This is a genomic window from Streptomyces sp. NPDC050674 (assembly GCF_040654575.1).
GTDB lineage: Bacteria > Actinomycetota > Actinomycetes > Streptomycetales > Streptomycetaceae > Streptomyces.
Genome location: NZ_JBFAIG010000014.1, coordinates 1 through 226,732, shown reverse-complemented (window position 1 = coordinate 226,732; position 226,732 = coordinate 1). Strand labels below are relative to the sequence as shown.

The 226,732-nt window shown below is 72.3% G+C and carries 206 protein-coding genes, 1 tRNA gene, 1 other RNA gene and 6 pseudogenes (1 of these 214 cut by a window edge); 122 read left to right on the top strand and 92 right to left on the bottom strand.

Annotated elements, in window-relative coordinates:
- On the top strand, positions 1–568 hold the 3' end of the coding sequence (locus tag AB0I06_RS23845; RefSeq protein WP_363120878.1) for a hypothetical protein. The gene continues 884 nt to the left of window position 1, outside the view; 568 of the gene's 1,452 nt are visible here — the last part of the coding sequence; the start codon falls outside the window, past its left edge; the stop codon is at positions 566–568.
- An 86-nt stretch (positions 569–654) separates the two neighbouring features.
- Here the strand turns inward: AB0I06_RS23845 and AB0I06_RS23840 are convergent, their stop codons facing one another.
- The gene (locus tag AB0I06_RS23840) at positions 655–1,011 is read right to left on the bottom strand and encodes an iron-sulfur cluster assembly accessory protein (protein WP_031109243.1); all 357 of its coding nucleotides are present in this window, start codon (positions 1,009–1,011) and stop codon (positions 655–657) included.
- A 283-nt stretch (positions 1,012–1,294) separates the two neighbouring features.
- Between AB0I06_RS23840 and nadA the strand changes: the two genes are divergently transcribed.
- Positions 1,295–2,479, top strand: a complete 1,185-nt coding sequence (nadA, locus tag AB0I06_RS23835) for a quinolinate synthase NadA (protein ID WP_363120865.1) — start codon at positions 1,295–1,297, stop codon at positions 2,477–2,479.
- Between the two features lie 18 nt (positions 2,480–2,497).
- On the opposite strand, the gene AB0I06_RS23830 is transcribed toward nadA, so the two are convergent.
- The 6 genes from AB0I06_RS23830 to AB0I06_RS23805 form a co-directional block, all read right to left on the bottom strand.
- Positions 2,498–4,729 (bottom strand): protein kinase, encoded by a 2,232-nt coding sequence (locus AB0I06_RS23830; protein ID WP_363120864.1) that lies wholly within the window; start codon positions 4,727–4,729, stop codon positions 2,498–2,500.
- Between the two features lie 142 nt (positions 4,730–4,871).
- A complete protein-coding gene (locus tag AB0I06_RS23825; RefSeq protein WP_363120863.1) occupies positions 4,872–8,006 on the bottom strand; it encodes an efflux RND transporter permease subunit in 3,135 nt (1,044 codons plus the stop codon).
- A gap of 159 nt (positions 8,007–8,165) precedes the next feature.
- A complete protein-coding gene (locus AB0I06_RS23820) occupies positions 8,166–8,843 on the bottom strand; it encodes a response regulator transcription factor (protein WP_363120862.1) in 678 nt (225 codons plus the stop codon).
- The gene (locus tag AB0I06_RS23815) at positions 8,840–10,063 is read right to left on the bottom strand and encodes a histidine kinase (RefSeq protein ID WP_363120861.1); all 1,224 of its coding nucleotides are present in this window, start codon (positions 10,061–10,063) and stop codon (positions 8,840–8,842) included. Before AB0I06_RS23815 ends, AB0I06_RS23820 begins: the two co-directional genes overlap by 4 nt.
- A 71-nt stretch (positions 10,064–10,134) precedes the next feature.
- A complete protein-coding gene (locus AB0I06_RS23810; RefSeq protein ID WP_363120860.1) occupies positions 10,135–10,413 on the bottom strand; it encodes a hypothetical protein in 279 nt (92 codons plus the stop codon).
- A 23-nt stretch (positions 10,414–10,436) separates the two neighbouring features.
- A complete protein-coding gene (locus AB0I06_RS23805) occupies positions 10,437–11,222 on the bottom strand; it encodes a PspA/IM30 family protein (protein ID WP_363120859.1) in 786 nt (261 codons plus the stop codon).
- A gap of 317 nt (positions 11,223–11,539) precedes the next feature.
- On the opposite strand from AB0I06_RS23805, the gene AB0I06_RS23800 reads away from it, so the two are divergent.
- Both AB0I06_RS23800 and AB0I06_RS23795 read left to right on the top strand, forming a co-directional pair.
- Positions 11,540–12,139, top strand: coding sequence for a DUF3043 domain-containing protein (locus AB0I06_RS23800; RefSeq protein ID WP_363120858.1), 600 nt, complete (start codon positions 11,540–11,542; stop codon positions 12,137–12,139).
- An 83-nt stretch (positions 12,140–12,222) separates the two neighbouring features.
- The gene (locus AB0I06_RS23795; protein WP_363120857.1) at positions 12,223–12,924 is read left to right on the top strand and encodes a methyltransferase domain-containing protein; all 702 of its coding nucleotides are present in this window, start codon (positions 12,223–12,225) and stop codon (positions 12,922–12,924) included.
- Between the two features lie 60 nt (positions 12,925–12,984).
- Here the strand turns inward: AB0I06_RS23795 and AB0I06_RS23790 are convergent, their stop codons facing one another.
- The gene (locus AB0I06_RS23790) at positions 12,985–13,197 is read right to left on the bottom strand and encodes a hypothetical protein (protein WP_062926420.1); all 213 of its coding nucleotides are present in this window, start codon (positions 13,195–13,197) and stop codon (positions 12,985–12,987) included.
- A 227-nt stretch (positions 13,198–13,424) separates the two neighbouring features.
- On the opposite strand from AB0I06_RS23790, the gene AB0I06_RS23785 reads away from it, so the two are divergent.
- Positions 13,425–14,624, top strand: coding sequence for a bifunctional adenosylcobinamide kinase/adenosylcobinamide-phosphate guanylyltransferase (locus AB0I06_RS23785; protein WP_363120856.1), 1,200 nt, complete (start codon positions 13,425–13,427; stop codon positions 14,622–14,624).
- A 31-nt stretch (positions 14,625–14,655) separates the two neighbouring features.
- Here AB0I06_RS23785 and AB0I06_RS23780 read toward each other — a convergent pair whose 3' ends face one another.
- Positions 14,656–15,702, bottom strand: a complete 1,047-nt coding sequence (locus AB0I06_RS23780) for a class I SAM-dependent methyltransferase (protein ID WP_363120855.1) — start codon at positions 15,700–15,702, stop codon at positions 14,656–14,658.
- A 191-nt stretch (positions 15,703–15,893) separates the two neighbouring features.
- Here AB0I06_RS23780 and cobT point away from each other — a divergent pair, with 191 nt between their 5' ends.
- Positions 15,894–17,003: a nicotinate-nucleotide--dimethylbenzimidazole phosphoribosyltransferase gene (cobT, locus tag AB0I06_RS23775; protein WP_363120854.1), complete on the top strand. Its 1,110-nt coding sequence runs from the start codon at positions 15,894–15,896 to the stop codon at positions 17,001–17,003.
- Positions 17,004–17,137: 134 nt separating this feature from the next.
- The gene (locus tag AB0I06_RS23770) at positions 17,138–17,836 is read left to right on the top strand and encodes a hypothetical protein (protein WP_363120853.1); all 699 of its coding nucleotides are present in this window, start codon (positions 17,138–17,140) and stop codon (positions 17,834–17,836) included.
- On the opposite strand, the gene AB0I06_RS23765 is transcribed toward AB0I06_RS23770, so the two are convergent.
- A complete protein-coding gene (locus AB0I06_RS23765) occupies positions 17,776–18,537 on the bottom strand; it encodes a hypothetical protein (RefSeq protein WP_363120852.1) in 762 nt (253 codons plus the stop codon). The two genes, AB0I06_RS23770 and AB0I06_RS23765, sit on opposite strands and share 61 nt — an antisense overlap.
- A gap of 60 nt (positions 18,538–18,597) precedes the next feature.
- Between AB0I06_RS23765 and AB0I06_RS23760 the strand changes: the two genes are divergently transcribed.
- Together AB0I06_RS23760 and AB0I06_RS23755 are read left to right on the top strand one after the other, a co-directional pair.
- Positions 18,598–19,380, top strand: coding sequence for an adenosylcobinamide-GDP ribazoletransferase (locus tag AB0I06_RS23760; protein WP_363120851.1), 783 nt, complete (start codon positions 18,598–18,600; stop codon positions 19,378–19,380).
- Between the two features lie 81 nt (positions 19,381–19,461).
- Positions 19,462–20,073 (top strand): RDD family protein, encoded by a 612-nt coding sequence (locus AB0I06_RS23755; protein ID WP_363120850.1) that lies wholly within the window; start codon positions 19,462–19,464, stop codon positions 20,071–20,073.
- Here AB0I06_RS23755 and AB0I06_RS23750 read toward each other — a convergent pair.
- The 5 genes from AB0I06_RS23750 to AB0I06_RS23730 form a co-directional block, all read right to left on the bottom strand.
- Positions 20,033–20,815, bottom strand: coding sequence for an endo alpha-1,4 polygalactosaminidase (locus AB0I06_RS23750; RefSeq protein ID WP_363120849.1), 783 nt, complete (start codon positions 20,813–20,815; stop codon positions 20,033–20,035). The genes AB0I06_RS23755 and AB0I06_RS23750 overlap by 41 nt on opposite strands.
- Positions 20,812–21,462, bottom strand: a complete 651-nt coding sequence (locus AB0I06_RS23745; protein WP_363120848.1) for a spherulation-specific family 4 protein — start codon at positions 21,460–21,462, stop codon at positions 20,812–20,814. Before AB0I06_RS23745 ends, AB0I06_RS23750 begins: the two co-directional genes overlap by 4 nt.
- A complete protein-coding gene (locus AB0I06_RS23740; protein WP_363120847.1) occupies positions 21,459–22,967 on the bottom strand; it encodes a hypothetical protein in 1,509 nt (502 codons plus the stop codon). Before AB0I06_RS23740 ends, AB0I06_RS23745 begins: the two co-directional genes overlap by 4 nt.
- On the bottom strand, positions 22,964–24,523 hold the full coding sequence (gene pelF / locus AB0I06_RS23735) for a GT4 family glycosyltransferase PelF (protein WP_363120846.1): 1,560 nt from the start codon (positions 24,521–24,523) through the stop codon (positions 22,964–22,966). The genes AB0I06_RS23740 and pelF overlap by 4 nt, the downstream gene beginning before the upstream one ends.
- Before the next feature lie 98 nt (positions 24,524–24,621).
- Positions 24,622–26,655 carry a hypothetical protein gene (locus AB0I06_RS23730; RefSeq protein WP_363120845.1) on the bottom strand — a complete coding sequence of 678 codons (2,034 nt, stop codon included), beginning with the start codon at positions 26,653–26,655 and terminating at the stop codon, positions 24,622–24,624.
- Between the two features lie 354 nt (positions 26,656–27,009).
- Between AB0I06_RS23730 and AB0I06_RS23725 the strand changes: the two genes are divergently transcribed.
- The 7 genes from AB0I06_RS23725 to AB0I06_RS23695 all read left to right on the top strand — a co-directional run bounded on the left by AB0I06_RS23725 (position 27,010) and on the right by AB0I06_RS23695 (position 37,623).
- Positions 27,010–28,536: a leucyl aminopeptidase gene (locus tag AB0I06_RS23725; RefSeq protein ID WP_363120844.1), complete on the top strand. Its 1,527-nt coding sequence runs from the start codon at positions 27,010–27,012 to the stop codon at positions 28,534–28,536.
- 343 nt (positions 28,537–28,879) lie between these two features.
- On the top strand, positions 28,880–30,268 hold the full coding sequence (lpdA, locus tag AB0I06_RS23720; protein ID WP_363120843.1) for a dihydrolipoyl dehydrogenase: 1,389 nt from the start codon (positions 28,880–28,882) through the stop codon (positions 30,266–30,268).
- A 63-nt stretch (positions 30,269–30,331) separates the two neighbouring features.
- Entirely contained in the window at positions 30,332–32,152 is a 1,821-nt protein-coding gene (gene sucB, locus AB0I06_RS23715) for a 2-oxoglutarate dehydrogenase, E2 component, dihydrolipoamide succinyltransferase (protein WP_363120842.1), read from the top strand.
- Between the two features lie 255 nt (positions 32,153–32,407).
- Complete coding sequence (locus AB0I06_RS23710; RefSeq protein ID WP_363120841.1) at positions 32,408–33,031, top strand: GntR family transcriptional regulator; 624 nt, start codon at positions 32,408–32,410, stop codon at positions 33,029–33,031.
- A 267-nt stretch (positions 33,032–33,298) separates the two neighbouring features.
- Positions 33,299–36,001 carry a pyruvate dehydrogenase (acetyl-transferring), homodimeric type gene (aceE, locus tag AB0I06_RS23705; RefSeq protein WP_363120840.1) on the top strand — a complete coding sequence of 901 codons (2,703 nt, stop codon included), beginning with the start codon at positions 33,299–33,301 and terminating at the stop codon, positions 35,999–36,001.
- Positions 36,002–36,061: 60 nt separating this feature from the next.
- Positions 36,062–37,048, top strand: a complete 987-nt coding sequence (locus AB0I06_RS23700; RefSeq protein WP_363120839.1) for a WYL domain-containing protein — start codon at positions 36,062–36,064, stop codon at positions 37,046–37,048.
- Between the two features lie 56 nt (positions 37,049–37,104).
- A complete protein-coding gene (locus AB0I06_RS23695) occupies positions 37,105–37,623 on the top strand; it encodes a DUF4240 domain-containing protein (protein WP_363120877.1) in 519 nt (172 codons plus the stop codon).
- Here the strand turns inward: AB0I06_RS23695 and AB0I06_RS23690 are convergent.
- Both AB0I06_RS23690 and AB0I06_RS23685 read right to left on the bottom strand, forming a co-directional pair.
- A complete protein-coding gene (locus AB0I06_RS23690; protein WP_363120838.1) occupies positions 37,590–37,877 on the bottom strand; it encodes a hypothetical protein in 288 nt (95 codons plus the stop codon). The two genes, AB0I06_RS23695 and AB0I06_RS23690, sit on opposite strands and share 34 nt — an antisense overlap.
- A gap of 53 nt (positions 37,878–37,930) precedes the next feature.
- Positions 37,931–38,707, bottom strand: coding sequence for a peptidoglycan recognition protein (locus tag AB0I06_RS23685; protein ID WP_363120876.1), 777 nt, complete (start codon positions 38,705–38,707; stop codon positions 37,931–37,933).
- A gap of 281 nt (positions 38,708–38,988) precedes the next feature.
- On the opposite strand from AB0I06_RS23685, the gene AB0I06_RS23680 reads away from it, so the two are divergent.
- A complete protein-coding gene (locus AB0I06_RS23680; protein ID WP_363120837.1) occupies positions 38,989–40,173 on the top strand; it encodes a MarP family serine protease in 1,185 nt (394 codons plus the stop codon).
- Here the strand turns inward: AB0I06_RS23680 and AB0I06_RS23675 are convergent.
- The gene (locus AB0I06_RS23675) at positions 40,163–40,678 is read right to left on the bottom strand and encodes a GNAT family N-acetyltransferase (protein WP_363120836.1); all 516 of its coding nucleotides are present in this window, start codon (positions 40,676–40,678) and stop codon (positions 40,163–40,165) included. The genes AB0I06_RS23680 and AB0I06_RS23675 overlap by 11 nt on opposite strands.
- Positions 40,679–40,749: 71 nt before the next feature.
- On the opposite strand from AB0I06_RS23675, the gene AB0I06_RS23670 reads away from it, so the two are divergent.
- Positions 40,750–41,652, top strand: coding sequence for a TIGR01777 family oxidoreductase (locus tag AB0I06_RS23670; protein ID WP_363120835.1), 903 nt, complete (start codon positions 40,750–40,752; stop codon positions 41,650–41,652).
- Positions 41,653–41,935: 283 nt separating this feature from the next.
- Entirely contained in the window at positions 41,936–43,342 is a 1,407-nt protein-coding gene (locus tag AB0I06_RS23665; RefSeq protein ID WP_363120834.1) for an NAD(P)/FAD-dependent oxidoreductase, read from the top strand.
- A gap of 86 nt (positions 43,343–43,428) precedes the next feature.
- On the opposite strand, the gene AB0I06_RS23660 is transcribed toward AB0I06_RS23665, so the two are convergent.
- Entirely contained in the window at positions 43,429–44,901 is a 1,473-nt protein-coding gene (locus AB0I06_RS23660; RefSeq protein ID WP_363120833.1) for a regulator, read from the bottom strand.
- Positions 44,902–45,138: 237 nt separating this feature from the next.
- Between AB0I06_RS23660 and lipB the strand changes: the two genes are divergently transcribed.
- The 4 genes from lipB (at position 45,139) to AB0I06_RS23640 (ending at position 48,236) form a co-directional block, all read left to right on the top strand.
- A complete protein-coding gene (gene lipB / locus AB0I06_RS23655; protein WP_363120832.1) occupies positions 45,139–45,939 on the top strand; it encodes a lipoyl(octanoyl) transferase LipB in 801 nt (266 codons plus the stop codon).
- Positions 45,940–46,042: 103 nt separating this feature from the next.
- Positions 46,043–47,008 (top strand): lipoyl synthase, encoded by a 966-nt coding sequence (gene lipA / locus AB0I06_RS23650; protein ID WP_363120831.1) that lies wholly within the window; start codon positions 46,043–46,045, stop codon positions 47,006–47,008.
- A gap of 261 nt (positions 47,009–47,269) precedes the next feature.
- Positions 47,270–47,473: a hypothetical protein gene (locus AB0I06_RS23645; protein WP_184556769.1), complete on the top strand. Its 204-nt coding sequence runs from the start codon at positions 47,270–47,272 to the stop codon at positions 47,471–47,473.
- A 73-nt stretch (positions 47,474–47,546) separates the two neighbouring features.
- Positions 47,547–48,236 carry a DUF4191 domain-containing protein gene (locus AB0I06_RS23640; RefSeq protein ID WP_363120830.1) on the top strand — a complete coding sequence of 230 codons (690 nt, stop codon included), beginning with the start codon at positions 47,547–47,549 and terminating at the stop codon, positions 48,234–48,236.
- Positions 48,237–48,361: 125 nt separating this feature from the next.
- Here AB0I06_RS23640 and AB0I06_RS23635 read toward each other — a convergent pair whose 3' ends face one another.
- Entirely contained in the window at positions 48,362–48,829 is a 468-nt protein-coding gene (locus AB0I06_RS23635) for an RDD family protein (RefSeq protein ID WP_363120829.1), read from the bottom strand.
- Positions 48,830–49,039: 210 nt separating this feature from the next.
- Between AB0I06_RS23635 and glnA (AB0I06_RS23630) the strand changes: the two genes are divergently transcribed.
- Positions 49,040–50,449: a type I glutamate--ammonia ligase gene (gene glnA, locus AB0I06_RS23630; RefSeq protein ID WP_363120828.1), complete on the top strand. Its 1,410-nt coding sequence runs from the start codon at positions 49,040–49,042 to the stop codon at positions 50,447–50,449.
- Positions 50,450–50,756: 307 nt separating this feature from the next.
- Positions 50,757–51,047, top strand: a complete 291-nt coding sequence (locus AB0I06_RS23625; RefSeq protein WP_363120827.1) for a peptidoglycan-binding protein — start codon at positions 50,757–50,759, stop codon at positions 51,045–51,047.
- A 68-nt stretch (positions 51,048–51,115) separates the two neighbouring features.
- Here AB0I06_RS23625 and AB0I06_RS23620 read toward each other — a convergent pair.
- Positions 51,116–51,312 (bottom strand): annotated as a pseudogene (locus tag AB0I06_RS23620) (IS5/IS1182 family transposase); the annotation flags it as partial.
- 293 nt (positions 51,313–51,605) lie between these two features.
- Between AB0I06_RS23620 and AB0I06_RS23615 the strand changes: the two are divergent.
- From AB0I06_RS23615 to AB0I06_RS23580, 8 genes are all read left to right on the top strand, one after another.
- A complete protein-coding gene (locus tag AB0I06_RS23615; RefSeq protein ID WP_363120826.1) occupies positions 51,606–52,676 on the top strand; it encodes a hypothetical protein in 1,071 nt (356 codons plus the stop codon).
- A complete protein-coding gene (locus AB0I06_RS23610) occupies positions 52,676–52,876 on the top strand; it encodes a hypothetical protein (RefSeq protein ID WP_363120825.1) in 201 nt (66 codons plus the stop codon). Before AB0I06_RS23615 ends, AB0I06_RS23610 begins: the two co-directional genes overlap by 1 nt.
- Before the next feature lie 33 nt (positions 52,877–52,909).
- The gene (locus AB0I06_RS23605) at positions 52,910–53,173 is read left to right on the top strand and encodes a hypothetical protein (RefSeq protein ID WP_363120824.1); all 264 of its coding nucleotides are present in this window, start codon (positions 52,910–52,912) and stop codon (positions 53,171–53,173) included.
- Between the two features lie 100 nt (positions 53,174–53,273).
- Complete coding sequence (locus AB0I06_RS23600) at positions 53,274–53,645, top strand: signal peptidase I (RefSeq protein WP_363120823.1); 372 nt, start codon at positions 53,274–53,276, stop codon at positions 53,643–53,645.
- Positions 53,646–53,742: 97 nt separating this feature from the next.
- The gene (gene htpX, locus AB0I06_RS23595; RefSeq protein WP_363120822.1) at positions 53,743–54,660 is read left to right on the top strand and encodes a zinc metalloprotease HtpX; all 918 of its coding nucleotides are present in this window, start codon (positions 53,743–53,745) and stop codon (positions 54,658–54,660) included.
- A gap of 7 nt (positions 54,661–54,667) precedes the next feature.
- Complete coding sequence (locus AB0I06_RS23590; RefSeq protein ID WP_363120821.1) at positions 54,668–55,252, top strand: hypothetical protein; 585 nt, start codon at positions 54,668–54,670, stop codon at positions 55,250–55,252.
- A 40-nt stretch (positions 55,253–55,292) separates the two neighbouring features.
- On the top strand, positions 55,293–56,915 hold the full coding sequence (locus tag AB0I06_RS23585; RefSeq protein WP_363120820.1) for an alpha/beta fold hydrolase: 1,623 nt from the start codon (positions 55,293–55,295) through the stop codon (positions 56,913–56,915).
- 77 nt (positions 56,916–56,992) lie between these two features.
- The gene (locus tag AB0I06_RS23580) at positions 56,993–58,177 is read left to right on the top strand and encodes a winged helix DNA-binding domain-containing protein (protein WP_363120819.1); all 1,185 of its coding nucleotides are present in this window, start codon (positions 56,993–56,995) and stop codon (positions 58,175–58,177) included.
- A 21-nt stretch (positions 58,178–58,198) separates the two neighbouring features.
- Here the strand turns inward: AB0I06_RS23580 and AB0I06_RS23575 are convergent, their stop codons facing one another.
- Positions 58,199–58,825 carry a TetR/AcrR family transcriptional regulator gene (locus tag AB0I06_RS23575; RefSeq protein WP_363120818.1) on the bottom strand — a complete coding sequence of 209 codons (627 nt, stop codon included), beginning with the start codon at positions 58,823–58,825 and terminating at the stop codon, positions 58,199–58,201.
- Between the two features lie 102 nt (positions 58,826–58,927).
- Between AB0I06_RS23575 and AB0I06_RS23570 the strand changes: the two genes are divergently transcribed.
- Positions 58,928–59,983, top strand: a complete 1,056-nt coding sequence (locus AB0I06_RS23570) for an aldo/keto reductase (RefSeq protein ID WP_363120817.1) — start codon at positions 58,928–58,930, stop codon at positions 59,981–59,983.
- A 59-nt stretch (positions 59,984–60,042) separates the two neighbouring features.
- Here the strand turns inward: AB0I06_RS23570 and AB0I06_RS23565 are convergent, their stop codons facing one another.
- On the bottom strand, positions 60,043–60,357 hold the full coding sequence (locus AB0I06_RS23565) for a hypothetical protein (RefSeq protein ID WP_363120816.1): 315 nt from the start codon (positions 60,355–60,357) through the stop codon (positions 60,043–60,045).
- A 228-nt stretch (positions 60,358–60,585) separates the two neighbouring features.
- On the opposite strand from AB0I06_RS23565, the gene AB0I06_RS23560 reads away from it, so the two are divergent.
- The 10 genes from AB0I06_RS23560 (at position 60,586) to AB0I06_RS23515 (ending at position 70,777) form a co-directional block, all read left to right on the top strand.
- Complete coding sequence (locus AB0I06_RS23560; RefSeq protein WP_363120815.1) at positions 60,586–60,945, top strand: arsenate reductase family protein; 360 nt, start codon at positions 60,586–60,588, stop codon at positions 60,943–60,945.
- Between the two features lie 120 nt (positions 60,946–61,065).
- Complete coding sequence (locus AB0I06_RS23555) at positions 61,066–61,749, top strand: hypothetical protein (RefSeq protein WP_363120814.1); 684 nt, start codon at positions 61,066–61,068, stop codon at positions 61,747–61,749.
- Between the two features lie 365 nt (positions 61,750–62,114).
- A complete protein-coding gene (gene glnII, locus AB0I06_RS23550) occupies positions 62,115–63,146 on the top strand; it encodes a glutamine synthetase (RefSeq protein WP_363120813.1) in 1,032 nt (343 codons plus the stop codon).
- Between the two features lie 69 nt (positions 63,147–63,215).
- Positions 63,216–65,009, top strand: coding sequence for a HEAT repeat domain-containing protein (locus AB0I06_RS23545; RefSeq protein WP_363120812.1), 1,794 nt, complete (start codon positions 63,216–63,218; stop codon positions 65,007–65,009).
- Between the two features lie 78 nt (positions 65,010–65,087).
- On the top strand, positions 65,088–65,210 hold the full coding sequence (locus AB0I06_RS23540; RefSeq protein WP_363120811.1) for a hypothetical protein: 123 nt from the start codon (positions 65,088–65,090) through the stop codon (positions 65,208–65,210).
- Positions 65,211–65,328: 118 nt separating this feature from the next.
- Complete coding sequence (locus AB0I06_RS23535; protein WP_363120810.1) at positions 65,329–65,919, top strand: winged helix-turn-helix domain-containing protein; 591 nt, start codon at positions 65,329–65,331, stop codon at positions 65,917–65,919.
- A gap of 87 nt (positions 65,920–66,006) precedes the next feature.
- Entirely contained in the window at positions 66,007–67,017 is a 1,011-nt protein-coding gene (locus AB0I06_RS23530) for an SDR family oxidoreductase (protein WP_363120809.1), read from the top strand.
- Between the two features lie 96 nt (positions 67,018–67,113).
- Positions 67,114–68,373 (top strand): sensor histidine kinase, encoded by a 1,260-nt coding sequence (locus AB0I06_RS23525; protein ID WP_363120808.1) that lies wholly within the window; start codon positions 67,114–67,116, stop codon positions 68,371–68,373.
- The gene (locus AB0I06_RS23520) at positions 68,364–69,017 is read left to right on the top strand and encodes a response regulator transcription factor (RefSeq protein WP_363120807.1); all 654 of its coding nucleotides are present in this window, start codon (positions 68,364–68,366) and stop codon (positions 69,015–69,017) included. The genes AB0I06_RS23525 and AB0I06_RS23520 overlap by 10 nt, the downstream gene beginning before the upstream one ends.
- Positions 69,018–69,220: 203 nt before the next feature.
- Positions 69,221–70,777: a DUF1996 domain-containing protein gene (locus AB0I06_RS23515; RefSeq protein WP_363120806.1), complete on the top strand. Its 1,557-nt coding sequence runs from the start codon at positions 69,221–69,223 to the stop codon at positions 70,775–70,777.
- 74 nt (positions 70,778–70,851) lie between these two features.
- Here AB0I06_RS23515 and AB0I06_RS23510 read toward each other — a convergent pair whose 3' ends face one another.
- Positions 70,852–71,304, bottom strand: coding sequence for a hypothetical protein (locus tag AB0I06_RS23510; protein WP_363120805.1), 453 nt, complete (start codon positions 71,302–71,304; stop codon positions 70,852–70,854).
- A gap of 163 nt (positions 71,305–71,467) precedes the next feature.
- On the opposite strand from AB0I06_RS23510, the gene AB0I06_RS23505 reads away from it, so the two are divergent.
- The 3 genes from AB0I06_RS23505 to AB0I06_RS23495 all read left to right on the top strand — a co-directional run bounded on the left by AB0I06_RS23505 (position 71,468) and on the right by AB0I06_RS23495 (position 74,788).
- Positions 71,468–71,995, top strand: a complete 528-nt coding sequence (locus AB0I06_RS23505) for a tetratricopeptide repeat protein (protein ID WP_363120804.1) — start codon at positions 71,468–71,470, stop codon at positions 71,993–71,995.
- A gap of 48 nt (positions 71,996–72,043) precedes the next feature.
- Entirely contained in the window at positions 72,044–74,005 is a 1,962-nt protein-coding gene (locus AB0I06_RS23500) for a hypothetical protein (protein ID WP_363120803.1), read from the top strand.
- Positions 74,006–74,098: 93 nt separating this feature from the next.
- A complete protein-coding gene (locus AB0I06_RS23495; RefSeq protein ID WP_363120802.1) occupies positions 74,099–74,788 on the top strand; it encodes a TetR/AcrR family transcriptional regulator in 690 nt (229 codons plus the stop codon).
- 6 nt (positions 74,789–74,794) lie between these two features.
- Here AB0I06_RS23495 and AB0I06_RS23490 read toward each other — a convergent pair whose 3' ends face one another.
- The 7 genes from AB0I06_RS23490 to AB0I06_RS23460 form a co-directional block, all read right to left on the bottom strand.
- Positions 74,795–75,151: a 5-carboxymethyl-2-hydroxymuconate Delta-isomerase gene (locus AB0I06_RS23490; protein WP_363120801.1), complete on the bottom strand. Its 357-nt coding sequence runs from the start codon at positions 75,149–75,151 to the stop codon at positions 74,795–74,797.
- A gap of 311 nt (positions 75,152–75,462) precedes the next feature.
- Positions 75,463–80,862 (bottom strand): pullulanase-type alpha-1,6-glucosidase, encoded by a 5,400-nt coding sequence (gene pulA / locus AB0I06_RS23485; RefSeq protein ID WP_363120800.1) that lies wholly within the window; start codon positions 80,860–80,862, stop codon positions 75,463–75,465.
- Positions 80,863–81,047: 185 nt separating this feature from the next.
- Complete coding sequence (locus AB0I06_RS23480; protein ID WP_363120799.1) at positions 81,048–82,421, bottom strand: alpha-amylase family protein; 1,374 nt, start codon at positions 82,419–82,421, stop codon at positions 81,048–81,050.
- A gap of 120 nt (positions 82,422–82,541) precedes the next feature.
- On the bottom strand, positions 82,542–84,242 hold the full coding sequence (locus AB0I06_RS23475; protein WP_363120798.1) for a glycoside hydrolase family 13 protein: 1,701 nt from the start codon (positions 84,240–84,242) through the stop codon (positions 82,542–82,544).
- Positions 84,243–84,385: 143 nt separating this feature from the next.
- Positions 84,386–85,294, bottom strand: a complete 909-nt coding sequence (locus tag AB0I06_RS23470; RefSeq protein ID WP_363120797.1) for a carbohydrate ABC transporter permease — start codon at positions 85,292–85,294, stop codon at positions 84,386–84,388.
- Between the two features lie 14 nt (positions 85,295–85,308).
- Entirely contained in the window at positions 85,309–86,313 is a 1,005-nt protein-coding gene (locus tag AB0I06_RS23465) for a sugar ABC transporter permease (RefSeq protein WP_363120796.1), read from the bottom strand.
- Between the two features lie 118 nt (positions 86,314–86,431).
- Positions 86,432–87,700 (bottom strand): extracellular solute-binding protein, encoded by a 1,269-nt coding sequence (locus tag AB0I06_RS23460; protein WP_363120795.1) that lies wholly within the window; start codon positions 87,698–87,700, stop codon positions 86,432–86,434.
- A gap of 391 nt (positions 87,701–88,091) precedes the next feature.
- Here AB0I06_RS23460 and AB0I06_RS23455 point away from each other — a divergent pair, with 391 nt between their 5' ends.
- Together AB0I06_RS23455 and AB0I06_RS23450 are read left to right on the top strand one after the other, a co-directional pair.
- Complete coding sequence (locus tag AB0I06_RS23455) at positions 88,092–89,126, top strand: LacI family DNA-binding transcriptional regulator (protein WP_363120794.1); 1,035 nt, start codon at positions 88,092–88,094, stop codon at positions 89,124–89,126.
- Positions 89,127–89,219: 93 nt separating this feature from the next.
- On the top strand, positions 89,220–90,095 hold the full coding sequence (locus AB0I06_RS23450) for a phosphatase PAP2 family protein (RefSeq protein ID WP_363120793.1): 876 nt from the start codon (positions 89,220–89,222) through the stop codon (positions 90,093–90,095).
- Between the two features lie 45 nt (positions 90,096–90,140).
- Here AB0I06_RS23450 and AB0I06_RS23445 read toward each other — a convergent pair whose 3' ends face one another.
- A complete protein-coding gene (locus AB0I06_RS23445) occupies positions 90,141–93,149 on the bottom strand; it encodes a bifunctional [glutamine synthetase] adenylyltransferase/[glutamine synthetase]-adenylyl-L-tyrosine phosphorylase (RefSeq protein WP_363120792.1) in 3,009 nt (1,002 codons plus the stop codon).
- 343 nt (positions 93,150–93,492) lie between these two features.
- Here AB0I06_RS23445 and AB0I06_RS23440 point away from each other — a divergent pair, with 343 nt between their 5' ends.
- Both AB0I06_RS23440 and AB0I06_RS23435 read left to right on the top strand, forming a co-directional pair.
- Positions 93,493–93,939 carry a VOC family protein gene (locus tag AB0I06_RS23440; protein ID WP_363120791.1) on the top strand — a complete coding sequence of 149 codons (447 nt, stop codon included), beginning with the start codon at positions 93,493–93,495 and terminating at the stop codon, positions 93,937–93,939.
- 57 nt (positions 93,940–93,996) lie between these two features.
- Entirely contained in the window at positions 93,997–94,617 is a 621-nt protein-coding gene (locus AB0I06_RS23435; RefSeq protein ID WP_363120790.1) for a glyoxalase, read from the top strand.
- Between the two features lie 24 nt (positions 94,618–94,641).
- On the opposite strand, the pseudogene AB0I06_RS23430 reads toward AB0I06_RS23435, so the two are convergent.
- Positions 94,642–95,369 (bottom strand): annotated as a pseudogene (locus AB0I06_RS23430) (SDR family oxidoreductase).
- Between the two features lie 71 nt (positions 95,370–95,440).
- Here AB0I06_RS23430 and AB0I06_RS23425 point away from each other — a divergent pair.
- Entirely contained in the window at positions 95,441–95,818 is a 378-nt protein-coding gene (locus AB0I06_RS23425; RefSeq protein WP_363120789.1) for a MerR family transcriptional regulator, read from the top strand.
- Between the two features lie 219 nt (positions 95,819–96,037).
- Here the strand turns inward: AB0I06_RS23425 and glnA (AB0I06_RS23420) are convergent, their stop codons facing one another.
- A complete protein-coding gene (gene glnA, locus AB0I06_RS23420) occupies positions 96,038–97,399 on the bottom strand; it encodes a type I glutamate--ammonia ligase (RefSeq protein WP_363120788.1) in 1,362 nt (453 codons plus the stop codon).
- A gap of 290 nt (positions 97,400–97,689) precedes the next feature.
- Here glnA (AB0I06_RS23420) and AB0I06_RS23415 point away from each other — a divergent pair.
- A pseudogene (locus tag AB0I06_RS23415) lies at positions 97,690–98,876 on the top strand (globin domain-containing protein).
- Between the two features lie 106 nt (positions 98,877–98,982).
- The gene (locus tag AB0I06_RS23410; protein WP_363120787.1) at positions 98,983–99,489 is read left to right on the top strand and encodes a DinB family protein; all 507 of its coding nucleotides are present in this window, start codon (positions 98,983–98,985) and stop codon (positions 99,487–99,489) included.
- Positions 99,490–99,540: 51 nt separating this feature from the next.
- On the opposite strand, the gene AB0I06_RS23405 is transcribed toward AB0I06_RS23410, so the two are convergent.
- Positions 99,541–100,020: an Rrf2 family transcriptional regulator gene (locus AB0I06_RS23405; protein WP_363120786.1), complete on the bottom strand. Its 480-nt coding sequence runs from the start codon at positions 100,018–100,020 to the stop codon at positions 99,541–99,543.
- Positions 100,021–100,211: 191 nt separating this feature from the next.
- On the opposite strand from AB0I06_RS23405, the gene AB0I06_RS23400 reads away from it, so the two are divergent.
- From AB0I06_RS23400 to AB0I06_RS23375, 6 genes and pseudogenes are all read left to right on the top strand, one after another.
- On the top strand, positions 100,212–100,883 hold the full coding sequence (locus tag AB0I06_RS23400) for a DUF3105 domain-containing protein (RefSeq protein WP_363120785.1): 672 nt from the start codon (positions 100,212–100,214) through the stop codon (positions 100,881–100,883).
- Positions 100,880–101,500, top strand: coding sequence for a DUF305 domain-containing protein (locus tag AB0I06_RS23395; protein WP_363120784.1), 621 nt, complete (start codon positions 100,880–100,882; stop codon positions 101,498–101,500). The genes AB0I06_RS23400 and AB0I06_RS23395 overlap by 4 nt, the downstream gene beginning before the upstream one ends.
- A 228-nt stretch (positions 101,501–101,728) precedes the next feature.
- Positions 101,729–103,630 (top strand): S53 family peptidase, encoded by a 1,902-nt coding sequence (locus AB0I06_RS23390; protein WP_363120783.1) that lies wholly within the window; start codon positions 101,729–101,731, stop codon positions 103,628–103,630.
- Positions 103,631–103,707: 77 nt separating this feature from the next.
- Positions 103,708–105,462: an NAD+ synthase gene (locus AB0I06_RS23385; protein WP_363120782.1), complete on the top strand. Its 1,755-nt coding sequence runs from the start codon at positions 103,708–103,710 to the stop codon at positions 105,460–105,462.
- A 239-nt stretch (positions 105,463–105,701) separates the two neighbouring features.
- Entirely contained in the window at positions 105,702–106,097 is a 396-nt protein-coding gene (locus AB0I06_RS23380; protein ID WP_363120781.1) for a VOC family protein, read from the top strand.
- A 491-nt stretch (positions 106,098–106,588) separates the two neighbouring features.
- A pseudogene (locus AB0I06_RS23375) lies at positions 106,589–107,163 on the top strand (class I SAM-dependent methyltransferase).
- A 55-nt stretch (positions 107,164–107,218) separates the two neighbouring features.
- On the opposite strand, the gene AB0I06_RS23370 reads toward AB0I06_RS23375, so the two are convergent.
- The 4 genes from AB0I06_RS23370 to AB0I06_RS23355 form a co-directional block, all read right to left on the bottom strand.
- Positions 107,219–108,436: an MFS transporter gene (locus AB0I06_RS23370; protein WP_363120780.1), complete on the bottom strand. Its 1,218-nt coding sequence runs from the start codon at positions 108,434–108,436 to the stop codon at positions 107,219–107,221.
- Between the two features lie 136 nt (positions 108,437–108,572).
- Positions 108,573–109,625, bottom strand: a complete 1,053-nt coding sequence (locus tag AB0I06_RS23365) for an endonuclease/exonuclease/phosphatase family protein (RefSeq protein ID WP_363120779.1) — start codon at positions 109,623–109,625, stop codon at positions 108,573–108,575.
- Positions 109,626–109,803: 178 nt separating this feature from the next.
- A complete protein-coding gene (locus tag AB0I06_RS23360; RefSeq protein ID WP_363120778.1) occupies positions 109,804–110,454 on the bottom strand; it encodes a TetR/AcrR family transcriptional regulator in 651 nt (216 codons plus the stop codon).
- Between the two features lie 66 nt (positions 110,455–110,520).
- Entirely contained in the window at positions 110,521–112,122 is a 1,602-nt protein-coding gene (locus AB0I06_RS23355; protein WP_363120777.1) for an MFS transporter, read from the bottom strand.
- A gap of 216 nt (positions 112,123–112,338) precedes the next feature.
- Between AB0I06_RS23355 and panB the strand changes: the two genes are divergently transcribed.
- From panB to AB0I06_RS23340, 3 genes are all read left to right on the top strand, one after another.
- Entirely contained in the window at positions 112,339–113,214 is an 876-nt protein-coding gene (gene panB, locus AB0I06_RS23350; RefSeq protein WP_363120776.1) for a 3-methyl-2-oxobutanoate hydroxymethyltransferase, read from the top strand.
- A gap of 156 nt (positions 113,215–113,370) precedes the next feature.
- A complete protein-coding gene (locus AB0I06_RS23345) occupies positions 113,371–114,390 on the top strand; it encodes an ATP-binding cassette domain-containing protein (RefSeq protein WP_363120775.1) in 1,020 nt (339 codons plus the stop codon).
- On the top strand, positions 114,387–115,205 hold the full coding sequence (locus AB0I06_RS23340) for an ABC transporter permease (protein WP_363120774.1): 819 nt from the start codon (positions 114,387–114,389) through the stop codon (positions 115,203–115,205). The genes AB0I06_RS23345 and AB0I06_RS23340 overlap by 4 nt, the downstream gene beginning before the upstream one ends.
- Before the next feature lie 17 nt (positions 115,206–115,222).
- On the opposite strand, the gene AB0I06_RS23335 is transcribed toward AB0I06_RS23340, so the two are convergent.
- On the bottom strand, positions 115,223–118,495 hold the full coding sequence (locus AB0I06_RS23335; RefSeq protein ID WP_363120773.1) for a BTAD domain-containing putative transcriptional regulator: 3,273 nt from the start codon (positions 118,493–118,495) through the stop codon (positions 115,223–115,225).
- A 222-nt stretch (positions 118,496–118,717) separates the two neighbouring features.
- Positions 118,718–119,476: a DUF6578 domain-containing protein gene (locus tag AB0I06_RS23330; protein WP_363120772.1), complete on the bottom strand. Its 759-nt coding sequence runs from the start codon at positions 119,474–119,476 to the stop codon at positions 118,718–118,720.
- Between the two features lie 103 nt (positions 119,477–119,579).
- Between AB0I06_RS23330 and AB0I06_RS23325 the strand changes: the two genes are divergently transcribed.
- Positions 119,580–120,380 carry a site-2 protease family protein gene (locus AB0I06_RS23325; protein ID WP_363120771.1) on the top strand — a complete coding sequence of 267 codons (801 nt, stop codon included), beginning with the start codon at positions 119,580–119,582 and terminating at the stop codon, positions 120,378–120,380.
- Positions 120,381–120,384: 4 nt separating this feature from the next.
- Here the strand turns inward: AB0I06_RS23325 and AB0I06_RS23320 are convergent, their stop codons facing one another.
- From AB0I06_RS23320 to AB0I06_RS23310, 3 genes are all read right to left on the bottom strand, one after another.
- Positions 120,385–120,591 (bottom strand): hypothetical protein, encoded by a 207-nt coding sequence (locus tag AB0I06_RS23320; RefSeq protein WP_363120770.1) that lies wholly within the window; start codon positions 120,589–120,591, stop codon positions 120,385–120,387.
- Between the two features lie 83 nt (positions 120,592–120,674).
- The gene (npdG, locus tag AB0I06_RS23315) at positions 120,675–121,394 is read right to left on the bottom strand and encodes an NADPH-dependent F420 reductase (protein ID WP_363120769.1); all 720 of its coding nucleotides are present in this window, start codon (positions 121,392–121,394) and stop codon (positions 120,675–120,677) included.
- Positions 121,395–121,432: 38 nt separating this feature from the next.
- Entirely contained in the window at positions 121,433–122,506 is a 1,074-nt protein-coding gene (locus AB0I06_RS23310) for a sialidase family protein (protein ID WP_363120768.1), read from the bottom strand.
- A gap of 118 nt (positions 122,507–122,624) precedes the next feature.
- Here AB0I06_RS23310 and AB0I06_RS23305 point away from each other — a divergent pair, with 118 nt between their 5' ends.
- Complete coding sequence (locus AB0I06_RS23305) at positions 122,625–123,227, top strand: hypothetical protein (protein ID WP_363120767.1); 603 nt, start codon at positions 122,625–122,627, stop codon at positions 123,225–123,227.
- 86 nt (positions 123,228–123,313) lie between these two features.
- On the opposite strand, the gene AB0I06_RS23300 is transcribed toward AB0I06_RS23305, so the two are convergent.
- The gene (locus AB0I06_RS23300) at positions 123,314–123,544 is read right to left on the bottom strand and encodes a hypothetical protein (protein WP_363120766.1); all 231 of its coding nucleotides are present in this window, start codon (positions 123,542–123,544) and stop codon (positions 123,314–123,316) included.
- Between the two features lie 58 nt (positions 123,545–123,602).
- Between AB0I06_RS23300 and map the strand changes: the two genes are divergently transcribed.
- Both map and AB0I06_RS23290 read left to right on the top strand, forming a co-directional pair.
- Positions 123,603–124,460, top strand: coding sequence for a type I methionyl aminopeptidase (gene map, locus AB0I06_RS23295; RefSeq protein ID WP_363120765.1), 858 nt, complete (start codon positions 123,603–123,605; stop codon positions 124,458–124,460).
- Between the two features lie 103 nt (positions 124,461–124,563).
- Positions 124,564–125,211, top strand: a complete 648-nt coding sequence (locus AB0I06_RS23290; RefSeq protein WP_363120764.1) for a biliverdin-producing heme oxygenase — start codon at positions 124,564–124,566, stop codon at positions 125,209–125,211.
- 74 nt (positions 125,212–125,285) lie between these two features.
- Here the strand turns inward: AB0I06_RS23290 and AB0I06_RS23285 are convergent, their stop codons facing one another.
- Together AB0I06_RS23285 and AB0I06_RS23280 are read right to left on the bottom strand one after the other, a co-directional pair.
- The gene (locus AB0I06_RS23285) at positions 125,286–125,495 is read right to left on the bottom strand and encodes a hypothetical protein (protein ID WP_363120763.1); all 210 of its coding nucleotides are present in this window, start codon (positions 125,493–125,495) and stop codon (positions 125,286–125,288) included.
- A gap of 98 nt (positions 125,496–125,593) precedes the next feature.
- Positions 125,594–126,238, bottom strand: a complete 645-nt coding sequence (locus AB0I06_RS23280) for a PhzF family phenazine biosynthesis protein (RefSeq protein ID WP_363120762.1) — start codon at positions 126,236–126,238, stop codon at positions 125,594–125,596.
- A gap of 163 nt (positions 126,239–126,401) precedes the next feature.
- Between AB0I06_RS23280 and efeO the strand changes: the two genes are divergently transcribed.
- The 4 genes from efeO (at position 126,402) to AB0I06_RS23260 (ending at position 130,744) form a co-directional block, all read left to right on the top strand.
- Entirely contained in the window at positions 126,402–127,550 is a 1,149-nt protein-coding gene (gene efeO, locus AB0I06_RS23275; protein ID WP_363120761.1) for an iron uptake system protein EfeO, read from the top strand.
- A 2-nt stretch (positions 127,551–127,552) separates the two neighbouring features.
- Positions 127,553–128,788: an iron uptake transporter deferrochelatase/peroxidase subunit gene (gene efeB, locus AB0I06_RS23270; protein WP_363120760.1), complete on the top strand. Its 1,236-nt coding sequence runs from the start codon at positions 127,553–127,555 to the stop codon at positions 128,786–128,788.
- Between the two features lie 4 nt (positions 128,789–128,792).
- On the top strand, positions 128,793–129,626 hold the full coding sequence (efeU, locus tag AB0I06_RS23265) for an iron uptake transporter permease EfeU (protein WP_363120759.1): 834 nt from the start codon (positions 128,793–128,795) through the stop codon (positions 129,624–129,626).
- A gap of 125 nt (positions 129,627–129,751) precedes the next feature.
- Positions 129,752–130,744, top strand: a complete 993-nt coding sequence (locus tag AB0I06_RS23260) for a hypothetical protein (RefSeq protein ID WP_363120758.1) — start codon at positions 129,752–129,754, stop codon at positions 130,742–130,744.
- 34 nt (positions 130,745–130,778) lie between these two features.
- On the opposite strand, the gene AB0I06_RS23255 is transcribed toward AB0I06_RS23260, so the two are convergent.
- Positions 130,779–131,519, bottom strand: coding sequence for a bifunctional DNA primase/polymerase (locus AB0I06_RS23255; protein ID WP_363120757.1), 741 nt, complete (start codon positions 131,517–131,519; stop codon positions 130,779–130,781).
- A 207-nt stretch (positions 131,520–131,726) separates the two neighbouring features.
- On the opposite strand from AB0I06_RS23255, the gene AB0I06_RS23250 reads away from it, so the two are divergent.
- Positions 131,727–132,584: a glycerophosphodiester phosphodiesterase gene (locus AB0I06_RS23250; protein WP_363120756.1), complete on the top strand. Its 858-nt coding sequence runs from the start codon at positions 131,727–131,729 to the stop codon at positions 132,582–132,584.
- On the opposite strand, the gene AB0I06_RS23245 is transcribed toward AB0I06_RS23250, so the two are convergent.
- Positions 132,563–133,207 carry a TetR/AcrR family transcriptional regulator gene (locus AB0I06_RS23245; protein WP_363120755.1) on the bottom strand — a complete coding sequence of 215 codons (645 nt, stop codon included), beginning with the start codon at positions 133,205–133,207 and terminating at the stop codon, positions 132,563–132,565. The genes AB0I06_RS23250 and AB0I06_RS23245 overlap by 22 nt on opposite strands.
- Positions 133,208–133,314: 107 nt before the next feature.
- On the opposite strand from AB0I06_RS23245, the gene AB0I06_RS23240 reads away from it, so the two are divergent.
- Together AB0I06_RS23240 and AB0I06_RS23235 are read left to right on the top strand one after the other, a co-directional pair.
- Entirely contained in the window at positions 133,315–133,524 is a 210-nt protein-coding gene (locus tag AB0I06_RS23240; protein ID WP_363120754.1) for a DUF6243 family protein, read from the top strand.
- A 132-nt stretch (positions 133,525–133,656) separates the two neighbouring features.
- Entirely contained in the window at positions 133,657–135,003 is a 1,347-nt protein-coding gene (locus tag AB0I06_RS23235; RefSeq protein WP_363120753.1) for a S28 family serine protease, read from the top strand.
- Positions 135,004–135,049: 46 nt separating this feature from the next.
- On the opposite strand, the gene AB0I06_RS23230 is transcribed toward AB0I06_RS23235, so the two are convergent.
- The 3 genes from AB0I06_RS23230 to AB0I06_RS23220 form a co-directional block, all read right to left on the bottom strand.
- Positions 135,050–136,033: a small ribosomal subunit Rsm22 family protein gene (locus AB0I06_RS23230; protein ID WP_363120752.1), complete on the bottom strand. Its 984-nt coding sequence runs from the start codon at positions 136,031–136,033 to the stop codon at positions 135,050–135,052.
- A gap of 99 nt (positions 136,034–136,132) precedes the next feature.
- Positions 136,133–137,311: a serine hydrolase domain-containing protein gene (locus AB0I06_RS23225; RefSeq protein WP_363120751.1), complete on the bottom strand. Its 1,179-nt coding sequence runs from the start codon at positions 137,309–137,311 to the stop codon at positions 136,133–136,135.
- The gene (locus AB0I06_RS23220; protein WP_363120750.1) at positions 137,254–138,561 is read right to left on the bottom strand and encodes a multidrug effflux MFS transporter; all 1,308 of its coding nucleotides are present in this window, start codon (positions 138,559–138,561) and stop codon (positions 137,254–137,256) included. Before AB0I06_RS23220 ends, AB0I06_RS23225 begins: the two co-directional genes overlap by 58 nt.
- Before the next feature lie 145 nt (positions 138,562–138,706).
- Here AB0I06_RS23220 and AB0I06_RS23215 point away from each other — a divergent pair, with 145 nt between their 5' ends.
- Both AB0I06_RS23215 and AB0I06_RS23210 read left to right on the top strand, forming a co-directional pair.
- Complete coding sequence (locus tag AB0I06_RS23215) at positions 138,707–139,732, top strand: Gfo/Idh/MocA family oxidoreductase (protein ID WP_363120749.1); 1,026 nt, start codon at positions 138,707–138,709, stop codon at positions 139,730–139,732.
- Positions 139,733–139,782: 50 nt separating this feature from the next.
- Entirely contained in the window at positions 139,783–140,565 is a 783-nt protein-coding gene (locus AB0I06_RS23210; RefSeq protein ID WP_363120748.1) for an SDR family oxidoreductase, read from the top strand.
- A gap of 289 nt (positions 140,566–140,854) precedes the next feature.
- Here AB0I06_RS23210 and AB0I06_RS23205 read toward each other — a convergent pair.
- Together AB0I06_RS23205 and AB0I06_RS23200 are read right to left on the bottom strand one after the other, a co-directional pair.
- Positions 140,855–141,840: pseudogene (locus AB0I06_RS23205) on the bottom strand (aldo/keto reductase).
- Between the two features lie 59 nt (positions 141,841–141,899).
- Positions 141,900–142,226 carry a nuclear transport factor 2 family protein gene (locus AB0I06_RS23200; RefSeq protein WP_363120747.1) on the bottom strand — a complete coding sequence of 109 codons (327 nt, stop codon included), beginning with the start codon at positions 142,224–142,226 and terminating at the stop codon, positions 141,900–141,902.
- Between the two features lie 157 nt (positions 142,227–142,383).
- Here AB0I06_RS23200 and AB0I06_RS23195 point away from each other — a divergent pair, with 157 nt between their 5' ends.
- From AB0I06_RS23195 to AB0I06_RS23185, 3 genes are all read left to right on the top strand, one after another.
- Positions 142,384–142,941 (top strand): DoxX family protein, encoded by a 558-nt coding sequence (locus AB0I06_RS23195; protein ID WP_363120746.1) that lies wholly within the window; start codon positions 142,384–142,386, stop codon positions 142,939–142,941.
- A gap of 327 nt (positions 142,942–143,268) precedes the next feature.
- Positions 143,269–143,622 (top strand): MazG-like family protein, encoded by a 354-nt coding sequence (locus AB0I06_RS23190; protein ID WP_363120745.1) that lies wholly within the window; start codon positions 143,269–143,271, stop codon positions 143,620–143,622.
- A gap of 328 nt (positions 143,623–143,950) precedes the next feature.
- Positions 143,951–144,079: a DUF6408 family protein gene (locus AB0I06_RS23185; RefSeq protein ID WP_363120744.1), complete on the top strand. Its 129-nt coding sequence runs from the start codon at positions 143,951–143,953 to the stop codon at positions 144,077–144,079.
- Between the two features lie 52 nt (positions 144,080–144,131).
- Here the strand turns inward: AB0I06_RS23185 and AB0I06_RS23180 are convergent, their stop codons facing one another.
- From AB0I06_RS23180 to AB0I06_RS23155, 6 genes and pseudogenes are all read right to left on the bottom strand, one after another.
- The gene (locus tag AB0I06_RS23180) at positions 144,132–146,249 is read right to left on the bottom strand and encodes a DUF2075 domain-containing protein (protein ID WP_363120875.1); all 2,118 of its coding nucleotides are present in this window, start codon (positions 146,247–146,249) and stop codon (positions 144,132–144,134) included.
- 176 nt (positions 146,250–146,425) lie between these two features.
- Positions 146,426–148,336 carry a DUF2075 domain-containing protein gene (locus tag AB0I06_RS23175; RefSeq protein WP_363120743.1) on the bottom strand — a complete coding sequence of 637 codons (1,911 nt, stop codon included), beginning with the start codon at positions 148,334–148,336 and terminating at the stop codon, positions 146,426–146,428.
- 243 nt (positions 148,337–148,579) lie between these two features.
- An RNA gene (gene rnpB / locus AB0I06_RS23170) (RNase P RNA component class A) lies at positions 148,580–148,984 on the bottom strand.
- 115 nt (positions 148,985–149,099) lie between these two features.
- A pseudogene (locus AB0I06_RS23165) lies at positions 149,100–149,816 on the bottom strand (EamA family transporter); the annotation flags it as partial.
- Positions 149,817–149,898: 82 nt separating this feature from the next.
- Positions 149,899–150,729 carry an AraC family transcriptional regulator gene (locus tag AB0I06_RS23160; protein WP_363120742.1) on the bottom strand — a complete coding sequence of 277 codons (831 nt, stop codon included), beginning with the start codon at positions 150,727–150,729 and terminating at the stop codon, positions 149,899–149,901.
- Positions 150,730–150,753: 24 nt separating this feature from the next.
- The gene (locus AB0I06_RS23155) at positions 150,754–151,323 is read right to left on the bottom strand and encodes a Uma2 family endonuclease (protein WP_363120874.1); all 570 of its coding nucleotides are present in this window, start codon (positions 151,321–151,323) and stop codon (positions 150,754–150,756) included.
- 173 nt (positions 151,324–151,496) lie between these two features.
- Here AB0I06_RS23155 and AB0I06_RS23150 point away from each other — a divergent pair, with 173 nt between their 5' ends.
- The 4 genes from AB0I06_RS23150 (at position 151,497) to eda (ending at position 154,384) form a co-directional block, all read left to right on the top strand.
- Entirely contained in the window at positions 151,497–152,252 is a 756-nt protein-coding gene (locus AB0I06_RS23150) for a MerR family transcriptional regulator (RefSeq protein ID WP_363120741.1), read from the top strand.
- Positions 152,249–152,827 (top strand): hypothetical protein, encoded by a 579-nt coding sequence (locus AB0I06_RS23145; protein ID WP_363120740.1) that lies wholly within the window; start codon positions 152,249–152,251, stop codon positions 152,825–152,827. Before AB0I06_RS23150 ends, AB0I06_RS23145 begins: the two co-directional genes overlap by 4 nt.
- A gap of 53 nt (positions 152,828–152,880) precedes the next feature.
- Positions 152,881–153,663, top strand: coding sequence for a peroxide stress protein YaaA (gene yaaA, locus AB0I06_RS23140; RefSeq protein WP_363120739.1), 783 nt, complete (start codon positions 152,881–152,883; stop codon positions 153,661–153,663).
- 70 nt (positions 153,664–153,733) lie between these two features.
- Positions 153,734–154,384 (top strand): bifunctional 4-hydroxy-2-oxoglutarate aldolase/2-dehydro-3-deoxy-phosphogluconate aldolase, encoded by a 651-nt coding sequence (eda, locus tag AB0I06_RS23135; protein ID WP_363120738.1) that lies wholly within the window; start codon positions 153,734–153,736, stop codon positions 154,382–154,384.
- On the opposite strand, the gene AB0I06_RS23130 is transcribed toward eda, so the two are convergent.
- Genes AB0I06_RS23130 through AB0I06_RS23120 form a run of 3 tightly spaced genes read right to left on the bottom strand, consistent with a single transcriptional unit; the run spans position 154,359 to position 157,205 of the window.
- Complete coding sequence (locus AB0I06_RS23130) at positions 154,359–155,582, bottom strand: bifunctional RNase H/acid phosphatase (RefSeq protein ID WP_363120737.1); 1,224 nt, start codon at positions 155,580–155,582, stop codon at positions 154,359–154,361. The two genes, eda and AB0I06_RS23130, sit on opposite strands and share 26 nt — an antisense overlap.
- 19 nt (positions 155,583–155,601) lie before the next feature.
- The gene (locus AB0I06_RS23125; RefSeq protein ID WP_363120873.1) at positions 155,602–156,345 is read right to left on the bottom strand and encodes a C4-type zinc ribbon domain-containing protein; all 744 of its coding nucleotides are present in this window, start codon (positions 156,343–156,345) and stop codon (positions 155,602–155,604) included.
- The gene (locus AB0I06_RS23120; RefSeq protein ID WP_363120736.1) at positions 156,342–157,205 is read right to left on the bottom strand and encodes a Nif3-like dinuclear metal center hexameric protein; all 864 of its coding nucleotides are present in this window, start codon (positions 157,203–157,205) and stop codon (positions 156,342–156,344) included. The genes AB0I06_RS23125 and AB0I06_RS23120 overlap by 4 nt, the downstream gene beginning before the upstream one ends.
- 199 nt (positions 157,206–157,404) lie before the next feature.
- On the opposite strand from AB0I06_RS23120, the gene AB0I06_RS23115 reads away from it, so the two are divergent.
- Positions 157,405–158,631 carry a hypothetical protein gene (locus tag AB0I06_RS23115; protein ID WP_363120735.1) on the top strand — a complete coding sequence of 409 codons (1,227 nt, stop codon included), beginning with the start codon at positions 157,405–157,407 and terminating at the stop codon, positions 158,629–158,631.
- A gap of 96 nt (positions 158,632–158,727) precedes the next feature.
- Complete coding sequence (locus tag AB0I06_RS23110; RefSeq protein WP_363120734.1) at positions 158,728–158,895, top strand: hypothetical protein; 168 nt, start codon at positions 158,728–158,730, stop codon at positions 158,893–158,895.
- A gap of 133 nt (positions 158,896–159,028) precedes the next feature.
- On the opposite strand, the gene AB0I06_RS23105 is transcribed toward AB0I06_RS23110, so the two are convergent.
- Genes AB0I06_RS23105 through AB0I06_RS23095 form a run of 3 tightly spaced genes read right to left on the bottom strand, consistent with a single transcriptional unit; the run spans position 159,029 to position 161,947 of the window.
- A complete protein-coding gene (locus AB0I06_RS23105; RefSeq protein ID WP_363120733.1) occupies positions 159,029–159,970 on the bottom strand; it encodes a 3-oxoacyl-ACP reductase in 942 nt (313 codons plus the stop codon).
- A gap of 11 nt (positions 159,971–159,981) precedes the next feature.
- Positions 159,982–161,058 (bottom strand): Zn-dependent alcohol dehydrogenase, encoded by a 1,077-nt coding sequence (locus tag AB0I06_RS23100; protein WP_363120732.1) that lies wholly within the window; start codon positions 161,056–161,058, stop codon positions 159,982–159,984.
- A 31-nt stretch (positions 161,059–161,089) separates the two neighbouring features.
- Positions 161,090–161,947, bottom strand: coding sequence for a MaoC/PaaZ C-terminal domain-containing protein (locus tag AB0I06_RS23095; RefSeq protein WP_363120731.1), 858 nt, complete (start codon positions 161,945–161,947; stop codon positions 161,090–161,092).
- A 366-nt stretch (positions 161,948–162,313) separates the two neighbouring features.
- Between AB0I06_RS23095 and AB0I06_RS23090 the strand changes: the two genes are divergently transcribed.
- Complete coding sequence (locus tag AB0I06_RS23090) at positions 162,314–163,516, top strand: hypothetical protein (RefSeq protein WP_363120730.1); 1,203 nt, start codon at positions 162,314–162,316, stop codon at positions 163,514–163,516.
- 21 nt (positions 163,517–163,537) lie between these two features.
- Here AB0I06_RS23090 and AB0I06_RS23085 read toward each other — a convergent pair whose 3' ends face one another.
- Positions 163,538–164,968 (bottom strand): MFS transporter, encoded by a 1,431-nt coding sequence (locus AB0I06_RS23085; RefSeq protein WP_363120729.1) that lies wholly within the window; start codon positions 164,966–164,968, stop codon positions 163,538–163,540.
- A 185-nt stretch (positions 164,969–165,153) separates the two neighbouring features.
- On the opposite strand from AB0I06_RS23085, the gene AB0I06_RS23080 reads away from it, so the two are divergent.
- The 7 genes from AB0I06_RS23080 to AB0I06_RS23050 all read left to right on the top strand — a co-directional run bounded on the left by AB0I06_RS23080 (position 165,154) and on the right by AB0I06_RS23050 (position 171,496).
- Positions 165,154–166,893, top strand: coding sequence for an MFS transporter (locus tag AB0I06_RS23080; protein WP_363120728.1), 1,740 nt, complete (start codon positions 165,154–165,156; stop codon positions 166,891–166,893).
- Positions 166,894–166,994: 101 nt separating this feature from the next.
- On the top strand, positions 166,995–167,645 hold the full coding sequence (locus tag AB0I06_RS23075) for a class I SAM-dependent methyltransferase (RefSeq protein WP_363120727.1): 651 nt from the start codon (positions 166,995–166,997) through the stop codon (positions 167,643–167,645).
- A 121-nt stretch (positions 167,646–167,766) separates the two neighbouring features.
- The gene (locus tag AB0I06_RS23070; protein ID WP_363120726.1) at positions 167,767–168,054 is read left to right on the top strand and encodes a hypothetical protein; all 288 of its coding nucleotides are present in this window, start codon (positions 167,767–167,769) and stop codon (positions 168,052–168,054) included.
- A gap of 62 nt (positions 168,055–168,116) precedes the next feature.
- Positions 168,117–169,058, top strand: a complete 942-nt coding sequence (locus tag AB0I06_RS23065) for an N-acetylmuramoyl-L-alanine amidase (RefSeq protein ID WP_363120725.1) — start codon at positions 168,117–168,119, stop codon at positions 169,056–169,058.
- Positions 169,059–169,216: 158 nt separating this feature from the next.
- On the top strand, positions 169,217–170,044 hold the full coding sequence (locus AB0I06_RS23060; RefSeq protein ID WP_363120724.1) for a hypothetical protein: 828 nt from the start codon (positions 169,217–169,219) through the stop codon (positions 170,042–170,044).
- Between the two features lie 98 nt (positions 170,045–170,142).
- The gene (locus tag AB0I06_RS23055) at positions 170,143–171,153 is read left to right on the top strand and encodes an LLM class F420-dependent oxidoreductase (RefSeq protein WP_363120723.1); all 1,011 of its coding nucleotides are present in this window, start codon (positions 170,143–170,145) and stop codon (positions 171,151–171,153) included.
- A gap of 46 nt (positions 171,154–171,199) precedes the next feature.
- Positions 171,200–171,496 carry a hypothetical protein gene (locus AB0I06_RS23050; protein WP_363120722.1) on the top strand — a complete coding sequence of 99 codons (297 nt, stop codon included), beginning with the start codon at positions 171,200–171,202 and terminating at the stop codon, positions 171,494–171,496.
- A 93-nt stretch (positions 171,497–171,589) separates the two neighbouring features.
- On the opposite strand, the gene AB0I06_RS23045 is transcribed toward AB0I06_RS23050, so the two are convergent.
- Genes AB0I06_RS23045 through AB0I06_RS23035 form a run of 3 tightly spaced genes read right to left on the bottom strand, consistent with a single transcriptional unit; the run spans position 171,590 to position 174,845 of the window.
- Positions 171,590–172,660, bottom strand: a complete 1,071-nt coding sequence (locus tag AB0I06_RS23045; RefSeq protein ID WP_363120721.1) for a prenyltransferase — start codon at positions 172,658–172,660, stop codon at positions 171,590–171,592.
- Entirely contained in the window at positions 172,657–173,406 is a 750-nt protein-coding gene (locus AB0I06_RS23040) for a class I SAM-dependent methyltransferase (RefSeq protein ID WP_363120720.1), read from the bottom strand. The genes AB0I06_RS23045 and AB0I06_RS23040 overlap by 4 nt, the downstream gene beginning before the upstream one ends.
- Positions 173,400–174,845, bottom strand: coding sequence for a glycosyltransferase family 4 protein (locus AB0I06_RS23035; RefSeq protein ID WP_363120719.1), 1,446 nt, complete (start codon positions 174,843–174,845; stop codon positions 173,400–173,402). Before AB0I06_RS23035 ends, AB0I06_RS23040 begins: the two co-directional genes overlap by 7 nt.
- A 211-nt stretch (positions 174,846–175,056) precedes the next feature.
- Between AB0I06_RS23035 and AB0I06_RS23030 the strand changes: the two genes are divergently transcribed.
- Positions 175,057–175,716, top strand: a complete 660-nt coding sequence (locus AB0I06_RS23030) for a TetR family transcriptional regulator (RefSeq protein ID WP_363120718.1) — start codon at positions 175,057–175,059, stop codon at positions 175,714–175,716.
- 267 nt (positions 175,717–175,983) lie between these two features.
- Here the strand turns inward: AB0I06_RS23030 and AB0I06_RS23025 are convergent, their stop codons facing one another.
- Both AB0I06_RS23025 and AB0I06_RS23020 read right to left on the bottom strand, forming a co-directional pair.
- Positions 175,984–176,217 carry a ferredoxin gene (locus AB0I06_RS23025; RefSeq protein ID WP_363120717.1) on the bottom strand — a complete coding sequence of 78 codons (234 nt, stop codon included), beginning with the start codon at positions 176,215–176,217 and terminating at the stop codon, positions 175,984–175,986.
- A 2-nt stretch (positions 176,218–176,219) separates the two neighbouring features.
- Positions 176,220–177,671 carry an aldehyde dehydrogenase gene (locus tag AB0I06_RS23020; protein WP_363120716.1) on the bottom strand — a complete coding sequence of 484 codons (1,452 nt, stop codon included), beginning with the start codon at positions 177,669–177,671 and terminating at the stop codon, positions 176,220–176,222.
- An 86-nt stretch (positions 177,672–177,757) separates the two neighbouring features.
- Between AB0I06_RS23020 and AB0I06_RS23015 the strand changes: the two genes are divergently transcribed.
- The 6 genes from AB0I06_RS23015 (at position 177,758) to AB0I06_RS22990 (ending at position 184,591) form a co-directional block, all read left to right on the top strand.
- Positions 177,758–178,810: an MBL fold metallo-hydrolase gene (locus AB0I06_RS23015; protein WP_363120715.1), complete on the top strand. Its 1,053-nt coding sequence runs from the start codon at positions 177,758–177,760 to the stop codon at positions 178,808–178,810.
- A 335-nt stretch (positions 178,811–179,145) separates the two neighbouring features.
- Positions 179,146–180,351, top strand: a complete 1,206-nt coding sequence (locus tag AB0I06_RS23010; RefSeq protein WP_363120714.1) for a prenyltransferase/squalene oxidase repeat-containing protein — start codon at positions 179,146–179,148, stop codon at positions 180,349–180,351.
- Positions 180,348–180,986 carry an SCO2322 family protein gene (locus tag AB0I06_RS23005; RefSeq protein ID WP_363120713.1) on the top strand — a complete coding sequence of 213 codons (639 nt, stop codon included), beginning with the start codon at positions 180,348–180,350 and terminating at the stop codon, positions 180,984–180,986. The genes AB0I06_RS23010 and AB0I06_RS23005 overlap by 4 nt, the downstream gene beginning before the upstream one ends.
- Positions 180,987–181,011: 25 nt before the next feature.
- Positions 181,012–182,115: an energy-coupling factor transporter transmembrane component T gene (locus AB0I06_RS23000; RefSeq protein WP_363120872.1), complete on the top strand. Its 1,104-nt coding sequence runs from the start codon at positions 181,012–181,014 to the stop codon at positions 182,113–182,115.
- Positions 182,112–183,773: an ATP-binding cassette domain-containing protein gene (locus tag AB0I06_RS22995; protein ID WP_363120712.1), complete on the top strand. Its 1,662-nt coding sequence runs from the start codon at positions 182,112–182,114 to the stop codon at positions 183,771–183,773. The genes AB0I06_RS23000 and AB0I06_RS22995 overlap by 4 nt, the downstream gene beginning before the upstream one ends.
- Positions 183,770–184,591, top strand: coding sequence for an ECF transporter S component (locus tag AB0I06_RS22990; RefSeq protein ID WP_363120711.1), 822 nt, complete (start codon positions 183,770–183,772; stop codon positions 184,589–184,591). The genes AB0I06_RS22995 and AB0I06_RS22990 overlap by 4 nt, the downstream gene beginning before the upstream one ends.
- A gap of 293 nt (positions 184,592–184,884) precedes the next feature.
- Here AB0I06_RS22990 and AB0I06_RS22985 read toward each other — a convergent pair whose 3' ends face one another.
- A complete protein-coding gene (locus AB0I06_RS22985; protein ID WP_363120710.1) occupies positions 184,885–186,120 on the bottom strand; it encodes a cytochrome P450 in 1,236 nt (411 codons plus the stop codon).
- Between the two features lie 218 nt (positions 186,121–186,338).
- Here AB0I06_RS22985 and AB0I06_RS22980 point away from each other — a divergent pair, with 218 nt between their 5' ends.
- Entirely contained in the window at positions 186,339–187,508 is a 1,170-nt protein-coding gene (locus tag AB0I06_RS22980) for a steroid 3-ketoacyl-CoA thiolase (RefSeq protein ID WP_363120709.1), read from the top strand.
- Here AB0I06_RS22980 and AB0I06_RS22975 read toward each other — a convergent pair.
- Together AB0I06_RS22975 and AB0I06_RS22970 are read right to left on the bottom strand one after the other, a co-directional pair.
- Entirely contained in the window at positions 187,492–187,770 is a 279-nt protein-coding gene (locus AB0I06_RS22975) for a DUF397 domain-containing protein (RefSeq protein ID WP_363120708.1), read from the bottom strand. The genes AB0I06_RS22980 and AB0I06_RS22975 overlap by 17 nt on opposite strands.
- On the bottom strand, positions 187,730–188,578 hold the full coding sequence (locus AB0I06_RS22970; protein WP_363120707.1) for a helix-turn-helix transcriptional regulator: 849 nt from the start codon (positions 188,576–188,578) through the stop codon (positions 187,730–187,732). Before AB0I06_RS22970 ends, AB0I06_RS22975 begins: the two co-directional genes overlap by 41 nt.
- A gap of 91 nt (positions 188,579–188,669) precedes the next feature.
- Here AB0I06_RS22970 and AB0I06_RS22965 point away from each other — a divergent pair, with 91 nt between their 5' ends.
- Together AB0I06_RS22965 and AB0I06_RS22960 are read left to right on the top strand one after the other, a co-directional pair.
- The gene (locus AB0I06_RS22965; protein ID WP_363120706.1) at positions 188,670–189,086 is read left to right on the top strand and encodes an ATP-binding protein; all 417 of its coding nucleotides are present in this window, start codon (positions 188,670–188,672) and stop codon (positions 189,084–189,086) included.
- Positions 189,087–189,118: 32 nt separating this feature from the next.
- Positions 189,119–190,741 carry a hypothetical protein gene (locus AB0I06_RS22960; RefSeq protein ID WP_363120705.1) on the top strand — a complete coding sequence of 541 codons (1,623 nt, stop codon included), beginning with the start codon at positions 189,119–189,121 and terminating at the stop codon, positions 190,739–190,741.
- Here AB0I06_RS22960 and AB0I06_RS22955 read toward each other — a convergent pair.
- Entirely contained in the window at positions 190,695–192,746 is a 2,052-nt protein-coding gene (locus tag AB0I06_RS22955; protein ID WP_363120704.1) for a bifunctional glycosyltransferase 87/phosphatase PAP2 family protein, read from the bottom strand. The genes AB0I06_RS22960 and AB0I06_RS22955 overlap by 47 nt on opposite strands.
- A 347-nt stretch (positions 192,747–193,093) precedes the next feature.
- Between AB0I06_RS22955 and proP the strand changes: the two genes are divergently transcribed.
- Both proP and AB0I06_RS22945 read left to right on the top strand, forming a co-directional pair.
- A complete protein-coding gene (gene proP / locus AB0I06_RS22950) occupies positions 193,094–194,479 on the top strand; it encodes a glycine betaine/L-proline transporter ProP (RefSeq protein WP_363120703.1) in 1,386 nt (461 codons plus the stop codon).
- 89 nt (positions 194,480–194,568) lie between these two features.
- Complete coding sequence (locus AB0I06_RS22945) at positions 194,569–195,240, top strand: O-methyltransferase (protein ID WP_363120702.1); 672 nt, start codon at positions 194,569–194,571, stop codon at positions 195,238–195,240.
- Positions 195,241–195,319: 79 nt separating this feature from the next.
- On the opposite strand, the gene AB0I06_RS22940 is transcribed toward AB0I06_RS22945, so the two are convergent.
- Positions 195,320–195,712, bottom strand: coding sequence for a hypothetical protein (locus AB0I06_RS22940; RefSeq protein WP_363120701.1), 393 nt, complete (start codon positions 195,710–195,712; stop codon positions 195,320–195,322).
- Between the two features lie 97 nt (positions 195,713–195,809).
- Between AB0I06_RS22940 and AB0I06_RS22935 the strand changes: the two genes are divergently transcribed.
- Positions 195,810–196,217, top strand: a complete 408-nt coding sequence (locus tag AB0I06_RS22935) for a DUF1992 domain-containing protein (RefSeq protein ID WP_363120700.1) — start codon at positions 195,810–195,812, stop codon at positions 196,215–196,217.
- Positions 196,218–196,236: 19 nt separating this feature from the next.
- On the opposite strand, the gene AB0I06_RS22930 is transcribed toward AB0I06_RS22935, so the two are convergent.
- Both AB0I06_RS22930 and AB0I06_RS22925 read right to left on the bottom strand, forming a co-directional pair.
- Positions 196,237–196,845 (bottom strand): hypothetical protein, encoded by a 609-nt coding sequence (locus tag AB0I06_RS22930; RefSeq protein WP_363120699.1) that lies wholly within the window; start codon positions 196,843–196,845, stop codon positions 196,237–196,239.
- Positions 196,846–196,850: 5 nt separating this feature from the next.
- Positions 196,851–197,558, bottom strand: coding sequence for a hypothetical protein (locus tag AB0I06_RS22925; protein ID WP_363120698.1), 708 nt, complete (start codon positions 197,556–197,558; stop codon positions 196,851–196,853).
- Positions 197,559–197,728: 170 nt separating this feature from the next.
- Here AB0I06_RS22925 and AB0I06_RS22920 point away from each other — a divergent pair, with 170 nt between their 5' ends.
- Positions 197,729–198,220: a GNAT family N-acetyltransferase gene (locus tag AB0I06_RS22920; RefSeq protein ID WP_363120697.1), complete on the top strand. Its 492-nt coding sequence runs from the start codon at positions 197,729–197,731 to the stop codon at positions 198,218–198,220.
- A gap of 2 nt (positions 198,221–198,222) precedes the next feature.
- Here the strand turns inward: AB0I06_RS22920 and AB0I06_RS22915 are convergent, their stop codons facing one another.
- Positions 198,223–200,274 carry an MFS transporter gene (locus AB0I06_RS22915; protein ID WP_363120696.1) on the bottom strand — a complete coding sequence of 684 codons (2,052 nt, stop codon included), beginning with the start codon at positions 200,272–200,274 and terminating at the stop codon, positions 198,223–198,225.
- A gap of 158 nt (positions 200,275–200,432) precedes the next feature.
- Between AB0I06_RS22915 and AB0I06_RS22910 the strand changes: the two genes are divergently transcribed.
- Entirely contained in the window at positions 200,433–201,713 is a 1,281-nt protein-coding gene (locus AB0I06_RS22910) for a peptidoglycan-binding protein (RefSeq protein WP_363120695.1), read from the top strand.
- A 27-nt stretch (positions 201,714–201,740) separates the two neighbouring features.
- Positions 201,741–202,307, top strand: a complete 567-nt coding sequence (cpt, locus tag AB0I06_RS22905) for a chloramphenicol phosphotransferase CPT (protein ID WP_363120694.1) — start codon at positions 201,741–201,743, stop codon at positions 202,305–202,307.
- Positions 202,308–202,384: 77 nt separating this feature from the next.
- On the opposite strand, the gene AB0I06_RS22900 is transcribed toward cpt, so the two are convergent.
- Both AB0I06_RS22900 and AB0I06_RS22895 read right to left on the bottom strand, forming a co-directional pair.
- Positions 202,385–203,044 carry an HAD-IA family hydrolase gene (locus AB0I06_RS22900; protein WP_363120693.1) on the bottom strand — a complete coding sequence of 220 codons (660 nt, stop codon included), beginning with the start codon at positions 203,042–203,044 and terminating at the stop codon, positions 202,385–202,387.
- 208 nt (positions 203,045–203,252) lie between these two features.
- The gene (locus tag AB0I06_RS22895; protein ID WP_363120692.1) at positions 203,253–203,834 is read right to left on the bottom strand and encodes a TMEM165/GDT1 family protein; all 582 of its coding nucleotides are present in this window, start codon (positions 203,832–203,834) and stop codon (positions 203,253–203,255) included.
- Between the two features lie 398 nt (positions 203,835–204,232).
- On the opposite strand from AB0I06_RS22895, the gene AB0I06_RS22890 reads away from it, so the two are divergent.
- From AB0I06_RS22890 to AB0I06_RS22870, 5 genes are all read left to right on the top strand, one after another.
- The gene (locus tag AB0I06_RS22890) at positions 204,233–204,877 is read left to right on the top strand and encodes an HNH endonuclease family protein (protein ID WP_363120691.1); all 645 of its coding nucleotides are present in this window, start codon (positions 204,233–204,235) and stop codon (positions 204,875–204,877) included.
- Between the two features lie 77 nt (positions 204,878–204,954).
- Complete coding sequence (locus tag AB0I06_RS22885; RefSeq protein WP_363120690.1) at positions 204,955–206,592, top strand: alkaline phosphatase D family protein; 1,638 nt, start codon at positions 204,955–204,957, stop codon at positions 206,590–206,592.
- 396 nt (positions 206,593–206,988) lie between these two features.
- Positions 206,989–207,441, top strand: coding sequence for a DoxX family protein (locus AB0I06_RS22880; RefSeq protein ID WP_363120689.1), 453 nt, complete (start codon positions 206,989–206,991; stop codon positions 207,439–207,441).
- Positions 207,442–207,790: 349 nt separating this feature from the next.
- Entirely contained in the window at positions 207,791–208,387 is a 597-nt protein-coding gene (locus AB0I06_RS22875) for a VTT domain-containing protein (RefSeq protein ID WP_363120688.1), read from the top strand.
- Positions 208,388–208,522: 135 nt separating this feature from the next.
- Entirely contained in the window at positions 208,523–209,806 is a 1,284-nt protein-coding gene (locus AB0I06_RS22870; RefSeq protein WP_363120871.1) for a phosphatase PAP2 family protein, read from the top strand.
- Positions 209,807–209,831: 25 nt separating this feature from the next.
- Here the strand turns inward: AB0I06_RS22870 and AB0I06_RS22865 are convergent, their stop codons facing one another.
- The gene (locus AB0I06_RS22865; protein WP_363120687.1) at positions 209,832–210,062 is read right to left on the bottom strand and encodes a DUF2277 domain-containing protein; all 231 of its coding nucleotides are present in this window, start codon (positions 210,060–210,062) and stop codon (positions 209,832–209,834) included.
- Positions 210,063–210,164: 102 nt separating this feature from the next.
- Here AB0I06_RS22865 and AB0I06_RS22860 point away from each other — a divergent pair, with 102 nt between their 5' ends.
- Together AB0I06_RS22860 and AB0I06_RS22855 are read left to right on the top strand one after the other, a co-directional pair.
- The gene (locus tag AB0I06_RS22860; protein WP_363120686.1) at positions 210,165–211,061 is read left to right on the top strand and encodes a 2-dehydropantoate 2-reductase; all 897 of its coding nucleotides are present in this window, start codon (positions 210,165–210,167) and stop codon (positions 211,059–211,061) included.
- A 51-nt stretch (positions 211,062–211,112) separates the two neighbouring features.
- A complete protein-coding gene (locus tag AB0I06_RS22855) occupies positions 211,113–211,466 on the top strand; it encodes a hypothetical protein (protein WP_363120685.1) in 354 nt (117 codons plus the stop codon).
- A gap of 15 nt (positions 211,467–211,481) precedes the next feature.
- Here the strand turns inward: AB0I06_RS22855 and AB0I06_RS22850 are convergent, their stop codons facing one another.
- From AB0I06_RS22850 to AB0I06_RS22840, 3 genes are all read right to left on the bottom strand, one after another.
- Entirely contained in the window at positions 211,482–212,135 is a 654-nt protein-coding gene (locus AB0I06_RS22850) for a DUF305 domain-containing protein (RefSeq protein WP_363120684.1), read from the bottom strand.
- A 100-nt stretch (positions 212,136–212,235) separates the two neighbouring features.
- Entirely contained in the window at positions 212,236–212,736 is a 501-nt protein-coding gene (locus tag AB0I06_RS22845) for a DUF6153 family protein (protein WP_363120683.1), read from the bottom strand.
- On the bottom strand, positions 212,733–213,191 hold the full coding sequence (locus AB0I06_RS22840) for a MerR family transcriptional regulator (RefSeq protein WP_363120682.1): 459 nt from the start codon (positions 213,189–213,191) through the stop codon (positions 212,733–212,735). Before AB0I06_RS22840 ends, AB0I06_RS22845 begins: the two co-directional genes overlap by 4 nt.
- Before the next feature lie 78 nt (positions 213,192–213,269).
- Between AB0I06_RS22840 and AB0I06_RS22835 the strand changes: the two genes are divergently transcribed.
- Together AB0I06_RS22835 and AB0I06_RS22830 are read left to right on the top strand one after the other, a co-directional pair.
- The gene (locus AB0I06_RS22835; RefSeq protein ID WP_363120681.1) at positions 213,270–214,454 is read left to right on the top strand and encodes an MFS transporter; all 1,185 of its coding nucleotides are present in this window, start codon (positions 213,270–213,272) and stop codon (positions 214,452–214,454) included.
- A gap of 32 nt (positions 214,455–214,486) precedes the next feature.
- Entirely contained in the window at positions 214,487–215,365 is an 879-nt protein-coding gene (locus AB0I06_RS22830; RefSeq protein WP_363120680.1) for an NADP-dependent oxidoreductase, read from the top strand.
- Positions 215,366–215,522: 157 nt separating this feature from the next.
- On the opposite strand, the gene AB0I06_RS22825 is transcribed toward AB0I06_RS22830, so the two are convergent.
- Positions 215,523–215,594, bottom strand: a tRNA-Val gene (locus AB0I06_RS22825).
- A gap of 209 nt (positions 215,595–215,803) precedes the next feature.
- Here AB0I06_RS22825 and AB0I06_RS22820 point away from each other — a divergent pair.
- On the top strand, positions 215,804–216,673 hold the full coding sequence (locus AB0I06_RS22820) for a DUF4097 family beta strand repeat-containing protein (protein ID WP_363120679.1): 870 nt from the start codon (positions 215,804–215,806) through the stop codon (positions 216,671–216,673).
- Between the two features lie 74 nt (positions 216,674–216,747).
- Positions 216,748–218,148 carry a hypothetical protein gene (locus AB0I06_RS22815; protein ID WP_363120678.1) on the top strand — a complete coding sequence of 467 codons (1,401 nt, stop codon included), beginning with the start codon at positions 216,748–216,750 and terminating at the stop codon, positions 218,146–218,148.
- A gap of 19 nt (positions 218,149–218,167) precedes the next feature.
- Here AB0I06_RS22815 and AB0I06_RS22810 read toward each other — a convergent pair whose 3' ends face one another.
- From AB0I06_RS22810 to AB0I06_RS22800, 3 genes are all read right to left on the bottom strand, one after another.
- Complete coding sequence (locus tag AB0I06_RS22810) at positions 218,168–219,325, bottom strand: amidase domain-containing protein (RefSeq protein ID WP_363120677.1); 1,158 nt, start codon at positions 219,323–219,325, stop codon at positions 218,168–218,170.
- Positions 219,326–219,445: 120 nt separating this feature from the next.
- Positions 219,446–220,723, bottom strand: coding sequence for a hypothetical protein (locus tag AB0I06_RS22805; RefSeq protein ID WP_363120676.1), 1,278 nt, complete (start codon positions 220,721–220,723; stop codon positions 219,446–219,448).
- Between the two features lie 67 nt (positions 220,724–220,790).
- A complete protein-coding gene (locus tag AB0I06_RS22800) occupies positions 220,791–222,947 on the bottom strand; it encodes a transglycosylase domain-containing protein (protein WP_363120870.1) in 2,157 nt (718 codons plus the stop codon).
- Positions 222,948–223,197: 250 nt separating this feature from the next.
- Here AB0I06_RS22800 and AB0I06_RS22795 point away from each other — a divergent pair, with 250 nt between their 5' ends.
- Both AB0I06_RS22795 and AB0I06_RS22790 read left to right on the top strand, forming a co-directional pair.
- Positions 223,198–223,422 (top strand): zinc ribbon domain-containing protein, encoded by a 225-nt coding sequence (locus tag AB0I06_RS22795; protein ID WP_104780813.1) that lies wholly within the window; start codon positions 223,198–223,200, stop codon positions 223,420–223,422.
- 56 nt (positions 223,423–223,478) lie between these two features.
- Positions 223,479–224,246: a DedA family protein gene (locus tag AB0I06_RS22790; protein ID WP_363120675.1), complete on the top strand. Its 768-nt coding sequence runs from the start codon at positions 223,479–223,481 to the stop codon at positions 224,244–224,246.
- Here AB0I06_RS22790 and AB0I06_RS22785 read toward each other — a convergent pair.
- Positions 224,167–224,979: an HAD family hydrolase gene (locus AB0I06_RS22785; protein ID WP_363120674.1), complete on the bottom strand. Its 813-nt coding sequence runs from the start codon at positions 224,977–224,979 to the stop codon at positions 224,167–224,169. The two genes, AB0I06_RS22790 and AB0I06_RS22785, sit on opposite strands and share 80 nt — an antisense overlap.
- A partial coding sequence (locus AB0I06_RS22780) for a cysteine protease StiP domain-containing protein (protein ID WP_363120673.1) occupies positions 224,976–226,732 on the bottom strand: 1,757 nt, incomplete at its 5' end. The genes AB0I06_RS22785 and AB0I06_RS22780, both read right to left, overlap by 4 nt.

Here is a 226,732-nt window from a genome sequence, read left to right as displayed (position 1 = left end):
CCTGAAGGACAAACTGGAGCAGCCCTGCGAGCAGTCGGCGAGCGGCACTCCCGCGCAGGACACGGTCACAGTCCGGGACGCGGTGTTCGGGCTGGCCGCGCACGTCGTGGACGGACGGCAGGCGCTGGTGCCGTCCTGGCTGTTCGAGGTGACGGCGCCGGGCGCGAAGGCCCCGTTCACCGTGACGTACCCGGCAGTGGAGCCCGAGTTCCTGGCCTCACCCGAGCCGACCGGGCCGAGTGACCGGCCGACGTCGGCTCCCGGCCCGCGCGAGGTGAAGGTGGACGGCTACCTCGCCGAGGGCTCGGAGCTGACGGTGACGTTCACGGGCGGGGTGTGCGCCGACTACGACGTGAAGGCGAGCGAGAAGGGCAACGAGGTGACGGTCTCGGTGACGTCGGTCCCGTGGCCGGACAAGGTCTGCGTCATGATCGCCAAGCAGTTCCAGAGGACGGTGCGGCTGGACCAGCCGCTCGGTGACCGCGCCGTCGTGGACGCCGACGGCAAGGCGGTCCCGCTGGCGAAGGACGGCGCGCGGCTGCCCGCTCCTCCGACGCGGGAGCGGTAGGCGGCAGCACAGCACGAAGGCGGCGGCCCCTTCGAGGGGCCGCCGCCTTCGTCGTGTCCGCGGCCGCCGGTGGCGGCTCGGCCGGCTCAGCTGAAGGAGTCGCCGCAGGCGCAGGAGCCCGTCGCGTTCGGGTTGTCGATCGTGAAGCCCTGCTTCTCGATGGTGTCCACGAAGTCGATCGTGGCACCGCCCAGGTACGGGGCGCTCATGCGGTCGGTGACCACCTTCACACCGCCGAAGTCCTTCTCGACGTCGCCGTCGAGGGCGCGCTCGTCGAAGAAGAGCTGGTAACGCAGGCCGGAGCAGCCGCCGGGCTGGACGGCGACCCGCAGCGCGAGGTCCTCGCGGCCTTCCTGGTCGAGCAGCGCCTTGACCTTGGACGCGGCGGCGTCGGTCAGGATGATGCCGTCGGTGACGGTGCTGGTCTCGTCCGATACGGACATCTACATCTCTCCCGGGTTGTACGGAGACTGCTTGCCGACGGTTCCAACCGGCGGGGCCTCGGATTCATTCCGGGGCCGGGCGCTCGATCTCGGCTCCTTTTCATGCTCGCACACGCACCCGGAACCGGAAAACGGCTCTTTCCGGGTCCTGACGGGAATGAACGGCGGCCCACCGGGATTCACGTCACACCGACGCTATGGCCATCGTCAAAGTGACGTGAAGCGGTTATGATAGATAGCGTCAAATCGACGAAAAGTCGCAGAAACAGAAAGGGTGCGTGTCGTGACCACCGCCCAGACCCAGGACCTCGACGTACAGCCGACGCCCCTCGCCCTGCTGCTCCTCGGCCGTGAGGCCGACCCGAGGAGCGAGCGCGGCGTGGAGTGCCCCGGCGACCTGCCCTCGCCGTCCGACCCGGACCTGGTGGAGCGCGCCCGCAAGGCGAAGGAGAAGCTCGGGGACAAGGTCTTCGTGCTCGGCCACCACTACCAGCGCGACGAGGTCATCCAGTTCGCCGATGTGACGGGTGACTCGTTCAAGCTGGCCCGCGACGCGGCCGCCCGCCCCGAGGCCGAGTACATCGTGTTCTGCGGCGTGCACTTCATGGCGGAGTCCGCGGACATCCTGACGTCCGACGACCAGAAGGTCGTGCTGCCCGACCTCGCCGCCGGCTGCTCGATGGCCGACATGGCGACGGCCGAGCAGGTCGCCGAGTGCTGGGACGTGCTGACCGAGGCCGGGATAGCCGAGCAGGTCGTGCCCGTCTCGTACATGAACTCCTCCGCCGACATCAAGGCGTTCACGGGCAAGCACGGCGGCACCATCTGCACCTCGTCCAACGCCCAGCGCGCCCTGGACTGGGCCTTCGAGCAGGGCGAGAAGGTGCTCTTCCTGCCGGACCAGCACCTCGGCCGCAACACCGCGGTGCGGGACATGGGCATGTCCCTGGAGGACTGCGTCCTCTACAACCCGCACAAGCCGAACGGCGGCCTGACCGCCGACGAGCTGCGCGCGGCGAAGATGATCCTGTGGCGCGGCCACTGCTCGGTGCACGGCCGCTTCAGCCTTGACTCGGTGAACGACGTACGCGAGCGGATCCCCGGCGTGAACGTCCTGGTGCACCCCGAGTGCAGGCACGAGGTCGTGGCCGCGGCCGACTACGTCGGTTCGACGGAGTACATCATCAAGGCCCTTGAGGCCGCGCCGGCCGGCTCCAAGTGGGCCATCGGCACGGAGCTGAACCTGGTCCGCCGCCTGGCGAACCGTTTCGCGCCGGAGGGCAAGGAGATCGTCTTCCTCGACAAGACGGTCTGCTTCTGCTCGACCATGAACCGCATCGACCTGCCGCACCTGGTCTGGGCGCTGGAGTCGCTGGCCGAGGGCAAGCTGGTCAACCGGATCGAGGTCGACAAGGAGACCGAGGCGTTCGCGAAGCTGGCGCTGGAGCGGATGCTGGCGCTGCCGTAGGTCTCGCGGCCCCCGGGCTCACCCCGACACGGGCTTCCGGTCGGGGTGGGCCGGGTCGAGAGTGAAGACGTCGCCGTCGGCGGTGGCGACCACGAGGGCACCCTCGTGCAGCGTCATCGAGCGCGACCAGCCCGGGTTCGTCACCCGCCGGGCACGCGGCAGGGTCTCCCACAGCGGCGTGCCCTTCCTCGTGTCGAGGGCGGCGACCCGGCCGCTGGCGCTGGACAGGTAGACCACCCGGGCGCGCGGGTCGTGGACGATGTCGCTGGGCTGCTCCAGGCTCGTCCGGCTCTGCCACAGCCGCTCGCCCGTGCGGACCGACACCGCCGTGACCTGTCCGGACGAGGTGGCGAACCACAGGATGCCGTCGGAGTACGCCGCGTTGCCCTCCAGCGGCTGAGCGAGCTTCACCACGCGGTCCTTTCCGGTGTCCGGGTCCAGCAGCCGGATCCCGGCGAACGCCTCGTCCTCGTCGTCCTCGGTCGGTACCAGGAGGGCCAGACGGCCCTCGAACATGCCGACGGGCGTTTCGTCGACGGGCACCGTCAGACGCCGTGCCGAGCCGTCGGAGGGGTCCAGCCGCAGCAGGACCGTCTCCTTCGAGGGCATCTCGTCCGGGCCGCACCGCAGGTAGGGGTTCTCTCCGGTGTCCGCCGGAGCGCAGTACTGCCCCGCGGGCAGCGGTGCCGTCCAGCGCCCGGCGCCGGTGCGCGGCGAGCGGGCGGTCACCGAGCGGCCGCCGTCGTCCGGGACGATCACGAGGTCGCCGAAGACGTACGGGCGGACCGCGTCGACGTTCACCGTGCGCTGCCACAGCCGCTCGCCGGTCCCGGTGTCGAGGGCGGCGGCCGTGACCACGACGTCCTCCCCGTGGTCGGGGCTGTACGTCTGCTCGACGAGCACCGCGTCGTCCGTGACGCCGAGGACGGAGAAGCTGTACGACCCCTCGCCCGTGCCGGGCGGCAGCACGTCGGCGCGCCAGCGGGCCCGTCCGGTCAGGGCGTCGAGGCGCACCGGCAGGACCCCGTCGCCCGCGCAGTAGACGGCGCCCTCGTACAGCTCGCACGCCGGTCCCTCCAGCGACCCGCCCTCGGCGATGCCACGTCCCTCTCTCACGCCCTGCGCGGCGGGGGCGAACACCGTCGTCTGCCAGGGCTTCCAGCCGGCCGGGACGGCCGTCCACCGGGAGGGCGCGGACCCGGCGGTGCCCTCCCCCGTCCGCGCGCCGTCCCCGCCGAGTCCGGGCCCGAACAGCAGATAGCCCGTCAGACCGAGTGCGAGGGCGCTCGCCGTGCCGGCCGTGACCCACAGCCGCCGGGCACGGCTGCGGTGTCCTCCCGCAGCCGCGGGGCCGGGGCCGGCGACCGCGGCGGGCCGGGTGCTGACCTGGGCCGCCTCGTCCCTGCGCAGGGTCACGGTGTCCTGGTCGTCCGGGCCCGTCTCCGGCAGCGCGGTCACCAACGCCCGTGCCAGTTCGTCCAGTCCGGGCCGGTCCGCGGGGTCCTTGGCGAGGCAGCGCTCCAGCAGCGCGTGCAGGGACTGCGGGACGCCGTCCAGGACGGGTGGGTCGTGGACCACCCGATAGGCCGTCAGATAGGGGCTGTCGGCGTCGAAGGGGCCCCGGCCGGTGCTCGTGTACACGAGCAGGGCGCCCACGGAGAACACGTCGGAGGCCGGGCCCACCGAGCGGGCGTCGGTGAGCTGCTCCGGCGACATGAAGGGCGGGGTGCCGATCATCTGGCCGGTCTCGGTCAGGGTGTGGTGGTTCTCGGCCGCGCGGGAGATGCCGAAGTCGATGACGCGCGGGCCGTCCTCGGCCATCAGGACGTTCGCGGGCTTGAGGTCCCGGTGCACCACCCCCGCCCGGTGGATCTCCCGCAGCGCCTCCACCAGCCCGAGCGCCAGCCGGCGCAGCGCGGTGCCCTTCAGCGGGCCCTGGTCGCGGATCAGGGCGGCGAGGGAGGGCCCGGGCACGTACTGGGTCGCCATCCAGGGCCGTACCGCCTCCGGGTCGGCGTCCAGGACCGGCGCGGTGAAGGCGCCGCTCACCTTGCGGACGGCCTCGATCTCCTGCCGGAACCGGGCGCGGAAGACCGCGTCCTCCGCGTACTGGGCGTGCACCACCTTGACGGCGACCTCGCGCCCCGAACGGGCCCGGCCGCGGTAGACGACCCCCATGCCCCCGGACCCGAGCCGGCCGACCAGCTTGTACCCGCCGATCGACTTCGGGTCGTCCTTCTGCAGCGGCACGCCCGGTTCCTCTCCCCCGCCATGCAGTCCGGGCCAGGATACGTAACGGCGACATGGCGAAGGCCGGGGCCCGAACCGTTCGTTCCGGTTCGGGGCCCGGCCCGGGCAGGACCAGCGTCTCGGGCTCGGCGAGAGCTCGCGCTCAGACGGAGGCGCGCTCCGGCTCGTCCGGGGCCGGCGTCGCGCCGGGCCCCTCGCCCGCCTTGTCCGCCCGCTTGGCCGCGCGCTTGGCCGCCCGGCGCTCCTTGCGGAGCTCGACCATCGCGTACAGCGTCGGGACCAGCAGCAGGGTGAGCAGCGTCGACGTCACCAGACCGCCGATCACGACCACGGCCAGCGGCTGGGCGATGAAGCCGCCCTCGCCGGTGATGCCGAGGGCCATGGGCAGCAGGGCGAAGATCGTCGCCAGGGCCGTCATGAGGATCGGGCGCAACCGGTGCCGGCCGCCCTCGACCACGGCCTCGACGACGCCGTGGCCCTGCTTGCGGTACTGGTTGATCAGGTCGATCAGCACGATCGCGTTGGTCACCACGATGCCGATCAGCATCAGCATGCCGATCATCGCCGGGACGCCCATCGGGGTGCCGGTGGCGAGCAGCAGGCCGATCGCGCCGGTGGCGGCGAACGGGATGGAGACCAGCAGGATCAGCGGCTGCACCAGGGACTTGAAGGTGCCGACCAGCAGCATGAAGACGATCGCGATGGCCGCGAGCATCGCCAGGCCCAGGTTGGCGAACGCCTCGTCCTGGTCCTCGGAGACACCGCCGATGGACGCGGTGGCGCCGTCCGGGAGCTTCAGCGCGCTGATCTTCGACTGGAGCTGGGTGCTGACCGCGCCGGTGTTGTCGCCGGCCGGCTTCGCGGTGATGGTGGCCGCGCGCTGCCCGTCGATGCGGGTCATCGAGACCGGGCCGTCGACCAGCTTCACCGTGGCGATGTCGCCGAGCTTCACCTTGCCGCCCAGACGCAGGTCCTGAAGCTGCTTCAGGGTCGTGGCGGGCTTCGCCGAGCGGATGACGACATCGCGCTCGGTGTCGTCCAGGACCGCCTTGGCCGCGGTGGTGCCGCGCACGGCCTGGGCGACGGCGGCGCCGAGGGTCTGGTCGTCGAACCCGGCCGCTGCCGCCTTGTCGTTGGCCTTGACCGAGACGCGCGGCACGCTGGTCGCCAGGTCGCTGGAGACGTCCGTGACGTCGTCGAGGGAGGCGACCGCCTTGCGGACCTGCTCGGACGCCGTGCGCAGCACACCGGCGTCGGCGGCCTTCACCACGACGCTCAGGTCCTGGGCGCCGAAGCCGTCACCGGCGGTGAGGGTGGTGGTGCCGATGCCCTTCAGGCCGGCGAGACCCTTCTCGATGCGGTCCTGGACGTCCTCGTAGGACGCCGAGTCCTCCAGCATCACCTGGTACGAGGCCTGGTTGCTGTCCGTGCCGCCGCCGAAGGCGGCCATGAAGCCGGACGAGCCGACGGTGACCTGGTAGTCCTTCACGCCCTCGATGCCGGCGAGCAGCTTCTCGACCTTCTTCGCCTGGGCGTCGGTCGCGGCCAGGCTGGTGCCGGGCTTCAGCTCCTGCTTGACGGTGAGGACCTCCTGTTCGCCCTGGTCGAAGAAGTTCGTCTTCAGCAGCGGGGCCATGCCGAACGTGCCGACCAGGACGACGACGGCGATGGCCACGCTGGTGAGGCGGCGGCGGGTCGCGAAGCGCAGGACGGGGACGTAGACGCGCTGGAGGCGGCTCCTGGCCTCCTTCTCCTCCGCGATCCGGCGGGCCTCGTCCGCGTCCTCGGGGGTGCCCTTCGGGGGCCGCAGGAACCAGTACGACAGCACCGGCACGACCGTCAGGGAGACGAGCAGGGACGCCAGCAGGGCGGCCGTCACGGTGAGGCTGAACGAGCCGAACAGCTCGCCCACCATGCCGCCGACCAGGCCGATCGGCAGGAACACCGCGACCGTGGTGAGCGTCGAGGAGGTCACCGCGCCGGCGACCTCGCGGACGGCGTTGAGGATGGCCGAATGGCGCTCCTCGCCGTAGCCGAGGTGGCGCTTGATGTTCTCCAGGACCACGATCGAGTCGTCGACGACCCGGCCGATGGCGATGGTCAGGGCGCCCAGCGTCAGGACGTTCAGCGACAGGTCGCGTGTCCACAGCACGATCAGGGCGAGGACCACGGACAGCGGGATGGACACCGCGGTCACGAGGGTCGAGCGGATCGACGCCAGGAAGACGAGGATCACCAGGACGGCGAAGAGCAGACCGAGCGCGCCCTCGGTGGTCAGGCCCTTGATGGACTTCGACACGGCCGGGCCCTGGTCGCTGACGACCGTGAGCGTCGCGCCGGAGCCGAGGTCCTCGCGCAGCTCGGGGAGCTTGTCCTGGACGGCGTCGGAGATGGCGACGGCGCTGCCGTCGCGGTCCATGGTCACGGCGACGGCGAGGCTGGGCTTGCCGTCGGTGCGCGTGATGGAGTCGGCCGGGGCCTCCTGCTGCTTCACCGTGGCGACGTCGCCGAGCCGCACCGGCTTGCCCTTGCCGGGCTCGCCCGTGACCCTCAGGTCCCGGATCTGCTCGACCGAGGTGAAGCCGCCGCCGACCTGGACCGTGCGGTTGGCTCCGCCCTCGTCGAAGGAGCCGGCCGGGACGGTCGCGCCGCCCGCCCTCAGGGCCTCGCCGAGGGACTGCGCGGTCAGACCGGCCCTGGCCAGCTTCGCGTCGTCGGGTGTGACGGTGACCTGGACGTCCCGCACGCCGTCGACGGTGACCTGGCCGACGCCGTCGATGCCCTTCAGGTCCGGTACGACGGTCTTGTCGATCTGGTCGGCCAGGGCCTGCTGGTCCCGGCCGGAGGTGACGGCGAGGACGACGGTCGGGATGTCGTCCGTGGAACCGGCGACGACCTGCGGGTCGACGTCGTCCGGCAGCTGGACACGGGCCCGGTTGACGGCCTGCTGGACGTCGGCGACCAGTTGCTCGGTGCCACTGCCGTAGTCGAAGGACGCCATGATCACGGCGTTGCCCTCGCTGGCGGTGGAGGTGACGCCGCTGATGCCGTCGACGGCTTCGAGGCTGTCCTCGATGGGTTCGACGACCTGCTTCTCGACCACGTCCGGGGACGCGCCCTGGTACGGCGCCAGCACGGACACCATGGGCAGTTCGATGGTGGGCAGCAGCTGCTGCTTGAGCTGGGGTATCGCGATCGCCCCGAAGACGAGCGCGATGATCGACATCAGCCCGATCAAGGCCCGTTGCGCGAGGCTGAACCTGGACAGCCAGGACATGGGTGGGGATCTCTCTTCTGTTGAGCGGCAGAAGCGGCAGCGAACGCACGGACGAGCGCCCGCCCCTACACCCTGGGCCATGGGGGGAGGGGGTTCCGTAGGCCCCAGGTCCACATGTTCCCGCGGCGCGTACTCCGGCCGCAGTACACCCGGGCCGGCCTAGTCCACCCTTGGACGGACCAGGCCGGACTCGTACGCGGTGACCACGAGCTGGGCGCGGTCCCGGGCGCCCAGCTTGGCCATGGCCCGGTTGACGTGCGTCTTCACCGTCAGCGGGCTGACTTCGAGGCGCTCGGCGATCTCGTCGTTGGAGTGCCCGCCCGCGACCTGGACGAGCACCTCGCGCTCCCGGACGGTGAGCGAGTCGAGCCGTTCGCCGCGGGCCGGGTCGCCGTCGGCCGGATCGTCCGTGGCGAGGAACCGGGCGATCAGGCCCGTGGTGGCCGCCGGGGAGAGCAGGGCCTGGCCGCCTGCCGCGATACGGATGGCGTTCAGCAGTTCCTCGGGCTCGGATCCCTTGCCGAGGAAGCCGGAGGCACCGGCGCGCAGCGACTGCACGACGTAGTCGTCGACCTCGAACGTCGTCAGGATGACGACCCGGACGTCGGCGAGCCCGGGGTCGGCGCTGATCATGCGGGTCGCGGCCAGACCGTCGGTCCCGGGCATGCGGATGTCCATGAGCACGACGTCGGGGCGTTGCTCCGTGGCCAGGCGGACCGCTTCCGCGCCGTCGGAGGCCTCGCCGACCACCTCCATGTCGGGCTCGGAGTCGACGAGCACACGAAAGGCGCTGCGCAGGAGCGCCTGGTCGTCGGCGAGCAGGACACGGATGGTCATACGGGGTCCTCCCCGGTGGGTGTGCGGTTCTTGACCGGCAGGATGGCATGGACGCGGAAGCCGCCGCCGTAGCGGGGACCGGTGGTGAGGGTGCCGCGCAGGGCGGTGACGCGCTCGCGCATGCCGAGCAGTCCGTGGCCGCCGCCGTCGCCGTCCTGGGTCTCGTTCTCGCCGCTGCCGTCGTCGAGCACGGTGATCTCGATGTTCGGCCCGACCCGGACGACGCTGACCTCCGCCTTGGCGCGCGGCCCGGCGTGCTTCTGCACGTTGGTGAGGGCCTCCTGGATGATCCGGTAGGCGGCGAGGTCGACGGCGGCGGGGAGGGCGGTGCCCTGGTCGGCGCGGGCGACCTCGATGTGCAGGCCCGCGCTGCGGAAGGTGCCGGTGAGTTCGTCGAGGCGGTCGAGACCCGGGGCGGGCTCGGTGGGGGCCTCGGGGTCGCCGGACTGCCGGAGCAGGCCGACGGTGGCACGGAGTTCGTTGAGCGCGGAGCGGCTGGCCTCGCGGACGTGCCCGAGGGCCTCCTTGGCCTGGTCGGGCCGCTTGTCCATGACATGCGCGGCGACTCCGGCCTGGACGTTGACCAGGGCGATGTGGTGGGCGACGACGTCGTGCAGGTCCCGGGCGATGCGCAGGCGTTCCTCGGCGACCCGCCTGCGGGCCTCCTCCTCCCGGGTGCGCTCGGCGCGTTCGGCGCGCTCCCGGATGGCCTGGACGAAGGCGCGGCGGCTGCGCACGGCGTCGCCCGCGGTGGCGCCGATGCCGGTCCAGGCGAAGATGCCGAGGTTCTCCTGGGCGTACCAGGGCAGCGGTCCGGCGGCCATGGCGGCGCCGGTCAGCACGGTCATGGTGAGCAGACCGACCCGCCAGGTGGTGGGGCGGTCGGTCGTGGAGGCGACGGTGTAGAGGGCGATCACGGCGGACATGGCGACGGGGGTGCGGGGATCGCCGGTGACGGACTCGACGACCGACAGGGTGCCGGTGAGGGCGAGGACCGTCATGGGGGCGCGGCGGCGGAAGACCAGGGCCACGGCGCCGAGGGTCATGAGGAGCAGGCTGAGGGGGTCGGGGGTGCGCAGGGCCCAGCTGACGCTGTCGCGGTGCCGGGGTTCCACGAACGAACCGGCGACCATGCACAGGAGGACGGCCGCGGCCAGGACGGCATCCATGGCCAGGGGATGCGCCTTGGCCTGGCATCGGGCCCGCGCGAGGGTGCTCACGGGGGTTCACGGTAGCCGGGCCGGGGGCTGTGCCCCCAGCCCCCTGCCGGCCCGCCCATGGGTGCCCGCGCTCAGCCCGGGATCAGACCGTCGTCGCTCAGGAGCTCCCTGACCTCCTCCAGCGTCGCGTCCGGGGAGGGCAGGATCAGGTCCGACGGCTCCAGGGAGTCGTCGGGGACGGCTTCGCCCAGGTCGCGGACCCGGGCCAGGAGGGCCTGGAGGGTGCGGCGGAAGCCGGGGCCGTCGCCCTTCTCCATCTCCGCCAGGAGTTCGTCGTCCAGCTCGTCGAGCTCGGCGAGGTGGCCGTCGGCCAGTACCACCTGGCCCTCCCCCATGATCCGTACGATCATGTCGCCCTCCTAGGCGTGGACCGCTACTGCTTGTCGAAGCGCGGTGTGTCCTGCGGCTGCTGCGCGGACTGCTGCTGGCTCGTGCCACCTTCGATGGCCTGCTGCCCACCACTGGGGCCGCCGGCCAGCTCGGCCTTCATCCGCTGCAGTTCCAGCTCTACATCCGTACCACCGGAGAGCCGGTCCAGCTCGGCCTGGATGTCGTCCTTGTGCATGCCGGAGGGGTCGTCGAGGGCGCCGGAGGCGAGCAGTTCGTCGATCGCGCCGGCGCGTGCCTGGAGCTGGGCCGTCTTGTCCTCGGCACGCTGAATGGCCAGGCCGACGTCGCCCATCTCCTCGGAGATGCCGGAGAAGGCCTCGCCGATCCGGGTCTGCGCCTGGGCCGCGGTGTACGTCGCCTTGATCGTCTCCTTCTTGGTGCGGAAGGCGTCGACCTTGGCCTGGAGCCGCTGGGCCGCGAGGGTGAGCTTCTCCTCCTCGCCCTGGAGCGTCGCGTGCTGGGTCTCCAGGTCCGTCACCTGCTGCTGGAGCGCCGCCCGGCGGGAGAGCGCCTCGCGGGCCAGGTCCTCACGGCCCAGCGCGAGCGCCTTGCGGCCCTGGTCCTCCAGCTTGCCGGACTGCGACTGCAACTGGTTCAGCTGGAGTTCCAGGCGCTTGCGGCTGGTCGCCACGTCGGCGACGCCGCGCCGGACCTTCTGGAGCAGCTCCAGCTGCTTCTGGTACGAGTAATCGAGGGTCTCGCGCGGGTCCTCGGCCCGGTCAAGGGCCTTGTTCGCCTTCGCGCGGAAGATCATCCCCATACGCTTCATGACACCGCTCATGGGCTTCGCGCGCCCCCTTCTGACCGACTCCGGCAGCTGCTCCTGCGACAGAACCCACAGTACGGGCCCTGCATCCATTACCGCACTGTTCGGGGACGGATGCGCTCATCCCCAAGGACGACTGCGTGCGCTCCCGCTCCGGCGTAGGGAGTAGGTGGTCCCCGGGGTCACCGGAACCCTGCGTCCCGGGAAACATCCGGAGGCGTACGCAACGTCCCCTCTGTCCCCTTACTGACGACTGGTGTTGCCGGATCGTTCCCCACGGGAGTGGGGTCCATGCCCCAAAGCCCTTACCCTTGGGTTTTGTGTTCCGTAGCCGTGCGAAGGATGAGAAGGCCCAGGACGCCGACAAGGCGCCGGTGAACTTCTCCAAGCAGCCCCGCGACCCGCAGGCCCCCAAGGGTCGCCCCACGCCCAAGCGCAGCCAGGCTCAGAGCCAGCGGCGCAGCGTGGCCAACACGTCGATGACGCGCAAGGAGGCCGCCAAGCGCCAGCGCGAGGAGCGCCGTGCCGCGCTGGAGCGGCAGCGTCAGGCGCTGGCGAGCGGCGACGAACGGTACCTCCCCGCGCGTGACAAGGGGCCGATCCGCCGGCTCGCGCGCGACTTCATCGACTCGCGCTTCAACATCGCGGAGTTCTTCCTGCCGATGGCCGTGGTCATCCTCGTGCTGAGCATGGTGCGGGTGGCCGCGTTGCAGAACATCGCGCTGCTGCTGTGGCTCGTGGTGATCGTGCTGATCGTGCTCGACTCGTTCGTCACGGCCTTCCGCCTGAAGAAGCAGCTGAACGAGCGCTTCCCGGGCGAGAACAAGCGCGGTGCCATCGCCTACGCCCTGATGCGCTCGCTCCAGATGCGCCGGCTCCGGCTGCCGAAGCCGCAGGTCAAGCGTGGAGAGCGGCCCTGACCACGACGCCGTTCTCCGGGGGTGCGGCGGATGCCTGGCTGGACAGGCTGGGCGGGCTGCGCGATGTCGTCCGGCAGGAGTTGGTGGCCCGCCAGCTGGACGAGCAGATAGTCGGCCGGTTCCCGGTCGGACAGCGCCTGCGGGTGCTCGACGTGGGGATGGGCCAGGGCACGCAGGCGCTGCGGCTGGCCCGGGCCGGGCACCAGGTGACCGGTCTGGAGCAGGACTCGACGATGATCGCCGCGGCCCGGGAGGCCCTCGCCGGGGAGCCGGAGGGCATCCGGGAGCGGATGCGCATCATCGAGGGCGACGGCCGGGACACCGGTGTGCACTTCCTGCCCGGCAGCTTCGACGTGGTGCTGTGCCACGGCGTCCTGATGTACGTCGAGGAGCCGGACCCGCTGCTGGCGGGGCTGGCCCGGATGCTCGCGCCGGGCGGGCTGCTGTCCCTGCTGGTGCGCAACGGTGACGCCCTCGCGCTGCGTCCGGGGCTGTCCGGCGACTGGGCGGGCGCTCTGGCCGCGTTCGACACGGTGGCCTACCGCAATCGCCTCGGGCTGGACGTGCGGGCCGACCGGCTGAAGGACCTGACGTCGACGCTGGCGGGGATCGGGGCGCCGCTGCACGCCTGGTACGGGGTGCGGGTGTTCACGGACACGGCGGCGGACGGCGCCGAGGTCCCCGCCGACGTGGAGACGCTGCTGGCGGCGGAGGAGAAGGCCGGGCGGACGGATCCGTACCGCGGGGTGGCGGCGCTGCTGCACCTGTGCGGCGTGCGGGGCTGACGCGCGCGAGAACAGGAAGGGGGCGGGCGGGGGCCGTGCGGCCCCCGCCCGCCCCCGGGCTCACGCCTCGGCGGCGTGCAGACTCATCGGCCCGTAGATCTCCGTGGCGTCCTCGAACAGCCGCACCTGGTCGGCACCACCCTCCTGAAGGGCCTTCCAGTGCTCCCCGATCCAGGACTCGGCGTCCCCCTGCGTGGGGAACTCCTCCGGCGGCACCGCGGGCTGGACCTCCGTCCCGTCGGTCTTCTCGAACCGCCACGTCCATGCCGCCATGTACGCCTCCCATGTGTGTGAGCACACTGCACAGCGAAAAGCCGGATCCTGGTCCGGCTCCCGTCCAAGAGCCTATGCGCTCCGCCGTGTGCGGCGTCATAGGCCTTGCGGGGGTGCGGGTCACCGGTTGGAGTGCGGGCCGTGGCCGGCTGGTCGCGCGGTTCCCCGCGCCCCTGTCGGGGCGTCTCGATCACGCGTGACGCATGGCCACGGGTGAGAATCGTTGCGTGGAACTCACTCTGCTCGGCACCGGCGCCCCCGCGGGACTCCCCCGCCCCGACTGTCCCTGCGCGGCCTGTGCGGCCGCCCTCGGTCCGGACGCGCGGGCGGCCACCGCGCTGCTCCTGGACGGGGCCGTGCTGCTCGATCTGACGCCGGGCGCGGCGTTCGCGGCGGCGCGGGCGGGCCGGTCCCTGACCGGCGTTCGTCAGGTGCTGCTGTCGCATCCGCACGACGGGCCGCCGGTCGAGGTGCCCGCGGGGCTGCCGCAGCCCGGACGGGTGCCGGACGGCCGGGAGTTGACGCTGCTGACGGGGCACCGGGTGCGGGCGGTGGCGCTGGACGCTCCGGGCACGGGCTACGCGGTGACCGGTCCGGAGGGGCAGCGGCTGCTGTATCTGCCGCCGGGCGGGGCCCCGGCGGGTCTTGAGGAGCCGGCCGAGTCGTACGACATGGTGCTCGCGGACGTCGTGGGGCGGCCGGACGCGCTGGCGAAGCTGCGGGCGGTGGGGGCGGTCGGGCCGACGACCGATGTGGTCGCCGTCCATCTGGACCACGACGTGCCGCCCGGCCGTGAGCTCGGGCGGCGGCTCGCGGCGGCCGGGGCGCGGGCCGTGCCGGACGGGGTGACGCTGGCGGTGGGGGCGTACGAGGACGTGCCGGACGTGCCGCGGCGGACGTTGGTGCTTGGCGGGGCGCGGTCGGGCAAGTCGGTGGAGGCCGAGCGCAGGCTGGAGGCCTTCCCGGACGTGCTGTACGTGGCGACGGGCGGCTCGCGCAACGGGGACACGGAGTGGTCCGCGCGGGTGGCGGCGCACCGGGTCCGGCGGCCGGGGTCGTGGCAGACGGTCGAGACCTGCGATCTGGTGCCGCTGCTGGAGGCGGAAGGGCCGCCGCTGCTGATCGACTGTCTTTCGCTGTGGCTGACCGACGCGATGGACTCCGCCGGGGCGTGGGACGACGCGGTGTGGGCGGAGCGGGGGGAGAAGGTGCTGCGGGAGCGGGTACGTGAGCTCACGGAGGCGGTGCGGGCCACCCGGCGGACGGTGGTCGCCGTGTCGAACGAGGTGGGGTCGGGGATCGTGCCGTCGACGGCGTCGGGGCGGCGCTACCGCGATGAGCTCGGGCGGCTGAACGCGGGGTTCGCGGACGAGTGCGAGCACGTCCTGCTGGTGGTGGCGGGGCAGGCCGTGGCGCTGCGGGGCTGACAGCGGCCACGGCCGGGCCTGGCGACGAGAGCTAGGGGGCCTTGCGGGCGATCACCCGATAGGTGTTGGCGAGGCGTGTGCGGCGGGCCAGCGGGGCCAGGAGCTGGTCCGCGACCGCCGCCACGGCCACCAGCGGGACGCCCGCGCGCAGCAGGGCCGTACGGGCGTGCCGTCGGGCCGGGGGCGGGGGGATCGCCCGCCAGGGGGTGTCCGGGGCCGGCAGGGCGTGGGAGAGGGCCAGGGACAGGGCGCCCGCGAGGTCGTGGGGGACGTGGACCGGGCGGTGGTCGAGCGTCAGAATCGTGCAGCCGGCCGCCTCCAGTTCCGCCCGGAGGTTGGCCGGGGGGACGAGGTGCAGGTGGCGGGGCTGGTCGTGGGCGAGCCACCAGCGGCCCAGGAGGGCGGCGAAGAGGCTGCGGGGGTCGAGGGTCTCCAGCAGCAGGTGGCCGCCGGGGCGCAGGACGGACAGGGCCGCGCGCAGTTCCGCTCGCGGGTCCGGGGTGCCCTCCAGGTGGTGGAGCATGCTGACCACGTCGTAGCGGGCGCGCAGGGGGGCGGCGATCCGAGGGTCCGTCAGGCGGCCTACGTGGGCCTCCTCGACGCGGTCGGCCGAGCGGGCGCGGACCACGCGTGGGGTGGGGTCCAGGCCGTCGAAGGCGGTGTACGGGAAGAACCGCCGGGCTGTGGCCGGGAAGCGGGCGTGGCCCGTCCCGACGTCGAGCCAGCTCTCCGGTTCGCCCAGGCGCAGCATCGCGCGGGCCGCCGAGCGGTGGCGGCGCGGGCTCGCGCGCAGGGCGAGGAGGCCGTCGCTCGCCGGGTCCCGGGGCGCCCCGCGCACGGTCCGGTGGTAGAGCGCCAGGCCCTCCACGGTGAGGCGGGGGTTCTGGAAGGTGTGGCCGCAGTCGCGGCAGGCGTCGACGGTGAAGCTGCCGGGCTTGTACTGCCGCAGGTCACCGGTGCGCAGCCGGGTGCGCAGCCGGGTGGAGCCGCACCAGGGGCAGTCCTGCCTGCGCGGTTCGTGGACCGGTGTGGTCGCTGGGGGGAGGGGGAGTGCGGAGGGGGCGGGGTGGGCGGGCATGGGCGGCTCCCGGGCGCGGCGGCGTACGGCGGGGACGTACGGCGGGGGTCGTCGGGCGAAGAGCGGTCACGTACGACAATCCGCTGCAAAACGGAACGTATGGGATGCCGATCCCGGGTGCAACGACGTCGTCGTGACGGAGTGGTGATGTGGCGCCGTGCTGTTCGACCGGGGCCGGTACTGTTCGGCGAATGAGCTCGCTTAATCTCGACGACTTCACCGATCTGATCGAGCGTCCGGACGGCGGGGTCCGCCGTGACGCCGAGGCGCGCCGGGAGCGGCAGATCGTGCCGCCCGGATCGCTGGGCCGCCTCGACGAACTGGGTGAGTGGCTGGCGGCGGCGCAGTCCGCCGTGCCGGTGCGGCCGGTCGAGCGGCCCCGGGTGGTGCTTTTCGCCGGTGACCACGGCATCGCCGGGCTCGGCGTGTCGGCCCGCCCGGCGGGCGGCGCCGGGGAGTTGGTGCGCGAGGTCCTGGAGGGCGGCCGGCCCGTGTCGGTGCTGGCCCGGCGGCTGGGCGTGCCGGTGCGGGTGGTGGACATGGCCCTGGACTGCGACCCCGAGTCGCTGCCGGAGGACGTCGTCCGGCACCGGGTGCGGCGTGGCAGCGGGCGGATCGACATCGAGGACGGGCTGTCCGTCGAGGAGGCCGAGGCGGCGTTCCGGGCCGGGGTCGCGGTGGCCGACGAGGAGGCCGACTCGGGCACGGACCTGGTGGTGCTCGGCGATGTGAGCGTCGGCGGGACCACGGTGGCGGGCGTGCTGGTCGCCGCGCTGTGCGGGGTCGACGCGTCGGTCGTCACGGGCCGGGGCGGGCTGGCGATCGACGACCTGGCGTGGATGCGCAAGTGCGCGGCGATCCGGGACGCGCTGCGCCGGGCGCGGCCGGTCCTCGGGGACCAGTTGCGGCTGCTGGCGACGGTGGGCGGCGCCGACTTCGCGGCGATGACCGGCTTCCTCCTGCAGAGCGCGGTGCGCAAGCTGCCGGTGGTGCTCGACGGGGTCGTGACGGCCGCCTGCGCGCTGGTCGGGCAGCGGATCGCGTTCCGGGCGCCGGACTGGTGGCTGGCCGCGCACGACAGCGGGGAGCCCGGGCAGGCCAAGGCGCTGGACCGGATGGCCCTGGAGCCGCTGCTGACCCACGGGGTGACCGTCGGCGAGGGTGCGGGCGGGCTGCTGGCGCTGCCGCTCGTGCAGGCGGCGGCCGCGCTGGCGGCGGAGCTGCCGGAGAAGCCCAAGGAGTCCGAGGAGCCGGCCGGGCCGGAGCCCTCCGAGGAGCCGGAGGAGCCCGCCGGGCGGTAGCGCCGCCGAGATCCAGGTCACTCACGCCTGGCTCAACTTCGTCCCGTTCCGGTCGGTCTTGGAACGTGGTGTCGGTTTGACTGAGTCGCAGACACCCTCAGACGTAACCACGCACGGACGAGGACGACCGCCCGATGACCACGCTCGCCCGCTGGGCCCGCGCCGAATGGGGTGCGCTGTACGCGGCGGTGCGCGGGCCGCTGGCCGAGCGGCGGTGGCGGGCGGTGCCGATGGCGGTCACGGCCGCGTGCCTGACGGCCGTGCTGCACGTCGTGCACCAGCAGTCGTGGGGCTTTCAGCTCGTGCAGGACCTCGGCGGGGTGCGGGCCGGGGACCCGGTGTGGTCGGCGCTGCTGCGGACGCCGCTGTCGCTGTTCGTGCCCGCCCTGGACCTGCCGGTGTGGGGCGCTCTCGCGCAGATCCTGCTGGTCTTCGGCGTCGCGGAGCTGTGCCTCGGCTGGTGGCGGACCCTCGCCCTCGCCTATGCGGCCACGCTCGCGGGCACGCTGTACGCGCGCCTGGGCATCTGGCTAGGCCCGGACTCCCCGCTCGGTCTGCCGGCCTCCGACCGGTGGGTGGTGGACACCGGGCCGTCGGCGGCCGTGGTGGGCCTGGCCGTCTTCCTGGGGTGGCGCCTGCGCGCCTGCGTCACGGCGTCGGTGGTGATCGCGGCGATGGTGGTGGAGGTGGTGCTCAAGGAGAACCTCGCGGGCAAGGAGCACCTGGCCGCGATCGTGGCGGTGCTGGCGCTGTGCGCGGCCGGCGAGCTGCGTCAGCGGCGTTCGAGGGACCGGGCCGGTTCGGGGTCGGGCGCTCCGCCGATCCAGTCCTGAACCGCGCGCGAGGGAGCCGCCCAGCGGCGGTCGTGGTGGTAGGAGCGCAGGGCGGACTTGGCCCGGGCGCGGGGCCGGTTGCGGTAGAACCGCTTGGCCCACGGCGAGGTGGGGCGGGCCAGCCGTACGGCGCCGACCAGGGCGACGAGGGGGATGATCACGCCCACGACCGCGAGGCGGACCTTGCCCTTGAACAGGGCGATGAGGGCGAACCCGAAGTTCACCAGGATGTTCACGAGGACGACGGCGCGGTTCTGCTGCTGGTCCTCGTCGAGGTCGTCGACGCCCAGCGGTGAGAAGCCGATCAGGAGCAGGCCGACGAGGGAGGCGGTGAGGACCACCATCTCCACGCTCTTGCGGCCGTCCGGGGTCCAGTAGACGTCGGCGAGATGCAGGACCAGGGCGAACTCGTCCAGGACCAGGCCCGCGCCGATGCCGAAGAACACCGCGGCCAGGCACGAGCCGAAGCCGTGCCGGCCGCCGGCGACCGCGCCGAAACCGCCGATGATCGTCAGGATGACCCCGGGGACCACGTGGTGGACGTGGACGCCACCGCTGCTGACGTTGCCGAAGGGGCCCCTGCCGGCCCGGATGAGGCGGGTGATGATCCGGGTGATCAGGAAGGTCAGCACGAAGGCGACGAGAGCGAGAAGGAGCGGCAGCTTGCCGGGTTCGATGATGTTCCGCTCCAGCCATCCCATATGTGAACTTTATCCTCGGGTGCCGTTCCCGCTCTCCTGACCGGCCGGTAGCCTGCGCCGGTGCCCAGAACCTCGCCCCTCCACGGCCTCCGCTTCGCCTTCGGCACCCTCACGGTGATCCCCGTCCGGGTGACCCGCTGGGACCGGGAGGCGGCGCGCGGCGGCATGCTGTGCGCGCCGCTGGCCGGGCTGGCGGTGGGTGCCGCGTCCGCCCTGCTCGGACTGGTGCTGCTGTTCCTCGGCGCGGGAGCGCCGCTCGCCGCCGTGGTGAGCGTCGCGGTGCCCGCCGCGCTCACCCGGGGGCTGCATCTGGACGGGCTCGCGGACACCGCCGACGGCCTGGGCAGCGCGAAGCCCGCCGAGGACGCGCTGCGGATCATGAAGCAGTCGGACATCGGCCCGTTCGGGGTCATCACCCTCGTCCTCGCCCTGCTCGCGCAGGTCGCCGCGCTCGCCCAGGCCTACGACGCCTCCTGGGCCCGGGGCGCGTGCGCCGTCGTCGTCTCCGCGACGTGCGCCCGGCTGGTCCTGACCCTGGCGGCGCGGACCGGGGTGCCGGCCGCGCGGCCGGAAGGGCTGGGGGCGGCGGTCGCCGGTGTGGTGCCGCCGCGGGGCGCGGTGGTCGCGGCCGTGGCCGTCGCGGGGGCCGCGGCGGGGTCCGGTGCCCTCCTCGGGCCGTACGGCGTGGTGCGTGGCGTGCTCGCGGTCGTCCTCTCCCTGGCCGCCGCCGAGGCGCTGCTGCGCCATTGCACCCGCCGCTTCGGCGGGGTCACCGGGGATGTCTTCGGCGGCCTGGCGGAGACGGCGGCGACCACCGCGCTGGTCGTTCTGTCACTGGGCTGAAACGATCTCCTCGTCCCTCTCCTGCCCGGGCCGCTCAGCCGCTAGCTTCCTGCCCGACACACACGTGATCGGGGGATGTACATGCCGAAGCTGCGCCGTGCCCTGGCCTGGCTCGTCGATTTCGCGCTGGTGGTGACGCTCGCCTCGGCGCTCGCCGTGCTCACCTTCCACCGGGTCTCGGCGCTCGTCACCGACGTGCCCGAGCTGGCCACCCGCGGCGGCCTGGACCTGCTGACCTCGCGCGGTGACGTGCTCGACGCCTCCCAGGACCTGGGGCTGACGCTGTGGGACAAGTCCGTGCTGTACGTCGAGCAGGCCTTCGGGCTGCTGGTGCTGGCGGTGTTCCTCTACCAGTGGGCGTGCCTGGCCGTCGCCGGGCGCACCGTCGGCAAGGCCCTGGCCGGGCTGAGGGTCACCCCGACCGTGCCGCGCAGGATGCGGGCGGCCCGGCGCGCCGCCGTCACCACCGCCGTGGACGTCGCCGTGTACGCCGTGGCGTGCGTGCTGCTGGTCGAGGGGCAGGTCGTGCTGTCGGTGCTGGTGTGGGCGGTCGCGGTGGTGCTGTTCCTGCTGAACGCGCTGCCGGTCCTCTCCCCCGGCCGCCGGTCCCTCGCCGACCGGATCGCGGGCACGGCGGTGACCGGGTTCGGGCTCAGCAGGCCCGTCGCCACGCCCCTAGTTCGTACTTCTTGAGCAGCGAACTGAGCCTGAGCCGGCGAGAGTCGGCGCAGAAGCGGCCGGTGGGCACCTCGTACTCGACATGGAAGACGGCCTTGCCCGCGGCGACGAACGGCTTGAGGGCGGCGCACTCGCCGTACTGGGCGCACTGTTCGTTGACCGCGAAGTCGAAGTCCCCGACCAGTTCCGGGATCTGGTCCAGGTCGTTCTTCAGGCCGACGGCCAGCCCCCGGTCGTGGGCGAGGCGGGCGATGAGGCGGTTGTAGCGGAGCTGGTCGGTGGCCGTGAGCGGGAAGCCGGTGTCGTTGCGGTAGCCGTCCATGTTGTCGGGCTCCACCGCGTCGAAGCCCTTTTCCCGGCACATGTCGATCCGGGCCGCCATGAGCGGCTCCAGCACGTCGGTGCGGCGGATGTCGAGCCAGCGCTCGCCCTTCCAGCCGTTGCCGCGGCCCAGGACCGACGCGGGGAAGTCACCGGCGTCCGGGCGGAACTCCTCCCAGGCGCCGGTGGACAGGTAGCAGATGACCTTACGGCCCTCGCGGTGCAGCCGGCCGACGGTGTCCTCGGAGTGGTCGAAGCCGTCGATGTCGTAGACGGGCACGTCGACGGAGGTGTCCAGGCGGCCGCTGAGCTGCCACTGCCAGGCGGTGCCGGGGCGGGGACGCCAGCGGGGGCCGGGCTTGTCGTCGGGAGCCTGGGCGCACCCCGCGAGCAGCACGAGGAGCAGGGCGGCGACGAGCGGGGGACGGCGTCTCACGGGGCGTTCTCCAGGGTGTGCGGCAGTGTGCCCCAGGGATGATCTCCCGTTCCGGGCACCGCGCAGTGCACCGCCGCGCCCCGCGCCCGGGCCAGGGTCTCCGGGTCGGCGCCGCGGGGCACGTGGTGGACGAGGTGGCACAGCCGTACGTCCGGGCCGCCGGGCCGGGGCTGCGGGGGCAGGGCGCGGTACGCGTCCCAGGTGCCCTCGAAGGTGACGAGGAGGTCGGCGATGCGGGCGTAGCAGGGGTGGGGTGTCGTGCCGTGGTTGAGGACGAGGGTGCCGCAGCCGACGCCCCAGGCGGCGACCGCCAGCCGCTGGTAGTGCTCGAACGGCTCGGGCCCGGACGGGACCTGGTCGAGGAAGGCGCCATCCGCGCGGTACCAGTCGCGGTGCCGGGCGAGGTCGCGGACGACGTCACCGGCGGGTCGGCGGCCGTAGTCGGTGTCGGCGTACCCGAGGACCCGCACGCCCGCGGCCCGCAGCCGGCCGGCCACCTCGGCGAAGGCCGCGTCGGGGCGGTCGCCGGGGCCGTCGGCCGGGTTGAGGACGACCCCGTAGAGGCGGGGTGCCGCCGCCACGATCGCGTCCCACTCGGCGGGGCGGACGGACGGGTGCTCGTAGTAGGGGACCAGAAGAGTGCTCATCGGTGGGCGGTTGCCCTTCCCAGCAGGGTGCACACCAGGGCGGTCTGCGCGACGGCGGCGGCCCCGTACACGGCGGTCGCGGTCAGGTGCGGATCGCCGGTGCGGGTGACGAGCAGCAGCGTCTGGACGAGGGCCGCGGCGCAGCACACCGCCGTCGCGCCTGTCACGGCGCCGGACGACTGGAGCAGCAGGCCCGTCCACAGGACCACGCCCAGCAGGAGCAGCCCGGCCGTCCGGAAGCCGCCCGGGGCCGGGGCGTGCGGCCACAGGGCGGAGGCGGCGAGGCTCAGCGCGAGCAGGACGAGGAGGTAGCCGGCCAGGCACCGCAGGACCGTCAGGACGGTGCCGCGCCGGAAGGCCCGGGCGGTGCCGCTGGAGCGCAGCCCGGCGAGGCTGTGGCCGCGGAAGCGGTACAGCAGCCACTCGGCGGGGCCCATGCTGAGGGTGAGCGCCACGGCGGCGGGCGCGGCGATCGCCCCGGCTCTCTCACCGGCGAGGACGTCACCGAGGTCCGCGTGCAGCACGAGGACACCGGTGGCGAGCCCGAACAGCGCGTACGGCACGGAGGCCGTGAGCCGGGGTGCGGCGGGGCGGCGCCGGGCGGGCAGGGCGCCGAACGCGCCGAAGGGGAGGAGGGCGGCGAGGCCGGCGCTGCAGCCGTGCCCGTCCTTGAGGGCGGGTGCCACCTCGCGCAGGGCGAGCACGGTGACCGCCGCCAGGCCGGCCACGAGCAGGGCCACGCTCACGGCCTCGGGCAGTGCGGCGGCCGGGGACAGCACCGCGCCCAGCGCCACCGGCGCGAGGGCGGCCGGCAGCAGTCGTTCGCGGCCCATCACCAGCACAACGGTCGCCGCGGCCAGGTAGCAGGACTGCCCGGCGGCGAAGGCGATCACGGCCGGGGAGGCGCTGCCCGCGCACGAGAGGGCGACCAGGGAGCCGAGCAGCGCGCCCGCCGGGGCGCCGATCAGCAGGGTCCGCCGGGCGGCGGGCCGGTCGCCCAGCCCCAGCCAGACGTAGGCCCGGTGGGCGAGGCCCTGGTTCCACGTCCAGCCGCACAGGGCGCCGGCCAGGAGGGGGACCGTGCCCGCGGGGAGGCCGAAGTCGCCGGGGCCGGCGAGCAGCGGGGCCCCGAGGACGTAGGCGAGACCGGGCAGGGCGAAGACGACGCCGCGCAGCAGGCAGCCGAGCAGACCGGCACGCCACGGGCCGGGGGGCGGGGCGTCGGGCTCGGGGTAGCGGCGCTCGACGCGTTCGTAGAGGGTCTCGGCGAGCGCGAAGGAGTTCTTCAGGCCGTACCGCTCGCGTATCTGGTCGTCGGACAGGCCGTCGGACTCCAGCAGGGCGGCTATCTCGTCCGGGTGGACGGCCGCCGCGGTGAAGTCCTCCAGCCGGTCGGCCAGTTCGTCGACCGGGTCGGGCAGGGCCCAGCTGGGGGTGCGCTGCCGGGGGATGCCGGGGAGGGTGCCGGGGCGGGGCCCCGGGGGCGTCCGCACGCTCTCGCTCACCAGCCGGCCCCTTCCCCGGACTCCGTCCCGGGGGACCCCGGGACGGAGGTGGACGCGTACCAGGGGTCGCGCAGTTCCAGGGTCCAGTCGTCCACGGTCTCCAGCGTGGGTTCGTACACCTCGTCCTCGCCCGCGAGTTCCTTGTAGATGGTGCGGAAAGCGTCCACCGAGCGGCGCAGGGTGAACCGGTCGATGACGCGCTGACGGGACAACTCGCCCAGGCGCACCCGCCGTTGATCGTCCTTCAGCAGGGTCAGCGCGGCGGCGGCCATCTTCTCCGGCTCGCGCGGGGGCACCACCAGGCCCGTGTCGCCGACCGCCTCGCGCACCCCGCCGACGTCCGTCGACACCGTGGTCCGGCCGCAGGACATGGCCTCGATGATGGAGAACGGGAAGCCCTCGGAGATCGACGACAGCATGACCAGGTGGCCGGCCGCGTAGGCCCGCCAGACCTCGCTGACGCGGCCCTCGAAGGTCAGCCCGTCGGTGACGCCCAGTTCGGCGGCGAGTTTCTCCAGCCGGGTGCGGTAGGCCTCGCCGCCGGGCGGGACCGGGCCGAAGAGCCTCAGCCGGGTCGCCGGGATCTCCGCGCGCACCGTCGCGTAGGCGCGGATCAGGGTCTCCAGGTCCTTGATGGGGTCGACCCGGCCGCACCAGGACAGGGTGGGCACCTCCGGCTCGGGGCCGGCGTGCGGGAAGGCGGCCGGGTCGACGCCGTTGTAGACCGTGCGGATCTTGTCGGCGTCGGCGCCGCCGCGCTCCTCCCAGCGGCGGTTGTACCGGTTGCAGGGGGTGATCAGGTCGGCGGCGCGGTAGCCGTGGGAGTTCAGTTCGCGGTAGAAGCCCAGCATGAACGCCTTCACGGGCCAGCGCTGGGCGCCCTGGCGGTAGCCGAGGTAGCGCTCGCGCAGGTAGATGCCGTGCTCGGTGAGCAGGAACGGCACCCCGTCCAGGTGCCGGGCGGCGAGCGCGGGCAGGGTCGCGAGGCCGCTGCTGACGGCGTGGGTGACGGTGCCTTCGGTGCCTTCGGGTATGCGGAAGCCGAGCGGGCGCAGGGCGTGCTCCAGCAGGTCGGTGGCGGTCAGCGCGTCGTGCACGGTCGGGTGGGCGGGGGCCGTCGGCAGGTGCGGCATGGTCCAGATCCACATCAGCGACCGCAGCGCGGACTCGGTGCGCAGCGCGGCCGGCAGCAGCCCGTCCCGGGCGAGTGCGGCCAGCTCGTTCAGGGACTCGCCGAAGTCGGCGTGCGAGCCGGGGTCGAGGAAAGAGAGCAGGAACCGCTCGTAGGTCTCGGTGAACCGGCGGCGGGCCCTGCCGTACGGAGGCCTGGCGCGGCCCGGGCGCGGACCCCAGGTGGGGATCGAGGTGTGCGCCTGGACGTTGGGCGGCAGCTCCCAGGTGACGGGTTCACGGCCGCTGCCGGTGAGCGAGACGATGTGGAAGCCGACCTCCGGCATGCCCTTGACGAGCTGGTCGCACCAGGTGCTGACGCCGCCGTGGACGTGTGGGTAGGTGCCTTCCGTGAGCATGGTGACATGACGGCCTGTACGCCTCATGCGGTGTTTCCCCCTGGGTGCGGACGGCGGGCGGGGAACTGCTGCCGGATCCCGGGCGCGGGTCCGTCGTGGCTGGTCGCGCAGTTCCCCGCGCCCCTTTAGGGCAGCTTCAAGGTGAGGGCCGACTGGAGCGTGGCCGGGGTCGTCCAGGCCGAGCGGGCTCCGGCGTACGGGGTGCCGAAGGCGCTGGTGCCGACCAGGAGTTGCTTCTTGGTGCCCTCGGGGGCGGTGACCGGGATCTGGGTGCCCGACGGGGCGGTGACCGTGACCGTGTTCCCGATGCGGTACGCCGTGACGCGGTTGTTCGCCAGGGCCGTCTGCCAGGCGGCGCGGCGCTGCACCTCGGTGCCGATGGCGCTCTGCCGGGGGTTCTCCAGCGGCGTGCTGTCCGTGAACAGCGCCCGGTAGTCGGCGAGCACCTTCTCCATGACCGGGTACAGCAGCCGGTCCTCGGCCAGGTTGGACTGGTGCGCGTAGTGCGGCCGGGGATCGCCCGCCAGGACGTGCCCGAGGGCGGTGCGCGCCTCCTGCGGGACGATGTGCCCGGCGTAGCCGGTGGTGACGTCGAGCGGCTCGTCCAGGCACGTCGAGGTGGGGTTGTCCTCGCAGACGCCGCTGCCGCCGTCGGCGCGCGAGGTGTAGACCCAGTTGTACTCGTCGGCCATCTCGGCCGCCGTGCCCACGTTGTAGTACACGTTCATCGGGTGGCGCGGGACGGTCAGCGCGCTGCCGACCGCACGCTGCTCGGGCTCGCGGGAGTTGTCCGAGGCGATCCACTTGACGCCGGTGTCGGCGAGGGCGCCGGCCAGGTTCGGGTTGTCGTCGGGCTGCTGGGGCAGGGTCCTCAGGCCCGAGTGCTCCCCGGTTACCAGCTCCGTGCGGTCGATCGGCAGGCCCTTGCCCACGGCCCAGGTGTGGTTGTCGCGGATCTGCGCGGCGATCTCGGCGCGGCTCATGTACGCGGTCGAGCCGTCGGCCTTCCTGGCGCAGCTCCACGGCACGCGGGAGGTGTCCTGCACGCAGCCCAGGAACGGGTGCGTGTAGGTGTGGTTGACCCAGCGGTACTGCGCCTTGTCCGCGAGCAGCCGGGCGGCGAGGGCGTCGGTGCCGCCGTGCTCGGTCTTCCACTCCTCGCCCGAGCCGGCGTTGAAGACCATGTCCATGGTGAAGCCGTGTTCGCGCTGCCACTGGGCGGCGTGGGCGGCGTCGTCGGCGGTCATGCGGATCGGCGTGGTGCTCTCGCCGTCACCGCCCGCGCAGTCGAAGTCGCCCGGGGTGCAGTTGTGTTCGGTGTCCCAACGGCTGTCGGGGGCGAACACGTCGTCGACGTGCACCGCGAAGGAGTTGCGGGTTCGGCCCAGGTGCACGCCCTGGGTGAGCCACTCGACGATGCCGCGGGCCAGCAGCCGGAACTGCTGCTGGCTGTTGTTGTAGGCGAACGTCACCACGAGCTCGCGGCGGCCGTCGTGGGCGTACTCGCCGACCAGGCTGCCCCTGCCGGTGCCGCCGGGCACCGGCAGGTCGACGTAGCTGGTGTAGCCGCTGCGGGGCCGGGCGACGTAACCGTAACTCTCCTGCACTGCCGGTGCGTTGTCCTCGAAGCGGAACGCGCCGTCGAGGTAGCCGAACGGGCCGGTCCTCCCGGCCGCGGTGACGGTCGCCTCGCGCCCGTCAAGAGTGCCAGCCCAGCCACCCTCGCTGGTGTAGTCGAGGCCGACCGCCGGGTGCGCCCAGGTGTAGGCGTCGACCTGCGGGATGCCGTAGGCGCGCTCGTAGGTCTCCAGCGCGGTCTGCTCGGCGGAGCCCGCGCCGAACGGGGTCTCGTCGGGCAGCACGACGCCCTGGTACTTGGCGCGGGGCCGGCCGCTCACGGTGTCGCTCAGGAACGCCGCCGTGATCACCGGCCGGCCGGAGTCGTTCAGGTCGACGGTCGTGTACGGGATGCCCGTGCTCCTCAGCTGGGCGGTGACAGCCCTGACCGGGCTGTCTCCGTCGTCCACCACCAGCACCCTCAGATCGACGCGGGGTTCCTCGGCGGCCGCGGCCCCGGGCGTCGTGACCCCGGCCGTGATCATGCCGGCGGCCGTCATCGCCGCGGCCGTGGTCCTCCATCTGCGCGCACGCTGCGCCATGGTTCCTCCCCCAGAGCGGTGAGCAGGGCGCTCACCGGATCGCGACGAGTGTGACCCGGTTCACCGGTGTGAGGGTTCAAGAAATGGCCACTGCGCCACCGACGGGTGAACGCCCGCAGGAATGAGCGAACGGGACCACGCGCGTAGTCTCGACGTCGAGTGTTCGCCGCACCGGGGAAGGCCCCGTGGATACCGGACCCTGAGGTCGGAATAGGGTCGGTCGGCGATCTCCCGTCGTCCGCCCGCCGGGCGGGCGGGAGGTCGCCTACCGGCCCTTGGGGTCGGCTGTCGGGCCCGGTCGACCCACACCGTTCGACCACAGCAACTTCACATCGGAAGCGAGATTTCACCACCGTGACTGCTCTCACTCTCAGCACCGCCGCGGCGTCCGGTCTGCGGGCCGACGCGATCGTGATCGGTGTCGCCAAGGGTGCCAACGGGCCGGTCGTCGCACCGGGCGCCGAGGCCGTGGACAAGGCGTACGACGGCAGGCTCGCCGGCATTCTGGAGACGCTCGGCGCCTCCGGCGGCGAGGGCGAGGTGACGAAGCTGCCGGCGCCGTCCGGCTTCAAGGCACCGCTCGTCCTGGCGGTCGGCCTGGGCGCGGCCCCGGAGAAGGACGCCGAATACGACTCCGAGGCCCTGCGCAGGGCCGCCGGTGTCGCCACCCGCGCCCTGGCCGGCTCCAAGAAGGCCGCCTTCGCGCTGCCGCTGGCCGACGCCGCCGCCGCCGGCGCGCTCGGGGAGGGCGCGCTGCTCGGCGCGTACTCCTTCGACACCTACAAGGCCAACGGCCAGGACCCCAAGGCCAAGAACGGCAAGGCGCCCCTGGCCGAGGTCACCCTGCTCGGCGGCAAGCCCCGCGACAAGGCGTACAAGGCCGCGGTCGAGCGTGCCGTCGCCGTGTCCGAGGAGCTCAACCGCTCCCGCGACCTGGTCAACACCCCGCCGAACGACCTCAACCCCGAGTCGTTCGCCGCGCTCGCCCAGGCCGCGGCCAAGGAGCACGGCATCAAGGTGCAGGTGCTCGACGAGAAGGCCCTGGTCAAGGGCGGCTACGGCGGCATCCTCGGCGTCGGGGCGGGCTCGGCGGCCGGTCCGCGCCTGGTCAAGCTGTCGTACACCTCCTCCAAGGCCAAGAAGCACCTCGCCTTCATCGGCAAGGGCATCACCTACGACTCGGGCGGCATCTCGCTGAAGCCGGCCGGTCACAACGAGACGATGAAGTGCGACATGGCCGGTGCGGCCGCCGTGTTCGCAGCGGTCGTCGCCGCCGCGCGTCTCGGCCTGGAGGTCAACGTCACCGGCTGGCTCGCCCTGGCCGAGAACATGCCCTCCGGGTCCGCGACCCGTCCGGGTGACGTCCTGCGGATGTACAGCGGCAAGACCGTGGAGGTGCTCAACACCGACGCCGAGGGCCGCCTGGTGCTGGCCGACGCGCTGTGGGCGGCGTCGCAGGAGAAGCCGGACGCGATCGTGGACGTGGCGACGCTGACCGGGGCGATGGTGCTGGCGCTGGGCAACCGGACGTTCGGGATCATGGGCAACGACGACGCGTTCCGCGCGGCGCTGTGCGAGGCCGCCGAGGAGGTCGGCGAGCCGGCGTGGCCGATGCCGCTGCCGGAGCACCTGCGCAAGGGGATGGACTCGGCCACGGCCGACATCGCGAACATGGGCGAGCGGATGGGCGGCGGACTGGTCGCCGGCCTGTTCCTGCGCGAGTTCGTGGGCGAGGGCATCACCTGGGCGCACCTGGACATCGCCGGGCCGGCCTTCAACGACGGCGGGCCGTTCGGGTACACGCCGAAGGGCGGCACGGGGACGGCCGTGCGGACGCTGGTCCGGCTGGCCGAGCTGACGGCCGCGGGCGATCTGGGCTGAGCCTCGCCTGAGAGCACGTTCTCGCCCGTTGCGCGGCGAGTGCGGGGGCGTGGGGGCTGTTCGCGCAGTTCCCCGCGCCCCGGGCCGGCCGCCCTCGCGCCCGCGCGGCGGAGCCGCAGATCGGACACAGCCCCGCGCCCCTGCGGGCGCTCCCCCACGCGGCTCATCTGAACGTGGGGTGTCTCACACCGCAGCCCGGCGTCTCCTTGTGTGCTGACAAGTGCGAAGATGGGGCTCGGCAGGACAGGGCCCCACCGAAGGGCCGAAGAACGAGCGGCCGGACACCAGCCGCCTGCCGGTCACTGACGACCGGCTCACGGCGCACATGCATGGAGGACGTGACGTGGCGAACGACGCCAGCACCGTTTTCGACCTAGTGATCCTCGGCGGTGGCAGCGGTGGTTACGCCGCGGCCCTGCGCGGGGCGCAGCTGGGCCTGGACGTCGCCCTGATCGAGAAGGACAAGGTCGGCGGCACCTGCCTGCACCGGGGATGCATCCCCACCAAGGCCCTGCTGCACGCGGGCGAGATCGCCGACCAGGCGCGCGAGAGCGAGCAGTTCGGTGTGAAGGCCTCCTTCGAGGGCATCGACATCGCCGGTGTCCACAAGTACAAGGACGGCGTGATCGCCGGTCTGTACAAGGGCCTGCAGGGTCTGGTCGCCTCCCGCAAGGTGACCTACATCGAGGGTGAGGGCCGGCTGTCCTCCCCCACCTCCGTCGACGTCAACGGCCGCCGTGTCGAGGGCCGCCACGTCCTGCTCGCGACCGGCTCCGTGCCGAAGTCGCTGCCGGGCCTGGAGATCGACGGCAACCGGATCATCTCCTCGGACCACGCCCTCGTCCTGGACCGCGTGCCGAAGTCCGCGATCATCCTGGGCGGCGGCGTCATCGGCGTCGAGTTCGCCTCCGCGTGGAAGTCCTTCGGCACCGAGGTCACGATCGTCGAGGGCCTGAAGCACCTCGTCCCGGTCGAGGACGAGAACTCCTCCAAGCTGCTGGAGCGCGCGTTCCGCAAGCGCGGCATCAAGTTCAACCTGGGCACCTTCTTCGAGAAGGCCGAGTACACCCAGGACGGCGTCAAGGTCACCCTCGCCGACGGCAAGGAGTTCGAGGCCGAGGTCCTGCTGGTCGCCATCGGCCGCGGCCCGGTCTCCCAGGGCCTGGGCTACGAGGAGCAGGGCGTCGCGATGGACCGCGGCTACGTCCTGGTCGACGAGTACATGCGCACCAACGTGCCGACCATCTCCGCCGTCGGTGACCTGGTCCCGACCCTCCAGCTCGCGCACGTCGGCTTCGCCGAGGGCATCCTGGTGGCGGAGCGTCTGGCCGGTCTGAAGACCGTCCCGATCGACTACGACGGTGTCCCGCGGGTGACGTACTGCCACCCCGAGGTCGCCTCCGTGGGCATCACCGAGGCCAAGGCCAAGGAGATCTACGGCGCGGACAAGGTCGTCGCTCTGAAGTACAACCTTGCGGGCAACGGCAGGAGCAAGATCCTGAACACCGCGGGCGAGATCAAGCTCGTCCAGGTCAAGGACGGTGCCGTCGTCGGCGTCCACATGGTCGGCGACCGCATGGGCGAGCAGGTCGGCGAAGCCCAGCTGATCTACAACTGGGAGGCGCTGCCCGCCGAGGTCGCGCAGCTCATCCACGCCCACCCGACGCAGAACGAGGCGCTCGGCGAGGCCCACCTGGCCCTGGCCGGCAAGCCCCTCCACGCGCACGACTGACCCCTCGGTCGACGAACGCGACGACACAGACTTCCGCACTTTCCGTAAGGAGCAACCGAAACCATGGCGGTTTCCGTAACCCTTCCGGCGCTCGGCGAGAGCGTCACCGAGGGCACCGTCACCCGCTGGCTGAAGGCCGAGGGTGAGCGCGTCGAGGCCGACGAGCCGCTGCTCGAGGTCTCCACCGACAAGGTCGACACCGAGATCCCCTCCCCCGCCTCCGGCGTGCTGTCCTCCATCAAGGTCGCCGAGGACGAGACCGTCGAGGTCGGCGCCGAGCTGGCGCTGATCGACGACGGCAGCGGCGCCCCCGCGGCCCAGGAGGCCCCGGCCGCCGAGCAGGCCCCGCAGGCCGAGCAGGTCGCCGAGCCCGCCCCGGAGCCGGCCGCGGCCGCCCCCTCCACCGAGCAGGCCGCCCCGGCGCCCGCCCCGACCGCCGACGCCGCCGCCGGTGGCGGCTCCGCCGAGGGCACGGACGTCGTCCTGCCCGCGCTCGGCGAGTCCGTCACCGAGGGCACCGTCACCCGCTGGCTGAAGTCGGTCGGCGACACGGTCGAGGCCGACGAGCCGCTGCTGGAGGTGTCGACGGACAAGGTCGACACCGAGATCCCCGCCCCGGCCTCCGGCACGCTGCTGGAGATCGTGGTGGGCGAGGACGAGACCGCCGAGGTCGGCGCCAAGCTCGCCGTCATCGGCGAGGCGGGTGCCGCTCCGGCCGCCGCCCCCGCCCAGGAGGCCCCTGCCGCCCCGGCGCAGCCCGAGCCCGCCCAGGCCCCGGCCCCGCAGCAGGCCGCCCCGGCCCAGCAGGCACCGGCCCCGGCGGCTCCGGCCCCGCAGGCTCCGTCTGCTCCTGCCCCGCAGCAGCAGACCACCCCGGCCCCCGACCCGGTCCCGGCCGCTCCGGCGCCCGCCCCGGCTCCGGCCGCTCCGGCCGCCGCCAAGCCGGCCGACGACGGCGCCTACGTCACCCCGCTGGTGCGCAAGCTCGCCGCCGAGCAGGGCGTCGACCTGGCCGGCGTCAAGGGCACCGGCGTCGGCGGCCGGATCCGCAAGCAGGACGTCGTCGCCGCCGCCGAGGCCGCGAAGAGCGCCGCCGCCGCCCCGGCCCCCGCCGCTGCCGCCCCGTCGGCCGCGAAGAAGGCCCCGGCGCTGGAGGCGTCCCCGCTGCGCGGCCAGACCATCAAGATGCCGCGGATCCGCAAGGTCATCGGCGACAACATGGTCAAGGCCCTGCACGAGCAGGCCCAGCTGTCCTCGGTCGTCGAGGTCGACGTCACCCGTCTGATGAAGCTGCGCGCCCGTGCCAAGGACGCGTTCGCGGCTCGTGAGGGCGTCAAGCTCTCCCCGATGCCGTTCTTCGTCAAGGCCGCGGCCCAGGCGCTGAAGGCGCACGCGCCGATCAACGCCAGGATCAACGAGGCCGAGGGGACCATCACCTACTTCGACACCGAGAACATCGGTATCGCGGTGGACTCCGAGAAGGGCCTGATGACCCCGGTCATCAAGAACGCCGGTGACCTCAACCTCGCCGGTATCGCCAAGGCCACGGCCGACCTGGCGGGCAAGGTCCGCGCCAGCAAGATCACCCCGGACGAGCTGTCCGGCGCGACCTTCACCATCTCCAACACCGGGTCGCGCGGCGCGCTCTTCGACACGATCATCGTGCCGCCGGGCCAGGTCGCGATCCTCGGCATCGGCGCGACGGTCAAGCGTCCCGCCGTGATCGAGACGGAGGACGGTCCCGTCATCGGCGTCCGCGACATGACGTACCTGACGCTGTCCTACGACCACCGCCTGGTGGACGGCGCCGATGCCGCCCGCTACCTGACGGCGGTCAAGGCGATCCTGGAGGCCGGCGAGTTCGAGGTCGAGCTCGGCCTCTGACCTTCCGTTCCACGGCTGATCGGTGCCCCGTCCGGATCTCCCGGACGGGGCACCGTGCTACCCGAGGGGCGCGGGGAACTGCGCGAGACGGCACGAACGACCCGCAGCCGCCCGCAGACCGTCCGGCCCGAGCTCACACGCGCCGCAGACACCGTGTGCGCCTCGTCTCACCTGCGCGACAGCCCCCACGTCGGCTCCACCCGCGCAGCGAACCGGCCGTATTGTCTAAGCGTCGATCCCGACCGAGGAGCCCTCATGACCGCGCCCGTCGTCCACTCGCTGCGCGAACAGATCCGCGAGCACATCCTGGAAGGGATCATCAGCGGACGCTGGCAGCCGGGCGAGCGGATCGTCGAGCGCCGGATCGCCACCGAGCTGGAGGTCAGCCAGACCCCGGTCCGCGAGGCCCTGCGCGAACTGGAGTCCCTGCGCCTGATCGAGTCCGCCCCGAACAAGGGCGTGCGCGTGCGGAACCTCACGGCCGCCGACCTGGAGGAGAGCTACCCGGTCCGGGCCGGCCTGGAGGCCATCGCGGCGGAACTGGCCGCCCAGGGCCTCGCGGAGGACTGCTCGGCACTGGAGCCGCACGTCAGCGCCCTGTACGAGGCCGACCGCGTCTGTGACGGCACGGCCCAGGTCCGGCACACCGTCGCCTTCCACCGCGAGCTGGTCCGGGCCGCCGGCAACTCCGTCCTGCTGCACACCTGGGAGGGCCTGGGCATCGAGGTGTTCACGGCCCTGTCGATCCGCTGGCTGGGCACGCAGCAGCAGTCGTACGCGGAGGAGCACGAGGAGCTCGTCGCCGCGTTCAAGCGCCGTGACCCCCGGATCGCCGAGCTCGTGAAGGCGCACGTCCTGGGCTGCGCGCCCCGGGCGTGACACCCGAGCGCACCGTCGCTCAAACGCCCCCGACCTGCGAAAACCGTTCGAAAACCGGTCACCGGGTGCCACCGTCGGAGGCACCCCGTGCCTATTTTCTCGTGATCAAGAGGTTTTGCCCCTCAACCCTTTGATCGATCATCGATCAGCGAGTTACAGTCGCCGACGGGCTTCCACCCGAGCCCCGCGCCCTGTCCTGCCAAAGACAAAGGGCACCCCCGATCCCCTTATGTGAGGGAACCCCCTTCGACTGAGGAAGGCGGCGACATGACCGACCCCAACGCCATCCAGCCGAGCGAGCTCGACCAGCTCCCCGACCGGGACCCGGAGGAGACCGCCGAGTGGCAGGCCTCCCTGGACGCGGTCACCAAGGCTGCCGGGCCGCACCGTGCCGCATACCTGATGCGCCGCACGCTGGAGCGCGCCGAGGGCGCCGGCATCGCGCTGCCGAAGCTCCTCGAGACCGACTACGTCAACTCCATCCCCACCGCCGCCGAGCCGGACGTGCCCGGTGACGAGGCGATGGAGCAGCGGATCACCGCGTGGAACCGCTGGAACGCGGCCGCGATGGTGACCCGGGGCAGCAAGTACGGCGTCGGCGGCCACATCGCCACCTTCGCCTCCGCCGCCTGGCTCTACGAGACCGGCTTCAACCACTTCTTCAAGGGCAAAGAGGCCGACGGCTCCGGCGACCAGCTCTACATCCAGGGCCACGCCTCCCCCGGCATCTACGCCCGCGCGTTCCTCGACGGCCGTCTGAACGAGGAGCAGCTGGACAACTTCCGCCGGGAGACGGGCGGCAACGGCCTGCCCTCCTACCCGCACCCGCGCCGCCTGCCCTGGCTGTGGGAGTTCCCGACCGTCTCCATGGGCCTCGGCCCGCTGTCGGCGATCTACCAGGCGCGCTTCAACCGCTACCTGACCAACCGCGGCATCAAGGACACCTCCGCCTCGCACGTGTGGGCGTTCCTCGGCGACGGCGAGATGGACGAGCCCGAGTCGACGGCGGCCCTGGCGCTGGCGGCCCGTGAGGAGCTGGACAACCTCACGTTCGTCATCAACTGCAACCTCCAGCGCCTCGACGGCCCGGTCCGCGCCAACTTCAAGATCGTGCAGGAGCTGGAGGCCCAGTTCCGCGGCGCCGGCTGGAACGTCGTCAAGACGCTCTGGGGCACGGCCTGGGACGAGCTGTTCCGGCTGGACACCACGGGCGCGCTGGTACGCCGTCTGCGCCAGGTGCCCGACGCGCAGATCCAGACGTACCAGACGCGCGACGCGGCCTACATCCGCCAGGACTTCTTCGGCGCCGACCCGGCGCTCGTGGAGATGGCGAAGCTGCTGAGCGACGACAAGATCCTCGAGTGCTTCCACCTCTCGCGCGGTGGTCACGAGTCCCGCAAGGTGTTCGCCGCGTACAAGGCGGCCGTCGAGCACAAGGGCGCGCCGACCGTGATCCTGGCCCAGACGGTCAAGGGCCACACCCTCGGCGAGGGCTTCGCGTCGAAGAACGCCAACCACCAGATGAAGAAGCTCTCGGTGGACGAGTTCAAGAACATGCGCGACCTGCTGGAGCTGCCGATCAAGGACAGCGACTTCGTCGACGGCGTGGTGCCCTACGGCCACCCGGGCGCCGACTCCCCCGAGGTCCGCTACCTCCAGGAGCGGCGTGCCGCCCTCGGCGGTCCGGCCCCGGCCCGGCGCGTGCACCCGGTCGCCCCGCTGCCCGCCCCGGCCGAGAAGGCGTTCGCCTCCTTCGACAAGGGCTCCGGCTCGCAGAACGTGGCGACGACGATGGCGTTCGTCCGTCTGGTCAAGGACCTGGTCCGCGACAAGGAGACGGGCAGGCGCTGGGTGCCGATCGTCCCGGACGAGGCGCGCACCTTCGGCATGGAGTCGCTGTTCCCCTCGCTCGGCATCTACTCGCCGAAGGGCCAGACGTACGAGCCGGTCGACCGCGACCAGCTGATGTACTACAAGGAGGCCCAGAACGGCCAGATCCTCAACGAGGGGATCACCGAGGCCGGTTCGATGGCCGACTTCATCGCCGCTTCGACGTCGTACGCGACGCACGGCGAGGCGATGATCCCGTTCTACATCTTCTACTCGATGTTCGGCTGGCAGCGCACGGCCGACCAGATGTGGCAGCTCGGCGACCAGCTCGGCCGCGGCTTCCTCGTCGGCGCCACGGCGGGCCGTACGACACTGACCGGTGAGGGCCTCCAGCACGCCGACGGCCACTCCCCCGTCATCGCCGCGACCAACCCGGCGGCGCTGACGTACGACCCGGCGTTCGCCTACGAGGTCGCGGTCATCGTCAAGGACGGTCTGCGCCGGATGTACGGCGAGGCGGCCCCGGGCGAGGACCAGAACGTCTTCTACTACCTGACCGTCTACAACGAGCCGCTGCCGCAACCCGCGAAGCCGGCCGTGCAGGGCATCGACGAGGGCATCGTCAAGGGCCTGTACCGCTTCAACACGGCCGAGTCCGCGGGCATCACGCCTCCGGCCGACGCCCCGCGGATCCAGCTGCTCGGCTCCGGTACGGCGATCCACTGGGCGCTCAAGGCGCAGCGGCTGCTCGCCGAGGAGTGGGGCGTGGCGGCCGACGTGTGGTCGGCGACGTCCTGGAGCGAGCTGCGCCGGGACGCCCTGGAGGCGGACGAGGCGCTGTTGCGCGGCGAGGAGCGGGTGCCGTTCGTGCGGCAGGCGCTCCAGGGTGCCGAGGGCCCGGTGCTGGCGGTCTCCGACTACATGCGCCAGGTCCCGGACCAGATCGCGCAGTGGGTCGAGCAGGACTGGTCCTCGCTGGGCGCCGACGGCTTCGGCCTGTCGGACACCCGTGAGGCGGCCCGCCGCCACTTCGGTGTGGACGCCGAGTCGATCGTCGTCGCCGCCCTGGCCCAGCTGGCCAGGCGCGGCGAGGTCAAGGCGGCGTCCGTGAAGGAAGCGCGCGAGAAGTACGGTCTGTGACAGCGGACCGCTGACCGGCAGGCCCCCGCTTCGGCGGGGGCCTGCTGCATGATGTGCTGCATGCGTGCTGCCCGGCTGATCAAGATGGTGCTGCTGCTCCAGTCCCGGCCCTCCATGACGGCCGCCGAGCTCGCCAGGGAGCTGGAGGTGTCGGAGCGCACGGTGACCCGGGACGCGCAGGCGCTGTCGGAGGCGGGCGTGCCGGTGTACGCGGACCGGGGCCGGGCCGGTGGCTACCGCCTGGTCGGCGGGTACCGGACGCGGCTGACCGGGCTGCACCGCGGTGAGGCCGAGGCGCTGTTCCTGTCCGGGGTGCCCGGGGCGCTGCGCGAGATGGGCCTGGAGGACGCGGCCTCGGCGGCGCGGCTGAAGGTGTCGGCGGCGCTGCTGCCCTCCTTGCGGGACGCCTCCCGGACGGCCGCCCAGCGGTTCCATCTGGACGCGCCGAACTGGTTCAGGGAGCCCAGGACGCCCGCGCTGCTGCCGGCCGTCGCCGACGCGGTGTGGGACGACCGGCGCATCAGGGCGCGCTACCGGCGCGGGGAGGACGAGGTCGTCCGCGTGCTGGAGCCGTACGGGCTCGTGCTGAAGGCGGGCGTGTGGTACCTGTGCGCCCGGGTGGCCGGGTCCGAGTCCTACCGGGTGTACCGGATCGACCGGTTCACGGCGGTGGACGCGGAGGCCGAGCGCTTCGAGCGGGAGCCGGACTTCGACCTGCCCGCGTTCTGGGAGGAGCGGGCGGAACAGTTCGCGCGGTCCCTCCTGCGGGCGCGGGTCGTGGTGCGGCTGTCCCCCGACGGAGTACGGGCCCTGCCGTACGCCCTCGACTCGTTCATCGCCCGGGAGGCGCTGGCGGACGCGGAGGACGCGGACGGCGACGGCTGGGTGACCGTGGCCCTGCCGGTGGAGTCCGAGGAGGTCGCTCACGCCCAGCTGGCGGCGCTGGGCCCGGAGGTGGAGGTGCTGGCGCCGGAGAGCCTGCGTGAGCGGTTCGCGGCGGACGCGGCGCGGCTGGCCCGGCTGTACCGGCCCCGGGACGGCGCATAACGATCCCGCGCACTCCGGGTGCGCCCCTGTGTCCCAGGGCCGATGCTTGTCCCGTGATGGACGAGACGGAGTTCTGGGAGCTGGTGGACGAGGCCCGGGAGGCCGCCGAGGGTGACCCGGAGGAGCAGGCCGACCTGCTCGTGGACCGGCTCGCCCAGCTGGACCCGGACTCCGTCCTGGACTTCGCCCGGCACTTCGAGTCCCGCTACAACCGCGCCTACCGCTGGGATCTGTGGGGGGCCGCGTGGGTGCTGCTCGGCGGGGCGAGCGACGACGCCTTCGACTTCTTCCGGTGCTGGCTGATCGGCCAGGGCCGCGAGGTGTTCGAGGGCGCCGTGCACGACCCGGACGCCCTCGCCGAGCTGCTGGACGACTTCGACGAGGAGATCGACGGCGACGGCGAGGAACTGGGCTACGCGGCGGACGAGGCCTACGAGCAGCTCACCGGCGTGGTCGCGCCCGATCTGGAGATCGCGCCACCGCCTGCCGAGCCCGAGGGCACGCCCCTCGACTTCGAGAACGAGGGGCTGCTCGCCGAGCGCTACCCCCGGCTGTGGCGGCGCTTCGGGGGCTGATTCAGGGCCCTGGGGCGGCTCGGGCCGGACGCCGGGTACGTGGGCGTCCGGTCGGTCCGCGCGGTGTGGTGCATCGGGGCCGCGTTGGCCTGGCCGAGGGCAAAGGCGGTGACCGCGGCGGGGCCCAGCACGACGGTGACGGCCGCGCTGAGCACCGCCCAGGGTCCGCGCGCGGCGCCCGCCCGCGTCCCCCGTTCCTCCGGGTCTCCCGCGTCTCCCGCGTCTCCCGGGGCCTTCGTACGACGGTTGTTCATGGTCGCCACCTCCGGTCGGCTGCCTGTGGCGACGACCGTAGGGGGCCGGGATCTCAGGACGCCGCGCGTTCGCTGTGGCCTTGCCGTGGACCGTCCGGCCGGCCCTGGAGACGGGCGGCGAGCTGTCTGATCTCGGGCAGGCGGGCGTGCAGGGCGGCGCCCGGGCAGCTGGTCATGTAGCCGTCGTTGTGGCCGGCGAGGGCGGGCAGCCGGGCGGTGGTGCCGGCCGCGTACCGGCTGAGGCCGTTGCTGGAGACCAGGCGGACGTCCGAGCGCGGGTCGGTGCCGGTCAGACCCAGCTTCCAGGCGGCCAGGGCGGCGATGGCGCGGACCATGGGCCGGGGGACGGGCACGCCCTCGGTGAACGTGCCGAGGGCGGCGACGCCGGTGGTGCGGTGGTTGAAGCCCTGGGTGTGGGCGCCGGTGACGGCACGCTCCACGCCTCCGGCGCGGCCCTCGTAGACGGTGCCGCAGCGGTCGACGACGAAGTTGTAGCCGATGTCGTCCCAGTCGCGGCCGCCGGTCTGGCCGGTGTACAGGTCCCGGATGATGCGGGGGGCGTCGGCGCAGTCGTAGCCGTTGGGCGAGTCGGTGTGGTGGACGAAGACCGCGGCGACCCGGTCGTCGTAGCGGGGGCGGGGCTGGGCGCGGCCGGCGTCGCCGAGCCAGCGTGCCCGGGGCACGATGGGCGGGCGGGGAGCGGTGTGGGGCGTGCCGGCGGCGCGGGCCCGCGCGGCGCCTGCGCCGGTCCCGGCGGCGTTCTCGACGCCGTGGGCGCACAGCACCAGCGCCGCGACGGCGGCGACGCCCGGCACGCAGCCGAGCACCACCCGGGCCGCGCGGGGCAGGCCGGTCGTGCCGCCGGGTGTCCCGGCGGCGGGATGCCCGCGTGCGCCCCGCCGTCTTCGCAAGACACGCATGGTCCCACTGTCGGCCTGTTCCGGTCCGTCCGCGATGTGTGATGTGCCACCTGGTGGAACCATCGTCACGGTCCGCGACGTTTCTCCGAGTGCACGCCCGGCGTGGCCGATTCCGATCATCCGCGGGCGTGTGACTGATCACCGGGCCCTCCCCCCGCGTATTAAGGGGTTCCGAGAGAAAGGCGGCGTGCGTGGACCTGCTCGACATCCTGCTGTTGCTGGTCGTCCTGGCCTACGCGGCGTCCGGGTACCGGCGCGGCCTGGTGGCCGGCTGTGTGTCGCTGGCGGGCTTCGTGGGCGGCGCGGTCGTCGGGGTGTGGATCCTGCCCTGGGTCATGGACCTGGTGGAGCCGGGGACGACGCGGGCGACGGTGGCGGCGGTGTTCACGGTGCTGCTCCCGGCGGTCGTGGGGCACGAGCTGGCCGGGCGCCTCGCGCTGCGGCTGCGGCGGGAGCTGGACCGGGGGCCGCTCAGAGTGGCGGACGGGATCGGCGGGGCCGTGGCCAACGCGGTGGCCGTGCTGATCGTGGCGTGGGTGGCCGCGAGCGTCCTGGGCGTGTCCTCGTCACCGCTGGTCACCTCGGCGATCCGGGACTCACGGCTGCTCGACGCGGTGCAGCGGACGATGCCGGACACGACCCCGGCCTGGTTCTCGGGGGCCACCTCGGCGCTGACGCAGGCGGGCTTCCCGCAGGTCTTCAACCCCTTCGAGAACGAGTCGACGGCCGAGGTCGCAAGGCCCACCGGCGACAGTGTCACGGCGGCGGCCACCGAGGCCGCCAAGCGGAGCACGGTGAAGGTGGAGGGCGTCACCGGCACGCAGGGCCGTGAGGGCAGCGGGTTCGTGTACGCGCGCGAGCACGTGATGACCAACGCGCACGTGGTGGCCGGCATCGACGAGCCGACGGTGCAGATCGGCGGGGTCGGCCGGACGTACGAGGCGCGGGTGGTGCTCTTCGACCCGCAGAAGGACGTGGCCGTGCTGTACGTGCCGGGGCTCCGGGCGCCCGTGCTGCGGTTCGACGACGACGCCGATCGCGGTGACTCCGCGGTCGTCGCCGGCTATCCGCAGGACGGCGACCTGGACCTCCAGGCGGCGACGGTCGCGAACCGGGTGCGGGCGACGGGCCAGAACATCTACAACGACGGGACGGCCGTCCGTGAGATCTACTCGATCCGCTCCACGGTCCGCCCCGGCAACTCCGGTGGCCCGCTGCTCACCACGGACGGCCGGGTGTTCGGCGTGGTCTTCGCCCGCTCCACCTCGGACGCCGAGACGGGCTACGTCCTGACGGCGGACGAGGTCGCCTCCGACGCGCGCGGCGCCGCGGACGCGACGGCACCGGTGGACACCGGCGATCCGGTCACGTCGTAGGACCGGCTCCCAGGGAGCGCCCCATGAGCACGTCGTCGACGTACACACCGTCGAGCAGGAACTCCTCCGGCAGGATCCCCTCGACGGCGAACCCCTGGGCCTCGTAGAGCGCCCGGGCCGGGGTGTTGTGCCCGAGCACCCGCAGGGTGATGCGTCGGGCACCGCGCCGGCGGGCCTCGTCGACGGCGGCCCCGACCAGCGCCCGCCCCACCCCGAGGCCACGCGCCTCCTCGGCGACGGCCAGTCCCTGGATCTGGCGGACGTGCCGGTTCGACTCCAGCTCAGTGGGGAAACCGAGGAGGACATAGCCCACGAGACGGTCGCCGAGTTCGGCCACCAGACAGTCCTCGGGGGCGTGCCGCTCGCTGAAGAAGGGGGCGTACGGGGGCTGCGGTGCGGGCGTCACCGCGTGCAGGTGCGACCAGGCGAGCCGGTCGAGCAGGGCCAGCTCGCCGTCGTCCTCGGGCCGGGCGGCGCGGATGCGGGGTGCGGGGAGCTCGGGCATGGGCGTCACCCTACGGCGAGTGGATCGAGACCTTGCAGGGGTTTTACGGAGCCGCGCGACAGGATGGGTTTATGGAGCATTCAAAGATCGCGGTGGCGGGTGCCTCCGGTCTCATCGGCGGTGCCCTGGTGCGTTCCCTGACCGCCGACGGTCACGAGGTGGTGCGCCTGGTGCGCGGCACGCCCCGGACGGCCGGAGAGGTCCGCTGGGACCCCGAGGGCGGGCGCGTGGACGCGGCCGGGCTCGCCGGGTGTCACGCGGTGGTGAACCTGGCGGGGGCCGGAGTCGGCGACCGGCGGTGGACAAAGGCCCACAAACAGCGGATCCGCGACAGCCGGGTGAAGGGCACGGCGGCCCTCGCCGAGGCGGTCGCCTCGCTGGAGGGCGAAGACCGGCCGCGGGTCTTCGTGAACGGCAGCGCCATCGGCTACTACGGGGAGACCGGCGAGCGGACGGTCGACGAGAGCGCGCCCCCCGGCCGGGGGTTCCTGCCCGAGCTGTGCGTGGAGTGGGAGGCGGCCGCCGCACCCGCCCGGGAGGCCGGTGTGCGCACGGTGTTCACCCGGACCGGGCTGGTCGTCTCCCGTGAGGGCGGGGCCTGGCAGCGGCTGTTCCCGCTGTTCCGCGCGGGGATGGGCGGCCGGATGGGCGACGGACGGCAGTACTGGTCGTACATCGCGCTGCACGACGAGGTCGCCGCGATCCGCCATCTCCTCGACACCGACGGCCTGTCCGGGCCGTTCAACGTCACCGCCCCGAACCCCCTGACGAACCGTGAGATCACGGCGGCGATGGGACGCGTGCTGCGCCGTCCGACACCGTTCGCGGTGCCGGCGCCCGTCCTGCGCGGTGTGCTGGGCGAGATGGCCGGGGACGTCCTCGGCAGCGCCCGGGTGCTGCCGACGCGGCTGCTGGAGTCCGGCTTCCGGTTCGCGTTCCCGGAGATCGAGGGGGTGATCCGGGCGGCGCTCTGACGGCCCCCGCACCGCGTGGGAACGGGCCGGCGGGGTGCGGACCGGCCGCCTGTCCGAGATCCGACCGGCACGTCCCGGACAGCTCCTCGAGTCGCGCACCAGCCTCCTGCGACCACTTCATGCCCACCAGGCGTCCGTATGCGACCGCTGTGCGACCGTGCCCTGCTCATGCGCGACTCCCCCCGACCGATCACGGCCCTACCCTCGACCAGAACTCGCGTATCCCTGCGGCCTGTTGAGGGCATGACGTCTCCAGCGCCCGCGCAACCTCGAGGAGGGGCACGTGTCTGAGCCCGCGTACCAGGCGGACGTGGTCGTCGTGGGGGCCGGGGTCGCCGGACTCTCGGCCGCGCACCGACTCACCAGCGCAGGAGTGACGACCATGGTCCTGGAGGCCGCCCACGGAGTCGGCGGCCGGATGACGACGGAGAAGGTCGACGGCTTCCGGCTCGACAGGATCGGCCAGTTGCTGTCGACGGCCTATCCGGAACTGGGGCGGACGCCGGGTCTCGGCAACCTGGTGCTGCGGCCCTTCGCGCCCGGCGTCCTGCTGCACGGCGACGGACGCCATCACCGCGCCGGTGTCCAGCCGGGCGCCGGGGGCGCACGGGGCGCACTGCACGCGGTGCGCGCGCTGGCGAGTGCTCCCCGGCCGCCGTCCGCGCCGCGTCCGCCGAGGAGGCCGGTGGCCGTGCCGGGCCGGCAGGTCTCCGTTCCCCGGAGCCGGTCCGGCGCTCCGCTGGGTACGGCCGTCGACCAGGCCCGGCTGGGTGCCGCCCTCACCCGGCTGGCGGGCACACCGGCCGAACGGCTGCTGGCCCGCCCCGAGTTGCCCGCCGGACAGGCCCTGGCGGCACGGGGACTGCCCGCCCGCACGATCGAGGGGTTCCTGCGTCCGCTGCTCGCCGCCCTGCTGTGCGACCCGGGCCTGACGACGTCCAGCCGCTGCGCGGACCTCGCGCTGCGCTCCTTCGCACGGGGCCGGCTGTGCCTGCCGGAGGGCGGGGCCGAGGCCCTGCCGGAGCTGCTGGCCCGCCGGCTGCCGCCGGGCAGCGTGCACACGGGCGTGCGCGTCACCTCCGTCTCGACGACGTCGGTGACCACCGCCGAGCACGGGGTGATCCGGTGCCGGGCGGTCCTGGTGGCCACGGGCGCGCGCGCCGCCGCCGAGCTGCTGCCCGGGCTGCGGGTACCGGACTTCCATCCGGTGACGGTGGTGCACCACACGACCGACGAGCCCCCGGGGACGGGCGCGTCGCTGCTGCTCGACGCGGACCTGGGCGGGCCGGTCGCGCACACGGCGGTGGTCAGTGACGTCGATCCGTCCCGGGCTCCCGCGGGGCGGGCCCTGGTGTCCTCGACGGTGCTCGGGCGGCTTTCCGGGAACGTCGACACCGAGGTGCGGATGCATCTGGCGCGGCTGTACGGGATGTCGACGGCCCGGTGGGAGACGCTGGCGGTGCACCGGACGCCGGAGGCGGTGCCCGCGATGCGGCCGCCGCATGATCTGCGGCGGCCGGTGCGGTTGCTCGCGGGCCTGTACGTGTGCGGGGATCACCGGGACACCAGCACGGTCCAGGGTGCTTTGCACTCCGGGCACCGGGCGTCGGCGGCGATCCTGGCGGACCTGGGGGCGGGGCGGTCTCTGCATGTCGCCGAGCCCGTGCCGACGGTGCCCAGGGCCGCTTAGGTGATCTTTCGGGTGCGGGTGCGCGGGGGCCGGTCGCGCCCGCACCGGCGGAACCGCGCATCGACACGGCCCCGCGCCTGAGTACCTCACCCCAGGGCCGACACCCTGTCGCGGTACGTCCGCACCGGCGCCGCGTCCTTGTAGGGCTCCAGGCGGCGCTCGAAGTCGCGCACGTACTCCACCGCCCGCACCGAGCGCATCTCGGCAGCCTGGCCCGCCGCCTCCGCGGCCAGCTGGCAGGCCTGGTCGAGTTCGCCGAGGCCCAGGCGGGCGGTGGCGAGGACGATCCGGCAGAAGAGGCGGCTGCGGGCGTAGGAGGGGGCCCGCAGCTGGAGTGAGCGTTCCGCGTGCTGGGCGGCGGCGCGGAACTGCTGGAGGTCGCGGTGGCAGTGCCCGAACTCGTCGGCGAGCTGGGCCTCGTCGAAGAACTTCGCCCAGTGCGGTACGTCGTCGCCGGGCCGGGCCGTCTCCAGGGCCCGCTCGGCGCGGACCAGGGCCGCGGTGCAGGCCCGGACCTCGCCGAGCACCCCGTGCCCGCGCGCCTCGGAGGCGTGCAGCAGGGCCTGGACTACGGGCGGTCCTGAGGTGCCGACGCCCTGCTGGGCCACGCGGGCGAGCTGGACGGCCTCCCTGCCGTGCCCGAGGTAGACGGCCTGGCGGCTCATGGTGACCAGCACATAGGCCCCGTACGTCCGGTCCCCGGCCGCCTGGGCGAGCCGCAGCGCCTGCACGAAGTAGCGCTGGGCGAGACCGTGTGCGGCGATGTCGTACGAGGTCCAGCCCGCGAGGCGGGTCAGGTCGGCGGCGGCGGCGAAGAGGCGGCGGCCGGTCTGCTCGCCGTAGGTGCCGCGCAGCATGGGCTCGCACTCGTGCTCCAGGTAGCGCACGAGAGCCTGGCGGGCGTGGCCGCCGCCGTAGGCGTCGTCGAGGGTGCGGAACAGCTCGCCGACCGAGCGCAGGGCGGCGATGTCACCGGCGGTGACCTTCTGGCCCGGTCCGCGTTCGGCCTGGCCGCGCTGGCGGGGCAGGGGCGGTACGCCCGGCTCGGCCGTGGGGCGCAGGGCGGGGCGGCCCTGCGCGGGGATGCGGGCGGGGGCGGGCTCTCCCCGGGCGACCTTCTCGTCGGCGCGGCCGATCAGCCAGTCCCGGCTGGGCACGACGAGCCCGGCCGGGGTGAAGGCGATCTTGCGCAGCTCGGCGTGGCTGCCGGAGTCCTTGCGCCACAGCCCGCTGACGATGTCGACGGCCTCCTCGGGGGTGGCGGCGAACTCCAGCCCCGCGTAGACGGGGGCGCAGGCGTCCAGGCCGAGGTCCTGGGCGGTGAGGCGGCGGCCCAGGCGCCGGGTGAAGACCTCGGCGATCAGGGCGGGTGTGGTGCCCCTGGGCTGCTGGCCGCGCAGCCACCGGGTGACGGAGGTCTTGTCGTATCTCAGGTCGAGCCCGTGTTCGAGACCGAGCTGGTCCACGCGACGGGCGAGTCCCGCGTTGGAGAACCCCGCTTCTGCGATGAGCGCGGCGAGCTGTCGGTTGGGGGTGCGCTGCGCGGGTCGTTCCGTCATGGTGCGGTGCGGTCTCCTGCCTTCCGGGTTGGTGATGTGCCGGATTGCCTGTGAGCAGGCCTTTTGGCTTGCTGAACGGCGCGAATGTAGCGGAGAGTAAGCACCCCATCACACATTTTCCCGGACATTCATCCGATCGTGTGAGGATTGCCCCCGGGACTGACGCGTGAGGGCCGGACGTACAGTGGCTTGGGCGCGTTATGTGCCTGACACACCCGTCCGAGGGAGGCGCTTGCCGTGAGTGAGTTGCGGTTCGTCCGCATGGGGTTCGGTGACCAGGCCGTCGAGTACCAGGAGGCGTGGGACGAGCAGCGCCGGGTGCACGCGGCGCGCTTCGCCGACGAGATCCCCGACACCGTACTGCTCCTGGAGCACCCTCCGGTCTACACGGCCGGGCGGCGTACGGCGGACAACGAGCGGCCCCTCGACGGCACGCCGGTCATCGACGTGGACCGCGGCGGCAAGATCACCTGGCACGGCCCCGGCCAGCTGGTGGGCTACCCGATCCAGAAGCTCCCGCGCCCGGTGGACGTCGTGGCGCACGTACGCCGCCTCGAAGAGGCCCTGATCCGGGTCTGCGCCGAGTTCGGCCTGGAGACGAGCCGGGTCGAGGGCCGCAGCGGCGTGTGGATCCTGGGCGACCCGGTCGAGCGGCGCCCCGCGCTCGGAGGGCTGTCGCTGGACTTCGACCCCCGGCTGCACGACGAGGAGTTCGACCCGCGCATGAACGGCCCGGAGTACGCGCCGTCCAACGCGGGCCAGCGCCGGGAGGACCGCAAGATCGCCGCGATCGGCATCCGGGTGGCCAAGGGCGTGACCATGCACGGCTTCGCGCTCAACGTGAACCCCGACAACAAGTGGTTCGACCGGATCATCCCCTGCGGCATCCGCGACGCGGGCGTCGCCTCCCTGGCCGGCGAGCTGGGCCGGGACGTGACGATCGAGGAGGTCCTGCCGGTGGTCGAGCGGCATCTGCGGGACGTCCTGGAGAACGCCGAGCTGAAGCCGCGGGAGATCGAGAAGACCCCGGCGGCATAAATCGGCCCGTGGCGGAGCTAGAGGGGTTAGCGCCCACACAGGCATTCAAATCAACGGGCGTACCCTTGAGGACGCCGAAGAATCAATCGCTAGGGAGCCGGTCGTGTCCGCAGTCGCACCCGACGGACGCAAGATGCTGCGCCTGGAGGTCCGCAACAGCCAGACCCCCATCGAGCGCAAGCCCGAGTGGATCAAGACCCGGGCGAAAATGGGCCCCGAGTACACCGCGATGCAGAAGCTCGTGAAGAGCGAGGGCCTGCACACGGTCTGCCAGGAAGCCGGCTGCCCCAACATCTACGAGTGCTGGGAGGACCGCGAGGCGACCTTCCTCATCGGCGGCGACCAGTGCACCCGGCGCTGTGACTTCTGCCAGATCGACACCGGCAAGCCCGAGGCGCTCGACCGCGACGAGCCCCGCCGCGTCGGCGAGTCCGTGGTCACCATGGACCTGAACTACGCCACCATCACCGGCGTCGCCCGCGACGACCTGGAGGACGGCGGTGCCTGGCTGTACGCCGAGACCGTGCGCCAGATCCACCAGCAGACGGCGGGCCGCGCGGACGGCCGTACGAAGGTCGAGCTGCTGGCCCCCGACTTCAACGCGATCCCGGAGCAGCTGGAGGAGGTCTTCTCCTCCCGGCCCGAGGTCTTCGCCCACAACGTCGAGACGGTCCCGCGGATCTTCAAGCGCATCCGCCCCGGCTTCCGCTACGAGCGCTCCCTGAAGGTGATCACCGAGGCCCGCGACTACGGGCTGGTCACCAAGTCGAACCTCATCCTCGGCATGGGCGAGACCCGCGAGGAGGTCAGCGACGCCCTGAAGCAGCTGCACGACGCGGGCTGCGAGCTGGTCACCATCACCCAGTACCTGCGCCCCTCCGTGCGTCACCACCCGGTGGAGCGCTGGGTCAAGCCGCAGGAGTTCGTGGAGCTGAAGGACGAGGCCGAGCAGATCGGCTTCTCCGGTGTGATGTCCGGGCCGCTGGTGCGCTCCTCGTACCGCGCCGGGCGCCTCTACCAGATGGCCATGGAGAAGCGCGACGGGCACGTCGCGGCACAGGCCGTCTGACGGAGCGTCACCACTCTTTCCCCGTACGGGTGCAGACAAGCGTGTGAATTCGCGCACAAGAGACTACCCGCCGGTAGCGGCCGATTCGACGCGGTCCTGACCGTCCTCGCAGATGAGGGCACATGTCAGGACCGCGTCGGCGTTCCACGACTCCCCGCCGGGCCTTCATGGGTGTTTGACCGGCCGGACACGCCCTGGTAACACCAATCAGTGACGCTGAACTCACAGCACGTACACCCGCACCGAGGGGGGACCTCACCCATGCAGGCCGCGCCGCCCGTCCGCGCCACCGCGATCCCGTCGTTCTCGACCGCCCTGCGCGCCGTCGAGTCGCTGCTGATGAGCAGCGGTCAGCGCACCGCCCGCCGCAACGCCTGGACCTCCGTGCTGGAGGACCGCCGTCGCGCCAAGGACCGGGTCGAGGCGCAGCGCGTCATCGAGCAGTCCCTGTCCGTCCGCCCTTGACTCCCGGCCCTCCCCAGGGCGCCCGCGGGCACTGCCGTCGTCGGCGCTTGTGGGGCCACGTAGACTTCGTGGCATGGCGAGGAAGGAACCTGCAGCGGACGCTGCGAACCCCGGGCGACTGAAGCAGATCGCTCTGACCTACAAGATGACCCGCAAGGCCGACAAGAAGATCGGTCTTGTGCTCGCGGCAGTCGGAATCGTCACCCTCGGTGTCTTCCTCGCGATCGGTTTCTTGATCGGTCACCCCATCTATCTCGGCATCCTGGGCCTCCTGCTCGCCTTCCTCGCGACGGCGATCGTGTTCGGGCGCCGGGCCGAGCGGGCCGCCTTCGGGCAGATGGAAGGCCAGCCCGGTGCCGCGGCGGCGGTGCTCGACAACATCGGCCGGGGGTGGACGACGACCCCCGCGGTGGCGATGAACCGCAACCAGGACGTGGTGCACCGCGCGGTCGGCAAGGCCGGCATCGTGCTGGTCGCCGAGGGCAACCCGAACCGGGTGAAGACCCTCCTGGCCGCCGAGAAGCGGAAGATGAACCGCATCGTCGCGGACGTCCCGGTGCACGACCTGGTCGTGGGCACGGGCGAGGGCCAGGTCGAGCTGAAGAAGCTGCGCACGACCATGCTGAAGCTCCCGCGCGTGCTGACCGGACCGCAGGTGACGGCCACCAACGACCGCCTGCGCGCGCTCGGTGACCTGATGAGCAACATGCCGCTGCCGAAGGGGCCGATGCCGAAGGGCATGCGCATGCCGAAGGGCCGCTGACTCCGCACCCGACATGAAGGAGGGGCGCCCGGATCACACCGGGCGCCCCTCCTTCATGTCGTACGGGCCATGGCGTACGGGCCTGGCGGGCGGGTCCTTCATGGCGTACGGGTCTGTCGGGCAGGTCAGATGCGGACCTCGACCGTGCCCGCCAGCCGGTCGTGCAGTCCGCGCCCGTCGCGGTCCCAGATCAGGGCCGGAATCGCGAGGAACAGCAGGACCGTGCGCAGGGCCGCGCGCCAGGGACTGATCCGGCCGGTGGCGAGGGCGAGCACCCGAAGGCCGAACAGGCGCTTGCCCGGGGTGAAGCCGACCGTGCCGAGCGTGAGGACCATCAGCGCGAACATGATGAGCGGCGCCCAGACCTGGGCCGCCTCGTTGTAGCTGTGCGTGATGAGACCGTATGCGATCACGAGGCACAGGCCCCAGTCGACGGCGAGGGCGCCGAGCCGCCGGCCCGGGCGGGCGATCGAACCGGGCCCTTCCTCGGGCAGACCGAGCTGCTCGCCCCGGTATCCGAAGTCGACACCGGCCTCTTCCGCTGCCGCGCGGGGCCCGGAAAGCCACGATCCGAGTGCTTGCCTGTTGTCCACCCGTCCACGGTACTGCGACCGTATATGACCAGGGCACGGCGGGGTGTGTCCGGGCTACGGTGGAGCGTGAGCCGGTTAACTTGTGCGAAACAAATGGGTCACGCCCGAGAAATCACCCGTCCCTAGGGTCGAGGTCAGCGTGTGCCACCCGCACTGGCCGCACGAACGAACTACCACCCCGGCGGGACGGTCGGGAGTAGGAGGAGCTGGATGTTCCAGAACGCCGACGAGGCCAAGAAGTTCATCGCGGACGAGGACGTCAAGTTCATCGACGTCCGCTTCTGCGACCTCCCGGGCGTGATGCAGCACTTCACGGTGCCTGCGGAGGCGTTCGACGCCGACGAGGAGCTGGCCTTCGACGGCTCCTCGATCCGGGGTTTCCAGGCCATTCACGAGTCCGACATGGCGCTGCGCGCGGACCTCTCGACCGCCCGGGTCGACCCGTTCCGCCGTGACAAGACGCTGAACATCAACTTCTTCATCCACGACCCGATCACGGGCGAGCAGTACTCCCGTGACCCGCGCAACGTGGCGAAGAAGGCCGAGGCCTACCTCGCGTCGACCGGTATCGCCGACACCGCGTACTTTGGTCCCGAGGCCGAGTTCTACGTCTTCGACTCCGTCCGCTTCGCGACCAGCGCGAACGAGTCCTTCTACCACATCGACTCCGAGGCGGGTGCCTGGAACACCGGTGCCCTGGAGGACAACCGTGGTTACAAGGTCCGGTACAAGGGCGGCTACTTCCCGGTCCCGCCGGTCGACCACTTCGCCGACCTGCGCGCCGAGATCTCCCTGGAGCTGAACAGGGCCGGCCTCCAGGTCGAGCGCCAGCACCACGAGGTGGGCACCGCCGGCCAGGCCGAGATCAACTACAAGTTCAACACGCTGCTCGCCGCGGCCGACGACCTCCAGCTCTTCAAGTACATCGTGAAGAACGTCGCCTGGCGCAACGGCAAGACCGCGACCTTCATGCCGAAGCCGATCTTCGGCGACAACGGCTCGGGAATGCACGTCCACCAGTCGCTGTGGACCGGCGGCCAGCCGCTCTTCTACGACGAGGCCGGTTACGCGGGCCTGTCGGACACCGCCCGCTACTACATCGGCGGCATCCTCAAGCACGCCCCGTCGCTGCTGGCCTTCACCAACCCGACGGTGAACTCGTACCACCGCCTGGTGCCGGGCTTCGAGGCGCCTGTGAACCTGGTGTACTCGCAGCGCAACCGCTCCGCCGCGATGCGTATCCCGATCACGGGCTCGAACCCGAAGGCCAAGCGCGTCGAGTTCCGTGCGCCCGACGCCTCCGGCAACCCGTACCTGGCCTTCTCGGCGCTGCTGCTCGCGGGCCTGGACGGCATCAAGAACAAGATCGAGCCGGCCGAGCCGATCGACAAGGACCTCTACGAGCTGGCTCCCGAGGAGCACGCGAACGTGGCGCAGGTCCCGACCTCCCTCGGCGCGGTCCTGGACCGCCTGGAGGCCGACCACGAGTTCCTGCTCCAGGGCGACGTGTTCACCCCGGACCTGATCGAGACGTGGATCGACTTCAAGCGCGCCAACGAGATCGCGCCGCTCCAGCTGCGTCCGCACCCGCACGAGTTCGAGCTGTACTTCGACGTGTGATGTAGCCCCAGGTCAGAGCGGGTAACCGCTCCCCTGGGCCGTCTGTGGGCCGTCGGCCGTGTTCTTCCTGCGTGGAAGGACACGGCCGACGGCCTTTTCCGGCGGTTGCCCTTACATTCATCGCCAGTCCGGTCGAAATAACCACCGGGTCAGGAAATATCTATGCGGAACCGCTTTCAGGGAATACGGGAAGGCCTTGTCGAAGGGCATGGTAACGATCACCAGACAGCCGCCAATCGCATGAACTCACCTAGTCGCAAAGGGGTGAACATGCTGGCAACGGTGGGTACCGCCCTAACATGCAAGCATGAGCACAGAAGACGGCTACGTTCCCTTTCCAGGTTCCGAGTGGTTCAAAAGCGAGCCGAGTAGCCCGATCATCAGGATGATGGCGATGCGCCTGGCCGAAGAGGGATGCACCGAATTTGGTCCGGCCGGCCCACCCTCGGCCCACCCTCTCAGCGGATGTCGGTGGACGACGCACCACCGTGACTCCTACGCCAGGTGGCAGCGGAAGCTCGGGTACCAGGGTGCGGACGCGGACGGCTGGCCGGGAGCAAAATCCTGGGCCAAGCTCAGGGTGCCCTATTCGGAATGACGGTAACTCGACATGCTGAGCTCCCGGAACGGCTTGAAGCGCGACGGCGTGCTCCGACTCTGGGATGTCCGTTCGTAGCGGTGGTTGAGACGGCGATAGCCGGTCAGCCAGGACATGGTGCGCTCGATGGCTCACTTGCGGCGGCCGAGCCGTTAGCTGGAGTCGATGCCCCTGCGGCGATGCGGACGCCGATGCGTTTGCCCCATAACCGTCGCCGCAGGTAAGGCACGTCGCATGCCTTGTCGGCGTGAAGGCGCTGGGGCTTGGAACCGGTCGCGTGGGATTCGTGTCCCATGTGGAAAGCGGGACAGCCGTCGATGGCTCCTTCTTGTCGGTGTCCCCTTCTTGTTGGCGGCTGCTCCTGTCGGGCAAGATGAGGGACGGCCGTCAGGCGGCCGATCCCGGTCCTGCGCCGCCCCTGTGCAGGGTCCCTCGCGGATGAAGGAGCCATAGCCCCACCTGTCGCTGGATGGCACTGTCCGTCGGCGCCCTCGTCATGGGCGCGCAGATCAGTTGTCGAATGCCGAGGGGCGGCGGTGTTCGGAAACGGATCTCGCGATGACCTCGGGTGGACGTCTCACCAGGCTGGCCCGCACGCGGCAGATGTACACCGGTGAGCCATTTCAGCTGTCCCGGCATGCGCTGTGCGGCGGAGACAACCGTCGCCCCATCCCGGAGGCCGCCGGGCCTCAGGCGCGCCTCGAAGCGGAGGTTCTGGCCAAACTGGGCGGCGGCGGACAGTGGTGGTCCCATCCTCTCGGCATCGCCCGTGTCCGTCCGGGCTTCGGCTCGGCTCTCGTCGAGCTCGACGGTCACACCACGTTCAGCAGCGGGACGCTGTACCCGCGCAGTGCCCATGCGCTGGACAAGCTCCTTCCCTGCGCGGAGCCGGGTGTGCAGGTGACCGGTGTCGTCGGTCTCCGGGTGGCCGGCGTCGCGGGGACAGACCTCCACCTCACCCTGAGCGGCGGCTTCTCCCACGTCGTCCTGCGCGGCATTCCCGGAACGCGATGGGAGGAGCTGCTCGACGAACGCTGGCACCGCTACAGGGAAGCGGGGTTCCCGCCACTTTGGCGGAGCGGCTCGCACACGGAGTACGAGAAGGCCGACATCAGCAGCCACCCGGAGTCGTGGAGGGCCGAGCGGGACCTCGACTGGATCGGATCCGCTCTGCTGCGCCGCATCGCGCTCTTCCACACGTCGGGCTCCGCGTACTCCACCCACTCCTGGATCACGGGTGACGAATGGATCTTCGAGTTGGACACGGTTCTCGAGGCCCCACCCGGACACGACGACTTTCTGGGCAGCCTCCTGGACCCGGTGTGGGGGCCGGCGCTGCGCGTCGAACGCCGGCATTGTTCCTGCGACGCGCCCAGGGGCCCGGACGATCGCTTCTACCTCCGCCAGTGCACCTTCCACCTGACGCACCGCGACCGACCCCTGGGCGGACTGCAACTGCGCTTCCGTCACGGGCATGCCGTCTACGGCTCCGATGCCCGGACCACGCTGAGGAAGCTCCGCGCCCCTGTGAAGTGGCTCGACCGGGTACTGCCGGCGCACCGTCCCGACGCTCGGGCCTCCACCGGGGACCGCAGGTCGGCGCGGCCTGCGGAAACGGGGAGTCACTGATGTCCTGGGACGACATCGTCCTCTTGATCTTGGCGTTCTTCGGGGCCGTCTCCCTCCTGCTGGCTCAGGTCAATGACGTGCTGGCGAGGCTGCCGCACGTCATCCGGGCCTGGCGGGACGTCCGGCGGGAACTGGACGGCGGGGGCCGTGATACCGGGGAATCCGGCTTCACAGACGGGGCGCGCAGGCGGGATCATTGACGCTGACACTGTTGTTCGAGAGAGGGAACGGGGATGTCCGAGCGGGACGAGAACGAGCGCGAGTTCGACCTCAGATGGGCGGACGCGGCCGAGCACAAGGAGCCCTCCGCCCGGGCCCGTATGCTCGCCGCGCGCTGGAAGCACAACCCGCCCGGGCCCGTGCCGTTCCGTGCCGACCCGGACCACGTGTCCGCCCGCCGCAGCCGCTCCTCCTGGATCTCGACCGCCTTGGTGCTGGGCTGTGTGGCTGCGGTGATCGTGCTGCTGGGGTACGCCGACTTCCGCGCGCCGTACTAACGAGGACATCCGGGGTGGGGCGGGGGGCTGGTACCGGTTCGGGGGCCTGCCGGGCAGGGCGTGGGGTCGGCACGGAGCGTGGCTGTTAGCGTCCGCCGGTGTGAGTGACAGCGTGTACGTGGGCAACGCCGGTGCGGACGCCGCCCTGGACCGGGGATGGATCCTCGGGCATTTCAAGGACGCCGGGGATCCGCGGCACAGTGAGGCCGTGGAGATCAAGTGGGGTGTGCATCCTCGCGGGGACGAGCGGGCCGAGTGGGTCAGAGGCGAGGAACGGACCGCGCTGCTGGTGCTCGTCAGCGGGCGCTTCCGCGTCGAACTCCCCGGGCGCAGTGTGCTGCTGGAGCGGCAGGGTGACTACGTCGTGTGGGGGCGCGGGGTCGATCACTCGTGGGTCGCGGAGGAGGAGTCGGTCGTGCTGACGGTGCGGTGGCCGTCCGTGCCGGGGTACGCGGTGGCCGGGGGCGGCTGACGGCTTTGCCGGTCCTGGAGACGGTCACGACCTGTTCATGGGGAGCACCGGGTGCACACTGGCTGTGGGACGAGTGCGTGACTGCGGGGTGATGCAGATGCACAGCCGCTTCCGGGCCGACCGGCGGTTGACCACCCGTATGGGGGTGACGCTGTTCCTGCTCGGGTTGCTGTACGTGGGGTTCGTCGCCGCGTTGATCGTGCTGCTGAGGTCGTGGGTGCTGGTCGTGGTGGTCGCGGCGGCGCTGCTCGGCGCGCAGTACTGGTTCTCCGACCGGGTCGCGCTGTACGCGATGCGCGGACGGGTCGTGGAGCGGGAGGAGTATCCCGAGCTGCACGCGGTGATCGACCGGCTGTGCGCCCTGGCCGACATGCCCAAGCCGGTGGTGGCGGTGTCCGTTATGGACATGCCGAACGCGTTCGCGACCGGGCGGAACCCCGACCACGCGGTGGTCTGTGTGACGACCGGGCTGCTGCGGCGGCTGGAGCCGGCCGAGCTGGAGGGTGTGCTCGCGCACGAGGTGTCGCACGTGGCGCACAAGGACGTCGCCGTGATCACCGTCGCGTCGTTCCTGGGGGTGATCGCGGGGCTGGTCGTGCGGTTCGCCTTCTATTCGCAGCTGTTCGGCTCGGGCCGCAGGGACCAGAACACCGCCGCCGTCTTCGCCGCGGTGATGGGCGTGTCGGCGGCCGTGTACGCGATCAGCTTCCTGCTGATCCGGGCCCTGTCCCGCTACCGGGAACTGGCGGCGGACCGGGCTGCCGCCCAGCTCACCGGCCGGCCCTCGGCGCTGGCCTCCGCGCTCACCAAGGTCTCCGGCGACATCGCCCGCATCCCGGCCAGGGACCTGCGCACCGCCCAGGCCTTCAACGCCTTCTACTTCACGCCGGCGCTGGGCCGCGAGCCCGGCATCGCGCGGCTCTTCTCGACGCACCCGAGCCTGGAGCAGCGGCTCGACCAACTGGGCCGGATCTCCGCCGAACTCGGCGAGGCGGCGGCACCCGGAGGGGTGTGACCGACGCATGGGGCTGCTGGACATCCTGCTCGGCCGGACGAAACCGGTCGTGGCGGATCTCGACCGGCTCTTCGGGCTGCCCTCGGCGGCCGTGACCCTGGAGGCCGCCGCGGGCTTCACTCCGACCGGGCGGGGCGCGGTCTGCTTCGCCACCGTCGAGGGCGCTGCCTTCGAGCAGTCCCACCGCGAGGTGCAGGCCCTGCTGGACGCCGACACCGACCGCGACGGCCCGCCGGTGGAGTTGCGGCTGGACGAGTACGGCTACTCCTGGCTGGTCTCGCGCCGGACCCCCGGTCAGCTCTCCGCGCTGGTGAACGACCTGCACGCCGTGAACAGCCAGCTGGAGGTCAACGGGTTTGGTCCCCAACTGCTCTGCTCCCTGGCCGGGTTCGAGGACCCCGCCGGGCGGCGGCTCGCGCTGGTCTATCTCTACAAACGCGGCACGTTCTATCCGTTCGCGCCCCTGCCGGACGGCACGCGGCGGCGCGACAACGCACTCGAACTCCAGGTGCGGGCCGCGCTCGCCGGTGATCTGCGCATCGAGCAGGATCTGAGCCGCTGGTTCCCGGTGTGGGGAGCCCCGGGTCTGTGAACGCCCGCGGGGGCGGCGGGCCGCGTGAGTCAATGGCCGCATGAGTGAGCCGGTTCCCTTCACCCACACCGTCGGCGGCGAACGACTCACCGGGCTGTCCGCCGGCGGCGGCCTGCCGGCCCGGGCCACGGCCGTGCTGCTGCACGGGGCGGGCACCGGCTGCAAGGAGCGGCTGGTGCCGCTGCTGGCGGAGTTCGCCGCGCACGGCTGTCATGCTCTCGCCTTCGACTTCTCGGGGCACGGGGAGAGCACCGGCCTGTTGCGGGAGCTGAGTCTGCGCCGCCGCTTCGAGCAGGCCGTGTCCGTGATCGACGCCCACGCCCGCGGGGACGGGCCGCTGGTCCTGGTCGGGTTCAGCATGAGCGGCCAGACCGTGGCCGACCTCGTGCGGCACTACGGGGACCGGGTGGCGGCCCTCGGACTGTGCGCGCCGGCGGTGTACGCGGCCGAGGCGTGGGACGTGCCGTTCGGCGCGGGTGACGGACGGTTCAGCGAGATCATCCGCGGGCCGGGGAGCTGGCGCGCTGCGCCCGCGTTCGACGTCCTGCGGGCCTACGAGCGGCGGGCGGTGCTCGTGGTGCCGGGCACGGACGAGGTCATCCCGCCCGCCGTGACGGAGGCGCTGTCGCAGGCGCTGGCCCGGCGCGCGCAGTTCACCCACTGGGAACTCCCCGAGGCGGGACACCGGTTGGGCCTGTGGTTCCGCGACCACCCCGGCGACCGGCGTGCGTTCGTCACCGCCGTCCTGACCGGACTGGGCGAGCGGGGCTGGACGGCGACGCGCGCGTGGGTGGCCGGGCAGCTCCCGGCGGGCCGTACGGTCGCCGCCTCGTCCTTCCTGGCCGGTGGCTGGAGCGCCCAGATGCGGCGGCTCACCCTCGACGACGGCACCCGGCTGGCGCTGCGGACCTTCGTGAAGCCGTTCTTCCGGCGGCACGCGCCCGGGCTGTTGGCCCGCGAGGCGGGCATCCTCGCGCTGCTGGCCGAGCAGGAGGGTGTGCCGGCCGCCGAGCTGATCGGCGTCGACGCGACCGGCGAGCACTGCGACCATCCGTCCCTGCTGATGTCCGTGCTGCCGGGGCGGGTCCGGGTCGACGAGGAGGAACTCGACGCGCGGGTGGACCTGCTGGCGGCCCAGCTGGCCCTCATCCACCGGGTCGTTCCCCGGGAGCGTCCGCGTGCGTACCAGGCGTGGACGTCCCCGGCGACGGTCCCGCCGGGCTGGGAACGGGCGATGGACGTCATCCGGCGCGATGCCCCGCCCTACGAGGGCTGTTTCCTGCACCGGGACTTCCACCCCGGGAACGTCCTGTTCACCGGTTCGGGCGCCGGTCTGCGGGTCAGTGGTGTCGTCGACTGGGTGGAGACCTCGTGGGGCCCCGCCGACCTGGACGTCGCCCACTGCTCCACGGCACTCGCGCTGCTGCACGGACCCGAGTACGGCCTCGCTTTCCGGGAGCGCTACGAGGCCCGGGGCGGGCGCCGCCTGGCCGACGGCCCGGAGCATCTGTACTGGCGGCTGCTCGACACCCTGGCCTACGTCCCCGACGGGGCGCGGCTCGCGGGACCGTGGCGTGAGCTGGGCCGGTCCGATCTGACGCCGGAGGTGCTGGCCGGACGGCTGGAGGCGTATGGGGCGGGGCTGCTGGAGCGGTACTCCTGAGGCGTTCGGTGAGGTGAATGTCGGTGGCGTCCGCGATGATGCGGTCCGGTCGGGGCATGCGACGAACGGAGGCCGGCATGGGTGCGCAGCGGTACATCGACATGGCCGAACGGCGGGCCCGGCTCGCGCTGCGGCAGCGGCTCGCGCGGCGGGCCCGGGCGGGGACGCCCGAGGAGGTGGCCGGTGCGCTGGTCGCGCTGCACGGCACGGACCCGGCGACGGTGTACCTGGCCGTGGGCGCCCGGCTCGCCGACCCCGCCGGGACGGTCGAGGAGACGGGCCGGGCCCTGTACGAGGACCGTTCCCTGGTGCGGATGCACGGCATGCGGCACACGGTGTTCGTGTTCCCGGCCGAGCTGACCGCCGTCGTGCACGCCTCGACGGGGCTGGCCGTCGCCGCCCGGGAGAGGGCCTCGCTGCTCAAGCACATGGCGGCGGCGGGCGCGCCGGACGCGGCCTGGCTGAAGGAGGTCGAGGAGTCGGCGCTGGCGGCGCTCGCCCGGCGCGGGCAGGCGACCGCGGCCGAGCTCGCCGAAGACGAACCGCGGTTGCGGGAGCAGTTCGTGTACGCGGCAGGGAAGAGCTACGAAGGGGTGCACACGGTCTCGACCCGGCTGCTGAGGGTGCTGGGCGTCGAGGGGAAGGTCGTGCGCGGCCGGCCGCTCGGCTCCTGGACGTCCAGCCAGTTCCGCTGGGCCGTCGCGCCCGAGCATGCCGAGCTGGATGCGGCCGGTGCGCAGGCGGAGCTGCTGCGGCGGTGGCTCACCGCGTGCGGTCCGGCGACCGAGGCCGACCTGAAGTGGTGGACGGGGTGGCGCGTGACGGAGGTGCGCAGGGCCCTGGCCGCGATCGGGGCGGAGCCGGTGTCGCTGGACGAGGGCACGGGGTACGTGGCCGACGGCGACGCGGGCCCGGTGCCCTCCCCCGACGAGCCCTGGGCGGCGCTGCTGCCCGCCCTCGACCCGACGGCGATGGGGTGGCAGCAGCGCGACTGGTATCTCACCCCCGGGCTGCGGCCCCTGTTGTTCGACGGCAGCGGCAACGTCGGGCCGACGGTGTGGTGGAACGGACGGGTGATCGGCGGCTGGGCCCAGCGGCCCGACGGGGAGATCACCTGGCGGATCCTCGACGAGGAGGGCGTCGGCCGGGAGGCCCGCGCGGCGATCGGGGCTCAGGCGGAGCGGCTCACCGGATGGCTGGGGACGACGAGGATCACCCCGCGCTTCCGCACACCGCTGGAGAAGGAACTCGCGGCGGGCTGAGTGGGCCCTTGAAGACCCTCCCTAGGTCTTCCTCCCCCGGTCGGTGACGTACGCCCCCGCCCGCGCCGCCGTCACCGCCGCCCCGGCGGCCCGGTCGGCCAGGGCCTCGTCCAGCCGGACGCCGCTGATCAGCAGGTGGTAGTAGAGCGGGGCGGAGACCGCCCGGACCACCTCGTGCGCGTCGGTGCCCTCGGGCACCTCGCCCCGCTCGACGGCCTGCCGGACGCAGGGGGCCCATTCCCGGACGCGGATGTCGTAGAAGCGGTGCAGGGCGGCGGCCGTCTTCTCGTCACCCGTGGCGGCGGCGATCAGGGCCTTGAACAGCGGCCCCTGCCGGGGATCCGTCAGCGTGCGCAGCACCAGGCGGGCGTTGGCCGTCAGGTCGCCGAGCAGCGAGCCGGTCTCGGTGCGCGGCGCCGACTGCTCGGCCATGTCCTCCAGGAGGTCCGCGACCAGGCCGGTCACCGTCCCCCAGCGGCGGTAGACGGTCGTCTTGCCCACCCCGGCGCGGCGCGCCACGTCGGCCAGGTCAAGGCCGGTGAAACCCTGCTCGGTCAGGGCGTCCTCGGCCGCCCGCAGGACGGACTCCCGCACGCGCGCCGTGCGTCCCCCGGGCCGGACGGTCCCCGGGTCTCCTCCATCAGGCATAACGGCACTCCTGTTCCATTAGCGGCTCCACCCTGCTACCTTAGTGACTACTAACGGAACTACAGACCCGTTAAAGCCGATGACTCCCGAAAGGGGCCCGACATGGAATACAGACGGCTGGGCGCGTCCGGACTGATGGTCCCCGCGCTGAGCTTCGGCGCCGGCACCTTCGGCGGGCGGGGCCCGCTCTTCGGCGCGTGGGGCACGACCGACGCCCAGGAGGCACGCAGACTGGTGGACATCTGCCTGGACGCGGGGATCACGATGTTCGACACCGCCGACGTCTACTCCGCCGGCGCGTCCGAGGAGGTGCTGGGACAGGCGATCAAGGGCCGCCGGGACCAGGTGATCGTCTCGACCAAGACGAGCCTGCCGACGGGTGACGGACCGGGCGACGCGGGCTCCTCCCGCTCCCGCCTGATCCGCGCCTGCGAGGACGCCCTGCGCCGCCTCGGCACGGACCACATCGACCTCTTCCAGCTCCACGCCTTCGACGCCGGGACACCGGTGGAGGAGGTTTTGGCCGCACTCGACTCACTGGTCCGGGCGGGCAAGGTGCGCTACACCGGCGTCTCCAACTTCTCCGGCTGGCAGGTGATGAAGTCCCTCGCGGCCGCGGAACGGCACGGCCACCCGCGCTATGTGGCCCACCAGGTGTACTACTCCCTCGTCGGCCGCGACTACGAGTGGGAGCTGCTGCCGCTCGCCCTCGACCAGGGCCTCGGCGCGATCGTGTGGAGCCCGCTGGGCTGGGGGCGGCTCACCGGCAAGGTCCGCCGCGGCGCCCCGATCCCGCCCGACAGCCGGCTGCACCGCACCGCCGACTACGGCCCGCCCGTCGCCGACGAGCACCTCTACGACGTCGTCGACGTACTGGACGAGATCGCGCGGGAGACGGGCAGGGCGGTCCCGCAGATCGCCCTCAACTGGCTGCTCCGGCGGCCGACCGTCTCCTCCGTCCTCATCGGCGCCCGGGACGAGCGGCAACTGCGCCAGAACCTCGGCGCCGTCGGCTGGAGCCTCACCCCCGAGCAGGTGGCCAGACTCGACGCGGCGAGCCACCGCCCGGCGCCGTACCCCTACTTCCCCTACGAGCGGCAGGAGGGCTTCGCCCGCCTGAACCCGCCGGTGTTCCCGCCGCCGGGCCGGGCGGCATGAGCGAGCGCCGGGCACCACGCGACCATCCGCGGGGCACCCGGCGCTCGGACCGGCGTGGTTCAGCGGGCGTAGCGCATGAGCGCCCGCACCATGTGGCAGGTCGTGTCCGACGGCGGGTGGACGCCGATCAGTTCCGCCGCGTCGCGGATCGTCTCGTTGCGGGCCTGGTTCGGCATGTAGACGCCCGAGTCGAGCAGGGCGATGGCCAGGCGCATCGCCTTGAGGCGGCGGTTGTGCGACACGTACCACTCGCGCGGCCGGCCCGGCGGCAACGGCCGCTTCTCCACGGGCGCATACGGCAGGTCGAGCAGGACGGGGCGCTTCGCGGTGGACTGGGTGGGCAACGGCTTCGACTTCAGGGCGGCAGCGGGCACAGGCATCCTCCTGTCGCGGTGGGGCGGCTCACCGAAGACGTCGGCATCCCCGGCGCCACCCTCGAACACTGCTTACAGTCTACCGCCGGGCACTGACAACGGGGAGTCCACAGAGTCCCGCAAAAGCCCAGGTGGGCACGGGAATTGGCGCCGTGTCACGGCAGCTCCGCATGGTGCGCGAGGGACGCCAGGAAATCGAACAAGACGGTCGGCGCGTACCGTGTGCGCATGGAGATCTGGATCAATCCCGCGTGTTCGAAGTGCCGCAGCGCCCTGACGCTGCTCGACGCCGAGGGCGCCGACTACACCGTCCGCCGCTACCTGGAGGACGTGCCGAGCGAGGACGAGATCCGCGGCGTGCTCGAGCGCCTCGGTCTCGAACCCTGGGACATCACCCGCACCCAGGAGGCCGACGCCAAGGAGCTCGGGCTCAAGGAGTGGCCGCGCGACGCGAGTTCGCGCGACCGCTGGATCACGGCACTGGCCGAGCACCCGAAGCTGATCCAGCGTCCGATCATCACCGCGGACGACGGCACGGCGGTGGTGGGCCGGACCGACGAGGCCGTGCGGGACGCCCTGGCGCGCTGACCGGCCGCCGGGCCCCGTGTGGCGCAGGTCACTCGAGTGACTCCCGCCCCCGCTGAGTAGCCTCGTTCGGTATCTCGTACATAGCGGCGTACGCTCCCCTACCTCTTTCAGGAGGCGCGCATGTCGCGCAGGAGAACGCTCGGCACGAAGAAGAAGCTCGCACTGCTGGTGAGCGCGGCGACGGTGGCGGGAGGCGGGGCCTTCGTCATGGCGAGCACGTCGAACGCCGCGCCGACCCCCAAGTCGGCGTCGGAATCGACGGTCTGCCTGGGTCTCGCCACCGCCCTCGGCAACAACCAGAAGTTCATCGCCGACCAGCGGGCCGCCCCGGACGCGCAGTCCGAGGCACGGATCGCCAACCGCGAGGCGGTCGTCGCGGAGATCAAGCGGAAGCAGGAGGCGTCGGGGTGCGCCGTCGGGGAGTCGGCTCAGGACTCCCAGACCGCGCAGCCGTCGCAGCCCGCCCCGCCGGCCCAGCCGCCCGCGGCTTCGGATCAGCCGTCACAGCCCGCCGCGTCCGGCCCCGCGGGGAACACCGGCGGCGGCGCCGCTGCCGGACAGCAGGTGTGCAACGGCTCGACCGTCACGCTGTCCGGCGAGGGCGGTGCGCCCGCCGCGTCCAGCAACCAGTTCCCGGCCGGCACCAAGCTGAAGGTCACCAACCTGGACAACAACAAGTCCACGACGGTGGAGGTCACTTCGGTCTCCGGCAGCTGTGCGCTGCTGAACAACGCCGCCTTCGAGCAGGTCCGTGAGCCCGGCAAGTTCCTGATCCGCCGGGCCCTGATCGAGAAGGTGGGGTGAGGCCGTACGACCGACTGAACGGATGAGACGGCGGCCACCCCCTCGGCCGCCCCTCGTACGTGTCCCCGGTCCTGCCGCCCCCGGCCAGGGGTGGCAGGACCGGCGCGTCCGGGCCCCGCGGCGCCCTTCACCGGCTCGACGGAGGGGAGCCGGTGAGCGGCGCCGGTGAGGGGTGCCGCTCCGGCGGGGCGCCCTCTCCGCGTGGAAGCACGGCACAGCGCCGCCAGGTAACACGGGGTTCACATGCGAGCAATGGCCGGGTAATCGCCTGTTGCCAGGCTGCCGGGCAGCAGACGCGGCGCACCGGTGCCGCTGCGCCGCACGCACCCGCGATACGCGCCCAGACACACCCGAGGATGTGGCCCGTGACCTTCAAGGCTGAGTACATCTGGATCGACGGCACCGAGCCGACGGCCAAACTGCGTTCCAAGACCAAGATCATCACGGGTGCGCCCGCCGGTCTCGACGCGCTGCCGATCTGGGGCTTCGACGGGTCTTCCACCAACCAGGCCGAGGGGCACTCCTCGGACTGCGTGCTCAAGCCGGTCTTCACCTGCCCGGACCCGATCCGCGGCGGTGACGACGTCCTGGTGCTGTGCGAGGTCCTGAACATCGACCTCACCCCGCACCCCACCAACACCCGGGCCGCGCTGGCCGAGGTGGCGGAGCGGTTCGCGGCGCAGGAGCCGGTCTTCGGCATCGAGCAGGAGTACACGTTCTTCAAGGACGGCTACCCGCTCGGCTTCCCCAAGGGCGGCTTCCCGGCCCCCCAGGGCGGCTACTACTGCGGTGTCGGCGCCGACGAGATCTTCGGCCGTGACGTCGTCGAGGCCCACCTCGACAACTGCCTGAAGGCGGGCCTCGGCCTGTCCGGCATCAACGCCGAGGTCATGCCCGGCCAGTGGGAGTTCCAGGTCGGCCCGCTGTCCCCGCTGGAGGTCTCCGACCAGCTGTGGGTGGCCCGCTGGCTGCTCTACCGCACCGCCGAGGACTTCGACGTCGCCGCCACCCTCGACCCCAAGCCGGTCAAGGGCGACTGGAACGGCGCCGGCGCGCACACCAACTTCTCCACCAAGGCGATGCGCGAGGGCTACGACGCGATCATCACCGCGTGCGAGTCGCTCGGCGAGGGCTCCAAGCCGCTCGACCACGTCAAGAACTACGGCGCCGGCATCGACGACCGCCTGACCGGTCTGCACGAGACCGCCCCGTGGAACGAGTACTCCTACGGTGTCTCCAACCGCGGCGCCTCGGTCCGCATCCCGTGGCAGGTCGAGAAGGACGGCAAGGGCTACATCGAGGACCGCCGCCCGAACGCCAACGTCGACCCCTACGTGGTGACCCGCCTGATCGTGGACACCTGCTGCTCGGCGCTGGAGAAGGCCGGCCAGGTCTGATCCCCACGCCTTCCCGCAAGGGGCGCCTGCCGTCTTGGCAGGCGCCCCTTGCGCGTATGGTGCGCCGTCATGGGGATCGACGGGGTGGAACGAGTACGGGCGTGCGGCTCGGCGGGGGCCCTGTCCGGGCTGCTGCGGGCGATGCAGTCCCCGGACGCCGGCGTGCGCGAGAAGGCGATGAACCGGCTGTGGCCCGCGGCCTGGAACGAGGACGACCTCGCCGTGGCGACCGCCCGCGCGGTGCCGCGGCTGGCCCGGCTCGCCCTGGAGGGGCCCGGTCACCGGGAGGACCTGTTGCGGCTGCTCGGCAGCCTCGCGACCAGAACCGGGTGGCCTGAACAGGAACCGGCCCCGCAGGCGGTGGCGCACGCGCTGCCTCCCCTGCTGCCCCTCGCGCACCACGCCGACACAGGCGTACGGGACGCCATGGTGCGGCTGATCGCCGCCTGCGGCCGCGAGGACGCCCTGCCCCTGCTGCGCGGCCGGCTCGGCCAGGAGACCGACCCGCTGGTGCGCGCCCACCTGGTGACCGCGCTCGGGCTGCTGGACCGCGGCGACGGCGCGTGGCGGCACGCTCTGCTCACCGACCCCGAGCCCCGGGTCGCGCTCGCCGCCGCAGAGGACCTGCTGCGCACCACGGAACTGCCCCTGCCCGCACCGCTGGTGGATCACTGCGTGCGGGCGTACACGGCCGACCCGCACGAGCCGGACCCCGGCCTGTGGCCCGACCCCCACACGCCCTTCACCGGCCGGCTCCTGGAGGACCCCGAGGCCGCGCTGCGGGCCCTGGCCGGGGGTGTGCCGCTCGCCTTCGACATCACCGACCGCTGGCGCGACCGCGAGGCCGACGTCCTCCCCTGGGCGCTGCGCGAGACGCGGGGCGAGGCCTGGGAGCTGCACCGGCTGGCACAGCTGACCTGCGCGCTGCCGCCGCGGTCGCGCACCCGCGTGTGCGACCACGTACTGCCGTACCTCGCCTGCGACGAACCGGAGTTGCGGTCGGCCGCGGTCACCGTGCTCGCCCGGGCCAAGGCGCCGGAGGCCGTCGAGGAGGCCGTACGGCTCGTGGAGGAGGCACCCGGTTCGTACGGCGCCGCCCGCGTCGCCCACGCGGTGGCCGAGGAGTTCGGGGCCGGGGCCCGGGCCGTGGCGCGGGCCGTGGCGCGGCGGCTGGGAAGCGCCCGTCCGGAGCTGGTCGAGGTGCTGACGCGGTTCCCCGAGGTGGCGGCCGGCGTCGTCGGGGAGCTCACCGTGCTGCTGACCCGCACGGGCACCGGGCACCCGCCGGTCGCGGCCGCCGTGCTGGGCCGTACGGGCCCCGCCGGCGGGGAGCCGGCCAAGCGGGCGCTGCTGGCCTGCCTGACGGAGCAGGCCCACTCCTCGGTCTCGGCGGTCGCCGCGGTCGCGCACCACCGGGTCAGCGGCGATCCCGGGCCGGCCCTGTCCTTCTTCCTCCGGCAGGCGGACGGACGGTACCCCTTCGCGATGATGGACCGGGCGAGCGAACTCGGCCCCGCGGCCGCGCCGTTGCTGCCGTTCATCGAGCCGTCCCTGACCGGCGACGGCTCCTCCCTCGCCGCGCTGGCGGTCTGGCGCATCACCGGCCGGACCGAGGACACCGTGGGGCCGCTGGCCCGGCGGGCACTGAAGTGGGAGCGGTTCTACAACGGCCGGCCCCACCCCGTGGAGACGCTCACCGAGGTGGGACTCCTGCCCCGTTTCGCCGTGGCCGGGCTGCGCCGGGGAGTCGAGGCGCGGCACCGGATCGTCCACGACCTCATGAACGGCGACGGCCCGCACCCGGACGACGTCGTCCGCACCGCCGTCCGCGGCCTGCTGGAGACCGCCCGGATCGTGGAGTGAGGCCGGCTGACCGCCGGAAAACGTCCAAGCAGTGAGAGGACCCTGCTGTGACGGGCGTGTGTCTGCTTCAATGGGCCCATGGCCAGCCACCAGAAGCTCACCGCGACGGGTCGCCATGACCTCGAGCCCTTCTGGCCGTCCCGCCAGGACCACGACTTCGACCGGGTGTGTTGCCGCGCGATGAACGCGCCGGCCCTCTGAAGCCGTACACCCCGGCCCTCGGCCAGCGCGCACCGCGTACGTCCCTCGGCGAGCCCGACCACACATCGCGGCCGTCGAACTCCCCGACGAACTCCTCGCGCGAAAGAGCTGACCTCTCATGGCGATCACCCGTTCTCTGTCCACCGCCGCTCCCCTCGCCCCCTCGGCGGCCCCGAGCCCTCGGCACCGGCTGCGTGCCGTCGACCGGGACGAGGTGGTGACCGTCGCGGACCTGCTGCCGCCCGGTGCCACCTGGATGCCGGCTCCGCAGCACACCCTGCCCGTCCTGCCGGGCCGCCCGGCGATGGTCGGCTACCTGGTGCTCGTCCCGGCCGACCAGCAGCCGCCGTTCCCGGTGGCGGTGCCGGAGCGGCCGGGGCCCGCCGGCCCGGACACCGCCGCCGAGCCGGGCGGCGAGCCGCTGATCCGGGTCGACACCGTGCAGCGCACCGCCCGGGTGGACGGCCGGCCGCTCGACCTCACCTACCTTGAGTTCGAACTGCTGGCCCACCTGGTGGCGCACCCGGGCCGGGTGCACACCCGCGACCAGCTGGTCGGCACGGTGTGGGGCTACGGGCACGTGGGAGACGGCCGTACGGTCGACGTGCACATCGCCCGCCTGCGCCGCAAGCTGGGTGCCGAGCACCGCGACACGATCCGCACCGTGCGCCGCGTGGGCTACAAGTACGTCCCCCCGACGGCACGTTGAGGCGTGCCGGTACGGCTGTGCCGCGCGGCGTCTGCTGACAGCAGATCCCCGTTCCCTCCCCTCGTCCCACCGGGCAGAGTCACCGGCATGAGGCTTCTGATGCTGGGCGGTACGGAGTTCGTGGGGCGGGCCGTCGTGGAGGCGGCGCTGGGGCGGGGCTGGGAGGTGACCGTCTTCCACCGGGGGCGGCACGACGCGCCGCCGGGTGTGCGGTCGCTGCTCGGCGACCGCACCGCGCCCGGCGGCCTGGCCGCCCTCGCCGACGAGCCGGGCGAGTGGGACGTCGTCGTCGACACCTGGTCGGCGGCGCCGAGCGCGGTGCGGGACACGGCGCGGCTGCTGCGGGGCCGCGCCGGCCGGTACGTGTACGTGTCGAGCTGCTCGGTGTACGCGTGGGCCCCGCCCGCCGGGTACGACGAGGACGCGCCCCTGGTGGAGGGGGCGTCGGCCGACGCGGAGCAGACCGACTACGCCCGGGACAAGAGGGGCGGCGAGCTGGCCGTGCTGGACGCCTTCGGCGTTGACCGGTCGGTGCTCGTCCGGGCCGGGCTGATCCTCGGCCCGTACGAGAACGTCGGCCGGCTGCCGTGGTGGCTGACCCGGACGGCCCGCGGCGGCCCGGTCCTGGCGCCGGGCCCGCGGGACCTCCCCTTGCAGTACGTCGACGCCCGGGACCTGTCGGAGTGGATCCTCGGCGCGGCGGAGCAGGAGCTGAGCGGGCCGTACAACCTGATCAGTCCGCAGGGGCACGCCACGACGGGGACGCTCCTCGACGCGTGTGCGCGGGTCACGGGCGGTGCGGCCGAACTGCGCTGGACCGAACCCGGGGTGATCCTGGAGGCGGGCATCGAGCCGTGGACGGAGTTGCCGGTGTGGGTGCCGCCGGGCAGCGACCTGCACGACGCCCTGCACAGCGCGGACGTCTCCCGGGCGGTCGGGACCGGCCTGGTCTGCCGGCCCGTCGAGGAGACCGTGGCCGACACCTGGCAGTGGCTGCGCGGCCTCGGCGGTGTCGCGCCCCAGCGCCCCGACCGGACGCGCAAGGGCCTCGACCCGGAGGTGGAGGCGAAGGTCCTCGCGGCCGGGACCGGCGCGTGAACACCGCGCGTTCGCCCCTCGGGTGTACGTAGCACCACCCCCGGGCCGGGTGCCCGGCCCCGTGACCCGGCACGTCCGCTCGGCGAGACTGACGCCATGACCATGGACACGAAGAACGGCACCGGGCGGACGACAGGGCGGGGCATCGGGCTCGCGGCGGTGCGGGGGCTGGCGCTGGCCCTCGTCTCCCTGCCGGGGGCGGTGCTGTGCTTCTGCCTGTCCCTGGTCTCGATCGCGCTCATCCCGATCGGGGTCGGCATCGTCACCACGCCCTACGTGCTGACGGGGGTGCGGGCGTTCGCCGACGCCCGGCGGCTGCTCGCGGCGGAGTGGGGCGGGGTGCGGATCCCACCGGCGTACCGGCCGCTGCCCGAGGACGCCAACCCCTGGGCGCGCACCTTCGGGATGCTGCGCGACCCGGCGACCTGGCGGGACCTGCGGTGGCTGCCGGTCGACATGACCGCGGGATTCGTCACCGCGCTGCTGCCGGCGGTGCTGCTCCTCTATCCGCTGGAGGGGTTCGCCCTCGCGCTCGGGCTGTGGCGGGTCTTCCCCGACGGGTACTGGTACGGCTTCGTGCCGGTCACCGACCAGACGTCCGCGTTCGGGGCGGCCGCCCTGGGTCTGGTGCTGCTGTTCCTCGCGCACTTCCTCACCCCGCGCCTGCTGGGCGTCCACTTCCGGCTCACGCGGGCCGTGCTCGGCAGCGACCAGGGGGAACTGGCCGAGCGGGTACGGGTGCTGACCGAGACGCGGCGCGACGCCGTCGACACCTCCGCCGCCGAACTGCGGCGCATCGAGCGGGACCTGCACGACGGGGCCCAGGCGCGGCTGGTGGCCGTCGGCATGGACCTCGGCACCATCGAGGCGCTCCTCGACAAGGACCCGGCCCAGGCCAGGGAGCTGATCGCGCAGGCCCGTAAGTCCTCCGTGGAGGCACTGACCGAGTTGCGCGAGCTGGTGCGGGGCATCCATCCGCCGGTCCTGGCCGAACGGGGCCTGGGAGACGCCGTGCGGGCGCTGGCGCTGCGGTTGCCGGTGGCCACGGAGGTGAGCGTGGATCTGCCCGGGCGGGCCGAGGCGCCGGTGGAGTCGGCCGTGTACTTCGCGGTGAGCGAGGTGCTCACCAACGCCGTGAAGCACTCGGGCGCCGACCGGATCTGGGTCGACCTCCACCGGGCGGACGGCATGCTGCGGGCGACCGTCACGGACAACGGCAAGGGCGGCGCGGTGATCGGAGCCGGTTCGGGGCTGGCCGGGGTCGAGCGGCGACTGGGTACATTCGACGGCGTCCTGGCCGTCAGCAGTCCCGCGGGCGGCCCCACCATGGTCACCATGGAGATCCCTTGCGCGTAGTCCTGGCCGAAGACCTCTTCCTGCTGCGCGACGGACTCGTCCGGCTGCTCCAGGCGCACGGCTTCGAGATCGTGGCGGCCGTCGAGTCCGGGCCCGAACTGGCCGCCGCGCTGGCCGAGCTGGACCCGGACGTGGCCGTGGTCGACGTCCGCCTGCCGCCCACGCACAGCGACGAGGGCCTTCAGTGCGCGCTCGACGCCCGCCGGAAGCGGCCCGGGCTGCCGGTGCTGGTGCTCTCCCAGCACGTGGAGCAGCTGTACGCGCGGGAGCTGCTCGCCGACGGCAGCGGCGGGGTCGGTTATCTGCTGAAGGACCGGGTGTTCGACGCCGAGCAGTTCGTGGACGCCGTACGGCGGGTCGCCGCCGGTGGCACGGCGATGGACCCGCAGGTCATCCAGCAGCTGCTGGCCCGCCGTTCGGGCGACGACCGGCCGCTGGCGCGGCTGACGCCCCGGGAGCGGGAGGTGCTGGAGCTGATGGCGCAGGGCCGGTCCAACGCGGCGATCGCCGGGAAACTGGTCGTGACGGAACGGGCGATCGCCAAACACACCGCGAACATCTTCGGCAAACTGGGCCTTGAGGTCTCGGACGACGACAACCGCCGCGTGCTGGCGGTTCTCGCGTATCTCGACCACGGGCGGTGAAACCGGACCCGTCTTCTCACCCCGTGTGGACGATCCGCAACTCCTGGTGTGCCAGCGGCTGTTGAGAACACAGAGTCCTCACGAATCTCGCATCAATTTCCGGTACCCCTGAACACCCGTGGGACGCACTGCGTATGGAAGGGAGCCGCTTCACTCCTGTCGGGCGCCTCGATGCCCCCGAAAAAGGAAGTCAGAGGAGTTCCATGGGACGCAACACAAGAAAACGCCGTACGCCGCTGGCCACCAAGGCCATTGCCGCATCGGCGGCCCTAGCGCTCGGTGGGGGCGGGCTGATCTGGGCAAACTTCTACGCCTCGGCGCACGAGGAGAACTCGGCGAACCAGACGAAGTCCGCGGGCGCGCAGATCGCCACGATCCAGTGCCCGGACGTCGGACAGAAGCTGACCGATGTGCCGGACGGCGCCCGCCAGGGGGTGGACAAGGAGCTGGCCAACCTCGACAAGCAGATCAGCGAGGCGTACACCCGGCTCGCCTCCACGCGCCAGGCCCAGGCCGGTGACGCCGGCTTCGTCAACAACGCCATCCTCGGCCCGCTGAAGTCGAAGCGGGTCGCGGCCATCGACCGGATCGGCATCAACATCCGGCGGGTGGGCGGGCAGGCCCCGGGCAACCTGGAGCAGCTCGCCGAGTGCAAGGGCATGGCGGCCGACATCAACACCAACGACGGCCAGGCCGGGGGCGGTCAGAACAACGACGGCCAGAACAACGACGGCCAGAACGACGGCGGTCAGAACGACGGCGGTCAGGACCAGGGTCAGGACAACGGCGGCCAGGACAACGGGCAGGGCCAGGGCGGCAACGGCGGGCAGGCCGGCAACGGCCCGGTGGCGGACGACTTCATCAAGATCGAGGACGTCCAGCCCAACTCCCGCAACCTGCCGAACGGCCTCGCGGCGAACGGCGACGGCGGTTCCACGGGTACGTTCACCACTGTCTGTGGCACGAACCAGAACGAGAACCGCAACTCGGACAACGTGATCGTGGCGCCGGGTGTCTCCAACGGCGCGAAGCACCAGCACGACTACGTCGGCAACCAGAGCAACAACGCCTTCGCGAGCGACGAGGACCTGGCGAACGCCGACACGTCCTGCCAGAACCAGGGCGACAAGTCGTCGTACTTCTGGCCGGTCATCCGCCTCCAGGACGGTTCGCAGGACATCGACCAGGGCAAGCCCGGCGGCGGCCAGGACGGCAACGTCGGCAAGATCGTCGAGCCGGCCGAGGCCCAGCTGAAGTTCGTCGGCAACCGCACCAGCGACGTCGTCGCCATGCCGAAGGCCCTGCGCATCATCACCGGTGACGCCAAGTCCCTCACCAACGGACTGAACAACGCCAACACCGCGTGGAGCTGCACCGGCTTCGAGGACCGGCAGGTGACGGACAAGTACCCGATCTGCCCCGAGGGCAGCTCCGTGGTGCGCACGTCCAACTTCCAGAGCTGCTGGGACGGCCAGAACATCGACAGCGCCAACCACCGCACCCACGTGGACTTCGTGGAGGCGGACGGCACCTGCTCGAACGGTTTCAAGGCCATCCCCCAGCTCCAGGTCCGGCTGGTCTACGACATCCCGGCGCCGCAGATCAACAACGGGCAGCTCCAGGGCGCCTTCGCGGTGGACTCCTTCCCGGAGCAGCTGCACAAGGCGATCACCGACCACAACGACTTCATCAACTTCTTCGACGAGAACGTGATGAACAAGATGGTCCAGTGCATCAACGACGGCCAGGACTGCAAGTAGCCCTGACCCGGTGACGCGGAAGGCCGGCGGTGGGAATTCCCACCGCCGGCCTTCCGCTGTCGTGGCCCGCGCGTTCAGCCGTGGTGGCCGCTGCCGCCGTCGTGCCCGCCGCTGTTGTGGCTGCCGCCGGGGTTCATGTGCTCGGAGCCCTCTTCCATGGTCCCGCCGAGGGCGCCCTGGAGCGCCGTGACCGTCTTCCGCTGACCGACGGCGACCCACTTGCGGCCGACGAGGTAGTAGCCGCCGTAGTCCTTGGCGCTGTTCAGCCACTCGCGCTGGCCGCGGTCGGTGGCGAAGGTGGCGAGGACGTACTTCTCCTTGCCCTTCTTGCACAGGGCCTGGCGGATGGTGTCCGCGTCGGTCTGCATGTTCGGCTTGCAGTCGGCCTCGGCCGCGATGTGCTCCAGGCTGCCGCTCACCTCCTTCGGGACGGCCGCCTCGTCCTTGTCGCCGGATCCGCCGCAGCCGGTCAGCGCCAGTATCGCCACCGCGCCGCTCAGCGCGAGCATCGGTCGGGTCACCCTCATCTGTTCCTCCGGTCCTTGTCACGGCACGGTCCTTGTCACGGCACGATCCGGACGCATGCCGCACGGAGCCCCGGCAGAGGCTCTCGCCCTCGATACGGCTGCGGAGCCCGCCGTGCTCAAAATCCCGCTGCCCGGGTGTGCACTCCTGTGCGAGGGTGGGCCCGTGGATCAGGACTGGGAAGAGCGTATGGCCGCCCTGTGGGACCGTTTCGACGACTACGCCGAGACGGAGGAGGGCGGGGCACGCTTGCGCTCCGACGTCGACGCGCTCGTCGCCGAGCTGCCGGAGGGCAGCCCGCTCGGCCTGTTCGAACAGGGCTGCGCCTGGGACTCCACAGGTGACTCCGACAAGGCGGTCCCCCTGTACCGGGAAGCGCTGGAGAAGGGCCTCGCCGACATCAGCCCCGACAAGGCCCGCCAGACGAAGATCCAGCTGGCCAGCTCCCTGCGGAACACCGGCCGGGCCGAGGAGGGCGTCGCCCTGCTGACGCCCGAGCTCCTCGCCCCGTCCGACGAACTGGACGACGCCGTACGGGCGTTCCTCGCGCTGTGCCTGTCGGATCTCGGCCGTGACCGGGAGGCCCTGGCGCTGGTCCTGGGTGCCCTGGCCCCGCATCTGCCGCGCTACCAGCGGTCCACGGCGAACTACGCCCGGCTGCTCGTGGAACCCGGGGCACACCCGGGGGCGTGACGCTCCGCAGCCAGGTGACCATCCAACGATTCGCTCGTTCTGCTGAACGTGCAGTCACAGGATGTCGCCCAGCGCCCCGCACCCCCCTCCGTGACCGGCCCGGTCGTCGACGTCGAGCAGGCCGAGGCCGCGCTCGTCGAGCACTACCCGCGGCTCGTCCGGCTGGCCTACCTGGTGCTGCCACCCGGGACGGGCCGCAGCCGCCGCGTCCTGACCGCGCACGCGCTCACCCAGCGGGCACTCCCCCGCAGCCGCACCCCGGCCCCGGTGATCCCGGCCCAGAACGGGGGTCCCCCCTTCTCGGGCGAAGCCGAGAGCCTGCGGGACGGCCGGCACCGCGACCCGGGGTACGCCCTGGTCCGTCTCCAGGTGCTGCGCACGGCGCTGGAGGCGGGGCCGCCGCTCACGGCGAAGGCGTGGCCCAAGAGGGCCCAGCTGCCGCCGCTGCTGCCGCACGTGTGGGGCCTGAAACTGTTCCCGCGCTCCGGCGGCGCCGACGAACTCGCCCTGGACCAGCGGTTGTCCACCCTGTCGGGCCCGGCCCGGGCCGCGTACGCGCTGCGCGGCCTCGAGCGGCTCACGGACGCCGAGGTGTGCGAGGTCCTCGCGGCGGCGGGCGTCGCGGACCCGGAGGGCGCGGTGCTGGAGGCCGACGGGATCCCCGCCCAGTACGGGCTGCTCGACTCCCCCGAGTTCGATCCCTGCTCGCTCCAGGCCCGCCCCACCGACCTGATGCGCCGGCGCCAGCATCTGAAGGCCGCCCTGGCCGCCGGTGCCGCCCTGCTGGTGTGCGGTGCGCTGCTCGGGCTGCCCGGTGAGGGCTGGGGTCCCGAGGGCGCCGCGGCACCCCCGTACGCGCGCAACCCCGCCGCGCAGGCCGCCCTGGACCCGGCGAAGCTGACCCGGGTCCCGCCCACCGCGTGGCGCGGCTCGGATCGCGTCGACTTCTCCGTCTGGCCGGCCCGCGGCGACCGCACCGGCGACCGGGCCCTGCTGCGCCGCGCCCTGGCCGTGTGGGCCCGCCCCGGCGAGACGGTCCAGGTGTCGGCGACGCCCGGCACGCTCTCCGGCGGCCCGGCCGGACCGCCCCAGCTGCTGTTCGCGGGGACGGTCGACGCGGCGCGCGTGGTGATCCTCTACGACGGTCTGCGCATCGCCCGGTACGCCGAGCCGAAGGACGGCACGCAGGGCGCCGCCCTCGACTTCGCACGGGTCGACGGGGCCGGCCGGGCCGAGGCGGGCGCGGTGGTCCTGGGCCGCTCCGACGGCAACGTCCGCTATCTGCTGGCCCCCTGGGTGAAGAACGCCGGGGAGCGGGACCTGATGAAGCCGGGCTCCGGCGCGATGGACCTCACGCTCACCGGCGGTGTGACCGCGCCGCTGGCCAGCCCTGCCCTGCGCTCCGGCCCCTGCACCTCGTGGAACGTGCTCCAGGTGGCCGACGGCGGCAGGACCCGGCTGCTGACCGACCTCGGTGAACTGGTCCCGGCCCGGCTCACCACCGGACGGCCGGGATCGCCCGGCGAGGTGTCCGGCGCCGCCGCGCTGCACACCTGGCAGCCGTTCGCCTGCTCGCTGGGCACGGTGCGCTCGGCGGGGGTGCGCCAAGTCAACGCCTGGGCGTTCAACGAGCAGCCGCTGCCCGACGCGAGCGGAACCGCGGCGTGGGTGTGCACCCGGGCCGAGACCTGGCGGGGCGGCGGGCCGCGGGTGCTGGCGCAGTTCCACACGCCCGGTGGGGCGTACGGGGCGGTGGCGGCGAAGGCCGAGAACGTCCCGGCGTGCGGGGAGCGTGACCCGCATGTGCTGGCCGGTGTGCTGTGGAAGTCGAAGGGCGGGGACTGGTACCTGCTGGCCGCCGGCAGCCGGGAGACGGCGTCGATCCGGGCGACGGGCGGGGTGGACGGGTCCGCGCGGAGCAGTCTGCTGACGGTGCCGGCCGAACAGGGAGCGCAGGCTCAGCTCAAGGGGACCCTCAAGGACGGGCGTTCGCTGCGCGGGCTGCGCTGAGGGGCTCCTCCCGTGCCCGCCGGAGGGCCTCGGGGGCAGCTCCGCGATCGATCCGGCCCGTTCGAGGCCGGAATCGATCGGTAAGGTGTTCGTATGACTACCGGGGTTCGCCGCAGAATGGGAGTCGAGGAACGGCGGCAGCAGTTGATCGGCGTCGCCCTCGAACTGTTCAGCCGCCGCTCACCCGACGAGGTCTCCATCGACGAGATAGCGTCGGCCGCGGGCATCTCACGCCCGTTGGTCTACCACTACTTCCCCGGCAAACTCAGCCTGTACGAGGCGGCGTTGCAGCGGGCCTCGGACGATCTGGCGGGCCGGTTCGTGGAGCCGCACGAGGGTCCGCTGGGGGCGCGGCTGCTGCGGGTGATGCGCCGCTACTTCGACTTCGTGGACGAGCACGGGCCCGGTTTCTCCGCCCTCATGCGCGGCGGCCCGGCAGTCGGTTCGTCGACGACCAACGCGCTCGTCGACTCCGTGCGGCAGGCCGCGTATGTCCAGATCCTTTCGCACCTGGGCGTGACCGATCCGCCCGCGCGCCTCGAACTGGTCGTCCGTTCCTGGATCTCGCTCGCCGAGTCGACGGCACTGATCTGGCTGGACGGCCGGCGCATCCCGCGCGAGGAGCTGGAGCCCCAGCTCGTCAACGACTTCGCCGCGCTCGCCGCGGTGAGCGCCGCCTACGACGAGGAGATGGCCGCGCTGCTGCGCGAGGTCATGAAGGACGAGCCGGCCGACGGCCCGTTCGCGCTGCTGGCCGGCCGGCTCATCGCCCTGGCGAGCTGAGCGGACTCAGCTCTCGAACTTCGCGTACGACGGGTCCAGGTCGCGGACCTCGGCGGAGGCGTGCAGCGCGCGCCCCTCGGGCTGCTTCAGATAAGTCCGCAGCAGCTCCAGCGCGGCCTGGGTGAGCCGCGCCTTGGTCTCGTCGGTGCGGCCGGCGAGCAGCGCGATGTGGATGTGCACATGGGAGTGCCCCTCGGCCTCGGGCCCGACGACGATGTCCTCGGTCGGGCGGAACCGGCTCTTGCAGGCCGGCGGCTTGGCGGCCGCGATCTCGACGGTGGCCTCGTGCAGCGCCTTGGCGAATCCGGGCCGGTCGAATCCGTCCGCGAGGTCGGCGGAATAGTCGACGGTGATCTGCGGCATCAGCACTCCTGTTCCCAGTCGGTGGGCTCACCCTAGGGCCTGTCGTTTGGATCATGCCGGCGTCGCGGGGCGTGGCACGCACATCTGCCGCGTTGTCGTCGGCTGTCAACTCCCCCACGCTCGGCTGCGCTCGCGCGGGAGGGACCCCCATCGCGTTGACGCCCTCCTCCGCCTTGCAGCTGCACGCACCACGCCCCGCTCGGGTCGGCCGAGAGGCGCAGTCACTCTCGGCCGGCCTGATCCAAACGACAGGCCCTAGCCGCAGCGGGGGCGGGCCGCCGGTCGCGGTCCGCCCCTGCTGACCGGGGGCGTTACCCAGCGGTCCGGGTGAAGACCGCGACCGTGCGCGCCGGCACGGTGAACGTGCCGGAGGCCCGCGCGTAGGCGGAGGACTTCACGGTGGCGTCGGCGCCCGCCGCCTGCACCGGGTGCAGGCGGTAGCCGGTCCCGGCGAGTGCGGGGACGGGCTGCTCCTGCCGCTCGGGGGTGGCGTTGAAGACGACGACGAGATCACCGAGCCGCATGGTGATCACGCCGGGCGTCTCGTCCTTGCCGGACAGCGGGAAGGAGAGCCGGGACTGCACCCGCTCCGCCGTGCCGAGGGAGAAGTCCTTCTCGGTGCTGCGGATCCGCAGCAGGTCGCGGTACGCGGCCGAGGTGCCCTCGATCTGCTCGCAGCCCACGGCGACCTTGGTCAGCAGCGGCGTGGCGTACGGCCACTTGCCGGCGTTGTCGGCCGCCATGGGCAGTCCGCGTCCGAACCCGTTGCCGTCCTCGCACCGCCAGTGGACGGCGTTGAACCAGTCGCCGCTGTCGTAGGAGTTGCGGTCCAGGGACTTGGAGCGCAGCAGGTCGGTGCCCGCCTGGGAGAGGGCCGGGCCCTGCGAGAGGGTGGCCGTCGCCATCGCGAGGACCTGCATCCGGGCCCGGTCGGACGCGCTCGTCGCGGCGGGGAGCTTGAAGGCGAGCGCGTCGAACAGGGACTCGTTGTCGTGCGCGTCGGCGTAGGCGAGGGCGTCGCCCGGGGCGTCGGCGTATCCGGCGGGGGCGCCGTTGTAGTCGACCTCGGAGCCCTTGACCTCCTTGCCGCCGGTGCCGGTGAACCGGTAACCGGCGAGGTTGCCGGTCAGGCCGACCTTGATGAGGTCCTGGTAGTGCAGCAGGCGGGCCTTCTGCTCGGCCTCGGTGCCGTTGCTCTTCGAGGAGTTGGGGTCGGTGTACAGACCGGAGGCGAAGCCCTGGACGCCGGGGTCCTCGTCGAAGGGGCCGCCGCCGCGCACCGCGTCACGGGCGCGGTCGGAGAAGGTGGCGATGCCGGTGCCGGCCATGTTCTTCTGCGTGGCCTGGACGAACCGGGCGTCGTCGGCGACCTCGCCGAAGTTCCAGCCCTCGCCGTACAGGATGATCTTCTTGCCGTCGACGCCGTCCTGGTCGGGGGTCAGCGCGTCGAGGGCCTTCCTGACGGCCAGGATGTTCGCCTTCGGGTGGTGGCCCATGAGGTCGAAGCGGAAACCGTCGACCTTGTACTCCTTGGCCCAGGTGACGATCGAGTCCACGACGAGCTTGCCCATCATGGCGTTCTCGGTGGCCGTGTTGGCGCAGCAGGTGCTGTTCGCGACCGAGCCGTCGGCGAGGAGCCGCTGGTAGTAGCCGGGCACGATCCGGTCCAGGACGGAGGTGTCCGCCTGGCCGCTCGCGGCGGTGTGGTTGTAGACGACGTCCATGACGACGCGCAGTCCGTCGTCGTTGAGGGCCTTGACCATCCTGCGGAACTCGACCGTGCGGGCGGTGCCGTCCGGGTCGGTGGCGTAGGAGCCCTCGGGGACCGTGTAGTGGTACGGGTCGTAGCCCCAGTTGTAGGCGTCCTTCGCGGCGATCTTGCCGACGCACTCCTGCTGCTTGTCGGAGTCGGCCGGGAAGGATGCCAGGTCGCAGCCGGGCGTCGCCTGGTCGGCCTTGCGCTCCGGGATGGTGGCGATGTCGAAGGCGGGCAGCAGGTGGACGTAGGAGGTGCCCGCCTCGGCCAGCTCGCGCAGGTGCCTGCTGCCGTCGCTCGCCTTGTCGGTGAAGGCGAGGTAGGTGCCGGGGTGCTTCGCCGTGCGGTCCTCGACGGAGAAGTCCCGGATGTGCAGCTCCTGGATCTGGGCGTCCCGCAGGGGCACGGCCCTGGGCTTGGTGTACGACGACCAGCCGGACGGCTTCAGCGCCTTGTCGTCCAGGTCGGCGACCAGGCTGCGCTTGGAGTCGGTCGTGAGGGCCACGGAGTAGGGGTCGGTGACCTTGTTGGTGACGACCTTGCGGACACTGGGCGCCCAGACCTTCACGGCGTAGCGGTAGGGCTTGCCCTTCCAGGACGCGGGGCCGGTGACGGACCAGACGCCGGTGGCGGAGTCGCGGCGCATGGCGACGGCCTTGCCGTCGAGTTCCAGGGCGACGGACTGCGCGGTCGGCGCCCACACGGACAGGGTGGGGCGGCCCTTGGCGAACGTCGGTCCGAGAGCGGCCTTGGTGGCGCCGGGGTACAGGTCGTCGAGGACGCCGGCGATCTGGACGCCGGTGGCCGCGAGTACTGCTCCGTTCACCGCACGCTGGGTGGCGACGACCTGGCCGCGCAGGGCCTCGCGGACCCGGTCGCGGTCGCGGGGGTCGACGGTCCAGGCGTCGTACGCCTTCAGGTGCGGGAACTTCGCCTTCTGGGCGTCGGTGAGCTCCCCCTTCGCCAGGCGCAGCCACTGGGCGTCGCCCGTCAGGGCGCCGTCCTCGGCCTTGATCGAGCCGTCGCGGGAGTACAGCAGCTGGGTGGAGGCGGCGGCGTCGGAGCCGTTCCAGGCGAGGGTGTTCCGGTCGATCCAGACCGCCTTGGAGGTGGTCAGGTCCAGGGCGGCGGCAGAGCCCGCGGGCTGCGGGAGCAGGTACTTCTCCTGTCCGTTCACCAGCCACACCTCGTGGCCGTTCGCCTTGAGGTCGAGCGACTGGTCGGTGGGCAGGTCCTTCTCGTCGCCCTTGTGGAGGATGTAGCTGAGGCTGGTGGCTCCGTCGGTGAGCGGTACCTCGAAGACTGCGCCATAGGAATCAGTCTTGACCGGCTTCAGGGGGTTCGACCAGTCGGTGGGGTGCGCGGCGCCGGTCCACACGTGCAGGCCCCAGCCGTCGTGGTTCCCGTCGGCCCGGTGGTAGTGCAGGACGGCCTTGCTCTTGTCGGGTGCCGGGTACTCGGGCCGTTCGGTGGTGACGGTGTCCTTGCCCTGCTCGATCCAGACCTCACCGGTCTTGGTGACGTCGATCGTGCGGTCGGTGGAGACGTCCTTGGTGCCGTCCTTGTCGATGACGAGGAAGCCGACGTTCGAGGCGCCCGGCTTGAGCTTGACCCAGGCGAAGGCGCCATAGGCGTCCCGGCCGGTGAACGGGTGGCTCTCGGGCCACTCGGTGGCCTCGCCCTCGGCGAGGTCGCCCCAGGCGTACAGGCCCCAGTCGGCGTAGTCGCCGTCCGCGCGCTTGTAGTGGACGATCGCGTAGTCGCGGGAGGAGGCGGTGGGCGGTTCGGGGGCGGGCGGGGTGCCGGTGGCGGAGGCGGCCAGGGCGCTCGCGGTGCGTCCGGCCGAGTCGATGACGACGGCCTTGTAGCGCAGGGCCGTACCCGGTGGCACGTCCTTGCCGAGGGTGTGGGTGACCTTGTAGGGAGCGTGGTCGGCGGAGCCGAGGACCCGCCACTTCCCGTTGCCGGTCTGCGCGGCGAAGACGACCCGGTCGAGCTGCCCGCCTCCCCCGACGTCCGCGGTGACCTCCACGGTGCCGGTGGCGCCGGCGGCCGGGGCCTTCAGGGTGAGGGTCGGTGCGGTGGCGGGCTTCGCGAGCTTTCCGGCCGCCTTCAGGACGATCGCCGAACCGGCCGGGACCGTGACGGTGAGCTTCTTGTCGCCGTCGCTGGTCAGGGTCGCGTCGGTGCCGTGGATGCCGCGGAAGGTCATGCCGGCCGAGCCGGTCGCGAAGGTCGCGGTCTTCTTCTCGGCGGCGTTGTTGAAGGCGACGACGTACTCGGTGCCGGTCCTGGCGTCCGTGCGGGAGAAGGCGTAGACGCCCGGGCCGTCGGCCGCGTACCGCTCCTGCTGGACGCCGTCGGTGAGCGCCGGGTTGGCCTTGCGGAGCTCGGCGAGGGCGCTGATCTGCCGGTACAGGGGCGCCTTGGTGTCGTAGGCGTCCCCGGCGTGGGTGCGGTCGGTGCCGATCAGGTCGTCGTCGAGGTAGTCGGCGGTGCGCGAGGCGAACATGGTCTGCCGGGCGTCCTTGTCGCCGCCCGGGCCGGTGAAGCCCTGCTCGTCGCCGTAGTAGACGACGGGGTTGCCGCGGCTGAGGAACATCAGCTCGTTGGCGAGCTTGTCCTTGGCGAGGATCTCGGCGTCCGTGGCCTTGGGGTTGTCCTGCTTCAGGAACGACCCGATGCGGCCCATGTCGTGGTTGCCGAGGAAGGTGACCTGCTCGTAGGCGTTGGCCTTGCCGGTCGTGTACTTGTAGTCGTCGCCGAAGACGCCGGCCAGCTTGCGGGCGCTGCCGCCCTGCGAGGCGTACTGGCGGGCCGCCTCCTGGAAGGGGAAGTCGAGGGTGGCGTCGAGCCGGCCCTGGGTGACGTAGGGCGCGGTGACGTTCGTGTCGGCCGAGTAGACCTCGCCGAACATGAAGAAGTCGTCCCGGCCGCGCTTCGCGGCGTAGGCGTCGAGGGCGGTGGCCCACTGCGTCCAGAACTCCATGCCGACGTGCTTCACGGTGTCGATCCGGAAGCCGTCGACGTCGAAGTCCCGCACCCAGCGCTGGTAGATCCTCTCCATGCCGCTGACGACCTCGGGCCGCTCGGTCCACAGGTCGTCGAGCCCGGAGAAGTCGCCGTGGGTGGAGCTCTCACCGGCGAAGGTGGAGTCGCCGCGGTTGTGGTACATCGTCGGGTCGTTGAGCCACGACGGGACCTTGTTCTTCTTGGTGACGACCGGGGTGCGCGGGAAGGAGTCCCGGTCGACCTCGGGGAAGCCGTGCCGCCCGTCGGCGTAGTCGGCGTCGTCGAAGGGCACGCCGTCCTTCGTCAGGTAGGGGAAGGCGCCCTTGGAGAGGTAGTCGTAGGACTTCTCCTCGTAGTCGACGACGTCGGCGGTGTGGTTGGTGATGACGTCGAAGAAGACCTTCATGCCCTTGGCGTGGGCCTTGTCGATGAGGGTCTCGAGGTCCTGGTTGGTGCCGAAGTGCGGGTCGACCTGGGTGAAGTCGGTGATCCAGTAACCGTGGTAACCGGCCGAGGCGTTCGACCCGGTGCCCTGCACGGGCTGGTTCTTGAAGATCGGAGCCATCCAGAGGGCGGTGGTACCCAGGCCCTTGATGTAGTCGAGCCTCTTGGTCAGGCCCTTGAGGTCGCCGCCCTGGTAGAAGCCCTTGTCGGTGGGGTCGTAGCCGGTCGACAGGCGTGAACCGGTCAGGCCGCCCTTGTCGTTGCGCGGGTCGCCGTTGGCGAACCGGTCCGGCAGGACGAAGTAGAACTGCTCCCGGGTGGCGTCGTGCCGGGCGGGCTGGGCGGCCAGCGCGGCGTCGGAGGGAGGCGCCGCAGGGGTGGCGGCCCCGGCGGCGAGCGGCTGGACGAGTGTGGCGGCCAGCGCGGCGGCGGTGACCGCGGCGACCCGTCCGGCACGGGCGGTTCGGCGCCTGGACGGCACCGGCCATCTCGGTATCACAGATGGGCTCCTAGCGATTGCGGCTCTCTCGGGTCCGACCCCGCGCGACCGTATCGCCGCCGAAACGTTTACAGCAAGAGTCCTGAAAGCATTGGAAAGAACTTTCAACCACCGCGGTGGGTCCGGCGGCCCCGGTCGCCATGGGTCATGCCGCCGGGGCCGCTTCACACCGTGCGGGACGGCCGCTAACAGCTCGACTTGCCCGCGTGGACCGCCAGGGCCGTGTGGGCGCCCAGGGTGGCCGTGAGCTGGCCGCTCGCGTTGACCGTCACCGGCCTGTTGCTCTGCACGTCGCAGTACGTCCCGGCGGGCAGCGACGTCTGGTACGTCCGGGTCAGGGAGCCGGACTCGTGGTTGATGGCCACGAAGCCCTTGCTGCCCCGGCCGAAGGCGATGGCGTCACCGCCGTTGTCCCACCAGTTGGTGACGGCCTGCCCCCGGGTGGCGTTGCGGAAGGCGACCATGGACTTGATCTCCGGCCAGTTGTGCTGGCACTTCCAGCCGTCCTGCCAGCAGGCGTTGACCTGACCCCCGTTCGGCGGCCCGGCGTCGTGGTCGGTGAACTCGTAGCCGGAGTTGACGTCGGGGGCGCCGTAGGGCCAGGCCAGCATGAAGACGTTGGCCAGGGTGTAGGTTGCGCCGTCCTTGTAGCTGAGGGTGGAGCCGTTGCGCTCGGTGTCGTGGTTGTCGACGAAGACACCGGAGACACCGCTGTTCATGTAGCCCCAGCCCTCGCCGTAGTTCTTCAGGTAGGCGAGGTTCTCGTTGGTGAAGACCCGCTTGAGGTCGTAGGCGTAGCGGAACTCCTGGACGTCTCCGTTACTCGTGTATTCAGTGGGCTGGACGGCCTCGCCGGCGCCGAATATGACCTCCTGCTTCCAGTACACCGACGGGTTGCTCAGCCGGGACTTGATGTTCGCGAGGTCGGCGGTGTCGATGTGCTTGGCCGCGTCGACGCGGAAGCCGTCGACGCCGAGGGAGAGCAGGTCGTTCAGGTACCCGGCGATCGCGCCGCGGACGTAGTTCTCGCCCGTGTCCAGGTCGGCCAGGCCGACCAGTTCGCAGTGCTGGACGTTCCAGCGGTCCTGGTAGGTGCTGATCCGGCTCGTGCAGTCGTCGAAGTCGAAGGACGAGTACAGGCCGGGGTAGGCGTACTTGCTGTACGACGAGCCGCCGGTGCCGGTGCCGTCGCCCGCCGCCATGTGGTTGATGACGGCGTCCGCGACGACCTTCACACCGGCCGCGTGGCAGGTGTTCACCATGTTCCGGAACGCCGTGCGGTCACCGAGCCGGCCTGCGATCTTGTAGCTGACCGGCTGGTACGAGGTCCACCACTGCGGTCCCTGTATGTGCTCGGCGGGCGGCGAGACCTGGACGTAGCCGTAGCCGGCGGGCCCGAGGGTGGTGGTGCACTCGCGGGCGACCGAGGCGAAGTTCCACTCGAAGAGGACGGCGGTGACGTCCTTGGTGCCAGGTGGGGAGGCCTCTGCACCAGTCGGGTTCATGACAACCACAGCCGCGGCGAGCGCCACGGCGGAGGCGAGGAATCTGCGTGCCATGTGGGGTTTCCTTCTTCGTTGAAGGTTCTTGCAGCAAGGTTCAGAAACCTTGCGGTGACGCAGATGGTAAAGGCCCGCCGCCCGAAAGGGCAGCGGGCCGTGCGAAATTCAAAGGAAAAATCAGGCGCGGTCCTGTGCGGTGGCGGTGGTCCACCACACCGTGGTGTCGGCCGGCACCTTCGCCTCGTCGTCGACCTCGACGATCTCGCCGCTCGCCACCAGCACCCGGCCGTACGCGGGCATCGCCACCGATTCGCCGGTGGTGTTGGCGACACACACGAACTCTCCGCGCCGGAAGGCCAGCACGCCCTCGGGCGCCCGCAGCCACTCCACGGACGTGCCCGCGCCGAGGTCCGCCTGCTCGCGGCGCACCGCGAGCGCGGCACGGTACAGCTCCAGCGTCGAGCCGGGCTCGCCCGACTGCGCCTCGACACTCAGCTCCCCCCAGCCCTCGGGCTGCGGCAGCCAGCTTCCGCCGTCACCGAAGCCGTACGACGAGCCCGTCCGGGTCCACGGGATCGGCACCCGGCAGCCGTCGCGGAAGCCGTCCTGGCCCGCGCCCCGGAAGTACGCCGGGTCCTGGCGCACCTCGTCGGGCAGGTCGACGACGTCGGGCAGGCCGAGCTCCTCGCCCTGGTAGATGTAGGCCGAGCCGGGCAGCGCGAGCATCAGCAGGGTCGCGGCCCGGGCCCGGCGCAGGCCCAGTTCCCGGTCGCCGGCCAGGCGGATCTGGGTGCCGAGGCCGGGCGGGTTGGCGAAGCGGGTGGCGTGCCGGGTGACGTCGTGGTTGGACAGCACCCAGGTGGCGGGGGCGCCGACCGGGCGCATGGCATCCAGGGTGCGGTCGATGACCTCGCGCATCTGAGCGGCGTCCCAGTGGGTGCTCAGGTACTGGAAGTTGAAGGCCTGGTGCAGCTCGTCCGGACGGACGTAGTGGGCGGTGCGCTCGATGGTCGGGGTCCAGGCCTCCGCCACGAAGATCCTCTCCCCCGCGTACTCGTCGAGGATCAGCCGCCACTGCCGGTAGATCTCGTGCACGCCGTCCTGGTCGAAGAACGGCATGACATCGTTGCCCAGCAGCTTCACCTGATCGTGGGATCCAAGGTCGGGCAGGCCGTCCGCCTTCACCAGACCGTGCGCCACGTCGATCCGGAAGCCGTCGACGCCCATGTCCAGCCAGAAGCGCAGGATGGAGCGGAACTCGTCGCCGACCGCGGGGTGGTCCCAGTTGAAGTCGGGCTGCTCGGGGGCGAAGAGGTGCAGGTACCACTCGCCGGGCGTGCCGTCGGGCTCGGTGACCCGGGTCCAGGCCGGGCCGCCGAAGATCGACTCCCAGTCGTTGGGCGGCAGTTCGCCGTTCTCGCCCTTGCCGGGGCGGAAGTGGTAGCGCTCCCGCAGCGGGGAGCCGGGGCCTTCGGCGACGGCCCGCTTGAACCACTCGTGCTGGTCCGAGGAGTGGTTGGGCACGAGGTCGACGATGATGCGCAGGTCCAGCCGGTGGGCGTCGCGGATCAGCGCGTCGGCGTCCAGGAGGTTGCCGAACATGGGGTCGACGGCCCGGTAGTCGGCCACGTCGTAGCCGGCGTCGGCCTGCGGCGAGGCGTAGAAGGGGCTGAGCCACACGGCGTCCACGCCGAGGTCGCGCAGGTACGGCAGACGGGTGCGGACACCCTCCAGGTCGCCCATGCCGTCACCGTTGCTGTCGGCGAAGCTGCGCGGGTACACCTGGTAGATCACCGCGTCCCGCCACCAGTCGCGGCGCTTGACGACGGCCACGGCGGACGCGGCGGTGGGGGCAGGTGCGGCTGAGTGCTGGCTCATGTCGTCCTTGATGCGTAACGAGGTTGTGGTCATGTGAGACGTGGGGTGGTGACGAGGCGGCCGCGGTACAGCGGGGTCGGATGGGCACCGCGGCCGCCCCGGGCTTGTGACGTGCCGTTGGGCAGCGCCCCGAGGGGCACCGGTCACCCCTTCGTGCCACCGGCGGTGAGCCCGGTCACCAGGTTCTTCTGCACGAGGTAGAAGAAGAGGGCGGCCGGTATCGCGATCAGTACGGCCGTCGCGGCCATCAGATTGCGCTGCGCGTCGTGCTCGCTGACGAACGTCTGCAGACCGACGGCGAAGGTGTACTTGTCGTCGCTGAGCATGAACGTCGAGGCGAACGCGACCTCACCGAAGGCCGTGAGGAAGCTGTAGAACGCCGCGACCGCGAGTCCCGGCTTGGCGAGCGGCAGGATCAGCCGCGCGAACGTGCCGAAGGGGGTCAGCCCGTCGACGCGCCCGGCCTCGTCGATCTCGAACGGGATGGTGTCGAAATAGCCCTTCATCAGCCAGGCGCAGTACGGCACGATCGTGGTGCAGTTGACAAGGATGAGACCAAGGTAGCTGTCGATGAGCTGGAGATCCGACAGGATCTGGTACATCGGCACGATCAGTACCGCGATGGGGAACATCTGGGTGACGAGCAGCACCCACATCAGCTTGCGGTAGCCGGGGAAGCGCATGCGGGAGACGGCGTAGCCGGTGGACGCGGCGACGACGACGCCGATGAGCGTGGTGCCCAGCACGACGACCAGTGTGCTCTTCAGCCAGTCGAAGAAGCTGGTGTCCTGAAGGACGAACGCGTAGTTGTCGAGCGTCATCTTGCCCCAGATGCGCCCGGGGTGGAGGTAGTCGTCCTTGTCCGGTCCGAGGGACAGGAAGAACAGCCAGGCGACCGGGAAGAGCGCGGCCAGGCTGGCGACGATCAGCACGGCGTGCGAGGCGAGGGCGGCCGCGCGGCTCTGCTCGCCGCGCCGGCGCGTCCGGGCGGGGGCGTTCGCGGGGCGCCGCCCGGTCGCCGGGGCGGAGTTCTCGACGGTGGTCGTACTCATTTCGGACTCCTGCCTCAGATCGCGAGCTGCTGCTCGTTGCGGTTCAGCCAGCGGCGGTAGAAGGAGGTGAAGACGATCAGGATCGACAGCAGCAGGATCCCGTAGGCGGCGGACTGCGCGTAGTCGCGCGGCTGCTGGCCGAAGCCCAGCTGGTAGGCCCAGGTCACGAGGATCTGCGCGTCGGGGGCGGTGTTGCCGAACAGCAGGAAGATGATGGCGAACTGGTTGAACGTCCAGATGACACCGAGCAGGACGACCGTGGTGCTGACGGACCTGAGACCGGGCAGGGTGACGTAGCGGAAGCGCTGCCAGGCGCCCGCGCCGTCCATCTCCGAGGCCTCGTACAGGCTCGCGTCGATGGACTGCAGGCCGCCGAGGAGCGAGACCATCATGAACGGCACACCGCACCAAGTGTTGACCATGATCGCGGCGAACCGCTGCCAGAAGGTGTCCTCCAGCCACGACGGTGTCGGCAGGTGCAGGAAGTCCAGGCCGCTGTTGATGATGCCGCCGTCGGCGAGCATGAACCGCCACCCGAAGACGGTGACGAACGTGGGCACCGCCCAGGGCAGCACCAGGATCATGCGGTAGAGGGTGCGGCCGCGCAGCTTCTGGTTGAGCAGCAGGGCCAGGCCCAGGCCGATGCCGTAGTGCAGGGTGACACAGGCGGCCGTCCAGAAGACCGTCCACAGGAAGTGCGACCAGAAGCGGTCGTACGAGGTCGGACCCCACAGGATGTCGGCGTAGTTGTCCAGGCCGATGAACTTGTAGGTGGCGTCGATCTCGTTGACACCGATCGTGCGGGCGGTGTTCAGGCTGGTGGCGTCGGTGAGGGTGAGGTACAGGCCGTACCCCAGCGGGTACAGCACCAGGACCCCGAGGACGATCGCCACCGGGGCGATCATCGCGTAGGCGTACCAGTGCTTGGTGAGTCCGTTCCTCAGCCGCTGCACCGGTCCGGGCCGTGGTTCCCGCTCACCGCGCCGCTTGCCGGTCGCTCGGTCGATGGCGACTGTCATGGTTCGACACCTTCTGCAAGTTCAAGGAGTTCAAGGGAGGCTGCCCGGGCACAGGCGCGGGCCGGTGGCCGCCGGGTCCCCTCCCCCATGACAGGGGGACCCGGCGGCCACGCGGCGGTCACTTGCTGTAGTCCGGCACCAGCTTGGCGATGGCGGTCTCGGCGTCGCCGAGGCCCTTGTCGAGGGACTCCTTGCCACCGGCGATCTCGATGAGCTCGTCGTCGAGCGGGCCCCACAGGGAGCTGTACTCCGGCAGCGCCGGGCGCGGCTGGGCGGCGGAGAGCACGCCCTGGTAGCCGGCGATGCCCGGATCGGCCTTGACCTCGGCCGTGTAGGCGTCCTCGCGCGTGGGGAGCGTGTTGTTCTTCAGCGCGATGGTCTCCTGGGCCTTGGCCGAGGTCATGAACTTCACGAACTTCAGCGAGGCCTCCTGGTGGGCCTTGTCCGAGCCCGCGTACACCGAGAGGTTGTGGCCGCCGGTCGGGGCTCCGGCCTTGCCGCTGGAGCCGGCCGGGACGGTGGCGATGCCGAGGTTGTTCTTGTCCTTGAAGGCCGAGCCCTTGTAGAAGTTCGTGATCTCCCACGGGCCCTGGACGATCGAGGCGACCTTGCCGCTGACGAACGCCTCCTGGATGTGGGCGTAGGCGTCGGCGGTGGTGTCGGCCTTGTGCAGGCCCTTGCCCTTGAACAGGCTCTGCCACGTGCCGTAGGCCTTCTTGGCCTGGGGCGAGGTGACGGTGATCTTCTTGGCGTCGACGTCGACGGTGTCGGTGCCCTCGCCGTAGAGGAAGGTCTGGGCGTAGTAGGCCTGGGTGGAGCCCCAGTAGCCGTCGACGCCGGTCTTCGCCTTGATGGTGGCGGCGGCCTTCTTCAGGTCGTCCCAGGTCTTGGGGGCCTCGACGCCGGCCTTCTTGTACAGGGCCTTGTTGTAGACGAGGGCGAGGGTGTCCGTGGTGAAGGGGACGCCGTAGGTCTTGCCCTCGTACTTGGCCTGCTCGATCAGGCTGGGCTGGAACTTGCCCTGCTCGGCGAGGGCCTCGGTGCCGTCCAGCGGCGCGAAGAAGCCCTTCTTGGCGAATGCGGGGGTCCAGCCGACCTCGGAGCGCAGCACGTCCGGGGCGCCCTTGGAACCGGCGGCGGTGTCGAACTTGTTCTGCGCCTGGTCGAAGGGGACGTTGACGTACTTGACCTTGATGCCCTTGTTGGCGGCCTCGAACTCCTTGACCAGGGCCTGGTACGTCGGCGCCTCGTTGGTCGCGTTGGAGGTGTCCCACCAGGTGATGGTGACCGGGCCGCCGGCCTCGTCGCCGCTGTCGCTTCCGTTGCAGGCCGTCGCCGCCAGGGCGAGGGACGCCACCAGCGCGGTGGCCGCTATGCCACGCCGCATGAGTTCTCCTTGAGGGTGAAGCCCGTTCGTGCTGCCGACTGCGCCGTTGGCGGCCGGGCGTCGGTGAGATTAGCCGCGCTGCAACACCTTGCGAAAGACCTTGCAGCAAAAAGTTGCAAGAGGTGCGGATGGTTATTCCGCCGTGACCTCCTCTCGACCACCCCGAAGCCCGGACTTACCGCTGTTCGGCAGGGAGTCGGACAGCTGTGCAAGACTCTGCAAGCACTTGCCATCCGTGTCCGCCGGGGGAATCATCCGTTGCGGATCGGACGCCGACCACGACTTTCGAGGGACCGCGATGACCAAGCCACCCGCAGCGGGCCGTGCGACGGCGCGCATCAGGCGTCCCGTCGGTGTGCAAGGAGAACCCCGGCCGCTACAGTCCGGTGCTGTGACCACACGGCTTGCGGACATCGCGTTGCAGGCGGGGGTGAGCGAGGCGACCGTCAGCCGCGTCCTCAACGGGAAGCCGGGCGTCGCCGCCACCACCCGCCAGTCCGTGCTGGCCGCCCTCGACGTCCTGGGCTACGAACGTCCGGTGCGGCTGCGCCAGCGCAGCGAGGGCCTGGTCGGCCTGATCACCCCGGAGCTGGAGAACCCGATCTTCCCGGCCCTGGCGCAGGTCATCGGCCAGGCGCTGACGCGGCAGGGCTACACGCCGGTGCTGGCCACGCAGACGCCGGGCGGCTCGACCGAGGACGAACTGACCGAGATGCTCGTCGACCGCGGCGTCGCCGGCATCATCTACGTCTCCGGACTGCACGCCGACACCACCGCCGACATGCAGCGCTACGACCGGCTGCGCGCCCAGGGCGTGCCCTACGTACTGGTCGACGGTTTCTCGCCGAAGGTGCAGGCGCCGTTCATCTCCCCCGACGACCGCGCGGCGATGAGCCTGGCGGTCACGCACCTGGTGTCCCTGGGGCACACCCGGATCGGTCTGGCCCTCGGACCCAAGCGGTTCGTGCCGGTGCAGCGCAAGATCGAGGGGTTCGTGCGCTGTGTGCAGGACCAGTTGGGCCTGAGCGCCGAGACCGTCGAGACGGAACTGGTGCAGCACTCGCTGTACACCCTGGAGGGCGGCCAGGCCGCGGCCACGGCACTGATCGGCCGGAACTGCACGGCCGTGGTGTGCGCGAGCGACATGATGGCGCTGGGCGCGATCCGGGCGGCCCGGCAGCTCGGTCTGGACGTGCCGAAGGACATCTCCGTGGTCGGCTTCGACGACTCCCCGCTGATCGCCTTCACCGACCCGCCCCTGACCACGATCCGCAAGCCGGTCCCGGCGATGGGCCAGGCGGCGGTGCGCACGCTGCTGGAGGAGATCGGCGGGACGCCCGCGCCGCACAGCGAGTTCGTGTTCATGCCGGAGCTGGTGGTGCGCGGTTCGACGGCTTCGGCTCCCGGGGAACGCGGTCGCTCCTGAGCCCTGCGGCCTGATCTCGCCGTAGGACATGCGGCCCGCACGGGGCCGCGGGATGATCGGTGGGTAAGTCCTTTTCTGGCAGACTTTGCGCCTATGGGTGAAACGACCGTAACGAAGCCGGAGGGCCTGGAAGCGGCCCTCCCGGACCCCGTTGCGGCCGATTCGGGGCGCGGTACGCTGCGCCGGCTGCGCGCCCCGCGCCGGCCCCGGTTCTGGTTCGAGATCCTGCTGATCGCGGTGAGTTACTGGACGTACTCGCTCGTCCGCAACGCCGTGCCCGAGCAGAAGGCCGAGGCGCTGCGCAACGCCGACTTCATCTGGCGGATCGAGAACGATCTGGGCATCGCCGTCGAGGAGTCGGTCAACCACGCCGTGAACTCGGTGCATTGGCTCATCGTCGGGATGAACTACTACTACGCGACACTCCACTTCATCGTCACACTGGGTGTCCTGGTGTGGCTGTACCGTCGCCATCCCGGCCGTTACGCGGCGACCCGCCTGGCACTGTTCGCGACCACGGCCGTCGCCCTGGTCGGTTACTACCTGTATCCCCTTGCGCCCCCGCGGCTCATGAACGGCGGCGGCTTCATCGACACGGTCATGGTCCACCAGACCTGGGGTTCGATGGCGTCCGGCGACCTCAAGCACATGTCCAACCAGTACGCCGCGATGCCGTCGATGCACATCGGCTGGTCCGTGTGGTGCGGGCTGACGGTCTTCGCCCTGGCCACCGTCCCCTGGGCGCGGGTGCTGGGCCTGCTGTACCCGACGCTGACGCTGGTGGTCATCGTCGCCACGGCCAACCACTTCTGGCTGGACGCGGTCGGCGGTGTGCTGTGCCTGACCTTCGGCTTCACGGTGGCCCGCCTCTGGTACGGCAGGCAGCCGTACGCGCTGCCGCGGGGCGTGCCGGTGCGGGGGCCGGGGGAGGCCGGGTCGCGACCGAGGTCGGGCGCGCGGGCGGAGTGAGAGCGGCCGGCGGCAGAGGCCCGGTGCGGTGCGGACCGGGCCGTCCTAGCGGTCGGCGGCGCCGTAGAACAGTTCGTCCACCACACCGCGCGCCCGGCGCGCCGTCCGCCGGTACTCGTCGAGCATGTCGCCCGCGTGGCCCGGGCCGTGTCCCAGGTACCTGCCCACGGCCGCCAGTTCCCGGGGCTCCGTCGGGAAGGTGTCGCCGGCCCGGCCGCGTACCAGCATCACCGCGTTGCGGACGCGGGTCGCCAGGACCCAGGCCTCGTCGAGGATCGCCGCGTCCTCGTCCGACATGAGTCCGGCCGCGCGGGCGGCGGCCAGCGCCTCCCGGGTGCGGGTGGTGCGCAGGCCCGGCTGTGTCGAGCCGTGCCGCAGCTGCATGAGCTGCACGGTCCACTCCACGTCGGACAGGCCGCCGGGCCCGAGCTTGGCGTGCAGCTTGGGGTCGGCGCCGCGCGGCAGCCGCTCGGACTCCATGCGGGCCTTCAGCCGCCGGATCTCACGGACGGCATCGTCGGTGAGCCCGTCCGCCGGGTAGCGCAGCGGGTCGATCAACTCGATGAAGCGGCGTCCCAGCTCCTCGTCGCCGGCGACGGGCTCGGCCCGCAGCAGCGCGTGCGACTCCCACGTCAGGGCCCACCGGCGGTAGTACGCCTCGTACGACTTGAGGGTGCGGACCATCGGGCCGGACTTGCCCTCCGGGCGCAGGTCGGCGTCGATGAGCAGGGGCGGGTCGGCGCTGGGGATCTGGAGCAGGCGGCGCATCTCGGAGACGACCTTGTTGGCCGCCTGGGAGGCTTCCCGCTCGTCGACGCCGTCGCGCGGCTCGTGCACGAACAGCACGTCCGCGTCGGAGCCGTAGCCCAGCTCGTGGCCGCCGAACCGGCCCATGCCGATGATCGCGAACCGGGTGGGCAGCTCGTCGCCCCAGCCGTCGCGCACGACCGCGCGGAGCGTGCCGGACAGGGTCGCTGCGGTCAGGTCCGACACCGCGCCGCCGACCCGGTCCACCAGGGCGCCCTGGTCGGCCTCCGCGGGCTGCTCCTCGGTGCCGTAGGAGCCGACGATGTCGGCGGCGGCCGTGCGGAACAGCTCGCGGCGGCGCACCCCGCGGGCCGCCGTGACGGCCTGGGCGGCGCCGTCGGCCCGGCGCACGGCGGCGAGTATCTCCTGCTCCAGATGGGCGCGCGGCCGGGGTTCCAGGCCGCCGCCGTCCCCGTCGCCGAGCAGCGCGACCGCCTCCGGGGCGCGCATCAGCAGGTCGGGAGCGAGGCGGCCGGCGGACAGCACCCGGGCGAGGTTCTGCGCGGCGGCGCCCTCGTCGCGCAGCAGCCGCAGGTACCAGGGGGTCTTGCCGAGCGCGTCCGAGACCTTGCGGAAGCCCAGCAGGCCCGCGTCCGGGTCGGCGGAGTCGGCGAACCAGCCGAGCAGCACGGGCAGCAGGGTGCGCTGGATGGCCGCCTTGCGGGTGACGCCGGAGGCCAGGGCCTCCAGGTGCCGCAGGGCGGAGGCCGGGTCGGCGTAGCCCAGGGCGACCATGCGCTCCCGTGCCGCCTCGGTGCTCAGCCGGGCCTCGCCGGTGGCGAGCTGGGCGACGGCGTCCAGCAGCGGCCGGTAGAAGAGCTTCTCGTGCAGACGGCGTACGACGGTGGCGTGCCGCCGCCACTCGCGGTGCAGGTCGGCGACGGGGTCCTTGCGCAGACCGAGGGAGCGGCCGATGCGGCGCAGCTCGGCCTCGTCCTGCGGGACGAGGTGGGTGCGGCGCAGCCGGAACAGCTGGATGCGGTGCTCCATGGAGCGCAGGAAGCGGTAGGCCTCGTCGAGCTGGGCCGCGTCGGACCGGCCGACGTAGCCGCCGGCGGCGAGGGCCTCCAGCGCGTCCAGGGTCGTGCCGCTGCGCAGGGAGGTGTCGGCCCGGCCGTGCACCAGCTGGAGCAGCTGCACGGCGAACTCGACGTCCCTGAGGCCGCCGGGGCCGAGCTTCAGCTGGCGGTCGACCTCGGCGGCGGGGATGTTCTCCACGACCCGGCGGCGCATCTTCTGCACGTCGGGCACGAAGTTCTCGCGTTCGGCGGCCTTCCACACCAGGGGCTGGACGGCGTCGACGTACTCCGCGCCGAGGTCGAGGTCGCCGGCCACCGGGCGGGCCTTGAGCAGCGCCTGGAACTCCCAGGTCTTGGCCCAGCGCTGGTAGTAGGCGAGGTGGCTGGAGAGCGTCCGCACGAGGGGGCCGTTGCGGCCCTCGGGCCGCAGGTTGGCGTCCACGGGCCAGATGGAGCCCTCGACCGTGGTCTCGGAGCAGATCCGCATCATGTGCGAGGCGAGCCGGGTGGCGGCGCGCAGGGCCTTGGTCTCGTCGGTGCCCTCGGTGGTCTCCCCGACGAAGATGACGTCCACGTCCGAGACGTAGTTCAGCTCGTGGCCGCCGCACTTGCCCATCGCGATGACCGCGAGCCGGCACAGGGCGGCGTCCTCGGGGGCGGCTGCCTCGGCGATCCCGAGGGCGGCGCGCAGGGTGGCGGTGGCGAGGTCGGCGAGCTCGGCGGCCGACTCGGCGACACCGGTGGTGCCGCAGACGTCCCGGGCGGCGATGGACAGCAGGCAGCGCCGGTAGGCGACGCGCAGGGAGACCGGGTCGGTGGCCTGCGCGAGACCGGCTTCGAACTCGGCCACCCCGGGGTGCAGGTCGTACGCCTCGTACATGACGAGCGCCTGCCAGTCGTCCGGGTGCCGGGTGAGGTGGTCGGCGAGGGCGGTGGACGCGCCGAGGACGCCGAGGAGGCGGTCGCGCAGCGGCTTGGACGAGATCAGCGTGTCGAGCAGTTCCCGGCGGGCGCCGGGGCTCTGCTGGGCCTCCAGCAGCCGGACCAGTCCCAGCAGCGCGAGGTCGGGGTCGGCGGTGGCGCCCAGCGCCTCCAGCAGCACCGGGTCGTCACGCAGCGGCGCGAGCTCCGGGCTGTCCAGCAGCCGTTCGGCGGCGGAGGCGTCGGTGAAGCCGTGCCGCAGCAGTCGTGTGAAGGTACTGCTCCTGCGCCCCGGCGCCGCCGTCATCCGGGCCTCCTTCGCACTGTTCCTCGGACGTCCATCGGATCAAGGTCGTACGGCTTTGAGCCTAACCGCACGGGCCCGGACGAGCGCCGCCGAGTTCGCCTGGCGGACGGGGTGCGGGAGGCGCGTGTGGCCACCGGGGAGGCCGCGACGCGGCGGGCGCGGTACGACGGTTTCCGGAGCCGCGGGAGACGCACGGGGCCATTTCCGTCACGGCGCGGGCCGGGCGGCGGTCCACTCGGTGGCGCCGCACGGCGTTTTCGGCTTCGGTGAGGAGGAGCCGTTCAGCCGGTTCGCAGCCGGACGAGGTGGCGGTTCCCATGAGGCCGGACGAAGGAGTCACGCCGTGGACATCACGCTCGAAGTCATCCCGCTGCCCGTGTCCGACATCGACCGCGCCCGGGACTTCTACCGGGACAAGGTCGGCTTCCACGTGGACATCGACCAGGAGGTCATGCCCGGGATGCGGATCGTCCAGCTGACCCCTCCCGGCTCCGGCTGTTCGATCGCCCTGGGCGAGTCGATCTGGCAGATGACCCCGGGCCCCACCCCGGCCCCGGGCTCGTACCAGGGCCTGCAACTGTGCGTCGCCGACATCGAGGCCGCCCACGCGGAGCTGGTGGCGCGCGGCCTCGACGTCTCGGAACCGGTCCGGTACTCCCCCGACGACGGTGCCACGTTCATGCACTTCCGGGACCCGGACGGCAATGGCTGGGCGGTGCAGGAGTACCGGCGCAGGGCCACGGAGCCGCTGCACCAGCTGCTGGCGGACTTGAAGCGGCGCCAGGCCTGACCAACCGGGTCAGGAATCGAGAAGCGGGACCGCCGGGGCGCGCATAGCGTCGTCGTCATGACTTCCATCGCATCCGTCACGCTCGAGGTGGCCGACCGCGCGGCCGCCGACCGCTTCTACTCCACCGCCTTCGGCCTGGACGACCGGCTGCGCCTGGCCGCGTCGGACGCGCCGAGCACCGGCTTCCGCGGGTTCACGCTGTCGCTCGTGGTCGCCCAGCCGGCCGATGTGGACGCCCTCCTGGACGCGGCCGTGCGGGCCGGCGCGACGACGCTGAAGCCCGCCGCCAAGTCGCTCTGGGGCTACGGAGGCGTCGTCCAGGCCCCGGACGGGACGATCTGGCAGCTGGCGTCGTCGTCGAAGAAGAACACCGGCCCGGCGACCGGGCGGGTCGACGAGTTCGTCCTGCTGCTGGGCGTCGAGGACGTGAAGAGCAGCAAGAAGTTCTACGTCGAGCACGGTCTGGCCGTGGGAAAGAGCTTCGGCGGCAAGTACGTCGAGTTCGCCACGGGCCCGGTCAAACTGGCCCTGTACAAGCGCCACGGCCTCGCCAAGCTCGTCGGCGTCTCCCCCGACGGCACCGGCTCCCACCGCCTCACCATCGGCAGCGACACGCAGCCGTTCACCGACCCGGACGGCTTCGCCTGGACGACGGCTTCGGAGAACGCGTCGGTGTGAGTGCGGCGCCGGCAGGTTCTTCCGTCATGCCGCCGTCAGCGCCGCCAGGGCGCGGTCCATCGCGGCGTTGAATTCCTCCGGCGTCAACGGCAGCCGGGACTTGACGTCCCGGCTCCACTGGTCGGCGAGGACCTCGGCGGAGCCCGCCTCGACACCGTCGAGCACCGCGTCGGCCAGGTCCGACGGCGCGATCTTGGCCACGGGCCAGCCCGCGGCCATGTCGGTGTCGGCCAGGCCGAGGTGCACCGCTGTCACGAGCGTGCCCTGCTCGGCGAGTTCCAGGCGGACGCCGTTGGTCATGGCCCAGGCGGCGGCCTTGGTCAGGTGGTAGGCATTGGCGCCCTTGCCTCCGAACCATGACATGGCGGAGAGGACGTTGACGATCGCGCCCCCGCCGTTCCCGGCGAGCGCCGGCGCGAACTCCCTGATCATTCCCAGGTGGCCGAACATGTTGGTCTCCAGCTCGTGCCGTACCGCGTCCAGCGAACCGGTCACGAGGTCGGTCCCCGTCTGGATCCCCGCGTTGTTGATGAGCAGCGAAACGTCCGGGGCGGCCTCGGCTGCGGCCCTCACGGATGCGGGATCGGCGATGTCGAGGGCAGCACGTCGACCCCGGGCAGGTCCACGGTCTCGGGCCGGCGAGCCGTCGCGTAGACCTTGCGGGCGCCCCGTTCGAGCAGGCGCTGGGCGAAGGCGCGGCCCAGGCCGCGGTTGGCTCCGGTGACAAGGGCGACCGAGTTGGTGATGTCCATGCCCCGTACGCCAAAACCTGACGCCAGCGTCAGAGGCAAGCGCATCATCAGGGCCGGGAGAAGCAATCGCCATGACCGTCACAGAGGCCGCTGCCGAGCGGCTGATCCGCATCGGCGAGGTGGCGCGGGGTGCCGGTGTCTCGGTACGCGCCGTGCGCTACTACGAGCAGCAGGGGCTGCTCATCGCCGAGCGCAGCCGATCCGGCCAGCGCCTCTACCGGCAGGATGCCGTCGCCCTGGTCCGCTTCTTCCAGCAGATGTTCGCCGCCGGCCTGACCAGCCGGAGGATCTCGGAACTCCTTCCGTGCTGGGACTCCGGGCACACCGACGCCGAGCAGCGAGCCATGCTGCGTGCCGAGCGGGACCGCATCCAGGCCAAGGTCGACGACTTGCAGGCTGCCCTGGACCGCCTCGACGAGGTCATCGCGATCACGGACACGCACCCGTAGGCGCGGCCGGCCGGGCGTCGCACCAGCGATCCACGGCTGGAGGACCAGGCCGCCCCGATGCGGGCCATGAGCGAGGATTGCCATCCACTGGGGTCTCCGTGTGCCGGTCGGAAGGCTCACGGACGGGCCCCCACGGAACGGGCACGCGACGGGGCCGACGGTCCGCGACCGTCGGCCCCTTCCGCTGAAGCAGCGTGAACCCGCCCTGACCTGCTGCCCTTACAGCGCCGGCAGGTTCTTCCGCAGCTCGAACGCGGTCACCTCGGAGCGGTACTCCTCCCACTCCTGCCGCTTGTTCCGCAGGAAGAAGTCGAAGACGTGTTCGCCGAGCGTCTCGGCGACCAGGTCGCTGCGTTCCATCAGGGTCAGGGCCTCGCCCAGGTTCTGCGGCAGCGGCTCGATGCCCATCGCGCGGCGCTCCGCGTCGGACAGGGCCCAGACGTCGTCCTCGGCGCCCGGCGGGAGTTCGTAGCCCTCCTCGATGCCCTTCAGGCCGGCGGCCAGCAGCACCGCGTAGGCCAGGTAGGGGTTCGCGCCGGAGTCGAGGGAGCGGACCTCGACGCGAGCCGAGCCCGTCTTGCCGGGCTTGTACATGGGCACGCGGACCAGCGCCGAGCGGTTGTTGTGGCCCCAGCAGATGTACGAGGGCGCCTCGCCGCCCGCACCCGCGGTGCGCTCCGCGCCGCCCCAGATGCGCTTGTAGGAGTTGACCCACTGGTTGGTGACCGCGGAGATGTCCGCCGCGTGCCGCAGCAGGCCCGCGATGAAGGAGCGGCCCACCTTGGAGAGCTGGTACTCCGAGCCCGACTCGTAGAAGGCGTTGCGGTCGCCCTCGAAGAGGGAGAGGTGGGTGTGCATGCCGGAGCCCGGGTGCTCGGAGAACGGCTTCGGCATGAACGTGGCGTGCACGCCCTGCTCCAGCGCCACCTGCTTCATCACGAGGCGGAACGTCATGACGTTGTCGGCCGTGGACAGCGCGTCGGCGTAGCGGAGGTCGATCTCCTGCTGGCCGGGCGCGCCCTCGTGGTGGGAGAACTCCACCGAGATGCCCATCGACTCCAGCATGGTGATCGCCTGGCGGCGGAAGTCCATGCCGACGTTGGTCGGGGTGTGGTCGAAGTAGCCGGAGTTGTCGGCCGGAGTGGGACGGGAGCCGTCCAGCGGGCGGTCCTTCAGCAGGAAGAACTCGATCTCCGGGTGCGTGTAGAAGGTGAAGCCCAGGTCGCTCGCGCGGGCCAGGGCGCGCTTCAGCACGTAGCGCGGGTCGGCGAAGGACGGGGAGCCGTCCGGCATGAGGATGTCGCAGAACATGCGGGCCGTGCCCGGGGCCTCCGCACGCCAGGGCAGGATCTGGAAGGTCGACGGGTCCGGCTTGGCGATCATGTCGGACTCGTAGACCCGGGCGAAGCCCTCGATCGCGGAGCCGTCGAAGCCGATTCCCTCGTCGAAGGCCTGCTCCAGCTCGGCCGGGGCCACGGCGACGGACTTGAGGAAGCCCAGCACGTCCGTGAACCACAGCCGTACGAACCGGATGTCGCGCTCCTCCAAGGTCCGGAGCACGAACTCCTGCTGCTTGTCCATCTTCCGCTTCCCCATCCTTGCTGGTCAGGCCGCCTGTTCCGTACCACGGGAGGCGGTCGGGCACCTGAGCATCCCACCACACCACCATTTCGTACGCGTTGCGGACCATGATCGCCCGGCCGGCCCGGGGTCGAACGCCTCGCGCACGGCAGTGAACCGCTCCTGCGCCCATAGTGCCTGCTCGCACCGGCATCCGTAACGGCCGGTTCCTCTCGGTGCGCCTCCTTATAATTTGCATCTCAGATGCAACTTTACGTAGCGTGCCCGCAATCGAGCCCTGAGGAGCCCTGATGCTGTCCGAACAGTCCGCCGCCGCCGTCCGCGCCACGCTCCCCGCCGTGGGCGCGGCCCTCGGCACGATCACCGAGCGCTTCTACGCCGGGCTGTTCGAGGCGCACCCCGAGCTGCTGCGGGATCTGTTCAACCGGGGCAACCAGGCCTCCGGCACCCAGCGCCGGGCACTGGCCGGTTCCGTCGCCGCCTTCGCGACCCACCTGCTGGAGCACCCGGGGCAGCGGCCGGACGTGATGCTGCGGCGCATCGCCCACAAGCACGCCTCACTCGGTGTCGCGCCGGAGCAGTACGGGATCGTCCACGAGCACCTGTTCGCCGCCATCGCCGAGGTGCTCGGTGACGCCGTCACACCCGAGGTCGCCGCCGCCTGGGACGAGGTCTACCGGCTGATGGCGAACGCGCTGATCGCCGCGGAGCGGCGGCTGCGGGAGGAGCGCGGCGGGCCCGCCTGGCGCCCCTGGGAGGTCGTCGAGCGGGTCACCGAGACGGCGGACGTCGTCACCTTCCGGCTGCGGCCGGCCGACGGCGGTCCGGTGCGGGACTTCCTCGCGGGCCAGTACGTCAGCGTGCGCGTCGCCCTCGCGGACGGTGCCCGGCAGATACGGCAGTACAGCCTGTCCGGGGCACCCGGCCCGGACCTGCGGCAGATCAGCGTCAAGCGCGTGCGCGAGACCGGCGCCCCCGACGGCGAGGTCTCGAACCACCTGCACGCGCGCGTGCGGGCGGGTGACGTGCTGGAGCTGTCCGAGCCGTACGGCGACCTGGTCCTGGACGCCGGTCCCGGCACCCCCCTGCTGCTGGCCTCGGCGGGCATCGGAGTGACCCCCATGACCGCGATGCTGGCCCACCTCGCCGACGCGGGGCACCACGCCCCGGTCACCGTCGTCCACGCCGACCGCTCCCCCGCCTCCCACGCCCTGCGCGCCGATCACGAGGCGTACGCGGCCAAGCTCCCGGACGCGGCCGTCCACCTCTGGTACGAGCAGGGCGCGCCGGCACGCACCCCGGCCTCGTCGACCTCACCGGCGTCCCGCTCGCCCCGGGCACGCGCGCGTACCTGTGCGGCCCGCTCCCCTTCATGCGGGCGGTGCGCGCCCAGCTGCTCGCGAAGGGCGTGGCCGCCGCCGACATCCACTACGAGGTGTTCGGCCCGGACCTGTGGCTGGCGGGACAGGAGGCCTGAGGCCTGGCCGGAGGATCACGTGGGGCGGCCGGCGGTGGGTGGAGCGGGCCGGGTCCTGCGGGAAACGCCTCGACATCGGCCGGGGTGATCAGGGACGCTTCGCGCGATGACGAAAATCGACGACACACCGCCCGCGTGGGACGAACGCACCCAGCTCACCACATTCCTCGACTACACCCGGGAAACCGCCCGCGCCAAGTGCGACGGCGTCTCGGCGGAGAACGCCCGCAAGGCGCTCCTGCCGGGCTCACCGCTGATGACCATGAGCGGAGTGATCAACCACCTGCGCTGGGTGGAGTACTACTGGTTCCAGGTGATCTTCCTCGGCGAGGAGGACCTGGCCCCCATGACGGATGAGGACCCCGACCGCGAGATGCGCATCGCCGTCGACTTCCCGCTCTCGCAGTTGCTTGACGAGTACGCCGGTCAGAGCGCCCGCTACCGTGAACTGGTCGCCGGGAGCGACCTGGACAAGCGGGCCGAGGGAACCATCCGCGACGGCCTCCACGTCGACCTGCGCTGGATCCTCCTCCACCTCACCGAGGAGACGGCCCGCCACAACGGCCACCTGGACATCCTGCGCGAGATGCTCGACGGCACGACCGGCAATTGATCCGGCGGAGATCACGGGGCGGAGCCGAATTGCCGAGCGGGCCCGGTGTGATCAGCAGGGCCCGCCGGACAGCCCCGAGTCCTCATGGGGCTCGTCGACGGCGCCCCGCGTGATCCCCAGCAGCAGCACCCCGGTCGGCTCCGCCACGATGTCCTGCACGGTGACCGGGTCCAGTGAGGCGAAGAAGGCCTCCTGGGCCCGGCGCAGGGCGCCGCGCAGGCGGCAGGCGGAGTTGAGCGGGCAGGGGGTGGGGCCCTCGCAGTCGACGACGTCTCCGCCGCCCTCGAAGGCGCGGACCACGGCGCCCACCGAGGCCGTGCGGCCCTGCTCGGTGAGGGTGAGGCCGCCGCCCCGGCCGCGGCGGGCGGCGAGCAGGCCCATGTGCTGGAGCTCGGCGACGACCTTCGCCAGGTGGGTGTAGGGCACGTTCATGCCCTCCGCGACCTCCCGGGTCGTCGGACTCGACCCGCCCGCGACGGCGAGCCGCATCAGGACCCGCAGGGCGAGGTCGGTGGAGCGCAGCAGCCGCATGCGGGCAGCGTAGGTAATGGGAATCCGGGGTTCAAATTTTCCGGGGAGGGGCGCCCCGGCCCGGGAAGCTGTCGCCCCGCTGTCGGTGCCGTATCGATTCGGCCCATTCCGGCGGCTGCCCTACGGGGCGCCCCGCCTCCCCCCTTACGATCAGCTCACCCGACCGTCACTTTTCCCACGAAGGACACCTCATGGGCTCCGCCAACAAGACCGGCACGGACCGCAAGGCGCGCATAGAGGAGATGCGGCGTGCCGAGCAGGCCCGTGAGCGCCGCAACCGGATCCTCACCATCGCGGCCAGCGTGGTGGTCGTCGCCGGACTCGTCATCGGCGGCGTCGTGCTCGTACGGTCCCAGGACGACGGCAAGGGCGGTGACGCCGCGGCGGCGAGCGACACCTCGGGCAAGGGCAAGTTCGTGACGGGCAAGGACGGCGTGAAGACCTGGGAGGGGAAGCTGGCCCGCAACCACGTCACCAAGGCCGTGAAGTATGCCTCCGAGCCTCCGGTCGGCGGTGACCACAACCCGGTCTGGATGAACTGCAACGGCGACGTCTACACCGAGAAGATCAACAACACCAACGCCGTGCACTCGCTGGAGCACGGCGCGGTGTGGGTGACGTACAACGCCGACGCCAAGAAGGCGGACGTCGAGGCGCTCGCGGCGAAGGTGAAGAAGACGCCGTACACGCTGATGAGCCCGATGGACGACCAGAAGGACCCGATCATGCTGTCGGCCTGGGGCCACCAGCGCACGGTGACCGGCGCGAGCGACCCGAACGTGGACGCGTTCTTCGAGAAGTTCGTGCAGGGCGAGCAGACCCCCGAGCCCGGCGCCGCCTGCACGAACGGCCTGTCCAAGTGAGGCAGGTGGGACTGATCGCCGGGGCCGCGGCGGCGGCGCTCGTCGCGGCCGGCGCGATCACCTACGCGGTCGCCGGGGACGACGGCGGCAGCGTGACCCCCTCCGCCGAGTCCGCGGACGCCGGGTTCGCGCGGGACATGGCGGTGCACCACCAGCAGGCCGTGGAGATGTCGTACATCGTGCGCGACCGCACCAAGGACGAGGAGGTCCGGCGCCTCGCGTACGACATCGCGCAGACGCAGGCCAACCAGCGCGGCATGATGCTCGGCTGGCTCGACCTGTGGGGGCTGCCCAAGGTGTCCTCCGAGCCGCCGATGACCTGGATGGACATGGGCGGCATGGCCTCCGGCAAGGACGGCGCGCTGATGCCGGGCATGGCGGCCAACTCCGAGATGAAGAAGCTCGGTGAACTCAGCGGGAAACAGGCGGAGATCTTCTACCTCCAGCTGATGACGGACCATCACCGGGGCGGTGTCCACATGGCGCAGGGCTGTGTGGACCGGTGCACGGTCGGGGTGGAGAAGCGGCTCGCGCAGGGCATGGTGGACGCGCAGCGGTCGGAGATCTCCCTGATGGCCGGCATGCTCAAGGAGCGGGGCGCGGCGCCGCGGCCGTAGAGCGGTAGGCGCGTAAGCCTCAAATCGCCCCCATTGGCGCCCTCTTGGGCTCTTCTTGGTCTGCGTAGGGCTCTTCTTGGCCCGCGTAGGGCGCTTCTTGGGTTGTGCCATTCCCTGGCATGAAGGGTTCGTCGCGAGAGTGGCGATCGTCGAGTGATCCACTCGTGACGAACCGCACAGGGGGTTCCATTGAGATCCAACCGCGCCACCGCGCGCGCCGGGGTGAGCATGGCAGTGACTTTGCCGATGCTCGCCGGTGCGCTGGCGCTCGGCATACCCGCGGCACACGCCGCCGACCACCCGGTCCGCGACCTGCTGGCCGGAACCAGGCCCGCCTGGGCCACGCCCAAGGCGGACAAGGGCGCCACCTCCGACGGCGCCCGGGTCTCGGCCCGGGTCTACCTCGCCGGCAAGGACGCCGCGGGCCTCGCCGCCTACGCCAAGGCCGTCTCCGACCCGAACTCGGCGTCGTACGGCAGGTATCTGACGGCCAAGCAGGCGCGGGCCCGCTTCGGTGCCACCGCGGCCCAGGTGGCGGCCGTCAAGTCCTGGCTGACGGCGGCCGGCCTGAAGGTCACCGGCGTCACGCGGCACTACGTCTCGGTCGCCGGTGACGTGGCCGCCGCCGAGAAGGCGTTCGGCACGCAGCTGCACAACTTCGCCAAGGGCGCGAAGACCTACCGCGCCCCGGCGAGCACCGCCTCCGTGCCGCGGGGCCTGGCCGACGCCGTCCTGACGGTGACCGGGCTGGACAACGCGCCGCACATGGCCACGCACGACGACCGACTGCCGCCGCCGGACACCGTGTTCCGCAACGCCGGGCCGTTCTCCTCGTACTACGGCTCGAACACCGCGAGCACGCTGCCGAGCGCGTACGGCGAGAAGATCCCGTACGCCGTGAAGGGCTACACGGGCAAGCAGCTGCGGGCGGCGTACGGCGCGGGCAAGCGCACCGGCAAGGGCGTCCGGGTCGCCATCACGGACGCGTACGCCTCCCCGACGATCGCCTACGACGCCGGCACCTACGCCAAGCGCAACGGCGACGCGGCGTGGAAGACGGGCCAGCTCCACCAGGTCCTGCCCGACACGTACACGAACACCGAGGACTGCGGGGCGGCCGGCTGGTACGGCGAGGAGACCCTGGACGTCGAGGCCGTGCATGCGGTCGCGCCGGCCGCGGACGTCACCTACGTGGGCGCCGCCTCCTGCACGGACGGCGATCTGCTCGACGCGCTCGGCACGGTCGTCGACCACCACCTGGCCGACATCGTCTCCAACTCCTGGGGCGAGATCGAGGCCGTGCAGACGCCGGACCTCGCCGCCGCCTACGACCAGGTGTTCCAGCTGGGCGCGGTCGAGGGCATCGGCTTCTACTTCTCCTCGGGCGACGACGGCGACGAGGTCGCGAGCTCCGGGACGAAGCAGGTCGACTCCCCGGCCAACTCGGCGTGGGTCACGGCCGTCGGCGGCACCTCGCTGGCCGTCGGCAAGAACGACACGTACCTGTGGGAGACCGGCTGGGGCACCGACAAGGCGACGCTGTCGGCCGACCGCAAGAGCTGGACGGACTTCCCCGGCGCCTTCACCTCCGGCGCGGGCGGCGGCACCAGCAGGACCGTCGCCGAGCCCGACTACCAGCGGGGTGTCGTGCCGGACACGCTGGCGAAGGCCAACAGCGCGGACGGCAACCGGGTCGTCCCGGACATCGCGGCGATCGCCGACCCGAACACCGGCTTCCTGGTCGGGCAGACGCAGAGCTCGCCGGACGGGAAGAAGCAGGCGTACGGCGAGTACCGCATCGGCGGCACCTCGCTCGCCGCGCCGACCATCGCGGCCGTCCAGGCCCTGGCCCAGGAGGCCCGCGGCAAGGCGATCGGCTTCGCCAATCCGGTGATCTACGCGAAGTACGGCTCGAAGGTGTACCACGACGTCACCGACAACCCGACGGGCAAGGGCCTCGCCGTGGCACGGGTCGACTTCCACAACGGCTACGACACCACGGACGGTCTCGACACGTCCGTGCGCAGCCTCGGCAAGGACAGCTCACTCGAAGCCGTGAAGGGCTACGACGACGTCACCGGCGTGGGCTCGCCCGCGAACGGCTACGTGGAGTCGTACCGGCGGCACTGACCTCCGCAAGGGGACGGGGTGGTGTGGGATGACCCACACCACCCCATTGTGTCGCACTGACGATTACACTGGGCGGCGTGCCTCAACTACGTCTCGCCCTGAACCAGATCGACGCCGGCGTGGGCGACCTCGCCGGTAACACCGAGTCGATCGTCCGCTGGACCCGGCACTCCGCCGAACAGGGGGCGCACCTCGTGGCGTTCCCCGAGATGGTGCTGACCGGGTATCCCGTCGAGGACCTGGCGCTCAGGTCGTCCTTCGTGGAGGCCTCCCGCGCGGCGCTGCGCGCTCTCGCCGCGCGCCTGGCCGAGGAGGGCTTCGGACAGCTACCGGTGATCGTCGGCTATCTCGACCGCAGCGCCACCGCCCAGCCGAAGTACGGCCAGCCGGCCGGCGCTCCGCAGAACGCGGGCGCGGTGCTGTACGGCGGTGAGGTGGTCCTGAACTTCGCCAAGCACCACCTGCCGAACTACGGCGTGTTCGACGAGTTCCGCTACTTCGTGCCCGGTGACAGCATGCCGATCCTGCGGGTGCACGGCGTGGATGTCGCCCTGGCCATCTGCGAGGACCTCTGGCAGGACGGCGGACGCGTCCCCGCCGCCCGTTCGGCGCAGGCGGGCCTGCTGGTCTCGATCAACGCCTCCCCCTATGAGCGCAACAAGGACGACACGCGCCTCGAGCTGGTCCGCAAGCGGGCCCAGGAGGCCGGCTGCACCACGGCGTACCTGGCCATGATCGGCGGTCAGGACGAGCTGGTGTTCGACGGCGACTCGATCGTGGTCGACAAGGACGGCGAGGTCGTGGCCCGGGCGCCGCAGTTCTCCGAGGGCTGCGTGGTGCTGGACCTCCAGCTGCCGGCGGCGTCGGCGAACGCGCCGACGGGCGTGGTGGACGACGGTCTGCGCATCGACCGGGTCGTCCTCTCGGAGGAGCCGCTCGCCCCGTACGAGCCGGAGCTCACGGGCGGCTACGCGGACCGTCTGGACGACGACGAGGAGGTCTACTCGGCCCTGGTCGTGGGCCTGCGGGCGTACGTCGCGAAGAACGGTTTCACGTCGGTCCTGATCGGCCTGTCGGGCGGCATCGACTCGGCGCTGGTCGCGGCGATCGCGTGTGACGCGGTCGGCGCGCAGAACGTGTACGGCGTGTCGATGCCGTCGAAGTACTCCTCGGACCACTCCAAGGACGACGCGGCCGAACTGGCCCGCCGCACGGGGCTGAACTACCGCACGGTCGCTATCGAGCCGATGTTCGACGCCTACATGGGCTCGCTGGGCCTGTCGGGTCTGGCGGAGGAGAACCTCCAGTCGCGTCTGCGCGGCACGCTGCTGATGGCCCTGTCCAACCAGGAGGGCCACATCGTCCTCGCCCCCGGCAACAAGTCGGAGCTGGCGGTGGGCTACTCGACGCTCTACGGCGACTCGGTCGGGGCGTACGGGCCCATCAAGGACGTCTACAAGACGTCGGTCTTCCGCCTCGCCGAGTGGCGCAACCGGGCCGCCCGGGAACGCGGCCAGACCCCGCCGATCCCGGAGAACTCGATCACCAAGCCGCCGAGCGCGGAGCTGCGCCCGGGCCAGGTGGACACGGACTCGCTGCCGGACTACCCGGTGCTGGACGCGATCCTGGAGCTGTACGTCGACCGGGACCGGGGCGCGGACGAGATCGTGGCGGCCGGGTTCGACGCCGAGCTGGTCGCGAAGACGCTGCGCATGGTCGACGTCGCCGAGTACAAGCGGCGCCAGTACCCGCCGGGCACGAAGATCTCCCCGAAGGGCTTCGGCAAGGACCGGCGTCTGCCCATCACGAACGGGTGGCGGGAGTCGCTCTGAGGGAGCCGTAGCGGGAGCCTGGACGGGCAAGTGAAGACTCTGGCCGAGCGTGAAGCACGAGCTCGGCATCTCGAGCCCGGCGGTCTCCCGGCACCTCGCGGTGCCGGGAGACCGCCGGGCTCGTCGGGACGAGGCGCCGAGGGCCGCTCCACGTTCCACGACCTGAACACGGCCCCGCTGCGTCACATCACCGATTGACGGCTCGGACGCGAGGCACCCGGACCCGAGGAGAGCACCTCATGAAGATCCATCTCACCAGCGTCTTCGTCGACGACCAGGCCAAGGCCCTGCGCTTCTACACCGAGGTCCTGGGCTTCGTGAAGAAGCACGACGTCCCCGTGGGCGGGACGGACCGGTGGCTGACCGTCGTCTCCCCCGAGGACCCCCACGGCACGGAACTGCTCCTGGAGCCCGCCGGTCACCCGGCCGTCAAGCCCTACCGCGACGCGCTCGCCGCCGACGGCATCCCGCTCGCCCAGTTCGCCGTCGCCGACGTCCGGGCCGAGCACGAGCGGCTGAGCGGCCTCGGTGTCCGCTTCACCCAGGAACCCGTGGAGATGGGCCCCGTCACCACGGCCGTCTTCGACGACACCTGCGGCAATCTGATCCAGATCGCGACCCTTCCGCAGGAGTAGGCGGGCCGTCCTCGATGTCCTCGGCACGGTGGTCGGCGGCCCCGGTGGCCTTCGACCGGCCGTGCGGGAGGAGGCGCGGCTGCCCGACGCGGCGGCCGCCGACAAGTCCGTCGCCCCAGGACAGCGGTAGCGGGACCGCGTCGGGCAGGGACCGCGCTCGTAGGCGAGCAGCGGCCTCCTCGACGCCGGGCCGCCCGGCCCGTGGCCGGCCGCGCCGGAGTCACCGGGCCGGGGCCGTCGCCCTGTTCGCCGCGGCGGGGCGGCGTCTGCCCCGGTGACACGCTTCCGCCGCCGCGCCGGGGCGGCTCGCCCGGCGGTTCCCCGTGCCCGGGCTGTCCGAAACCGGCCGCACGGCCCTGCCGCGCCTCGACGCGCATGCCGGGCCGCGCCGGCATCGGGGCCTGTCCGAGGGGGTCCTGACTCGGTGAACCCGGCGGTGCGCCGACGGGCGGCCGGGTAGCGTCGGGCTCGTCCTGAAAGGGGGTCCGGTCATGAGTGAGCGTGCTGTACCGGCGCGTGTGCTGGCCGCCGAGCGGCTCGCCGCCGAGGCGGGGTTCGAGAAGAGCTGTATCCGTGCGGTCGGCAGGCTGCTGCGCACGGCCGCCGCCGCGAAGCCCGGCGGGGTCGTCGCAGAGAGCGGCACCGGCTCGGGGGTCGGGACGGCCTGGCTGCACAGCGGCCTCGGCGAGGGTGCGCGGCTCGTGACCGTGGAGCGTGACGAGGAGCTGGCCCGCCGGGCGGCCGGGCTCTTCGCCGACGACAGCCGCGTCGGCGTCCTCACCGGCGACTGGCGGCTGCTCGAACAGCACGCCCCGTTCGACGTCTTCTTCTGCGACGGCGGAGGCAAACGGGACGATCCCGGGCGGGTCGTCGACCTGCTCGCCCCCGGCGGGATCCTCGTCCTGGACGACTTCACCCCATCGGCCGAGTGGCCGCCCCGGTTCGAGGGCGAGGTGGACGAGCTGCGCCTGTTCTGTCTGACCCATCCGGACAGGACGCGTCCGAAGTCCTGACCACACCCACCGCTTCTGCGATCGTCGCGGCCCGGCGCGGGGCGCCCCGGTAGACGAAACGGCAGCGCGCGGGACCTGATCCCACGGGCTGCCGCGTGCCGGGAGCGGTCAGTGGCGCACCGCTTCCGCCTCCCGCGGGACATGGCCGGCCACGATCCGCTCGCGTCCGGCGACCGGGGCCCGGCGCCGGTCCACCGCGTAGGCCAGCGACGCCACGACCAGGCCGAGGACGGCCAGGGCCACACCGGCCAGGGCCGGGGAGGTGACGCCGAAGCCCGCGGCGAGGGCGAGTCCGCCGATCCAGGCGCCGCCCGCGTTGGCCAGGTTGAAGGCGGCCTGGTTGGCCGAGGAGGCCAGGGACGGGGCCGAGGAGGCCTTCTCCATGACCATCAGCTGGAGCGGGGAGCCGGTGGCGAAGGCCGCCATGCCGAGCAGGACCACGGCCACGGCGGCCGTGACCTCGGTGCGCATCAGCAGCGGGAACAGCGCCAGTACGGCCACCAGCGAGACGAGTCCGCCGAACAGCGTGCCCCGCAGGGAGTGGTCGGCCAGACGGCCGCCCAGCAGGTTGCCGGCGGTCGCGCCGACGCCGAACAGCGCCAGCAGCAGGGTGACGCTGGCGTCGGCGTAACCGGCGGCGTCCGTCAGCATCGGCGTGATGTAGCTGTAGGCCGCGAAGAGGGCGCCGAAGCCGGCGACGGTGGTGCCCAGCGACAGCCAGACCGGCAGGGAGCGCAGGGCGGCGAGTTCGCCGCGCAGGCCCTGGGCAGTGGTGTGCTCGTGGTCGTGCGGGATGAGGAACGCGAGGGCGGCGATCGCCGCCAGGCCGATGGCGCTGACGCCGAGGAAGGTCGCCCTCCAGCCGAGGTGCTGGCCCATGAGGGTCGCGACCGGCACGCCCACGACGTTCGCGACCGTCAGGCCGAGGAACATCAGGGAGACCGAGCGCGCCCTGCGTTCGGGGGCGACCATGTTCGTCGCGACGACGGCGCCCACGCCGAAGAAGGCGCCGTGCGGCAGTCCGCTGAGGAAGCGGGCGGCCAGCAGCCAGCCGTTGTCGGGCGCGAGGGCCGACAGGGCGTTGCCCACCACGAACAGTCCCATCAGGCCGATCAGGACCGTGCGGCGGGACATCTTCGCGGTGACCGCGGCCAGCAGCGGGGCGCCGATGACGACGCCCAGCGCGTACGCCGACACCAGATGGCCGGCGCTGGGTATCGAGATGTTCAGGTCGTCCGCGACGTCGGGCAGCAGGCCCATCATCACGAACTCGGTCGTACCGATGCCGAAGGCGCCCACGGCGAGGGCGAGCAGGGCCAGGGGCATGAAGGAGCCTTTCGAGACTTGCTTGGAGATCCGTACGCGTATGTTCAAGTACGGAACAAAGTCTCGCAGGCGCACTATTCCACGAGGTGACGCCCGGGTGGCGGTTTTCTGACGGAAGAGCCCTGACCAGGGGTTTTCAGGAACCGCTTGTGGCGACCCTCACACGGGCCGCGACCGGCAGATGGTCGCTTCCCGTCTGCGGGAGGGTCCACGAGCTCTCCGGCTTCAGGCCCCGGACCATGATCTGGTCGATGCGCGCCATCGGGAACGACGCGGGCCAGCTGAAGCCGAACCCGTTGCCGGCCGCGCCCTGGGTGGAGCGCATCTGGGACGTGACGGCGTTGAGGGCGCGGTCGTTCATGGTGCCGTTCAGGTCGCCGAGCAGGACGACGTTCTCCAACGGCTCGTGGGCGATGGCCTCGCCGAGGTAGTCGGCGCTCCGGTCGCGCTGCCGGGCGGTGAAACCGGCCTCCATCTTCACGCGCACGGACGGCAGATGGGCGACGTAGACGGCGACCTGCCCGGCCGGGGCGGTCACGGTGGCGCGCATCGCGCGGGTCCAGCCCATGTCGATGTCGACGCCCCGCACGCCGGTCAGCGGGTACTTGCTCCACACGCCGACCGTGCCCTGCACCGAGTGGTAGCGGTACGTCGACGCCAGCGCCTTCTCGTACGTCGGGACCGCGGCCGGCGTCAGTTCCTCCAGGGCCAGCACATCCGCGCCGGAGGCGGCCACGTCGCGGGCCGTGCCGGAGGGGTCCGGGTTGTCGGCGTTGACGTTGTGGGTGACCACGGTGAGGTCGCCGCCGGGCGCGGTCTTGTCGCTGACCTGGCCGCCGAAGAGGTTCAGCCAGACCACGGACGGCAGCAGCACCGCGATCAGCGCGGTCGCGGACCTGCGCACCAGGGCGAGGACGAACAGCAGGGCGACGGGGATCCCCAGCCAGGGCAGGAACGTCTCGATGAGGCTGCCCAGGTTGCCGATCGTGTTCGGGATGCGGGAGTGCAGCACCATGACCAGGGCCAGCAGCACCGCGAAGCCCGCCAGGAACAGACCGCGCCGCCAGATCCGCGGGTCACCGCGCCAGGGGCTCGCCAGCCGGTCGAACAGGCGCCGAAGCCGGGTTCCCCGCTGCTCGGGCCCCGAGCCGCCGTTGTCCGTCTCCGTCATGTACGCCTGCTGCGCCATACCGTCGCCTCACTGCCTGCCGTGCACACCATCGCCCCCGTGTCCTTACGACCCTAGGGGATGATCCGTTCCGTTCCCGCCGTCCTTCGACGGCCGTACGGGGGCGATGACGTTCGAGTCCCCGCGGCGAGTTCCGCCCATGCCCGCCGAAAGCGCCGTCTGTGACGAAACGCGCACACTAGGGCTCGTGGGAGAGCGAACTGACGGGCGGTGAGCTGTCGGGGCGCAGCCCTTCGAGCAGGGTGTCGACTATCTGCTCGGCGAGGTCGTCGGGGAGGTCGGCGTCCGGGCGCAGCACGGCACGCACGAGCATCGGACCGACGAACAGGTCGTTCAGCAGTTCGAGGTCGAGGTCGGCGCGCAGTTCGCCGTTGCGCTGGCCGCGGCTCAGCACCTCCAGGCCGAGCCTGCGGCGCGGGGCCACGACGGTGGCGTGGTACGCCGCCCACAGCTTCGGACTGCTCTTCATCTGGGCCTGGACGCTGTGCAGGATCGCCGAGGAGCGGTTGGCCAGGCCCCGTCGGCGCACCTGCTCCAGCAGCACCACCAGGTCGTCGCGCAGGGAGGTGCCGGGGAGCGGCGGGTCCGGCGGTTCGGCGGTGCGCACGACGTCGACGAAGAGTTCCTCCTTGCCGCTCCAGCGGCGGTAGATGGTGGCCTTCCCGACGCCGGCGGTACGGGCGATGCGCTCGATGGACAACTCCGCGAGGGGGACGCCCTCCTCCAGGAGTTCCATCACGCCCTCGATGATGGCGCGCTCGACGGCCTCGCTTCTGGGACGCCCCCTCCCGGGACCGTCGTGCGGGGGGTGCCGTTCGGCGAGGCTCACGTCGCTGCGTCCTTTCCTGACCGGGTGCAGACACTTGCTGCACGGACGGTGAATTCTCCCGCAGGCCTACGACCGGGTGGGTGCCAACTCCTGTTCCCCTTCCGCCCCTTTGGGTGCCGGTGGCCTGCCCGGCAGGAACAGCGCCACCACGACCGCTCCGGCCAGGGCGACGCCCGCGCCCCACAGGGCGGTGATGTGCATCGCGTGCAGGAAGGCGTCGTAGGCCGGGGTGATCAGGGACTCGCCCCGGGGGCCGAGCCCGGCCGCGACGCCGAGGGTGGCCTCGATGGACTCCCCGGCGGTGTGCCGCAGGCCCGGCGGGAGCGCGCCGAGCTTGTCCTCGATGCCCGTGCGGTAGGCCGTGGACAGCACCGAACCGAGGACGGCGATGCCCAGGGCGCCGCCGACCTGACGGAAGGTGTTGCTGAGGGCGGAGGCGGAACCGGCCTTCTCGCGGGGCAGGGCCTGCATGATGACGACGCTGACCGGCGTCATGATGTGCGCCATGCCGGCGCCCATCAGGAAGAAGATCACTTCCAGGATCCAGATGGGCGTGTCCGCGTCCAGGGTGGCGAAGGCGGCCAGCATGGCGGCGATGACGAGCAGGCCGGCCGTGGTGGTGGCCCGGTTGCCGAAGCGGTCGACCACCAGCCGGGCGCGGGGCGCGAAGATCAGCTGTGAGGCGGCCAGCGGCAGCATCAGCAGACCGGTCTGCAGCGGCGAGTAGCCGCGCACGCTCTGCGTGTAGAAGACGGAGAAGAAGGTCACGCCCATCAGGGCGAAGAAGACCAGCGCGACGGCGGCGATGGCGGCCGAGAAGACCTTGTTGCGGAAGTAGGTGACGTCTATCGACGGGTGGTCGCTGCGCTTTTCGAACAGGACGAACACGACGAGCACGACGAGACCGGCGCCGATGGACGCCAGCACGGTGGGGTCGGTGAAGTCGGCGAGCTGGCCGCCCTCGATGATGCCGTAGACGAGCAGGACCAGGCCGACCACGGACAGCACCACGCCGACGGGGTCGAGGCGGCCCGGGTTCGGGTCCCGCGAGTCGGGGACCAGCCAGGCCATCAGCGCGAGCGTGAGCACCACGATCGGCACGTTGATGAGGAAGACCGAGCCCCACCAGAAGTGGTCCAGCAGCACACCGCCGGTGATCGGGCCGATGGCGACGGCCAGGCCGACGCCGCCCGCCCAGATGCCGATGGCCTTCGGCTGCTCCTCGCGCTCGAAGACGTGCATCAGGACGGCGAGGGTGGCGGGCATGACGAACGCGGCGCCCAGTCCCATCACCGCGCGGAAGCCGATCAGCTCGGCGGGCGAGCCGGAGAACGCGGCGAACGCGGAACCGAGGCCGAACACGGCGAGCCCGCCGAGCAGCACCTTCTTGCGCCCCAGCCGGTCGCCGAGCAGCCCGGCGGTGAACAGCAGGCCCGCGAAGACGAGGGTGTAGGCGTTGATCGCCCACTCCAGCTCGCTCTGCGTGGCGCCCAGGCCGGTCGGGGCCGGGGTGGAGATCGTCTTGATGGCGACGTTCAGGATCGAGTTGTCGAGCACGACGATCAGCAGGCTCAGCATCAGCACGCCGAGGATCGCCCAGCGGCGCCGGTGCACCGCTTCCGGTACGCGGGGGCCGGTGGGGGCGGCCGGATCGGCAGGATTAGTCATGCGGACGAGCCTAGAACCCTTCCGATACGAGACCGTCTCGTATCGGAACACTCTTACCCGGCTCTTACGTGCCCGCCACACGGGGCCCGGGGCGGAATGGGGCCGGGGTGGAACTCACAGGGCCTCCCCTAGCCCTCGTTGACACGAGGTGCCACCATGGACGTGGTCCGGGGACGCCGTCAGGGCGCCTCGAGATGACGTGTTAGGAGCCGTGTAATGACGCAGCTTCCGGCTGCCCAGACTGCTCAGGCCAAGCCCTCCGACAGCGGCAGGGCGCTGTACGGGGGCAAGGGCACCCGCCGTATCACCGTGCGCGACATCGCCGCCGCCAAGGAGCGCGGCGAGAAGTGGCCGATGCTCACCGCCTACGACGCGATGACCGCGTCCGTCTTCGACGAGGCCGGCATCCCGGTGATGCTCGTCGGCGACTCGGCGGGCAACTGCCACCTCGGGTACGAGACGACCGTGCCCGTCACCCTCGACGAGATGACGATGCTGTCGGCGGCGGTCGTACGGGGCACCTCGCGCGCCCTGATCGTCGGCGACCTGCCCTTCGGCTCCTACCAGGAGGGCCCGGTGCAGGCGCTGCGCTCGGCGACCCGGCTGGTGAAGGAGGCGGGCGTACAGGCCGTGAAGCTGGAGGGGGGCGAGCGGTCGCACGAGCAGATCCGGCTGCTCGTCGAGTCCGGCATCCCGGTCATGGCGCACATCGGGCTGACCCCCCAGTCGGTCAACGCGATGGGCTACCGCGTGCAGGGCCGCGGCGAGGAGGCGGCCCAGCAGCTGCTGCGGGACGCCAAGGCCGTGCAGGACGCGGGCGCCTTCGCGGTGGTGCTGGAGCTGGTCCCGGCGGAGCTGGCCGCCGAGGTGACACGGGTGCTGCACATCCCGACGGTCGGGATCGGGGCGGGCCCCGAGACCGACGCGCAGGTGCTGGTGTGGACGGACATGCTCGGCCTGACCGGCGGGCGGGTGCCGAAGTTCGTGAAGCAGTACGCCAACCTGCGTGAGGTCATGGGCGACGCGGTGAAGGCGTTCGCGGACGAGGTCGTCGGCGGAACGTTCCCGCTGGAGGAGCACTCCGTCCACTAGAGCCCGTCCACCAGAGCGCACAGAGCCACAGCGGTACCACGGACAGCCCGTCGGCCTTCCCCCAGTCGACGGGCTGTCCCCTTCGCCGGGGCCGCCGGCAGAGGCTGTCGGCGGCTTGTCGGTGATCTGTCGGTGGACGCTGAGAGCGTCTGTCTCATGACGCGAATCGACACACGAACCGGCGGCGCCGCTGTGACCGTGCGGGGGCTGGTGAAGCACTACGGGGAGACCAAGGCTCTGGACGGGGTCGACCTGGAGGTGCGGGAGGGCACCGTGATGGGGGTGCTCGGGCCGAACGGGGCCGGGAAGACCACCCTCGTGCGGATCCTGTCCACGCTGCTCGCGCCCGACTCGGGGCAGGCCACCGTGGCCGGGTACGACGCCGTACGGCAGCCGCGACAGCTGCGGCGGGTGATAGGACTCACCGGGCAGTACGCCTCCGTCGACGAGAAGCTCCCCGGCTGGGAGAACCTCTACATGATCGGGCGGCTGCTCGACCTGCCCCGCAAGGAGGCACGCGCGCGTGCCGACGAACTGCTGGAGCGGTTCTCGCTGACCGAGGCCGCCAAGCGGCCCGCGAGCACCTACTCCGGCGGTATGCGGCGACGGCTCGACCTGGCCGCCTCGATGATCGGGCGGCCCGCCGTGCTGTTCCTCGACGAACCCACCACCGGCCTCGACCCGCGCACCCGCAACGAGGTCTGGGACGAGGTGAAGGCGATGGTCGGCGAGGGTGTGACGGTGCTGCTGACCACGCAGTACATGGAGGAGGCCGAGCAGCTCGCCTCCGAGCTGACCGTCGTGGACAAGGGCAAGGTCGTCGCCGGCGGGGGCATCGAGGAGCTCAAGGCCAAGGTCGGCGGGCGGACCCTGCGGATCCGGCCGGCCGACGTCACGCACCTGCGGCCGCTCGCCGCGCACCTGGACGACCTCGGCATCACCGGGCTCGCGACCACCACCGTGGACACCGAGGCCGGCACCCTGCTGGTGCCGGTGCTCAGCGACGAGCAGCTGACCGCCGTGGTCGGCGCCGTCACGGCGCGGGGCGTCACCCTCGCCGCCGTCACCACCGAACTGCCCAGCCTGGACGAGGTGTTCCTGTCCCTCACCGGCCACCGTGCCAGTGCCCCGCAGGACACCGTGCCCACCGAGGACCGCGAGGAGGTCGCCGTATGAGCGCCACCACCCTTCCCACCCCGGCGACGACCGACGCCCGCATCACACTGCGCGGGCACCTGCGGCACACCAGTGCCCTCGTCCGCCGCAATCTGCTGTGGATCCGCCAGGACCCGGAGTCGATGGCCGACGCGCTGCTGATGCCGGTCATCTTCACCCTGCTGTTCGTGTTCGTGTTCGGCGGCTCGATCGGGCAGGCGCTGGGCGGCGGGCAGGACCGGTACGTGCAGTACGTGATCCCCGGCATGATCGCGATGATGAGCATGACGCTGTCCCAGGGCGTCGGCACCGGCTTCAGCCAGGACTTCAACTCCGGTGTCATGGACCGCTTCCGGTCCCTGCCCATCGGACGCGGTTCGGTGCTGTTCGCGAAGATCTCGGTGGAGCTGTTGCGGATGCTGTTCGCGACCGCCGTGCTGATGATCGTCGCCGTCGCGGTCGGATTCGACATCACCAACTGGCCCGGGCTGTTCGCGACCGTGGCCCTGTCCACGGCCTTCGCCTCGTCGATCATGTGGGTGTTCCTCACCCTGGGCGTGATCATGAAGAGTGCGCAGTCCGTGCAGGCGATGGGCTTCCTGGTGCTGTTCCCGCTCCAGTTCGGCTCGTCGATCTTCGCGCCGACCACGTCGATGCCGGGCTGGCTCCAGGGCTTCACCGACTACAACCCGCTGTCCACGCTCGCCGACGCCTCGCGCGGCCTGATGGTGGGCGGGCCGGTCGCGCACGACCTGTGGGTGACGCTGGGCTGGTCGGTGGCGATCACGGCCGTGATGGCGCCCGTCGCGATCCACAAGTTCCGCACCAAGAACTGACCGACGGGCGGTCCGCGTCAGAGCAGGGCGACGGCCTCTTCCAGGGAGAGGCTGTCGCCCTGCGCGTACGCGGCCTCGTACGCCGCGTCGCCGAGCGAGGCCCGGGCCTGGCGCTCGGCCCGCTCACGGGTCACCCGCTCCTGGAGCTGGGCGACGTGACCGGCCGGCAGCAGGGCGTCGAAGGCGCCCAGGCAGCGGGCCGCGTCCGCGGCGCGCCGCCCGCCGTCGAGACCGGCCAGGGCCCAGGCGCCGACGATCAGGTATCCCGAGCGCATATGGGGCGTGATGGCCGTGGCCAGTGGATCACCGGCCCGCTCCAGCGCCTTGCGGATCAGGTGCAGGCACTCCTCGTGCCGTCCCTCCGCGGCGTCCAGCCAGGCCTCCGCGCCGAGGATGAACGCGTCGAAGACGATGAAGTGGGCGATACGGAAGTCCTGGCGCAGCCGCCGCAGGTGCTCGCGCGCCTCCGCGACCCGGCCCGTCATGCCCAGCCGGGCGGCGAGGAACAGCCGCGCGGCGGGCATCGCCTCGCTGTGCGAGTCCGCGCGTTGCGCGATCACCTCGCGCAGCAGCCGCTCGCCGCGTTCGTCCTCGCCGGCCTCCAGCAGGGCGCTGCCCAGGCGGGCGGTGAGGACGGCTGCCTGGGCGCGGGCGCCCAGGTGCTCGGCGTGGGCGATGGCCGCCTCGTAGTCGGCCGCGGCCAGGGCGTGCTGACCCTTTCGTTCATGGGCCTCGGCGCGGGCGGACAGGGCCTCGGCGGTGCCCCACGCGTCGCCCAGGCGCCGGTAGATCTCCAGCGACTCGTCGGCGTCCCGCGCGGCGTCGCCGGCCCAGTCGGTGCGGTTGGCGAGGAAGTTGGCCCGCATCTGAAGGCCGGAGGCCAGTTCCCAGTCGAAGCCGGGTGTCCGGCGGCAGGTGTCGATGGACGCGTCGATGATGACGCGCAGCCGGTCCATGTCGCCGGTCAGCATCACGGCGAAGAACCAGAGCAGGCCGGGCAGGCGGCAGTTCTGCGGCAGGCCCGGTTCGTAGGTCCGGGCGATGATCCGCAGCTTGCGCTGGGACCGGCCGTTCTGCCAGGCATCCAGTTCGGTGTCCATGCAGGCGAGATGGGCCAGGTGGATGCCGCGCCGGGCCTCCCACAGGATCTCGCCGGTCATCGGGGGCGGGGCGTCGGTGCAGCGCGGCCACACCGCGGCGGCGGGGCGGACGGGCTCGTCGAAGGGGTCCGGGCCCAGCGCCATGATCTCGCGGCACCAGTTGCGGGCCTCGATGCGCAGGTCGCGCATCTGCCAGTACCAGACGAGGGACAGCGCCAGGCACAGCGCCTCCTGCTCGTCGCGCGCGGTGACGGCGTGGCGCAGGGCCGTGCGCAGGTTGTCGTACTCCCGCTCCAGCCGGTGGATGGCGGCGAGCTGGCCGGGGCCGCGCAGCAACGGGTCGGTGACGCGGGCGAGTTCACGGAAGTAGATCAGATGGGCCCGCTCGGCCTCGGCGCGCTGCCCGGACTCGTCCAGCCGTTCGGCGGCGTACTCGGCGACGGTCTCCAGCAGCCGGTAGCGCATCTCCCCGTCGGCGGGCCCGTCCGGCGGGGCGGCCACGACCAGGGAGCGGTCGACGAGGGAGCCGAGCGCTTCCAGGGCGGCCGGTCCGCACACGGCCTCGGCGGCGGGCAGGTCGCAGCCGCCGGCGAACACCGACAGCCGCCGCAGGACGTCCCGTTCGTCCTCGTCGAGCAGGTCCCAGGACCAGTCGACGACGGCCCGCAGGGTCTGCTGGCGGGGCAGGACCGTACGACTGCCCAAGGTGAGCAGGCGGAAGCGGTCGTCGAGCCGGTCGGCGATCTGGCGGGGCGTGAGCATCCGCAGCCGGGCGGCGGCCAGTTCGATGGCCAGCGGCAGACCGTCGAGGCGCCGGCAGATCTCGGCGCACGCCTCCGGGTCGTCCTCGGTCCGGAATCCGGGCCGGGCCGCGGCGCCCCGGTCGGCGAGCAGCCGCAGCGCGACCGGCTCGGGCAGCGGCTCCACCGGGCGCAGCAACTCGCCCGGCACACCGAGCGGTTCCCGGCTGGTGGCCAGGACGGTGAGGTCCGGGCAGCGTGCCAGCAGTTCCTCGGTGAGCCGGGCGGCGGCCTCGGCGACGTGCTCGCAGTTGTCGAGGATCAGCAGCATGCGCGGCCGGGAGCAGTGCTCGGCGAGCCGCTCGACGGGGTCGTCGAGCCGGTCGGCCACGGCCGCCCGGATGCCCTCGGCGCCCGCTCCGTACAGCACGGTCTCGCGGGCGCCGACGGCGGTGAGCACGGCCTCGGGGACGGCGGCCGGGTCGTCGACCGGGGCGAGTTCGGCGAGCCACACGCCGCCCGGCATGGAGTGCCGTACGGCCTCGGCGGCCTCCTGCGACAGCCGGGTCTTCCCGGCGCCGCCGGGCCCGAGCAGGGTGACCAGCCGGGCCGCAGCGAGATCCCCGCGGATGGTCTCGATGTCGGTTTCCCGGCCGATGAAGGAGGTGAGGCGGGCCCGCAGATTCCCCACGGTCCCGCCCGGTTCCGCGGCGGCGGGCACGGGGGTGTCCCCGAGGCGGAGCAACTCCGCGTGTAAACCGCGCAGTTCCGGGCCCGGGTCGGCGCCGAGACGGTCGGCGAGCAGGCGCCGCACGTCCTCGTAGGCGTCCAGTGCCTCCGCTGTGCGGCCGGCGTCGCGCAGGGCCCGCAGGCGCAGGGCCTGAAGGGGCTCGTCCAGGGGGTGGCCGTCGCACAGCGCGGTCAGTTCCGGCAGCGACTGCTCCGCCCGGCCGAGGGCGAGGGCGGCGGTGTGGCGGGCGCGCAGCGCGTCCAGGCGGCGGGTGTCCCGGCGGGCCGCCTCCGCGGTGCGGTCGGGCAGGTCGGCGAGGGCGGGGCCGCGCCACAGGGCGAGGGCCTCGTCCAGGACCACGGCGGCCTTGGCGGGGTCGCCGTCGGCCAGCGCCCGCAGGCCCTCGCCGGTCAGCCGCTCGAAACGGTGCAGGTCGACGTCGTCGGGCGCGGCCACGAGCCGGTATCCGCCCTCGGCGGAGGCGATCGCGTCCGGCCCGAGCGCCCGCCGCAACCGCCCGACCAGCGCCTGCAACGCCCCCGGCGCGTCGGCGGGCGGCTCCCCGCCCCACACCTCGTCGACGAGGATCGCCACGGGGACGGTGCGCCCCGCGCGCAGCGCGAGCACGGTCAGCAGCGCGCGCAACCGCGCCCCACCGACCGGAACGGCGGTCCCGTCGGTGCGGAGAGCCTGCGTGGTGCCGAGGATGCGGTAGTGCACGGGCTCATTGTCTCCGGTGTCACGGGGCCGGGTCACGGCGGTCGGCGGCGCGGCGGGCGTTCAGGGCCGCCGGGGGCGAGGACGGGCAGTTGCGGGGAAAGGGGCGGGCGGTTGCCGCCGCGCCCGGAGCTCGCCGCCGGACGCCGGCGGGGCGGCGGGGCCGCGAGGCGTGCGGGGCCCGGGGTGGGCGGGGGGGAGGTGCGTCACGCGCCTTCGCGTCCGTCACGGGCCGTCGTTCGTCCCGCCCCGTGCCACGGGTCTCGAACCCGTCGGCCACCCGGCGGGGTCCGGCCGGCCGCGTCTCCTCGGCGTGCTGAGGCTGTCCAGGAGGGCCGCCAGGTCCGCCGCCGAGATGTCCCGGGTCTCCGCGCCGGGCTCCGCGTCCTGGTGGGCGATGCCCCGCGTCTCGCGGACCGCGTGGGAGAGCCGGGAGTCCGTGCCCGGCACGTCCAGGGTCACCAGCAACCCCGACTCGCGGGACCGCCGCCCCCGCCCGTCCGCCGCCCGCTCCCCCTCGGTCTCGGTGAACCACTTCGGGCACCGGCCGACCGCCCGCAGCCGCCGTTGCCCGGGCACCGGCTCGTAGGAGCGCGATCCCGGCTCCGTCTCGGCCCAGGTCTGGGTCACGACCTGCACGGCGCGTACCCGTCCGCCGGCCTCGGGCCACTTCGCGCCGTGCCGTTCGACGGACAGCAGCCCGGCCGCCCGGGTCCCTCCTCCCGGCTCCGGGCGCCGGTCCTCGTCCGCGTCGGGGTCCGCCGCCAGGGCCACGGGCAGGCCTGTCTCCTCCCGGACCATCCGTACGCCGCCCACGTCCTCCACGGGCCCGGCGATCTGCGTGAGCTGGTCGTGCCAGCCACCGCCCAGCACGGTCTGCGGGTCCACGAGCAGCAGCGGCCAGCGCACCTCGTCCCCCACCGAGAACGGCGTACCGCAGCACTCCATCTGCCAGTCCTCGTAGTACACGTGCCAGAGCCCCATGACCCCACCCTCCCCGGAACCGACCGCCCGCGCGAGACGTTTTTCACCTGCGCCCAGTACTGTCGGGCCGTCCCACCCCGTGTCGATGAGTGCAGGGAGCCCCATGACCACCGCCACCACCCGCCACAGCGAGCGGCGGATCAGTCCCGTGTTCGTCGGGATCCTCGCCGTCACGGCGGTCACGGGATGGGCGACCTGGACCGGCTTCGCCGAGCAGCCCGGCGTCGCCGTGTTCCTGTTCGTGACGGCCGCCTGGATCGTCTCGCTGTGCCTGCACGAGTACGCGCACGCGCGCACCGCCCTGCACAGCGGTGACATCTCGATCGGCGCCAAGGGCTATCTGACCCTCAACCCGCTGAAGTACACGCACGCGCTGCTCAGCATCGTGCTCCCGGTGATCTTCGTGATCATGGGCGGCATCGGACTGCCCGGCGGCGCCGTTTTCATCGAGCGGGGGCGGATCCACGGGCGCTGGAAGCACAGCCTGATCTCGGCGGCGGGCCCGCTGACGAACGTGCTGTTCGCCGTCGTCTGCACCGCCCCGTTCTGGCTGGACGCGCTGGACGGCGTGCCGAACGACTTCCGGTTCGCGCTGGCCTTCCTCGCGCTGCTCCAGGTGACGGCGGCCCTGCTGAACTTCCTGCCGGTGCCGGGCCTGGACGGCTACGGGGTGATCGAGCCCTGGCTGTCGTACGGCGTCCGGCGCCAGGTGGAGCCGTTCGCGCCGTTCGGCCTGCTGTTCGTGTTCGCCCTGCTGTGGCTGCCGGCGGTCAACGGCGTGTTCTTCGACGTGATCGACGCGATCCTGAAGTCCCTCGGGATCAGCGACTTCGAGACGTACTGCGGCCAGGAGCTGTACCGCTTCTGGCAGGGCTCGAACGAGTTCTGCTCGGCGGCCCCCTGACCGGTCAGCCGTTGACGGACTTCCGCTGCTTGGCGCGCTTGACGTAGTACCAGCACATGTTGGACGACAGGCCCGCCAGCAGCACCCACACGATGCCCAGGAAGCTGCCCCGTGTGAAGGAGACGACGGCGGCGGCCACGGCGAGGACGCAGACGAGCAGGGCGTAGAGGGCGAGTCGCCGGGCCGGGTCGGGCGGGAGCAAGAGGGGCATGGCGGTCGGCTCCTGTCGGGGGACACTTCTGGCGCGGCTGGTACCGCTGCTGCCGTCCAGTGTCCCCCACGGACCTCACCGGCTCACACGTCGGTGACGCGCAGCCCCGCGTGCGCCTTGTAGCGGCGGTTGACGGAGATCAGGTTCGCCACCAGCGACTCCACCTGGTGGGCGTTGCGCAGCCGCCCGGCGAAGATGCCGCGCATGCCGGGGATCCGGCCGGCCAGGGCCTGCACGATCTCGACGTCCGCCCGCTCCTCCCCGAGCACCATCACGTCGGTGTCGATCTCGTCGATCTCCGGGTCCTGGAGCAGCACGGCCGACAGGTGGTGGAAGGCGGCCGTGACCCGGGAGTCCGGCAGCAGGGCGGCGGCCTGCTCGGCGGCGCTGCCCTCCTCGGGCTTCAGGGCGTAGGCGCCCTTCTTGTCGAAGCCGAGCGGGTTGACGCAGTCGACGACGAGCTTGCCGGCCAGTTCCTCGCGCAGCGACTCCAGGGTCTTGCCGTGGCCGTCCCACGGCACGGCGACGATCACGATGTCGCTGCGGCGCGCCGTCTCGGCGTTGTCGGCGCCCTCGACGCCGTGGCCGAGTTCCTCGGCGGCGGCCCGGGCGCGGTCGGCCGCCCGCGAGCCGATGATCACCTTCTGGCCGGCCTTGGCGAGCCGGTAGGCCAGGCCCTTGCCCTGCGGCCCGGTCCCGCCGAGCACCCCGACCACGAGTCCGGAGACGTCGGGCAGGTCCCAGGGGTCCTTGGCGGGCGCCTTCTGGGCGTTGGCGGTGGCAGCACTGTCGGTAGAGGTCATGGCCCCGACTCTACGACCGCGCCGCCGCCCTCCACGGCTCAGGTCAGCTCCGTCACGGGCACCCGGCGGAAGGTGATCGTCTCGTAGGCGCCGAAGTCGCCGGTCTCGTACAGCAGGCCCACGGTGTCCGCGTCGATCCGCACGAGATCCGAGTAGGCGGCGGGCAGGCCGTCCACCGTGTACGCCGGGCGCCAGGTGGTGCCGCCGTCGGTGGAGGCCCGGATCGTCATCAGGGCGCGGAAGCCCGGGTCGGCGGGGCCGGAGTAGAGCAGCAGGTCGGGGTCGCGCAGCTGGAGGACGGCGGCCTCGCAGACGGGGGCGGTGAGTCCGGCCTGCGGGCGGAAGGGCTTCACCAGGGTCTGCCCGCCGTCGGCCGAGTGGGCGTCGGCGCGGGTGCCGGGAGAGGGCGAGTCGTTGCGGGTGTTGAAGTAGACGCGGCCGTCGGGGAGTTCGGCGGCGGTGGTCTCGTTGGCGTTGACGTAGCCGTCGGTGTCGTCGTCGACGTAGCCGATCCGCCAGGTGGCGCCGGAGTCGTCGCTGAGCAGGCAGTGGCCGCCGTTGTACCGGGGCTCGGTGCCGTTGTCCGTGCCGGTGGGCGGCAGGGAGTGGTTGGCGGGGACGACGATCCTGCCGGTGCTCAGCCGGATCGCGTGGCCGGGGGTGGTGGCGTACCAGCGCCACTCGGGCCGCTTGGCGTCCCGGGTGATCTCCCTCGGCGCGGACCAGGTGCGGCCCTCGTCGTCGCTGTGCCGCACCCAGACGCGGCGTCCGTCCGCCGCGCTCACCTTGCCGCGCCGGATGGCGTCCTCGGTGGCGGAGGCCGCGTTGCGCACGTGCACCAGGAGGACACGGCCGGAGCCGGTCACGACCGGGGCCGGGTTGCCGGCCAGGGCGTCGCCGTTGCGCGCGGCGACCTGGAGTGGCCCCCAGGTGCGGCCGCCGTCCGAGGAGCGTTTCAGGACGACGTCGATGTTGCCGAAGTCGTCCCGGGACCCGACCCGGCCCTCGCAGAAGGCGAGCAGGTCACCGGTGCGGGTGGCGACGACGGCGGGGATACGGAAGCTGGCGTATCCCTCCTGTCCGGCGCGGAAGGGGACGCTGGTCCGGGTCATCGGCGGGTTCCTCCGGTCGTTCGAGGGCGGTACGGATGACCGGTCGGCCTACCCAGGCCGGGCGAATACGGGGTGAACGTCACGTCACGGGTGACCGGTCGGGGCAGGATGCGGTGCCATGGATGCGGTACGGGTGGCACTGCTGCGGGAGGTCCTCGCCGGGACGGAGTGGCTGGGGGCCACCCGGCGGTTCGCCGGGGCGCTGCGCGGCTCGGTGGTGTCGCACGGGGGTGGGCTGCTGCTCGTCGGCACCCCGGAGTACGAGCCGTGGCATCTGGCCGCACATCTGGTGGACGAGGCCGCCTGGTCGGGCACGCCCGAGCTGGCCCCGACGCTGGTGCGGCACGCCGCCCGCCCCTCGGACCCGGCGCACCTGGCGGTCGGCCTGGGCCGGCTGGAGGCGGCCCGGCGGGGCGAGACCCTGCTGGTGGTCGCGCCCGGGAGTCCCGCCGCGCCGCTCCTGGAGCGGGTTTCCGACGCCCGCCGTGCCGGTGCGACGGTCCTGTCCCTCGGCCCGGACCGGGGTGAGCTGCCGTCCGTGGCGCACGAGACCCTGGCCGTTCCCGACGGCTCGGAGCTGGACCTCGACACGGTGCAGCACCTGGTCAGCGCGGCGGCCGGGGAGAACGCGCTGCCGACTCCGCGGGGGCGGCGCCGCCTGCGGGACCGGGTGGCACGGCTGGCGGAACACCTGACGGCACCGCCACCGGCCCGCTGGTGAGGGTGCGGTCGTCCCTCAGGGCTGGGCGCGCCGGACGTCACGAACGCCCGGTGCCGCAACTGCCGCGGCACCGGGCGCCGGTGGGATCAGCGCTCGTCCCGCCCGCCCGCCGGGGCGTCGTGCCACTTGGGGTCGTTCTCCCACTGGAGGTTGCGCTCACGGGCGGTCGCCATCGCGTGTTCGGCCTCCGTGCGGGAGGCGTACGGCCCGAACCGGTCCTTGTTGGGGCACTCCGGCCCCTCCTCGACCTTCTTGTGCTCCAGGCAGTAGTACCACTCACCCGGCTTGCCGACCGTGCGCTTCTTGAACAGGGCCATGACCAGCTCCTCTCGCCATCGTCATGTTCCCCCATGGCCGCTGGTTAGACTCGCTGGCATGTCTGGCCAGTCGCTGCTCGTCCCGGGGGAGCTGTCCCCCATCCGTTCCGTGCCCGGAAACATCCGTCGCCCCGAGTACGTCGGCAAGCCCGCGCCGACGCCGTACACCGGACCGGAGGTGCAGACGCCCGAGACCATCGAGGCGATGCGCGCGGCCGGCCGGATCGCGGCCCGGGCCATGGCGGAGGCCGCGAAGCTGATCGCCCCCGGGGTGACCACGGACGAGCTGGACAAGGTCGCGCACGAGTACATGTGCGACCACGGCGCCTACCCCTCGACGCTGGGCTACCGCGGCTTCCCGAAGTCGCTGTGCACCAGCGTCAACGAGGTCATCTGCCACGGCATCCCGGACTCGACGGTGCTGCGCGACGGCGACATCGTCAACCTCGACGTGACGGCGTACATCGGTGGTGTGCACGGCGACAACAACGCCACCTACCTGGTGGGTGACGTCGACGAGGAGTCGCGGCTGCTGGTGGAGCGGACCCGGGAGTCGCTGGCGCGGGCGATCAAGGCGGTCAAGCCGGGCCGGCAGATCAACATCATCGGCCGGGTCATCGAGTCGTACGCCAAGCGCTTCGGCTACGGGGTGGTCCGGGACTTCACCGGGCACGGCATCAACACGTCGTTCCACTCGGGCCTGATCATCCCGCACTACGACAGCCCGCACGCCACGACGGTCATCCAGCCCGGCATGACGTTCACCATCGAGCCGATGCTGACGCTGGGGACGCACGAGTACGACATGTGGGACGACGGCTGGACGGTCGTCACGAAGGACCGCAAGCGGACGGCCCAGTTCGAGCACACCCTGGTGGTGACCGACACGGGCGCGGAGATCCTCACACTGCCGTAACCCCACCGCCCACCGCATACCCCACGGCCCGCCCTCTTCCGAGGGCGGGCCGTTCGTCCGACCGCCGGGTTTTTACCGACAGCCCGTCGGGAAAAGTCCGCCCATGGAATCCTTCTCCTCGCTCCTTCGGACCGCCTCCCGCGAGCACCACGAGGAAGTGCGGGGCTCGGCCTTCATCGGCGACCTGCTGGGACACCGACTGGGGGTCGACGCGTTCGCGCGCTACACGGAACAGCTGTGGTTCGTCTACGGCGCCCTGGAGTCCGGCGCCCGGCAGCTGGCCGGAGACCCGGTGGCCGGTCCCTTCGTCCGCCCGGAGCTGTTCCGCCTGACGGCGCTGGAGCGGGACCTGGAGCATCTGCGCGGGCCCGGCTGGCGCGCGACGGCAGACGCGCTGCCTGCCACGCTGGAGTACGCGGAGCGGATCACCGCCTGCGTCCGCACCTGGCCCGCCGGATACATCGCCCACCACTACACCCGCTACCTCGGCGACCTCTCCGGCGGGCAGATCATCCGCGACACGGCCGAGAAGACGTGGGGCTTCGCGAAGAAGGGCGACGGGGTCCGCTTCTACGTCTTCGAGGAGATCCCCAACCCGGCCGCCTTCAAGCGGGCCTACTGCGCGTTGCTGGACGCGGTGCCCGCCGACGAGCTGGAGCGGCAGCGGATCGTGGCGGAGTGCAAGCGGGCGTACGAGCTGAACAACGGGCTGTTCGAGGCGCTGGGCGAGGAGTTCCCCCTGACGGCGTGAGAAACGGGCGGGGCCCCCTCGCGCACGGCGAGGGGGCCCCGGTCCCGGCTCGGGAGCCGGCCGGACGGGTGCGCTCAGATGTCGAACGGACCGTTGTGGCAGACGGCCCCGCCCCACTCGATCTCGGCGGTCTCGGCCTCGAGCTCACCGAAGTACGGGCTGCACGCCACGTGGTGGTCGTTGCGGTACTCCGGGCCGTCGTCGTCGGCGGAGGCCGTCACCGCACCGGTGGCGGACAGGGCGGCGGTGAGGGCGACGACGGCCAGAGCGGATCGAATGCGCATGAGATTCCTCTCGCGGTGGTGCTTGGTCACGCCCAGAGGTCCCCGTTCACCGCGCTGTGCACACGCTGTTCCACCCGTACGGACGCGATCCACCCGGGTCAGCGTTCGAGGCGGACCCGCCCGCCGACCTCGGTCCAGCCGCCCGGCTGGGGCGCGGTCAGGATCTGGGAGCCCGCGCCCTGGGTGATGTTGAGGGCCCGGCCCAGCCGGTCGGTGAGCAGCAGGGCGGCGGCCCCGGTCGCCTCGTCCTCGTCGATGCCGTCGCCCCGGCCGGGGAAGGCGCGGGCCCGGATCCGCCCGGCGGACTCGTCCTCCCACGCCCAGGCGTACACCCACTCCCCTGGCGGCGGTACGGCCAGGCCGTCGACCTCAGCGGCGCTGCCGTACTGGCGCAGCGTCCGCTCCGGCACCCACTCCGCCCGTGCCTCGATCCAGCAGAACTCCCCGTCCTGCCGGGCCCCGGCCACCCCCGCCGGTGTGACCAGCTCGGGCACGTCGAGCAGCCATGCCGTCCCCACGCAGGGGTGCCCGGCGAAGGGCAGCCGCAGCGTGGGGGTGTAGATGTCGATCACGCCGCGCTCGGGGTCGTCGACGAACACGGTCTCGCTGAAGCCGACCTTGGCGGCGAACGCCTGCCGCTCGTCCCGGCCGGGCATCACGGACCCTTCGCGCACGACCCCGAGCTCATTGCCGTACCCACCGTTGGGCCCACAGAAGACGCGCAGCACGTCGTAGTCAGTCACGGGGGCATTCTCGCCGGTCAGGGGGCGCGGCAGCGGCGTGGGGCCCGTGATGCGACCTTTGACCGTCCCTTGACCCAATCATTGCGGCGATTTTGAGCCACTTAGGTCATCCTTATGTGCGCTGTCTTAGGTGAGCCTCACCTACTTCCCTCCTGGAGCCTTCATGCGACCCGCCCGTCCCGCTTCCGTCGTCATCGCCGCCGCGGCGGCCCTGGCCGCCGTCACCGGCTGCACCGAGAAGAGCGACGCGAAGGACGGCGACCACGTGATCAACGTGACGGCGACGGACGACAAGTGCGAGGTGTCCAAGAAGGAGTTCCCGGCCGGGCACGTCGAGCTGGCCGTCGAGAACAAGGGCTCCAAGGTCACCGAGGTCTACGTCCTCTTCCCGGACGACCGTGTGGTCACCGAGCGGGAGAACATAGGCCCCGGCACCAAGCAGCGCGTCACGGCCGAGGTGAAGGCCGGCGAGTACCAGATCGCCTGCAAGCCGGGCATGAAGGGCGACGGCATCCGCCAGGCCGTCAAGGCGACCGGCGGCAAGGCCGTCCAGCGCGACCCCCGCCTGGACAAGGCCGTCGCGGCCTACCGGGCCTACGCGCAGCAGCAGGCCGACGAGACGCTGCCGAAGGCCGAGGCGTTCGCCAAGGCCGTCAAGGACGGTGACCTGGAGGCGGCGAAGAAGGCCTACGCCCCCTCCCGCATCGGCTGGGAGCGCACCGAGCCGGTCGCCGAGTCGTTCGGCGACATCGACCCCAAGGTCGACTTCCGCGAGGACGGCCTGGAGGACGGCCAGGACCCGGCCACCGACTGGACCGGCTGGCACCGCCTGGAAAAGGCCCTCTGGCAGGACAAGAAGATCGGCGACCGCGAGAAGGACCTCGCGGACCTGCTGATCAAGGACCTGAAGGACTGGCAGAACCGGGTCGGCAAGGCCGAGATCACCCCGACATCCATGGCCAACGGCGCCAAGGAACTCCTCGACGAGGTCGCCACCGGCAAGGTCACCGGCGAGGAGGAGCGCTACTCGCACACCGACCTGGTCGACTTCAAGGCCAACGTCGAGGGCGCGCAGAAGTCGTACGACCTGCTGAAGCCGGTCGCCAAGGAGAACGACGCCGCTCTCGTCACCGAACTCGACGAGCAGTTCGCGGCCCTGGACAAGCTGCTCGAGAAGTACCGCCCGAACCCGGCGTCGTACGACTTCACCTCCTACGACAAGGTGGGCAAGGCCGACCGCAAGGAGCTCTCCGACGCGGTCAACGCCCTGGCGGAGCCGCTGTCGAAGCTCGCCGCGGCCGTGGTGAAGTAGCGATGACGGACACCAACTCCCCCTCCCCCAGCCGCCGTTCCCTGCTCGGCTGGGGTGGCGCGGGCCTGGCACTCGGCGCCGCCGCGGCAGGCGGAGCGGTGGCGATGGCCCGCACCGAGGACGACGCCGAACCGGCCGGCTCGGCGGTCGCCTTCCACGGCCCGCACCAGGCGGGCATCGCCACCCCGGTGCAGGACCGCCTGCACTTCGCCGCGTTCGACGTGACGACCGACGACCGGGACGCCTTCGTCCAGCTGCTGAAGGACTGGACGGCGGCCGCCCGGCGCATGACGGCCGGACACGCCGTCGGCGAGGGCGCGTTCGGCGGCCTGGCCGAGGCGCCCCCGGACGACACCGGCGAGGCGCTCGGCCTGAAGCCCTCCCGCCTGACCCTCACGATCGGCTTCGGCCCGTCCCTGTTCGAGAAGTTCGACCTCGCGGACCGCCGCCCGGAGGCGCTGGTCGACCTGCCGAAGTTCGCGGGCGACAACCTCGACAAGAGCCGCAGCGGCGGTGACCTGTGCGTCCAGGCCTGCGCCGACGACCCCCAGGTCGCGGTGCACGCCGTCCGCAACCTGGCCCGCATCGGCTTCGGCAAGGTCGTCATCCGCTGGTCGCAGCTCGGCTTCGGCAAGACGTCCTCGACGACGCCCGAGGCGCAGACGCCGCGCAACCTGATGGGCTTCAAGGACGGCACCCGCAACATCGCCGGCACGGAGACGGGCCGCCTGAAGAAGTTCGTCTGGGTGGACGAGAAGGACGACCCGGCGTGGATGCGGGGCGGCTCCTACCTCGTGGCCCGCCGCATCCGCATGCACATCGAGACCTGGGACCGCACCTCGCTCCAGGAGCAGGAGGACATCTTCGGCCGCGACAAGGGCGAGGGCGCCCCGGTCGGCAAGGCCAAGGAGCGCGACGAGCCGTTCCTGAAGGCGATGAAGCCTGACGCGCACGTCCGGCTCGCGCACCCCGACAGCAACCACGGGGCGACGATCCTGCGCCGCGGCTACTCCTTCACCGACGGCACGGACGGCCTCGGCCGCCTGGACGCGGGCCTGTTCTTCCTGGCCTACCAGCGCGACGTCCGCAAGGGCTTCATCCCGATCCAGCGCAGCCTGGCCGCGGACGCGCTCAACGAGTACATCCAGCACGTGGGTTCGGCAATCTTCGCCGTCCCGCCGGGCGTCCGCGACAAGGACGACTGGTGGGGCCGGACGCTGTTCTCGAAGGAGGCCTGAGCCGGTGTTCTCCAACTACCTCATCGGTCTGCGCGAGGGCCTGGAGGCCAGCCTCGTCGTCTGCATCCTCATCGCCTACCTGGTCAAGACCGGGCGCAGGGACGCCCTGAAGCCGATCTGGGCCGGCATAGCCGTCGCGATCGCCCTCGCGTTCGGCTTCGGCTGCGCCCTCGAATTCGGCTCCCAGGAGCTGACGTTCCAGGCGCAGGAGGCGCTCGGCGGCTCCCTGTCGATCCTCGCGGTCGCCCTGGTGACGTGGATGGTGTTCTGGATGCGCCGCACGGCCCGGCACCTGAAGTCGGAACTGCACGGCCGGCTCGACGCCGCCCTCGCGATGGGCACCGGCGCGCTGGTCGCCACGGCGTTCCTCGCCGTGGGCCGGGAGGGCCTGGAGACGGCCCTGTTCGTCTGGGCGTCGGTGCACGCGGCGAGCGACGGCACGCCGCGCCCGCTGCTCGGCGTCGCTCTGGGCCTCCTCACGGCGGTCCTGCTGGGCTGGCTGTTCTACCGGGGTGCGCTGCGCATCAACCTGGCGAAGTTCTTCACGTGGACCGGCGGCATGCTGGTGGTCGTCGCGGCCGGAGTCCTCGCCTACGGCTTCCACGACCTCCAGGAGGCCGACTTCCTGCCGGGCCTCACCGACAAGGCCTTCGACATCTCGGGCACGATCCCCCCGGACAGCTGGTACGGCACGCTCCTGAAGGGCGTCTTCAACTTCCAGCCCGACCCCACCACGCTCCAAGTAGCGGTCTGGCTCCTGTACTTGATCCCGACCCTGGCCCTGTTCCTGGCCCCGGCCCGGATCACGACACCAACTCCGGTACGCGACAAGGCCTGAGCCCACCCGCGCCACCCCCCACCCGGCTCAAAGCGAAGCAGACGCACCCCCACCCCACCCGCGGCCCGACCGCCGGAGGCACCCGGTAGGGTTCGCCTCCGGAAAGGGGAAGGTGAAGGTACCCGATGACCAGGGATCGCGACCCTCGTACGCTCCGCAGGCCCGCCCGGAGCGCCCTCATAGCGACCTCGGTGACCGCTTTGTCGCTGACGGCCAGTGGATGTGTCGTCGTGCACGGCGAACGGGAGATCCTCCCGTCCACCACCCGCGCCGAAGCCGCCGAGGCCCTCCAGGAGTTCACGACCGCGTACAACGAGGCCGACAAGGCCTACGACGGCACCCTGGACGCCGACCACACCACCGGCGCCCTCGCCGACATCGACTCGGCCCGTCTGAAGGCCGGGAAGGCGAACAACCCGGCGGGCAACCCGAACCACACCCCGCTGAAGCTGACCGACGCGAAGTTCACCATCCCCAAGAAGGCCGGCTGGCCCCGCTGGTTCGTCGCCGACGCGGCCGGCAACAAGGGCGGCGACGCCCGCTGGCTGCTGGTGTTCACCCGCAGCGGCCTCGACGAACCGTTCCAGGTGGCGTACCTGACGCTCGTCGCCCCGGGCAAGGTCCCGCAGTTCAAGAAGGACGCCGACGGCTGGGCCGAGGCCGTCCCCGCCGATTCTGCCGGCCTCGCCGTCGGCCCCGCCGACCTGAGCCGGTCCTACGCGACGTACCTGAAGAGCGGCGGTGCGGCCTTCGCGGACGGCGCCCACACCAGCCAGTGGCGCGCCCTGCGCAAGAAGAACTCCAAGAAGCCGGGCATGGTCACCCAGTACATCGACGATCCGCTGACGAACGGCGACTACGCGCCGCTGGCGCTGCGTACGGCGGACGGCGGGGCGCTGGTGTTCTTCACCACGCGCCACTACGAGAAGCAGACCGCGTACGCGGGCACCTCGGTCCCCACGCCCGGCAAGGACGTCCTGGCCCTGACGAAGGGCGAGATCAAGCAGTCCCTCACGATGGAGTTCGTCTCCAACGAGGTGGCACTGGACCCCAAGGGCCAGGGCAAGGTGACGATCCTGGGCCGCATCCAGGGCCTCACCGCGGCGGAGGGCTCGTAGCCCGAGGGCCCTGCGGCCAGGTCGCCGACCGGCTCTAGTGCCGCCGTGTGGGCCAGGCGGCCCCGGCGGCGTGGTCGGTGTCCTCGTCGGCGTACCGTCCACCGACCTCCGTGAGCACCTCCAGCAGGCTCAGCGGATCCGGCAGCGGGTGCTCGAGCCCGCGCACCCAGCGCACCGCCCGGTCCTCACCGGGCAGCCGCGCCGGCGGTACCAGGACGTAGGAGCCCCGGCAGTGCCAGCGCAGCCCGGGGTGCTCGTCCATGGTCTCGGGGTGGCAGTCCAGTTCGCAGGGCCACCACTCGTCCTCGTCCTCGGGCGTACCACGCGTGAGGGTGAAGAAGAGCAGGCGCCCGTCGTCGCTCTCGGCGACCGGTCCGACCTCGATCCCGGCGGCGAGCAGCCGCTCCAACGCGTCGCGACCGGCATCGAGGGGCACGTCGAGGACGTCGTGCACCATGCCGGTCGCGGTGATGAAGTTGGCCTGCGGCTGATGGCGGGCCCAGCGCTCGATCTGGCCGCGGTCGGTGGTGGACTGCGTCTGCCAGGCGAAGGACACCGGGTGCCGGGCGGGAGTGGGACAGCCGACCCGGTCGCAGGAGCAGCGGTACCCGGAGGGGTGGGCGGCGGGAGCGAGAGGCAGTCCCGCGTCGGCGGCGGCGAGCAGCAGGGCCTCACGGCCGCCGTCCCCGGCGGCTTCCTTCGGCCGGCGCCCGGCGCGCAGCCACTGGGTGAGTTTGCCCTGCAGGCCGGTCCGGCCGCCGAACTCCGCGCTCATCTATCCCCTCGCCTCGCCGTCGTGCCGAACAGCATGCCTCATGGTCCCATCTTCCCGCGCACCGGGGGGCCAGTGCCCACATCCAGGACAGGAGGGACGCAACGTACACCGGGCGTCCGATGGGAGGAGAACCGGCGATCACCGCTCCGGGCATGATCGGGTGTCATTGCCCGCTTTGCCATGACATGGCGCCCTACCGTGGTCGCCATGGTCACAAGGATCGCGCTGACGGGTCTGGCCTCCGTGGCTTCCGTGGTCTCGCTGACCCTCACCGGACCCGGCGGCCGCGCCCCGGCCCCGCTGGAGTGGGGCAGGGGTCCGCTGACCGTGGCGGCCCTGCCCCGGATCACGTACGTCGCGCACCGCGGCGGGGCCCGTGAGGTACCGGAGAACAGCATGGCCGGGCTGGCCGCCGCCTACGCGCGCGGGACGGCGCAGGTGCTGGACTTCGACACACGGCTGCTGCGCGACGGCACGCCGGTGGTGTTCCACGACGAGACCCTGAACCGCACCACGTACCTGGGCGGCGCGGTGCGCGCGCTGGACGCCCGGGAGTGGCAGGGCGTACGGCTGCGCCCGAAGGACCGGCTGCCCGGGAGCTGGCGGTCGGAGCGGCCGCCGACGGTCGCCGAGGTGCTGGATCGTTTCGGCGGGCGGATCGTGCTGATGCTGGAGGCGAAGGACCCGCGCGGCCTGGACCGGCTGGCCGAGCTGATCCGGGCCCGGGGCCTGACCCGTTCGGTCTTCGTGAACTCCAACGACCCCGAGGTGGCCCGGCGCGTCCACCGCCTCGGACTGCTCTCGCAGGTGTGGCGCTCGGCGGAGCAGCTGCGCACGGACCGCCCCGAGCGCTGGCGGTCGTTCGTGGACCTGCTGGACGTGGACCACCGGGCCCGCGACGAGGATCTGATGCGGGCGGTGAACTCGGGGATCGCGCGGGTGTGGGCGCACACCGTGGTGACGGACGCCCAGCGGGACCGGGTGCTGGCGCTGGGCTGCGGCGGGGTGATCACGGACGCGCCGGGGCGCCTGGCCCGGGCGGCTCAGCGCGGGGCCAGGCCGTGAAGGGCGTAGTCGACGAGGGTGTCGGTGTACTCGTGGGAGATCGGGCCGGTGTGCTGGAGCCAGCGCTGGGCGAGCGGGGAGACGAAGAACTCCAGGGCGATGCGCGGGTCGATCTCGGGCCGTACCTGCCCGGCGTCCTGTGCGGCGCGCAGCCGGGCGATGTAGAGGTCGAGTGAGGGCTGCATCAGCTTGGCCACGAGCTCGCGTCCGAGCTTCTCGTTGACGACGCCCTCGGCGGCCAGCGCGCGCATGGACGCCTCGAACCTCGGGTCCCGCAGTTCGTCGACCGTGGCCCGCAGGACGGTCTTGAGGTCGGCGGCGAGGTCGCCGGTGTCCGGGAAGGCGTACGGCGCCGGCCCGGCCTCCCCCGTGGACTGGCCGGCCAGGTCGAGGAAGGCCTCCATCAGCACGTCCGCCTTGGACGGCCACCAGCGGTAGATCGTCTGCTTGCCGACACCGGCGCGGGCGGCGATGCCCTCGATGGTGGTCTTCGGGTAGCCGACCTCGACGACGAGCGCGAGGGCGGCGTCGTAGATGGCGCGGCGGGACTTATCGCTGCGCCGGGTGGAGTCGGGGGCGGGCTTGCCGGGGGCGGCGTGCTGGGCGGACTTCTGGGCGGCCATGGCTCGAATCTATCAGGTTGACAAGACGGAGCGTCTCGCGCACAGTGGAGCGCATACGCACGAGACGAACCGTCTCGTCGCGAAAGGTCCCAGGGAAGGAGTCCGAGATGACCCGAGGCGGAGCCGGAAACATGCTGGGTGTCGGCGGATCGCGCCAGAACCTCGGCCGCAGGGCGCTGCGCGGCGGCGGCCGGGGCGACCGGATCGGCGGTGGTCTCGACCCGCAGGCCCAGAAGCGCGAACTGCTGCGCAGGCTCCAGGAGAAACGACAGCAGCGGGGAGCACAGGAGGAGGGCACGGCCGGCGAGGTCTCGTGAGCCTCCCCCGTGCGAGGGAGAGCGCACCCCCGCGTGCGGGATCCTCCCGGGTGCTCCGGCGGATGTACTGAGGCGGTCGCGCCACGCGACCGGCGGACACCCGCCCCACGGACACCCGGGAGGACTCGGCTCATGACCGTATGGACCAGGCGACGGTTGCTCACCTCGGCGGCCACGGTCGTCCCGGCCGCGGGTCTCGCCGGCACGGCGGCGACACCCGCACGGGCGGCGGCCGGGGCGGCCCGCCCCGGGGACCTCGACGTGGCCGACGCCCTGCGAGCGCTGCCCGGACTGCGCCTGGTCGAGGAGCGGCAGGACGCCGAACCGGGATACCGGCACTTCGTCCTGGGCCTGCGCCAGCCGGTCGACCACACCGACCCCGCCGCCGGCACCTTCGAGCAGCGCCTCACCCTGCTCCACACCGCAGCCGACCGCCCCACCGTGCTGTTCAGCACGGGCTACCAGGCGGTCCTCACCCCCCGTCGGACGGAAGCTGCGGTCCTGCTCGGCGCCAACCAACTCCAGGTCGAACACCGCTACTTCGGCGCCTCACGCCCCGCTGGCCCCGGCTACGCCCACCTCACGATCCGCCAGGCGGCCGACGACCACCACCGCGTCGTACGGCTCTTCCGACGGCTCTACCCCGGCGCCTGGATCTCCACCGGCGGCAGCAAGGGCGGCATGGCGACCGTCTACCACCGCCGTTTCCACCCCCATGACGTAGCCGGCACGGTCGTCCACTCGGCCCCGAACAACGTCGACGACCGCGACGACTCCGCGTATTCGCGGTTCCTGGAGACGGTCGGCACCCCCGCCGCCCGGGAGGCCCTGAAGGCGGCCCAGCGGGCGATCCTGCTGCGCCGGGCCGAGCTGGCCGCCCGCTACCAGGCCTGGGCGGACGCCACCGGCGACACCTTCCGGCTCGTCGGCGGCGCCGACAAGGCCCTCGAAATCGCCGTGCTGCGCGCGCCGTTCATGTTCTGGCAGCGCGGCACCCCGGCCGACGTCGCCGCGATCCCCGGCCCCGGGGCGACGCCCGAGGAGCTGTACACCTGGCTGGACGACACGGCGGGCCTGGCCCTGTACGCCGACACGACCGCCCGGCACTACATCCCGTACTGGTACCAGATCGGCACCCAGCTCGGGTACGGCGGCTTCCCCACCGCCCACCTCACCGACCTGCTCCGCCACCCGGGCGCCGCCGAGCCGCGCAGTTTCGTCCCCCGGGACATCCCACTGCGCTTCGACCGGGACGCGATGCCCGACATCGACCGCTGGGTCCGGCGGCGTGGCAGCAGGCTGCTGTTCGTCAACGGCACCCAGGACCCGGCCGTCGCCGAGCACTTCCGCCCCGGCGGGCCGGACTCACGGCTGCTGTGGGCGCCGGGCGGCAATCACGGGGCCGGCATCGCGGACCTGTCCCCCGCCGACCGGGCGTGGGCGCGGGACGCGCTGTTCCGCTGGGCGGGTCGCCGCTAGGTCGTGCCCGCGAAGTCCCTCCGTCCGGAGGGCGGACACGGCCTGGTCACGACGGCGGCCAGGCGTCTCCCCAGTCGGCGTCCCGAGCGGCCCTGTACAGGTCGCCGTGGCGCTTGGTGACGGTGGCGCGGCGCAGGGACGGCTCGCTCTCGCACAGGTCGAGGAGGACCTGCCCCTTGCGGATCTGGGGGCGCCTGACGACCCGGGAGGGAGCGGGGGCGACGGGGAAGCGGGCGGCTGCGACGTAGGCGAACTTCTCGTCCTCGTAGGCGAGGGAGCCGCCCTTGACCTGGCGGTGCAGGGAGGAGCGGCTGACCCGGGCGGAGAAGTGGCACCAGTCGGTGCCGGGGGCGATGGGGCAGGCGGCGCTGTGCGGGCAGGGGGCTGCTATACGGAAACCGGCGGTGATCAGCCGGTCGCGGGCCTCGATGAGACGGGCGTACCCGTCGGGGGTGCCGGGTTCGACGACCACGACGGCCTGTGCGGCGGCCGCGGCCGCGTCGACGAGGGCGGTGCGGTCGGGGGCGGTCAGCTCGTTGAGGACGTAGGAGATGGTGACGAGGTCCGTGCTGTCCAGGGTGAGGGCGGCCCCGATCCGGGAACGCTGCCAGCGGACGTCCCTCAGCTCCGGGTTGGCCGCGGCGATCTCGCGCCCCAGGGCGAGCGCGGGCTCGGCCCAGTCGAGGACGGTGACGGGCCGCCGACCGCCCCAGACCGCGTTCACGGCCCAGGCCGCGGCGCCCGTGCCGCCACCGAGGTCGGTGTGCCCGCCGGGCACCCACTCGGGCGCGGCGTCCGCGAGGGCCTCCAGCGCGGAGCGCACCGCCTCGAAGGTCGCGGGCATCCGGTAGGCGGCGTAGGCGGCGACGTCGGCCCGGTCCCGGAGGATGGGGGCGTCGGTCGGGGTGGCCCCCCGGTAGCTGGCGATGAGCCGCTCGACCGCCTGCGAGGCCTGCCGGGGCGGCAGCCCGTCGAGCAGACCGGCGAGGGCGGCACGGAGGTTTTCGGCCGGAGGTGCGGGGGCGTTCACCCGGCGATTCTACGAGGCGCCCCGGGGCGCACGCGGCGCTCACCCGGGGCGGGCCCGGCCGGGGGCCGTGGACGCCTCCGGCTCGCCCTTACCGGAGGGTCACCGCAGTGCCCGGGCCACCCTCGACGCCGCTGCCGCCCTGGGCGCGCTGTCCGGGCGGCGGCGGCGCGGGTGGACGGCGTTGGTGAGGAGGACCAGGAACGTGTCCGTGGCGGGGTCGAGGACCAGGGACGTGCCCGTGAAGCCCGTGTGGCCCGCCGCGCCGCGGCCCGCCAGGTCGCCCATGAACCACGGCTGGTCGAGGGAGAAGCCGAGGCCCGGCGGGGTGAAGAGCAGCTCGACGAAGTCGGGGCCGAGGATGCGGGCGGGGCCGTGGGAGCCGCCGGCGAGCAGGGTGCGGCAGAACACCGCGAGGTCCCGGCCGGTGGAGAAGAGACCCGCGTGCCCGGCCACCCCGCCCAGCGCCCAGGCGTTCTCGTCGTGCACCTCGCCCCGCAGCATCCCCCGGTCGGCCTTGGCCCAGGGCCGCCGCTGGTCCTCCGTCGCCGCGGCGCCCGGGCAGGGCCCGAAGTCCGTCGCCGTCATGCCCAGCGGCCGGGTGATGCCGTCGTGGACGAGGACGTCGAGAGTGCGTCCGGTGATCCGTTCCAGGACGTACTGGAGGAGCAGCATGTTCAGGTCGGAGTAGCAGTAGGTGCCCGGCACCCCTACCGGCGCCTCCGCCTGGAGCGCCGCCAGCCGCGCCGCGTCGTCGGCGCAGTCGTACAGCGGGAGTTCGGGCCGCAGCCCGGAGGTGTGCGTGAGCAGCTGCCGTACGGTGATGCCGTGCCGGGCGGCGGCCGTGAAGTCGGGCAGGTACGCCCCGACCTTCGCGTCGATGCCGAGCGTGCCCCGCTCGATCTGCTGCACGGCGGCCACCGAGGTGAACAGCTTGGTGAGGGACGCCAGGTCGAAGGGCGTGCCGACGGTCATCGGGACCCGGTCCTCGGGGGGCAGCTCCACCCCGGCGTCGGCCTCGGGGTCGTAGGCGGCGTAGCGCACGGCCCAGCCGGCCGCCTCCTCGACGGCGATCACGGGGCCGCGTCCGACGACCAGGACGGCGCCCGGTGCCCAGGGGCGCTGCCCGGTGGTGAGGACGTTGACCTCCCGGACCAGGTGCCGCAGTTCCCCGGGGTCGAGTCCGGCCCGCTTCGGCGTGCCGTGGCGCAGTCTTGGTGCGCTCAGCTGACTGCTCCCTCCGCGCTCGGGCGGCCGCTCTGCGTCTTCCAGGGTCGGCACATTCCCATGAAGCAGCCCAGTGCCACCAGTGCGGCGGCCAGTTGGACGACGGCCATCGGGAGGGCGGTGTCCTCTCCGGCGACCCCGACGAGCGGGGAGGCGATCGCGCCGATGAGGAAGGAGGACGTGCCGAGCAGGGCCGACGCGGAGCCGGCGGCGTGCTTGGTGCGCATCAGGGCGAGGGCCTGGGTGTTGGGGAGGGTGATGCCCATCGCGGACATCAGCACGAACAGCGCGACGGCGACGGGCGCGAGGCCGACCTCGCCGAAGACGCCGAGGGACATCAGCAGCAGCGCGGTCGCGGCGGCGATGACGATCGTGAGGCCGGTCCCGAGGACGCGGTCGAGGCTGACCCGGCCGACCAGGACCTTGCCGTTGATCTGGCCGACGACGACCAGCCCGACCGAGTTGACGCCGAACAGCAGGCTGAAGGTCTGCGGGGAGGCGCCGTAGATCTCCTGGATGACGAACGGGGAGGCCGAGATGTAGGCGAAGAGGGCGGCGAAGGCGAAGCCACCGGTGAGCATGTAGCCGGTGAAGGGCCGGTCGGCGAGCAGGGTGCGCATCGAGCGCAGGGCCTCGCCGACGCCGCCGCTGTGCCGCTCGGCGGGCGCGAGGGTCTCGGGCAGCCGCGCCCAGACCAGGGCCCCGATGGCCACGCCGACGACGGTGAGGACGGCGAACACGCCCCGCCAGTCAGTGACCCGCAGCACCTGCCCGCCGATCAGCGGCGCGACGATCGGGGCGACCCCGGAGATCAGCATGAGGGTGGAGAAGAAGCGGGCCATGGCCATGCCGTCGTAGAGGTCGCGCACGACCGCCCGGGCGATGACGATCGCGGCGGCGCCGGCGAGGCCCTGCGCCAGCCGGAAGGCGACCAGCAGCTCGACGGTCGGGGCGAGCGCGCACAGCACGGTGGCGACCACGAACACGGCGAGTCCCGCGAGCAGCGGGCGGCGGCGCCCCCACCGGTCGCTCATCGGCCCGACCACGAGCTGCCCGACGGCCATGCCGGCCAGGCACGCGGTGAGCGTCAGCTGGACGGTCGCGGCCGGCGCGTGCAGGGAGCGGGTGACCTCCGGCAGGGACGGGAGGTACATGTCCATCGCCAGTGGAGGCACGGCGGTCAGGCTTCCGAGGAGGAAGGTGACCAGGAGCCCGGTGCGGCGGTGCGGTGTGCGGTCGGGCCGCCGCGTGCCGGCTGCGGCCCCCTGCGCGGTGTTCGATATGGACGCCCCACCCTCGGGCATGAGTCCCTCCCTCGACAAGTCGATCGCCACCTATGCTCTCAGCTCGTACGGATTGCTCGTACGACTGCACGTACGGATTGCTCGTACGGCTCGTGCGGACGGCTCGTACGGAATGCTCAGGGTCACGAGGTGGAGGCGGGGCGCGATGACGACGGCGGACACGGTGCGGTGGGGGATCCTGGCGACCGGCGGGATAGCGGGCGCGTTCACCGCGGATCTGATCGACCTGCCGGACGCGGAGGTCGTGGCGGTGGCGTCACGATCGGAGGCGTCGGCGAAGACGTTCGCGGAGCGGTTCGGGATCCCCCGGGCGTACGGCGACTGGAACGCGCTCGCGCAGGACGAGGACATCGATGTCGTCTACGTCGCCACCCCGCACACGGCGCACCGGGCCGCCGCCGGGCTGTGTCTCGCGGCCGGGCGGCACGTGCTGTGCGAGAAGCCCTTCACGCTGAACCTGCGCGAGGCCGAGGAACTCGTCGCGCTGGCGCGGGAGCACGGACGCTTCCTGATGGAGGCGATGTGGATGTACTGCAACCCGCTGGTGCGGCGGCTGAAGGCGCTGGTCGACGACGGCGTCATCGGCGAGGTGCGCAGCGTCCAGGCCGACTTCGGGCTGGCCGGCCCGTTCCCGCCCTCGCACCGGCTGCGCAACCCGGAGCTGGGCGGCGGCGCACTGCTCGACCTGGGCGTGTACCCGGTGTCGTTCGCGCAGCTGCTGCTCGGGGAGCCGTCGGACATCGCGGCCCGGGCGGTGCTCTCGGACGAGGGCGTCGATCTCCAGACGGCGGCGGTGCTCTCCTTCGACAGCGGCGCGCTCGGCTCGGTGCACTGCTCCATCGTGGGCGGTACGGCGACCTCCGCCTCGGTCACCGGCTCGAAGGGCCGCATCGACATCCCGCACGGGTTCTTCTTCCCGGACCGTTTCGTCCTGCACCGCGACGGGCGCGACGCCGAGGAGTTCACGGCCGACCCGGCGGACGGGCCGCGCAACAGCATGCGTCACGAGGCGCTTGAGGTGATGCGGGCGCTGCGGGCCGGTGAGACCGGGTCCCCGCTGGTGCCGCTGGACGGCACGCTCGCCGTGATGCGGACGCTGGACGCGATCCGCGACCAGGTCGGCGTCCGCTACCCCGACGAGACGGGCGAGCCGGAGCTCGCGCCGGCCTGAGCGCTCGGCGTGGCGGGCGCCATGGAGGGGCTCCCGTACGCTGCGGGCCCATGAATGCCAAGGGAAATGCGATCGCGGTGGTGACCGGGGCGGGTTCCGGCATCGGCCGGGCGGTCGCCGTGGAACTGCTGCGTACGGGCTGGTCGGTGGCGCTCGCGGGCCGGCGTGCGGAGACCCTGGAGGAGACGGCGGCCCTGGCTTCCGGTGGCGCCGAGGGGGACGCACGCGCCGGGGCGGCTCTCACCGTGCGGACGGACGTCTCCCGCCCCGAGGACGTGAGGGCCCTCTTCGCCGCCACCGTCGAGCGCTTCGGCCGGGTCGACCTGCTGTTCAACAACGCGGGTACGTTCGGTCCCGGCGGTGTGCCGGTCGAGGACCTGCCCTACGAGGCCTGGCGGCACGTGGTGGACACCAACCTCAACGGGGCGTTCCTGTGCGCGCAGGCGGCGTACCGGCAGATGAAGGAGCAGGACCCTCAGGGCGGCCGGATCATCAACAACGGCTCGATCTCCGCGCACACGCCCCGCCCGCGCTCGGTGGCCTACACGGCGACCAAGCACGCCCTGACGGGCCTGACGAAGTCCCTCTCCCTGGACGGGCGTCCGTACCGGATCGCCGTCGGGCAGATCGACATCGGCAACGCGGCCACCGACATGACGTCCCGTATGCAGACGGGAGCGCTCCAGGCAAACGGGGAAGTCGCCCCGGAACCGGTGATGGACGTCGCGGACGTGGCCCGCACCGTGCGGCACATGGCGGAGCTGCCGCTGGAGGCGAACGTGCAGTTCGCGACCGTACTGGCGACGGCGATGCCCTACGTCGGGCGCGGCTGAGCGCGCGACGGAGTCGTCAAGTCGTCAACCTGCACAACCGGAATAGAAGCGTCCACCCCATTGCGGCCGGTGGGCACCTTATGCTCAACTCTCCTACACGAAAGCTTCACAGTTGGAGCAGAGAGCTTCCGTCGGCCACATCCAGGGGGGAGGCGGCAGTCGTTCCACCGCACCGGGTGGGGGTGGACTTCGCGAGGAGAGCGGAGTACGCACCGGTGCGTGTGGAACGGCTGCCGCACACGTCAAGGACCGGTGTGGGGACGACCGGACGTGGGAACCGGATGCGGGATCACCGCCCGAGCAACCGGTCGACCTCAGCGAGCTGCGCACCCGTCAGCGCCCCCTTCCCCAGGGCTCCCGCGTTCTCCCGCGCCTGGGCGACCGACCGGAAGCCGGGAATGGGGACGGTGCGCGGGCTGCGCGCCCACAGCCAGGCCAGGGCGCCCTGGCGAGCGTGCGGCCCCCGCTGGTGAGGACGTCCCGGAGGGCGTCGACGCGGGCGAGCCACTGTGGATCGGCGCCGGTGCCGTCACCGAAACCCCGCAGCCAGGCCGGGGGCCTGCTGCGGATGTCCCCGGCCTCCAACGGCTGCCCGTCCCGGCGCTTCCCGGTGAGCAACCCCATGGCGAGGGGACTGCGGTTGATGCTCGCGAGCCCCGCCTCCTCGCACAGCCGCAGCATCGCGGGCGCGTCCTGGAGGACGTTCAGGGCGTGCTGGACGGCGACGCAGTGCGGCCCCTCGGCGAACACGGCGGCGCGTGCCGGGTCGTCGGTGCTCCACGCGTAGGCCCGTATCAGTCCCTCGCGGACCAGCTCCTCGCACGTCTCCCGGAGCACGGCCGCCCGCTCGGGCTCCGCGTCGGAGAGATGGAACTGGTAGAGGTCGACGTAGTCGGTGTCGAGCCGGCGCAGGGACGCGGTCAGGGCGCGGCGCAGATACGCCGGAGAGTCGTCACTGCCGGTGAGGGTGCGGGTGTCCTCGTCGAAGACGTTGCCCCACTTGGTGGCGACGACGACATCACCCCTGCGCTTGCCGAGGGCCCGCCCCAGCACGCGTTCGCTGTGCCCGGCGCCGTAGGTGTCCGCGGTGTCGAAGAAGGTGACGCCCAGGTCGAGGGCGTGCCGCACCGCCCGCACGGACTCCTCGTCGTCGACCGTGCCCCAGCCCAGCGGCTGCCCGTCGGCCGCCTGCCACTCTCCGCCGATCGCCCAGCAGCCGAAGCCGAGGGCGCTCACCTCGATACCGCCGCGTCCCAGCGGCCGTGTGGTCTCCATGCCGGGAGAGGCTAGGAGTTGGAGCGCACACGAGGACAAGCCCTTGGAGGGGGCTGTGGTCAGGCCTGCCCCGTCTCGAAGCGCGTGATCCGGCCGTCGTCGTCCACGGTGAAGCTCCACCGGGTGCGCATCTCGCCCCAGGTGTCGTTGCTGTAACGGGCGATGAGGGAACGGCCGCCGTTGGACTCGTTGTCGACCTCCATGTGGCCGCGGGAGGAGAAGATCTCCCGGTCCACCCAGTCGGCGAGGTCCCGGTCGGAACCGTCGTCCGCCATGGTCGCGCCCGGTGCGAGGAGCTTCATGAAGCTCTCGCGGTCGTGGTTGTTCACGGCGGCCACGAAGGCCCGGACGGCCGGATCGCTCAGCCGCGTGGTCTGGATCGTCATGCCGCCAGCCTCGTACCGGCCACGGCCCCACGCCACCGCTGCCACCCGAACGGCGTCGTGGACGGGTCCGCCGGATGTCGTGGGCCGTGCGGGGTGCGACGGTGGAGAGACGACGAGATGAGCTCCTTCATTCCTGCTGCCTGCTCCGGGAGACGACGTGAGGCGTGACGACCGACGTGATCTGGGCCTGCTGCTGCTCCGGCTGGGGGCCGGCGGTGTGCTGGCGGCCCATGGCGCGCAGAAGCTGTTCGGCTGGTTCGGCGGACACGGCATCGAGGGCACCGGCCAGTTCATGGAGTCCGTCGGCTACGCGCCCGGCAAAGCGAGCGCGACGGCGGCGGGCCTCGCGGAGACGGGCGGCGGCACGCTGCTGGCCCTGGGCCTGGCCACCCCGGCGGCGGGCGCGGCGGCGGCCGGCGCGATGGCCGGAGCGGCGGCGGTGCACACCCCGAACGGCTTCTTCAACCAGGGCGGCGGCTACGAGTACGCGGCGACCCTGGGCCTGACGGCAGCGGGCCTGGCCATCACCGGCCCGGGCCGCCTCTCCCTCGACCACCTGCTCGGCCACGCGGTCAACCGCGGCTGGATGATCCCGGCGGCCTTCGCGGCGACGGCGGCGGGCACGGCGGTGGTGGTGGGGGCGCGGGCACGGCGGCTGCGGAAGGCGCGGGAGGGGGAGCAGGAGGCGTTGTTCGAGGAGGAGTACATCGAGTAGGGGGCGGGCGGGCTCGGGCGCTGGAGCTCCCGTGGACCGCCGAGCTGGTCCGCTGTCGTGGCCGGGTCGTACCGTGCCTGGGCCGTGCGCGGGCGATGGGTGAACCAGGGTGTCGTGCAGGACGAGTACCACGACTTCGTCCGGGCCGGCCGCCCGTCCGGCATGTCTCCGGACGGGCATCCGTGGCCCGACCCGCGCACCGGCCCGTGATGATCCGATCGGTGTGGCGGAGGATGCTTCGGGCCGGAGCCGGTCGGGGTCGGCTCCGGCGGTGATCAGAAGCCGTCCAGCCGTCTCACTGTCAGACCCTCGTGCCAGGCTGCGTCCATGAGCGACCGGACACCACCCGCACCCGATCCCGGACCCGACCTGTGGGCCACCGTCGACGCGTTGACGCAGTGGCTCGACACCAACCGCCCCGTCGAGGGCCGCGAGGGCTTGCTCCTGCGCATCCTGAAACTCTCGGAGGAGGTCGGCGAGGTCTCCGAGGCGGTGATCGGAGCGACGGGGCAGAACCCGCGCAAGGGCGTCACGCATACGTGGGAGGACGTGGAAGCGGAGTTGTGCGATGTCGTCATCACGGCGCTGGTGGCATTGCGGACGCTTACGCCGGAGGCTCGGGGGGTGTTCGAGGGGCATTTGGAGCGGGTGCGGGAGAGGTCGGTGGGGTCGGTGAAGTGACGGTCCTGTCCAGCCGGGAGCGCGAAAGTGCGCACACTCCACGCAGCCGAGGCGATCGCGATCGACGCCTTCCCCCTCGGGCATGAACGAGCCTGACGCGTGCGCGGGGACACCACGGCGTCCAAAATCGATCTGCGCCAACTGCCCCATGTATTAACGTGGATACCCGCTACGCACCTTCCCGGAGGGTACGCCGGCGGTGTTCCTGGTGCCGGTCCTCGGCGATGAGCGACGAGTGGTCTCCGCTGCGTTCCACACGCGGTGTGACTGCGGATGCCCGGTAGGGCGATCCCTGCCATTCCCAGCTCACGCTCAGGAGTGGAAACCGATGAACCCCGTGGAGTACAAGCTTGCACGTCGTGACCGGATTCGTCAGATTCTGGTCGACGTCACGGTGGGCGTCATCACCAATCTGCTGGTGACGGCCCTTGCCGTGGTAGCACGTCTGGTCTTCTGACCGGCAGGTGGCGGGCCCGGGAGCCCGCCACCCCGCCTACCGGCTCACCGCCTCAGAAAAGAAACATCTCTCCGGGCGGAGTGTCCTTCCTCTGGCGCTTCCTGCGGCGGCGCCGCCCTCGGGCGGGGCGGGGCAGATGCGGCTGTCGCGCCTGCTCCGGCAGGTTCTCCCAGGTGGGGCGCAGACCGTGGATCTGGACGTCGCCGACGAGCCCCTTCAGATACTCCCTGGTCTCCTCGTCCGTGGAGTAGAGCACGGTCGCCCGGCTCGCTCGGGTCATCAGCACGTGGTACGCGTGCCGGACGAGGCGGGCGAACTCGTCGTCGTCCACTCTCTTCGGCTTCACCTTGGGATCGAAGGACCCGGGGACGGCAACCCGCTTGACGCCCGCCTCCTTGTCGACCCTCTCCTTGCCCCGACGGAACACCCAGCGATCGCCCCGGCGCACCATGTCCTCACCCATGATCACGCCGCACCAGTCCCACTCCAGGCCCTGCGCGGTGTACACACAGCCGATCTGACGGAGGCCGTTCTCGTGCACGGACCAGATCTTGGACGGCGGGACGGTCTTGTTCTCGCAGAAGGAGTCGCTGTCCGCGTTCCACGGCCGGTGCCAGTCACCGATCCGGACATCGGGCTCAAGTCGCTTCTCCTTGCCCAGGGGCTTCGTCCAGGGCCAGCAGTATCCGGCGACCATGCGCGCGGATGCTCCCGCCCCCGCCTCGGAACGGATGATCCGCTCGAGTTCCTCCGGGCTGTCCACGACCTCGACGTGCATCAGGCCGTCCGGGGTCCACGGCTCCGGTTGCGCGTCGGACACCCCCAGCGCGCCGCGCACCCAGCGGATGTAGGCGTCGCTGCCGCCGCACCGGAACTGTTCCCGCAGGCTGCACCGGACCAACTGGGCGTCGTAGCGCCGTGCCGCGTCCTCGACGAGAGCGGCGGTGCCGACCTCCTGCGGGCGCACGGACTGCCCCTCGTCGAGGAAGAACACCGTCAGCCGGGAGGCGTCGAGTAGTTCATCCACCTGAGGCTTGGTGCCCCAGTCCTCGGGTTTCCAGAAGCGGTTGGTGGAGCGGTCGCGCAGGCGGTGGGCCTCGTCGCAGATCAGCACGTCCAGCGGCGGGTCGGGCGGGGTGACGAAATTGCTGAAGTAGGTGAACGTCTCCTTGAACTCCCGGTCGCCGTAACCGACATGCTCCTGAAGAGCACCGTTGAACGCCCGGCTGCCGCTCGCGTACTTGACCGTGCGCCCATCAGCCTCCAGTTCGGCTTTGAGCTGGAGGCCGATGGCGCTCTTGCCCGTGCCGGCACCGCCCGTGACCAGGAACACCACCCGGCGCTCGTCAGGGATGATCGCGGGTCGCTGAGGATCGGGAAGCACCTTGGCGGCGGTGTCGAGTATCTGGTCCGCGACCTTCTTCTGGCGGCCGCGCAGAGTGAAGACCGTGTCCTCGCCGCTGGAACGGATCATGGCGTCGAGCAATGGGGTGTTGCGCAGGCCCATGCTTCGTAGGAGGATTTCGGCCGCCGAGTCAGCACCGTCGGGGGTGAAGCTGCTCCGCAGGTCCGACAGCAGTTGGGCGCGGCGGTCCTTCGTGTAGACACGGGCATAGGAACCGGTCGGCGCGTCCACGCCGACCAGTGGGAGCGCCGACGCGTCCGTGGCATTGTGCAGATAGGCGAAGCCGCCGCACTCGTAGTCCAGTCCGTGCAACGGTCCTCGGTCGCTCGTGAACGCCTCGTAGTACTCGCGTAGTTGCAACGCCGGGTGCTTCTTCTTCCCCATACCGGGGACATGCACCAGCTCCGCGGTGGCTCGCTCCACCCGGGTCACCGTCGACCAGCGCTTCAGCTCGACGAGTTGGACGGACAGCCCGTTCTCTTCGGGGTGGTGGCCCACGAGGACGACGTCGATGAGGCGCGGGTCCCCGGAGCGGTCCGTCTCGTCGAGCGTGGCCGCGCACTCGACGACCATCTCGACGTTTCCACGGTCGGCGGCGACCAGGTCCTCGGCGAGATGCACCAGGCTCTCTGCCCAGGCGGAACGTTCCGTCAACGACGCCTCGGTGCTGAGGAAGTGCTTCCATCTGGCGGCGAGGTGGGGGACCATACGGCGTCTCGAGTTCAGGTTCAGCAGATCCCGCGCTGCCAGTTTCAGCAGGAGCATGGACACGAGGTGGATCCCCCAGGGCACGAGTGACTCGTGCGGGTGGGGGCATGTCCACGTGGGAAGCCCGTCGGGCCGCAATGACGCCTGTGATCTTAGGAAGTGACTTCCCATCCCGACGCGTGTGCCACAGCGGTCGGCTGGAAGCACGGGCATCATGGCCGGATATCACGCGCTCACCGCCGCAGAGAGGGCTCCTCGGCCGCGGCAGGCCGTGGGTCCGGCCGACCGGACACCAGCTCCCGCAGCTTTTCTCGCGTCTCCGGATCGGTCGAGTACACGATCGTGCCGACCATCCCCCGCGTCAGCAGCACCTTGTACGTGTTCCGGATGAGACGGTCCACATCGGTGTCCGATGTGGACTTCTTGAACACCGGGTCCTTGGACGCGGTGCGGTCGGTCACCCAGCGATCAGCCCGCCAGACCAGGTCCGGGCCGATGATGACGCCGGACCAGTCGTACTCGAACCCCTGTGCGGTGTAGACACAGCCGATCTGCCCGAAGCCCGCAGGGTCGGTGGCCCACAGCGCGGACGGGGGTGCACCGGAGACCGACCGGTCCCCGCGCAGGTTCCACGGCCTGGCCCAGTTCCCGATGACGACGTCGGGAGGCAGTGGATCACCGGGCTTGGGCTCGGGGGACCACCGCCAGCAGTAGCCGGCGGACATCCGGGCACCGTACTTCTCGGCGCGGCGGGCGTGGAGGAACGCCTCCAGTTCCTCAGGACTGTCCGCGACCAGCAACTGCATGCGGTCGTCGGGCTCCCACACGACCGGCCCCCCGGGCTCGAGGCCAAGGAGCCGGACCACCCAGCGCAGGTAAGCGTCACTGCCTCCGCAGCGGAACTGGCTGTCCAGGGGGACGACATGGCAGTCGATGCCCCGTCTGGCCGCGGCCTCACGGATCTCGTCCACGGTGCCCATCTCACCGGGACGCACCACTTGGTGCTCGTCGAGGAAGAAGACCGGTACATGGGCGACGTCGATGAGTTCATCGATCTGTGCCCTGCCGGTCCGCAGTGCCGCGCGGGTGTAGCGGTTGGCGGACGTCTCCCGGATGCGGTGCGCCTCGTCACAGATCAAGGCACCCAGGCTGTTCTTCTCCGCGGTCATGAAGCTGTTGAAGTACTTGAAGAGATCCTGGACCTCCCGTTTCCGGGAACCGGCAACCTTGCGCATCGTCTTGGTGAACGACTGCGAGCCGGTCGCGTGGACCGCGGCCACGCCTCTCCGGTAGAGCTCGCCGAGCAGTTGGAGCGCGATCACGCTCTTCCCGGTACCGGGGCCGCCGGTGACGATGACGACCTCCTTGTGGTCGGCGCGCTTCGCCCGCTCCACCGCGTTGAGCACCGTGCGGTAGGCGACCTGCTGCTCGTCGAGGAGGACGAACTGCTGCCGCTCCCGCACTTCCTGAGCAGCCACGGACATCAGCTGCTTCGAGGGCACGGTGGCACCTGCGAGCAATTCGTCCGCCGCACTGGCACCGGAATGCTTGTCGCTCAACTTCGACCGGAGGTACTCCAGGAACGCGCCGCGACGCTCCCCCGTGAAGAGCCGCCCCTGCCCGTCACGCTCGATCTCCCGCAGCCCCGCCACCCCGAACTCGGTGGCGTTGTGCAGGAAAGCCACTCCGTGGATCCGCTCGCCGTGCTCGGCCACCGCACCGTTGAAGTTGACCAGGTAGTCGCAGTACCGCCGCACCTGCTCGATCGGATTGAGCACGGGATGCGCGTAGGCGTCGACATGGCACAGGGTGGGGTCGTCCTCGTGCGGAGCCGCCTGGCTCCACTGCTTCAGCTCCACCACCACGTAGGACGGCTCCTGCGTGATCGGGTGCAGGCCGGCGAGGACCACGTCGGCACGCTTGCTGTTCAGCGGTAGCGCGTACTCCAGCATGACCTCGACATCGCCCAGGCCGGCGTCGTTCAGCGCGGCCGTCAGAAGCGGGATGCTGCGCTCCCAGGAACGCACCTCCGAGGCTCCGGGCCGATAGCCGTGCATGTGAACGAACTTGTCGGTGAGGTGCAGGAACAGCGAACCGTCGAGTGCCATGACGGCGACCGATTTCGCGGACGCGCGGAACAGCAAGAACTTCCCCCAGGCAGCACGAAGAGACTCGTGCGGGTGGGGGCATGTCCTTCGAGACTCCACCGGAGTGGAGCGGAAGCCCGTCGGGCCGCGTTGACGATCTCTTCGAGGGTACCTGGCGGTGACCGCAGTGAGGCAGCGGACGCCGTGCCCGGCCTCCCCTGCTCATGGGGAGTGATCACCGGCCGCCGGCGGATCAGGCACGCTGCACGGGCAATGGCCACCCACAGGTGCGGTGGGCGGCAGACGAGCCGAGCTGTACGCCGGGTTCTGTACCCCGGGACCTCGCGGTCGTCGGGGCGACGGCCATCCATCTAGGACCGGTGTTGCCACCGGCCTCGTGCGGTCTACCCGCGGACTCGGGCGGGCAGCCCTCGATCGTCCGCGCAGAGACACCGAGGTGTCTCCTCTTGACCTTGCTCCGGGTGGGGTTTACCTAGCTGCCCAGGTCACCCTGGGCACTGGTGGTCTCTTACACCACCGTTTCACCCTTACCGAGGACCGAGGTCCCCGGCGGTCTGTTTTCTGTGGCACTGTCCCGCGGGTCACCCCGGGTGGCCGTTAGCCACCACCCTGCCCTGTGGAGCCCGGACGTTCCTCGGGAAGCTCCCCGTCAGGGGGACTCCACGCGGCCGTCCGCCCGGCTCGTCTGCCGTGTGGACCATGGTACCCGGGGGACGTCACGCTTCGGTCCCGCGGCCGTCGCCAGGACCGAGCCCGCCAGGATCAGGGTGAAGGCGACGCCGATGCCGAGGGTCAGCCGCTCGCCCAGGAAGAGGGCGCCCGCTGCGACCGCCACCGCCGGGTTGACGTACGTGATGACACCGGCCCGGGTCGGGCCTACCTCCTTGATCAGCTCCAGGAAGGCCACGAACGCGATCGCGGTGCAGACGACGCCCAGGCCGGCGAGGGCGGCCAGGACCTCGCCCGACGGCATGGTCGCGGGCCTGGTCAGGTAGGCGGCGGGGGCGTAGACGACGGCGGCCAGCGTCAGGCAGGGGGTGATCAGCTGGAGGGTCGGGACGTCCTTGAGGTACCGGGCCGCTATCAGCGGGGCAGTGGCGTAGCCGACGACCGTCACCAGCACCTCGGCCATCGACAGGGCGTCGCCGCCGGTGAGGTGCGGCAGGGTGAGGACGGTGACGCCCGCGAGGCCGAGGGCGAGTCCGGTGGCCCGGCGGGCGCCCACGCGTTCCCCGGCGCCGAAGAAGCGGGCCAGCAGGACGGCGACGATCGGGACGCCCGCGATGAGGAGGCCGGCGGTGGAGCTGGACAGGTGGCGCTCGGCGTCGGTCAGGGTCCACCAGGGGCCGATGATCTCGATGACGGCGAAGGCCAGCATCGGCTTCCAGTGCGTCCGGACGGTACGGCCGAGGCCGCCCTGGCGGAGTGCGAACGGGAGCAGGAGCGCGGCACCGAGGGCGCAGCGCGCGAACACCACCATGGAGGGGGACAGGTCGTCCACCGCCACCTTGATCATCAGGTAGGGGACACCCCAGACCACTCCCATCAGGGAGAACAGGAACCAGCCGCGTGCAGTCATGCGATGAGTCTCGGCCCTCTCACCGCGCCGCGTCTTGAACGCTGTTGCGGTACGCCGCCGGGGTCACCCCCAGTACCCGGCGGAACCAGCGCGTCAGGTGCGCCTGGTCGGCGAAGCCGACGAGGGCCGCGACCTCGGCGGGGCGCAGCCCGGCTTCCAGCAGGCCCCGGGCCCGGGCCACCCGGTGCTGGGCGAGCCAGGCGTACGGCGGTACGCCCATGGTCGTGCGGAAGGCGCGCAGCAGCTGGTAGCGGGACAGTCCCAGGTCGGTGGCCAGGGCGGCCAGGGACGGGGGGTCCAGCAGCTCGTCCGCCAGGCGGTCGCGTACGGTCCTGGCGATGTCGGCGGCCCCGGGCACGATGTCGCAGGCCGCGCGGGCCGTGGAGTGGCGGCGGGCCAGGGCCGTGAGCAGCCACGGCAGCCGGGACTCGGCCTCCAGCGGGTCGGGGCAGGCACTGATGTCGGTGTGGGCGGCGCGCAGGGCCGCCGCCAGTTCCGGGTCGTGCAGGACGGGCTCTTCGAAGTGCGGGAGGCCGCCGCCGAGGGTGCCGTCGGTCAGGAGGGACGGTTCGGCGTAGAGGGCCTGGTAGGCGTAGCCGTCGCAGGCGGCCGGGCCGCCGGTGTGCATCTCGCCGGGCTCCAGGACGACGATCGAGCCGGGGTGGGAGTGGATGTGCCCGCCCCGGTAGGCGATGACCTCCGACCCTCCGACGGTGACGCCGATGGTGAACTCGTCGTGCGCGTGGGGCGCATAGACGTGGCTGTCGAAGTGGGCAGTGAGGAGGTCGAGCGGCGGGCCGGCCCGTCCCAGACGCGCCCTGGTCCAGCTGCTCTGTTCTCGTCTCCCCATGTCATACCCCCCACCCCCAGGGGATCAGAGGAGGTCGGCCGTGTCCAGCTCGAAAGCGAAGGGGTCCGGAAGCGCGATGGGCTTGCCGAAGGGGCGGGCGCAGTGCTCGCGGTAGTCGTCGTCCTTGGGCTCGCTGAACACCGTGACCTGAGCGGTGTCCCGGTCGACGAGCAGGTAGAGCGGGATGCCCGCGCGGGCGTAGCAGCGGCGTTTGGCCTCGCGGTCGGCCTGCGGCTTGGTGGAGGTCACCTCCATCACCATGGCGACGCCGTCGCAGGGCATCCAGGAGCCGACCCCGGCGAACAAGTCCCGCTCGATGGGGCCGAAGGTGACGTCCGGAACCACGTGGTTCCTGGGGCAGGAGCCTCCGCTCCTCATCTTCAGCCCCTTGTTTCCCGAGAAGTCCATGTCGGTCCGTGAGCGCCTGATCACTTGCCTCACGATCCTGCTGATGTACTTCTCGTGATCCCCGTCCGGCGGCGGCGTCACAACGATCTCCCCCTCGATCAGCTCGGCCCGGAAACCCTCCGGGGTGTCCAGGGCGAGAAAGCCCTCCAGCAGGACGTCTTCCTGCGAGAGCGGCTCGTGGGCCATGGCAGTCATGTCACGCCCCTCCTTCTGTCGCCCGCCAGACTGGGACATCGGCTGATCACCTGTCCGTGAGATGGGGATCCCTTCCCTCGATCGTGGCACACGATCACCGTCCCCGTCAGAAGGCCGGACGGCTCGCTTGACCCTGCCGCAGCGTCAACGTCTTCACTGGTGGCATGCGGATCGGAGAACTCGCCGCGGCCGTCGGCGTCACCACGCGGGCCGTGCGGCACTACCACCATCTGGGGCTGCTGCCCGAGCCGGAGCGACGGGCCAACGGGTATCGGGAGTACGCGCTGCGGCACGCCGTCGTGCTGGCGCGGATCCGGCGGCTGACCGAGCTGGGGCTGGGGCTCGCGGAGGTCCGGGACGTGCTCGCGGACGACGCCGGGAAGGACCTGGTCGAGGTGCTCACCGAGCTGGACGAGGACCTGGCACGGCAGGAGGAGGCGCTGCGGGAGCGGCGGGCGCGGCTGCGGACGCTGCTGGACGCGGAGGGCGGCGTGCCCGCCGAGGGGCCGGTGTCGCCCGAGCTGGCCGCGCTGTTCGTCGGGTCCGCGCAGCTGTCGGATTCGCCGATGGCCGCCAAGGACCGCGAGGTCTTCGCGTTCCTGGAGACGGCCGTGCCGGCCGGGGACCGGGAGCGGCTGGTGTCGTCGGTGGGTGAGGTGCTGGGGAGTCCTGAGGCCGTGGCCCGGGCCGGTGAGGCGTACGCGCTGCTGGACGCGCTCGTCGACGCCGGGCCGGACGATCCGCGCGTCGCCGGGGCGGCCCGGGCGCTCGCCGGCTGCGTCCCGCCGGGGCTGTTGCCACAGGCCGGGGAGTTCGACCGGGACGACGGGTTCCTGCGCGCGTTCTTCGACGATCTCGCCCCGGCACAGGCCGAGGCGGTCCGCCGCGCGCTGACGATCCTCGTCGAGGAGCGGCGATGAGGGTGGGGCGGCTGTTGATAGGGCACGAGGTGCGGTTGCTGGCGAGTCTCGTCCTGTGGGTGGCGCGGCGTACGCACGGGGCGGGCCGTGGGGTCGCTTTCGGGTACGCGCGCGGGCAGGGGGCGATGATGGCCGGGTTCGCGTTCGTGTGCCTGGTCGAGACGGTCGCGCTGTCCGTGCTGCTGCGGGACTGGCCCGCCGTGCACGCGACGTTCCTCTTCCTGGACGTGTACACGATCGTCTTCGTCGTCGCGCTGCACGCCTCGTCCGTCGTGCGCCCGCATGTGCTGGACGTGGAACGCGGGTCGTTGCGGATACGGCGGTACGTCCACGTCGATCTGTGTGTGCCGCTGGAGCGGATCGCCTCGGTGCGGCGTGAGCTGCGGATGACGCACACGCGGGCCGAGGGCGAGCTGGACGTGGAGGTCGGCTCGCAGACCACCGTCACGCTCGAACTGACCGAACCGGTCACCCACGTCACCTTCGTCGGGCGGCGCCGCGCGGTACGGCTCGTGCGCTTCCACGCCGACGACCCCGACGGCCTGGTCCGCGCGCTGGGCCGGGCGCGCGGCTGAGCTCCCCGGACGCCCCCGTACGCTGTCGGCGGAGTTCGATCGAAGGAGTACGCGTGCTTGTCCTGCTGCCGCCGTCCGAAGGCAAGGCCTCGTCCGGTCGTGGTGCGCCGCTGAAGCCGGAGTCACTGTCCCTGCCGGGTCTTGCCGAGGCCCGGGAGGCCGTGCTCGCCGAGCTGGTCGAGCTGTGCTCGGGCGACGAGGACAAGGCCCGTGAGGTGCTGGGGCTGAGCGAGGGGCTGCGGGGGGAGGTCGCGAAGAACGCGGAGCTGCGGACGGCGGGGGCGCGACCGGCGGGTGAGATCTACACCGGTGTGCTCTACGACTCCCTCGGGCTGGCGTCCCTCGACACGGCCGCCAAGCGGCGTGCCGGGCGGTCGCTGCTGGTGTTCTCCGGGCTGTGGGGTGCGGTGCGGGTGACGGACCGGATTCCGTCCTACCGGTGTTCGATGGGGGTGAAGCTGCCGGGGCTCGGGGCGCTGGGCGCGCACTGGCGTACGCCGATGGCGTCGGTGCTGCCCGAGGTGGCCGGGAACGGGCTGGTGCTGGATCTGCGGTCCGCCGCCTACGCCGCCGCCTGGAAGCCGAAGGGCGAGGTCGCGGGACGGACGGCGGCCGTGCGGGTGCTGCACGCGCCGACGCGGAAGGTCGTCAGCCACTTCAACAAGGCCACGAAGGGGCGGATCGTACGGAGTCTGCTGACCTCCGGGGCCGACCCGAAGGGTCCGGCCGAGCTGGTGGTGGCGCTCCGGGATCTCGGGTACGTCGTGGAGGCGCAGGCTCCGGCGAAGTCGGGGCAGGCGTGGTCGCTGGACGTGCTGGTGGACGAGGTGCACTAGCCCGCGATGGTGCGTTGCAGGGTGCGCAACGGCCTTTGCGCGCCCTGCACACCGACGGCAGGATGACGCCATGGCCTCCTCCCCCCTGCCCGCCTCCGTGCTGGACCTCGCGCCCGTCGTGCCCGTCGTCGTCATCGAGGAGGCCGGTGACGCCGTGCCGCTCGCGCGGGCGCTGGTGGCGGGCGGGTTGCCGGCGATCGAGGTGACGTTGCGGACGCCCGCGGCCCTGGCGGCGATCCGGGAGATCGCCCGGGGGGTGCCCGGGGCGGTGGTCGGGGCCGGGACGGTGGTCCGGCCCGGGCAGGTCGGGGAGGCCGTGGCCGCCGGCTCCCGCTTCCTGGTCAGTCCCGGCTGGACGGACGGGCTGCTGGAGGCGATGCGGGCGTCCGGAGTGCCGTTCCTGCCGGGGGTGTCGACCGCGTCGGAGGTCGTGGCGCTGCTGGAGCGCGGGGTGCGGGAGATGAAGTTCTTCCCGGCGCAGGCCGCGGGTGGTACGGCGTATCTGAGGTCGCTGTCGGGGCCGCTCCCCCAGGCCCGTTTCTGCCCCACGGGCGGGATCGGGCCGGCCTCCGCCCCGGACTACCTGGCCCTGCCCAACGTCGGCTGTGTGGGCGGGAGCTGGATGCTGCCGCGGGACGCCGTCGCCGCCCGCGACTGGGGCCGCGTCGAGGCGCTGGCCCGGGAGGCGGCGGCGCTCAGCGCAGGTGGGACGTGTCGTTGAGGAGACGGACGCTGGCGTTGCCGTCCGCGTAGTAGGCGACCACCGACAGGGACGCGGCCGAAAGCTCCATGCGGAACAGGGACTCCGGCGGGGCGCCCAGGGCGAGCCGGACGAGTGTTTTGATCGGGGTCACGTGCGTGACGAGCAGGACGGTGCGGCCCGCGTGGGCCGCGACCAGCTTGTCGCGGGTGGCGGCGAGCCGGACGGCCGTCGCCGCGAAGCTCTCGCCGCCGCCGGTGGGCTGGGCGTCCGGAGAGGCCAGCCAGGCGTCGAGGTCCTCGGGGTGGCGCTCGCGCACCTCGGCGAAGGTGAGTCCCTCCCAGGCGCCGAAGTCGGTCTCGCGCAGCCCGTCGTCGATGCTCACGTCGAGTCCGAGCCGGGCGGCGACGATCCCGGCGGTCTCCCGCGTCCGGGCGAGCGGCGACGACACGACGGCCTGGATCGTGCCCCGCCGGGCCAGCATCACGGCGGCTCGCTCGGCCTGCTCCCGCCCGGTGTCGGAGAGGGACGGGTCGCTCCCACCGCTCCCGGAGAACCGCTTCTGCGGCGTCAACGGCGTCTCACCGTGCCGCAGCAGCACGAAGGTGGCGGGGGCACCCATGTCGGCGGGCGCCCAGCCGGGGGCGGCCACGGCTTGGGCGGCGCGGGCGTCGGCCCGGGCGGCGTCGCCGGCGGTTTCGGGAACATCCGAGAGCTCGGCGGCAGCTCCAGAGCCTTCACAGACCCCGGCCGCGTCCTCGACCGCCCTGTCCAGCTCCGCCGTCGAGTCCGCCTCCGACCACTGCTCGCCCCTGGCCCCCGCGTCCATCGCCTCGTTGGCCAGCCGGTCCGCGTGCTTGTTCTGCGCCCGCGGCATCCACTCGTACGTGACCCGCCCGGGTGGGAAGATCCGGGCCGCCTGTGCCGCCAGGGGCTTCATGTCGGGGTGCTTGATCTTCCAGCGGCCCGACATCTGCTCGATGACGAGCTTGGAGTCCATCCGGACGTGGACCGTCGCGGCCGGGTCCAGTTCGTGGGCGGCGCGCAGGCCGGCGAGGAGACCGCTGTACTCGGCGACGTTGTTCGTGGCGACGCCGAGGTACGCGGCGGTCTCCCGCAGGGTCTCCCCCGTCGCCGCGTCACTGACCACGGCCCCGTACCCCGCGGGCCCCGGGTTGCCCCGTGACCCGCCGTCGGCCTCGACGATGAACTCCCGCACGGCAAGGGCCTCCCGGGACCTAGAGGCCGGACTCGGACGTGCGCACCAGGATGCGGCGGCAGTTCTCGCAGCGGATCACGGTGTCGGGCGCCGCCTTGCGGATCTCGGCCAGCTCGGTGATGGCGAGCTCCTGCCGGCAGCCCTGGCAGCTGCGCGCGTACAGCTTCGCCGCGCCGACACCGCCCTGCTGCTCGCGCAGCTTGTCGTAGAGCTTCAGCAGGTCGGCGGGGATCGAACCGGCGACGACCTCGCGCTCCTTGGTGACCGTGGCGACCTCGCCGTCGATCTGCTCGAAGGCCGTGTCACGGCGCGTGGTCGCGTCGTCGATCTTCGACTGGACGCTGGCCACGCGCTCGGTCAGCTCGGCGACCCGCTCCTGCGCGGACTCCCGGCGCTCCATGACCTCCAGCACCACGTCCTCCAGGTCGCCCTGCCGCTTGGCCAGGGAGGCGATCTCGCGCTGGAGGTTCTCCAGGTCCTTGGGCGAGGTGACGGCACCCGAGTCCAGGCGCTGCTGGTCGCGGGTGGCGCGCTGGCGCACCTGGTCCACGTCCTGCTCGGCCTTGGTCTGCTCGCGGGCGGTGTCGCTCTCCTCGGTCTGCGCGGCCACGAGCAGGTCGCGCAGCTGGGTGTGGTCCTTGCTCAGCGACTCGATCTCGGCGTGCTCCGGCAGCGACCTGCGCTTGTGCGCCAGCTGCTGGAGGCGGACGTCGAGGTCCTGGAGGTCGAGGAGTCGGATCTGGTCGGCGGGCGCGGCGTTCAGTTCGGGGCTCCAAGGGGATCAGAGGTGGCAGAGGCCGCGTGCGCGGTCCAGGGGTCGGTGACCGTCTTCGAGACGTGGACGCGCAGGTCCCATCCGTGCCGGTCGGAGATCTCGTCGAGCTGGCTCGCGGCCAGTTCGCACCAGGGCCACTCGGTGGCCCAGTGCGCCGCGTCGAGCAGCGCGAGGGGGCTGTGGGCGCGATCCGCCAGGAACTCGGCCGCCGGGTGGTGACGCAGGTCCGCGGTGAGGAAGGCGTCGACCCCGGCGGCGCGGACGTGGTCGAAGAGGCTGTCGCCCGACCCGCCGCTGACGGCGACGGTGCGCACCAGCGCCTCGGGGTCGCCGGCGACGCGGATGCCCTGCGCGGTGGCGGGCAGCCGTTCGGCGGCGCGGGCGGCGAACTCGCGGACGGTCAGCGGGTGGTCCAGGGCGCACACGCGACCGAGGCCGCGGCGGCCCTCGGGGTCGGCCGGGTCCGGCACGAGGGGCCCGGTGACCCGCAGGTCCAGCGCGCCCGCGAGGGCGTCGGAGACACCCGGGTCGGCGGTGTCGGCGTTGGTGTGGGCGACGTGCAGCGCGATGTCGTTCTTGATGAGGGTGTGGACGACCCGGCCCTTGAAGTGCGTCGCCGCGACCGTGGTCGTGCCGCGCAGGTAGAGCGGGTGGTGGGTGACGAGCAGGTCGGCGCCCAGTTTCACCGCCTCGTCGACGATCTCCTGGACCGGGTCGACGGCGAACAGGACCCGGGTGACCTCCTGGTCCGGGTCGCCCACGATGGTGCCGACCGCGTCCCAGGACTCGGCCCGCTCGGCGGGCCACAGGGTCTCCAGCGCGGCGATGACTTCAGACAGACGGGGCACGGGAGCAAGGCTACCCGCCTGATCTGTGGCGTTGCACCGCCGCCGTCCGCTCCCGGCACCCGTCGCCCCGCTCAGCACATTCGCCCCCTTTTCCTCAGGCGAATCGTTCCTGGAACACCCTTATGTGTGAAGCCTGCGCCCGAGGAATTCCCCGCCCGTGCGTGCGATACCTACGTTCGTCACTGGAGGTGACCGAACGATGACGGCCTGTGCGATCGAACCTTCGGCGGGAACCGAGGGCCCTGGGGGACACGAGGGCTCCGCGGGACAGGAGTCCGCGGGGCACGAGGACGGGACCGCGCCGGCAGGCTGCACCCTCAGCGCGGACGGTGCCTACGGCGCGCGTCTGGCGTCGGCCGGCGGCTCCTGGTTCCCGGAGCGCTGGACCCTGGACGGCCCCGAGCCGTACGCGGTGCCCCTGCCCCGCAACCAGCCGGAGGAGCCCGGCACCGAGGTGCAGCCGATGGGCGACGGGCGGGTCCTCATCCACCGGGTGGTGGCCGGGCGGCACGCCTTCGCGCTGCTGTACCCGACCGGGCCGGGCACCGGTGAGCTGCCGCTGGGCGCCGTCGAGTGCCCGGACCGGAACGCCCGGCTGCGTCTGCTGCCCCCCGCCCCGGGCGGCGCACGGGCCTACGCCCTCGCCGTGGGGCCGCGGTCGACGTCGGTGTGGCTGGTGGCGGGCGGCGCCTTCGGGCCCGAGCGGCTGGCCGAACTGCCCGGCCGCTGCTCGGGCGGGGTCTGGCTGGACCGGGCGGGCCGGCTGCTGGCGCTCGACCGGGAGACGGAGGGCCGCACCAAGACCGTCGTGGTGGACCTGGAGGGCGGCGGCGAGGTGACGCCGCTGCTCCAGATCGCCGCCGAGAGCGACGACCGGCTGCTGCTGGCCGACCTCGACAGCGGGCTGCTGATCGTACGCTCGGACGCGCCCTCGCCGGGGCGGGCGAGGCTGGGCTGGGGCGTGCTGGGCAGCACACTGCCGGTGCGCTTCCCGGAGTGCCTGCGGCTGCGGGACTGCTCCGTCACGCCGTTCGCGATCCAGCCGGGGCAGGTGCTGACGCCGGAGAGCTGCGCGGTGGCGCTGCGCGTGGACGGGCCGACGGGCAGCTGGGTCGGTGTGTGGCGGCCGGCCGAGCGGCGGATGCACCATCTGCGGGCGCCCGAGGGGTGGCTCGCGGGCGCCGGCCTGTGGACGCCGGAGGGGGTGCTGCGGCTGCCGTACGCGACGCAGGCCGTGCCCTGCGGAGTGGCCCGGGTGAGCCCGCCTCCGGCGGCGGAGCGTGAGCCCGGGGCGACTCCCGTTCCCGAGCCGGAACAGGAGCCTCCGGCCCCGGTCGCGGACCGTCCCGGACAGCCCGCGACACCCTCGGCCCCCCGCCCTGTGCCCTTGCGGGAAGCGCCGTTGGGACGCCTTGTAACGAACTAGTGCCGGTTGGCGTGGCCGCCTGGATCCGGTGTCGGGGGAGCCGGTTAGACTCACCCGGCTGTAAAAAAGATCATGTTACGGGGTGAATTCCATCCGATGAGCGACGCCAGCACGAACCAGCCGCGCCATACCGACGTCCAGCAGTCCTCCACCGGCCCGGGCCGGCACCGTGGTGAGGTCTCCACGCGGGACGGCGAGACGGCTCCGCGCGGACGTCACCGCAAGCCGGTGACGGAGACCGAGCAGGTAGTGACTGCGGTCTGACGGGACGTCAGTCACCAGACGGCGAGCGGCCCTTCCCGCCACAAGCGGGGAGGGCCGCTCCGTGTCCTGTCACCGAGCGGGGAGGGCCGTTCTCCGTCCTGTCACCGAGCGGGGAGGGCCGTTCTCCGTCCTGTCACCCGCGCTTCAGGCCCAGCACCTCCGCCGCCGCGAACGTCTCCCCGGCCGGCCGGTCCGCGTAGTACGGCCCGAGGACGGCCTCCAGCTCGTCGTACGTGAAGGTGTCCTGCTTGCTGTCGAACTTCGCGGCGATCCGCGGCCGTTCGACGACGGCGACCGTCCCGCCGTGCACCACGAGGAGCTGCCCGGTGACGTGGGCGGCGGCGGGTGAGGCCAGGTAGCCGACGAGGGGGGCCACGTGCTCGGGGGCGAGCGGGTCGAGGCCGCTGCCCGAGGGCCGCTCGACGCCCGCGAAGACGTCCTCGGTCATCCGGGTGCGGGCGCGCGGGCAGATGGCGTTGGCCGTGACGCCGTACCTGCCCAGGGCGAGGGCGGTGGAGGTGGTGAGGCCGACGATGCCGCCCTTGGCCGCCGCGTAGTTGGGCTGCCCGGCGGAACCGGCGAGGAACGCCTCCGAGGACGTGTTCACGATCCGCCCGAACACCGGCTCCCCGGCCCGTTTGGACCGCTCCCGCCAGTGCGCGGTGGCGAACCGGGTGGTGTTGAAGTGGCCCTTGAGGTGCACGCGGAGCACGGAGTCCCACTCCTCCTCGGACATCGAGAACACCATGCGGTCGCGCAGGATGCCGGCGTTGTTGACGAGGATGTCGAGCCGGCCGAACGCGTCGACCGCCGACTGGACGAGCGTGCGCGCCTGCGCGAAGTCGGAGACGTCACCGGCGTGCGCGAGGGCGGTCCCGCCGGCCGCGCGGATCTCGGCGGCGACCTCCTCGGCGGGCCCGGCCGAGGCCTCGCCCGTGCCGTCGCGGCCGGGCTGTCCGTAGTCGTTGACGACGACGGCGGCGCCGAGCCGGGCGAGTTCCAGCGCCTCGGCCCGGCCGAGCCCGCGGCCCGCGCCCGTGACGATCGCGGACAGTCCCTCAAGGGGCAGCGCCATGGTCTGGGCCCTCACATCTCGACGCAGGTGCGCAGGGCGGTCCCGGTGCGCATCTGGTCCAGGGCCTCGTTGACGTCGGCGAGCGGGACCCGGTGGGTGATCAGGCCCGCTAGGTCGACCCGGCCCGCGCGCCACAGGGCGATGGTGCGTTCGTAGGAGCGCAGCACGTCTCCGCCGCCGTACAGGGAGGGCAGGATCCGCTTCTCGTCGAAGAACAGCTCGAACATGTTGAGCTGGAGGAAGTCGTCCATGGCTCCGGCGCCGACCACCACGAGGGTGCCGCCGCGCCGGGTGGTGTCGTAGGCGGTGCGTGCCGTGGCGGCCTTGCCGACGACCTCGAAGACGTGGTCGAAGCCCTCGCCTGCGGTGATCTGCTGTGTGGTGTCGGGCAGTTCGTCGGGTGAGACGGCCCGGGTGGCGCCGAAGGCGAGCGCGGACTCGCGGCGCGCGGCGATCGGGTCGACGGCGACGATCTCGGCGGCGCCCCTGAGCCGGGCGCCCTGGATCACCGAGATGCCGACGCCCCCGCAGCCGATGACCGCCACCGACGAACCGGCCTCCAGGTCGGCGGTGTTGAGCGCCGCGCCGAGGCCGGTCGTCACTCCGCAGCCGATGAGGGCGGCGATGTCGAAGGGCACGTCGTCGGGTATCGGCACCGCGCAGCCGGCGTCGACGACGACCTCCTCGCTGAAGGTGCCGGTGCCGGCGAAGCCGAAGACGTCCCCGCCGGGGCGTTTGAAGTTGGGGGTGCCGGCGTTCATGAACCCGGCCAGGCACAGCTCGGTCTGGCCGCGCTTGCAGGCGGGGCAGGCCCCGCAGGCGGGCAGCCAGCACACCACGACCCGGTCGCCGGCCTTCAGGTGGCTCACGCCCTCGCCGGCCTCGATGATCTCCCCCGCTCCCTCGTGCCCGGGCACGAACGGCGCGGGCTGCGGCAGCACTCCGCTCATCGCGGACAGGTCCGAGTGGCACAGTCCCGTGGCGCGCACCCGGATCCGCACCTTGCCGGGTCCGAACCCCACCGCCTCGACGTCGTCGAGGACCTCCAGCTTGTCCTGGCCGATCTCGTGCAGTACGGCTGCGCGCATGGTGCGGGCTCCTTCGTACGGCGGTGTGGACTCAGGGGTGTTCGACGACGGTGTCGGCGAGGACGGGCGCGTCGTCCCGCTCCACGGCGCCGACGGCGACCCGGGTGGCCCCGGGCGTGTGCCACATGCGGATCCGCAGGGTCTCCCCCGGGTACACCACCCCGGCGAACCGGGTGGTGTACGAGCGCACCCGGGTCACGTCCCCGCCCAGGAGGGTGTCGACGACGGCCTTGAGCGTGATGCCGTAGGTGCACAGGCCGTGCAGGATGGGCCGTTCGAAGCCGGCGAGCTTGGCGAATTCCGGGTCGGCGTGCAGGGGGTTGTAGTCGCCGGAGAGGCGGTAGAGCAGGGCCTGGTCCTCGCGGGTCGGCCGCTCCACGGTCCGGTCGGGTTCGCCGGTGGGGGGTTCCAGGCGGGCCGAGGGGCCGCGTTCGCCGCCCCAGCCGCCCTCGCCGCGGATGAAGATCTGCGCGTCGTTGGTCCACAACGGGCCGCCCGCGTCGGTGACTTCGGTGCGCAGCACGAGGACGGCCGCGGTGCCCTTGTCGTGGACGGCGGCGATCCGGTTGACCGCGGTGGCGGTGCCCGCGGCCGGGAGGGGCCGGTGCAGGACGAGGCTCTGGCCGCCGTGCAGGACGCGGGCCAGGTCGACCTCGACGCCGGGCATGGACAGTCCGCCGGTCACGCCGGGCTTTCCGCCGCCGGCGACGGTGGCGAAGCTCGGCAGGACGTGCAGCCGGGACTCCAGGGTGTAGCGCAGTTCGTCGGGGTCGGTGGCGGGGCTGCCCGCGCCGATGCCGAGGTGGTAGAGCTGCACGTCCCTGTGGTCCCAGGAGATCTCGCCGGTCCGGGGTTCGGCCGCGAGCGCCGTGGCTGCGTCGATGGGCATGGGGCTCCTGATCGCCGGAGGAAGGACCTCGGTACGGCCGTCCGCACCGTCGGCCGCACCGAGGCCGTCTGGCACCGAGACCGGAACACGAACCCGGGACCCTGACTGGAACGCGTTTCAGTCTCGCGCCCTCTGTATAGCCGAGGCCTCGGCACTTGTGAAGCCTCCTGACGCCGTGTCAGCTGCACAGGTCGCCGGAGGCCGGCAGGCCGCTCCGCCGGACGGCGGCGGAGCTTCAGCCGGGCGCGGGAGAGGCACCGCCGCGGGGGCGGGACGTTCCCGCAGCGAGGCGGACGTGTACGTTGGCCGGTGGTTCGCGCCACCACACGTCGAGAGCGCCGGCAACGGCTGGGGGAACGGGAGCACATGGGACGCGTCGCCGTCATCACCGCACCGAACATCGGGTACCGCAACACGGGCATGCTCACCGTGGACTTGGCGTTCGAGTCCCTGCGGCGGCGGATGGACACGGCGTTCGACGCCACCTGGTACACGCTGCACACGCCGGAGACCGTGCCGCTGCGCGACGGCGCGCGCGGCACCGGCTTCCCGTTCCGCTTCCACCCGCTGGCCGAGCACCTCCACACGCTCCGGGACCATGACGCGGTCGTCTTCTGGGGCGACTTCCTGCACACCCGGCACTACCTGGCGCAGGACGCGACGAACCGGCTGCTCGACTTCGGCTTCGCCGCGGACCGGGAGGACGCCCGGGACCAGCTGAACCGGGCCCTGCTGTTCGCGGACCAGCCGGACGAGGTCCTCGCCCGCACGCTCAGCTACGGCGGGACGATCCTGCACAACACGCAGTCCGACTACGAGGACAAGGAGTACGGCCCGCTGTTCTCCCGGCTGGTGAGGCGCAGCCACCGGATGTGGGTGCGCGATCCGCTCTCGGCGGCGAAGATCGCGCATCTGCGGGAGGACCGGACGACCGACCACTTCGGTTCGGACGCGGCGCTGCTGTCCCGCCCCGGCGACCTGGATCACCTCCCCACGACGCCCTGGTCCCGGTCGGTCCCCGACGGCGGTGCGATCGGGGTCTTCCTCGGTGCCCGTACGCCGATCCCCGACTGGCTGCCGGGCTTCTGCCAGGGCCTGGCCGACCGCCTGGGCGCCCCGCTGGAGTGGCTGCCCTGGTTCGACCGGGACGTGCCCGCCGAGGTGAGCCACATCCGGGCCCGCCCGGGGCACCCCACCGTCGGCGACCTGGTCGGCGTCCTGCCCCGCTACCGGCTGGTCATCACGGACACGTACCACCTGGCCGTCAACGCGTGGGGCGCGGGCACCCCGGCGGTGTGCGTCGGCGCGCCCGAGCCGACGCCCAAGACGCACGACGACTACCTGACGCTGAGCGATGTGAAGAAGCACGTCTTCCACATGGCGTACGACGCGACGGACTTCTATCTGACCACCCTGCAGGGGCACGGGCAGGACCAGGACCGGATCGTCCGCCTCCTTGAGGGCGGCGGCGCCGCGGCCGTGGCGGCGCGCATCCGCGACCACGCCGACCATTCGGCGACGTCGTTCACGCGGACGCTGGCCTCGCTGCTGAACACGTCCCGCCCCTGACCGGAGCCCCGTCCGCGTCCCTCACGGGGCCCGGGGGGCCTGCCGGGGCAGCCACACCCACATCAGCACCGCTCCGGCCGCGAGCACCCCGGCCCCCACCCGGAACGCCAGGGCGTAGCCCGCGGTCAGGGCCTGCGGGGTGCCGGCCCCCGCCGATTCGGACGCCGCGAGGGTGGACAGGACCGCCAGGCCCAGGGAACCGCCCATCGTGCGGGAGGTGTTGACGAGGCCGGAGACCAGGCCCGCCTCCTCGGGGGCGGCGCCGGACGTGGCCAGGGAGGCCAGGGGGGTCGCCGCCAGGCCCGCGCCGAGCATCATGAGGATGCCGGGGAAGAGGATGGCGGTGGCGTAGGAGCCGTGGGGAGTCATCGTGGACTGCCAGGCGAAGCCGGCCACGGCGACCAGGGTGCCCAGCGCGGCGACGTTGCGCGGGCCGACCGGCCGCATCAGGCGGGGCGCGAGCTTGGAGCCGAGGATGACGGCCAGGGAGCTCGGGACCAGGGCGAGGCCGGCCTCGATCGGGGTGTAGCCGAGGACGTTCTGCGCGTAGAGGGTCATGAAGAACCACATGCAGAACATCGCCGAGCCGCACAGGAACATCGAGACGTTCGCCGAGGAGACCGAGCGCACGCGCAGCAGGCCGAGCGGCATCAGCGGGCTCGCCGTGCGGGCCTCGACCGCCAGGAACGCCCCGAGCAGGGCCGCCCCGGCGAGCAGCGGCAGCAGGGTGGCCGAGGCCGTCCAGCCCGCCGCCTCCGTCTGGGAGATGCCGTAGGCCAGCGTGCCGAGGCCGGCCGTGACGAGCAGCGCGCCGGGCAGGTCGAGGCGGCGGCCGTCCCCGGCCCGGCCCTCGGTGAGGAACCAGGCGGCGGCGCACAGCACCACGGCTCCGACGGGCACGTTGATCAGCAGGACCCAGCGCCAGGAGAGCGTCTCCACCAGCAGCCCGCCGACCAGGCCGCCCGCCGCGCCGCCACCGGCCCCGACCGCCGTCCAGGTCCCGATGGCCCGGGCCCGGGCGGCGCCTTCGGGCACCGAGGCCGTGAGGATCGTGAGCGTCGAGGGCGCCAGCACCGCCGCGCCCAGCCCCTGCACGGCCCGGGCCACGAGCAGGTGCCAGTCGTCCTGTGCCAGCCCGCCGGCCGCCGAGGCGAGGGTGAACAGGCCGAGCCCGACCAGGAACATCCGCTTGCGGCCGTAGAGGTCTCCGGCGCGTCCGCCGAGCAGCATGAACCCGGCGAAGGCGATGGCGTAGGCGTTCACCACCCATTGCAGGCCCTGCTCGCTCAGCCCGAGGCCCGCCCGCATCGACGGCAGCGCCACGTTGACGACGGACACGTCCAGCACGACGAGGAACTGCCCGGCGCAGGTGAGTGCCACCACCAGCCAGGTGGGAGGCGCGGTTCGGCGGGGCGTACGGGTCGTCTCGGCGGCTTCGAGCATGGGTGTCATGCTCTCAACCGATCCGCGCGCCGTGCATCGGAATTTGGACCTAGGACCCCGCGGGCGGGACCAGACCCTCCCCCAAGAGAAGGTCAAGTTTTCGTTAGGGTGCCAAAGCAACGGAATAGTTGCCTGGACATACGAGGTTCAGAGTCCATGTAATCCGACGCTCCCCGGCCTGGAGGCCCTCCTCAATGACGCAGACGACGACAGACCGCCCCGCCGGCAGAGCGAGCGGGGCCGTGGTCCCGGTGCTCGCCTTCGCGGGCATCGTTGTCGCGGTGATGCAGACCCTGCTCGTCCCGGTGATCAAGGACCTGCCGCAGCTGCTGGACACCGCCCCCAGCAACGCCACCTGGGTCCTCACCTCGACCCTCCTGTCGGGCGCGGTGGCCACCCCGATCATGGGCCGCCTCGGCGACCTCTACGGCAAGCGGCGCATGCTGATCCTGAGCCTGGCCGTGATGGTCGTCGGCGCGCTGGTCAGCGCGCTCACCAGCGATCTGCTGCTCATGATCACCGGCCGTACGCTCCAGGGCTTCGCGATGGGCGCGATCCCGCTCGGCATCGGCCTGATGCGCGACATGCTGCCCCGCGAGAAGCTCGGCTCGGCGATGGCCCTGATGAGCTCCTCCATCGGCGTCGGCGGCGGCCTCGCCCTGCCCGCCGCCGCCCTGGTCGCCCAGCACAGCGACTGGCACTCCCTCTACTACGGCGCCGCCGGTCTCGGTGTGCTGGCGATCGCCCTCACCCTCCTCGTCGTACCGGAGTCCCCGATGCGCGCCGAGGGCAGCTTCGACCTGCCGGGCGCGCTCGGCCTGTCCGCCGGGCTGGTGCTGTTCCTGCTGCCGATCACCAAGGGCAGCGACTGGGGCTGGGCCTCGGGCACCACCCTCGGCCTGTTCGCCGCGTCGGCGGTCGTGCTCGTGCTGTGGGGCGTGATGGAGCTGCGCGTCAAGGCCCCGCTGGTCGACCTGCGCACCACGGCCCGGCCGGCCGTCCTCTTCACCAACCTCGCCTCGATCATGGTCGGCGTCTCCTTCTACGTCGTCTCGCTGGTCCTGCCGCAGCTGCTCCAGCTGCCGACGTCCACGGGCTACGGCCTCGGGCAGTCGATGGTCGTGGCCGGTCTGCTGGTCGCGCCGCTCGGCCTGACGATGATGTTCACCGCCCCCGTCTACGCCCGGCTGTCCGCGAAGCACGGCCCCAAGTTCACCCTGATCCTCGGCCTGCTGATCATCGCGATCGGCTACGGCGCCGGCCTGGGCCTGATGAGCGCCGCCTGGCAGAGCCTGGTCATCTCGGTGCTGCTCGGCGCGGGCATCGGCCTCGCCTACTCCTCGCTGCCCGCGCTGATCGTCGGCGCGGTCCCGGCGTCGGAGACGGGCGCGGCGAACGGCCTGAACACCCTGATGCGCTCCATCGGCACCTCGGTGTCGAGCGCCGTGATCGGCATGGTGCTGGCGAACACCGCGGACAACGTCGGCGGCGTCGAGATCCCGACCATGCACGGCTTCCGGGTCTCCTTCCTGATCGCGACGGGCGCGGTGGCCGTGGGCCTCGTGCTGGCGCTGTTCCTGCCCGGCAGGCGGCCGTCGAACAAGCCGCAGTTGCGCGCCAGCAGCGAGGAGGACGCGGTACTGGAGGGCGCCGAGCAGGTGCTGCGCGGCTTCCGCGGCCGGGTGCTGGGCGCCGACGGCTCCCCGGTCGCCCGCGCCAAGGTCACGCTGATCGACCGCCGGGGCCGCCAGGCCGGGGCGACGCTCACCGCCGAGGACGGCAGCTACGCGCTCTCCGTACCCGACCAGGGCTCCTACGTCGTGGCCGCCCGCGCCACGGGCCACGGCCCGCTCGCCTCGTCCGCGACCCACGCGGGCGACGAGCGCCCGGTCGACCTGGACCTGTCGCTGCCGGGCGAGACGGTGCCCGCCTGACCCGCCGCCCCTTCCCCTACTCACCGGTACCCCCTGTCGCCCCCGCGGCAGGGGGTACGGCACGATGGCGCCCTGACCGTCGTACGACCGAGAGGAACCCGATGCCCGCGGCCCCGAAGCCCGAGATCCTGGCCGCGTTCGAGGCGGCGAAGGGATTCATGCCCGCCGGCGAGGGCCTGGCGCTGTACGCGGCGGCCGTGGAGGCCGGGCGGCTCGGGCTGCCGCTGCTGGAGGTCGGCACCTACTGCGGCCGGTCCACGATCCTGCTCGCCGACGCGGCCCGCGAGGCCGGGGTCGGCGCGCTCACCGTCGACCACCACCGCGGCAGCGAGGAGCAGCAGCCGGGCTGGGAGTACCACGACCCCGAGACGGTCGACCCCGAGATCGGCCTGATGGACACCCTGCCCACGTTCCGCCGCACGCTGCACCGGGCCGGCCTGGAGGAGCACGTGGTGGCGCTGGTCGGGCGCTCCCCGCGGATCGCCGCCTTCTGGCGGACGCCGCTGGGGCTGGTCTTCATCGACGGCGGCCACACCGACGAGCACGCCACGGCCGACTACGAGGGCTGGGCGCCGCACGTCGCGGAGGGCGGTCTGCTGCTCATCCACGACGTCTTCCCGGACCCCCAGGACGAGTTCACCGGCCAGGCCCCCTACCGGATCTACCTGCGCGCCCTCGCGTCGGGCGCGTTCACCGAGGTCTCGGCGACGGACTCGCTGCGGGTGCTGCGGCGGACGGGGCCGGGCATCTGACGCACCGGCACGCGCCGGGCGGCTGGGCGGGTGAACTGCGCCCCGTCCGCCCCTTCCCGGTCGGCCCACGGGCGGCGTGGCGAGTCGGCGCCCGGCCGCCGCTGACCGAGGATCCGGGCGCGTGGCACACACCTTCGCAGAGCTCGTGGAGAAGCAGCGCGCGGCGGACGAGGCGTACGCCCGCGTGCGTCAGCTCCAGGACGCCTACGGGCCGCCCACCCAGACCAAGTGGAGCGACCAGCAGACCACCACCTGGGAGACGGCCTGGCGCGCCTGGCGCGATCTCGCCCGGGACGTCCAGGCGGCGGTGACCGGGTACGCGCAGCAGGAGGGCACACCGCGCCAGGAGGTGGAGGCGCGGGTGAAGGAGGCGGTACGGCACGGGGACGACGGCGGGAACGGGGCGTAGCCGCCACCCGCCGGGCGGTCCTCGGGCCGCCGCTCCCGCTCACGGCCGCTAGGGTGGCTGGCGTGTCGTACGCAGGCCCGGACTTCGAACCTCCCCAGCCCCGCCGCCGTCGCGGCCCTCTGACCGTCGCGCTCGCCGCGCTGGTGCCGGGGGCGCTGCTCGGCTGGCTGGTGTACGAGACGGTGGGCGGCCCGGGGGACGACGGGGGTTCGGGGCGGGCGAGCGTGCGGTCCTCCTCGCCCGCCGCGTCGAGCGCGCCCTCCGACGACGCCAAGGAGCCGAGCGCCTCCCCGGAGCCCACAACCTCGGCCTCCGCGCCCGCCGCCTCCGGCCCGCTCAAGGGCAAGGTCGTCGTCATCGACCCGGGGCACAACCCGGGCAACTTCCGGCACACCGCCGAGATCAACCGCAAGGTGGACATCGGGACGAACTCGAAGGAGTGCGACACCACGGGCACATCCACCAACGACGGTTACACCGAGGCGAAGTTCACGCTGGACGTGGCGCACCGGATGCGCACGCTGCTGGAGGAGCAGGGTGCCACGGTGCGGCTGACGCAGGACGGCGACCGGCCGTTCGGGCCGTGCGTGGACGAGCGGGCCCGGATCGGCAACCGGGCGAAGGCCGACGCCGTGGTCTCGATCCACGCGGACGGCTCGGGCGCGGGCAACCGCGGCTTCCATGTGATCCTGCCCGGCGCGGTCCACGCGGGCGCCGCGGACACCCGGGCGATCGTCGGCCCCTCCCGGGATCTCGGCGAGCGCGTCGCGGGCCGCTTCGTGGCCGTCACCGGCAGCGCGCCCTCCAACTACGTCGGCGACGGCGGCGGTCTCGTCACGCGTAAGGACCTGGGCGGTCTCAATCTGTCAACGGTTCCCAAGGTGTTCATCGAGTGCGGCAACATGCGCGATAGCAAGGACGCGGCGTTGCTCACCAGCGGCGCCTGGCGACAGAAGGCGGCGCAAGGGATCTCTGAGGGAATCGTGAGTTTCCTGCGCGGGTAGTCCCGTACCGGCAGATCCCGGCGGACACCCTGACCGGGCGGACGATAGGGTCCTCCTTACGATCAGGGGCCACCCCCGCGCTTCACACCGAGTCCGGACGGCGGCATGGTGACAGCGACGCCTCTACCGACGACGAGACGACCTACGAAGGACCTGAAGTGAATATCCGCTCCCTCACTCGGGGCGACGGCGTGGTGATCGGAGCAGCGGTATTGCTGTTGATCGCGTCGTTCCTCGACCTCTACTCGTTCGACAATGTCCCCGACAGCGTCGACCTCCCCAGTCTGTGGGGCAGCGGCCCGGTCGTGTTCAGCGTCGTGCTGGCCGGGATCATCGGCGCGGCGCTCGTCGTCGTCGCGCGTGGTCTGCCGCAGGCCCCAAAGATCGCGGGGATCGAGCTCGGCCAGTTCGGTGCCGCCTTCACGGTGTTCGCCGCGTGGAGCGCGCTCGGCAACGTCTTCGACGTCCCCGGCGGCTACGACAACATCGAGGGGAGCAACGAGGACCTGCTCCCCAGCCCGGGCATCGGTCTGATCCTCGCCCTCATCGCCACCCTGCTGATGGCCGCCGCCGCCCTCGCCACCCCCCTCATCCCGGCCCTCAAGGGCGCCCTCGTTCCGGCCCCGCGTCCGGCCGCCCCGCAGCCCTACGGCGCCCAGCCCCCCGGTGGCTACGGCTACCCGGGCGCGCAGCAGCCCGGTGGCTACGGCCAGCCGCAGCCGGGGCAGCCCTACGGGCAGCAGCAGCCCCAGCCGGCGCAGGCCCAGGCTCCGCAGCCGCCGGCCGGGGACTTCTCCCCGTTCTGGTTCGCGGTGCCGGTGCCGCGGCCGCTGTTCGCCGAGGACGGCTCGCCCACGCCGATCGCCGAACTCGCGCCGGGCACCTGGTACCTGGCCGTAGAGCAGCGCGGAGCGGCCCTGGTCGCCCAGACGCAGGACGGCCGCCGCGGCGTCCTCCAGGACACCTCGGGAATCCAGCGCGGCTGAGCCCGCACCCCTCTCGCACGGCCCCTCGCCCTTCCGGGCGGGGGGCCGTTGCCGTACAGTCGTCGCCCCGTCAGCTGACATACCGTCAGGAGGCAGGCATGCGGCTCGGTCTCGCGCTCGGCTACTGGGGCCGCGGCCCCTCCCCCGGTCATCTGCCCCTCGCGCGGGAGGCCGAGCGGCTCGGCTACGACTCGGTCTGGACGGCGGAGTCCTGGGGCTCGGACGCCTTCACCCCGCTCACCTGGATCGCGGCGCACACCTCCCGCATCCGCCTCGGCACGGCGGTCGCGCAGATGGCGGCCCGGTCACCGGCCACGACCGCGATGCACGCCCTCACCCTGGACCATCTCTCCGGCGGCCGGGTGATGCTGGGCCTCGGGCTCTCCGGCCCGCAGGTCGTCGAGGGCTGGTACGGTCGCCCCTTCCCCGCCTCGCCGCTCACCGCCACCCGCGAGTACGTCGACGTCCTGCGGCAGGTGCTGCGCCGCGAGGGCCCCGTGGAGCTGGCGGGCCGTTTCCACTCCCACCCCTACCGGGGCCCGGACGCCACCGGCCTCGGCAAGCCCCTCAAGCCGATCACGCACCCGCTCCGCGCAGATCTGCCGATCCTGCTGGGCGCGGAGGGCCCGAAGAACGTCGCCCAGACGATCCGGATCGCCGACGGGTGGCTGCCGCTGTACTGGGCGCCGAGCCGTCCGGAGGTCTACGGCCCGGCCCTGGCCGAGCTGCCCGAGGGCTTCCTGGTCGCGCCGATGGCCCGGGCCCGGGTCTGCGACGACGTCGCCGAGGGCCTGCTGCCCGTCAAGGCGATGCTCGGCTTCTACATCGGCGGCATGGGCCACGCCGCCCGCAACTTCCACGCCGACCTGATGGCCCGCATGGGCTACGAGGCAGAAGCCCGCCGCATCCAGGAGCTGTTCCTCTCCGGCCGCAGACAGGAGGCCGTGCTGGCCGTCCCCGACGCCTTCGCCGACGAGATCTCCCTGGTCGGCCCGCGTGAACGGATCGCCGAGCGACTGGAGCAGTGGCGCAAGGGCCCGGTGACCGACCTCCTGGTGCTCAGCCCCGACCCGCACACCCTGCGCGTTCTCGCCGAGTTGAACTCCTGAGCGATTCCCCGGGTTTCATCCAGAGTTCAAGGGCAATCCGGAAACCATGTCCCCTCGATATCGCAACGGTGCGAATCAGGCCGGCACGATCATCGCGGTCGTGGCCGACATCATGGCCCTCATCCTGGGCCTGTGGATTCTGATGTACCTGCTGGACGCCAACCCCGGCAACTCGTTCGTCCAGTTCATCCACGACGCGGCCCGCTGGCTCGCCGGCTGGTCGCACGACCTGTTCACCTTCGACGAGGCGTGGGCCCGCGTGGTCTGCGGCTACGGCCTGGCAGCGGTGGTGTACCTGCTCATCGGCCACGCGATCGCCAACCGCGTTTCACACCGGCACTGAACGCCTTCAGGGGCTCGCCCCTCAGGGGCGCGGGGAACTGCGCGAGCAACCACTCACAACCCGCACCCGCGAGACCGGCGAGCCCCCGAGCTCTCAGGCGCAGCAGTCCGACTCGAGCCCGACAGGCAAGTCCGCACCACCGAACACCTGGCACGTGGCCTCGTGCCCGCCTAGGGCGGCCACGGCCAGCAACAACGACCCGGCCGTCCACGTCGTCAACTCCCGCGGCCAGATCGCCTCGTCGTCGAAGACGTACCCGGTCCAGTACAGCCCGCTCTCCGGATCCCGCAGGTGCTGGATCGACTGAAGGATCTCCAGCGCCCGGTCGGACTCCCCCATCGCCCACAGCGCGATCGCGAGTTCGGCCGACTCACCTCCCGTGACCCACGGGTTGGGCACCACGCAGCGCACGCCCAGCCCTGGGACGACGAACCGGTCCCAGTCCTCCTCGATCCGGGCCTTGGCCTCCGCGCCGGTCAGCGCGCCACCGAGCACCGGGTAGTACCAGTCCATCGAGTACCGGTTCTTGTCGAGGAACCGCTCGGGGTGGTGACGTATGGCGTGCCGCAGCGCACCCGCCGCCAACTCCCAGTCCGGTTGGGCCTCTTCGCGCTGCTCGGCGATGGCGAGAGCGCAGCGCAGCGCGTGGTGGACGGAGGAACTCCCCGTCAGCAGGGCGTCCGTCGTCGGGGTGCCGTCGTCGTCGCGGCGCCAGCCGATCTGCCCGCCGGGCTGCTGGAGGCGCAGCACGAACTCCACCGCCGCGTACACCGCCGGCCACATGCGGTCCAGGAACGCGTCGTCGCCGGTGGAGAGGTAGTGGTGCCAGACGCCCACGGCGATGTAGGCGACGAAGTTGGTCTCCCGGCCCCGGTCGGCGACCGCGTCGAACGCGCCGTCGGTGTAGGCCGCGTACCAGGAGCCGTCCTCGTTCTGGTGCCGGGCCAGCCACAGGTAGGCCCGCTCGGCGGCCTCGTGCTCGCCGGCCGTGTCCAGGGCCATGGCCGCCTCGACGTGGTCCCACGGGTCGAGGTGGTGCCCCCGGAACCAGGGGATCGCCCCGTCCTCGCGCTGCACGGCGAGAATGCCGGCGACGGTCGCGGCGGCCTCTCCCGCGGTGAGCACCCCGGGCAGGACCAGATGTTCCGTCCGGGGCGTGGTCACGTGGCGTCCGCCCCGGTGCCGGCCGGACGCGGCAGGTGCGGCTTGGTCGCGTACGCCACGAAGCTCTTGCCGATCAGCGGGTTCAGCGCCTGCTCGGCGACCCGGGTGGCCAGCGGCTTCTTCATGATGTCCCAGACCAGCAGCTTGTGGTACGCGCGCACCGGCAGCACCTTGTCGTTGTCGACGCCGAACGCGCACTTGAGCCACCAGTAGGGCGAGTGCAGGGCGTGGGCGTGGTGCGTGCCGTAGGGCTCCAGGCCGGCCTCGCGGATCTTCTCCAGCAGTTCGTCCGCCTTGTAGATGCGGATGTGGCCGCCCTCGACCTCGTGGTAGGCGTCGGAGAGGCTCCAGCAGACCTTCTCGGGGCCGTAGCGCGGGACGGTGACGGCGATGCGGCCGCCGGGCTTGAGCACCCGCACCATCTCGGCGAGGACGCCCTTGTCGTCCGGGATGTGCTCCATGACCTCGGAGATGATCACGACGTCGAAGGACTCGTCGGGGAAGGGCAGCGCGAGGGCGTCACCCTCCATGGCCGTGGCGGTGGCGCCCTCGGGGGCCTCGCCGGCCTCCTTCATCGCCGCGAACCACTTCGCGACCTCGCGGATCTCCTCGGCGTTCTGGTCCAGCGCCACGACCTGCGCGCCGCGCCGGTAACACTCGAACGCGTGCCGCCCGGCACCGCAGCCGAGGTCCAGGACACGGTCACCCGGGGCGAGCGGGAACCGGGAGAAGTCGACGGTCAGCACGTGGCCCTGCTTTCGGAGTTGACGCCTTCTACATCTGCCGGAGCTGCGGTGACAGCACCCGCCGCGCCCGCGGGGGCGGTGGGTACGGCACGGGTCGCGGGGGCCGGACGGCCGGCGGTCCGCTGCGGGGTGCGGGTCCCGGCCCGGTCGATGGCCTCGCGGTAGCGGGCCACCGTGCCCTGCGCCGCCCTGGCCCAGGTGAAGTTCCGCAGGACGCGTTCGCGGCCGGCCGCGCCGAGCCGTGCGCGCAGCTGCGCGTCGGCCAGCAGCCGGTTCAGGCCCGCGGCCAGTGCGCCCGCGTCGCCGGGCGGTACCGCCAGGCAGGTCTCGCCGTCGCGGCCGGCGACCTCGGGGATGGCGCCGCCGGTGGTGGCGAGCAGCGGCGTGCCGGTGGCCATGGCCTCGGCGGCCGGCAGCGAGAAGCCCTCGTAGAGCGAGGGCACGCACGCGACCTGCGCCGAGCGCACGAGGTCGACGAGCTCCGCGTCGGAGATGCCCTTGACGAACTCGACGGCCCCGGCGAGCCCGTAGCGCTCCATCGCCTGGGCGACGGGCCCTTCGGCGGGTCGCTTGCCGACGACGACGAGATGGGCCGCGGGGTGCTCGGTCCGCACCTTGGCCAGCGCCTCGACGAGATGGACCAGGCCCTTGAGCGGAACGTCCGCGCTGGAGGTCGTCACGATCCGGCCCGGCACGACCGGCACCGACGGATCCGGCGAGAACAGGTCGGTGTCGGCGCCGATGTGGACCACGTGGATGCGGTCCTGCCGGACACCGAGGTGGTCGACGATCTCCTGCCGCGAGGTGCCGGAGACGGTGAGCACGGACGGCAGGCGCCGCGCGACGCGCTTCTGCATGCGGGTGAAGGCGTACCAGCGCCGCACCGAGTACCGCCGCTGCCATCCGTCCGCCGCGTCCAGCTCCAACTGCCGGTCGACGGTGATGGGGTGGTGGATGGTGGTCACCAGGGGGGCGCCGACATCGCCCAGCAGGCCGTAGCCGAGGGTCTGGTTGTCGTGCACGACGTCGAAGTCGCCGCGGCGGGCGCGCAGATGGCGGCGGGCGCGCAGGGAGAACGTCAGCGGTTCCGGGAAGCCGCCCGTCCACATCGTGGCGACTTCCAGCGCGTCGATCCAGTCGCGGTACTCGCCGCGACCCGGCGTGCGGAAGGGATCGGGCTGGCGGTACAGGTCGAGGCTGGGAAGCTCGGTGAGGCTCAGGCCCGCGTAGCCCTCGTCGAGGACGGGGTAGGGCTGGGAGCCGATGACCTCGACCCGGTGGCCGAGGCGGGCCAGTTCGCGCGAGAGGTGCCGGACGTAGACGCCCTGGCCGCCGCAGAACGGGTTCCCTTTATAGGTGAGGAGCGCGATGTCGAGCGGTCGCAAGCCGTCGGCTGCGGGGTCCTCCGGGGCCCCGGCCTTCCTGGCCTCAGCGGTCACTCCGAGCCCCCTTCTCCCTGCACTGTCCCGCGAGATTACGCCGGGACGCTAATCTAGAACAAGTTTCAGACTTGATCGTTCGGAGGCTCCGAATCTACCGGCAGGTAAGAGCGCTGTGACCAGTGGATCAGGTGATTCACGCCACGGCCGGTGCCGTGCCATGCTGTGTGATCACTCGTCCTCACGGACGGTCACGGAACGGGACCGACTCATGCCCGCGGAAGCCCAGGTGAGCGCCAAGGTGAACAAGCCGGCCAAGGTGGAAGCCGGAGCGGCGGCCCCCGGCGCCGCTCCTCTGACGGAGCGCCAGGAGGCCCGTCGGCGCCGCATCCTGCACGCGAGCGCGCAGCTGGCCAGCCGGGGCGGCTTCGACGCCGTGCAGATGCGGGAGGTCGCGGAGTCCTCGCAGGTGGCCCTGGGCACGCTGTACCGCTACTTCCCGTCCAAGATCCACCTTCTGGTCGCCACGATGCAGGACCAGCTGGAGCACATGCACGGCACCCTGCGCAAGAAGCCCCCGCAGGGCGAGACGGCCGCCGAGCGGGTCGCGGAGACCCTGATGCGGGCCTTCCGGGCGTTGCAGCGCGAGCCGCACCTGGCCGACGCCATGGTGCGCGCGCTGACCTTCGCCGACCGCAGCGTGAGCCCGGAGGTCGACCAGGTCTCCCGCCAGACGACGGCGATCATCCTGGACGCGATGGGCCAGGAGCACCCGACCCCCGAGCAGCTCTCGGCGGTCCGGGTCATCGAGCACACCTGGCACTCGGCGCTGATCACCTGGCTGTCGGGGCGTGCCTCGATCGCCCAGGTGAAGATCGACATCGAGACGGTGTGCCGGCTGATCGACCTGATGTCGCCGACCGCTCCCTGACCCGGGCACGGGAGGACCTACGAGACGGGTTCCCTTCGCCGGCATGGTCCGGATCAGGTGATGGGGGTCGCCTTCCGGTCGCCGGGTTCCGGCCCGGCGCCTTCCGGCCTCTCAGCCCTACCGTCGCAGTCGGCACCAGCGGAAGCCGAAGCCTCCTGCCGACGTCGGCCACTCCGGTCGGACTCCCTCACTCGCCTCGTAGGCCGATTTCCAGGATAGAACGCCCAAATGGTATGGAAACCCCTCTCGCCATGATTTTTTCGGGCGCTATTCCTCCGGCGGGAACACCGCTTCCCCGCCGTCCCGCAGGGTGATCGTGATCGCCTCCGTGGGACAGCACTCCGCCGCCTCCAGGACCCGCTCGTTCGCGTCCACGTCCGGGGTGAGCGGGCGGGACCGGCGGGTGGTGTCCAGGCGGAAGCCGTCCGGCGCGTGGTGGAGGCACTGCGCGGAGCCGACGCACAGGGAGCGGTCGACCTCGATGTGCCAGCGGTCGCCCATGGCTAGGCCTGCGCCGGGAGGTGGATCATCTTGTGCTCCAGGTACGCGCCGTACCCCTCGGGCCCGAACTCCCGCCCCAGGCCCGAGTTCTTGTAGCCGCCGAACGGGCCGAGCATGTCCAGGCTGAAGGTGTTGACGGAGTACGTGCCCGTCCGCACCTGCCGGGCGATGTCGATGCCGTGCTCGACGTCGGCGGTCCAGACGCTGCCGCTCAGGCCGTAGTCGGAGTCGTTGGCGATCTTCACGGCGTCGGACTCGTCGTCGTAGGGCAGCAGGCAGATCACCGGGCCGAAGATCTCCTCACGGGCGATGCGCATGGAGTTGTCGACGTCGCCGAAGAGGGTGGGCTCGACGTACCAGCCGCGGTCGAGTCCGGCCGGGCGCCCGCCGCCGGTGAGGATCTTGGCGCCCTCCTCCTGCCCGATGCGGATGTAGTCGAGGTTGCGCTGCTGCTGGCGCCGGGCCACCAGCGGGCCCACCTGCGTGGCCGGGTCCAGCGGGTCGCCGACCGTGAGGGCGCCCGCCGCGGCGGCGAGGGCGTCGGCGAACTCCTCGTAGCGGGAGCGCGGCAGGAGGATGCGGGTCTGGGCGACGCAGGCCTGGCCGTTGTTCATCCAGGCCGCGGGGGCGATGCCCGCCACGGCCGTCTCGACGTCCGCGTCGGGCAGGACGACGGCCGCTGACTTGCCGCCCAGTTCGAGCGTGACCCGGGTGAGATTGCGGGCGGCCACCTCCATCACACGCTTGCCCGCCGCCACCGAGCCGGTGAAGGAGACCTTGTCGATCCCTCGGTGCCCGACCAGGTACTCGCTGACGTCCCGGTCGGCGGGCAGGATCGACAGCACCCCCTCCGGCAGCCCGGCCTCGCGGGCGATCTCGCCGAGCAGGTAGGCGTCGAGAGGGGCTTCGGGCGAGGGCTTGAGCACGACCGTGCAGCCGGCGAGCAGGGCCGAGGCGAGCTTGGCGGCGGCCACGAACTGCGGGACGTTCCAGGGGACCACGGCCGCCACGACCCCGACCGGCTCGCGCCGCACGAGGATCCTGCCCAGGACGCCGTCGCGCCGCTCCTCGTGGGTGAAGCCGCGGGCGACGGTGATCGCCGAGTCCCAGACCATCACCGCGCCGAGGGCCTGGGCGAGGACGCTCCAGGAGTAGGGCGAGCCGTTCTGGGCGGAGATCAGGCGGGCGATCTCGTCGTGCCGGGCGGCGACGGCGTCCTTGATCCGGCCGACGACCTCGATCCGCTCGTCGAGGCCCATGCGCGGCCAGGGCCCCTCGTCGAAGGCCCGCCGGGCCGCCGCCACGGCCCGGTCGACATCCGCCGTCGAGGCGTGCGGGACGCGCCCGATGACCTCCTCGGTGTGCGGCGAGATCACCTCGATGACGTCCTGGCCCAGGGGGTCGGTCAACTCCCCGCCGATGAACAGCTGTCCGTGTTCCACGAGCTCGGTCATGGCCGACTGCCTTCGCATCTGACGGTGTTTCAGAAACTAGTACCAGTTCTCGTTATAGTGGGCAATGGCCGCGGGACGGAGGGCAGATGACACAAAGCCAGGGCCATGAGCCCGCACCGGCGGTGCACGACCACGGCGGAGGCGTCCACTCCCTGCGCGTCCCCATCCCGGACAACCCCCTCGGCCACACCCTGGTGTACGTCGTCGGCACCGACCGCGGCCCGGTGCTGATCGACACCGGCTGGGACGACCCGGAGTCCTTCGGCACCCTCGCGCGGGGCCTCACGGCGTGCGGCACCTCGGTCGCCGAGATCCACGGCGTGGTCGTCACCCACCACCACCCCGACCACCACGGCCTGTCCGGCCGGGTCCGGGAGGTGTCGGGCGCCTGGATCGCGATGCACGCGGCGGACACCGCGGTCGTACGGCGGACCCGTCAGGCCCGCCCCGAGCACTGGTTCTCCTACATCGCCGCCAAGCTCGCCGCGGCCGGCGCGCCCGAGGAGCACATCGCGCCGCTGCGCCGGGCCGGGCCCCGCGCCCTGCCCGGCCTCTCCCCCGCCCTGCCCGACCGCGACATCGTCCCCGGCGAACTGCTGGCGCTGCCCGGCCGCCGCCTGCGCGCGATCTGGACCCCGGGGCACACACCGGGCCACGTCTGCCTCCACCTGGAGGAGACCCACCCCGCCCGGCTCCCGGGCCACGGGCGCCTGTTCTCCGGCGACCACCTGCTGCCCGGGATCACCCCGCACATCGGCCTCTACGAAGACCCCGAGGAGACCACGGTCACCGACCCCCTCGGCGACTACCTCGACTCCCTGGAACGCGTCGGACGCCTGGCCCCCGCCGAGGTCCTCCCGGCCCACCAGCACCCCTTCTCCGACGCGACCGCCCGCGTGGGCGAGCTCCTCACCCACCACGAGTCCCGCCTGACGGCCCTGCTGGCCCTCCTCGCCGAGCCCCTGACCCCCTGGCAGCTCGCCGAGCGCATGGAGTGGAACCGCCCCTGGCACCAGATCCCCCACGGCTCCCGCACCATCGCCGTGTCGGAGGCGGAGGCCCATCTGCGCCGGCTGGTGAAACTGGGCCGGGCGGAGGCGGAGGCGGGGAGCGAGCCGGTGAGGTACGTGGCGGTGTGAGGGCCGCGGCGCCGGACGGGCCCCTGCCGGGCCCCCTCGGGCCGCTGTTCACGCCCGGGTACAGTAAGCGGGTCGTCATCACACCGTACGGGGGGAAGCCGGTGCAATTCCGGCGCCGTCCCTTCCCCGAGTTCTCGACTTCGCTCGAACCGGGGAGACCCCTTTCGTGAACCGCCCGCCGCGGCGGTGAGCCGGATCGCTTCGTACGGTCTCGTGACCGGCTCACGTGCCCGGCAGCCCGCCGGTGCGCGGCACCGTCGAGGTATACGGAGCCGAGCCGCCCGGGGGTGCCCCGTGCTGTCCGGCTCCCCCACAGGGAGAGGCACCCGCCGATCATGAACGTCCGCCGCAGCGCCGCGGTCCTGGCCGCCGCCGCCGTGATCGGCGCCGCCGCCCCGGCCGCCGCCGACCCGTCCCCCTCGCCCTCCCAGGCGTTCCCCTCCGCCCTGTACGGCGGCACGGACCCCAAGTACGACGGCGTGTGGCGCCAGTCGCTCGCGCTGCTCGCGCAGGACACGGTGGGTGTGAAGCCGGCCGCGAAGTCCGTGGCATGGCTGGTGCGCCAGCAGTGCGCGGACGGCTCGTTCACCTCGTACCGCCCCGACCCCACCACCGCCTGCGACGCCAGGACCATGCGCGACACCAACGCCACGTCCGCCGCCGTGCAGGCCCTCGCCGCGCTCGGCGGGCACGACGGCACCACCGGCAAGGCCGTCGACTGGCTCAGGTCCGTCCAGAACAAGGACGGCGGCTGGGGCTACGCGCCCGGCGGCGCCAGCGACACCAACTCGACCTCGGTCGTCATCGGCGCCCTCACCGCCGCGGGCGACAAGCCTGACCAGGTCGTGAAGGACGGCAAGTCGCCCTACGACGCGCTGCTGAAGCTCGCCCTGCCCTGCGGCGGGAAGGGCGACGGCGCCTTCGCGTTCCAGCCGGACAAGAAGGGCGAGCTCGCCGCCAACGCGGACGCCACGGCGGCCGGTGTGCTCGGCGCCCTGGGCAAGGGCATGGTCGTCGAGCCCGGCAGGACGTCCGACGCGGACTGCGAGAAGGCCGGGACGCCGGAGCAGGCGGCGGCGAACGGCGCGGGCTACCTGACCGCCGCCCTCGCCGAGGACGGCGACCACCTCATGTCCGCCCTGGCCGGTGCCGAGCCGCAGCCCGACTTCGGCAACACCGCCGACGCGGTCGTCGCGCTCGCCGCGCGGGGGAACACCGCGCAGGCGCACAAGTCCGTGCGCTGGCTGGAGAAGAACTCCGCCTCCTGGGCCGCGCAGAGCGGTCCGGCCGCCTACGCGCAGCTCATCTTCGCCGCCCACGCGACGGGCACGAACCCGCGCGACTTCGGCGGCGCCGACCTCGTCAAGCAGCTCAACGCGACCGGCCCGGCCCCGCGGACGGCCACGCAGGCCAAGGCCCCGGACGACGAGAAGGACTCGGGCTCCTTCTTCGGCGTCTGGTGGTACGTCGGCGTCTGCCTGGTCGCCGGCATCGGCATCGGGTTCCTGTTCACCGGCCGCAAGAAGCAGCGGCAGCCGTGATCCGGCGGGGCGTTCTCCTTCTCCTGGCCTTGTTCCTGCTGTGCGCGGGCACGGGCCCGGCCCAGGCCGCCGGTTACCGGTACTGGTCGTTCTGGGAGCGCGAGGGCGACCGCTGGGTCTACGCCACCCAGGGCCCGTCCGTGGCCCGCCCTTCGGACGGCGACGTCCAGGGCTTCCGCTTCGCGGTGAGCGAGGACTCCGCGGACGCCACCCGGCCGCGCGGCACGGCCGGCTTCTCGACGATCTGCGCCAAGACGCCCCCGCGGGACGGCCGCAAGCGCGTGGCCCTGGTCATCGACTTCGGCACCCCGTCCGACGCCCCCGAGGGCGAGACGCCGCCCGCCGCCCGCACGGCCTGCGCCCGTATCTCCCCCGACGCGACGACGGCCGAGGCCCTGGCGGCGGTGGCCGGGCCGCTGCGCTACGACCCCAACGCCCTGCTGTGCGCGATCTCGGGCTACCCGGAGCGGGGCTGCGGCGAACAGGTCTCCCGGCGGCAGGACCGGCGGCGCGAGCCGGCAGCCGGGGAGAGGTCCCCGTCGGACGGCGGCCCGTCCCTGGGTCTGGTCGCGGGAATCGCCGTGGTGGCGCTCCTGGGCGGGGCGGCGGTCTGGCAGGTACGACGGCGTGGCTAGGGCCACGCCCCGCGACGCCGGGAGGATCCAGACGACAGGCCCTGGCGGCACCCGGCTCGGCCACCGGGCGCAGCTGCACCCCGGCGCCTGGTGGCTGTGGTCCCTGTCCCTCGGCACCGCGGCCACCCGCACCACCAACCCGCTCCTCCTCGGCCTCCTCATCGCCGTCTCCGCCTATGTCGTGGCCACCCGCCGTCCCGACACCCCCTGGTCCCGCTCCTACGGCGCCTTCGTCAAACTCGCCCTCGCCGTGATCCTGGTCCGCCTGCTCTTCGCGATCGTCCTCGGCTCCCCCGTCCCGGGCACGCACACCCTCCTCGCCCTCCCGGAAGTGCCCCTCCCCGCCTGGGCGCAGGGCATCCGCCTCGGCGGCGAGGTCACCGCGGAGGCCCTCGCCTTCGCCCTGTACGACGGGCTGAGGCTGGCCACCCTCCTGATCTGCGTCGGTGCCGCGAACGCCCTCGCCAACCCCTCCCGCCTCCTCAAGTCCCTTCCCGGCGCCCTGTACGAGACGGGTGTCGCGGTCGTCGTCGCCCTCACCTTCGCCCCGCACCTCATCGCCGACGTCCGGCGCCTGCGCGCCGCCCGCCGTCTGCGCGGCCGCCCGGACAAGGGGGTCAAGGGGCTGCTGCACGTGGGACTGCCGGTCCTGGAGGGCGCGCTGGAGCGCTCCGTCTCGCTCGCCGCCGCGATGGACGCCCGCGGCTACGGCCGTACCGCGCAGGTCCCGCCCGCCGTCCGGCGCACCACCGCCGCCCTCACGCTCGGCGGCCTGCTCGGTGTCTGCGCGGGCACGTACGGCCTGCTCACGGCCGAAGGCGCCGCCTACGGTCTGCCCGTGCTCCTCGTGGGGCTCACCGCCGCCCTCGCGGGTCTCAGGCTCGGCGGGCGCCGCTCGCTGCGCACCCGCTACCGCCCGGACCGCTGGGACGTGCGCGCCGGGCTGGTCGTCGCCTCCGGTGTCGCGGTCGCGGCCCTGCTCGCTCTCGCCGCGGCCCGTGATCCCGCGGCCCTGCACCCGGGCGTGGTCCCTCTGGTCGCACCCACCCTGCCCGTGTGGCCGGCCGCGGCCGTCCTCCTCGGCCTGCTGCCCGCGTTCGTCGCCCCCGATCCCAAGGAGCCGTCGTGATCCGCTTCGAGGACGTCTCGGTCACCTACGACGGGGCCGCCGAACCCACCGTCCGGGGCGTCGACTTCGAGGTCCCGGAAGGCGAACTGGTCCTGCTGGCCGGTCCGTCCGGCGTGGGCAAGTCCACCGTGCTGGGCGCGGTCAGCGGACTCGTCCCGCACTTCACGGGCGGCACCCTGCGCGGCCGGGTCACGGTCGCCGGCCGCGACACCCGCACGCACAAGCCGCGTGAACTGGCCGACGTGGTGGGCACGGTGGGGCAGGACCCGCTCGCGCACTTCGTCACCGACACCGTCGAGGACGAGCTGGCCTACGGCATGGAGTCGCTGGGCCTCGCCCCGGACGTGATGCGGCGCCGTGTCGAGGAGACGCTCGATCTGCTGGGTCTCGCCGCTCTGCGCGACCGGCCGATCGCCACGCTCTCCGGCGGCCAGCAGCAGCGCGTCGCGATCGGATCGGTCCTCACCCCGCACCCGAGCGTCCTCGTCCTGGACGAGCCGACCTCCGCGCTGGACCCGGCCGCGGCCGAGGAGGTGCTGGCCGTCCTCCAGCGGCTCGTCCACGACCTGGGCACGACGGTCCTCATGGCCGAACACCGGCTGGAACGCGTCATCCAGTACGCCGACCGGGTCGTCCTGCTGCCGTCCCCGGGCGCACCCCCGGTCCTGGGCGACCCGGCCGAGGTGATGGCGGTGTCCCCGGTTTTCCCACCGGTGGTGGCCCTGGGCCGCCTGGCGGGCTGGTCCCCGTTGCCCCTGACGGTCCGCGACGCCCGCCGCAGGGCAGTGGATCTCAAGCACCAGCTGGAGTACGTCCCTCAGGGGCGCGGGGAACCGCGCGATCAACCACATGCGGCCCGCACCCGCAAACGCCCCGCACGGCCCGCCCCGGAAGGCGCCGCCCACGTCCAGGCCCTCTCGGTCACCCGCGGCCGCGTCCAAGCCCTGAGCCACATCGACCTCACCATCACCCCCGGCGAGACCATCGCCCTCATGGGCCGCAACGGCGCCGGGAAATCCACCCTGCTCAACTCGCTCGTGGGCCTGGTCAAGCCCAGCTCCGGAACCGTCCGCCTCGGCGAAGCCGTACCCCACCGCACCGCCCCGAAGGACCTCGTCCGCAAGGTCGGCCTGGTCCCGCAGGAACCCCGCGACCTGCTCTACGCCGACACCGTCGCCGCCGAGTGCGCCGCGGCCGACCAGGACGCGGGCGCGGACCCCGGCACCTGCCGGGCCCTGGTCGCCGAGCTGCTGCCGGGCGTCAGCGACGGCACCCACCCGCGGGACCTCTCCGAGGGGCAGCGGCTGGCTCTCGCCCTGGCCGTGGTGCTGACCGCCCGGCCGCCGCTGATCCTGCTGGACGAGCCGACCCGGGGCCTGGACTATGCGGCGAAGGAGCGCCTGGTCACGGTGTTGCGCGGCCTGGCCGGCCAGGGGCACGCCGTCGTCCTGGCCACGCACGACGTGGAGCTGGCGGCCGAGCTCGCCCACCGGGTGGTGCTGCTCGCGGAGGGCGAGGTGATCGCGGACGGCCCGACGGCCGGCATCGTGGTCTCCTCACCGTCGTTCGCCCCGCAGGTGACCAAGATCCTGGCCCCGCAGCAGTGGCTCACGGTTTCCCAGGTGCGAGCGGCCCTCGCCGACGGGGCCGCCTCGTGAGCCCGCGGCAGGCCCGGGCCGTCCGCCTCGGTCCCCGCTCCGTCGCCGCCCTGGTCCTGGTCAGCGCGGTGGGCGTGGCCGGTTTCGGCTGGCCCTTCCTCACCCCGCCCACCTCGCGGATCGGCGCGCACGCGCAGGACGCGCCCTGGCTCTTCGCCGGTGTGCTGGTGCTGCTCGTGGCGGTCGTGGCCGCGGCGATCTCGGAGTCGGTTCTGGGCCCCAAGGCGGTCGCGATGCTCGGTGTGCTGGCGGCGGCGGGGGCGGCGCTGCGGCCGATCGGTGCCGGTACGGCAGGTATCGAGCCGATGTTCTTCCTGATGGTGCTGAGCGGCCGGGTGCTCGGGCCGGGTTTCGGGTTCGTCCTCGGCTCGGTGACGATGTTCGCGTCCGCTCTGCTCACGGGCGGGGTCGGGCCGTGGCTGCCGTTCCAGATGCTGGCGATGGGCTGGTTCGCGATGGGCGCGGGCCTGCTGCCCGGCGCGGACCGGCTGCGCGGGCGGGCCGAACTGGCGGTGCTCGCCGGGTACGGCTTCCTCGCCGCGTTCGCCTACGGCACGGTGATGAACATGGCGGGCTGGCCCTTCATGAGCGCCCTCGCCTCGAACGTGGCCTTCGACCCGCACGCCCCTGTCGCGGCGAACCTGGCCCGTTTCGTCGCGTACTGCGTCGCCACCTCGCTCGGCTGGGACCTGGGCCGGGCCGTCGTCACCGTCGTCCTGACGCTCACCGTCGGCCCCGCGGTGCTCAGGGCGCTGCGCCGGGCCACGCGCCGGGCGGCCTTCGAGACGCCGGTCACGTTCGACACCGCCGGCAGGTGAGGTCCCCCACGTGACCCGGGTCATGTACGAGGCGGGGCCGTAGGGACAAGGCCCGGTCACGGCTCCGGCCCTCCCGGCGCATGCGGCCATGCGTAGTACAAGGGGTCGTTGCACGCGTCCGGTGCGGCTGTTTCCGTGGACGCGTGGACGACGGCGAGCGCTACGGCGGCGCGTGCGGCGCCCGGGACTTCCGGCAGGCCAACCACTGGCACTGAGCAGGCCCACCCCACAGACCGAAGGCGGCGGCCCCCTGATCCCCGGGGCCGTCGCCTTCGCCATGCCCATGGGGCCTGTCAGCCGGTGCTCACCGGCAGTTCCTTCACCCCGTTGATCCACGCGGACCGCAGCCGGCGCGGATCCCCGGCCAGCCGCAGTCCGGGCATGGCGTCGGCGATGGCGTCGAAGATGAGGTTGATCTCCAGCACGGCGAGGGACTTGCCCAGGCAGTAGTGGGGACCGCCGCCGCCGAAACCGAGGTGCGGGTTGGGGTCGCGGGTGATGTCGAAGGTGTCCGGGTCGTCGAAGACCTCGGGGTCGTGGTTGGCCGAGGCGTAGAACAAGCCGAGCCGGTCGCCCGCGCGGATGCGCTTGCCGCCGAGTTCGGTGTCCTGGGTGGCCGTGCGCTGGAAGGCGGCGACCGGGGTGGCCCAGCGCACGATCTCCTCGGCCGCCGTCCGCGGGCGGTCGCTCTTGTACAGCTCCCACTGGCCGGGGTGGGTGAGGAAGGCGTGCATGCCGTGGGTGATGGCGTTGCGGGTGGTCTCGTTGCCCGCGACGGCCAGCATCAGCACGAAGAAGCCGAACTCGTCGGAGCCGAGGTTGCCCTCGTCCTCCGCGGCGACGAGCTGGGTGACGATGTCGTGGGCCGGGCACCGCTTGCGGTCGGCGGCCATGTTCATCGCGTAGGCGATGATCTCCGTGGCGGACTCGGCGCCGATCTCCGCGGTGATGGCGTACTCGGGGTCGTCGTACGCGATCATCTTGTTGGACCAGTCGAAGATCTTGTCGCGGTCCTCCTGGGGGACGCCCATCAGCTCGGCGATCGCCTGGAGAGGCAGTTCGCAGGCGACCTGGGTGACGAAGTCGAACGGCCCGGTGCGCGCGCGGGCGGAGGCGACGATGGCGTGGGCCCGGTCGCGCAGGCGCTCCTCCAGGGCGCGGATCGCCCGCGGCGTGAACCCGCGCTGCACGATCTGCCGGACGCGGGTGTGCTCCGGCGGGTCCATGTTCAGCAGGATCAGCCGCTGCGCGTCGATGGCGTCGCGTTCGATCTGCTCGTTGAAGCGGATGATCGCCGTGTTGAGGTACGACGAGAACAACTCGGGGTGCGTGGAGACGTACTTGACGTCGGCGTGCCGGGTGACCGCCCAGTAGCCCTCGTCCTGGAAGCCGGCGAGACCGGCCGGCTGCGGCACCCAGCAGACCGGTTCGGCCCGGCGCAGCTCGGCGAACTCCGGCAGGGGCACGCGGTGGTGCAGCAGGTCGGGGTCGGTGAAGTCGAACCCCTCGGGCAGCGCGGGACAGGGCATGGGCGGCTCCCACCACTCGTACCGACTCATCGGTCTGACGGCCCATCAGCTGTGCGGAGTTGCGGTGACGGTAGTAACGGGTTCTACAAGTGGCAAGGGGCACGGGCCCGCCAATTGCCCGCACGACCCTTGCAGTCACCGAGCGGCCCTCAGCACACTGCTTGCAGAACTAGAACGCGTACTAGTTCCGCTGAGCCTCCCGGAGAGGACCCGCACCCATGGCTGCCGAACCTGTGATCGTCGAAGCCGTACGCACTCCCATCGGCAAGCGCGGCGGCGCGCTCGCCCCGCTGCACCCCGCCTACCTCCTGGGCGAGACCTACCGCGAGCTCCTCGGCCGCACCGGCATTCCCGCCGACTGCGTCGAGCAGATCGTCGGCGGTACGGTCACGCACGCCGGGGAGCAGTCCATGAACCCCGCGCGCACGGCCTGGCTGACCATGGGACTGCCGTACGAGACGGCCGCGACGACCGTCGACGCGCAGTGCGGCTCCTCCCAGCAGGCCTCGCACATGGTGGCCAACATGGTCACCGCCGGCGTGATCGACGTCGGCATCTCGTGCGGCGTGGAATCGATGTCGCGGGTGCCGCTGGGGTCGGGCTCCAAGCACGGGCCGGGCAAGCCCTTCCCCGACGAGTGGAACGTGGACCTGCCGAACCAGTTCGAGGCGGCCGAGAGGATCGCCCGGCATCGTGGTCTGACCCGTGAGGACGTCGACGCGCTGGGCCTCGTCTCGCAGGAACGGGCCGCCCACGCCTGGGCGGAGGAGCGTTTCAAACGGGAGACGTTCGCGGTCCAGGTCCCCACGACCGAGGAGGAGCAGCACGCCGGGCAGGGCATGTGGCGCCTGGTCGACAAGGACGAGGGGCTGCGCGACACGACGGCGGAGGCGCTGGCCGCCCTGAAGCCGATCATGCCGACGGCGGTGCACACGGCGGGCAACTCGTCGCAGATCTCCGACGGGGCGGCGGCGATCATGTGGGCGTCGAAGCGGATGACCCGGGCGCTGAAACTGCGCCCCCGGGCCCGGATCGTGGCCCAGGCGCTGGTCGGTTCCGACCCGCACTTCCACCTCGACGGCCCGGTCGACGCGACGAACGCCGTGCTGGGCAAGGCCGGGATGTCGTTGAAGGACATCGACCTCGTGGAGATCAACGAGGCGTTCGCGTCCGTGGTGCTGAGCTGGGCGCGGGTCTTCGACCAGGACCTGGAGAAGGTGAACGTCAACGGCGGCGCCATCGCGCTCGGGCACCCGGTGGGAGCGACCGGGGCCCGGCTCATCACGACGGCGCTTCACGAACTGGAGCGCGCGGACAGGGAGTTCGCGCTGATCACGATGTGCGCGGGTGGCGGTTTGGCCACCGGCACGATCATTCAGCGGTTGTAGACGCCCAGTTGACGAAGGTGGCGAAGGCGGCGGGATCGAGGGTGAGCATCGGTCCCGCCGGGGTCTTGCTGTCGCGTATGGCGACAGCGGCCTCCGGGGTTTCGGCGACTTCGAGGCACTGGCCGCCTTGGTCACTGCTGTAGGACGACTTACGCCAGGCCAGGGCTCCGATCGGCGCGCATTCGACGCATTCGCCGCCTTGATCGCTGCTGTAGCTGGACCTACGCCACTGAGTCCCCGCCGGAATCGCGATGCGCGCCATAGCGTTCCTCCATCACTCGCCGGATCAACTCCGCCGAATCCCTGAGGGAGAGCGCGGCGGCCTGAAGATGATCGTAACGGAGCGAGCAGTCCTTTACGGTGTTCAGGTTCGCAGTCGGATGCCCGCTGCCGTAGCTCTCCGTATAGACGATGGTCGGGTCGCCGGCAAAGTGGTAGAGGTCGAATGAGCCTGTCAGTCCCGCGTGCGCTCCCACCGAAAGCGGCAGCACCTGAACGTTGATCCGAGGGTTGCTCTCGAAGGACAACAAGTGGGCGAGTTGCTCCCGCATCACCTCCGGCCCACCGATCTCCAGGTGCAGTGCGGCTTCACTGAGGACCGCCCAGAAGACCGGCGGCTCCCCCTTCTCGAAGACCCGCTGGCGAGCCAAACGCACCGCCGTGCGGTCTTCGAGGTCGCTCTGGTCCAACGCGCCGAGCACGGCCCGCGCGTACCCCTGCGTCTGGAGCAGCCCGAGGACCATGTGGGTCTGGAAGGAACAGATCTCCGTGGCCCGCATCTCCAGTTCGGCCACCTGCTGGAACCAGGCCGGAAGCCGACTCCGCAGCACCAGTTCGACCAGCCGCGAGAACAAGCCGTCCGTCCCCAGCGCCGCATCCGCCCGCTCACTGAACTCCGGCGTCGGAACCTTGCGGGCCGTCTCGATCTGGCCCACCAGGGAGCCGGTGTAGTTGAGGATTCCCCCGAGCTGCTTCAGGGTCAGCCCGGCCGCCTCCCGGTGACGGCGTAGCTCATAGCCGTAGTAGTCGAGCGGGGAGGCGCCCGGGTCAAGGGCGTTGATGTTGGTCACGCAGAGCCCCTCTCACGCAACTCCGTCCACCACAGGACGGGTTGTATCCGTTCCGTAGCCGAGGGTAGTCACCGCACGTCAGCCTCGTACCGTGAACGAATACATTCCCGCCCGGTACACGATGCGCCTCACCGTCGGCTCGCACGCCCCCCGGCACATCCGCCGTATCGTCCGCTCCTTCCTCGAAGAGTGGCGCATGCCCGAGCTGTCGGACGCCGTGGAGCTGGGCGTGACGGAGCTGCTCGCCAACGTCGTGCGGCACGTCCCGGACCGCCGCTGCGCGCTGCTGTTGCTGCGACAGCGCACCGGCGTACGGGTGGAGGTCACGGACGGCAGTGACGAACTGCCGCGCACACCGCATCCGCCGGCCACGGACGCCGAGAACGGCCGGGGGCTGCTCCTGCTCGACGCGATGGCCGACAAGTGGGGCGTGTCGCTGTGGTCCGGGGGCGGGAAGACCGTGTGGTTCGAGTGCGAGACCGACTCCGTCTCCTGCCGCGGGCAATGAACGCCCGCGCCCCTTTCCACGTCTAGGAGACCGTGGTCTCAGCCCAACTCACCCCGCCCGGGACGGCTACGCCCCCGCGCGAGCACCCCGTCCGCTCCCTCTACGAACGCCACCGCGTCCCGCTCCTCGCCACGCTCCCGATGGTCCCGCTGTACGCGGTCTGGTGGCTGTTCCTCGCCACCGGCGGGGGTGACCTGGCCGCTCAGTACGCCTGGGCCGGGTTCGTCTCGGAGCACGGCGGGTCCGCGTACAACCTGTCCTGGTACGGCGGCACGCACACCGCCCACTACAGCCTGGTGGCGCCGTACCTGACGGCCGCCCTGGGCGTCCGCACGGTCACCGTGCTGTCCGGGATCGCCGCCTCCTGGCTCGCCGCCGTGCTGATCAGGCGTACCGGGACGCCCCGGCCCCTCGGCCCGGCCCTGCTCGCCTCCCTCGCACTGTGGTGCAACGTCGCCTCGGGGCGGACGGCGTTCGCGCTCGGCGTCGCCCTCGGGCTGGCCGCGTGCGTGCCGCTCATCCGTCACAAGCGCATCCTGCTCGCCGCCGCCTACGCCACCCTGGCCACCATGGCCTCGCCGGTCGCCGGGCTGTTCCTCGCCGTCGTGGGGGTGGGCTTCCTGCACGCGCGGGAGGTGGCCCGGGCCGGGGCCCTGCTGGTGCCGCCCGTCGTCGTGGTCGGTCTGACCGCTCTCCTCTTCCCGTTCACCGGCGAGCAGCCGATGCCGGAGTCGCACGTCTGGCCGCCCGTCGTCCTCGCTGCGGCCGTCGCCGTACTGGCCCCGTCCCGCTGGCGGACGGCCCGCCGGAGCGCGGCGGTGTACGCGGCCGGGACGCTCCTGGTGTACTTCCTCCCCTCCCCGGTCGGCACGGACGTCGAGCGGTTCGCCGAGCTGTTCGCCCCGGCCGTGCTCCTGGCGGCGCTGCTGTCCCTGCCCCGTCTGGCCCGGGCGCGGCGCGTCCTGCTCGTCGCCGCGCTCGTGTGCTCGGTGATCTGGGTCGGCCAGAAGACGGCCGACGATCTGAGGGCGTCGACCGGCGTGCCGGCCTGGGCCTCCGACACGCGAGGCGTGCTGCGGGCGCTGGACCGGCTCGGCGCCGACCGCGCCCGCGTCGAGGTCGTCCCGGCGCGCGATCACCGCGAGGCCTCCGGGCTCGGCCCGCACCTGAGTCTGGCCCGCGGCTGGAACCGTCAACTCGACGTGGAGCGCGGCCGTCTGTTCTACGACGGCACCTTCTCCGCCGCCGCCTACCGTGCCTGGCTGGACCGCTGGGCGGTCGGCTTCGTCGCCCTGCCGGAGGCGAGCCCCGACGGCTACGCGCGGCAGGAGGCCCGGCTGCTCCGCGAGCGGCGTCCCGACTGGCTGGAGCCGGTCTGGCGGGACGCGCACTGGACGGTGTTCCGGGTTCGCGACGCCGTCCCGCTCGTCTCCTCGCCCGGCTCGGTCGTCCGCGCGTCCCCCGACGAACTGGTGCTGCGGGTGCCGCGGCCCGGCCAGGTGACCGTACGGGTCGCCTACTCGCCGTGGCTGCGCAGCGACGGTGGCTGCCTCAGCCGCGACGGCGAGTTCACCCGGCTCGGCGTGCTCGCCGCCGGGGAGTACCGGATCAGCTCGGAGTACGGTCCTTCCGCCGATCCGCAGTCTCGCTGCTGAGCTCGCCGGCCGCCGTGACGGTGCGCGCCCGCGGGCCCTGGAGGAGGTACGTGAGGCCGAAGCCGGCGGCGACCACCACCGCTCCCCCGGCCGCGTCGAGCACCCAGTGGTTGGCCGTCGCGACGATCGAGGAGGCCGTGAACAGCGGATGCAGCAGGCCGAGCGCCTTCATCCACCACCGCCGCGCCAGGACGGCGATCACGATGCCGCACCACAGCGCCCAGCCGAAGTGCAGGGACGGCATGGCCGCGTACTGGTTGGTCAGGTGCGTGAGCGTGCCGTAGTCGGGCCGGGAGAAGTCCTGGGGGCCGTGCACGGTGTCGATGAAGCCGAGCCCCGGCATCAGGCGGGGCGGGGCGAGGGGGTACAGCCAGAAACCGGCCAGGGCCAGCAGGGTGGCGAAGCCGAGGGCGGAGCGCGCCCAGCGGTAGTCGCCGGGGCGGCGCAGGTAGAGGACCGCGAGGACGGTGAGCGGCACGATGAAGTGGAACGACGTGTAGTAGTGGTCGAGGAATTCCCGTAGCCAGTCGATCCTGGCGACGGTGTGGTTGACCCAGTGCTCGACGTCGAGGCGCAGGGCGCGCTCCAGGCCGTGAATCTGCGCGCCGTGCTCCTCGGCCTCGGCGCGCCCGGCCGAGTTGCTGCCGCCGGTGGCGGCGAGGCGGACCTCGGAGTAGGCGGCGTAGGTGACGCGGAGGAGGAGCAGTTCCAGGAGCAGGCTGGGCCGGGTGAGGACCCGGCGCAGGAACGGCATCAGCGGCACGTGCCGGAAGCGGGACGGGACGGCGGGGGCGTACGCGACCGGCAGCGGCGAGCGGTGGTACGGCGAGGTGCGGGGCAGGAACGGCACGGCCGTGGCGGCGGCGAGTGCGGTCAGCAGGACGGCGTTGTCGCGCAGTGGGCGCAGGGCGTCCATGTCCGGCAGCAGCATGGTGGCCGGGAGGGTCATGACCAGGACGACGGTGACCGGCCACACGTACCGGTTCGAGGCGCGTCTGCCGACCCGGCCGACCACCGCGAGCAGCAGCCACAGCAGCTGGTGCTGCCAGGCCGTGGGCGAGACGACGAGCGCGGCGCAGCCGGTGATCGCGACGGCGAGCAGCAGCCGGCCGTCGCGGAAGCAGCGCACGGCCCGGCGCAGGGCCAGGACGGCGACGGCCGCGCCGAGCACCAGGAAGAGGGCGACCTCCGGGGGGCCGTGCAGGCCGAGCCGGAGCAGGGCACCGTGCAGGGACTGGTTGGCGAGGTCGTCGGCGGGGCCGCCGAGGCCGACGCCCGCCATGTGGTGGACCCAGTAGCGGGAGGAGTCGTGCGGCATCGCCGCCCAGGCCAGGCCGGTGCAGACGGTGAAGGTGACGCCGGTGCCGAGCGCGGCCCGCCTGCGGCCGGTGCACCACAGCAGGGGCGCGAACAGCAGCAGGGTGGGCTGGAGCGCCGCTGCGAGGCCGATGAGCAGGCCGCTGGCGCGCTGGCCGTGCGCGACGAAGCAGCCGAGCAGGACGAGCAGGACCGGGATGATGCTGGTCTGGCCGAGCCACAGGGTGGTGCGGACGGGCAGGGACAGCATGAGCAGGCTGATGGCGACGGGGGCGGCCAACAGGGCGGTGCGGCGGCTGACCGGCCGGGGCAGGGCGCGGGCGGCGATCAGGCCGAGGGCGACGACGAGCAGCAGGGTGCCGAACGTCCAGCCCCAGCCGAGGGCCTGCTCGGCCGAACGGGTGAGGGGCTTGAGGACGAGGCCACCGAAGGGGGTGCCCGTGAAGCGGGTGGAGTCGTAGAGCGAGCCGTTGACGTGCAGCACGCCGTTCGGGCCGACCCAGGTCTCCAGGTCCGTCAGCCGCTCACCGCGCGGGGTGGCGAGGACGAGGGCCGGCTGCCGGGCGGCGAGGAGGGCGGCGATCAGCCACAGGCCCAGGCGGGTGACGCGCAGGCGCGTGCGGGCGTCACCGGCGGCCGTCGCTCCGAGGTCCTTCGCCGGTGGTCCGCTGTGATCCGCATTCGCCACGCCTTGTCGGCCTCCCACACCAGTTCATCCCATATGTCTCGAATGTGGGAATTCCTCCTGCGCACCCTATGGGGAGTGCGCGCCCTCGGGGAAGAAGGCGCGGCAACGGTGGATTCACCGCACCGTCACCTCGTGCGGAAGCGAGAAGGATCACATGAAGATCGGCGGGGAACCGCCTGGCCGGGGCAGAAGCACCAGCACAGCCACGGTTTACGTGCAGCGTGCAACGAACGGCATACCGCACGTGAGCGGAGCAAATCCGCCTATCGTCGCTTTTTCGGCCCGTACGACAGCGCCGCCGCGCGGGACCGCGTCCCTGTCCCCGTCGAAAGGTAGGCGAGCGAGTCTTGTCGACTGCCTCAGTCGTCGCCCCCGCGTCCCTCGGCAAGAGCCGCACCGCGAAGAGCCCCGATCCCACCGTCACCGACCCCGCGCTGGTCAAGCGCGCCGTGAAGGCGGCCGCGCTCGGCAACGCGATGGAATGGTTCGACTTCGGCGTCTACAGCTACATCGCGGTCACCCTGGGCAAGGTCTTCTTCCCCTCCGGCAACCCCACCGCCCAGCTGCTGTCCACCTTCGGCGCCTTCGCCGCGGCCTTCCTGGTCCGCCCCCTCGGCGGCATGGTCTTCGGCCCGCTCGGCGACCGCGTCGGCCGCCAGAAGGTCCTCGCCCTCACCATGATCATGATGGCGGCGGGCACCTTCGCGATCGGCCTGATCCCGTCGTACGCGACGATCGGTGTCGGCGCGCCGATCCTGCTCCTGGTGGCCCGGCTGGTGCAGGGCTTCTCCACCGGCGGCGAGTACGCGGGCGCCTCCACGTTCATCGCCGAGTACTCCCCCGACAAGCGGCGCGGCTTCCTCGGCAGCTGGCTGGAGTTCGGCACGCTCGCCGGTTACATCGGCGGCGCGGGCCTGGTCACGATCATGACCACCCTGCTCTCCGCCGACGACCTGACCTCCTGGGGCTGGCGCATCCCGTTCCTGGTCGCGGGCCCGATGGGCCTCATCGGCCTCTACCTGCGGCTGCGCCTGGAGGAGACCCCGGCGTTCGCGGCGGAGGCGGAGAAGGCCGAGAACAACCGCCCGAAGACGCCGCTGCGCGAGATGGTCACCGGCCAGTGGCGCGCGCTGCTCCTCTGCGTCGGCCTGGTGCTGGTCTTCAACGTCACCGACTACATGCTGCTGTCGTACATGCCGAGCTACCTGACCGGTCAGCTCCACTACGACGAGACGCACGGTCTGCTGGTGGTGCTCGGCGTGATGGCCGTGATGATGGTCGTCCAGCCGTTCGCCGGTGCGCTGACCGACCGCGTCGGCCGCCGCCCGGTGATCGCCGCCGGCTGCGCGGGCTTCCTGCTGCTGTCCGTCCCGGCCCTGCTGCTGATCCGCCAGGGCAGCCTGCTCGCCGTCGCGCTCGGCATGGGCGCTCTCGGCCTGCTGCTGGTCTGCTTCACGTCGGCGATGCCCTCCGCACTGCCGGCGCTGTTCCCGACGAAGGTCCGCTACGGCTCGCTGTCGATCGGCTTCAACGTCTCCGTGTCCCTGTTCGGCGGCACGACCCCGTTGGTGGTCACGGCTCTGATCGGCGCGACCGGGAACATGATGATGCCCGCGTACTACATGATGGCCGCGGCCGTGATCGGCGGTTTCGCGGTGTGGCGCATGGCGGAGTCGGCGGGGCGTCCGCTGCCCGGCTCGGCGCCCTCGGTGGCGGGCCGACACGCCGAGTGAAATCCCGCTGACAGCGACCCGCGCACCAACTATGTTCGTCAGCGCCAGTAGTTAGGGATGCTAACTATGCTGACGAAAGGTAGAGGCGCATGAGCGAGTCGCACGTCTGGGACGAGGTCGACGCCTACTTCACCGCCCACCTCGCCCCGGACGACGAAGCCCTGGCGGCCGCCCTGCGGGACAGCGACGCCGCCGGGCTTCCGCACATCAACGTCGCCGCGAACCAGGGCAAGCTGCTCCAGCTCCTCGCCCAGATCCAGGGCGCCCGGCACATCCTGGAGATCGGCACACTCGGCGGCTACAGCACCATCTGGCTGGGCCGCGCCCTGCCCGCCGACGGGCGCCTGGTCTCCCTGGAGTACGACCCCCGGCACGCCGAGGTCGCCGTGCGCAACATCGCCCGCGCGGGCCTGGACAAGCTCGTCGAGGTCCGGGTGGGCCCGGCCCTGGAGTCGCTGCCCAAGCTGGCCGACGAGAACCCGCCGCCGTTCGACCTGGTCTTCATCGACGCCGACAAGGCCAACAACCCGCACTACGTGGAGTGGGCGGTCCGCCTCACCCGGACGGGCAGCCTGATCGTCCTCGACAACGTCGTACGCGGCGGCCGGGTCGTCGACGCCGACAGCACCGCGCCGGACGTGACGGGCACCCGCGGCGCGATCGAGCTGATCGCCGGCCATCCGAGGCTGAGCGGCACCGCGATCCAGACGGTCGGCATGAAGGGCTACGACGGATTCGCCCTGGCACGCGTACTGGCGTGAGGCGCTGCCGTCACACGGCGCCAGGCCCCGCCGTCACAGGGGATGAGGCCCTGCCGTCACGCCGCGTGCGGGCCCGTCCTCACGCCTCGTGATAGAAGCCCACGTTGACGCTGCGCGGGGCCGTGCGGTCCTGGACGATGATCTCGCCGCTGCCGCCCCTGGGCAGCGGGACGGTGCCGCCGTAGGCCAGGGGCTGGACGTACTCCCCCATCGTCAGCCGCACCTCGGAGGACGGGTCGGGCTGGGAGCCGCGCAGCCAGGTGACCTGCCAGGTCCCCTCCGGCCCGCACAGGAACTCCAGGTGGACACGGGAGACGAACAGCCAGTCGTCCGGCCTGCTCAGGCGGCACACCGACCTGTCGCGGCCCACCCGCAGCACCGCGCCCGGCTCGCTGGGCGCTTCGGCCATGAGCATCCCGGCCGTGGCGCCCGCCTCCGCCTCCGCGACGGTGGCCATGGTGAGTTCGAGCACGTGCGCTCCTTCTGAGACGTCCTGGGCGGGGCTGCCAGGCACTTGGCCCGCCGAATGATAGAACGCCAGGCCGCGCGGTGTCCGGCACAATGGCCTCATGACCGAGCGAAAGCCACCAGGCGTCGACTTCGAGTCGTGGGTCGACCGGCAGATCCGTGACGCGGAGGCGCGCGGGGAGTTCGACCGGCTGCCCGGAGCGGGCGAACCGCTCCCCCGTGACGTCGAGAGCACCTACGACGAACTGTGGTGGGTGAAGCGGAAGATGGCGCGCGAGGGCTTCTCCGTCCTCCCGCCGACGCTGGCGCTGCGCAAGGAGGCGGAGGACGCGCTCGAGGCCGCGCTCGCGGCCCCCTCGGAGCGGATCGTGCGGAAGATCATCGGCGAGATCAACGACAAGGTCCGCGAGATGATGTTCAAGCCGCCGCCCGGCCCCCCGCTGGGAAAGAAGCCGTACGACGTCGAGGACGTCGTACGGCAGTGGCGGGAGCGCCGGGCGCAGGGGTGACCGGAGCGGTCACCCCGTCTCACACGTGCAGCAGCCGTTCGGCCAGCTCGCGATAGTCCTTCAGGGCCAGCCGGAGCTGCTCGGTGTCGGCGGACGACGCGGAGCCGCCTTGGCCGCCCTCGACGGACTGCCAGGAGTGGCGCAGCGTGCGCCGGCGCTCGGTCACGGCCTCGGTGAAGCGGGCCGCTATCTCCTCCAGCACGTGGTCGGCCTCCTCGACGGCGGCCCGGGGCCCGTCGACGAACCCGGCGACGGCGTGCTGCAACCGCGAGCCCAGCTTGTCGGAATCGTCGGCCGCGAGCAGGTGGGCCCGGTTCTTGGCGGCGCCCACCTTGTCGGGGCCGGTGCCGTAGGAGTCACCGCCGGGTGTGCCGGAGCCGTGCCGACCGGTGCCGTGCGTCGCGGCGCGGTCCGCGTCGGTGCCGTGCGTGGTTCCGCGGTCGGCACCGGCGTCGTGTGTGACACCGCGGTCCGTCGCGCCGCCGTGCGTCGTGAGGTCGCGGTCCGTCTCCGGGGTGCGGGAGATGCCGGGTGCGGTCGGGCCGCGGCCGGTGCCCGGCGTGCTCTCGCCGCGGGCGTCCGGGCCGGTCGGCGGGTGGTCGCCGGGCGGGCGGGTCATGTCGGTCATCTGCCTCAACTCTCCTTCGCCTGACGTCGGTTCATCGCCCACGGCATGTGTCCGCCGCGGGCCGGAGCCTTGCGTCCGCCGTTCAGCCCGGCACGCTCGTGCCCGTCGTGCCGGGTCTCCTCGTGACGTCCGGCGGTGTGGCCGCCGTCGTGGCGGGCCGGCTTCACCAGCTCCTCGAACAGGGCGCGGGCCGCCACCATGGCCTCCCGCATGTCTTCCGTACCCTGGCCGCCGTCACGGGCGTCCTCCGCGCGCAGATGCGCGGCGCGGTGCACGCGCCGGTAGCCGTCCACGTGGTGGGCGTGGTGCACGGACAGCGCGGCCAGCTGTTCCTCGTACTGTCCGCCGCCCGGGAAGCCCCGGACACCGGCGACTTCGGCCAGCAGCCGGTCCGCCTCGGCGACAGCCTCGCGCGGCGAGTCGACGAACCGCTCCTGAGCGGCCGTCCAGCGCGCCTCGTACTGCTGGCGCTGTGCCGGCTCAAGGGACCGCAGGCGCAGGTCGCCGTGGCGCTGCACGCGCTCGGTCAGCTCGCGCTCGGCCGCTTTGGTGTCCCCGTCGTGCCGGGCGACGGCCCGGTCGTACTCGGGTCCGAAGCGCCGCTTCAGGTTCGGGCCACGCCGGGGCCCGCGGGCGCGCAGGGTCATGACGGCCGCGATGATGACGACGACCGCCGCGATCACGATCAGAGCAATGATCAGGCCAGTGGACATGGATGCCTTCCGGGTTCTCGGCCCAACCGGCTCTCCTCGCGAGCCGGTTCGCCCGTCGGGTTGCCCCAAAGCCCGCCCCCAAACGGCGTCCGGGCGCAACCGGGGCGCGCAGTTGTGGCCGGAACTATTCCGTTGCGTGTCCACCGGGGCGCCTGTGCACCATGCGGTTCATGACCTGGACCGTGACCCCGGAACCGTACGACTCCCCCGTCGCCGCCGCTCTCTGGCGGGCCTACTACACCGAGGTCAGCGACCGCTGGTACCTGCTCCACGAGGGGCGCCGGACCGACCCGGCCGAGCTGGATCGGGAGATCGCCGCCCAGCCGGGTGCCGAACTCACGCCGCCGCGGGGACGGTTGCTGATCGCCCGGTACGGCGGTGAGCCGGCCGGAAGCGCGGGCGTACGGCTCCTGGACGGCACGACCGCCGAGCTCACCCGGGTGTTCCTGCACGCGTCGATGCGCGGCCGCGGCGGCGCCCCGCTCCTGGTCGGGGCCGCCGAGGACGCCGCCCGCGCCCTGGGGGCCACGCGGATGATCCTCGACACCCGCCGCGATCTCGTCGAGGCCCGCGGCCTCTACGCCCGCCTCGGTTACCGGGAGACCGCGCCGCACAACGACGACCCCTACGCCGACCATTGGTTCAGCAAGGACCTGGCCTGACCTCAGGCCGTCTCCCGCGTGACGCGCGCGGCGTACGGCCGCTCGCGGCGCGATCCGCACAGTTCGCCGTTCATCTCCCGCACCAGGTCGGCCAGATCGGCCGGCCGGTCCGGTCCCCACCAGTCGCCGAGCAGTTCGGCGAGCGACTCCTCGCGGGCCGCGGCCAGCCGGCCGGCGACCTCGCGTCCCTGCTCGGTCAGGACCATGTCGACGCCCCGGCGCACGGCGAGGCGGCGCTCCTCGGCCTGCCGCGCGGCCTCCATGACGACGGTCAGGGGCACCGGCATCGTGTCGGCGAGCACGGCGGGCTCCACCGAGCCGAAGCGCCGCATCCGCAGCAGCAGCCAGCTCGTCGCGGGCAGCAGGTCGTAGCCCGCCCGGGCGGTGATCCTCCGGTAGATCTCGCGCCGCCCCGCGCGGGTGCCCAGCACCGACAGCGCGCGGCACACCTCGTCGTGGGAGGACCGCTCGACGGGGTTGCTGGCCAGGGTCTCGGTGACGTCGGGCGCGGTGACCGAGGCGCGCAGCCGGTCCTCCTTGAGGAACCAGGCCAGCACGAAGCCGAGGAGCGCGACCGGGGCGGCGTACAGGAAGACGTCCGTGATGGAGACGGCGTAGGCGTGCAGGGCCGGCGGGCGCAGGCCGGGCGGCAGGGCGGCGATGCCGCGCGGGTCGGCCTCCAGCGTGTCCACGGAGACGCCGGCCGGCAGACGCGTGCCCGCGAAGGCGTCCGTGAGCCGGTCGCCGAGCCGCCCCGCGAAGACCGTGCCGAAGACGGCCACTCCGAACGAGGCGCCGATCGAGCGGAAGAACGTCGCACCGGAGGTGGCCACGCCCAGGTCCTCGTAGCCGACGGCGTTCTGCACGATGAGCACGAGGACCTGCATGACCAGGCCGAGGCCCAGCCCGAAGACGAAGAAGCAGCCGCTCAGCTCGGCGGTGGAGCTGTGCTCGTCGAGCCGGTGCAGCAGGAGCAGCCCGAGCGTGGTGATGCCGGTGCCGGCGATCGGGAACACCTTCCAGCGCCCGGTGCGGCTGACGATCTGGCCGGAGGCGGTCGAGGCCAGCAGCAGCCCCAGCACCATCGGCAGCATGTGCACACCGGACATGGTCGGGCTGACGCCCTGCACGACCTGGAGGAAGGTCGGCAGGTAGGTCATGGCGCCGAACATCGCGAACCCGACGACGAAGCTGATCACGGCCGACAGGGTGAAGGTGCGCACCCGGAACAGCTTCAGCGGCAGCACGGGCTCGGCGGCCCGCCGCTCGACGGCCACGAAGGCGACGGCGAGGGCGACGCCCAGGACCGCGAGGCCGGCGATCCGCCAGGAACCCCACGCCCAGGTCGTCCCGCCGAGCGAGGCGACCAGCACCAGGCAGGTGGCGACGGCGGCGATGAGGAAGGTGCCGAGGTAGTCGATGACGTGCCGGCGTGCCGTGCGCGGGATGTGCAGGACGGCCGCGATCACGGCGAGCGCGACGACGCCGACCGGCAGGTTGACATAGAACACCCAGCGCCAGCTCAGGTGCTGGGTGAACAGCCCGCCGAGCAGCGGTCCGAGGACACTGGTCGCGCCGAAGACGGCACCGAACAGCCCCTGGTAGCGGCCGCGTTCACGCGGAGGCACCAAGTCGCCGACGATCGCCATCGACAGCACGATCAGCCCGCCGCCGCCGAGTCCCTGAAGGGCCCGGAACGCGATCAGCTGCCCCATGTCCTGAGCCGTGCCGCACAGCGCGGACCCGATCAGGAAGATCACGATCGCGGTCTGGAACAGCCTCTTGCGCCCGTACTGGTCGCCGAGTTTGCCCCACAGGGGGGTGGCGGCGGTCGCGGCCAGCAGATACGCGGTGACCACCCAGGACAGGTGATCAAGACCACCGAGATCGCTGACGATGGTGGGCAGCGCGGTCGACACGATGGTCTGGTCCAGGGCGGCCAGCAGCATGCCGAGGAGCAGGGCACCGATGGAGACCATGACGTTCCCGGGCACCCGCTCCCGAGCCGCGGCGTTCTGGGGCGACAGTGTGGCGGCGTTCGCGTCCCCGGCCATATGACCTCCCGAGCTCCTGTGACATTTTCCATCGTGACCGCTGTGACCTGTTATGGCCCGCCGGGCCCTTTTGGAAGCCGTGGTTCCGGGGGCTCGCCGACCGCGCTGTGGAGAAGATCTGGATAATCTCTGGAGTTCGCGAGGGGAGGGAGGAACGCGTGGAACCGCTGAACGGCCACCCGTGCCCGGAGTGCGGCGCACCCAGACAGCGGGACAACACCCCCGCCTGCGCCTGCACCCACCGCGCCGCGGAGGCCCTGCGCGACGCCCGCTCGGCCCAGGCGGCGGCGGCGGAGGACTTCGACCCCCTGCGGATCCGCCCGTACGTGGAGATCGACGGCGGCGCCCCCGGGGGCACGCCGGAGAACGGCCCGTCCCCGGCCCCCGGCACGGCACAGGCATCCGCGCGGGACACCGGCCCGGCGGACGCGGCACGCGCTCAGGGCACCGGGCCCGCGGCGCGGAGCAGCGCGGCGACGGCGCACGACAACGCCTCTCCGCCGCGCCAAGGCACTTCGCAGACCCCCGCGGACGCCCCCGGAGAGCCGGCAGCCGTCACCGCCTCCCCGCACACCGGCGCCCCCGGGCGTGCCGCCCTGCCGGGTCTCCCCGCCGACGCCACCACGCCCCTGCCGCCGGTGGGCCCGCAGGACCCGGACGCGACCGCCGTGCTGCCCGCCGCCGCACCGGCCACCGCGGCGCTACCGACGCCCCTGCCCCCTGCCGCGACCGAGCCGAGCGTCACCGACCTGCGGTTGTTCGACGGCGCCGGGGGGACGGCCTCCGGTCCCGCGGAGGGCGGACGGTCCGGCGGGCGCCGGCCGCGTCGGCGCGGCACCCTCCTGGTCGCCGCCGCCGGGGCGTGTGCCGCCGTCGTCGCCGCCGCCGGGTACGCGAGCGGGCTGTTCTCCTACGAGAGCCCGTCCCGGGACACCGCCCTGCCGGACGGCATCCGGGCGAGCGTGCCGGACGCCCCGTCGAGCAGCGCGGCCTCCGCACCGGCGCGGGGCAGCGCGTCGGCGGCTCCGCCGGGACCGGCCGCCCCGGCCCCGTCGCCCTCCCGCAGCGCGAGCCCGTCCGCCTCCCCGTCGCCGTCCGCGCCGAGCGCCTCGGCGAGTCCGTCCGGGTCGCCCTCCCCGTCGGCGCCGCGGACGTCCGCTCCCGCGACCGGCTCCGGTCAGGCGCCCCCCGACAGCAGCCGCCAGAAGACCGGCCCCACCGTCCTGCGCCTGGGCGACCGCGGCCCGGAGGTCACCGAACTCCAGCTCCGGCTGCGCCAGTTGTACCTCTACGACGACGACACCGACGGCGCCTTCGACGACCGGCTCGAGGAGGCGGTCCGCACCTACCAGTGGTCGCGCGGCATCCAGGTGGACGAACTCGGCGTCTACGACCGGGAGACCAGGGCGAAGCTGGAATCGGAAACCCGGGAGCCGTGACCGGCCCGGTCGCCCTATGGTGACGGCGTGACTGTTCGGGTGATCGTGCTCAACGGCGGTTCGAGTTCGGGCAAGTCCGGGATCGTTCGGTGCCTGCAAGATGTCCTGCCCGGCCCGTGGCTGGCCTTCGGCGTCGACTCGTTCGTCGACGGGCTGCCCGCGAGACTGCGGGGCTCGGACGGCGGGATCACGTTCGCGGCGGACGGCGGCGTGCGTGTGGGCGCGGAGTTCCGGGCCCTGGACGCGGCCTGGACCGAGGGCATCGCCGCCATGGCCCGCGCGGGCGCCGGGATCATCGTCGACGACGTCTTCCTCGGCGGTCCGGCGTCCCGGCAGCGGTGGGAGAAGGCCCTGTCGGGGCTCGCCGTGCTGTGGGTCGGCGTCCGGTGCGACAGCGACGTCGCCGCGGCGCGCGAGATCGCCCGGGGCGACCGGGTGCGCGGCATGGCCGCGTCACAGGCCCGGATCGTGCACGAGGGTCTGCGCTACGACGTCGAGGTGGACACGACACACACCGAGTCCCTGGACTGCGCACGCGCCATCGCCACCCACCTGACACGCTCGCCCTCGCCCGGCGGTGAGCCCGGCGGGTGAGCCGGGCGGCGGGCCCGGCGGGTGAGCCGGGCGGCGGGCCCGGCGGCGGGCCGGGAGCTGATCCGGTCAGCCGTGGTTCACCCGATGTGCAGGCGGATCGTCCCGTCTGCCGCGGCCTCCACGCGCACCGCCGTCAAGTCCTCCACCACGACGTCCGGCTCGTGGAACGCGGCCCGGGGCCCGACTCCGACGACTGTCATCCCGGCGGCGCGCCCCGCCGCGATCCCCGCGCCGGAGTCCTCGAACACCACACACCGCGCGGGATCCACCCCGAGCTCGGCGGCGCCCTTGAGGAAGCCCTCGGGGTCGGGCTTGCTCGCCCCGACGGACTCGGCGGTCACCCGGACCTCGGGCGAGTCCAGACCGGCCGCGGCCATCCGCGCCGTCGACAGCGGCACGTCCGCGGAGGTCACCAGCGCGTGCGGCAGCCCCCGCAGCGAGGCCAGGAACTCCGGCGCGCCGGGGATCGCCACGACACCGTCCGTGTCGGCCGTCTCCTCGGCGAGCATGCGCGCGTTGTCGGCGTGGTTCTGCTCCATCGGCCGGTCGGGCAGCAGCAGCGCCATGGAGGCGTAGCCCTGCCGGCCGTGGACGACCTTCATGACCTCGTCCCCGTCGAGTCCGTGGCGCTCGGCCCAGCGCCGCCAGACGCGTTCGACCGAGGCGTCGGAGTTGACGAGGGTGCCGTCCATGTCCAGCAGGAGGGCGCGGGCGGTGAGCACGGCGGTGGCCGTCATCGGCAGCTCCAAGGCTCGGGGCGCGTTCCAGCGCGGGAGAGGGCGGACGACGGATCGCGACCGTCACGCCCCGGGAGGGACAAGGCGGCCCCGCCCGCCGGTCAGGGAAAACGGGCGGAGGCCACTTTGTTCCCCCACGGTACAAAACAAGACCGCCCTCGCGCCAGGGGCCCCCGCGAACGTTCACCCACGGTTTGCCTCGCCGGGCTCAGCCGGTCACGGCCTCCCAGAGGCTCCAGATCCCGAGCCCCAGCATCACCAGCGCCGCGATCTGGGTGATCAGCCGCAGCGGCACCTTCTTCATCAGGGCCTTTCCGCCGACGATGCCGAGCCCGGCCACGGCCCACAGCGCGAGCACCGCGCCCAGGCCGACGGAGAGCGGGTCGTCGTAGCGGGCGGCCAGGTTCGCGGTCATGATCTGCGTGAGATCACCGAACTCGGCGACGAGGATGAGCATGAAACCGGCGCCCGAGACCTTCCAGAACGACTGGTTCTCCGGCTTGCGGACCTCTTCCTCGTCCTCGCCCTTCTTCAGCAGCAGCACCGCGGCACCGCCCAGGAAGAGCACGCCCGTGAGGGCCTGCACGATCTGCTGCGGCAGCAGCGTCAGCACGCTGCCGGCCGCGACGGCGAGCGCCACGTGCAGGGCGAACGCGGCGGCGACCCCGGCGAAGACGTAGGAGGCGCGGTAGCGGGTGCCGAGGACGAGGCCGGCGAGGGCGGTCTTGTCCGGCAGTTCTGCGAGGAAGACGACGCCGAAGACGACGGCCGTCACGGTCAGGCTGATCAAGGGTTCCTCAATCGGTCGGGGCCGCCCCACCGAGAGTGCTGCGCCTTCGCACACGACACCTCGGCACGGCAGCACACTCGGCGCCCGCGCCTGAGGGCACGGGCGTGCACTGCTTTGCCGAAGGTCTCGCTGGTAGGCCCCTGGAAGAACCAGGAACCGGCCTCCGGGCGCCGGCTCAGACGAGCTGAGCAGTATGTCGACGGTCCGGCGAAGAGCTACTCCCCTTCTGCGCCGTCCATGGTACGCGACGCCCCCGGCGTGAGAACTTTCCGCCGAACCCTTGTCATGTCATGAACGCGTCACTAACTTCTCACCGGGCGCACACCTGTGCGCAACACGGCACCGCGAGCATTCCCCTCGCTCGCAAGCCAACACCCCCCTCTCCTCCTGGAGTTCGCATGCCCAGGTTCTACGCGCGTCGACGGCTCAGCCTGGCCGCGGCCGCCACCGCGCTCATATCGGCCGCCACCCTGTTCAACGCCCCCACGGCCTCCGCCGCCCTGCCCACCCCCGTGAGCGGCGCCACCGCACGGTCCTACCTCGCCACGCTCACCGTGGCGGCCGAGAACCGCACCGGCTACAACCGCGACCTCTTCCCGCACTGGATCACCCAGTCCGGCACCTGCAACACCCGTGAGGTCGTCCTCAAGCGCGACGGCACCAACGTCCAGCAGGACTCCTCCTGCGCCGCGACCAGCGGCAGCTGGTACTCCCCCTACGACGGCGCCACCTGGACCGCCGCCTCCGACCTCGACATCGACCACCTGGTCCCGCTGGCCGAGGCCTGGGACTCGGGCGCCGGCTCCTGGACGACCTCCCGCCGCCAGTCGTTCGCCAACGACCTCACCCGCCCCCAGCTGATCGCGGTCACCGACAACGTCAACCAGGCCAAGGGCGACCAGGACCCGGCCACCTGGATGCCCTCCCGGACGGCGTACCGCTGCACCTACGTCCGCGCCTGGGTGCAGGTGAAGTACTACTACGGCCTCTCGGTCGACCCGGCCGAGAAGTCCGCGCTGACGAACCACCTCGCGAGCTGCTGACACGCTGATACGTGCCGGGACCTCCCCGCCGACCTCCGTCGTTCCGTACCGTACGGGGCGACGGAGAGGGGAACGACATGAGCGCACTGCGCCTCGGACCGCTGCTGAGGTACACCGACGGCTCGTCCGCGACCGTGTGGGTCGAGACGAGTCGTCCGTGCTCCGCCGAGGTGCGCTGCGCCGACGGCGCCGGCGGCACCGCCCGCAGCTTCCAGATCGCGGGCCACCACTACGCGCTGGTCCCGGTGACCGGCCTCACCGCCGGTACGACCACCACGTACGAGGTGTTCCTCGACGGCGCCCGGGTGTGGCCGCTGCCCGGCTCCCCCTTCCCGCCCTCGGCCATCCACGCGCCGGCTCCGGACGCCGACCTCCGCGTCGCCTTCGGCTCCTGCCGCTGGGCCTCTCCCCCGGCCGGCGGGGACGACCCCGTCGGCCCGGACGCCCTGGACGGCCTCGCCACCCGTCTCGCGGCCGACCCGGAGGGCGCGCGACCGCACGTCCTGCTGCTGCTCGGCGACCAGGTGTACGCCGACGAGACCTCCGACGCCACGCAACGCTGGCTGGCGGGCCGCCGCGACCTGAAGGAGGAGCCGGGCAGCGGGGTCGCGGACTACGAGGAGTACACGCACCTTTACTACGAATCCTGGCTCGACCCGCGCATCCGCTGGCTGCTGTCCACCGTGCCCAGCTTCATGATCTTCGACGACCACGACGTCATCGACGACTGGAACACCTCCGCCGCCTGGCTCGCCGACATGCGCTCCACCGGCTGGTGGCAGGAGCGGCTGTTGAGCGGCCTGATGTCGTACTGGGTCCACCAGCACCTCGGGAACCTCTCCCTGGAGGAGCTCGCGGCCGACCCGGTGTACGCGGCGGTCCGCGAGGTCGCCGACGGCACCGGCGTGCTGCGCGCCTTCGCGGCCCGGGCCGACGCCGACGCGGCCACGGTCCGCTGGAGCTACCGGCGTGACTTCGGGCGCGTCCGCCTGGTGATGGTCGACAGCCGGGCCGCCCGGGTCCTCGCCGAGGACGAGCGCGCGATGCTCGACCCGGGCGAGGAGGCATGGCTGCGCGAGCAGGTGCGGGACACCCCGGAGGCCTACGACCACCTCCTCATCGGCACCTCGCTGCCCTGGCTGCTGCCGCATCTGGTGCATGACGCCGAGGGGTGGAACGCGGCGCTGTGCGGCGGTGAACGGGGCGCGCGCTGGGCGCGGTTCGGGGAGAAGGTGCGGCGCGCCGCCGACCTGGAGCACTGGTCGGCGTTCCCGGACTCCTTCGCAGGGCTGGCGGAGCTGATCGCCGAGGCCGGTTCGGGGCGGGACGCGCCGGCGACGGTGTGCGTGCTGTCCGGGGACGTGCACCACGCCTACATCGCGGAGCCCTCGTGGTCGGGCCCGGACCCGGACGCCCGGGTGGTGCAGCTCGTCTGCTCCCCGGTCCACAACTCGGTCCCCCTGTCGATGCGGCTGGCGTTCCGCATCGGCTGGAGTTCGATGGCGCGGGGCATCGGCCGCGGCCTGGCCCGGCACGGCCGTCTGCCGAAGCCGCCGGTCCGCTGGCGCAAGACCGGCGGCCCCTGGTTCGGCAACCAGCTCATGACGCTGACCATGCGCGGACGTTCGGCCCGGCTGCGTCTGGAGCAGGCCGAGGCCCGGCGGGGAACGGGTCCCGGCCTGACGACGGTCCTGGACCGCGAACTCGCCCCGTGATTCCGTCCGTTGCACCCGATCCCCGCCGCTGTGCTCCGTGACGGCCGGTGATGCCGGTGGGGCGTCTCTTCGCGCCCGCGTCGGCTGATGATTCGTCAAGAAGTTGGACACACAGGGCAGTTGCGCATGCGGAGTGCCGACAGAAGGCGTGCGCTCGGTGGGCGCCGCCGGAGCCCGGCCAGGGGTGAATTCGGTCACGCTTTCGGACGGGGATACGGCGGTGAAAGCGCTTCCACGTGCGACTGAAGCGGAAAACACGCGGCCGTCGAGGGCAAAGCAGTGGCCAAATGTTGAACTTGCAAGCATCAATTAGGCGCACCTAACGTGGGTTACTCCGCGGTATCCGTCCCCGACCGGCCTCCCCAGGGCCGGCCAACCGAAGGAGAGACCCCCCACATGACCGCTCGCCTCAACGGCGCCCAGCCGTACGCGCTCGGACTGTTCCGGATCGTCATCGGCCTGCTCTTCGCCTGCCACGGCGCCGTCGCGCTCTTCGGCGTGCTCGGCGGCGTGGACGGCAAGGGCGGCACCGCCGCGACCGGCGCCTGGCCGAACTGGTACGCGGCCGTCATCGAGCTCGTCGGCGGCATCCTGGTGCTGCTGGGTCTCGGCACCCGCGTCGCGGCGTTCATCTCCTCCGGCGCGATGGCCTACGCCTACTTCAAGGTCCACCAGCCCGAGGGCCTGTGGCCGATCGAGAACAACGGCGAGGGCGCGGCCATGTACTGCTGGGCCATGTTCCTGCTGATCTTCACCGGCTCCGGCGCGTTCGGCGTGGACCGGCTGCTGGCCAAGCGCACCTCGGCGCAGGAGCGGCACACCACCGGCCAGACCCCGGTGGCGGCCTGAGCCACCCGGCCGGACACACCGACGGCGGCGCCTTCCCCACGGGGGAGGCTCCGTTCCCGTCCGTGGCGGCATGAAGTGTCCGTAGCGGCGTGAGGGGACGGGAGCGGCGTGAGGCGCCTGAGCGGCGTGAGGGGTCTGGAGCGGCGTGAAGCGCCTGTAACGGCACGAAGGGGAGCACCATGGGGCGAGTCGCGACGAGGTGAACACTCCGCACCGAACGTATGAGCCCCCCGTGAACCGCCCGTCACCTCCCAGGGCGTACGCTCTATGGCTGTCATGGCCACTCCTGCCGCTCCCCCCGCGCCATCGCGGCACGGTCTGGCCCACGGGGGATACACGGGGAGTCGCGGTGCTGGAGCAAGTGGGGCTGCTGGTCGGCAGCCCATGGATCTACGCGGCGGTGTCCCTGTCCGTCCTGCTCGACGTGTTCCTGCCCGTGCTGCCCAGCGGCGTACTGGTGATCACGGCGGCCACGGCGGCGGCAGCGGGCACCGCGACCGATGTGCCCGACATCCTCGTCCTGACCCTCTGCGCGGCCACCGCCTCCGTCCTGGGCGACCTGGCGGCCTACCGCCTCGCCTGGCGCGGCGGCGCCCGGCTGGACCGGGCGATCTCCCGTTCCCGCCGTCTGACCGCCGCGCAGGAAAGCCTCGGAGCGGCCCTGGCACGCGGTGGAGGGGCCCTGGTCGTCCTCGCCCGCTTCGCCCCCGCCGGCCGCTCGGTGGTCTCCCTCGGCGCGGGCGCCGCCCGCCGCCGCGCCCGCGACTTCCTGCCCTGGTCGGCCCTGGCCGGTCTCACCTGGGCCACGTACAGCGTCGCCCTCGGCTACTTCGGCGCGCACTGGCTGGGCGCGACCTGGCTGGCGACGGCGGTGTCCGTGGGGGCACTGTTCGGCGCCGGGGCGGGAGCGGCGTACGTGATGCGGCGCGAGCCGCGGACGTCGTAGCCCGACCCCTCCGACCCACCACCACGACCACTCCGAGACCGGGAAGCGGCTGAGACCTTGACCACCACAGCGCCGCGAGAAGCCTCGCGAACCCGACGGATCCTGCTCGCCGCGCGACGGAGCCCCCGGGCGACGCTGTGGATCACGGCGGGCGTGATCACTCTCGGGTTCCTCGTCGCGCTCCAGATCGTCGCGCACCGCCTCGGCGTGCCGGGGCCGATCACCGCGCAGGCCCGTGAGGTGATCCACGCCCCCAAGTCCGGGTTCCTGCTGTACGCCAGCCTGGCGCTGACGATGGTGGTGCTCACCTGGCGGCAACGGCTCATCGCCCTGGGTGCCGCCATCGGCATCGACGTCGTCTTCCTGCTGGCGCGCTGGGCGACCGGCACCTACCCCGACGACGGGCACCCGTTCGGCAACGGCGCGCTGTGGGTGATCCTGGGCTGTGCGGTGGTCGCCCTCACCCGCCGCACCGGTCCGGAACGCATTCTGATGCTCAAGGGCGTGGGGCTCGGTCTGCTGCTGGTGACCGGCCGCAAGACCGGTGACACCTGGCTGCTGATCACGTCGAAGACCCGCCCGGTCACGCTCGACCCGTACGTCGCCATGGCCGATCACGCGCTGGGCAACCCGTCCTGGCTGGCGGGCCGGCTGCTCAGGGCGAGCGGCCCGGTCGGCGAGCACGCCCTCGACTACGTCTACGCCCAGCTCGCGGTGGCCGCGGTCTGCGTGGCGCTGTACCAGCTGCGCAACGTGGCGGCCGAACAGCGCTTCCCGCGCCACCACCTGGTGCGCACCTTCCTGCTGATCGGCCTGCTCGGACCGGCCTTCTACATGATCTACCCCGTGGTCGGGCCGATGTTCGCCTACGGCCCCGAGGGCGGGCATTGGGCGGCGGCGAACCTCTGGCCGGACACCCTGCCGCCGATCACCACCCCGTACGACCTGCCGTTCGACGAGATCACCCCGCGCAACTGCATGCCCAGCCTGCACACGGCGTGGGCCACCACGATCTTCATCCACTCCCGCAAGGGGCCGCGCGCACTGCGCCTGGCCGGCACCTTCTGGCTGATCGCCACCCTCGCCGCGACCCTGGGCTTCGGCTGGCACTACGGCGTGGACCTGATCGCGGGCGTGGTGTTCGCGTACACCGTCGAGGCGGGACTGCGCACGTACGACCGCGGCTGGGACCGCGCCGGGACACAGCTGATCGCCTACGGGACGATCGTCTTCGTGGCGCTGCTGGCCTCCTACCGCTTCCTGCCGCTGGAGATGGCCGCCCGTCCGTGGCTGTACGGCCCCCTCCTGCTGCTGGCGATGGCCTCGGTCGTCTACGCCTACCGGCGGACCACCGGGCTGTGGGAGGCGAAGGCCGCGCCCGCGCCGCAGCCGGAACCGCAGCCCGAACCGGCGGTCTGAGCCCCGAGCCCGGCCTGGAAGGGCTTCAGCCGGCCTTGCGGGCCGCTGCCCCGCGGACCTCCAGCCCGTCCAGCAACTCGGCCGTGGCCTGCGCGACGGCCTCCACGGCGCGGTCGAACACCTCCTGGTTGTGGGCGGCGGGGGCGCGGAATCCCGAGACCTTCCGCACGTACTGCAAGGCGGCAGCGCGCACGTCCTCCTCGGTGGCCTCTTCGGGCAGGGCGGGCGGACGCAGCGTCTTGATACTCCGGCACATGCCCCCAGTCTCACCCGTGCGGCCCCCGTACGACAGCGGTTCCTGCCATGATCGCTGCGAGGCGGCCACCGTCCCGGGGCCGACCGACGAGAGGAACACCTCGTGACGAACACACTCAGCGTGGCCGTCCTGGGCCCCGGCGGTGTGGGCGGCCTGCTCGCCGCGCTGCTCGCCCGCGCCGGCCACCGCGTGATCTGCCTGTCCGGCGAACGGACCGCCGAAGCCCTGCGCACCGACGGCATCCAGGTCCGCAGCGCCCTCTTCGGCGACTTCACGGCACGCGTCGAGGCCGGCACCGCCCTCCGGGAACCGGTCGACGCCTGCCTGATCACCGTCAAGCACACCGCCCTCGACGCCGCCCTGGCGCGGATCCCCGCCGCTGTGGCGGCCGACGGCCTGCTCGTGCCGTTCCTCAACGGTGTCGAACACCCGGCGGCCCTGCGCGCCCGCTACCGGTCCGACCGCGTGGCCCCGGCCGTCATCCGCGTCGAGTCGACCCGCCTCGCGCCGGGCGTCATCGACCACGGCAGCCCCTTCGCGGAGATCGACCTGACCGGCAGCGGCGTGCCCCGCCCGCGCCTCGACGCCCTGGCCGAGGCCTTCGCCGCGGCCGGTCCGGCCACGCGCGTGCTGGAGGACGAGATGGCGGCCCTGTGGGCGAAGATGTCGTTCCTGGCACCCTTCGCCCTGCTGACCACCCGCTACCGCCTGCCTCTCGGTGACGTCCGCACCCGTCACCGCGACGAGCTGGCGGCCCTGGTCGAGGAGACCGCCGCGATCAGCCGCGCGTGCGGCGGACCGGCCGACCCGGCGCAGGCGCTGGCCCGCTACGACACCTTCCCGCCGTCGGCGAAGTCCTCGATGCAGCGTGACGCCGAGGCCGGCCGGCCCCTCGAACTGGACGCCATCGGCGGCGCGTTGCTGCGGGCGGCCGAGCGGCACGGGGTTGCGGCTCCGACGGTGGCGCGGGTGGTGAGCGCGCTACGCCCGTTCGCATGAACCACAGGAAGGAACTCGCCTGCTAAATTCGAACAGGCGTATCATTGGGTCGTGGCTACGACCTATGACTTTCCGAGTGACCTCCTGGCCGGTCAGGAGGAACTCCATCAGGTCCGGGCCGAGCTCTCGGCCCTGCTGAAGCGGCTTCCCTGGTCGGTGGAGCCGCTGGACGGGTTCAGTGACGACAACGGCTGGCGCAAGGTGGAACGCCCGGCCTCCCCCGGCTGGAGCTCCGACGAACAGGCCGAGGTGGAAAAGCTCCGGCGGCGCGAGCACGAACTCGCGGTGTTCGTCAGCACCCACCGCTACTGGTCCGAGCTCACCGGCCCCGAGCGGGTGGCGGCCCGCTCGGAGCTGAAGCACGCGCACGTGGTTCCGCCGCGGGGCAGCGGCGGAACCACGTGACGCCTCAGCCTCGGATCAGCTCTTGTCCCGGCTTGCGCCGTCGCCGAGGAGACTGTTCATCTCGCGGATCTCGGCGCTCTGGCCGGTGATGATGTCACCGGCCATGGCCTTGGCGGGGGCGTAGCGGCCCTCGGCCCGCTCGGTGCGGGCCATCTGCACGGCGCCCTCGTGGTGCTCGACCATCAGGGTCAGGAACTGGACGTCGAACGCCTTGCCCGTCAGCCGCTCCAGCGCGGCCATGTCCTGCTCACCCATCATGCCGGGCATGCCGGAGTGTCCCGGGCCGGAGTGGTCCATGCCGCCTCCCTTGGACGCGGGGACGTCCTCGCCCCAGGTCTTCAGCCAGCCGGTCATGGTCCGGATCTCCGGGTCCTGCGCCTTCTCGATGCGTCCGGCGAGGTCCTTGACCCTCCCGGACGATGCCCGGTCGCCGGCCAGCCGGGCCATCTCCAGGGCCTGCCTGTGGTGCGGGATCATGCCCTGCGCGAAGGTGACGTCCTGGGCGTTGTGGGCGCCGGTGGGGCTGTGGCTCGCGGCGTCGCCGTGGTGGGCACCCGCGGCCGCACGGTCGGCGCCGTCACCGCCGCAGGCGACGAGGACGACGGCCGAGGCACCCACGGCCACCACCAGGGCGGCGCGGCGCGCCAGGGTACGCATGCTGCTGCTCATGTGTGAACTCCTGCTTCTGCACTGTTGCGAGGAACGTCGATCTCGGACACGAGGCACCACGACGCGACCGGTCGGTGCCGGCCGGCGTGGCGCTTGGTGTCTAGATCCGCAGAAGTTGGAGTTCGGCGAGGGTAGGCGGGGCGCGGGCACCCTCCGTATCCGCGACCGCGTTCGCCCGTACGGCGGTCTCCCGCGCACCCCAGGGCACCGGGTCGGCGACCGGCGGGAAGAGCACCGGCCCACCGTTCACGGCCCCCGAGGCACAGGTCGCGTCCGCGTGCTGCGCGTGCCCGTCGCCGTGGTCTCCGCAGGGCATGACATGGGCCCGGTGCGGGTGGGCTGCGTCCGACTGCCGCGCGGGCGGGTGGGCCCGGAGGGCGTCGGACTGCCACGCGGACGGGTGACCCCGGAGGGCGTCTGCTTGCGGCACGGGCGGGTGGGCCCGGAGGGCGTCCGCGTGCCGCGCGTGCGCCTGCCGGGGCAGGGCGCCACCGGGAGCCAGCCCGTGCATGCCCAGCAGCCCCGCCAACAGCCCCAGCACACACAGCACGTGCCAACGCCGCACGACGGGTCGCGGGCGGCGCTGCTCGGGGCTGTTCACGCGACCATCGTAGAGCCCGGCCCGGGAGAGGACTCCCCGGCCGCCGCCGAGGAGGAATCCGGCCCGGAGCCGGTCGCGCCGCTCGCCGCGCGTTCCCGGACGTCGGCGGGAGCCGCGGCGATGACGTCGTCGAGGGCGGCGCGGGAGGTCTGCAGATCGGTGATGGCCCGGGTGATCCGCTCGCGTTCCCTGGTCAGGTCGGCGAGGAGGTCGGAGCAGGTCGGCACCAGGCGTTCGCCCTCGTCACGCAGGCAGGGCAGGATCGTCGCGATGGTGGCGGTGTTCAGGCCGGCGGCGAGCAGGCTGCGGATGCGGCGCACGGTGTCCACGTCCGCCTCGCTGTATTCGCGGTAGCCGCTGGGCCGCCGCTCCGGCCGGAGCAGGTGCTGTTCTTCGTAGTAGCGCAGCAGCCGTTCGGGTACACCGGTCCTGCGGGACAGCTCACCGATCCGCACGTCATCCTCCTGCTGGAAGTCCCGGGCGGGCGACGCCGCTTGACTCTCACACCGATGTGAGACTCTAGCTTCCCCGGCATGAACAAGAGTTACGCCTCGCTCGCGGCGTTGTGCGCGAGCGTCTTCGTTGTCGGTACGTCGGAGTACCTGGTCGCGGGCATGCTGCCCGAGGTCGGCGCGGATCTTCGGGTATCGCAAGGCACCGCGGGGCAGGCGGTCACCGCCTACGCCCTCGGCGTGGTGATCGGCGGGCCCGTGGTGACCATGCTGACCGCGCGGCTGCCCCGCAAGCCCCTGGCACTCGGGCTGATGCTGCTCTTCGCCGTGGGCAGCGCGCTCAGCGCCCTGGCCTCCTCGTTCGCGATGCTGCTGGCCGGGCGGGTGGTGTCCTCCCTCAGCCATGCCGCGTTCCTGGCGTTGGCGCTGGTGATGGCCACCAGCGTGGTGCCCGAGCACCGGACCGGCTCGGCGATCGCCACGGTGGCCTCCGGGTTCACCGTCGCCACCTTGCTCGGGGTGCCGCTGGGCTCGCTGCTGGGACACGCGGCCGGCTGGCGGGCCCCGTTCGCGGTCCTGACCGTGCTGACCCTGGCCGCCGTCGCGCTGCTGGCGCTGGTGCTGCCCCGGCAGCAGGGGTCGTCGGCCGGCCTGCGCGAAGAGCTGCGCGTGGTGAGCCGCAAGCCGGTGCTGCTGGCCATCGCCACCACCGCGGTCGGCTTCTCCGGCGTCGCCGTCGTCTTCACCTACATCGCACCGCTGCTCATCCGCGTCGCCGGCTTCTCCCCGGCCGCCGTCTCCGCTCTCCTGTTCGCCTACGGCGCCGGCAGCTTCCTGGGCAACCTGGCCGCCGGCAAGCTGACCGACAGGTCCGTCTCCGCCACCGTGCGCGGGGTGTTCGGCGGCCTGACCGGTGTGCTGGTGGTCATGCCGTTCGCCGCGGTCTGGCAGCCCACCGCCGTCCTCGCCGTCCTGGTCCTGGGCTTGCTGGCCACCGCCACCATCGCCCCGCTCCAGGGCCTGATCCTGCGCCATGCCGGCTCTGCTCCGATGCTGGCCGTCGCGGCCAACGTCGGTGCCTTCAACCTCGGCGCCGCCGCCGGTTCCGCCCTCGGCGGGGCCATCGTCGCCGCCGGCGCGCTGCGCTGGACCGGCCTGGCAGGGGCCGTACTCAGCCTCGGCGGCCTGGCCCTGACCTACCTGGTCCTGCCCCGGACCGGCACCGCGCGGCACACCGGCAACGGCCCGGTGGCCACGGCTGTCTGACGAACCCACCCTTGCGAAAGGCCCCTTCGACCATGCGCGCTGTCCAGATCGACCGTCACGGCGGTCCCGACGTCCTGGTCCTCCGCGAAGTCGCCGCACCCGAACCCGCCGCCGGTGAGGTCCTCATCCGCACCGCGGCCAGCAGCCTCAACCCCGTGGACTGGAAGACCCGCGCCTGGCAGGTCGGTCCGCCCCTGCCGGCCACGCTCGGCTGGGACATCTCCGGCCGGGTCGTCGCGAGCAACGACCCGGCCCACGAGGTGGGCGCCCACGTCATCGCCATGTCCGCCCAGATCGCCACCGGCCGCGGCACCTGGGCGGAGCTGGTCGCCCTGCCCGGCCACCTGCTCGCACCCGCACCGGCCACCGTGCCGTTGGCGGACGCGGCAGCCCTTCCGCTGGCCGGGACGACCGCCCTGCAAGCCCTGCGGGCCACGGAGTTGAGCGCCGGGGAGCGCATTCTGGTCGTCGGCGCCGCCGGGGCGGTCGGCGGCCTGGCCGTCCAGCTCGCCCGCTCGGCCGGCGCCCATGTCGATGCCCTGGTCTCCCGGCCCGACCATGAGCCGGCCGCGGTGGAGCTCGGCGCGGAGCGGGCCTGGCACCGCCCGCGGGACGTGCCCCGCGGCCGGTATGCGGCCGTCCTCGACACCGCCGGCGCGGACGTGGCCGCGGCCCTCGCCCCCGGAGGGCGTTTCGTCTCCATCGCCGACCACCCGCTGCCCGACGTGCCGGGCGCCCGCAAGAGCTACGTCCAGGAGAACGCCACCGACCTGGCCCACCTCACCCGGCTCGTCGACACCGGCCGGCTGCGGCTGCGGATCGCCGGCCGTTTCCCGCTCGACGCCATCCGTACGGCCCACGAGCACGTCGAAGCCGGCGGCCTGCTCGGCAAGGTCCTCCTCACCTTCTGAGGTACATCGCGCACTGCGCCGACGGACCCGGACCCGGCCGCGTCCATCCGGAAGCGGCCGGGGACGCGGCATCCCTTGCCGCTCGTGACCGGGGCGACAAACGCGGAGAGGCCCCCCAGGAACGTCCCAGGAGGCCTCTGACCTGCTACTCGTACTGTGGGCGCGGACGGTTTCGAACCGCCGACATCCTGCTTGTAAGGCAGGCGCTCTACCCCTGAGCTACGCACCCGGCTCCCGGACGACACGCCCAGGACGAGTCGACAGCCTACATGGCCGGGGGCACGGTCGGGCAAACCCGTGGCGCGGGAACGCGGCGCCCGTACCTGGGGATAACCCCACCCCTGATCCGGGAGCGGCCCGGATCCCCCGGCGGGCCCGGGGTGCCTACGGTCGTAGAGCGCCCCAGAGCGCCCGTCGTCCGTCCAGGGGGAGATCGTCATGGCCAGCACCGCACCGCGCGGCACCGCACCGCGCACCACCGGCACCACACGCACCGTCTCCGTCCGCGCCGCCGCCCTCACCGGTGCCGCCGTGGTGCTCGTCGCCGGTCTCAGCGCCTGCGGGGCGTCGGCCGCGGACGACACCGACCCCGACCACCGCTCCTTCGCCCTCAAGGGCCGCACGCTCACCGTCGACTCCGACGACTCCGCCCTGGAGATCGTCGCCGCCCCGAAGAACCCCTCCGGCAGGATCGGCGTCACCCGCTGGTTCGAGGGGTCGGTCGCCGTCGGCGACGACCCCGAGGTCACCTGGGACATGCGGGGCGACCGCCTGGTGCTGCGGATGAAGTGCTCCGGCATCGTCGCGGACTGCTCGGCCAAGCACCGCATCGAGGTGCCCCGCGGCATCACCGTCAAGGTTGAGGTCGCGGACGGCAGTGTGCGGGCCCGCGGCTTCCACGACCCCCTGAACATCCGCACCGGCGACGGCTCCGTCCGCGTCACGGACACCACCGGCCCCGTCGAGCTGCGCACCGGCGACGGGTCGATCCGGGTCAGCGATGCCACCGGTCCTTTGCGGCTGCGCACCGGCGACGGTTCCATCCGGGCCGACGTCTCCTCCCGCGACGTCCGCACCCACACCGGCGACGGCTCGGTCCGCCTCGACCTCGGCGTCGTGCCGGACCGCGTGGAGTCCCGCAGCGGCGACGGGTCCGTGACCATCGCGGTGCCCCGGGCCGCCTACCGCGTGACCACCCGGACCGGCGACGGCGGTGTCGATGTGTCGGTGCCGCGCGACGATGCCAGCTCCCACGTGGTGTCCGCCCACACCGGTGACGGCAAAGTGACGGTGCGAACGGCGAACTGACCGGCCCGTGTGTTCGTCCTTCACCGGTGGGAGAATGACACCGGGCAGGGTGGACCACAGCACGGGAGAGGGATGTGACGGCGATACCAACGCAGCCGTACTCGCCGTCGGAGCCGCGCGCCCCTCGTCCGCGCCGCCGCGGCCCCCGCGCCCGCGGAGCGCTCCAGGACACCCTCGCCCTCGGCGCACTGCCGCTGCTGGCCGCGCTGGTGCTGCCCGCCGCCTTCGCGGGCGGGGGCACCCGGCGCTGGTTCGGCGGGAGGGCCGAGAACCAGCGGGCCGAGGCGCAGGCCGCGAAGGACGCCGCCGCGGCCGCCTTCTACGAGCTGGACACCGCCCAGCGCGACCTGCGCATCTCGATCGAGACGATCACCGCGGTCGACGACTCCCCCGCCGCCCGGCGCGCGGTCGCCGACTTCGACGCCCTCGGCCGGCGCATCGACGAGGCCAGTCACCGCTACATCGAGGCCGTCGACGCCCACGACCTCGACCGCGACGACCTGGAGGCCTCCGTCGCCTCCCGTGCCCGCGGCGAGCTGACCGCCGCCAAGGAGGAGCTGGACCGGGTCAAGCAGGAGCTCGACCGTTTCACCGACGGCCTCGGTCCCCTCCTCGGCAAGGCCGAGACGCAGCTGGCCCGTCTCGCCCCCGCGGTCGAACGCGCCCGCCAGGCGCTGCTCGCCGCCTCCAACGCCCTCGACGCCGTCCGCGCGTCGGGGCTGAAGGCGGACGACCTGGCCGCGCGGCTCGCCGCCCTGTCGCCTGAGCTCACCAAGCTGAACCAGGGCGCCGGGCAGCACGGCGTGCCGCAGACCCTGGAGCGGGCCGAGCGGGTCACCCGCGAGGCCGAGGCGGTGCGGGTGGAGGCCGAGCGGCTGCCGGACCGCGCCGCCGAGATCGACCACCGGCTCGTCTCCCTGCGCACCCGCGCCCAGGCCCTCACCACCCGCTCCGAACAGGTCGAACCGACCCTGAGCGAACTGCGCCGCCGCTTCACCGCTGCCTGCTGGCAGGACCTCCAGCACGTCCCCGACGCCGCCGCCGAGAACGTCCGGCAGGCCGAGACCCGGCTGGCCGAGGCCCGCGCCGCCCGAGCGGAGCAGCGCTGGGCCGACGCGACGGCCCTGCTGTCGACCGTGCGGGCCCTGCTGAACAGCACCGACGAGGCCGTCTCGGCGGCCGGCGACCGGCTGCACCGGCTGAACGCCGTGCAGAAGGACCCGCAGCAGGAGATCGACCGCACGCGTTTCGCCATCCGCGACGCCCAGCGCCTGGCCATGGCGGGCCGCAACACCCCCGACCCGCGCCACGCCCGCCCCCTGGACGACGCCGTGTCCCGCCTGGACCGCGCCGTCGCCACCCTGGAGGGCCGCCACCCCGACTACTGGCACTTCCTCACGGAGACGGAAGCGGTCCGCCGGGCCGTGGCCCGCGTGGTCGGCGAGATCCGCGAGGAGCGAGGGGCCGGACACTGAGCCCGGCCCCCGCCCGTGCTCAGGTGCGGTAGGCGTAGTAGTACGCGTTCGGATACGACGCGACGAGGCTCGCCACCGACCTGCGCAGGGTGTTGTTGGAGTGGTAGGTCACGTACGGCACACCGCCGCTCTTGTACGTGACGATCATCGTGTGGTCCTTGGACCCGTCCCGGTCGAAGTCCATCTGGAGGACGTCACCGACCTCGAGCTGGAAGACGTTGGCGAGCGGCTGGGTGCGCTTGGAGTTCTGGGCGAACCAGGACCACTCGTTGACGCCGACGAAGGAGTCCGACTGGATGTCGGCGTTGCCGAACCACTTGGTGTAGTCGTACACGTAGCCGGGGGCGTGCTTCCAGCCGCCCGCCTTCAGCGACTGGCTGACGAAGTTGGTGCAGTCGCCGCCCGCGCCGTGCCCGTTGAAGTCCGGGTAGTCCTTGTTGTAGACGTTCCAGTACTTCTCGGCATAGGCCGACATGGCCTTGTAGTCGTACGTCGTGCCGGTCTTCGGGGCGGGGGCCGGGTTGCGGGTGGTCGCCGCGCGCGGGGCGTCCGGCGTGGTGTTGTCGGCGGCGGTGGTCGCCTTGACGGGGGCCGGCTTGGAGAGCGTGTTCACCGCGAGACCGCCCTGGTCGGTGTCGCGGATGCCGGTGAGCCGCCAGTCGCCCTGCCGGTCGGCCTTGAAGGTCAGCTCGTGCCGGGCCTGGAATCCGGTGGTCTTCGGGGCGTTCCCACGGGCTCCGGCGTAGGTGAGGGTCGTGGTCTCGGTGACCTCCGCCTTGGCCGTGCGGCCCGTCACCCGCGTCGCGTCCAGCGTGACGGTGGTGCTGGCCTTGCCGTACGTCTCGCCGGCCTTCGCCAGCTTCTGCCGTCGCTGCCCCAGCTCGGACAGGGTGGCGTCCTCGGTGCGGGCCGTGCCGGAGGACAGGGCGACATCGCCGGAGAAGCCGTCGGTCAGCGGCTTGTCGGCGCCGGCCCGTCCGCCGTCGACCAGGGCGTTGGTGCGGTCGGTGAAGACGGCGTCCGCCAGCCGCTGGAAGGTGGCCTTGGTCCGCGCGTCCACCGTCGGGTCGTCGACGACGGCCGCGCCCGCGCTCCAGTTGGGCAGCAGGGCGACTCCGGCGACGACCGAGGCAGCCGCGGCCCCGACTATCGTGACGCGGCGGCGCGTTCCGCTCAATTTCCGTGATTTCACTGGTGTTTCCCCTCTTGCCCCGGCCAAAGGGTTGCCGGGGTACGAGATCTTCGCATGGAGTGTGTGGCTGCTGTGAAGGGTGCTGCGGCCATTACTTTGACGTGATCACTTCACGACCGTCGACCAGTCGGGCGACTGCGCCGGGTCCAGGCCGCGCAACCGTTGCAGGGTCGCGGGCTTCTGCACGTCGAGCCAGTCGGCCAGTTCCCGGAAGGACACGCACTTGACGCCCTTCTTGGTGCACATGTCCTTGACGACCCGGTCGACGGCCCGCATGTAGATGCCGCCGTTCCAGTCCTCGAAGTGGTTGCCGATGAACAGCGGAGCCCGGCTGCCGTAGTACACGCGGTTGAAGCCGGACATGTAGGAGGCGACGGTCTGCTCTTCCCACTCGGGGTAGTTCGCCGGGTCGCCCTCGGTCTCACCGTCGGACTGGTTGTAGAGGAAGTTGAAGTCCATCGAGAGGCCCTGGTACTTGCCGCCCTCGTAGGGGAGCATCTGCAACGGGAAGTCCCAGATGCCGTTCTTCTTGGCGGGCCATATCTGGAAGTCGCCCGCGGAGCTGGCGTCGTAGCGCCACTTGTAGTCCTTCGCGGCCGTCAACAGGTTCTTCTGCCCCTCCAGGCAGGGCGCGCGGCCGCCGGTGACCTCTTTCCTGATGTCGAACGGCAGCGGGGCGACGTCCTGGAAGCCCGTGTTGGTCTTCCATTTCTCGGTGAAGGCGTAGAACTGGTCGATCTCGCTCTTCCACTCCGCGACGCTCCAGTCACCGCCGCCCTTCTTGCCGCAGAAGTGGCCGTTGAAGTGGGTGCCGATCTCGTTCCCGTCCCGCCAGGCCTTGCCGAGCTGCTCCAGCGTGGTGCGGATGTGCTCGTCGGTGGCGAAACTGATCGCCGCCGAACCCCTGGCGTGCTGAGGCGGGGTGTAGAGGTCCTTCTTGCTCTTGGGCAGGAGGTAGATGCCCGTGAGGAAGAAGGTCATGTGGGCGTCGTACTCCTCGGCCAGTTCCCGGTAGTGCGAGAAGAGCCCGTCGTCGCCCTGCAGTGCGCCGTCCCAGGAGAAGACCACGAACTGGGGCGGTTTCTCGCCCGGTTTGAGCGGCACCGGCTTCAACTGCCCGCGTGGCGGGCCGGTGTAGGAGGTGGAGCCGTCCCCGAGGACCTTCGTCCTGCCGTCCCACCGGGGCTCCTGGTCCGGCTTCGCGGAGGCCTTCTTGTGAGCCCCCGGGGAGGCGGTCGGGGTGGTGGTCTGCGAACGGGTCAGCATCACGTAGCCGGCCACCAGGGACGCGACGACGAGGAGGGCCGCCAGGGCCAGCACCCCCGGCGGCACGGCGCGGCGGGGTGCGCGGGGTCGGCGGCGGCGGCCGGACGGCGAGTTCATGCGCGGCTCATTCTGCGAGGGGGGAGGTGGCGGTGGTGGGGGGACGGCGCGGGGCCGGGCTCGGGGATCAGCCGATACCGCGGGCCCCGGACCAGATGCGGTAGGGGACGCTGTCGCCGGGAGAGCCCGCGATCCCGTCCAACGGCAGGGGTTCGAGGCTCTTGGTGAGGTCGATGCGATAGGCCACCACGGCCGTCGACACGGAGTTCGCCGTGCCGACGTACCAGGCGGCGGTGTCGTTCTGCGTGGTGCCGGCCTTCCCGGCCACCGCGGTGGTCGTGACCGCCCCCGGGCGGGCGGTGCGGAAGGCGTCCGTGAGGGCGGACTGGACGGCCTCGGCCACGCTCGCCCTCACCGCACGGCGGGTCGCGGGCTTCGTCAGCGCGACCTCGGAGCCATTGCGGGTGATGCGGGCCACCGAGTACGGCTCGACGTGCTTGCCGGCGGCGGCGAACGTGGCGTATCCGCTCGCCATGCGGATCGCGCTGGGGGTGGCACTGCCCAGGGACATCGCGGGCACCTGCGGGCCGAAGCTGGAGGAGAGCAGGCCCGCCCGCTGGGCGGTGTCACGCACCCTGTCCAGGCCGGTGTCCATGCCGAGCTGCATGAACGGCGTGTTCACCGACAGGGCGAGCGCCCGGCCCAGACCGATCCGCCCGTAGGACTTCCCGCCGTCGTTGCGGGAGGTGACCTGCTTGCCGGCACGGTCCCAGTAGGGGCCCTCGGGCGTCCGCACGGCGATGCCGTCGTCCCCGTCGTAGAGCGTCTGCGGGGTGACCTCGGTCGCGGCGCCGTCACGGGTCCGGTGCACGCCGTGTTCCAGGGCCGCGGCGTAGACGAACGGCAGGAAGGCCGAACCGGCGGGCACGGTGGTCGCGTTCGACTCGTTATAGCCCTGTTCGCGGTGGTCGGGGCCGCCGTGGACAGCGAGGATGCGTCCGTCGGCGGCCACCGAGGAGGCGCCGAAGTGCAGGGCCTTCGCCTTGGCCGGATCGTCCTTGCGCGCCCGTTTGCGGGCCTTGTCCACGGCGTCGGTGAGGGCGGTCTCCTGCTTGCGGTCGAAGGTCGTGTAGATCTGGTAGCCGCCCAGGTCGAACTCCCTGGCCGTCAGGTGCGCCGCCTTCTTGCCGTACTGGGCGGCCAGTTCCACGAGGTAGTCGCTCTGCTTGCCGGTGTCGTAACCGGGCGACCGCTTCAGCGGCTCGGGGAACTCCTTGTACCGGGCGCGCTCGGACTTCGACAGCGCGCCGGTGTCGACCATGCGGTCGAGGATCCAGGACCAGCGCTCCACCGCCCGGGCGTGGTTGGCCTGGCTCAGGGACGGGTCGTAGAGCCCGGCGCCCTTGAGGAGGGAGGCGAGGAAAGCGGCCTCGCCGGCGTCGAGTTCGCCGACGTCCTTGCCGTAGTAGGCCTGGGCGGCGCGCTGGATGCCGTAGGTGCCGCGGCCGAACCAGCTCGTGTTGAGGTAGCCCTCGAGGATGTCGTCCTTGCTCATCTCGTTGTCGAGCTTGAGGGCGAGCATCGCCTCGGTGAACTTGCGGCCGACGGACCGGTCCTGGTTGAGGTAGACGTTCTTGACGTACTGCTGGGTGATGGTGGAGCCGCCCTGGGTGTCGCCCTCGCCGACGGTGCGCCACAGGGCGCGGGTGAGGCCGCTGAAGGATATGCCGGGGTCGCTGTAGAAGCTCGCGTTCTCCGCCGCCAGCACCGCGCCGCGGACGTCCTCGGGTATGTCCTTCAGCGGCATCGCCTGCCGCCGCACCCAGCCGGTGCGGGCCATGGGCGTCCCGTCGGACCAGAAGTAGACGTTGTCCTGCTGGGTGGCGTAGGAGTTGAGGTTGTCCGGGATGTCGGTGGCGGCGTAGGCGGAACCCAGCAGGACGACGCTCATGCCGGTGAACGTCAGTACGGCACCGAGCCATTGCCGCCAGGAGGGCGCCCAGCGACGCCAGCCGGTGCGGTCGGGGTGCGGGTAACGGGGCCGCAGGCGGCGGGCTTTGGAGGCGACGCGCGCGGCGAGTCGCGCGGGCCCCGGGGCCGCGGCGGACAGCCGGGACAGGGGGGAGGGCCGGGGGGCCCTGCGCCGACGGCGCGACCGGCCGGGACCGCTTTCGTCCGCGGCCGTGCCGGAGGACGCGTTCGCCTTGTCGGTCGCGGCCGCCTCGACGATGCGCAACATCACGGTCTCGTCCGCCTTCATGGCATCGGGGACCTTCAACTGCATGGTCTCGTCCGATTCCCGCCCAGCCTTGGACACGGCTGTCTCCCTCCCGCTCACCATGGTGCTCGCGCGGAAGGACATGACTGCCGTGGTCGACGGCAGCGCGCCCTTTCGTTCCCCCGCCTTCACGGCTTCTCGCGACGTTCGAAAGTTACCAGCGGCCTTTACAGGTCCTCCACACCGGTACGGCGACAGTGATCAAAGCGATTCCGGAAGGACATCACTTCCGTTCGGCGCGGATTAACCTGTCCCCATGCCTCGCTACGAGTACCGCTGCCGGACCTGCGGCGACACGTTCGAACTCAGCCGTCCCATGGCCGAGTCCTCCGACCCCGCGGCCTGCCCCTCGGGCCACGACGACACGGTGAAGCTCCTCTCCACGGTCGCGGTCGGCGGCTCCGCCTCCGCCCCGGCACCGGCGCCCCGCGCGGGCGGCGGCGGTGGGGGCGGCTGCTGCGGAGGCGGCTGCTGCGGCTGACGCGGCTGCCGGGTTTCCTCAGGAACCCTTCAGCTTCGGTTTCCTAGCGTGGTGGCATGACAGCCATCGCAGCGGACGCCGGGCCGCAGTGGGTCAACGACCTGATGGACGCGCTGGGCGCGCCGGGCGCCGGGCTCGCCATCGCCCTGGAGAACCTGTTCCCGCCGCTGCCCAGCGAGGTGATCCTGCCGCTGGCCGGGTTCGCCGCGAGCAGCGGCCGGATGGGTCTGCTCGCCGTCCTGCTGTGGACGACGGCCGGATCGGTCGTCGGCGCGCTCGCGCTCTACGGTGTCGGCGCGCTGCTCGGCCGTGACCGCACGGTGGCGATCGCGGCCCGGCTGCCGCTGGTGAAGGTCTCGGACATCGAGAAGACCGAGGCGTGGTTCCTGAGGCACGGCACCAAGGCCGTGTTCTTCGGCCGGATGATCCCGATCTTCCGCAGCCTGATCTCCGTGCCGGCCGGCGTCGAGCGCATGCGCCTGCCGGTGTTCCTGGGGCTGACCACCCTGGGCAGCGCGATCTGGAACACGGCGTTCGTGCTCGCGGGCTACTTCCTCGGCGCGAACTGGCACACCGTGTCCGACATCGTCTCCGCCTACTCGAAGGTGGTCCTGGCCGTGGCGGCGGTGGCGGTGGCGGTGTTCATCGGAGTACGTCTGCTACGACGTCCTGAAGGGGCGCGGGGAACTGCGCGACAAGCCACTACGCCGCCGCACCCGCACGACGACCACCCCACCCGAACGCTCAGGCGCCCCTCACCGCCCCCAGGAACTCCCTCAGGATCCGCTCCCCGGCCAGAACGCCCCGCTCGGGAAGCGCCCTGATCGCGGGGGCCGTGAAGCCCGCGTCGGCCAGTTCCCCGTGCCCCGGCCGCCAGCCCCGGTCCGCCGCGAGCAGCAGATCGGCGTCGAGCAGGGAGTCTCCGGCGGCAAGGGTGAGGTCGGCCCCGGTCCGCCGCGCGACCTCCCGCATCGCCGCGCTCTTGGTGAGCGGCTTGGGAACGGCGTAGATCTTGCGGCCCTGGAGGGACACGGTCCAGCCGCGGTTCTCCGCCCACACCGCGAGTTCCTTCACCCAGTCCTCGTCGAGCAGTTCGCGCTCGACGACGAGGTAGGCGAACAGGTCGTCGGCGACGCGGTGCTTGCGCACCCACACCGGGTCCGCCGCCCTCAGCAGGTGCTCCTGCACCTCGGCCAGGGGCGCGCACTCGTCGGCCAGCCGGGCCGTCACCCGTGCGTGCCAGTCGGGGTCGGAGACGCCGTCCACCAGGAGGTGGCCGCCGTTGGCGCAGATCGCGTACGTGGGCTCGGGTCCGGGCAGGTTGATGCGCTGGTACTGCTTGCGCGTCCGGGTCGTCGTCGGCACGAACACGGCCGCGTCGCCGAGGTCGGTCAGGAGCCCGGCCGCGGTCTCCGTCATGTACGACAGCGGCTTGCTCTCGTGCACCTCCACGCACAGCAGCCGGGGCGCCCGGGCGTCCGGCATGGTCAGGGCCAGGGCCGCCGAGGAGTAGATCAGCGTCCGGTCGAGGTCGCTGGCGACGATCACGCGCGTCACAGGGCCACCGCCTTGCCGTCGGCGCCGGTCGCGCCCCGGGTGTACTTGGGGTGGATCAGGCCGACGCAGGTGTAGGGCAGGGCGTCGACCTCCTCGACGGGCACGCCGCGCTGCCCTGCGAGCAGGCGGACGTGGTCGAGGTCGCTGCCCGCCCCGGCCCGCGCCAGGACCTTCCAGGGCACGCGGCGCAGCATCACCCGGGTCGTCTCGCCGACCCCGGGCTTGACGAGGTTGACGTCGTGGATGCCGTACTCCTCGCTGATGCGCTCCACGGCGGCCCAGCCCTCCCAGGTGGGCGAGCGGTCGGCCGCGAGCAGTTCCTTGGCCTGGGCGCAGGCCGCCTCCGTGACCTCGGGGAAGCGGGCGGAGACGGCGTCCAGGAAGGCGACCGAGACGTCGGTCGCGGCGAGGTCGCGGTAGAACTTCGCGCCGTGGAAGTCGTCCGGGCCGACCAGGTCGGCGCGCAGCACGGTCCGTGAGATCAGCCCGGAGACGGTGGAGTTGAGGCAGGCCGAGGGGATGAGGAAGTCCTCGCGGGTGCCGTAGGTGCGCACACAGGAGCCCGGGTCGGCCAGGACGGCGATCTCGGGGCTGAAGCCGCTGACGCCGTCGGACTTCTCGAACTCCTCCAGGGCCTGGGCGAGTTCGCGGGTGATGGCGCCCTTGCCGGTCCAGCCGTCGACGAAGACGACGTCCCGGGGGTCGTGGTGCCGGGCGAGCCAGCGCAGCGCGTTGGCGTCGATGCCCCGGCCGCGGACGATCGACACGGCGTAGTGCGGCAGGTCGAGGCCGTGGCGGTACCGGGCCCAGCGGCGCATGAGGATGCCGACGGGCGTGCCGGCGCGGGCCAGCGAGACCAGGACCGGCCGCGGCGACCGCTCGGCGAGGACCGTCTCGGTGACCACGCCGACCGCCTGGGCGATCCGGGCCGACGAGGTCTTCAGGGCGGCGTGGAACAGCTCCTGGTACTGCTCGCTCGGCTGGTACTCCACGGGCAGCGACTCGGCGTAGTGGGCGCCGCCGCTCTGGATGGCCTCCTCGCGCTCCTCGGTCGGCGCCTCCAGCGTCACGTCCGAGAGATCCTGGAGCAGCCAGCCGACCTCCTCGGGCGCGTACGAGGAGAAGGCGGGGCCGCGGAGGGGCTCGGGCAGCATGGAGGGCCTTTCGGGGGCAGGCGGGGCCTCGGGGGCGTACGACGGTATGACGGCGAGGAGGACCCGCGGCGTGTGCGCGGCGAGGCGGGCCAGCAGACCGTCGGGCGCGTGCAGCGCGGGGGTGTCACCGGCCGAGTCGACCACCGCGACGACGGCGTCGAAGCCGGCGCCGGCGACGTTGTAGACGTACCGCTCGCCGGGGCCGTCGGCGGGGTCGTCGTGGGCGGGGAAGGCGAGGCGGGTGCGTATCGCGTAGCCGGGGTCGTCGACGGCGAGGACGGGTGAGCGGGTGGTGGTGGAGAAGCGGACCTCGACGCCGGTGGTCCGCTCCAGCTCCCGGGCCAGCCTCAGTGGCGCGTACATCAGCTCCTCGAAGCCGAGGATGTGCACGCGGCGGGCGTGGGGAGGCAGTGCCTCGGCGATCCGGGCCGCCATCGCGGGCAGGGCGGCTTCCAGCCGGGCGCGGTGGGCGGGGGTGAAGCCGTGCCGTCCCCCGTCGGGGAGGTCGGCGGGCCAGTGCAGGTCTATGCGCTTGTATTCCGGGTGCGGGCCGGTGGGGGCTGTTCGCGCAGTTCCCCGCGCCCCTTTCAGGGGCGCGG

Coding starts and splice junctions, on each gene's coding strand:
- AB0I06_RS23840 (WP_031109243.1), bottom strand. CDS start 1,011: ATGTCCGTATCGGACGAGACCAGCACCGTCACCGACGGCATCATCCTG.
- AB0I06_RS23825 (WP_363120863.1), bottom strand. CDS start 8,006: ATGTCCTGGCTGTCCAGGTTCAGCCTCGCGCAACGGGCCTTGATCGGG.
- AB0I06_RS23820 (WP_363120862.1), bottom strand. CDS start 8,843: ATGACCATCCGTGTCCTGCTCGCCGACGACCAGGCGCTCCTGCGCAGC.
- AB0I06_RS23810 (WP_363120860.1), bottom strand. CDS start 10,413: ATGATCGTACGGATCATGGGGGAGGGCCAGGTGGTACTGGCCGACGGC.
- AB0I06_RS23805 (WP_363120859.1), bottom strand. CDS start 11,222: ATGAAGCGTATGGGGATGATCTTCCGCGCGAAGGCGAACAAGGCCCTT.
- AB0I06_RS23790 (WP_062926420.1), bottom strand. CDS start 13,197: ATGGCGGCATGGACGTGGCGGTTCGAGAAGACCGACGGGACGGAGGTC.
- AB0I06_RS23780 (WP_363120855.1), bottom strand. CDS start 15,702: ATGCCCGCCCACCCCGCCCCCTCCGCACTCCCCCTCCCCCCAGCGACC.
- cobT (WP_363120854.1), top strand. CDS start 15,894: ATGAGCTCGCTTAATCTCGACGACTTCACCGATCTGATCGAGCGTCCG.
- AB0I06_RS23770 (WP_363120853.1), top strand. CDS start 17,138: ATGACCACGCTCGCCCGCTGGGCCCGCGCCGAATGGGGTGCGCTGTAC.
- AB0I06_RS23765 (WP_363120852.1), bottom strand. CDS start 18,537: ATGGGATGGCTGGAGCGGAACATCATCGAACCCGGCAAGCTGCCGCTC.
- AB0I06_RS23755 (WP_363120850.1), top strand. CDS start 19,462: ATGCCGAAGCTGCGCCGTGCCCTGGCCTGGCTCGTCGATTTCGCGCTG.
- AB0I06_RS23745 (WP_363120848.1), bottom strand. CDS start 21,462: ATGAGCACTCTTCTGGTCCCCTACTACGAGCACCCGTCCGTCCGCCCC.
- pelF (WP_363120846.1), bottom strand. CDS start 24,523: ATGAGGCGTACAGGCCGTCATGTCACCATGCTCACGGAAGGCACCTAC.
- AB0I06_RS23730 (WP_363120845.1), bottom strand. CDS start 26,655: ATGGCGCAGCGTGCGCGCAGATGGAGGACCACGGCCGCGGCGATGACG.
- sucB (WP_363120842.1), top strand. CDS start 30,332: ATGGCGGTTTCCGTAACCCTTCCGGCGCTCGGCGAGAGCGTCACCGAG.
- AB0I06_RS23710 (WP_363120841.1), top strand. CDS start 32,408: ATGACCGCGCCCGTCGTCCACTCGCTGCGCGAACAGATCCGCGAGCAC.
- aceE (WP_363120840.1), top strand. CDS start 33,299: ATGACCGACCCCAACGCCATCCAGCCGAGCGAGCTCGACCAGCTCCCC.
- AB0I06_RS23700 (WP_363120839.1), top strand. CDS start 36,062: ATGCGTGCTGCCCGGCTGATCAAGATGGTGCTGCTGCTCCAGTCCCGG.
- AB0I06_RS23695 (WP_363120877.1), top strand. CDS start 37,105: ATGGACGAGACGGAGTTCTGGGAGCTGGTGGACGAGGCCCGGGAGGCC.
- AB0I06_RS23690 (WP_363120838.1), bottom strand. CDS start 37,877: ATGAACAACCGTCGTACGAAGGCCCCGGGAGACGCGGGAGACGCGGGA.
- AB0I06_RS23675 (WP_363120836.1), bottom strand. CDS start 40,678: ATGCCCGAGCTCCCCGCACCCCGCATCCGCGCCGCCCGGCCCGAGGAC.
- AB0I06_RS23670 (WP_363120835.1), top strand. CDS start 40,750: ATGGAGCATTCAAAGATCGCGGTGGCGGGTGCCTCCGGTCTCATCGGC.
- AB0I06_RS23660 (WP_363120833.1), bottom strand. CDS start 44,901: ATGACGGAACGACCCGCGCAGCGCACCCCCAACCGACAGCTCGCCGCG.
- AB0I06_RS23645 (WP_184556769.1), top strand. CDS start 47,270: ATGCAGGCCGCGCCGCCCGTCCGCGCCACCGCGATCCCGTCGTTCTCG.
- AB0I06_RS23640 (WP_363120830.1), top strand. CDS start 47,547: ATGGCGAGGAAGGAACCTGCAGCGGACGCTGCGAACCCCGGGCGACTG.
- glnA (WP_363120828.1), top strand. CDS start 49,040: ATGTTCCAGAACGCCGACGAGGCCAAGAAGTTCATCGCGGACGAGGAC.
- AB0I06_RS23625 (WP_363120827.1), top strand. CDS start 50,757: ATGAGCACAGAAGACGGCTACGTTCCCTTTCCAGGTTCCGAGTGGTTC.
- AB0I06_RS23615 (WP_363120826.1), top strand. CDS start 51,606: ATGACCTCGGGTGGACGTCTCACCAGGCTGGCCCGCACGCGGCAGATG.
- AB0I06_RS23610 (WP_363120825.1), top strand. CDS start 52,676: ATGTCCTGGGACGACATCGTCCTCTTGATCTTGGCGTTCTTCGGGGCC.
- AB0I06_RS23605 (WP_363120824.1), top strand. CDS start 52,910: ATGTCCGAGCGGGACGAGAACGAGCGCGAGTTCGACCTCAGATGGGCG.
- htpX (WP_363120822.1), top strand. CDS start 53,743: ATGCACAGCCGCTTCCGGGCCGACCGGCGGTTGACCACCCGTATGGGG.
- AB0I06_RS23590 (WP_363120821.1), top strand. CDS start 54,668: ATGGGGCTGCTGGACATCCTGCTCGGCCGGACGAAACCGGTCGTGGCG.
- AB0I06_RS23585 (WP_363120820.1), top strand. CDS start 55,293: ATGAGTGAGCCGGTTCCCTTCACCCACACCGTCGGCGGCGAACGACTC.
- AB0I06_RS23580 (WP_363120819.1), top strand. CDS start 56,993: ATGGGTGCGCAGCGGTACATCGACATGGCCGAACGGCGGGCCCGGCTC.
- AB0I06_RS23575 (WP_363120818.1), bottom strand. CDS start 58,825: ATGCCTGATGGAGGAGACCCGGGGACCGTCCGGCCCGGGGGACGCACG.
- AB0I06_RS23570 (WP_363120817.1), top strand. CDS start 58,928: ATGGAATACAGACGGCTGGGCGCGTCCGGACTGATGGTCCCCGCGCTG.
- AB0I06_RS23560 (WP_363120815.1), top strand. CDS start 60,586: ATGGAGATCTGGATCAATCCCGCGTGTTCGAAGTGCCGCAGCGCCCTG.
- AB0I06_RS23555 (WP_363120814.1), top strand. CDS start 61,066: ATGTCGCGCAGGAGAACGCTCGGCACGAAGAAGAAGCTCGCACTGCTG.
- AB0I06_RS23545 (WP_363120812.1), top strand. CDS start 63,216: ATGGGGATCGACGGGGTGGAACGAGTACGGGCGTGCGGCTCGGCGGGG.
- AB0I06_RS23540 (WP_363120811.1), top strand. CDS start 65,088: ATGGCCAGCCACCAGAAGCTCACCGCGACGGGTCGCCATGACCTCGAG.
- AB0I06_RS23535 (WP_363120810.1), top strand. CDS start 65,329: ATGGCGATCACCCGTTCTCTGTCCACCGCCGCTCCCCTCGCCCCCTCG.
- AB0I06_RS23530 (WP_363120809.1), top strand. CDS start 66,007: ATGAGGCTTCTGATGCTGGGCGGTACGGAGTTCGTGGGGCGGGCCGTC.
- AB0I06_RS23525 (WP_363120808.1), top strand. CDS start 67,114: ATGACCATGGACACGAAGAACGGCACCGGGCGGACGACAGGGCGGGGC.
- AB0I06_RS23515 (WP_363120806.1), top strand. CDS start 69,221: ATGGGACGCAACACAAGAAAACGCCGTACGCCGCTGGCCACCAAGGCC.
- AB0I06_RS23510 (WP_363120805.1), bottom strand. CDS start 71,304: ATGAGGGTGACCCGACCGATGCTCGCGCTGAGCGGCGCGGTGGCGATA.
- AB0I06_RS23495 (WP_363120802.1), top strand. CDS start 74,099: ATGACTACCGGGGTTCGCCGCAGAATGGGAGTCGAGGAACGGCGGCAG.
- AB0I06_RS23490 (WP_363120801.1), bottom strand. CDS start 75,151: ATGCCGCAGATCACCGTCGACTATTCCGCCGACCTCGCGGACGGATTC.
- AB0I06_RS23480 (WP_363120799.1), bottom strand. CDS start 82,421: ATGGCACGCAGATTCCTCGCCTCCGCCGTGGCGCTCGCCGCGGCTGTG.
- AB0I06_RS23475 (WP_363120798.1), bottom strand. CDS start 84,242: ATGAGCCAGCACTCAGCCGCACCTGCCCCCACCGCCGCGTCCGCCGTG.
- AB0I06_RS23470 (WP_363120797.1), bottom strand. CDS start 85,294: ATGAGTACGACCACCGTCGAGAACTCCGCCCCGGCGACCGGGCGGCGC.
- AB0I06_RS23465 (WP_363120796.1), bottom strand. CDS start 86,313: ATGACAGTCGCCATCGACCGAGCGACCGGCAAGCGGCGCGGTGAGCGG.
- AB0I06_RS23460 (WP_363120795.1), bottom strand. CDS start 87,700: ATGCGGCGTGGCATAGCGGCCACCGCGCTGGTGGCGTCCCTCGCCCTG.
- AB0I06_RS23450 (WP_363120793.1), top strand. CDS start 89,220: ATGGGTGAAACGACCGTAACGAAGCCGGAGGGCCTGGAAGCGGCCCTC.
- AB0I06_RS23445 (WP_363120792.1), bottom strand. CDS start 93,149: ATGACGGCGGCGCCGGGGCGCAGGAGCAGTACCTTCACACGACTGCTG.
- AB0I06_RS23435 (WP_363120790.1), top strand. CDS start 93,997: ATGACTTCCATCGCATCCGTCACGCTCGAGGTGGCCGACCGCGCGGCC.
- AB0I06_RS23425 (WP_363120789.1), top strand. CDS start 95,441: ATGACCGTCACAGAGGCCGCTGCCGAGCGGCTGATCCGCATCGGCGAG.
- glnA (WP_363120788.1), bottom strand. CDS start 97,399: ATGGACAAGCAGCAGGAGTTCGTGCTCCGGACCTTGGAGGAGCGCGAC.
- AB0I06_RS23410 (WP_363120787.1), top strand. CDS start 98,983: ATGACGAAAATCGACGACACACCGCCCGCGTGGGACGAACGCACCCAG.
- AB0I06_RS23405 (WP_363120786.1), bottom strand. CDS start 100,020: ATGCGGCTGCTGCGCTCCACCGACCTCGCCCTGCGGGTCCTGATGCGG.
- AB0I06_RS23400 (WP_363120785.1), top strand. CDS start 100,212: ATGGGCTCCGCCAACAAGACCGGCACGGACCGCAAGGCGCGCATAGAG.
- AB0I06_RS23390 (WP_363120783.1), top strand. CDS start 101,729: ATGGCAGTGACTTTGCCGATGCTCGCCGGTGCGCTGGCGCTCGGCATA.
- AB0I06_RS23380 (WP_363120781.1), top strand. CDS start 105,702: ATGAAGATCCATCTCACCAGCGTCTTCGTCGACGACCAGGCCAAGGCC.
- AB0I06_RS23370 (WP_363120780.1), bottom strand. CDS start 108,436: ATGCCCCTGGCCCTGCTCGCCCTCGCCGTGGGCGCCTTCGGCATCGGT.
- AB0I06_RS23365 (WP_363120779.1), bottom strand. CDS start 109,625: ATGGCGCAGCAGGCGTACATGACGGAGACGGACAACGGCGGCTCGGGG.
- AB0I06_RS23355 (WP_363120777.1), bottom strand. CDS start 112,122: ATGACTAATCCTGCCGATCCGGCCGCCCCCACCGGCCCCCGCGTACCG.
- panB (WP_363120776.1), top strand. CDS start 112,339: ATGACGCAGCTTCCGGCTGCCCAGACTGCTCAGGCCAAGCCCTCCGAC.
- AB0I06_RS23345 (WP_363120775.1), top strand. CDS start 113,371: ATGACGCGAATCGACACACGAACCGGCGGCGCCGCTGTGACCGTGCGG.
- AB0I06_RS23340 (WP_363120774.1), top strand. CDS start 114,387: ATGAGCGCCACCACCCTTCCCACCCCGGCGACGACCGACGCCCGCATC.
- AB0I06_RS23330 (WP_363120772.1), bottom strand. CDS start 119,476: ATGGGGCTCTGGCACGTGTACTACGAGGACTGGCAGATGGAGTGCTGC.
- AB0I06_RS23325 (WP_363120771.1), top strand. CDS start 119,580: ATGACCACCGCCACCACCCGCCACAGCGAGCGGCGGATCAGTCCCGTG.
- AB0I06_RS23320 (WP_363120770.1), bottom strand. CDS start 120,591: ATGCCCCTCTTGCTCCCGCCCGACCCGGCCCGGCGACTCGCCCTCTAC.
- npdG (WP_363120769.1), bottom strand. CDS start 121,394: ATGACCTCTACCGACAGTGCTGCCACCGCCAACGCCCAGAAGGCGCCC.
- AB0I06_RS23310 (WP_363120768.1), bottom strand. CDS start 122,506: ATGACCCGGACCAGCGTCCCCTTCCGCGCCGGACAGGAGGGATACGCC.
- AB0I06_RS23305 (WP_363120767.1), top strand. CDS start 122,625: ATGGATGCGGTACGGGTGGCACTGCTGCGGGAGGTCCTCGCCGGGACG.
- AB0I06_RS23300 (WP_363120766.1), bottom strand. CDS start 123,544: ATGGCCCTGTTCAAGAAGCGCACGGTCGGCAAGCCGGGTGAGTGGTAC.
- map (WP_363120765.1), top strand. CDS start 123,603: ATGTCTGGCCAGTCGCTGCTCGTCCCGGGGGAGCTGTCCCCCATCCGT.
- AB0I06_RS23290 (WP_363120764.1), top strand. CDS start 124,564: ATGGAATCCTTCTCCTCGCTCCTTCGGACCGCCTCCCGCGAGCACCAC.
- AB0I06_RS23285 (WP_363120763.1), bottom strand. CDS start 125,495: ATGCGCATTCGATCCGCTCTGGCCGTCGTCGCCCTCACCGCCGCCCTG.
- efeO (WP_363120761.1), top strand. CDS start 126,402: ATGCGACCCGCCCGTCCCGCTTCCGTCGTCATCGCCGCCGCGGCGGCC.
- efeB (WP_363120760.1), top strand. CDS start 127,553: ATGACGGACACCAACTCCCCCTCCCCCAGCCGCCGTTCCCTGCTCGGC.
- AB0I06_RS23260 (WP_363120758.1), top strand. CDS start 129,752: ATGACCAGGGATCGCGACCCTCGTACGCTCCGCAGGCCCGCCCGGAGC.
- AB0I06_RS23255 (WP_363120757.1), bottom strand. CDS start 131,519: ATGAGCGCGGAGTTCGGCGGCCGGACCGGCCTGCAGGGCAAACTCACC.
- AB0I06_RS23250 (WP_363120756.1), top strand. CDS start 131,727: ATGGTCACAAGGATCGCGCTGACGGGTCTGGCCTCCGTGGCTTCCGTG.
- AB0I06_RS23245 (WP_363120755.1), bottom strand. CDS start 133,207: ATGGCCGCCCAGAAGTCCGCCCAGCACGCCGCCCCCGGCAAGCCCGCC.
- AB0I06_RS23240 (WP_363120754.1), top strand. CDS start 133,315: ATGACCCGAGGCGGAGCCGGAAACATGCTGGGTGTCGGCGGATCGCGC.
- AB0I06_RS23235 (WP_363120753.1), top strand. CDS start 133,657: ATGACCGTATGGACCAGGCGACGGTTGCTCACCTCGGCGGCCACGGTC.
- AB0I06_RS23220 (WP_363120750.1), bottom strand. CDS start 138,561: ATGCCCGAGGGTGGGGCGTCCATATCGAACACCGCGCAGGGGGCCGCA.
- AB0I06_RS23215 (WP_363120749.1), top strand. CDS start 138,707: ATGACGACGGCGGACACGGTGCGGTGGGGGATCCTGGCGACCGGCGGG.
- AB0I06_RS23210 (WP_363120748.1), top strand. CDS start 139,783: ATGAATGCCAAGGGAAATGCGATCGCGGTGGTGACCGGGGCGGGTTCC.
- AB0I06_RS23200 (WP_363120747.1), bottom strand. CDS start 142,226: ATGACGATCCAGACCACGCGGCTGAGCGATCCGGCCGTCCGGGCCTTC.
- AB0I06_RS23190 (WP_363120745.1), top strand. CDS start 143,269: ATGAGCGACCGGACACCACCCGCACCCGATCCCGGACCCGACCTGTGG.
- AB0I06_RS23185 (WP_363120744.1), top strand. CDS start 143,951: ATGAACCCCGTGGAGTACAAGCTTGCACGTCGTGACCGGATTCGTCAG.
- AB0I06_RS23180 (WP_363120875.1), bottom strand. CDS start 146,249: ATGCTCCTGCTGAAACTGGCAGCGCGGGATCTGCTGAACCTGAACTCG.
- AB0I06_RS23160 (WP_363120742.1), bottom strand. CDS start 150,729: ATGGGGAGACGAGAACAGAGCAGCTGGACCAGGGCGCGTCTGGGACGG.
- AB0I06_RS23155 (WP_363120874.1), bottom strand. CDS start 151,323: ATGGCCCACGAGCCGCTCTCGCAGGAAGACGTCCTGCTGGAGGGCTTT.
- AB0I06_RS23150 (WP_363120741.1), top strand. CDS start 151,497: ATGCGGATCGGAGAACTCGCCGCGGCCGTCGGCGTCACCACGCGGGCC.
- AB0I06_RS23145 (WP_363120740.1), top strand. CDS start 152,249: ATGAGGGTGGGGCGGCTGTTGATAGGGCACGAGGTGCGGTTGCTGGCG.
- eda (WP_363120738.1), top strand. CDS start 153,734: ATGGCCTCCTCCCCCCTGCCCGCCTCCGTGCTGGACCTCGCGCCCGTC.
- AB0I06_RS23115 (WP_363120735.1), top strand. CDS start 157,405: ATGACGGCCTGTGCGATCGAACCTTCGGCGGGAACCGAGGGCCCTGGG.
- AB0I06_RS23110 (WP_363120734.1), top strand. CDS start 158,728: ATGAGCGACGCCAGCACGAACCAGCCGCGCCATACCGACGTCCAGCAG.
- AB0I06_RS23105 (WP_363120733.1), bottom strand. CDS start 159,970: ATGGCGCTGCCCCTTGAGGGACTGTCCGCGATCGTCACGGGCGCGGGC.
- AB0I06_RS23100 (WP_363120732.1), bottom strand. CDS start 161,058: ATGCGCGCAGCCGTACTGCACGAGATCGGCCAGGACAAGCTGGAGGTC.
- AB0I06_RS23095 (WP_363120731.1), bottom strand. CDS start 161,947: ATGCCCATCGACGCAGCCACGGCGCTCGCGGCCGAACCCCGGACCGGC.
- AB0I06_RS23090 (WP_363120730.1), top strand. CDS start 162,314: ATGGGACGCGTCGCCGTCATCACCGCACCGAACATCGGGTACCGCAAC.
- AB0I06_RS23085 (WP_363120729.1), bottom strand. CDS start 164,968: ATGACACCCATGCTCGAAGCCGCCGAGACGACCCGTACGCCCCGCCGA.
- AB0I06_RS23080 (WP_363120728.1), top strand. CDS start 165,154: ATGACGCAGACGACGACAGACCGCCCCGCCGGCAGAGCGAGCGGGGCC.
- AB0I06_RS23075 (WP_363120727.1), top strand. CDS start 166,995: ATGCCCGCGGCCCCGAAGCCCGAGATCCTGGCCGCGTTCGAGGCGGCG.
- AB0I06_RS23055 (WP_363120723.1), top strand. CDS start 170,143: ATGCGGCTCGGTCTCGCGCTCGGCTACTGGGGCCGCGGCCCCTCCCCC.
- AB0I06_RS23050 (WP_363120722.1), top strand. CDS start 171,200: ATGTCCCCTCGATATCGCAACGGTGCGAATCAGGCCGGCACGATCATC.
- AB0I06_RS23030 (WP_363120718.1), top strand. CDS start 175,057: ATGCCCGCGGAAGCCCAGGTGAGCGCCAAGGTGAACAAGCCGGCCAAG.
- AB0I06_RS23025 (WP_363120717.1), bottom strand. CDS start 176,217: ATGGGCGACCGCTGGCACATCGAGGTCGACCGCTCCCTGTGCGTCGGC.
- AB0I06_RS23020 (WP_363120716.1), bottom strand. CDS start 177,671: ATGACCGAGCTCGTGGAACACGGACAGCTGTTCATCGGCGGGGAGTTG.
- AB0I06_RS23015 (WP_363120715.1), top strand. CDS start 177,758: ATGACACAAAGCCAGGGCCATGAGCCCGCACCGGCGGTGCACGACCAC.
- AB0I06_RS23010 (WP_363120714.1), top strand. CDS start 179,146: ATGAACGTCCGCCGCAGCGCCGCGGTCCTGGCCGCCGCCGCCGTGATC.
- AB0I06_RS22985 (WP_363120710.1), bottom strand. CDS start 186,120: ATGCCCTGTCCCGCGCTGCCCGAGGGGTTCGACTTCACCGACCCCGAC.
- AB0I06_RS22980 (WP_363120709.1), top strand. CDS start 186,339: ATGGCTGCCGAACCTGTGATCGTCGAAGCCGTACGCACTCCCATCGGC.
- AB0I06_RS22975 (WP_363120708.1), bottom strand. CDS start 187,770: ATGGCGCGCATCGCGATTCCGGCGGGGACTCAGTGGCGTAGGTCCAGC.
- AB0I06_RS22945 (WP_363120702.1), top strand. CDS start 194,569: ATGAGCGAGTCGCACGTCTGGGACGAGGTCGACGCCTACTTCACCGCC.
- AB0I06_RS22935 (WP_363120700.1), top strand. CDS start 195,810: ATGACCGAGCGAAAGCCACCAGGCGTCGACTTCGAGTCGTGGGTCGAC.
- AB0I06_RS22930 (WP_363120699.1), bottom strand. CDS start 196,845: ATGACCGACATGACCCGCCCGCCCGGCGACCACCCGCCGACCGGCCCG.
- AB0I06_RS22925 (WP_363120698.1), bottom strand. CDS start 197,558: ATGTCCACTGGCCTGATCATTGCTCTGATCGTGATCGCGGCGGTCGTC.
- AB0I06_RS22920 (WP_363120697.1), top strand. CDS start 197,729: ATGACCTGGACCGTGACCCCGGAACCGTACGACTCCCCCGTCGCCGCC.
- AB0I06_RS22915 (WP_363120696.1), bottom strand. CDS start 200,274: ATGGCCGGGGACGCGAACGCCGCCACACTGTCGCCCCAGAACGCCGCG.
- AB0I06_RS22900 (WP_363120693.1), bottom strand. CDS start 203,044: ATGACGGCCACCGCCGTGCTCACCGCCCGCGCCCTCCTGCTGGACATG.
- AB0I06_RS22890 (WP_363120691.1), top strand. CDS start 204,233: ATGCCCAGGTTCTACGCGCGTCGACGGCTCAGCCTGGCCGCGGCCGCC.
- AB0I06_RS22885 (WP_363120690.1), top strand. CDS start 204,955: ATGAGCGCACTGCGCCTCGGACCGCTGCTGAGGTACACCGACGGCTCG.
- AB0I06_RS22880 (WP_363120689.1), top strand. CDS start 206,989: ATGACCGCTCGCCTCAACGGCGCCCAGCCGTACGCGCTCGGACTGTTC.
- AB0I06_RS22865 (WP_363120687.1), bottom strand. CDS start 210,062: ATGTGCCGGAGTATCAAGACGCTGCGTCCGCCCGCCCTGCCCGAAGAG.
- AB0I06_RS22850 (WP_363120684.1), bottom strand. CDS start 212,135: ATGAGCAGCAGCATGCGTACCCTGGCGCGCCGCGCCGCCCTGGTGGTG.
- AB0I06_RS22835 (WP_363120681.1), top strand. CDS start 213,270: ATGAACAAGAGTTACGCCTCGCTCGCGGCGTTGTGCGCGAGCGTCTTC.
- AB0I06_RS22830 (WP_363120680.1), top strand. CDS start 214,487: ATGCGCGCTGTCCAGATCGACCGTCACGGCGGTCCCGACGTCCTGGTC.
- AB0I06_RS22820 (WP_363120679.1), top strand. CDS start 215,804: ATGGCCAGCACCGCACCGCGCGGCACCGCACCGCGCACCACCGGCACC.
- AB0I06_RS22805 (WP_363120676.1), bottom strand. CDS start 220,723: ATGAACTCGCCGTCCGGCCGCCGCCGCCGACCCCGCGCACCCCGCCGC.
- AB0I06_RS22800 (WP_363120870.1), bottom strand. CDS start 222,947: ATGCAGTTGAAGGTCCCCGATGCCATGAAGGCGGACGAGACCGTGATG.
- AB0I06_RS22795 (WP_104780813.1), top strand. CDS start 223,198: ATGCCTCGCTACGAGTACCGCTGCCGGACCTGCGGCGACACGTTCGAA.
- AB0I06_RS22790 (WP_363120675.1), top strand. CDS start 223,479: ATGACAGCCATCGCAGCGGACGCCGGGCCGCAGTGGGTCAACGACCTG.